This window comes from Myxococcus qinghaiensis, assembly GCF_024198215.1.
GTDB lineage: Bacteria > Myxococcota > Myxococcia > Myxococcales > Myxococcaceae > Myxococcus > Myxococcus qinghaiensis.
The window spans coordinates 228,181-458,866 of record NZ_JAKCFA010000001.1 but is presented as its reverse complement, the minus strand read 5'-3'; the positions used below and the strand labels follow the sequence as shown (position 1 = coordinate 458,866).

Annotated in this window: 185 protein-coding genes, 1 tRNA gene and 2 pseudogenes (2 of these 188 running past the window's edge); 98 read left to right on the top strand and 90 right to left on the bottom strand. The window is 69.5% G+C overall.

Annotation, left to right across the window (positions count from 1 at the left end; genetic code table 11):
• A protein-coding gene (locus LZ199_RS01885) for a hypothetical protein (protein WP_253991901.1) crosses the window boundary here: on the top strand, positions 1-48 show its final stretch. Its footprint begins 240 nt before the window's first position; the window shows 48 of its 288 coding nt (coding positions 241-288); the start codon falls outside the window, past its left edge; its stop codon occupies positions 46-48.
• A 9-nt stretch (positions 49-57) separates the two neighbouring features.
• Here LZ199_RS01885 and LZ199_RS01880 read toward each other — a convergent pair whose 3' ends face one another.
• Positions 58-669, bottom strand: a complete 612-nt coding sequence (locus tag LZ199_RS01880) for a hypothetical protein (RefSeq protein ID WP_253991900.1) — start codon at positions 667-669, stop codon at positions 58-60.
• Between the two features lie 57 nt (positions 670-726).
• Between LZ199_RS01880 and LZ199_RS01875 the strand changes: the two genes are divergently transcribed.
• On the top strand, positions 727-1,035 hold the full coding sequence (locus tag LZ199_RS01875; protein WP_253991899.1) for a hypothetical protein: 309 nt from the start codon (positions 727-729) through the stop codon (positions 1,033-1,035).
• Between the two features lie 94 nt (positions 1,036-1,129).
• On the opposite strand, the gene LZ199_RS01870 is transcribed toward LZ199_RS01875, so the two are convergent.
• Positions 1,130-2,269: an acyl-CoA dehydrogenase family protein gene (locus LZ199_RS01870; protein WP_253991898.1), complete on the bottom strand. Its 1,140-nt coding sequence runs from the start codon at positions 2,267-2,269 to the stop codon at positions 1,130-1,132.
• A 402-nt stretch (positions 2,270-2,671) separates the two neighbouring features.
• Between LZ199_RS01870 and LZ199_RS01865 the strand changes: the two genes are divergently transcribed.
• The 4 genes from LZ199_RS01865 to LZ199_RS01850 are packed head-to-tail and all read left to right on the top strand — an operon-like array spanning position 2,672 to position 8,694.
• Entirely contained in the window at positions 2,672-3,772 is a 1,101-nt protein-coding gene (locus LZ199_RS01865; RefSeq protein WP_253991897.1) for an efflux RND transporter periplasmic adaptor subunit, read from the top strand.
• Between the two features lie 35 nt (positions 3,773-3,807).
• Positions 3,808-6,954: an efflux RND transporter permease subunit gene (locus LZ199_RS01860; protein ID WP_253991896.1), complete on the top strand. Its 3,147-nt coding sequence runs from the start codon at positions 3,808-3,810 to the stop codon at positions 6,952-6,954.
• On the top strand, positions 6,954-7,523 hold the full coding sequence (locus tag LZ199_RS01855) for a MarR family winged helix-turn-helix transcriptional regulator (protein WP_253991895.1): 570 nt from the start codon (positions 6,954-6,956) through the stop codon (positions 7,521-7,523). Before LZ199_RS01860 ends, LZ199_RS01855 begins: the two co-directional genes overlap by 1 nt.
• Before the next feature lies 1 nt (position 7,524).
• Complete coding sequence (locus LZ199_RS01850) at positions 7,525-8,694, top strand: hypothetical protein (protein ID WP_253991894.1); 1,170 nt, start codon at positions 7,525-7,527, stop codon at positions 8,692-8,694.
• 159 nt (positions 8,695-8,853) lie between these two features.
• Here LZ199_RS01850 and LZ199_RS01845 read toward each other — a convergent pair whose 3' ends face one another.
• The 3 genes from LZ199_RS01845 to LZ199_RS01835 form a co-directional block, all read right to left on the bottom strand.
• Positions 8,854-10,026: a CaiB/BaiF CoA transferase family protein gene (locus LZ199_RS01845; protein WP_253991893.1), complete on the bottom strand. Its 1,173-nt coding sequence runs from the start codon at positions 10,024-10,026 to the stop codon at positions 8,854-8,856.
• 129 nt (positions 10,027-10,155) lie between these two features.
• On the bottom strand, positions 10,156-10,482 hold the full coding sequence (locus LZ199_RS01840) for an SCP2 sterol-binding domain-containing protein (protein WP_253991892.1): 327 nt from the start codon (positions 10,480-10,482) through the stop codon (positions 10,156-10,158).
• Positions 10,483-10,584: 102 nt separating this feature from the next.
• Complete coding sequence (locus LZ199_RS01835; RefSeq protein WP_253991891.1) at positions 10,585-10,953, bottom strand: response regulator; 369 nt, start codon at positions 10,951-10,953, stop codon at positions 10,585-10,587.
• A gap of 220 nt (positions 10,954-11,173) precedes the next feature.
• Between LZ199_RS01835 and LZ199_RS01830 the strand changes: the two genes are divergently transcribed.
• Together LZ199_RS01830 and tatA are read left to right on the top strand one after the other, a co-directional pair.
• Complete coding sequence (locus tag LZ199_RS01830; protein ID WP_253991890.1) at positions 11,174-12,175, top strand: sensor histidine kinase; 1,002 nt, start codon at positions 11,174-11,176, stop codon at positions 12,173-12,175.
• A 70-nt stretch (positions 12,176-12,245) separates the two neighbouring features.
• Complete coding sequence (gene tatA / locus LZ199_RS01825; RefSeq protein WP_253991889.1) at positions 12,246-12,491, top strand: twin-arginine translocase TatA/TatE family subunit; 246 nt, start codon at positions 12,246-12,248, stop codon at positions 12,489-12,491.
• A 132-nt stretch (positions 12,492-12,623) separates the two neighbouring features.
• On the opposite strand, the gene LZ199_RS01820 is transcribed toward tatA, so the two are convergent.
• The 6 genes from LZ199_RS01820 to LZ199_RS01795 form a co-directional block, all read right to left on the bottom strand.
• Positions 12,624-14,516, bottom strand: coding sequence for an AMP-dependent synthetase/ligase (locus LZ199_RS01820; protein ID WP_253991888.1), 1,893 nt, complete (start codon positions 14,514-14,516; stop codon positions 12,624-12,626).
• The gene (locus tag LZ199_RS01815; protein ID WP_323389065.1) at positions 14,513-15,136 is read right to left on the bottom strand and encodes a tetratricopeptide repeat protein; all 624 of its coding nucleotides are present in this window, start codon (positions 15,134-15,136) and stop codon (positions 14,513-14,515) included. The genes LZ199_RS01820 and LZ199_RS01815 overlap by 4 nt, the downstream gene beginning before the upstream one ends.
• A 268-nt stretch (positions 15,137-15,404) precedes the next feature.
• Positions 15,405-16,142, bottom strand: coding sequence for a sigma-70 family RNA polymerase sigma factor (locus LZ199_RS01810; RefSeq protein ID WP_163865630.1), 738 nt, complete (start codon positions 16,140-16,142; stop codon positions 15,405-15,407).
• Between the two features lie 220 nt (positions 16,143-16,362).
• A complete protein-coding gene (locus tag LZ199_RS01805; RefSeq protein WP_253991886.1) occupies positions 16,363-17,793 on the bottom strand; it encodes an FAD-binding oxidoreductase in 1,431 nt (476 codons plus the stop codon).
• A complete protein-coding gene (folE, locus tag LZ199_RS01800; RefSeq protein WP_253992062.1) occupies positions 17,790-18,347 on the bottom strand; it encodes a GTP cyclohydrolase I in 558 nt (185 codons plus the stop codon). Before folE ends, LZ199_RS01805 begins: the two co-directional genes overlap by 4 nt.
• An 89-nt stretch (positions 18,348-18,436) precedes the next feature.
• Positions 18,437-18,796 (bottom strand): Rieske (2Fe-2S) protein, encoded by a 360-nt coding sequence (locus tag LZ199_RS01795; RefSeq protein WP_253991885.1) that lies wholly within the window; start codon positions 18,794-18,796, stop codon positions 18,437-18,439.
• A gap of 139 nt (positions 18,797-18,935) precedes the next feature.
• On the opposite strand from LZ199_RS01795, the gene LZ199_RS01790 reads away from it, so the two are divergent.
• The 7 genes from LZ199_RS01790 (at position 18,936) to LZ199_RS01760 (ending at position 25,860) form a co-directional block, all read left to right on the top strand.
• The gene (locus tag LZ199_RS01790) at positions 18,936-19,361 is read left to right on the top strand and encodes a hypothetical protein (protein ID WP_253991884.1); all 426 of its coding nucleotides are present in this window, start codon (positions 18,936-18,938) and stop codon (positions 19,359-19,361) included.
• A gap of 80 nt (positions 19,362-19,441) precedes the next feature.
• Complete coding sequence (locus LZ199_RS01785; protein WP_253991883.1) at positions 19,442-20,806, top strand: zinc-regulated TonB-dependent outer membrane receptor; 1,365 nt, start codon at positions 19,442-19,444, stop codon at positions 20,804-20,806.
• Between the two features lie 25 nt (positions 20,807-20,831).
• Entirely contained in the window at positions 20,832-21,758 is a 927-nt protein-coding gene (locus tag LZ199_RS01780) for a metal ABC transporter substrate-binding protein (RefSeq protein ID WP_253991882.1), read from the top strand.
• 3 nt (positions 21,759-21,761) lie between these two features.
• On the top strand, positions 21,762-22,619 hold the full coding sequence (locus LZ199_RS01775; RefSeq protein WP_253991881.1) for a hypothetical protein: 858 nt from the start codon (positions 21,762-21,764) through the stop codon (positions 22,617-22,619).
• Entirely contained in the window at positions 22,606-23,427 is an 822-nt protein-coding gene (locus LZ199_RS01770; protein WP_253991880.1) for a metal ABC transporter ATP-binding protein, read from the top strand. The genes LZ199_RS01775 and LZ199_RS01770 overlap by 14 nt, the downstream gene beginning before the upstream one ends.
• Positions 23,408-24,280 carry a metal ABC transporter permease gene (locus LZ199_RS01765; RefSeq protein WP_253991879.1) on the top strand — a complete coding sequence of 291 codons (873 nt, stop codon included), beginning with the start codon at positions 23,408-23,410 and terminating at the stop codon, positions 24,278-24,280. Before LZ199_RS01770 ends, LZ199_RS01765 begins: the two co-directional genes overlap by 20 nt.
• Positions 24,281-24,375: 95 nt before the next feature.
• A complete protein-coding gene (locus LZ199_RS01760; protein ID WP_253991878.1) occupies positions 24,376-25,860 on the top strand; it encodes a hypothetical protein in 1,485 nt (494 codons plus the stop codon).
• 3 nt (positions 25,861-25,863) lie between these two features.
• On the opposite strand, the gene LZ199_RS01755 is transcribed toward LZ199_RS01760, so the two are convergent.
• The 7 genes from LZ199_RS01755 to LZ199_RS01725 form a co-directional block, all read right to left on the bottom strand.
• A complete protein-coding gene (locus tag LZ199_RS01755; RefSeq protein ID WP_253991877.1) occupies positions 25,864-26,412 on the bottom strand; it encodes an isochorismatase family protein in 549 nt (182 codons plus the stop codon).
• 77 nt (positions 26,413-26,489) lie between these two features.
• A complete protein-coding gene (locus tag LZ199_RS01750; protein ID WP_253991876.1) occupies positions 26,490-26,879 on the bottom strand; it encodes a MerC domain-containing protein in 390 nt (129 codons plus the stop codon).
• A gap of 23 nt (positions 26,880-26,902) precedes the next feature.
• Complete coding sequence (locus LZ199_RS01745) at positions 26,903-28,627, bottom strand: tetratricopeptide repeat protein (protein ID WP_253991875.1); 1,725 nt, start codon at positions 28,625-28,627, stop codon at positions 26,903-26,905.
• A complete protein-coding gene (locus tag LZ199_RS01740) occupies positions 28,599-29,240 on the bottom strand; it encodes a hypothetical protein (RefSeq protein ID WP_253991874.1) in 642 nt (213 codons plus the stop codon). Before LZ199_RS01740 ends, LZ199_RS01745 begins: the two co-directional genes overlap by 29 nt.
• 15 nt (positions 29,241-29,255) lie before the next feature.
• Entirely contained in the window at positions 29,256-29,636 is a 381-nt protein-coding gene (locus tag LZ199_RS01735; RefSeq protein ID WP_253991873.1) for a hypothetical protein, read from the bottom strand.
• 85 nt (positions 29,637-29,721) lie between these two features.
• Positions 29,722-30,216, bottom strand: a complete 495-nt coding sequence (locus LZ199_RS01730) for a hypothetical protein (RefSeq protein ID WP_253991872.1) — start codon at positions 30,214-30,216, stop codon at positions 29,722-29,724.
• A 299-nt stretch (positions 30,217-30,515) separates the two neighbouring features.
• Positions 30,516-30,950: a hypothetical protein gene (locus LZ199_RS01725; protein ID WP_407667153.1), complete on the bottom strand. Its 435-nt coding sequence runs from the start codon at positions 30,948-30,950 to the stop codon at positions 30,516-30,518.
• A 344-nt stretch (positions 30,951-31,294) separates the two neighbouring features.
• Here LZ199_RS01725 and LZ199_RS01720 point away from each other — a divergent pair, with 344 nt between their 5' ends.
• The 3 genes from LZ199_RS01720 (at position 31,295) to LZ199_RS01710 (ending at position 34,878) form a co-directional block, all read left to right on the top strand.
• The gene (locus LZ199_RS01720) at positions 31,295-32,767 is read left to right on the top strand and encodes a hypothetical protein (RefSeq protein WP_253991871.1); all 1,473 of its coding nucleotides are present in this window, start codon (positions 31,295-31,297) and stop codon (positions 32,765-32,767) included.
• 96 nt (positions 32,768-32,863) lie between these two features.
• Positions 32,864-33,574 carry a Bax inhibitor-1/YccA family protein gene (locus LZ199_RS01715; protein ID WP_253991870.1) on the top strand — a complete coding sequence of 237 codons (711 nt, stop codon included), beginning with the start codon at positions 32,864-32,866 and terminating at the stop codon, positions 33,572-33,574.
• A gap of 149 nt (positions 33,575-33,723) precedes the next feature.
• On the top strand, positions 33,724-34,878 hold the full coding sequence (locus tag LZ199_RS01710; RefSeq protein WP_253991869.1) for a lytic polysaccharide monooxygenase: 1,155 nt from the start codon (positions 33,724-33,726) through the stop codon (positions 34,876-34,878).
• Between the two features lie 56 nt (positions 34,879-34,934).
• Here LZ199_RS01710 and LZ199_RS01705 read toward each other — a convergent pair whose 3' ends face one another.
• On the bottom strand, positions 34,935-35,276 hold the full coding sequence (locus tag LZ199_RS01705; RefSeq protein WP_141647047.1) for a (2Fe-2S) ferredoxin domain-containing protein: 342 nt from the start codon (positions 35,274-35,276) through the stop codon (positions 34,935-34,937).
• Between the two features lie 605 nt (positions 35,277-35,881).
• Between LZ199_RS01705 and LZ199_RS01700 the strand changes: the two genes are divergently transcribed.
• On the top strand, positions 35,882-38,674 hold the full coding sequence (locus tag LZ199_RS01700; RefSeq protein WP_253991868.1) for a vitamin B12-dependent ribonucleotide reductase: 2,793 nt from the start codon (positions 35,882-35,884) through the stop codon (positions 38,672-38,674).
• A gap of 85 nt (positions 38,675-38,759) precedes the next feature.
• On the opposite strand, the gene LZ199_RS01695 is transcribed toward LZ199_RS01700, so the two are convergent.
• Both LZ199_RS01695 and LZ199_RS01690 read right to left on the bottom strand, forming a co-directional pair.
• Positions 38,760-40,646, bottom strand: coding sequence for a DUF4185 domain-containing protein (locus tag LZ199_RS01695; RefSeq protein WP_253991867.1), 1,887 nt, complete (start codon positions 40,644-40,646; stop codon positions 38,760-38,762).
• Between the two features lie 316 nt (positions 40,647-40,962).
• On the bottom strand, positions 40,963-42,480 hold the full coding sequence (locus tag LZ199_RS01690; protein ID WP_253991866.1) for a general secretion pathway protein GspE: 1,518 nt from the start codon (positions 42,478-42,480) through the stop codon (positions 40,963-40,965).
• A 561-nt stretch (positions 42,481-43,041) separates the two neighbouring features.
• Between LZ199_RS01690 and LZ199_RS01685 the strand changes: the two genes are divergently transcribed.
• Both LZ199_RS01685 and LZ199_RS01680 read left to right on the top strand, forming a co-directional pair.
• Positions 43,042-43,266, top strand: coding sequence for a hypothetical protein (locus LZ199_RS01685; protein WP_253991865.1), 225 nt, complete (start codon positions 43,042-43,044; stop codon positions 43,264-43,266).
• 2,521 nt (positions 43,267-45,787) lie between these two features.
• Positions 45,788-46,294, top strand: a complete 507-nt coding sequence (locus LZ199_RS01680; protein WP_253991864.1) for a hypothetical protein — start codon at positions 45,788-45,790, stop codon at positions 46,292-46,294.
• A gap of 125 nt (positions 46,295-46,419) precedes the next feature.
• Here the strand turns inward: LZ199_RS01680 and LZ199_RS46915 are convergent.
• A pseudogene (locus LZ199_RS46915) lies at positions 46,420-46,641 on the bottom strand (GspE/PulE/PilB domain-containing protein); the annotation flags it as partial.
• Positions 46,642-47,127: 486 nt separating this feature from the next.
• Between LZ199_RS46915 and LZ199_RS01670 the strand changes: the two are divergent.
• Positions 47,128-49,062 carry a serine protease gene (locus LZ199_RS01670; RefSeq protein ID WP_253991862.1) on the top strand — a complete coding sequence of 645 codons (1,935 nt, stop codon included), beginning with the start codon at positions 47,128-47,130 and terminating at the stop codon, positions 49,060-49,062.
• Between the two features lie 94 nt (positions 49,063-49,156).
• Here LZ199_RS01670 and LZ199_RS01665 read toward each other — a convergent pair whose 3' ends face one another.
• Together LZ199_RS01665 and LZ199_RS01660 are read right to left on the bottom strand one after the other, a co-directional pair.
• The gene (locus LZ199_RS01665; protein ID WP_253991861.1) at positions 49,157-50,551 is read right to left on the bottom strand and encodes an undecaprenyl-phosphate glucose phosphotransferase; all 1,395 of its coding nucleotides are present in this window, start codon (positions 50,549-50,551) and stop codon (positions 49,157-49,159) included.
• Between the two features lie 218 nt (positions 50,552-50,769).
• The gene (locus LZ199_RS01660; protein ID WP_253991860.1) at positions 50,770-51,912 is read right to left on the bottom strand and encodes a glycosyltransferase; all 1,143 of its coding nucleotides are present in this window, start codon (positions 51,910-51,912) and stop codon (positions 50,770-50,772) included.
• An 83-nt stretch (positions 51,913-51,995) separates the two neighbouring features.
• On the opposite strand from LZ199_RS01660, the gene LZ199_RS01655 reads away from it, so the two are divergent.
• Positions 51,996-53,111, top strand: coding sequence for a glycosyltransferase family 4 protein (locus tag LZ199_RS01655; protein ID WP_253991859.1), 1,116 nt, complete (start codon positions 51,996-51,998; stop codon positions 53,109-53,111).
• 25 nt (positions 53,112-53,136) lie between these two features.
• Here the strand turns inward: LZ199_RS01655 and LZ199_RS01650 are convergent, their stop codons facing one another.
• From LZ199_RS01650 to pssA, 13 genes are all read right to left on the bottom strand, one after another.
• On the bottom strand, positions 53,137-54,411 hold the full coding sequence (locus LZ199_RS01650; protein ID WP_253991858.1) for an O-antigen ligase family protein: 1,275 nt from the start codon (positions 54,409-54,411) through the stop codon (positions 53,137-53,139).
• 13 nt (positions 54,412-54,424) lie between these two features.
• A complete protein-coding gene (locus LZ199_RS01645; protein ID WP_253991857.1) occupies positions 54,425-55,540 on the bottom strand; it encodes an LptF/LptG family permease in 1,116 nt (371 codons plus the stop codon).
• Positions 55,537-56,649, bottom strand: coding sequence for an LptF/LptG family permease (locus tag LZ199_RS01640; protein WP_253991856.1), 1,113 nt, complete (start codon positions 56,647-56,649; stop codon positions 55,537-55,539). The genes LZ199_RS01645 and LZ199_RS01640 overlap by 4 nt, the downstream gene beginning before the upstream one ends.
• Positions 56,646-57,911: a phosphoribosylamine--glycine ligase gene (purD, locus tag LZ199_RS01635; RefSeq protein WP_253991855.1), complete on the bottom strand. Its 1,266-nt coding sequence runs from the start codon at positions 57,909-57,911 to the stop codon at positions 56,646-56,648. Before purD ends, LZ199_RS01640 begins: the two co-directional genes overlap by 4 nt.
• A 1-nt stretch (position 57,912) precedes the next feature.
• A complete protein-coding gene (locus LZ199_RS01630) occupies positions 57,913-60,816 on the bottom strand; it encodes a zinc-ribbon domain-containing protein (RefSeq protein ID WP_253991854.1) in 2,904 nt (967 codons plus the stop codon).
• A gap of 3 nt (positions 60,817-60,819) precedes the next feature.
• Positions 60,820-62,364: a bifunctional phosphoribosylaminoimidazolecarboxamide formyltransferase/IMP cyclohydrolase gene (gene purH / locus LZ199_RS01625; protein ID WP_253991853.1), complete on the bottom strand. Its 1,545-nt coding sequence runs from the start codon at positions 62,362-62,364 to the stop codon at positions 60,820-60,822.
• A 99-nt stretch (positions 62,365-62,463) separates the two neighbouring features.
• The gene (locus tag LZ199_RS01620) at positions 62,464-62,958 is read right to left on the bottom strand and encodes a sigma factor-like helix-turn-helix DNA-binding protein (RefSeq protein WP_253991852.1); all 495 of its coding nucleotides are present in this window, start codon (positions 62,956-62,958) and stop codon (positions 62,464-62,466) included.
• Between the two features lie 55 nt (positions 62,959-63,013).
• Positions 63,014-63,538, bottom strand: coding sequence for a MerR family transcriptional regulator (locus LZ199_RS01615; protein ID WP_253991851.1), 525 nt, complete (start codon positions 63,536-63,538; stop codon positions 63,014-63,016).
• 317 nt (positions 63,539-63,855) lie between these two features.
• Positions 63,856-66,426: a serine/threonine protein kinase gene (locus LZ199_RS01610; RefSeq protein WP_253991850.1), complete on the bottom strand. Its 2,571-nt coding sequence runs from the start codon at positions 66,424-66,426 to the stop codon at positions 63,856-63,858.
• Positions 66,427-66,429: 3 nt separating this feature from the next.
• The gene (locus LZ199_RS01605) at positions 66,430-68,913 is read right to left on the bottom strand and encodes a protein kinase domain-containing protein (protein WP_253991849.1); all 2,484 of its coding nucleotides are present in this window, start codon (positions 68,911-68,913) and stop codon (positions 66,430-66,432) included.
• Positions 68,914-69,060: 147 nt separating this feature from the next.
• Positions 69,061-69,405, bottom strand: coding sequence for a hypothetical protein (locus LZ199_RS01600; RefSeq protein WP_217440163.1), 345 nt, complete (start codon positions 69,403-69,405; stop codon positions 69,061-69,063).
• 183 nt (positions 69,406-69,588) lie between these two features.
• On the bottom strand, positions 69,589-72,546 hold the full coding sequence (locus tag LZ199_RS01595) for a choice-of-anchor D domain-containing protein (RefSeq protein ID WP_253991848.1): 2,958 nt from the start codon (positions 72,544-72,546) through the stop codon (positions 69,589-69,591).
• A gap of 160 nt (positions 72,547-72,706) precedes the next feature.
• Positions 72,707-73,351 (bottom strand): CDP-diacylglycerol--serine O-phosphatidyltransferase, encoded by a 645-nt coding sequence (gene pssA / locus LZ199_RS01590; protein ID WP_253991847.1) that lies wholly within the window; start codon positions 73,349-73,351, stop codon positions 72,707-72,709.
• A gap of 172 nt (positions 73,352-73,523) precedes the next feature.
• Between pssA and LZ199_RS01585 the strand changes: the two genes are divergently transcribed.
• Positions 73,524-76,040 (top strand): penicillin acylase family protein, encoded by a 2,517-nt coding sequence (locus LZ199_RS01585; protein ID WP_253991846.1) that lies wholly within the window; start codon positions 73,524-73,526, stop codon positions 76,038-76,040.
• Positions 76,041-76,308: 268 nt separating this feature from the next.
• Positions 76,309-76,755, top strand: coding sequence for a DofA protein (locus LZ199_RS01580; RefSeq protein WP_253991845.1), 447 nt, complete (start codon positions 76,309-76,311; stop codon positions 76,753-76,755).
• Between the two features lie 36 nt (positions 76,756-76,791).
• Here the strand turns inward: LZ199_RS01580 and LZ199_RS01575 are convergent, their stop codons facing one another.
• Positions 76,792-77,610 carry a ThiF family adenylyltransferase gene (locus tag LZ199_RS01575; protein ID WP_253991844.1) on the bottom strand — a complete coding sequence of 273 codons (819 nt, stop codon included), beginning with the start codon at positions 77,608-77,610 and terminating at the stop codon, positions 76,792-76,794.
• A 492-nt stretch (positions 77,611-78,102) separates the two neighbouring features.
• On the opposite strand from LZ199_RS01575, the gene LZ199_RS01570 reads away from it, so the two are divergent.
• Positions 78,103-79,506 carry a hypothetical protein gene (locus LZ199_RS01570; protein WP_253991843.1) on the top strand — a complete coding sequence of 468 codons (1,404 nt, stop codon included), beginning with the start codon at positions 78,103-78,105 and terminating at the stop codon, positions 79,504-79,506.
• A 12-nt stretch (positions 79,507-79,518) separates the two neighbouring features.
• Here the strand turns inward: LZ199_RS01570 and LZ199_RS01565 are convergent, their stop codons facing one another.
• A complete protein-coding gene (locus LZ199_RS01565; protein WP_253991842.1) occupies positions 79,519-81,306 on the bottom strand; it encodes a sigma 54-interacting transcriptional regulator in 1,788 nt (595 codons plus the stop codon).
• A gap of 132 nt (positions 81,307-81,438) precedes the next feature.
• Entirely contained in the window at positions 81,439-82,029 is a 591-nt protein-coding gene (locus tag LZ199_RS01560; RefSeq protein WP_253991841.1) for a GNAT family N-acetyltransferase, read from the bottom strand.
• A 109-nt stretch (positions 82,030-82,138) separates the two neighbouring features.
• Between LZ199_RS01560 and LZ199_RS01555 the strand changes: the two genes are divergently transcribed.
• From LZ199_RS01555 to LZ199_RS01495, 13 genes are all read left to right on the top strand, one after another.
• Positions 82,139-82,846 carry a hypothetical protein gene (locus tag LZ199_RS01555; protein WP_253991840.1) on the top strand — a complete coding sequence of 236 codons (708 nt, stop codon included), beginning with the start codon at positions 82,139-82,141 and terminating at the stop codon, positions 82,844-82,846.
• Positions 82,847-82,849: 3 nt separating this feature from the next.
• Positions 82,850-83,644 (top strand): DUF4126 domain-containing protein, encoded by a 795-nt coding sequence (locus LZ199_RS01550; RefSeq protein WP_253991839.1) that lies wholly within the window; start codon positions 82,850-82,852, stop codon positions 83,642-83,644.
• Between the two features lie 42 nt (positions 83,645-83,686).
• The gene (locus tag LZ199_RS01545) at positions 83,687-84,295 is read left to right on the top strand and encodes a 4Fe-4S single cluster domain-containing protein (RefSeq protein ID WP_253991838.1); all 609 of its coding nucleotides are present in this window, start codon (positions 83,687-83,689) and stop codon (positions 84,293-84,295) included.
• Complete coding sequence (locus tag LZ199_RS01540; protein ID WP_253991837.1) at positions 84,292-85,395, top strand: hypothetical protein; 1,104 nt, start codon at positions 84,292-84,294, stop codon at positions 85,393-85,395. The genes LZ199_RS01545 and LZ199_RS01540 overlap by 4 nt, the downstream gene beginning before the upstream one ends.
• Positions 85,392-85,958, top strand: coding sequence for a hypothetical protein (locus LZ199_RS01535; RefSeq protein ID WP_253991836.1), 567 nt, complete (start codon positions 85,392-85,394; stop codon positions 85,956-85,958). Before LZ199_RS01540 ends, LZ199_RS01535 begins: the two co-directional genes overlap by 4 nt.
• On the top strand, positions 85,955-88,072 hold the full coding sequence (locus LZ199_RS01530) for an AAA family ATPase (protein WP_253991835.1): 2,118 nt from the start codon (positions 85,955-85,957) through the stop codon (positions 88,070-88,072). The genes LZ199_RS01535 and LZ199_RS01530 overlap by 4 nt, the downstream gene beginning before the upstream one ends.
• Complete coding sequence (locus LZ199_RS01525) at positions 88,065-88,331, top strand: hypothetical protein (protein WP_253991834.1); 267 nt, start codon at positions 88,065-88,067, stop codon at positions 88,329-88,331. The genes LZ199_RS01530 and LZ199_RS01525 overlap by 8 nt, the downstream gene beginning before the upstream one ends.
• Positions 88,331-91,609: a hypothetical protein gene (locus LZ199_RS01520; protein WP_253991833.1), complete on the top strand. Its 3,279-nt coding sequence runs from the start codon at positions 88,331-88,333 to the stop codon at positions 91,607-91,609. Before LZ199_RS01525 ends, LZ199_RS01520 begins: the two co-directional genes overlap by 1 nt.
• The gene (locus LZ199_RS01515; protein WP_253991832.1) at positions 91,606-92,652 is read left to right on the top strand and encodes an AAA family ATPase; all 1,047 of its coding nucleotides are present in this window, start codon (positions 91,606-91,608) and stop codon (positions 92,650-92,652) included. Before LZ199_RS01520 ends, LZ199_RS01515 begins: the two co-directional genes overlap by 4 nt.
• Positions 92,653-92,904: 252 nt before the next feature.
• Positions 92,905-94,401, top strand: a complete 1,497-nt coding sequence (locus tag LZ199_RS01510; RefSeq protein WP_253991831.1) for a hypothetical protein — start codon at positions 92,905-92,907, stop codon at positions 94,399-94,401.
• Positions 94,402-94,446: 45 nt separating this feature from the next.
• Positions 94,447-95,808: a WGR domain-containing protein gene (locus LZ199_RS01505; RefSeq protein ID WP_253991830.1), complete on the top strand. Its 1,362-nt coding sequence runs from the start codon at positions 94,447-94,449 to the stop codon at positions 95,806-95,808.
• A 6-nt stretch (positions 95,809-95,814) separates the two neighbouring features.
• Positions 95,815-96,948, top strand: a complete 1,134-nt coding sequence (locus tag LZ199_RS01500) for an STM4014 family protein (protein ID WP_253991829.1) — start codon at positions 95,815-95,817, stop codon at positions 96,946-96,948.
• A 116-nt stretch (positions 96,949-97,064) separates the two neighbouring features.
• Positions 97,065-97,943, top strand: a complete 879-nt coding sequence (locus tag LZ199_RS01495) for an SGNH/GDSL hydrolase family protein (protein ID WP_253991828.1) — start codon at positions 97,065-97,067, stop codon at positions 97,941-97,943.
• 28 nt (positions 97,944-97,971) lie between these two features.
• Here the strand turns inward: LZ199_RS01495 and LZ199_RS01490 are convergent, their stop codons facing one another.
• The 4 genes from LZ199_RS01490 to LZ199_RS01475 form a co-directional block, all read right to left on the bottom strand.
• Complete coding sequence (locus LZ199_RS01490; RefSeq protein ID WP_253991827.1) at positions 97,972-99,468, bottom strand: pectin acetylesterase-family hydrolase; 1,497 nt, start codon at positions 99,466-99,468, stop codon at positions 97,972-97,974.
• Positions 99,469-99,605: 137 nt separating this feature from the next.
• Complete coding sequence (locus LZ199_RS01485) at positions 99,606-101,081, bottom strand: hypothetical protein (protein WP_253991826.1); 1,476 nt, start codon at positions 101,079-101,081, stop codon at positions 99,606-99,608.
• 144 nt (positions 101,082-101,225) lie between these two features.
• Positions 101,226-104,357: an efflux RND transporter permease subunit gene (locus LZ199_RS01480; protein WP_253991825.1), complete on the bottom strand. Its 3,132-nt coding sequence runs from the start codon at positions 104,355-104,357 to the stop codon at positions 101,226-101,228.
• Positions 104,358-104,369: 12 nt separating this feature from the next.
• The gene (locus LZ199_RS01475; RefSeq protein ID WP_253991824.1) at positions 104,370-105,563 is read right to left on the bottom strand and encodes an efflux RND transporter periplasmic adaptor subunit; all 1,194 of its coding nucleotides are present in this window, start codon (positions 105,561-105,563) and stop codon (positions 104,370-104,372) included.
• Positions 105,564-105,999: 436 nt separating this feature from the next.
• Here LZ199_RS01475 and LZ199_RS01470 point away from each other — a divergent pair, with 436 nt between their 5' ends.
• The 7 genes from LZ199_RS01470 (at position 106,000) to LZ199_RS01440 (ending at position 113,903) form a co-directional block, all read left to right on the top strand.
• Positions 106,000-106,356, top strand: a complete 357-nt coding sequence (locus LZ199_RS01470) for a hypothetical protein (protein ID WP_253991823.1) — start codon at positions 106,000-106,002, stop codon at positions 106,354-106,356.
• A 316-nt stretch (positions 106,357-106,672) separates the two neighbouring features.
• Positions 106,673-108,844 carry a hypothetical protein gene (locus LZ199_RS01465; RefSeq protein ID WP_253991822.1) on the top strand — a complete coding sequence of 724 codons (2,172 nt, stop codon included), beginning with the start codon at positions 106,673-106,675 and terminating at the stop codon, positions 108,842-108,844.
• Positions 108,845-109,027: 183 nt separating this feature from the next.
• Positions 109,028-110,014 carry a hypothetical protein gene (locus tag LZ199_RS01460; RefSeq protein ID WP_253991821.1) on the top strand — a complete coding sequence of 329 codons (987 nt, stop codon included), beginning with the start codon at positions 109,028-109,030 and terminating at the stop codon, positions 110,012-110,014.
• A gap of 244 nt (positions 110,015-110,258) precedes the next feature.
• Complete coding sequence (locus LZ199_RS01455) at positions 110,259-111,587, top strand: reverse transcriptase family protein (protein WP_253991820.1); 1,329 nt, start codon at positions 110,259-110,261, stop codon at positions 111,585-111,587.
• 393 nt (positions 111,588-111,980) lie between these two features.
• Positions 111,981-112,541 (top strand): hypothetical protein, encoded by a 561-nt coding sequence (locus tag LZ199_RS01450; protein WP_253991819.1) that lies wholly within the window; start codon positions 111,981-111,983, stop codon positions 112,539-112,541.
• Positions 112,542-112,677: 136 nt separating this feature from the next.
• Positions 112,678-113,097, top strand: a complete 420-nt coding sequence (locus LZ199_RS01445; protein ID WP_253991818.1) for a hypothetical protein — start codon at positions 112,678-112,680, stop codon at positions 113,095-113,097.
• Positions 113,094-113,903 carry a BUD32 family EKC/KEOPS complex subunit gene (locus LZ199_RS01440; protein WP_253991817.1) on the top strand — a complete coding sequence of 270 codons (810 nt, stop codon included), beginning with the start codon at positions 113,094-113,096 and terminating at the stop codon, positions 113,901-113,903. Before LZ199_RS01445 ends, LZ199_RS01440 begins: the two co-directional genes overlap by 4 nt.
• 61 nt (positions 113,904-113,964) lie before the next feature.
• Here LZ199_RS01440 and LZ199_RS01435 read toward each other — a convergent pair whose 3' ends face one another.
• The 7 genes from LZ199_RS01435 to LZ199_RS46440 all read right to left on the bottom strand — a co-directional run bounded on the left by LZ199_RS01435 (position 113,965) and on the right by LZ199_RS46440 (position 122,286).
• On the bottom strand, positions 113,965-114,870 hold the full coding sequence (locus tag LZ199_RS01435; protein ID WP_253991816.1) for an STM4011 family radical SAM protein: 906 nt from the start codon (positions 114,868-114,870) through the stop codon (positions 113,965-113,967).
• The gene (locus LZ199_RS01430; protein WP_253991815.1) at positions 114,867-116,183 is read right to left on the bottom strand and encodes an STM4012 family radical SAM protein; all 1,317 of its coding nucleotides are present in this window, start codon (positions 116,181-116,183) and stop codon (positions 114,867-114,869) included. The genes LZ199_RS01435 and LZ199_RS01430 overlap by 4 nt, the downstream gene beginning before the upstream one ends.
• An 11-nt stretch (positions 116,184-116,194) precedes the next feature.
• The gene (locus LZ199_RS01425) at positions 116,195-116,989 is read right to left on the bottom strand and encodes an STM4013/SEN3800 family hydrolase (protein ID WP_253991814.1); all 795 of its coding nucleotides are present in this window, start codon (positions 116,987-116,989) and stop codon (positions 116,195-116,197) included.
• Complete coding sequence (locus LZ199_RS01420) at positions 116,980-117,744, bottom strand: HAD family hydrolase (RefSeq protein ID WP_253991813.1); 765 nt, start codon at positions 117,742-117,744, stop codon at positions 116,980-116,982. The genes LZ199_RS01425 and LZ199_RS01420 overlap by 10 nt, the downstream gene beginning before the upstream one ends.
• Before the next feature lie 36 nt (positions 117,745-117,780).
• Entirely contained in the window at positions 117,781-118,923 is a 1,143-nt protein-coding gene (locus LZ199_RS01415; protein WP_253991812.1) for an LOG family protein, read from the bottom strand.
• Positions 118,924-118,952: 29 nt separating this feature from the next.
• Positions 118,953-119,927, bottom strand: a complete 975-nt coding sequence (locus LZ199_RS01410; RefSeq protein ID WP_253991811.1) for a L,D-transpeptidase family protein — start codon at positions 119,925-119,927, stop codon at positions 118,953-118,955.
• Positions 119,928-120,126: 199 nt separating this feature from the next.
• A complete protein-coding gene (locus LZ199_RS46440; protein ID WP_323389057.1) occupies positions 120,127-122,286 on the bottom strand; it encodes an AAA family ATPase in 2,160 nt (719 codons plus the stop codon).
• Positions 122,287-122,822: 536 nt separating this feature from the next.
• On the opposite strand from LZ199_RS46440, the gene LZ199_RS01395 reads away from it, so the two are divergent.
• The 5 genes from LZ199_RS01395 (at position 122,823) to srmL (ending at position 127,854) form a co-directional block, all read left to right on the top strand.
• Positions 122,823-124,085 carry a heparin lyase I family protein gene (locus tag LZ199_RS01395; RefSeq protein WP_253991810.1) on the top strand — a complete coding sequence of 421 codons (1,263 nt, stop codon included), beginning with the start codon at positions 122,823-122,825 and terminating at the stop codon, positions 124,083-124,085.
• A gap of 92 nt (positions 124,086-124,177) precedes the next feature.
• A complete protein-coding gene (locus LZ199_RS01390) occupies positions 124,178-124,495 on the top strand; it encodes a putative quinol monooxygenase (protein ID WP_253991809.1) in 318 nt (105 codons plus the stop codon).
• A gap of 1 nt (position 124,496) precedes the next feature.
• Positions 124,497-125,663 (top strand): iron-containing alcohol dehydrogenase, encoded by a 1,167-nt coding sequence (locus LZ199_RS01385; RefSeq protein ID WP_253991808.1) that lies wholly within the window; start codon positions 124,497-124,499, stop codon positions 125,661-125,663.
• 35 nt (positions 125,664-125,698) lie between these two features.
• Complete coding sequence (locus tag LZ199_RS01380) at positions 125,699-126,436, top strand: dienelactone hydrolase family protein (RefSeq protein ID WP_253991807.1); 738 nt, start codon at positions 125,699-125,701, stop codon at positions 126,434-126,436.
• Positions 126,437-126,717: 281 nt separating this feature from the next.
• Positions 126,718-127,854, top strand: coding sequence for a PheS-related mystery ligase SrmL (srmL, locus tag LZ199_RS01375; protein ID WP_253991806.1), 1,137 nt, complete (start codon positions 126,718-126,720; stop codon positions 127,852-127,854).
• 27 nt (positions 127,855-127,881) lie between these two features.
• Here srmL and LZ199_RS01370 read toward each other — a convergent pair whose 3' ends face one another.
• Both LZ199_RS01370 and LZ199_RS01365 read right to left on the bottom strand, forming a co-directional pair.
• A complete protein-coding gene (locus LZ199_RS01370) occupies positions 127,882-129,411 on the bottom strand; it encodes a pyridoxal phosphate-dependent decarboxylase family protein (protein ID WP_253991805.1) in 1,530 nt (509 codons plus the stop codon).
• 15 nt (positions 129,412-129,426) lie between these two features.
• A complete protein-coding gene (locus LZ199_RS01365) occupies positions 129,427-131,025 on the bottom strand; it encodes a xylulokinase (RefSeq protein ID WP_253991804.1) in 1,599 nt (532 codons plus the stop codon).
• A 169-nt stretch (positions 131,026-131,194) separates the two neighbouring features.
• On the opposite strand from LZ199_RS01365, the gene LZ199_RS01360 reads away from it, so the two are divergent.
• Positions 131,195-132,691 carry an ArnT family glycosyltransferase gene (locus LZ199_RS01360; protein WP_253991803.1) on the top strand — a complete coding sequence of 499 codons (1,497 nt, stop codon included), beginning with the start codon at positions 131,195-131,197 and terminating at the stop codon, positions 132,689-132,691.
• Positions 132,692-132,955: 264 nt separating this feature from the next.
• Positions 132,956-136,531, top strand: a complete 3,576-nt coding sequence (locus LZ199_RS01355) for an endopeptidase (protein ID WP_253991802.1) — start codon at positions 132,956-132,958, stop codon at positions 136,529-136,531.
• A 125-nt stretch (positions 136,532-136,656) separates the two neighbouring features.
• Here the strand turns inward: LZ199_RS01355 and LZ199_RS01350 are convergent, their stop codons facing one another.
• Positions 136,657-137,832: an AI-2E family transporter gene (locus tag LZ199_RS01350; RefSeq protein ID WP_253992059.1), complete on the bottom strand. Its 1,176-nt coding sequence runs from the start codon at positions 137,830-137,832 to the stop codon at positions 136,657-136,659.
• A 312-nt stretch (positions 137,833-138,144) separates the two neighbouring features.
• Here LZ199_RS01350 and LZ199_RS01345 point away from each other — a divergent pair, with 312 nt between their 5' ends.
• Together LZ199_RS01345 and LZ199_RS01340 are read left to right on the top strand one after the other, a co-directional pair.
• The gene (locus LZ199_RS01345) at positions 138,145-138,468 is read left to right on the top strand and encodes a hypothetical protein (protein WP_253991801.1); all 324 of its coding nucleotides are present in this window, start codon (positions 138,145-138,147) and stop codon (positions 138,466-138,468) included.
• A gap of 116 nt (positions 138,469-138,584) precedes the next feature.
• Entirely contained in the window at positions 138,585-139,004 is a 420-nt protein-coding gene (locus LZ199_RS01340; RefSeq protein WP_253991800.1) for a cupin domain-containing protein, read from the top strand.
• 10 nt (positions 139,005-139,014) lie between these two features.
• Here the strand turns inward: LZ199_RS01340 and LZ199_RS01335 are convergent, their stop codons facing one another.
• Together LZ199_RS01335 and LZ199_RS01330 are read right to left on the bottom strand one after the other, a co-directional pair.
• Entirely contained in the window at positions 139,015-139,176 is a 162-nt protein-coding gene (locus tag LZ199_RS01335; RefSeq protein WP_323389096.1) for a hypothetical protein, read from the bottom strand.
• Between the two features lie 40 nt (positions 139,177-139,216).
• The gene (locus LZ199_RS01330) at positions 139,217-140,230 is read right to left on the bottom strand and encodes a hypothetical protein (protein ID WP_253991798.1); all 1,014 of its coding nucleotides are present in this window, start codon (positions 140,228-140,230) and stop codon (positions 139,217-139,219) included.
• A 191-nt stretch (positions 140,231-140,421) separates the two neighbouring features.
• Here LZ199_RS01330 and LZ199_RS01325 point away from each other — a divergent pair, with 191 nt between their 5' ends.
• From LZ199_RS01325 to LZ199_RS01315, 3 genes are all read left to right on the top strand, one after another.
• Complete coding sequence (locus LZ199_RS01325) at positions 140,422-143,133, top strand: putative Ig domain-containing protein (RefSeq protein WP_253991797.1); 2,712 nt, start codon at positions 140,422-140,424, stop codon at positions 143,131-143,133.
• Between the two features lie 84 nt (positions 143,134-143,217).
• On the top strand, positions 143,218-144,507 hold the full coding sequence (locus LZ199_RS01320) for a DmpA family aminopeptidase (protein ID WP_253991796.1): 1,290 nt from the start codon (positions 143,218-143,220) through the stop codon (positions 144,505-144,507).
• A gap of 136 nt (positions 144,508-144,643) precedes the next feature.
• Positions 144,644-146,383 carry a coiled-coil domain-containing protein gene (locus LZ199_RS01315; RefSeq protein ID WP_253991795.1) on the top strand — a complete coding sequence of 580 codons (1,740 nt, stop codon included), beginning with the start codon at positions 144,644-144,646 and terminating at the stop codon, positions 146,381-146,383.
• Here the strand turns inward: LZ199_RS01315 and LZ199_RS01310 are convergent, their stop codons facing one another.
• The 4 genes from LZ199_RS01310 to LZ199_RS46585 form a co-directional block, all read right to left on the bottom strand.
• Positions 146,384-148,171 (bottom strand): DUF885 domain-containing protein, encoded by a 1,788-nt coding sequence (locus LZ199_RS01310; protein WP_253992058.1) that lies wholly within the window; start codon positions 148,169-148,171, stop codon positions 146,384-146,386.
• A gap of 38 nt (positions 148,172-148,209) precedes the next feature.
• Entirely contained in the window at positions 148,210-151,164 is a 2,955-nt protein-coding gene (locus tag LZ199_RS01305; protein ID WP_253991794.1) for a DEAD/DEAH box helicase, read from the bottom strand.
• A gap of 67 nt (positions 151,165-151,231) precedes the next feature.
• Positions 151,232-153,259 (bottom strand): membrane dipeptidase, encoded by a 2,028-nt coding sequence (locus LZ199_RS01300; RefSeq protein ID WP_407667156.1) that lies wholly within the window; start codon positions 153,257-153,259, stop codon positions 151,232-151,234.
• A gap of 140 nt (positions 153,260-153,399) precedes the next feature.
• Positions 153,400-154,998: a GMC family oxidoreductase gene (locus LZ199_RS46585; RefSeq protein WP_253991792.1), complete on the bottom strand. Its 1,599-nt coding sequence runs from the start codon at positions 154,996-154,998 to the stop codon at positions 153,400-153,402.
• 321 nt (positions 154,999-155,319) lie between these two features.
• Between LZ199_RS46585 and LZ199_RS01290 the strand changes: the two genes are divergently transcribed.
• The 6 genes from LZ199_RS01290 (at position 155,320) to LZ199_RS01265 (ending at position 163,179) form a co-directional block, all read left to right on the top strand.
• Positions 155,320-158,427, top strand: a complete 3,108-nt coding sequence (locus LZ199_RS01290) for a type 2 lanthipeptide synthetase LanM family protein (protein ID WP_253991791.1) — start codon at positions 155,320-155,322, stop codon at positions 158,425-158,427.
• Positions 158,424-158,639, top strand: coding sequence for a mersacidin/lichenicidin family type 2 lantibiotic (locus tag LZ199_RS01285; RefSeq protein ID WP_253991790.1), 216 nt, complete (start codon positions 158,424-158,426; stop codon positions 158,637-158,639). The genes LZ199_RS01290 and LZ199_RS01285 overlap by 4 nt, the downstream gene beginning before the upstream one ends.
• A gap of 99 nt (positions 158,640-158,738) precedes the next feature.
• A complete protein-coding gene (locus LZ199_RS01280; protein ID WP_253991789.1) occupies positions 158,739-158,951 on the top strand; it encodes a hypothetical protein in 213 nt (70 codons plus the stop codon).
• Positions 158,948-161,149, top strand: a complete 2,202-nt coding sequence (locus LZ199_RS01275; RefSeq protein ID WP_256568692.1) for a peptidase domain-containing ABC transporter — start codon at positions 158,948-158,950, stop codon at positions 161,147-161,149. Before LZ199_RS01280 ends, LZ199_RS01275 begins: the two co-directional genes overlap by 4 nt.
• A 103-nt stretch (positions 161,150-161,252) precedes the next feature.
• Positions 161,253-161,627, top strand: a complete 375-nt coding sequence (locus LZ199_RS01270) for a hypothetical protein (protein ID WP_253991787.1) — start codon at positions 161,253-161,255, stop codon at positions 161,625-161,627.
• Positions 161,628-161,733: 106 nt separating this feature from the next.
• Complete coding sequence (locus LZ199_RS01265) at positions 161,734-163,179, top strand: amidase (RefSeq protein ID WP_253991786.1); 1,446 nt, start codon at positions 161,734-161,736, stop codon at positions 163,177-163,179.
• A gap of 88 nt (positions 163,180-163,267) precedes the next feature.
• Here LZ199_RS01265 and LZ199_RS01260 read toward each other — a convergent pair whose 3' ends face one another.
• The 9 genes from LZ199_RS01260 to LZ199_RS01220 form a co-directional block, all read right to left on the bottom strand.
• Complete coding sequence (locus LZ199_RS01260; protein ID WP_253991785.1) at positions 163,268-163,729, bottom strand: hypothetical protein; 462 nt, start codon at positions 163,727-163,729, stop codon at positions 163,268-163,270.
• Positions 163,729-164,169 carry a hypothetical protein gene (locus tag LZ199_RS01255; protein WP_253991784.1) on the bottom strand — a complete coding sequence of 147 codons (441 nt, stop codon included), beginning with the start codon at positions 164,167-164,169 and terminating at the stop codon, positions 163,729-163,731. The genes LZ199_RS01260 and LZ199_RS01255 overlap by 1 nt, the downstream gene beginning before the upstream one ends.
• 10 nt (positions 164,170-164,179) lie before the next feature.
• Positions 164,180-164,614 (bottom strand): acyl-CoA thioesterase, encoded by a 435-nt coding sequence (locus LZ199_RS01250; RefSeq protein ID WP_253991783.1) that lies wholly within the window; start codon positions 164,612-164,614, stop codon positions 164,180-164,182.
• Positions 164,615-164,633: 19 nt separating this feature from the next.
• Positions 164,634-165,947, bottom strand: a complete 1,314-nt coding sequence (locus LZ199_RS01245; RefSeq protein ID WP_253991782.1) for a hydroxyacid-oxoacid transhydrogenase — start codon at positions 165,945-165,947, stop codon at positions 164,634-164,636.
• Positions 165,948-166,025: 78 nt separating this feature from the next.
• Positions 166,026-166,997, bottom strand: coding sequence for a serine hydrolase (locus tag LZ199_RS01240; RefSeq protein ID WP_253991781.1), 972 nt, complete (start codon positions 166,995-166,997; stop codon positions 166,026-166,028).
• Positions 166,997-167,278, bottom strand: coding sequence for a hypothetical protein (locus LZ199_RS01235; protein ID WP_253991780.1), 282 nt, complete (start codon positions 167,276-167,278; stop codon positions 166,997-166,999). Before LZ199_RS01235 ends, LZ199_RS01240 begins: the two co-directional genes overlap by 1 nt.
• A 111-nt stretch (positions 167,279-167,389) precedes the next feature.
• Complete coding sequence (locus tag LZ199_RS01230) at positions 167,390-167,923, bottom strand: hypothetical protein (RefSeq protein WP_253991779.1); 534 nt, start codon at positions 167,921-167,923, stop codon at positions 167,390-167,392.
• A 376-nt stretch (positions 167,924-168,299) separates the two neighbouring features.
• Positions 168,300-169,487: a M20/M25/M40 family metallo-hydrolase gene (locus LZ199_RS01225; protein ID WP_253991778.1), complete on the bottom strand. Its 1,188-nt coding sequence runs from the start codon at positions 169,485-169,487 to the stop codon at positions 168,300-168,302.
• 271 nt (positions 169,488-169,758) lie between these two features.
• Complete coding sequence (locus LZ199_RS01220; RefSeq protein WP_253991777.1) at positions 169,759-170,982, bottom strand: mechanosensitive ion channel family protein; 1,224 nt, start codon at positions 170,980-170,982, stop codon at positions 169,759-169,761.
• 322 nt (positions 170,983-171,304) lie between these two features.
• Here LZ199_RS01220 and LZ199_RS01215 point away from each other — a divergent pair, with 322 nt between their 5' ends.
• Complete coding sequence (locus tag LZ199_RS01215; protein ID WP_253991776.1) at positions 171,305-172,510, top strand: endonuclease/exonuclease/phosphatase family protein; 1,206 nt, start codon at positions 171,305-171,307, stop codon at positions 172,508-172,510.
• A gap of 28 nt (positions 172,511-172,538) precedes the next feature.
• Here LZ199_RS01215 and LZ199_RS01210 read toward each other — a convergent pair whose 3' ends face one another.
• The 3 genes from LZ199_RS01210 to LZ199_RS01200 form a co-directional block, all read right to left on the bottom strand.
• Positions 172,539-173,006, bottom strand: coding sequence for a nuclear transport factor 2 family protein (locus LZ199_RS01210; protein WP_253991775.1), 468 nt, complete (start codon positions 173,004-173,006; stop codon positions 172,539-172,541).
• A gap of 176 nt (positions 173,007-173,182) precedes the next feature.
• On the bottom strand, positions 173,183-174,631 hold the full coding sequence (locus tag LZ199_RS01205) for an aldehyde dehydrogenase family protein (RefSeq protein ID WP_253991774.1): 1,449 nt from the start codon (positions 174,629-174,631) through the stop codon (positions 173,183-173,185).
• Positions 174,621-176,267, bottom strand: a complete 1,647-nt coding sequence (locus LZ199_RS01200) for an acetolactate synthase large subunit (RefSeq protein ID WP_253991773.1) — start codon at positions 176,265-176,267, stop codon at positions 174,621-174,623. The genes LZ199_RS01205 and LZ199_RS01200 overlap by 11 nt, the downstream gene beginning before the upstream one ends.
• Before the next feature lie 102 nt (positions 176,268-176,369).
• Between LZ199_RS01200 and LZ199_RS01195 the strand changes: the two genes are divergently transcribed.
• Both LZ199_RS01195 and LZ199_RS01190 read left to right on the top strand, forming a co-directional pair.
• Positions 176,370-177,254 (top strand): LysR substrate-binding domain-containing protein, encoded by an 885-nt coding sequence (locus LZ199_RS01195; RefSeq protein WP_253991772.1) that lies wholly within the window; start codon positions 176,370-176,372, stop codon positions 177,252-177,254.
• Between the two features lie 121 nt (positions 177,255-177,375).
• A complete protein-coding gene (locus LZ199_RS01190) occupies positions 177,376-177,759 on the top strand; it encodes a VOC family protein (protein ID WP_253991771.1) in 384 nt (127 codons plus the stop codon).
• Between the two features lie 92 nt (positions 177,760-177,851).
• Here LZ199_RS01190 and LZ199_RS01185 read toward each other — a convergent pair whose 3' ends face one another.
• From LZ199_RS01185 to LZ199_RS01175, 3 genes are all read right to left on the bottom strand, one after another.
• Entirely contained in the window at positions 177,852-178,565 is a 714-nt protein-coding gene (locus tag LZ199_RS01185) for a hypothetical protein (protein WP_253991770.1), read from the bottom strand.
• 282 nt (positions 178,566-178,847) lie between these two features.
• On the bottom strand, positions 178,848-179,426 hold the full coding sequence (locus tag LZ199_RS01180; RefSeq protein ID WP_253991769.1) for a hypothetical protein: 579 nt from the start codon (positions 179,424-179,426) through the stop codon (positions 178,848-178,850).
• Between the two features lie 280 nt (positions 179,427-179,706).
• Complete coding sequence (locus LZ199_RS01175) at positions 179,707-180,333, bottom strand: TetR/AcrR family transcriptional regulator C-terminal domain-containing protein (RefSeq protein WP_253991768.1); 627 nt, start codon at positions 180,331-180,333, stop codon at positions 179,707-179,709.
• Positions 180,334-180,419: 86 nt separating this feature from the next.
• Here LZ199_RS01175 and LZ199_RS01170 point away from each other — a divergent pair, with 86 nt between their 5' ends.
• The 3 genes from LZ199_RS01170 to LZ199_RS01160 all read left to right on the top strand — a co-directional run bounded on the left by LZ199_RS01170 (position 180,420) and on the right by LZ199_RS01160 (position 186,595).
• The gene (locus LZ199_RS01170) at positions 180,420-181,886 is read left to right on the top strand and encodes an FAD-dependent monooxygenase (protein ID WP_253991767.1); all 1,467 of its coding nucleotides are present in this window, start codon (positions 180,420-180,422) and stop codon (positions 181,884-181,886) included.
• A 212-nt stretch (positions 181,887-182,098) separates the two neighbouring features.
• Positions 182,099-185,653, top strand: coding sequence for a hypothetical protein (locus LZ199_RS01165; RefSeq protein WP_253991766.1), 3,555 nt, complete (start codon positions 182,099-182,101; stop codon positions 185,651-185,653).
• Between the two features lie 129 nt (positions 185,654-185,782).
• On the top strand, positions 185,783-186,595 hold the full coding sequence (locus tag LZ199_RS01160) for a phytanoyl-CoA dioxygenase family protein (protein ID WP_323389044.1): 813 nt from the start codon (positions 185,783-185,785) through the stop codon (positions 186,593-186,595).
• A 278-nt stretch (positions 186,596-186,873) separates the two neighbouring features.
• Here LZ199_RS01160 and LZ199_RS01155 read toward each other — a convergent pair whose 3' ends face one another.
• Positions 186,874-187,575, bottom strand: a complete 702-nt coding sequence (locus LZ199_RS01155) for a sigma-70 family RNA polymerase sigma factor (RefSeq protein WP_253991764.1) — start codon at positions 187,573-187,575, stop codon at positions 186,874-186,876.
• A gap of 32 nt (positions 187,576-187,607) precedes the next feature.
• On the opposite strand from LZ199_RS01155, the pseudogene LZ199_RS46910 reads away from it, so the two are divergent.
• The 3 genes and pseudogenes from LZ199_RS46910 to LZ199_RS01145 all read left to right on the top strand — a co-directional run.
• A pseudogene (locus LZ199_RS46910) lies at positions 187,608-187,703 on the top strand (zf-HC2 domain-containing protein); the annotation flags it as partial.
• Between the two features lie 18 nt (positions 187,704-187,721).
• Positions 187,722-190,508, top strand: coding sequence for a tetratricopeptide repeat protein (locus LZ199_RS01150; RefSeq protein ID WP_253991763.1), 2,787 nt, complete (start codon positions 187,722-187,724; stop codon positions 190,506-190,508).
• Positions 190,509-190,557: 49 nt separating this feature from the next.
• The gene (locus LZ199_RS01145) at positions 190,558-191,163 is read left to right on the top strand and encodes a GNAT family N-acetyltransferase (RefSeq protein ID WP_253991762.1); all 606 of its coding nucleotides are present in this window, start codon (positions 190,558-190,560) and stop codon (positions 191,161-191,163) included.
• Between the two features lie 40 nt (positions 191,164-191,203).
• Here the strand turns inward: LZ199_RS01145 and LZ199_RS01140 are convergent, their stop codons facing one another.
• Entirely contained in the window at positions 191,204-191,725 is a 522-nt protein-coding gene (locus LZ199_RS01140; protein WP_253991761.1) for a carbohydrate-binding protein, read from the bottom strand.
• 162 nt (positions 191,726-191,887) lie between these two features.
• On the opposite strand from LZ199_RS01140, the gene LZ199_RS01135 reads away from it, so the two are divergent.
• A complete protein-coding gene (locus LZ199_RS01135) occupies positions 191,888-193,210 on the top strand; it encodes a lipoprotein N-acyltransferase Lnb domain-containing protein (RefSeq protein ID WP_253991760.1) in 1,323 nt (440 codons plus the stop codon).
• Here the strand turns inward: LZ199_RS01135 and LZ199_RS01130 are convergent.
• Positions 193,122-194,426: a sensor histidine kinase gene (locus LZ199_RS01130; RefSeq protein ID WP_253991759.1), complete on the bottom strand. Its 1,305-nt coding sequence runs from the start codon at positions 194,424-194,426 to the stop codon at positions 193,122-193,124. The two genes, LZ199_RS01135 and LZ199_RS01130, sit on opposite strands and share 89 nt — an antisense overlap.
• Between LZ199_RS01130 and LZ199_RS01125 the strand changes: the two genes are divergently transcribed.
• The 21 genes from LZ199_RS01125 to LZ199_RS01025 all read left to right on the top strand — a co-directional run bounded on the left by LZ199_RS01125 (position 194,425) and on the right by LZ199_RS01025 (position 214,183).
• Positions 194,425-194,973, top strand: coding sequence for a response regulator (locus LZ199_RS01125; RefSeq protein ID WP_253991758.1), 549 nt, complete (start codon positions 194,425-194,427; stop codon positions 194,971-194,973). The two genes, LZ199_RS01130 and LZ199_RS01125, sit on opposite strands and share 2 nt — an antisense overlap.
• Before the next feature lie 596 nt (positions 194,974-195,569).
• On the top strand, positions 195,570-196,301 hold the full coding sequence (locus tag LZ199_RS01120) for a beta-ketoacyl synthase chain length factor (protein ID WP_256568691.1): 732 nt from the start codon (positions 195,570-195,572) through the stop codon (positions 196,299-196,301).
• Positions 196,294-197,073 carry a lysophospholipid acyltransferase family protein gene (locus tag LZ199_RS01115; RefSeq protein ID WP_253992057.1) on the top strand — a complete coding sequence of 260 codons (780 nt, stop codon included), beginning with the start codon at positions 196,294-196,296 and terminating at the stop codon, positions 197,071-197,073. The genes LZ199_RS01120 and LZ199_RS01115 overlap by 8 nt, the downstream gene beginning before the upstream one ends.
• A complete protein-coding gene (locus LZ199_RS01110; protein ID WP_141640877.1) occupies positions 197,060-197,320 on the top strand; it encodes a phosphopantetheine-binding protein in 261 nt (86 codons plus the stop codon). Before LZ199_RS01115 ends, LZ199_RS01110 begins: the two co-directional genes overlap by 14 nt.
• Positions 197,321-197,354: 34 nt before the next feature.
• Positions 197,355-197,612: an acyl carrier protein gene (locus LZ199_RS01105; RefSeq protein ID WP_141640876.1), complete on the top strand. Its 258-nt coding sequence runs from the start codon at positions 197,355-197,357 to the stop codon at positions 197,610-197,612.
• A complete protein-coding gene (locus LZ199_RS01100) occupies positions 197,609-198,160 on the top strand; it encodes a COG4648 family protein (protein ID WP_253991756.1) in 552 nt (183 codons plus the stop codon). Before LZ199_RS01105 ends, LZ199_RS01100 begins: the two co-directional genes overlap by 4 nt.
• Positions 198,153-199,868 (top strand): AMP-binding protein, encoded by a 1,716-nt coding sequence (locus tag LZ199_RS01095; protein WP_253991755.1) that lies wholly within the window; start codon positions 198,153-198,155, stop codon positions 199,866-199,868. The genes LZ199_RS01100 and LZ199_RS01095 overlap by 8 nt, the downstream gene beginning before the upstream one ends.
• Complete coding sequence (locus tag LZ199_RS01090; RefSeq protein WP_253991754.1) at positions 199,865-200,602, top strand: glycosyltransferase family 2 protein; 738 nt, start codon at positions 199,865-199,867, stop codon at positions 200,600-200,602. The genes LZ199_RS01095 and LZ199_RS01090 overlap by 4 nt, the downstream gene beginning before the upstream one ends.
• Positions 200,599-201,543, top strand: a complete 945-nt coding sequence (locus tag LZ199_RS01085; protein ID WP_253991753.1) for an LpxL/LpxP family acyltransferase — start codon at positions 200,599-200,601, stop codon at positions 201,541-201,543. Before LZ199_RS01090 ends, LZ199_RS01085 begins: the two co-directional genes overlap by 4 nt.
• Positions 201,518-203,074: an HAL/PAL/TAL family ammonia-lyase gene (locus LZ199_RS01080; protein WP_253991752.1), complete on the top strand. Its 1,557-nt coding sequence runs from the start codon at positions 201,518-201,520 to the stop codon at positions 203,072-203,074. The genes LZ199_RS01085 and LZ199_RS01080 overlap by 26 nt, the downstream gene beginning before the upstream one ends.
• Positions 203,064-203,483 (top strand): acyl-CoA thioesterase, encoded by a 420-nt coding sequence (locus LZ199_RS01075; RefSeq protein WP_253991751.1) that lies wholly within the window; start codon positions 203,064-203,066, stop codon positions 203,481-203,483. Before LZ199_RS01080 ends, LZ199_RS01075 begins: the two co-directional genes overlap by 11 nt.
• Positions 203,480-204,088, top strand: coding sequence for a LolA family protein (locus tag LZ199_RS01070; protein WP_253991750.1), 609 nt, complete (start codon positions 203,480-203,482; stop codon positions 204,086-204,088). The genes LZ199_RS01075 and LZ199_RS01070 overlap by 4 nt, the downstream gene beginning before the upstream one ends.
• A complete protein-coding gene (locus LZ199_RS01065; protein ID WP_253991749.1) occupies positions 204,078-206,375 on the top strand; it encodes an MMPL family transporter in 2,298 nt (765 codons plus the stop codon). The genes LZ199_RS01070 and LZ199_RS01065 overlap by 11 nt, the downstream gene beginning before the upstream one ends.
• Positions 206,372-207,604, top strand: a complete 1,233-nt coding sequence (locus tag LZ199_RS01060) for an NAD(P)/FAD-dependent oxidoreductase (protein WP_253991748.1) — start codon at positions 206,372-206,374, stop codon at positions 207,602-207,604. The genes LZ199_RS01065 and LZ199_RS01060 overlap by 4 nt, the downstream gene beginning before the upstream one ends.
• Complete coding sequence (locus LZ199_RS01055) at positions 207,592-208,158, top strand: DUF3261 domain-containing protein (protein WP_253991747.1); 567 nt, start codon at positions 207,592-207,594, stop codon at positions 208,156-208,158. The genes LZ199_RS01060 and LZ199_RS01055 overlap by 13 nt, the downstream gene beginning before the upstream one ends.
• Positions 208,159-208,162: 4 nt before the next feature.
• Positions 208,163-209,344, top strand: coding sequence for a beta-ketoacyl-ACP synthase (locus LZ199_RS01050; RefSeq protein ID WP_253991746.1), 1,182 nt, complete (start codon positions 208,163-208,165; stop codon positions 209,342-209,344).
• The gene (locus tag LZ199_RS01045) at positions 209,344-209,808 is read left to right on the top strand and encodes a hotdog family protein (RefSeq protein ID WP_253991745.1); all 465 of its coding nucleotides are present in this window, start codon (positions 209,344-209,346) and stop codon (positions 209,806-209,808) included. The genes LZ199_RS01050 and LZ199_RS01045 overlap by 1 nt, the downstream gene beginning before the upstream one ends.
• A complete protein-coding gene (gene fabG, locus LZ199_RS01040) occupies positions 209,801-210,532 on the top strand; it encodes a 3-oxoacyl-ACP reductase FabG (RefSeq protein ID WP_253991744.1) in 732 nt (243 codons plus the stop codon). The genes LZ199_RS01045 and fabG overlap by 8 nt, the downstream gene beginning before the upstream one ends.
• On the top strand, positions 210,529-211,767 hold the full coding sequence (locus tag LZ199_RS01035) for a beta-ketoacyl-ACP synthase (RefSeq protein WP_253991743.1): 1,239 nt from the start codon (positions 210,529-210,531) through the stop codon (positions 211,765-211,767). Before fabG ends, LZ199_RS01035 begins: the two co-directional genes overlap by 4 nt.
• A gap of 11 nt (positions 211,768-211,778) precedes the next feature.
• Entirely contained in the window at positions 211,779-212,222 is a 444-nt protein-coding gene (locus LZ199_RS01030) for an excinuclease ATPase subunit (protein WP_253991742.1), read from the top strand.
• Positions 212,223-212,407: 185 nt separating this feature from the next.
• Entirely contained in the window at positions 212,408-214,183 is a 1,776-nt protein-coding gene (locus LZ199_RS01025) for a serine/threonine-protein kinase (RefSeq protein WP_253991741.1), read from the top strand.
• 10 nt (positions 214,184-214,193) lie between these two features.
• Here LZ199_RS01025 and LZ199_RS01020 read toward each other — a convergent pair whose 3' ends face one another.
• Genes LZ199_RS01020 through LZ199_RS01010 form a run of 3 tightly spaced genes read right to left on the bottom strand, consistent with a single transcriptional unit; the run spans position 214,194 to position 217,657 of the window.
• Entirely contained in the window at positions 214,194-215,426 is a 1,233-nt protein-coding gene (locus tag LZ199_RS01020; RefSeq protein WP_253991740.1) for an HlyD family secretion protein, read from the bottom strand.
• Between the two features lie 3 nt (positions 215,427-215,429).
• The gene (locus LZ199_RS01015; RefSeq protein ID WP_253991739.1) at positions 215,430-217,028 is read right to left on the bottom strand and encodes a DHA2 family efflux MFS transporter permease subunit; all 1,599 of its coding nucleotides are present in this window, start codon (positions 217,026-217,028) and stop codon (positions 215,430-215,432) included.
• Positions 217,029-217,033: 5 nt separating this feature from the next.
• Complete coding sequence (locus LZ199_RS01010; RefSeq protein WP_253991738.1) at positions 217,034-217,657, bottom strand: TetR/AcrR family transcriptional regulator; 624 nt, start codon at positions 217,655-217,657, stop codon at positions 217,034-217,036.
• A gap of 166 nt (positions 217,658-217,823) precedes the next feature.
• Between LZ199_RS01010 and LZ199_RS01005 the strand changes: the two genes are divergently transcribed.
• Positions 217,824-219,647, top strand: coding sequence for an FG-GAP-like repeat-containing protein (locus tag LZ199_RS01005; protein WP_253991737.1), 1,824 nt, complete (start codon positions 217,824-217,826; stop codon positions 219,645-219,647).
• Between the two features lie 30 nt (positions 219,648-219,677).
• Here LZ199_RS01005 and LZ199_RS01000 read toward each other — a convergent pair whose 3' ends face one another.
• The 3 genes from LZ199_RS01000 to LZ199_RS00990 form a co-directional block, all read right to left on the bottom strand.
• The gene (locus tag LZ199_RS01000; RefSeq protein WP_253991736.1) at positions 219,678-220,475 is read right to left on the bottom strand and encodes a DUF429 domain-containing protein; all 798 of its coding nucleotides are present in this window, start codon (positions 220,473-220,475) and stop codon (positions 219,678-219,680) included.
• Between the two features lie 294 nt (positions 220,476-220,769).
• Positions 220,770-221,249: a hypothetical protein gene (locus LZ199_RS00995; RefSeq protein WP_253991735.1), complete on the bottom strand. Its 480-nt coding sequence runs from the start codon at positions 221,247-221,249 to the stop codon at positions 220,770-220,772.
• A 33-nt stretch (positions 221,250-221,282) separates the two neighbouring features.
• Entirely contained in the window at positions 221,283-221,951 is a 669-nt protein-coding gene (locus LZ199_RS00990; protein WP_253991734.1) for a DUF6585 family protein, read from the bottom strand.
• 563 nt (positions 221,952-222,514) lie between these two features.
• On the opposite strand from LZ199_RS00990, the gene LZ199_RS00985 reads away from it, so the two are divergent.
• Positions 222,515-223,129: a hypothetical protein gene (locus LZ199_RS00985; RefSeq protein ID WP_253991733.1), complete on the top strand. Its 615-nt coding sequence runs from the start codon at positions 222,515-222,517 to the stop codon at positions 223,127-223,129.
• A 67-nt stretch (positions 223,130-223,196) separates the two neighbouring features.
• On the opposite strand, the gene LZ199_RS00980 is transcribed toward LZ199_RS00985, so the two are convergent.
• The 6 genes from LZ199_RS00980 to LZ199_RS00955 form a co-directional block, all read right to left on the bottom strand.
• A tRNA-Leu gene (locus LZ199_RS00980) sits at positions 223,197-223,278 on the bottom strand.
• A gap of 87 nt (positions 223,279-223,365) precedes the next feature.
• Positions 223,366-223,791 (bottom strand): preprotein translocase subunit SecG, encoded by a 426-nt coding sequence (secG, locus tag LZ199_RS00975; protein WP_163865788.1) that lies wholly within the window; start codon positions 223,789-223,791, stop codon positions 223,366-223,368.
• A gap of 93 nt (positions 223,792-223,884) precedes the next feature.
• A complete protein-coding gene (tpiA, locus tag LZ199_RS00970; RefSeq protein ID WP_253991732.1) occupies positions 223,885-224,658 on the bottom strand; it encodes a triose-phosphate isomerase in 774 nt (257 codons plus the stop codon).
• 48 nt (positions 224,659-224,706) lie between these two features.
• Entirely contained in the window at positions 224,707-225,918 is a 1,212-nt protein-coding gene (locus LZ199_RS00965; protein ID WP_253991731.1) for a phosphoglycerate kinase, read from the bottom strand.
• 27 nt (positions 225,919-225,945) lie between these two features.
• Positions 225,946-226,956: a type I glyceraldehyde-3-phosphate dehydrogenase gene (gene gap / locus LZ199_RS00960; protein ID WP_253991730.1), complete on the bottom strand. Its 1,011-nt coding sequence runs from the start codon at positions 226,954-226,956 to the stop codon at positions 225,946-225,948.
• A 99-nt stretch (positions 226,957-227,055) separates the two neighbouring features.
• A complete protein-coding gene (locus tag LZ199_RS00955) occupies positions 227,056-229,926 on the bottom strand; it encodes a golvesin C-terminal-like domain-containing protein (protein ID WP_253991729.1) in 2,871 nt (956 codons plus the stop codon).
• Positions 229,927-230,004: 78 nt separating this feature from the next.
• Between LZ199_RS00955 and LZ199_RS00950 the strand changes: the two genes are divergently transcribed.
• Positions 230,005-230,686: the 5' portion of a diacylglycerol kinase family protein gene (locus LZ199_RS00950; RefSeq protein ID WP_253991728.1), read on the top strand. It continues 2 nt past the right edge of the window; only the first 682 of its 684 coding nucleotides appear in the window; its start codon is at positions 230,005-230,007; its stop codon straddles the right edge of the window (only 1 of its three bases is visible, at position 230,686).

The following is a 230,686-nucleotide window of genomic DNA, read 5'->3' as shown; positions in this document are numbered from 1 at the left end:
CGCGACGCGATGATGACCGCCGCGGAGGCCCTGTTCAGGAAGCGCTGACGCGGCGCTTCAGCGCATGGGCCCGGGGCCCACGGCCACCGCCGAGCCCACGAACGGGACGACCTTGGAGAAGCCCGGCGGCGGACTCGCCAGCGCGGTGGGGCCGGACTCTCCCCACTGCGTGATTCCGTGGGGCAGGAGCTCCTTCAAGTCGTAGCGCTCGCCATGAAGCTCGAAGGCGGTGCTCCACACGAGGCGGGCCGTGAAGACGTTCATCGACAGCGAGCGGCCGGTGCTCGCGGGTCCGCTGAACGCGCCACCCACGACGAGGCTTGCCCGACGGAACGTGGCGATGGGACGCCCTTCGGAGAACGACGCCGGGTCGTCGAAGTGGGCCCGCCCATGGCCCGGCTCCTTGAGGTAGACGGTGAAGTCCCCCACGGGGTCCACGCTCAGCGACAGCCCGCCGTTGTCAATCGACACGGACTTGAACGGCGTGGAGCGGAAGGTCAGCAGCGCGGTGGCCTCGGCCACCTTCCCGGTGGGGTCCTCGAGCAGCGGCCCGCGCAGTCCCTCCAGGTGCAGGAAGTAGCCCAGGTCCTGGAGCGTCGAGTCCTCCGACGACAGGTAGAAACGGCCCGTCACGTACCACGCCACGCTCGCCGGAATCACGGGTGCCATCACCACCTCCGGGGCGACACCCTAGCCGACCGCGCGGCCCATGCTAAACGGCGGGACATGACCCGCGACCTCCTCGTCCTGTCCGCGCTGCTGTGCCTGACTGGCTGCACCACCATCGGCGCCACCAACTACGCCGTGCCCAAGGAGCGGGCCACCGAGTGCAAGAAGATCTGCACCGACCTGGACATGGAGTTGGGCGCGGTGGTCGTCATCCGCAGCTCGGCCGGGTGCGTGTGTCAGCCGCGTCCCGCGGACGGCTCGCCCACCGGTGCCGGCGCGGCGGCGGCGGGCAGCGCGGCCATCCAGGTCCTGGAGGAGGAGCAGAACAGCGGCACCTACGCGCAGCAGCAGCAGGGCATCCGGTAGGCCCCGGCTCGTCGTCGAGAGCCCGTGGCTTCGTGCCGCAGTGGAACGACGACGGGCGGGCCCTGACTGAAGGACCCGCCCGGCAGGCACGGCTCTAGAAGCCGTAGAGCTTCGAGATGATCTCCTTCATCACCTCGGAGGTACCGCCGCCGATGGTGATGAGGCGCACGTCGCGCCACATGCGGGCGATGGGCGTCTCCTCGATGTAGCCCATGCCGCCGAAGAACTGCTGCGTGTCGTAGGCCACGCGCTGGGCCAGGTCGCCCGCGAACAGCTTCGCCATGGAGACCTCCTTCACGGGGCTCTCCTTCCGGTCGAAGAGGTCCACCGCGTGGTACGTCAGCCGCTTCGCCGCTTCAATCGCCGTCAGGTGCTCCACGAACTTGTGGCGCCACACCTGGAACTTCATCAGCGGCCGGCCGAACGCCTCGCGCTCGTTGCCGTACTGGATGGCGTCCTCCATCATCCGCTCCATGCCGGCCACGGTGGTGATGGCGCCGACCAGGCGCTCGCCCTGGAAGTTCGTCATGATGTGGTAGAAGCCCTCGTTCTCCTCGCCCAGCACGTAGCGGGCGGGGATGCGGCAGTCCTCGAAGTAGAGGATGGCCGTGTCCGAGGACAGGTTGCCAATCTTGTCCAGCTTCTTGGAGACGCTGAACCCCTTCACGTCCGTGGGGAACGTCACCAGGGAGATGCCGCCGTAGCCCTCGCCCCCCGTGCGCACCGCCAGGGTGATGAAGTCCGCGCGCGTGCCGTTGGTGATCCACATCTTCGAGCCGTTGATGACGTAGTCGTCGCCGTCCCGGCGCGCCGTCGTCTTGATGCTCGCCACGTCCGAGCCGCACCCCGGCTCGCTCACGCCCAGCGCGGCGATCTTCTCGCCCTTGAGCGCGGGCTCCAGGAACTCCCGCTTCTGCTCGTCGGTGCCAATCTCGTTGATGATGGGCGTGGCCATCTGGCTCTGCACCAGCAGCGCCATGTTCACCCCCGCGTTCTTGCTGTAGCTCAGCTCCTCGCAGAACGCCGTCACGTACCAGTAGTCCAGCCCGCTGCCGCCGAACTTCGGGTCATGGTTGATGCCGAGGAAGCCCAGGTCCGCGCACTTCTTGAACAGCTCACGCGGGAAGATGCCGGCCCGGTCCCACTCCAGTCCGTACGGCGCCATCTCCTTGTCGACGAAGGCTCGCACCGTCCTGCGGAAGGCCTCGTGCTCCTCGGTGAACGGGTTCGGCATGCACTCTCCTCATTGGCGGGGGGACAACAAGATTGATTTTCGAATCAATAACAGGCGTCCTCGGGAAGCAACAAGGACCGCCAGCGCCCCGAACGTGACGCGACGAGCCACGATTCTGGCGACTGTGCGATGCTGACGCAGCGAGCCATTCCAGGAGGCTTCCAGGCGGGCGCTTGGGGCGAATCAGTGCCCTGCCCTCTGGGGCAGCCCGCGAAGAAAGTCCTGCTTGCCAGGCAGGCGGGCATTAAGTAGGCCCGGCGGGAGATAGTCCGCATCGCGGAGTATCCCCTTGACAGACAGTTCAGGGACTGTAGTTTCCGGGCCGCAGAAATTCCAAGGTTTGAGCCGGTGTGGAGTCCTGGAGGGGTCCGGGGTCCGCGAGCTGGCAGGAGCAGGACGACCGTGATTCGACGCATGTGGGTGGCCGCGGTGCTGGCGGCGGTGATGACGACGACTGGCTGTGCCAAGGGCGGTGACAAGCCCGCGCTTCCGCAGCAGGAGGGAGCGGCAGCGGTGGGCGTGCGAGCCATCACCCCGGCGACGGAGCTGGAGGCCAGCGTCACCCGGGTGACGGGGCAGGTCCGCTCCAAGCAGGAGGCGACGCTGAGCGCGCAGGCCACCGGCACCCTGGCGAAGATGCTGGTGAAGGTGGGCGACAAGGTGAAGAAGGGCCAGCCCCTGGCGGTCCTGGACACCTCCAACGTCGCCATCGGCGTGGAGCAGGCCCGGGCGGTGAAGGCGGCCGCGGACGCGGGACTGCAGCTGGCGACGAACAACCTGGAGCGCACCCGCAAGGTGGCGGAGTCCGGCGGTATCGCCGCGGCGGGGTTGGATCAGGCGGAGATCGGCACGAAGCAGGCCGCCGCCCAGGCCGCCCAGGCCGCCGCCGCGCTGCGCATGGCGGAGGAGAACCTGCGCGACATGTCCATCATCGCGCCCTTCGACGGCGTCATCACCGCGCGGATGAAGAACATCGGCGACACGGTGGCGATGATGCCGCCCACGCCCGTCTTCACGCTGGTGGACATCACCGGCCTGGAAGTGCGCGCGCTGGTGCCCGAGTCCGTGGTGGACAAGGTCAAGCCCGGCACGAAGACGCAGGGCACCGTGAGCCCCAGCGGCATGCGCTTCGAGGTGACGGTCGCCACGGTGGGCGCCACCGTCGACGCCACCAACCGCACGGTGGAGGTGCTGGCGGACGTGGTGGGTGAGACGGCCTCGCCGCTGCGCCCGGGCGCGCTGGTGGACCTGGACTTCTCCAACGTGGCGGGCCAGTCCGACGACAAGGGCCTCTTCCTGCCGACGCAGGCCGTCAGCTCGCGGGGCCAGCAGGGCTTCGTGTGGGTGGTGCAGGACGGCACCGTGCGCAAGCGCGACGTGCGCGTGGAGCGCGTGCTCCCCGGCTACGTGCGCATTCTCCAGGGCCTGGCGGCCGACGAGCGCGTGCTCGCCGACTCCTCCCTGGACGTGAAGGAGGGCACGGCCGTCCGCGTGGTGCAGTGACGCCTGCCCTCCCCTCAACTCATGGGACTTCCTGAATGAGCCCGCTCAAGACATTCATTTCACGACCCATCTTCACCGCCATGTTGATGATGGCCGTGGTCGTGTTCGGCATCAACGCGTACCCCCGCATCGGCGTCGATCAGTTCCCCGACGTCGACTTCCCTGTCGTCACCGTGACGACCGTCCTCCCTGGCGCGGACCCGGAGACGATTGAAAAGAACGTCAGTGATCCGCTGGAAGAGGCGCTCAACACGCTCAACGGCGTGGAGCAGCTTCGCTCCATCAACATGGAGAGCGTGTCGCAGATCGTCGTGCGCTTCACGCTGGCCAGCAAGGTGGACGTGGCCGCGCAGGACGTGCGAGATCGCGTCCAGGCGACGCTGAGCAAGCTGCCGACCGAAATCGAGACGCCCGTCGTCGAGAAGTTCGACATCGGCGCGGCCCCCATCATCACCCTGTCGCTGTCCGGCGCGCTCCCGATTGAAGAGCTGACGCGCACGGCGGAGGACATCCTCAAGCCCGCGCTGCAGCGTCAGAAGGGCGTCGGCAGCATCGACGTCATCGGCGGTCGTGAGCGGGAGATCGCGCTCGTCGTCGACCCGGACCGCCTGCGCGGCTTCGGGCTGGCCATCAGCGACGTGAGCCAGGCGGTGCGCGCGCAGAGCCTGGACGTCCCGGGTGGCCGCACCATGGACGGCGGTCGCGAGCGCGTGCTTCGTCTGACGTCCGAGGCGAAGAGCGTGGATGAGATTCGCAACATCATCATCGCCAGCCCCAACGGCGCGCCGGTGCGCGTGCGAGACATCGCCGACGTGGTGGACGGCCCCGAGGAAGCGCGTGGCGCCGCGAAGAACGGCGACCGCAGCGCGGTGGCGCTGGTGGTGCGCAAGCAGTCCGGCTCCAACACGGTGCAGGTGGCCTCGCTCGTCAAGGAGTCCCTGGGCGAGCTCAACAGCCGGCTGCCCGAGGGCATCAAGGTGGAGCTGGTGTCGGACAACGCGCGGTTCATCCGCTCGTCCATCGCCTCGGTGCAGTTCGACATGGTGCTCGGCGGCATCCTCGCCGTGGTCATCGTGCTGGTGTTCCTGCGCAACCTGAACTCCACCATCGTCGCGGCCGTCGCCCTGCCGGTGTCGGTGGTCGGAACCTTCGCGGTGATGGCGGCGCTGGGTTTCACCTTCAACATGGTGACGATGCTGGCGCTGACGCTCTCCATCGGTCTGCTCATCGACGACGCCATCGTCGTCATCGAGAACATCGTCCGTCACATGGAGGAGGGAAAGACGCCCATGCAGGCCGCGCTGGACGGCGCGGGGCAGATTGCCCTCGCCGTGCTCGCGGTGACGCTGGCCATCGTCGCGGTGTTCATCCCCGTGGCGTTCATGGACGGCATCATGGGCATGTTCTTCTACCAGTTCGGTGTCACGGTGGCGGTGGCGACGCTCATCTCCTACGCCGTGTCCATGACGCTCACGCCCATGCTGTCCTCGCGCATGCTGCGCCACCACGGTCAGCCCACGGGCGTGTCCGCGGTGGTGGAGAAGGTGCTGGTGGGCATGGAGAACGGCTACCGCAAGATTCTCGCGACCATCCTCCGGCGCCGCCTGGTGACGATGGTGGTGGCGGTGGTGGTGCTCTTCGCGACCTTCGGCCTGGCCCGCTTCCTCAAGTTCACGTTCATCCCTGAGTCGGACAACGGGAACATCAAGCTGGCGGTGGAGCTCCCCATCGGCTCGACGCTCCATGAGACGCAGGCGGAGATCGACCAGCTCGACGCGCAGGTGCGCGGGCTGCCCGGCATCGCCTCCACCTTCGCCACCGTCGGCGGCGGCGTGCAGGAGGAAGTGCACAAGGGCGAGCTGCTCATCAACCTGGTGCCCATCAAGGAGCGCAGCTATCCCCAGGGAGAGCTGAAGACGTATCTGCGCGGCGCCATCAAGCCCCGCCCGGGCGTGTCCGTCACCGTGCAGGACGTCACCGGCATCGCGGGTGGTGGTTCGCGCTCGCAGCAGGTGCAGTTCAACCTGCGCGGCGACAACTGGCAGGAGCTCATCGCCACCTCGGAGAAGATGAAGACGGCGATGAAGACCAACAAGGGGCTGGTGGACATCGACTCCACGTACCGCTCCGGCAAGCCCCAGTACGACGTGGTGGTGGACCGCGAGCGCGCCGCCAGCCTCGGCGTGCCGGCCGCGTCGCTGGGCAGCACGCTGCGCGCCTTCCTCGGTCGCGACAAGTTCGCGGACTACCGCGAGGGCGGCGAGACGTACGAGGTGAAGCTGCGGCTGCCGTCGGAGACCCTGGCCTCCGCCGATGCGCTCGGCAAGCTCACGGTGCGCGCTCCCAGCGGGCAGCTCGTGGAGCTGCGCAACCTGGCCTCCGTCACTCCGGCGGATGGTCCGGTGCAGATCGACCGTGAGTCCCAGAAGCGGCAGATCACCCTGCTCGCCAACCTGGCCTCCGGCTACCAGTTGGGTGACGCCGTGGCCTTCATGAACGCGACGGCGGAGAAGGAAGTGCCCAAGGGGATGATCTACGACTTCGAGGGCAACGCGAAGGAGCTGGGCAAGGCGGTGGCCGCGTTCGGCGCCGCGCTGCTGCTCGGCATCATCCTCGTGTACATGATTCTGGCGGCGCAGTTCGAGAGCCTCATCCACCCGTTCACCATCATGCTGTCGCTGCCCTTCGCCTTCATCGGCGCCATTGGCGCGCTGCTCATCACCGGCCAGGCCATGTCGATGTTCGCCCTCATCGGCGTCATCATGCTCATGGGTCTGGTGGTGAAGAACGGCATCCTCCTGGTCGACTTCACGCTGCAGCTGCGTGAGGAAGGCAAGAGCGCCACGGAGGCCCTGCTGGGCGCGGCTCCGGTTCGTTTGCGTCCGATTCTCATGACGACCATCGCGATGATCGCCGGCATGATTCCGGTGGCCATCGCCCGGGGTGACGGCGCTGAGACGCGGGCGCCCATGGCCATCACCATCATCGGCGGCCTCATCACCTCCACCGTGCTGACGCTCGGCGTGGTGCCGGTGGTGTACTCGCTGTTGGATCAGCTCACCGAGAAGTTCAAGCGGCGCAAGGGCCCGGGCACCGCCCCGGACCATGGCACGCCGCACGCGGTGGGCCCGCACGGCGAGAAGCCCGCGGTGGCGGCCGCCGCGCGAGTGGAGACGGCCTGATGCGAGTGCCGGCCCACAGACCGGCCCTCCGCGTGCAGCCGTCCGGCGCAGGCGAGGAGGAGCTCGAGCTCACCGAGGAGGGCGACGCCCTGCCCTCCGAGGCCGAGGGAGACTCACCCACGCCCGCGTCACGGCGGCTGCACGAGCTCATCATCCAGCTCGGGCGGTACCGCTCCTTGAGAGATCCGCTCCATGGCATCTGCGAGAGCAATCAGCTCACCCCCACGCAGATCCACGCGTTGATGTGGCTGGGCAATGATGGCCCCACGCACGTGGGAGTCCTTGCCCAGCGTGTCGGCATCACCAAGAAGACCATCACTGGCGTGGTGGACCGGCTGGAGGCCATGAAGCTGGTGGAGCGCACGAGGGACGCCGAGGACCGGCGCGCCGTCGTCGCGCAGCTCACCCAGGAGGGCGTCAAGCTCTTCAACCTCATCAGTCGCAGCGTCGACCAGGGCCTGCGACGCATGCTGGACCTGCTTCCGCCCGATGACCAGGAGGCCCTCTTTGGCCTGCTGGAGCGGATGCTGAAGCGGCTCGGAGGCACCACCTCCGAACAGGCGGTCTAGGATGCAAGAGCGCGCGCCGGTGGCGAACTCCGCCCGGCGCGCGCTCTGTTGTTTCCAGACGCCCCTACTCCTCCTCTTCTCTGTACTCGCGACGTCGGCGGCGGCTGCACCACCGCTGCCAGGTGAGGAGCTGGCCGGACGGTGCCGCGCCTGGGCCTCGGACGCGCGCAACCCGTGGGCGCTCGCGCATGGTGTCGTGCTGGACGGCCGCGACTTCCGCGCGAGTGACGGCCGGCTCGCTTCCGACGTGGTGGTGGCCGACTTCCTGCGCCGAACGCCCGCGCTCGAAGACGCGCCCTCGAAGCGGGCCGACCTCTTCTTCGAGCCCTTCACGTCCGATGGCACCCCGGTGGAGCCCCACCCCGCCCTTCAGGTGAAGACGTTGCTGGCAGCGGGCCTGCCGCTGTCCCAGCGCTTCACGGCGTCATGGGGCCCGGTGACGCTGCGCGAGCTGGTGGAGGACGTGAAGCGCGACTTCCGGATGGACCAGGTGACCTCGGCGGAGAGTGCCTGGAGGCTGGATGTCCTCTCGCTGACCTCACGTCCCGGCGACACGTTCCGCGACGGCACGGGCCAACAGGTGAGCGTGAACGCGGTGATGGAGCGCGCGCTCACCACGCTGGAGGCGGAGCAGGCCGAGCTCGCTTCGGGCTTGAAGGCCAGGCGCCCCGAGGTGCCCAAGCGAGGCCAGGGCATCTACGCGCACCCCTGCGGTGGCCTGCACTACTTCCAGGCCGTGGCCGGCTGGGCGCGTCACCCGTCCGTGCGCGCGGCGTGGAAGCCCCGGCTGGCGGCGCAGGTGGACGTGCTGCTGTACCGGCTGGACTCGGAGATGCGGCAGTACGAGACGGCCTGGGCCTCGCTGCCCACGCAGCGCGAGCAGGTGCTGGCGCAGATGCTGAAGTTCCAGGGGCACTTGCTCGAGACACTCGGACGCTTCCGCGACGACACCGGCTGGCGCCCCACCGCCGTCCAGCAGGAGACCGTGGAGCGGGCGCGCCGGTACCTGGAGAACACGCTGCGGAGGATGGACGAGACGGGGCTGCTCGCGGCCCCCGCGTCCGTGGCCACGCGGAATCGACAGCTCGCGTTGGACCTGGTGGGCGACACCTGCCACGCGGCGCATGGTGAAGCGCTCTGGAGTCGCCTGCCTTCAGGCAGGGCTCCGTAACGAGCGGCCACCGCCCCTTCGACCCGCGAGGCTTCCGTCGCGACGCGCGCTCGGCACCACCCGCGCGGTGAACCGGAGCGCGGAGTCCGCCGCGTGCCGAGTCACGGACACACGCGAAAGAGCGCCAGCTCCGCCGGCCAACGCCCAAGGCCCGACTCGCTAGACGCCCAGGCGCGCCATCTCCTCCTCGGTGAAGCCCGCCTCCGCGAGCACCTCACGCGAGTGCTGGCCCAGCGCGGGAGGCTCGCGCAGCGGCGTCGGCCCCATGCGCAGCGGGGTGAGCAGGTGCGTCACCTTGCGGCCCAGTCGCGCATCCTCTGCTTCGACGAAGAGACCCCGCGCGCGCAGCTGCGCGTCCGCCAACACCTCGTCCCCTTCCGCCACCGGCTCCACGCACAGGTCGGAGCCCGCGAACTTCTCCGCCCAGTACGCCAGCGGCTGCTCCGCGAACAGGCGCGTCAGCTCCGCCTTCACCCGCGCCCCGTCTTCCCCCGGCGTGTACGCATCGTCAAGCAGCTCCGGCCTGCCCAACCGCTCGCACACCCCGGCGAAGAACTTGGCCTCCAGCGCGCCCACCGCCAGCCACCGGTCATCCGCCGTGCGGTACAGGCCGTAGCACGCGTAGCCGCCATTGAGCGCCTCGCGTCCCCGCTCGAGCGGCATCCCCTGCTCGCCCATGAAGAGCCGCGCGGCCAGGTGCATGTGCAGGAAGGCCGTGGCCCCATCCGTCATCGACACGTCGACGAGGCGCCCCTTCCCCGTGCGCTCGCGCTCGTGCAGCGCGGCCAGGATGCCCACCAGCGCGAAGAGACTTCCTCCGCCGATGTCCCCCATCTGCACGCCGGGAAAGGCCGGGGCGCCACCCGCCTCGCCGCCGTAGCCCAGCAGGCCCGCGCGGGCCACGTAGTTCAAGTCGTGTCCCGCCTTGAGCCTGTCGGGCCCCGTCTGCCCATAGCCGGAGATGGCGCAGTAGATGAGCCGGGGGTTCTCCGCCCGCAGCACCGACTCGCCCACGCCCAGCTTGTCCATGACGCCGGGCCGGAAGCTCTCCACCAGCACGTCGTGCGTGCGCGCCAGCCGCTTGAGCGCATCGCGCCCCTCGGGCGTCTTGAGGTTCAGCGTGAGCGAGCGCTTGTTGCGGTTGAGGCCATAGAACAGCGCGCCCACGTCGTCGCGCGAGGGCGGCATCGCCCGGACGTAGTCGCCCCCCTCCGGCTCCTCCACCTTCACCACCGTGGCGCCCAGGTCCGCCAGCACCAGGGTGGCGTAGGGGCCGGGCAACAGGCGCGACAAATCCAGCACGCGAAGACCCGTGAGGGGCAGCGACGACATGGCGGTTCTCCAGGAGTCGAACGAGACGAAGGGGGCCTGAAACGACGTGCGGCGCGCCCCCGGGGTGGGAACGCGCCGCGCGAGTCGGAGCGAGGGCGGCGCTTGGGCCCCCCCCGCGTTCCGAGGGAACTACGACAGCAGCTTCGCCAGCTTCATCGCGAGGCCCATGTCCATGGGCTTGAACTTCAGCTTGCCACCCATGGCCGCCATCTGGGCGTTGAGCTTCTTCTCGCGGATCTTCACGAAGTCCTCGTTGCTCACCAGGATGGTCATCTTGGACGCGCCCTCGAGCCCCGGAGTGACCCAGCCCTCGGCCTTGGTCAGGTCCAGCGTCCACTTCCCGCCGCCCTCGCCGGAGATGTCGAAGTGGATGATGGCGTTGATGTCCTTCGCCAGCTCCGGCTTCTCCTTGAGAACTTCCGGAATCTGGGTCTCGATGATGTCCTTCGCGGTCATGACGCGCTCCTTGGCCTGGTCGTTGATTGAAGAATCAAGACGGGTGGAGGGACCGTAATGGCGCCCTCCTGGCAGGTCAAGCAGCGCGATGCGCGGTGTTCATCAGGCGCTGGTGCTGCTCACCGTGGACGGGTTCAGCGAGCGCCGCACCATCTCCAGCAAGTCATTCAGTTCGAAGGGCTTGGCCAGGTGGCCGACAGCGCCAATGTCCTGGGCCTTGCTGCCCACGTTGCGGTCCGCGCTGAGGACGATGAGCGGGATGGTCGCGATGGCCGGCGGCTTCTGGCGCATGCGTTGGGCGAACTCCCAACCGTCCATCACCGGCATCATCAGGTCCAACAGGATGAGGTGGGGAGGATCAGGCTCGAGGCGCTCCAGCGCCTCCTTCCCATTGCGGGCACGACGGATGACGAACCCCTCGGCCTCCAGGATTTCAGAGAGGGCTTCGAGGATGTCCGGGTCGTCGTCCACGACAAGGACGACGGCACCATCAGGCTGTGTGTTAGGCGAAGTCAGGGCAGTCTCCCTCGGTGCGACGCTGGGGATTCTTCCACCATCCTCCCATGCAGCGGCGCAAGAAAGTGCGCTCCCCGCATACAACGCGGGTGCACGTTGCAAAACCGACAGACGCGCCCCACCCTTTCCGTGACCTGCTGGACAGGAGGTGGAAAACGTGAGGAGCCCTGGGGAGATGGGAGCTGGCAGCACGGCGGAAGCGCCTGGCCTCGTCCTAGTCCCCACGCAGGGGCCTCCACGCCTGCTGGGCGGCCTGGTCCTCGAGCATCTGGGCATCCAGGAGCTGCCTCCGGGCGCCACCTCCGTGGAAGCCCTGCTGGGCGCCGCGGGCTTCCACCGCCGCGCGGGGGATCTGCGCGTCTGGGAGCAGGGCGACATCCTGGTCCTCGCGGGAGAGGAGCTCCTGGGCGACGGAGGGCGGCTCCTGTGGACCTTCCCGGTGAGCTGGAACGAGTCCGACGCGCGCCGCAGGGTGCGCTACCTGGGCATGGCGTCGCACGACTTGCGCGGCTCGCTGGCCAACATCCGCTCCTATGCCGCGCTGCTGCTCAACGGCCGCAACCCGCTGGAGCCCAAGGTGCAGCGCGGGTTGGAGACGATTCTCCGCAACGCGGACCGCTCGCTGTCCTTCTCGCAGGACTTCTTCGACTCCAGCCGCGCCGACCTGGGCTCGCTTGCCTGTGAGCCGGAGCGCCAGTCGCTCATCCCCCTGCTGGATGCGGCCGTGGAGCGCCAGCGCGCGGCGGCCACCGCCGCCAACGTGGCGCTGGTGTTGGACCTGGACCCGCGCGTGGCGCCGCCCGACGTGGCCGTGGACGGAGCCCGCATCCAGCACGCCGTGGAGGCCTTCATCCTGTACCAGCTCGCCCGCTCCCAGCCCGGCGAGGTCATCTACCTGCGCATCCACGCCGGGGCACCCAGGGTGCGGGTGGAGGTGCGCCGGGAAGGTGTCCCCCTCACCGACGAGGACGCCTCCGTCGTCTTCCGGCGCGAGGAGCGGGCCTTCCGCGAGAAGAAGCTGGAGGATCCGCTGCGCATCTACCTGGCCCGCCAGGAGGTGGAGGCGCACGGGGGAAGCGTCGGCGTGGAGACGGATCCGTCCGGTAGCTCCCTCTTCATCACCCTCACCGCGGTGCCGGGCGCCATGCTTGGCACTCCAGCGGCCCTCCAGGCATGAGGCCTCCGCTCTTGCTGGCGGTCCACGGCTCCCCCCGCTATGCTCGCCCCGTTTTCGCGAAGGAGCCGTGATGCTGGGGCTGAAGCCGATGGAACTTCTTCTCATCCTGTTTGTGCTGCTGCTCCTCTTCGGGGCCACGCGGCTGCCGCAGCTCGGCTCGTCCCTGGGCAGCGCGATTCGTAACTTCAAGCGCGGCTTCGGCGGTGAGGAGGAGACGGGTACCCCCGGCGCCGACAAGAAGGGCACCGGAACGCTCGCCGGCGGCGGCACCGTGGACAAGGACGTGAAGTCCTCCACGCCCAGCAGCCACGCGTAGCCCCGCTCCGGGGTAGGTCCCCGCCGGAAAGCACGACGCCCGCTCCACCCCGACTTCCTGGGGCCGAGCGGGCGTTGACGTTGCGGGGCACACACCCCCGGTCGACAGCACCGGGGGCGAGGGACCGAACGCTCAGTCGATGACGGCCACGTTGTCGTACATGGCGTCGATCTGCGCCTTGTACTTCGTGCTGCAGACCTTGCGCTTGACCTTCAGGGTGGGCGTCAGCTCGCCGGACTCCTGGGTGAAGTCCGCGGGCATCACCGTGAAGCGCTTGATGGTGGCGTACGGCGGCGAGTCCGCGTTCATCTTGTCCAGCACCGCCTTCACCGCGGCGTGGACCTCCGGCCGCTTCGCGTTCTCCGCGTAGCTGCCCACCGGAGCGCCCTTCTCCTCCAGCAGCTTCTTGGCCGCGTCTTCCGCCACGGTGATGAGGGCCACCAGGTACGGGCGCTTGTCGCCGTACACCATGGCCTGGCTCAGGATGGGGAAGGTCTTGAGCGTGTTCTCGATGTTCTGAGGCGCCACGTTCTTCCCACCCGCCGTGACGATGATGTCCTTCTTGCGGTCGGTGATGCGCAGGTAGCCGTCGGCATCCAGCTCGCCGATGTCACCCGTGTGGAACCAGCCGTCCGGCTCAATGACCTCGGCGGTGGCCGTGTCGTTCTTGTAGTAGCCCTTCATGATGCAGGGGCCCCGCGCGAGCACCTCGCCGTCCGCGGCGATCTTCACCTCGGTGCCCGGCATCGCCGGACCCACGGTGCCAATCTTGATCTTGTTCGGGCGGTTGGCGTTGGTGGGAGCGGCCGTCTCCGTCAGGCCGTAGCCCTCCACCACCTTGAACCCCAGCAGGTCGAAGAAGTAGCCGATCTTCCGGGACAGCGGCGCGCCACCGGAGACGAACAGGCGCATGTTGCCGCCCAGCTTCTCGTCCAGCGTGCCGCGCACCTTGGTGAACACCAGCTTCTTCGCGATGGAGAAGCCGAGCGAGTCATACGGCCGGCCCTGCTGCATCGCATCCACGTACTCGTCGAAGAGCTTGAAGGCCCAGCGGGTCAGCCGGCCCTTGAGGCCCGGGGCCGACGTGCCGTTGGACACCACCGTGTTGTAGACCTTCTCGAAGACGCGGGGCACTGACGGGAGCACCGTGGGACGCGTCTCCACGATGTTCGCCATCAGCTTGTCCACCGACTCCGCGACGATGAGCCGGAAGCCCATGCTCAGCCACGCCGCCTTCACCACCTGGGCGAAGACGTGCGCCAGCGGCAGGAACAGCATGACGGCGTCCGTCGGCTCCATCATGCCGATGGCCTGCACCGCGTGCGCCTGGTACGTCCAGTTGCCGTGGGTGAGGATGGCGCCCTTCGGATCCCCCGTGGTGCCGGAGGTGTAGATGAGGCAGTTGGTGTCCTCCGACTTCACGGAGGCCACGCGCTCCTCGAAGGCGCCCGGGTTAGCCTGGTGCGCCTCACGGCCCTGGGCCATGACGTCCGCCAGGGAGACTTCCAGGCTGCCCGCCTGGGAGACGTTCTGGCTGCCCGCAGCCGAGCTCTCGAACACGATGACCTTCGTGACGGTGGGACACTCCGCCAGCTTCTGCCGCACGCGCGTCAGCCGGCCCACCTGCTTGGCATCCTTCTCGTCATTGTCCACGAAGACGAACGACGTCTCCGAGTGATTGATGACATAGCGGAACTCGTCCGGAAGGTTGGACGAGTAGATGGGCACCGTGATGGCCTGCGCCGCGGTGATGGCCAGGTCCGCGATGATCCACTGGAGGCTGGTGTTGGCGAACAGCGCCACCCGGTCTCCAGGCTTCACGCCCTGGGCCACCAGGCCCGCGGACAGCGCCTTCACGTCGTCCAGCACCTGGCCGAACGTCACGTCCTGCCAGCGGCCGTCCTTCTTGTGCGTCACACCCGCCTTGGAGGCGTTCTGCGCGCGCTGGATCAGCAACTGGACCAGGTTTCCCTCTTGCGCTCCGGCGGCCGACGCCGAAGGTGCTACCTGATTCTCTGCTCTCACTTGAGCTCCTCCTCGATGTCGGCTTCGACCTTCTTCGCCCACTCCTGGATGCGCTGACCCTCCGGAGGGTCATACGCGGTGCTTCCCTGCTTCACCTTCTGGATGGCGTCACGCGCCTCCTTGGCCTTGTCGTCCTTGAGGAGCGTCTCGGCGAGGAAGTAGTGCGCGCGCAGCATCTCCGGGTTCTTCTTGATGGCCTTCTCGTAATACTCGGCGGACTTCTTCAAATCTCGCTTCGGCCAGGGCAGCTCGTAGAAGTAGCGGCCCTTCACCAGCAGTGGAGCGCTCCAGTTGAAGGCGGGATCAATCTTGATGGCCGCGTCCGCGCGCTCATTGAACTTGCCCTCCAGCCCCTCGCCCAGTGCCTTCACCACACCCACTGCTTGAGAGTAGGCGCCGATGCCCGTCGCCGCGTAGTAGTGGCCCTCCACCCGGGCGGGGGCCAGCTTGAGAGCCCTCTCGGCGACGTCCCACGTCTGCCGTCCGAGCACCTTCTTGAGCTTCTCGCTGCCAGCCCCGTCCGCCTGCCACTGGAGGAGGCGCGCCTGGCGCCAGAGCACCTCGAAGTCGTCCGGCGTCGCAGCCAGCGCCTTCTTGAACTCCGCCTCCAGCTCCTTCACCGCCGCGGCGTCCGCTCGCCCGGCATGCAGGGCGTCAAGGCGGGCCAGGAATTCGGCGTCCGCCGCCCGTGCCGAACCGGCAACGAGCAGGCACAAGGCAAGTAAAATCAGGCGCATGGCCGGTGGGCTTAGCACGCACGCTCGGCCGCACGCAAACCACGCAGGCAGCCTTTCGGGCAAAAAACAAGAGCGGGGCCGGCAAGGGTGGAAGACCCCGCCAGTCCCGCTCGGTCCGCGCATCTCCCCAGGTGGGGAGGAGGAGGTGGGCTCACGCCGCGTCGGCGGCGGCCTGCTCCTCGTTCTCGTTGAAGGCGGACAGGTAGCGCTCCAGGAACGTCTTCGTCTTGAGCTCCACCTGGCGCACGCGCTCGCGCGACACGCCCCACCGCTGTCCCAGCTCCTCCAGGGTCAGCGGCTTGTCCTGCGTCAGCCGCTCCGTGAGGATGTCCCAGCCCAGGTCGCCAATCCGCTTGCGCACCTTGGTGAGCGCGTCCTGGATCTCCGTGTCCTGCTCATTGGAGAGGAACACGTCCTGGGGCGACGGCCCGTTGTCCTCCAGGCGGTCCAGGAAGGTGGTCTCCCCTTCCTCGTCGATGGAGGCGTCGAGCGAGAAGTCCACCATGCTGCCCCGCTCGGCCTCGCCGCCGCGGACCTGGCTGCGGTTGTCCTTCAAATAGCGGGTGATGTAGGCGCGAATCCACCACACCGCATACGTCGCGAAACGCACGTTCTTCTTCGGGTCGAAGTGCTCAATCGCCTTCATCAAGCCCACGTTGCCTTCCTGGATGAGGTCATCCAGGCGCGCGCCGCGATTGGCGAACTTCTTCGCCACGGCGACAACGAAGGCCAGATTGGAGGTCGCGAGCGTCTGTCGCGCGGACTCATCGCCCTTGCGAGCACGACCCGCGAGCTCGTACTCCTGCTCGCGCGTCAGTTGGTGATGTCCCCCCAGGTGACGCAGGTATTGCGACAGGCCCTCCGCCGCAAACTTCGTCGAGTTGGCCATGATTTCCCGTCCTCCGTTCGATGCCGGACGCGCTGTCCCCGCCGACTCGCGTCCACCTGTCTCTAGGACGCCCAACGAGCGAAAGGGTTTCTCATTCCATCGCCGAAAGTCATTTCGACTGTCGAACGCCGGCCCGTGGCGGACGAGAGGCTCGCGCTTCCGCTGACCTGCATGGTTGAGGAGCGCGAACTCCCCCGGCGATGGTCACGCTTACGGCTGCTCACATAGAACGCTTGAGCGCGGGGAAGATTTTCTGGGGATTGAGCAGCCCTGATGGGTCAAAGAAGGCTTTGAGCCGCCGCTGCAGCTCGAGCAGCGCGGGGCTCTGCTCCAGCGCGAGAAATTCCCGCTTCGCGAGGCCCACACCATGCTCGCCTGTGATCGTGCCGCCCAGTTCCACCGTCATCACCAACATGCGGCGCAGGGCCTCATCCACTAGGGCGCGCTGATGTGCCCCCTCATAGAGGATGTTGGCGTGGAGGTTTCCGTCGCCCGCGTGCCCGTAGGTGGCCACGGTGAGCCCCAGCTCGGCGCCCATCGTTTTCAGGCGCGAGATGATTTCGGGAATTTTCGAACGGGGGACGACGATGTCCTCTGAAATCTTGTGGGGCTTGAGCGCACGCAGGGCCGGAGAGATGACCCGCCGCACGGCCCACAGCTTCTCCCGCTGGCCCTCGTCCCTCGCGACGAGGGTCTGCGTGGCGCCCTGCTGTGCGCAGATGTCGCCGAGCCGTGACAGCTCCTCCAGCAGCCCCTCTTCATTGGACCCGTCGACCTCGGCGATGACGGCCGAGCCCGCCCCTTCCGGGAACTGGAAGCCCCGGCCATCCACCGCGCGCAGGGCCACGTCGTCGATCAGCTCCAGGCAGCGCGGGAGGATGCCCGCGGCCAGCACGGCGGAGACGCCCCGCGCCGCGTCCAGCACGGACGGAAAGACAACCAGGGCGGTCAGCACTTTTCGTGGCAGCGGAATGAGCTGCAGCGTGATTTCGGTGGCGACCCCGAGCGTCCCTTCGGAGCCCACGAAGAGGCCCACGAGGTCATAGCCGGCCACGCCCTTGATGGTCCGGCGGCCGACCCGCAGGACTTCTCCGTCCGGCAGCACCCACTCCAGGCCGATGACGTAGTCGCGGGTGACGCCGTACTTGAGCGCGCGAGGCCCGCCCGCGTTCTCCGCGACGTTGCCGCCCAGCGTGCAGAACTCCCAGGAGTTTGGATCCGGTGGATAGAAGAGGCCCTGTGCCTCCACGGCCTTCATCAGGTCGCCCGTCACCACGCCAGGTCCCACCACCGCCGTGAGGTCCTCCGCGGAGATGGAGTGGATGCGGTTCATGCGCTCCAGGCTGACCGCCACGCCACCATTCAGGGGCAGCGAGCCCCCGCTCTTCCCGCTGCGCGCGCCACATGGCGTGAAGGGCACGCCGTGCGCCACGCAGGCCTTGAAGATGGCCGACACCTGGGCGGTGCTCTCCGGAAACACCACGACATCCGGTGGGAAGACGCCGCTGTCGGACTCGTCCCGCCCATAGGCCGCGAGCGTGTCCGCGTCGCGCCGCAGCTGCCCCTCCACGAGGATGCTCGCGAGGGCTTCACACACCCGCTCCACCCGCTCCGGCTCCACGCGGTCCGTCCGCGCGGAAGGGCCACTCATCGCCGCGTCCCCAGGCGCGTCCACAGCTCACGGCGGAGCGAACCGTCCCGCCGCAGCTCGCCTTCATAGGCCTCCGCGTGGGTGATGGCTTCGTGCTGCCTGGCGCCTCGCATGCGCAAGCACGCCTGCTCCGCTTCGATGATGCACGCGGTGGCGGGACTGCCCAGCACGCGGGCCAGGGCGCGGGCCACCTCACGCGCCAGGTCCTCCTGGAGGATGAGCCGGCGCGCGAAGCAGTCCACCAGCGAGGACAGCCGGCCGAAGCCCGCCATCCGCTTGCCCGGCACATACGCGACATGCGCGAGCCCCGTCACCGGCAGCAGGTGGTGCGGACACATGGAGACGAAGCGCAGGTGGGTGACGACCACCAGCTCGCGCGACGAGCCCTTCGGCGTGGGGAACGTCTTGCCCAGCACCTCCTCGGGTGTCTTCGCGTAGCCATCCAGGAACTCACGGCTCCAGGCGTCGGCCACGCGCTGCGGGGTGTCCACCAGGTTCACATCGTCCAAGGGCAGCCCGGCGGCGCGCAGGAAGGCCTCCACCGCGCGAGCCATGGCGGCGGGGTCCGGCGCGCTGGCGACGGGCTGCGGGACGGGGGCGTTGCGGGTGCGAGCTTTGGACGAAGTCACGGGGGCGAGGACTCCTACAGGGGCGGGCGTTCAGCGGGAGGGACGCTATCCGATGCCGCGACGAGGATCTCCTCACCTCGCACGCGGACCTCGTAGATGCGAACGCTCGCGTCGGGGCGCCAGGGGCAGCGCCCCGTCCGCACATCGAAGGGCCAGGCATGCAGGGGACAATGGAGCAGGTGCCCGTCCAGGTCGCCCTCGTGCAGCGAGCCGCCTCGGTGAGGACAGGTGTCGCTCAGGGCATGGAGCCGCCCGTCCACCCGGACAAGCGCCACCCGGGTGTCTCCCACCTGGACCACGGCACGACCGCGTGCGTCCAACGCGGCGAGCCGAGCCACCGGAATGAATCGTCCGTCCGGCTGTCCTTCATCCATACAGGTGTCTCCAACCGCCCATGTCCCCAGGACCATCCCGGTGAATGCGGTGACAGAGGTGTCCGTCCCACCGCCGTGCTAGCCTGCCTTGACTCTCCCAGGTGCCGTCAGTAGAGCACCTGAACGGCCCTCTCTTCCGATGATCCAGCGCGCACATATCTTCGTCCGTGGCATCGCGACGCTGCTCGTCGCGCTGTGGGCGTTGCAACCGCTGGGGGCCCTGCTCCACGTCCGGGACGCGCACGCCCACCGCTTCTGTCCCGAGCACCAGACGTTCGAGGAGACGGCCCGGGGCACCGGCTCCATCCAGGCGAGGCTTGCGCCCGAGAAGCTGGCGCAGCTCTCCGCCCTCCCCTCGTCGAACCCCGACTCGACGCGGCTGACCCATGAGGCGTGCCCGCTGCTGACGTCGAGCACGCGGGACGAGCTGTTCTTCACCTCGCCGTCGTCGTGGACGCTGCCCCGGCTCGCGGTCAGCCGTCCGTCCACCGCGCCTCCGCGCGTCGCCCCTCCGCTCTCCGTCCTCGACACCGCTCCCAAGTCCTCGCCACCCGCGCACGCCTGAGTCGCGTCCAGCAGGTGTGGTCAGGTCTCGCAGTGGGGTGCATGCGCACGCGTGCGTCCCGGTTTCGAGGAGCATCCCCGGTGTCATCCGTCTTCGTTCGTCTGCACGGCGCCTTCATCGCCGTGTCCATCGCAGCCCTGTTCTCCGCGGCGTCCGCCTCGGCACAGGAAACCCCTCCCCTTCCTCTTGATGCGGGAGTCCCCGAGTCATCAGAGCCCAGCGCCGACGCAGGTACACCCGAGGAAGTCCCCGCGGGCCTCACGCCCGAGGAGATGGCCGAAATCGAGAAGGCCTTCGGGGGCAACACCCAGCAGGGTGTTCCCGCCAGTACATCCTCCGCGCCGGACTCCACGCCCGGAGGCGGCCTGCCGCTGTCGATTCCCGGCGGGACGAGCGGCACCAACTTCCTGGACATGAGCTTCATCCTGGATATCGCCGCCGCGGCGTTCACGTCCAAGGAGCCGCTCCAGGGCGGCGCGCACGACCCCACGCGCAACGGCTTCAACCTCCAGCAGTTGGAGCTGTCCATCGGCTCGGTGGTGGATCCGTACTTCCGCTTCGACGCGAACATCGTCTACAGCCAGTTCGGCGTCGAAATCGAGGAGGCCTACGGCACCACGCTGGCCCTCCCCGGCAGCCTCCAGGTGCGTGCGGGCCAGTTCCTCACGCGCTTCGGCCGCCTGAATGCCACGCACCCGCACGCGTGGGACTTCGTGGACCAGCCCTTCGCCATGAGCCGCGTCTTCGGCGCGGAGGGCAACCGAGGTCTGGGCGTGGAGCTGTCCTGGCTGACGCCGCTGCCCTGGTATGTGGAGCTGACGGGAAGCCTCACCGATGCCACGGGAGAAGCCACCGCTCGCAGCTTCCTGGGCGCGTCGAACGACCGCGTCCTCTCGCCGCTGGACCTCCAGGCCACGGGCATCCTCAAGCAGTTCTTCTCCCTGTCGGATGACCTGTCCTTGATGTGGGGACTGTCCGCCGCCACCGGCCCCAATCCCACCGGCTATCGAAACCGCACGGATGTCTTCGGCACCGACGTGTACCTGCGCTACCGGCCCATCACCGAGGCCAGCAACACGCTCGTCACCCTCCAGGTGGAGGCCCTGTACCGGCGACGGCAGGTGCCCGACGACGTGCTGACGGATATCAACACCTACGCCCAGCTCGCGTGGCGCTTCTCCCAGCGCTGGGCCGCCGCCGCGCGCTACGAGCTTGGCACGCCGGCGAAGGGTGAAGGCGGCCAGGTGGCGTTGGATCCGCTGGACCCGGAGTGGACCAAGAACCGGGACCGACTCTCCGCCAACCTCACCTTCTGGCCCACCGAGTTCTCCCGCCTGCGCGTGCAGGCCGCCAGAGACCGGGCACGTTGGCGCGACGAGGCGGACTACTCCGTCTTCCTCGCGCTCGAGCTGGTGACAGGCGCCCACGGCGCCCATGCGTTCTGAACCTTTTTCACGGGAGCCCTGCCCCATGCGCCACTTTCGTTTCGTCGCGGCCCTGTGCGCCGCCCTCTGTCTCTTCGCCGCCGCCCCCGCGCGAGCGGCCGTCAATGTCGTCACCACCCTCCCGGACCTCGCCGCCATCACCAAGGCAGTGGGCGGAGACCTGGTCCAGGTGCAGTCCATGGCGCTGGGAAGCCAGGACCCGCACCGCGTCGACGCGAAGCCCAGCCTCGCGCTCGCGCTGAGGAACGCGGACCTGCTCATCAGCGTGGGCCTGGACTTGGAGATCGGCTGGCTGCCGAACCTCCAGACGGGCTCGCGCAACCCGCGCATCCAGGTGGGCAACCCCGGCTTCCTCAATGCCTCGCAGTTCGTTCGCCTGCTGGAGATTCCCGCGACCAAGGTGGACCGCAGCGAGGGCGACGTGCACCCCGGCGGCAACCCCCACTACCTCTATGACCCGCGCCAGGGCGCGGCGGTGGCTCGCGGCATCGCCGAGCGACTGGCGCAGCTCGACGCCAAGAACGCGGCGACCTACCGCGCCAACGCGGCGAAGCTGACCGCGGAGCTGGATGCCGCGCGCGTCGGCTGGGAGAAGCGGCTGGCCGGGCTGCGCGGCGCGCCCATCATCGCGTTCCATCGGACGACGGCGTATCTCGCGGACTGGCTGGGCTTCGAGCCCATCGCGTTCCTGGAGCCCAAGCCGGGCATCCCGCCCAATCCGTCCCACGTGGCCGGAGTCCTCGTGCTCGGCCGGCAGCGCAAGGCGCGCATGGTGCTCATCGAGAGCTACTACAACGACCGCGAGGCGAAGATGCTCGCGGGCATGATTCCCGCGCCGCTCGTCATCCTCCACGGCGGCACGGACTTCCGCGCGGGTGAGACGTACGTCCAGCACATCAACGAGCTGGTGGGCAACCTGGAGAAGGGGCTCACCGGCGGGAAGGGAGGCTGAGTCATGCGGACTCGACTGCTGCTCCTCTTCTTGCTGCTGTCCGGCTGCGCGCTGGACTCGGGCGAGGGCTTCGCGGTGCTGGAGCCCACCGTCACCGCCAGCTACGTACCCGTGGCCTCGCGCGACGCGGGCAATGGCTTCCAGCGCCTCGCGTCGGACTATCAGGTGAGCCTGGGCTCGGCCGCGCTGGGCATCTCCCACGTGGAGCTGGTGGGTGGCGCGGGCGGCGGAGGGCCGACGACGTTCGACCCCGCCAATCCGCCCCCAGGCTACAGCCTGTGCCACAACGGCCACTGTCACAGCGACGGCGGCGCGCTCGTGGACTACGAGGACATCGAAGCGGAGCTGGGTGGCGGAGGCTCCTCCTCCACGCTCGTCGCCGCGCTGCACGTGGATGGCGAGCTGAACCTGCTGGCCCCGGAGACCACGCCGGTGGAGTGTGAGCCGGACTGCGAGCTGCCCCGCACCGCCGTCTCCCGAGGCGTCTGGGAAGTGACGTCGGTGACGCTGACGGGCGTCGTGCGGGACTCGCGCGCCACGCCGCGACTCGCCCAGACACCCTTCCGGATGACGGTGGTGTCCGAGGGCGGCGCGGAGGGCGAGGAGGCCACGCCGCTCTTCACGTTGGCGGGTGACGTGGATGTGCCATCCGACCGCGAGCACAAGCCTCGCGTGAAGCTGGCGCTGACACTGGAGGTGCCTCCCACCGTGTTCGACGGGCTGGACTGGGCCGCGTTGACGCCCGGCGTGGATGGCGTGCTGGACCTGGGCACCGTCTCCAACGAGGCGGCGCGCAAGGCCCTGTTCGAGGAGCTCGCGGCGTTGAAGCCCCAAGCGGAGGTGCGACGTGAAGACCGATGAACCCGTGAGCCCGGACGCCGCGAGCCACTCCGTGCCGCCGACCTTCACCTTCGGCGAGCCGCTGCTGACCTGCACGGAGCTGGTCATCGGCTACAACGACAAGGCCATGTTGCCGCCCATCAACATGGTCATCCGCCGTGGCCAGTTCGTCGCCGTCGTGGGCCGCAACGGCTCCGGCAAGAGCACCTGGTTCAAGACGTTGCTCGGGATGATCGACCCGGTGTCGGGCACCATCGCCCGAGGACATCCAGAGATGCGCAGCGCCTATGTGCCGCAGACGTCCGGCATCGACTCGCTGCTGCCGCTGCGGGCACGAGAGCTGACCGCCTGGGGCCGGCTGCGCAACTGGAGCTTCCTGTGGCCGTTCGCCCGCAAGGCGGACCGCGACGCCGTGGAGACGGCCCTGGAGACAGCCGGGGCCAAGGCCATCGCGAACAGGCCCTACCGCGAGCTGTCCGAAGGCCAGAAGCAGCGCACGCTCCTGGCCCGGCTCATCGCCACCGAGGCGGACATGGTGCTGCTCGACGAGCCCACCGCCGCCATGGACGCCGTCGCCGAGCGCGAGACGATGCAGCGGCTGTGCTTGCTCGCGCGCCAACGAGGGCTGGGTGTCGTCGTCGTGTGCCACGACCTGGAGGTCGCCGCCGAGCACGCGGACGTGCTGCTCTTCGTGGACCGGGAGACCTCCGCCTTCGTCGTGGGCGACGCGCGCACCGTGTTCTGTCACCCCGCCTTCCGTCGTCAGTACGGCGACGAGTACTGCCACCGCGCCCCCGAGGGACCCCACCGTGGATCCGATGCTCGCTGAACCATCCCAGTGGCAGCAGTTCGTCGAGGGGTTCGAGCTGTTCCGGGACCCGCTGCTGTGCGCCCTGCTGGCCGGCGGCGTGCTCGGCTTCCTGAGCGTCTACGTGGTGCTGCGGCGCATGGTGTTCGTCAGCGCCGCGGTGGCCCAGTCCGCCGGCCTGGGCGTGGCGCTGGCCTTCTACATGGGCATCCACCTGGGCTTCGAAGTGGAGCCCGTCATCGGCGCCACCGCGCTCGCGCTGCTGGCGACGCTGCTGCTGATGATGGACCCCACCCGGCTGCGGCTGACGCGGGAGAGCCTGCTGGGCCTCGCCTATGCCCTCTCCGGTGGCGCGGCCGTGCTGGTGGGCGACCGCATCGCCCAGGAGTCCCACGACATCCAGGGCATCCTCTTCGGCACCGCCGTGCTGGTGACGCCCGAGCAGCTGCGCACCGTGGCCATCGCCAGCATCCTCGTCATGGTCATCCACCTGTGGTGGTACCGGGGCATCACCTTCGCGAGCTTCGACCGCATCGGCGCGCTGGTGCAGGGGCTGCCCGTCCGGCTGTTGGACGGCGTGCTCATGGTGTCCATCGGCGTCATGGTGGGCGTGTGCGCCCGCGCCCTCGGTGCCCTGCCGGTGTTCGCCTTCTCCACGCTGTCCGCCATCGCCGCGCTGATGCTGGACTTGCGACTGCCGTGGACATTCTTCGTGGCCACGCTCGCGGGCATCGTCTCCGGCGTGGGCGGCTACATGTTCGCCTACTTCTTCGACTTCCCGGTCGGAGGTTCTCAGACGGTGGTCGCCGCGATGCTGGTGGGCCTGGCCATGGGTGCGCGCGCACTCATCCAGCTCGTGCAGCGCGCACGCTGAAAGGCACTCCCGCCCGCTTCGATATGGGCCCTGAGACATCGCGTTTCCGGAAGCAGCCTCGACAACGACGAGGCGCTTCCAGAGGGGACCGCGACATGAGCTTCCGTGCCTTGGCGATGTGCTGGTTGTTCTGGGCCACCTGCGTGGGCTGCGCGCATGGCCCCCGCACCGTGGAGCAGGAGACGCCAAAGTTCGAGCACGTCTTCCAGAAGCCCCTGGAAGAAGCGCTGGCCGCCACCCGGCAGCTGCTCGCCTCTCGAGGACACGCCATCGAGGAGACGACGGACCCCACCCAGTTCCTCACGAAGTGGAAGACCTCGGACAGGGGAGACACGGGGAATGACCGCTACACGCGCTTCGTGGTGACGGGCATCTCCGTGGGTCCGCGACAGTCCGTCGTCCGCATCTTCCGGATGACCTTCAACGCGATGGGCAACGACGTCAACCAGGTCGATAACTGGTGGAGAATCCACTACAACTACTACGTCCACGACTCGAGCCCCTTCGACCGTGGGCCACCGCTCCGAATGGCGCGGAGCGAACGCATCGAGCTGCGCACGCTGACGAACGGCACGCGAGACCTGGACCTCGAGCGGGAGCTGACGCTGCGACTGGAGTCGACCCCGTCGTTGGAGGTGGTGAGCGGCAACGCGCGAGAGGAGCCGCGCCCCAGGGCCGTGCGCGACTCGGACTTCTACCTCACGAGGTGGAAGGCAGAGGCTTCCGAAGCGGGCCCCTGCGGCGAAGCCATGCGGGGGCTCCCGGAGGTGCTGGACCTCGGACTGACGCTGCTGGTGGGAGAACAGCTCGGCTCTCGTGAAGCTCCCACGGTGATGGGCGAGTTGGTGTGTCAAATCGCCGAGGCGGGACTGCCCGTCGCGCTGGGGTTGTCCATTCCCCGCTCCGAGCAGGAACGGGTGGACCGCTACCTCGCGAGCGCGGGGGCTCCGTCGGACCAGGATGCGCTGCTAGAGGGACGCTTCTGGCAACGGCCCTACCAGGATGGCCGCAGCAGCCGCGCCATCATGGACCTCGTCGACCGCGTCCGCGCCATGCGCATGGCCGGGCTGAGCGTGACGCTCCTGGCGTATGACACGGACCTGGCGGGCGGCAGCAAACGCGATGGTCTGCAGGCCGCGTTCTGGAACCAGCGCCGCGAGGCACAACCGTTCGAGGTCCAGGTCATCCTCGCCGGCAACACGCACACGCGCACCGTCGCCGGCACGCCCTGGGACCAGGACTTCACGCCCATGGCGCATCTGTTGAAGTCCCCGCGCCTCGTCGTGTTGGAGATGAGCTACGCCCAGGGAACGCGCTGGGGCTGCGACCTGGACCGCGACGGGAAGCTCCAGTGCGGGCTCATCGGCTCCACGCCCTCGGGCAGGGTGGCGGCGCGCCCCGGCATGTCGCCGTTCATCACGTCCTTCGACGCGCCGACGCCCGATGGCACCCACGGCATGCTCTACGTGGGAGCGCTGACGCCGTCCCTCCCCGCCATCTCCAAGCAGCAGGAGGCGCCGCTTCCCGTTCGCCCCCCGCTGCCGCCGCGCCGGGATGGAGAGAAACCTCCGATGTTCTAGGCGTCAGCGGACCGCGGTGGAGACCTTCTTGAACTCGGGCGTGCCCGCGCGCCCGAGCAGGTCGAACAGCGCGGCCTCCACCGTGGCCACCGTCGCTCCGGCGTCGCGACACAGCTCCAACCCCACGCGCCGGTCCTCCGTCGAGCGCGACATCACCGCGTCCGCCAGCAACACCGGCGTGTAGCCGCGCTCCGCCAGGTCCCGCACCGTCTGGAAGACACAGATGTGCGTCTCCATGCCGGCCAGCAGCACCTGCTTGCGAGTCCCCAACTGCGCGAGGACGTCCGGCACGGCGGCGCTGAACTCCAGCTTCTCCACCGCCTTGAAGCTCCCCAGCTTCAGCCGCAGCAGCGAGTGCGTGGGCCCCAGGCCCTGGGGATACTGCTCGGTGATGATGACGGGGAGGCCAAGCGCCCGGGCGCCTTCGACGGCGGCGCTGGTGCGCGCGAGCATCCGGTCCAGCGCGTCGCGGTCCATGGCCGCGCACAGGCGCTCCTGGATGTCCACGACGAGCAACGCGGCCTGGTCCTGCGTGAGACGGAAGGTGGGCATGCCCCCTCTCCTCGCGCGAACGACTCCGGCCCGTCAAGCGGTGGGCGCATCGGACGCTCCGGGCTCGACGCTTCCGCTCAGCCGACTTCGGGCGGGCAACACTCGCGGCACAGGGCTCGGTTGCGCCCGTGTGCCACCGCCATCAACAGCCCGCCCCCCAGGGTGAGCCCCATCTCCCAGCCCTCGCCCACGCCCTCCGGCACCAGGAACGCTCCCGCCGCCAGCATCGTCAGTCCGCTGACGGCGAGCACCGGCACTCCCAGCCGACGGTGCACCCGCCAGCCCGGGATGAAGGCCGCGAGCGCCCCCATCAGGGCCAGCGCCAGGAGCCCCTGATGCGTCTCCTCCCCACTCAGCCACCGCGCCGCCGCGGCGGGCAGGAGCCCGAGCACGGCGGGAAGCACCACGCAGTGGACGACGCACAGCGCGGAGAGCAACTGCCCCACCCCATCCCAACGCGAGGGCACGGCGAGACTTCGTTCCAAAGCACTCAACAGGACACCTTCTCCAGGGGACGGAAGTCGGGAGGCACCGGGAGCGGCGCCTCGGAAGTGTGGACCAGCCGCAGGACACGGCCCCGGCCATCGATGTACGTCCTCGCGCGCCGCAGCTCCGGCAGGTGCGCGTCCGCGTCACGCCACCGGTCGAGGAAGGAATTGAAGTCCTGCACCGCCAGCACGCGCTCTCCCAGCGCCGCGCGCGCTTCAGCCAACAGCAGCCGGAAGTGGCCGCACCCGGGACGCTCTTCGACAAGGGCCCGGGCCAGCTCCAGCGCCTTCTCCTCGCGCTCACCGCGCAGGCGGGCGCGCGCCAGCGTCTCCCGCGCGTGCCGAGAGAATGCCGCCGGGCCCGACGCGCGCAGCCGTCGCTCCATGCGCCACGCCCGAATCAACGTGGCCTCCGCGCGGCCACCGTCTCCCCGACGCGACTCCAGCGCGCCGCGCAGCTCGCACTCCGCGACCTCCAGCACCCGGGAGACATCTCGCGGGCACAGGGCACGAGTCTCGGAGCGACGCACCTCGGCCAGCACGGGCTGCAGCGCTTCGAGCGACGCGCACGCGCGCTCCGCATCCGGCAGTCGCCCCGCGTCCAGCGCGTTGATGCCCCGCGTGTACAGCCGGACCCCGTCGCGCAGCACCTGCTCGGCGACGGTCAGCTCACCGGCGAGCTCCAGCGACACGTCCGCCGCCGCGCGGCAGAACCCGAAGCGCAGGTGCGTGGACACCAGCGTGGTCGCCGCGAAGAGCACGGCCTGGGGCTCGCCTCCCGCCGACTCCACACGCTGACGCAGCCGCCGCGCCCACGTCTGCGCGTCGCTGTACTGCCCCGCCTCCGCGCAGCCCTGGCTCAAGAGCCGCATTGCCAGCTCCGCGCAGGGCGCGAAGACGGTGGGCAGCGACTCGGCCTCGAGGTACGCGTCGTCCGCCTCCACCGCGGCCTCCAGCACCCGGTAGGCCGCGTCGGTCTCACCCAGCCGGCCCAGCAGCCGTCCCGACATCAACAGCGCGAAGCTGGCTCCGGGCGCGAGCTTCGGGAGTCGCAGCGCGCTGTCCCTCGCCGCCTCGGGTCGGGGGCTCGGGAGCATGGTGCACAGCCACGCGAAGTGGACGCCCGCGTGGTCAGGGTGCGTGCGCAAGAGTTCCCGCAGCAACGCCTGCGCGTAGGGCTGTCCCTGTCCGGGGCGGCCGTCCGGCTCGTACCCGTCCGCCAGGAACCCCGCCAGCAGCAGCTTCGCCTCCGCGTCCTCGGGATGGCGGTCGACCAGCCCCTCCATCTCCCGCACGAAGGCATGGCGGCCGTTGGAAGGCCCCTTCTCCGCGAGCAGGCTGGCCGCGACGATGTAGCGCTGCTCCACGTCGGGCAGGCCCTCGCTCAGCGCGAGCGCTCGAGCCATCGCCTCCGCCCGCGCCGTGGCGAAGCGCGCTCCAGCCCCCCGCGTCAGCGCCAGGCCCCACCACGCCATGGCCAGCTCCGGGTCCAACCGCGCCGCCTCCGCGAAGGAGCGCCGCGCCTCCGGTCCCCAGCCCAGGTGCAGCAGGCTCAAGCCCTGGTCGAACCAGGCCTGCGCCAGCGGCACCCGCGTGCTCACCTTCAGGTGCGAAGTGCCCAGCCCCTCGCGGAGCACGGGACGAGGAAGCGCCTCGTCCGCGACGTCCTCCCAGGCGGCCTGGACGTAGACGGATGGCTCATCGTTGCGCAGCAGTCGCGACAGCATGATGTCCTCCCAGTGCCCCGGAACCCGAGGCGCCACAGGCGTTGAAACCCACATCCAGCGAGCGGATGCGCGTGCCGAGCCGCCACCACGCGGCGGCCAGCGTCTCCGGTGGAACAGGAGGCGCCTTGCGCCGAGCCGCCACGCAGGCGCGCCTCCACTCGAGCCCCACTTCCCGGGCCACCCAGTCCTCGTGCCCGGCGAACCACTCGGCGAGCCCCGTCAGGCTCCGACGGACCTCGCGCCGCTCCTCCCCACTGGCGGGAGCCCGCCACGTGCCCAGCTCACAGGCCCGATACGCGGGCCCCTCCGGCGCACGCTCCAACCAGCGAGGGGTGAAGCCGTCTCGTGGGACGAAGACGGACTGACCGCACTCGCACAACGCGCCGAAGCCCCACAGCGACAGCCGACCTCCGTCCGGCAACGCGACGGAGTACGCGCTTTGACCTTCCACCCCCTCGGGCCGCGCGTGGCGGACCAGGCCGCGACGCATGAGGAGGTTTCCCTCCGGGCAGCGCACGTCCTGCCCGAGGCACCACAGGGTGACGTCGAACAAACGGTCCGCGTCCCGGAGGACGTCCTGAGGAAGAATCGGCGGGGCTTCGGCGAATGACACGTGGGGCCTCCCGACTCAGCTCGCGGACTTCTTCGCGGGCCCGGTGCGAACGGCCGCGTCACCGAACAGCGCCTTGGGCTCCACCGCGCCACTCCCCTTCTTGGAGAGCACCGCGTTGACGGCCCGCACCAGCTTGCCGCGCACGCGACGTGGCAGCGGCAGGTCCGCGAGCGCCGCCTGGAGCTGCTGCTTGCTCACGCCCCGGCCACTCTTCGGCTTGGGCAGCGACAGCTCCGCGTAGCTCTTGCCCTGCGTGTCCTTTTCGCGCCGCTTGTCGGAGCGCTTGCGCTTCAACGCGCGGTCGGTGTCGGCCTGGGCCTCCAGCTGGCGCGACAGGCGCAGCAGCGTGTCGGAGGCAATCTGCTTCTCGGTCAAAAACTGCTGAAAGGCTCCCATGGTCTTCGTCTCCAGGAGGGGCCGGCGCCAGGGCCGGCCCCGGATGCGGGGTGAAGCACCGGGGCCACGCGCCCCGGGCTCGCGGCTAGTGCTCGTGGCCCTCGTGCGACGCCTCCTCGATGACGAGGTTGACGGACGCCGCCGACGTGGGACCGAAGGTGATGGTGTGCGTGCCGACCGTCAGCGGGACGATGTGCCGTCCCTTGATTTCGCTGCACGTCTCGGAGCTCTTGGTGCTCTCCTCGATCTCCACCGCCGCGCCGCTGCCATCGGTGATGGACACGGGGACGTCCGCGCTGGTGAAGAAGACGTAGTCCGTGGCCTCCGACGCGGCGAACGACACGGAGCCAGAGCGGCCGCCCGTTCCGTCCACCAGCGTGATGTCGTAGCGGCGGTGGTTGTTGGCCACCGTCGGAGGCGTGCCCGTGAGGGTCGCGAGGACGGCGACGGCCGGGCCCTCGCGCAGGTGCTCGCACCCCTCGACGTCGACATTCTCCTCGGGCGCCTCGTCATCATCGCCACAGGCGGCGGACAGGAGCGCGGTGGACATCAGGAGGGCGGCCAGAAGCTTCTTGTTCATGTGTGTAGCTCCACGTGGATGGACATCAGGTCCCCAGCCACCAACGCCGCCACGGACCCCGCCAGGGAAGGCGGAGCCAGCACGGACACCGGAGGCGGGGTGGGAATCGCGCGGAACGTGCGCGACACGGGGGGCGAGAGCGTGCACGCAGGGGAAACGAGCCATCCGGCGGCGCGTCGCGCGGTGGCTGACGCACGGCTCCCTTTTCCGGAACCGGACGTCAGTCAGACGCCACGGACCGCGGCCTTCTCACGGCATGACTGTGCCGTAAGCGACGGACGCGTACCCTGGGTGGTGGCTCAGGCGCGAGGCGGAGAGGCCTTGGGGGCCAGGTGCAACCGGGCAACAGGCTCCGCTTGGAAGCGGAACACCGCCAGCGCCGGCGCGGAACGCGTGGGCACGCGCGCAAGGACAGACGTGCCCTCCACCGGAGGCGGGGCCTCGCGGCGGATCAACATGTGAAGACAGTGCGCCTCGGCGCCATGACCCGCGGGCGCATCCTCACGGGACGCGAGCCGCACGTCGTCGAAGGACTCCTCCACGACAGGGGCCAGGTGCGAGCCGCCCTCCTCCACGTGGACCACCTCCCCGTGCTCCAAGCACGTCGCGTGCTGGACCAGGGCGAAGTGAAGCACGTTCCCCATGTACGCCAGCGCACACACGGCCACAAGCGGCAGCGCCAGCAGGCGCGACCGGGCGAGACACGAAGGCGTTGGGCGGAGGGAGCGGCTCACGGGGGAGGGATTTCCAGCGGTAAACGCAATGCGGTTGTAAGCCAGACGGAGCGCGCGTGCAAGTCACATGGAATGACACACATCCCATCCGCGCGCCGAGCGGTACGCCGATGTCAGGCCATGGGCGGGCCAGGCGAGCGCACGCCGCCGGGCGGCACGACGCACCCCATGCGGGCACACACACACGGCAGGTGCTGGATGACGCCCGGGCCGCCAGGAACCTCGCGGGGACGTGCCCTCGGGCGGAGACGTAGGGGCTCGCGCCGATGGACGGTGGGGGCCGCCGGGAATAGGTTCACCGGCTCCCGGGCGAGTCCCGGGCAAGCCGAGGGACAGAAAGACCCGTGCAAGAGCTCATCGACGTGCTGCGACACCAGGCACGCCACTTCGCGCCCGAGCTGTCACAGCTCGCCTACAAGCGGGGGTTGGCGGTGACGCAGTTGGATGGCACCACCCGTCCCATCCCCATCACCGCCACGCCCGTCATCCTGGATGCCGCGGAGATCCGCCGCCGCGCGGAGCTGTCCGCGCGCCTGTCCTCCGCCACGGTGAAGATGGCGCGCGCCACGCTCGACGGGCCCGACGCGCAGGAACTCCTGGGCGCCCTGTCCCCGCTGGAGCGCACGCTCGCGGAGCGCACCTGGCGACAGTCCGAGCGGCTCGCCACGACGCGCGTCGACTACTTCGTGTCGGGCGGCAAGCCCTGGGCGCTGGAGGTCAACGCGACCATTCCGGCCATGCAGGGCTACTCGGACATCGCGGCCCGCTCGTTCATCGAGGTGGTGGCGCGGCACTTCCGCTATCCGGAGAAGGCGCTGGCCTCGCTCCTGGCCCTCAACGGCAGCAACGCGCTGGCGCTGTACCGCGCGCTCCTGGATGGCTATGCCGCCGAGCGGCCCGGCAGGTTCCCGGACACGGTGGCGCTCTTGTGCCGCCGCAACGACGCGCAGATCTCCGAGCTGCGCTGGCTGTGCGAGCGCTTCCGCGAGATGGGCGCCGACGCGGACGTGGTGCACCCGGACGAGGTCTCCGGCGACGACGCCTTCGAGGTGCGCGGCAAGAAGTACGACCTCGTCTATCGCCACCTCTTCGTGCGCCGGCTGGAGCAGTCGCCGTCTCCTTGGGTGGAGGACTTCCTCTCCACCGTGCCCGGCAAGAAGGCCGTGTTCCTCAACCCGCCCGCGTCGCAGGTGGAGGCGAAGTCGACGTTCGCCCGGCTCTCGCAGGCGCTCGCGGAGCCCGCGCTCGCCCAGGCCGCCGGCCTCACCGACGACGAGCTGGAGGCGGTGCGGACCTCCGTGCCCTGGACGCGGGTCTTCCGCCCGGGCCCCGCCACCGGCCCTGATGGCGGGCGACTGGACGACCTGGTCGCCGAAGTCGCTCGGACGCCCGCCCGCTTCGTGCTCAAGCGGGCCTGGGACTACGGCGGCAAGGCGGTGTTCCTCGGTCGCTCGGAGGGCACGGTGCCCTACTCGGAGCGGGTGACGGCCGCGTATGGCGAGCTGCTCGCCTGGCCGGAGCTGTGTGCTCGCGCGGCGTCGGACACGACGGGCGGGGGCTTCGTGGTGCAGCAGATTGTCGACTCGCCTCCCGAGGACCACCTGCTCTGCGAGCCGAACGGGACGGTGCTCCCCACGTCCTTCTTCGTCGACTACTCGGCATACGCCTCGGTGGGGCTGGCGAAGCAGCCTGCCTGGGGAGGCGTGTGCCGGGGCTCCATGGCGGAAATCGTGAATATCGTGGGCGGCGGCGGCGTGCTGCCCCTCATCACCACCGAAGTCGCCTCGAAGCTTTTGCTCGCGTGGAAGGCGATTTAAGGGAAGGTTCCGTGGGGGTCCGGGCACGCCCCGGACGAAGACGCTATAAGCAGTGACGCCGCCGGGCTGAAGCTCCGGCGCGAAAGGATACGGTTCATGGCCTGGGAAACTTCCGGATGGCAGACGGCCGAGAGCGACTCGGCCAACTCCGTCCTGGTGCAGGAGTCGAAGCGCGCGTTCATGACGCGCGTGCATGGGTGGATGTTTGGAGGGCTGCTCGTCACGGGCGTGATGGCGCTCCTGACGCTGAGCAACGAGGCGCTCTTGCGCACGGTCATCGACTGGCGCCTGGGCTTCATGATTGCCCAGGTGGGCGCGGTGCTCGCGCTGTCGTTCCTCGCGCCGCGCCTGTCGGGCCCGGTGGCCGCGGCGATGTTCCTCGGCTACTCGGCGCTCACGGGGATGACGTTCGCCATCCTCTTCCTCGTCTACACGGCGGGCAGCATCGCCCAGGCGTTCTTCCTGACGGCGGGCGTCTACGGGGCCATGGCCCTGTACGGCACCATCACCAAGAAGGACCTGAGCGCGTGGGGCACCTTCCTCTTCATGGGCCTCATCGGCGTGGTGCTGGCGAGCGTCGTCAACATCTTCATGCGCAGTGACATGATGTCCTTCGTCGTCGCCTGCGCGTCGGTGCTCGTCTTCGCCGGCCTGACGGCGTACGACACCCAGAAGCTGCGGGAGATGCACGCCAACACCGGCTACAGCAGCGCCGCCACGGTGAGCATCGTCGGCGCGCTGACGCTCTACCTGGACTTCATCAACCTGTTCCTCGCCATCCTCCGGCTGATGGGTCGCCGCCGCTAGTCGGCCAGTCGACAGTTCCAGCCGAAGTTCGAGCAAGCAAGCGGCGGCGCGTTCCCTCTGTGGACCGCGTCGCCGCTTTTCGTTTTCAAAGCGTTGACCCGATTTCCGGCCTTCTTTCCTCCATCCCTTCGCACAGGAGGAAACCCGCAATGTTCAGGCCCCTCGCGTCATCACTCGTCGTGCTGTCCCTGCTGTCCGCCAGTCTGGCGTCAGCGCACGGCTCCATGGAGGTCCCCCTCAGCCGCGTCTACAGCTGCTTCAAGGAAGGTCCCGAGTCGCCCAAGTCCGCGGCGTGCAAGGCCGCCGTCCAATCCGGAGGCACGCAGGCGCTCTATGACTGGAACGGCGTGCGGCAGGGCGCGGCCAACGGCCGGCACCGTGAGCTCATCGCCGACGGCAAGCTGTGCAGCGCCGCCAACGAGAGCCACAAGGGCCTGGACCTGGCGCGCACGGACTGGCCCGCGACGCTCATCACCCCCGACTCCAGCAACCGCTTCGAGTTCGTCTTCCACGCGACGGCGCTGCACGCGACGTCCTACTTCCACCTGTACGTCACGAAGGAGGGCTACAACCCGGCGCTGCCGCTGAAGTGGTCCGACTTGGAGGCCAACCCCTTCTGCACGCTGACGGGGAACGCCCTGCAGTCGAACAACCGCTACCGCTTCACGTGTCCCTTTCCGCAGGGCCGCACGGGGCAGCACGTCATCTATGCCATCTGGCAGCGCGCCGACAGCCCGGAGGCGTTCTACTCGTGCAGCGACGTGAAGTTCAGCAACACGCCGCCGCCCCCCACGTCGTGGAAGGAGCTGGGCGCGGTGCAGGCCCGCGAGGACCTGCCGGCCCGGAGCAAGGTGACGCTGCGCCTGTTCAACAGCGGCGGGGGTGACGCGGAGACGCACCCGCTCCAGCTCGACTCGGCCACGCCCGCGGCCACGTGGATGTACCTGCTGGCCCAGCGGGTGAACGCCAGCTCCAGCCGCGTGCAGGTGGGCGTGCTGCAGACCACCGGCGTCGTCAACCCCGTCAACAGCGCCACCGGCAACCGCGTCTACTCGCGCGAGGCGAGCGACACCTTCCAGCTGGACATCGAGAAGCCCTCGGGCGGCGGCGGTGGAGACCCGGCGCAGTACACGTATCCGAATGGCATCTCCAACTACGTGGCGGGAACGCTCGTCCAGGGCACGAACGGGAGCATCTACCGCTGCAAGCCCTTCCCCTACTCCGGCTGGTGCCAGGGCTCGGCGCCGTACTACGCGCCGGGCACGGGCAGTCACTGGAGCGACGCGTGGGAGTTCGTGCGCTGAAGCGGACCTCCGCACTCACCGCATGAGCTGACCCGAGGGCGGGGAGCCGACAGTCGTCAGCTCTCCGCCTTCTCCTTTCGTGCGAAGGGCATCACCAGCCGCGCCACCGGGCGGCCTTGCATCAGGTGCTCCTCGACGATTTCGGGCACGTCCTCCACCTTCACTCCGCCGTACCAGGTGCCCTCCGGGTAGACGACCACGGAGACGCCGAAGGAGCAGGTGTCGAGGCACCCGGCCGCGTTGGCGCGCATCCGCCCCTTCACGCCACGCTTGTCCAGCTCCGCCTTGAAGGCCGCGCGCACCTCCTCCGCGCCCTTGGAGGCGCAACACCCCTTCGGATTTCCATCCGGGCGGCGGTTGGTACAGACGAAGACGTGGCTCTGGAACGGAGGGGGCATGAGCGCCTCCTAACGCGCCGGTTCGCCGAAATCGACCCCCACCTGTCCGCCGGACAACGGACCGAACAGGCGTCCAGATGACGCTTCGAACCTTCGCCCTTGTCGGGATACAGGCCTGATGCACAGACTCTCAGCAAACGTCCCCTAGTGATCACGCTCGTTTGCGCCGGAGTGACGCTACATGTCTCGCAAGTTGTTATCAGCCAACGTAGAGCCCCCTCTTGACATCGCGCCGGAGCGGCCGTGGCTCAGCCCCTCCTGGCCGGTCGTGCTACAGGCTGCTACGGCTTTCCCCCGCACCGAGACTCGCCGTCAGAGACCCATTCTGTAGTGTGTGCGACAAAGCGCAGCACTATTTATTGGGGTCAGTGCGCTTCTTGATCGTCCGGGCGTGATCGCCTATTGATCCGGCCGCCCGGCCAGCGGCCAGGCAATCTCCCCATCTGGAGTCGGGGCCACCGGCCCCCCACGCAACGCTTCGCGAGTCCACTCCGGAGTCGTCCACGCCTGTCCGCGTGACGTCCCTGGAACCTTCGGAATCTCGCGCCCTTAGCGTTTCGCTAAATTTTGCATTCCAACTCAGAGTGAATCTGGAGGGTGGCGACATGGAGAAGGAGCTGAGTGCGAAGCCCATGGTGAGCGGGAAGGAGCGGCGGGTCGGGCGCGGCAAGGCAAAGGTCGCCGCGACGGGGCTGAGCGTGGAGCGCTACTTCACGACACCTGGGGTGGACCCGGCGGACGAGCTGGCGTGGGAGTACCGCAGCGCGAGCATCACCGGTGAGGACGGCAAGGCGGTCTTCGAGCAGAAGAACATCGAGGTCCCCCGCTCCTGGTCGATGCTGGCGACGAACGTCGTGGCGTCGAAGTATTTCCGCGGCACGCCGGGGACGCCCGAGCGTGAGACGAGCGTGCGCAAGCTGGTGGCGCGCGTGGTGGACACCCTGGCCCGCTGGGGCGTGGAGGGGGGCTACTTCTCCACCGAGGCGGACCGCGAGACGTTCCACGCGGAGCTGACGCACCTGCTCCTGCGACAGAAGGCGTCGTTCAACTCGCCCGTCTGGTTCAACGTGGGCGTGGAGGCGCAGCCGCAGTGTTCGGCGTGCTTCATCAACAGCGTGGATGACTCCATGGAGTCCATCCTCACGCTGGCGCGCACGGAGGGCATGCTCTTCAAGTACGGCAGCGGCACGGGCAGCAACCTGTCCACCATCCGGGGCAGCAAGGAGCTGCTGGCGGGCGGCGGCACCGCGTCCGGGCCGGTGTCGTTCATGCGCGGCTTCGACGCCTTCGCCGGCGTCATCAAGAGCGGCGGCAAGACGCGCCGCGCGGCGAAGATGGTCATCCTCAACGCGGACCACCCGGACGTGCTCGAGTTCATCCGGTGCAAGTCCAACGAGGAGAAGAAGGCCTGGGCGCTCATCGAGGCCGGGTATGACCCGTCGTTCAACGGCGAGGCGTACTCGTCGGTGTTCTTCCAGAACTCGAACAACTCGGTGCGCGTCACCGACGACTTCATGAAGGCCGTCGTCACCGACGGGCCGTGGCAGACGCGCACGGTGCGCGAGGGCCAGCCGCTGGAGACCCTGCGGGCGCGGGACGTGTTCCGCGAAATCGCCGAGGCCGCGCACCTGTGCGGTGACCCGGGGATGCAGTTCGACACGACGGTGAACCACTGGCACACGTGCTCGGGCACGGCGCGCATCAACGCGTCCAACCCCTGCTCGGAGTACATGTTCCTGGACGATTCGGCGTGCAACCTGGCGTCGCTGAACCTGATGCACTTCCGCGACATCGCCGGCGACTTCGACGTGCCCGCCTTCAAGCACGCGGTGGACGTGCTGCTGCTGGCGCAGGAGATCATCGTCGGCTTCTCGCGCTACCCCACCGAGCGCATCGGCAAGAACAGCCACGACTACCGGCCGCTGGGCCTGGGCTTCGCGAACCTGGGCGCGCTGCTGATGGCGTCCGGGCTGCCGTATGACTCCGACGCGGGCCGCAACTACGCGGCGGCCATCACCTCGCTGATGTGCGGCGAGGCGTACGCGATGAGCGCGCGCATGGCGGAGAAGCAGGGCCCGTTCGCCGGCTACGCGAAGAACGCGGAGCCGATGCTGGGCGTCATCCGCAAGCACCGCAAGGCGGCGTACAACGTCCCGTCGCACGGGGTGACGTCGGAGCTGCACGCGGCGCAGAAGGCGGCGTGGGACGCGGCGCTGGCGCTCGGCGAGGTGCACGGCTTCCGCAACAGCCAGGTGACGGTGCTGGCGCCCACGGGGACCATCGGCTTCATGATGGACTGCGACACCACGGGCATCGAGCCCGACATCGCGCTCATCAAGTACAAGAAGCTGGTGGGCGGCGGGATGTTGAAGATCGTCAACCAGACGGTGCCGCAGGCGCTGGAGAAGCTGGGCTATCCGCAGACGCAGGCGCAGGACATCATCAGCGCCCTGGACAAGGCGGACACGATTGAAGGCGCCCCGCATCTGAAGGCCGAGCACCTGTCGGTGTTCGACTGCGCGTTCAAGCCGGCGAACGGCTCGCGCAGCATCCACTGGATGGGCCACATCCAGATGATGGAGGCCTGCCAGCCGTTCCTCTCCGGTGCCATCTCCAAGACGGTGAACATGCCGTCGGACTCCACGGTGGAGGACATCGAGAAGGCCTACATGGAGTCGTGGAAGCGTGGCCTGAAGGCGGTGGCCGTGTACCGCGACGGGTGCAAGCGCACGCAGCCGTTGAACACGTCGAAGGAGACGGTGAAGGACACGCGCAAGGCCCCGGTGGCCGCCGCCGTCGTGGAGCCCGCGGTGAAGCCCGAGCCTCGCGCGGTGCGGCGCCGGCTGCCGGACGAGCGGCGCTCCATCACCCACAAGTTCTCCATCGGCGGCCATGAGGGTTACCTCACGGTGGGCATGTACGAGGACGGGGCGCCGGGCGAGCTGTTCATCGTCATGGCGAAGGAGGGCTCGGTGGTCAGCGGGCTGATGGACAGCTTCGCCACCAGCATCTCCCTGGCGCTCCAGTACGGCGTGCCGCTCAAGGTGATGGTCGACAAGCTGAGCCACACGCGCTTCGAGCCGAGCGGCTTCACGGGCAACCCCGCCATCCCCATCGCCAAGTCCATCACCGACTACATCTTCCGGTGGCTGGAGCTGAAGTTCCTGCCGAACGGGGACGCGGTGGACGACGCCATCCTCGCCCGAGCGGACGCGCCGGCGACGCAGCCCGTGCTGCCCGCGCAGGTGGCCTCGCTGTCGCTCCCCGCGCAGAACACCCGCGCGACGTGGCTCAACCAGGCGGACGCCCCGCCCTGCCACACCTGCGGCGCCATCATGGTGCGCAGCGGCGCCTGCTATAAGTGCGGCAACTGCGGCGCCACCAGCGGCTGCAGCTGAGCACCCGACACGGACCACCGTGGTGACGAGGGCTCCGGAGCCGATGGTTCCGGGGCCCTTGCCGTTTGTGCCTCCCGTGCTCGCGTCAGTCGCGGGTCAGCGTGACATCGTCCACCTGGATATAGGTGTCCGTGCCGGAGGCCCACGTCCCCGCGAACAGCTCCACCGCGTGGTTCGCTCCGGAGTCGAAGCTCACCGAGAGCTGCGTGTAGCTCGACAGGGGCTGGGTGTAGTGGACCTCGGCGAGGATGGGGCCGCCTCTGGGCAGGCGCGCGCCGAAGTAGCCGTCATTGTGCGCGCCGGACGTGCGCACCCAGCCCTTCAGCGTGTAGCGCGTGTGTGGGGTCACTGCGGCTTCCTGTTTGATGGCGTGCCAGCCCTGCGTGCCCCGGGCCCAGGCGTTGTTGGCGCCCGTCCGCGCGAAGCCCGCTCCCCGGTCGATGCCCGCGTTGCCGTCCGCATACCAGGGGGACGTCGCGCTCGTGGAGGACTGCTGCTCGAAGCCCGCGTGCGCGACGAGGTTGGTGCCGCGCTTGAGGCTCACGTCATCGAGTTGAATCCAGGTGTCTCCATCCGCCCAGAGGCCACCGTAGACCTCGACAATGGCGTTGGGGCCGGAGTTGAAGGTGACGACCTGCTCCGTGTACGCGGCCAGCGAGGCGAAGGCGCGCTCGCCCAGGACGGGGCCGTTGCCCGGCCCGCGCGCTCCGAAGAAGCCCGCCGTGTTGTTCGAGGACGTGCGGACCCAGCCTCGCAGCGTGTAGTCGGTGTACGGCTGGACGACGACGCTCTGCTTCAGCGCATTCCAACCGGAGTCGTAGCGCACGAAGCCGTTGTCCTGTCCGGTCCGCGCCTGACCGACGTTGCGGTCCACGCCTGCGTTGCCCACGGGGTACCAGGGCGCTGTCACGGGCGTGGCGGACTGGGTCTCGAAGCCGGGCTCGGAGAGGAGGTTGTCTCCATCCGCGTCCGCCACGAGCGTCGCTCGCATCAGGAAGGTGTTGTACGGCGTCCACTGCGACATGACGAAGTAGAGGCTCGTTGTCGTGTTGCCCCACGGGTGGATGAACGCGTTGTAGAGGCCCGGGAACTGACTGCCGAGGGCGAGAATCTTTTCACCACTCCACGGCCCCACGGGAGTCGGGGCGTCCCGCATGACGGCGGCCTGACGGTGCTCGTTCAGGTACGTCATGAGGAACCGGCCGAGCGCCGCGTTGTACGAGACAGACAGCTCTCCGGCGATGCCAATGGCCACGGGTTGCGCCGAGGCCTGGGACACGGCCCAGCCGTTGCCGTCCCAGTACCGGTAGGCGTTGATGTCCAGGAGCGAGCCCTCGGGCACGCGCGCGAGGTGGACGTTGCCGTAGCGCCCGTTCGGCGTCCCGTACAGGTAGACGAACCCACCGTTCTTGATGAGCGCGGCCATCTGGAAGTTGTTCGTCCACGAGGCGTCGTTCGTCCACCGCGCGCTCGGGTGCTTCACCCACGTCTGGCCGTTGTCGTCCGAGTACGCGAGGCCCGCATGGTTCGTGTACCAGCGGCCGGCTTCGCCCCAGTGGTGGATGGACATGTAGTGGATGAAGTGGCGCGAGCCCACCGTGACGCCCGCCGTGGGGATGACGGTGATTTCGTCGTTGTTGATCTTCCTGGAGGGGAGAATCTCCTTCGCGTGCCGGGCGTAATCCTGGACCATCGACGCGAAGGTGAGGCCATCCGCCAGGTTCGTATCGGAAGAGCGCGCGAGGACATTGCTGCGCCAGCCGGTTCCGCACCCGCCGTTGCCACACCAGCCCGCGCCGAACGTGTCGCCGAAGAGGACGAAGACCTCTCCCCCGCCCTTGTCCCAGACAATGCCGAGGTCCGTCCCATACACCTCGTGATTCACGTGCGTCTGGTTGGGATTGGGGAGGAACTCACCGGCGGGGGTTGCCCCCGTCACTCGGGAGACCTTCGTCACGTTCGTCGGCGTCACGGCTCCAGCGACTCCGGCGTACATCCAGGCCAGGACCCATACGGCTCGGTGCAACGACGACCACACCCGGGGCTGCTCACGATTCATCGTGCGTCTCCGCCTCTCTGGTTCGTCTCGATGCGTTGTTCAGGACCGCCATGCCAGGGAACGCAAGTCCGCCGTCCCGGCGGGCGCATCCAAGCACAGACACGCGGGCCGACAGTCCGTGGCCGACAGGCCCGGTGTCAGGATGAACGCTTCGTCGGGAGTGGCGGGACGACCCGGTGGGAGCGCGAGGCCCGTGGATGACGGACCACGCGCCGCGCCACCGCTCAGCTCAGTCCGCGCGTGACGCAGGGAGACGGTCGTAGACCTCCGAGGCCTTGGCGGACACGCGCGTCAGCTCATCGAGCGTCGTGGTGTCCACGGGCTCGCCACCCGAGTCCGCGATGACGAAGGCCACGGGGCGCCCCCGGGCGCGAATGGGCATGACGAGCAGGCGCGACGAGGGGCCGCCGAGCGCGGAGAAGATGGCCTCGTCCTGGGCGCACGAAGGCGTGTCGAAGCTGCTGGGCCCGAGCTGCCCCAATGAGGACATCAGGAGCGAGGGTGCCTCCAGGTCCACCTTGAGCGCGGAGACCTGGGGGCTGTCGCTTCCCGGTCCCCAGGCATGCCCCACGCGCACGAGCCCGAAGCTCTCGCCGAGCAGGAAGGCCCGCTGGAAGCGTCCGGCGCAGTACGCGAGCAGCACCTTGCCGAGCACGCCCTGCGTTCCCACATCCTCCAGGGCCGTGAGCACCTGCTCCGCCGACACCGCAGGGCCCTCGCTTCCCGTCCCCGTGGGGGCATCCGACGCGGCCAGGAGCGCGGTCAGCGCCTCCGACTGCTCGCGGGCCTGGGGCTGCCAGGGCTGCTGGATGAAGTCCCAGGCGGAGGCGAGGGGCAGCTCACTCGCGGAGGCTCCCGCCGGCGCCGCGCGAGACGCCGTGCCGTCGAGGTCCACCGCGCGGTCATCCCACGTGCTCTCCGCGACATGACCGATGGTGCCGTTGCCATCGGAGCCCTGCCACCCCACGAACTCCCAGGTCGACGCGAGCTGCATGGGCGCGTCATCCGTGGCGGGCAGATCATCGAGTTCGATGGGCGCGCGCCGCGTGGCAGCGGGTCGAGGTGCCGGCTCGGGGGGCACGGGCGTCGTGTACTCGGACGGCCCAGGGATGAGGGCACCCGCGGACTCCGCGTTCGCCGCACGGACCGCGTCCAGTGAGACGACGGTGGCCTCCGTGGGCGCCTGCGCTTCCGTGGCGAGGGGGGACGACGGTCTGGCTTCTTCTGAGACGTCGTCGCGAGCGGTAGAGACGGACTCCGTGCCTCCGGGTGCGCTGGAGTGCTGGAGGTCGGGTGACTCCGAATCCCTGGCGGTGACAGACGGAAGGCTGCTCGCGGAATCGGAGGCCACCGCGGTGGGCGACGTGTCGGAACCGCGCTGAGCCGTGGCTCCAGCGTGTGAAGACGGCTCGCCATGCGACGCGAGCATGGTGCCGGCGGCTTCCAGTTCGAGCGCCTCGCTGACGTCCTCGTCAGCCGTGAGGCCCTTCGGCTGAGGGGTTGCGTCCGACGTGGTGGGCTCGTGCTGTTCGTGGGCACGACCTGTGTGACTCGACGCGGACCTCACGAGCTTCCAGGGCTCACCTTCGTTCGTGGAACTGGAGCCTTGCGCGTCGTGAGTGGAGTCCGCTGAATCCGTGGGACTGGCATCAAGCGTCGAAGCGAATTCGGCGCTCAGGTCCAGGTAGGCGACGGTCGTCGACTCCGTGGCGGAGGTGGGCTGCTCGCTCGTTGGGGACGGATTCACGTCGGACGATTCCGCCGTGCCCAACGAGTCCGTGGACGTCGCGCCTCGTGGACTTGATTGAAGCAGTCCCTCGCCCTGCTCCACTGACAACGGTGGTCCTGCGTGCGCGGACGCTGGCTCTGTAGAGGTGCCTGGGTCCTGAGCCTCGGGCGCTGCGACTTCGGATGCCGCTCCTTCTGGAGACGCTTGAGGAGCAACGTGCGCGCTGTCGGTCGAGGTCCCTGCTGTCCCGGACGAGACGTGCTCGCTGGTGTCTTCCGTCAACGCGCCAAGCTCGACGGTCGCGGTCTGGGATGGCGGCGCTTCGCTCGAAGCAATCAGCAGCGTGGTGGGCTCTTCGGATGCGGCACTTGTGGTCGTGCTGGCGTCGACCGTCTCGACCTTGGAGACCAGGACGTCACTTGACGGAGTGGTCTCGGAGGAGTCCACACCGCGCGTTGACGCTGTCTCGGAGCTGGTGACTTTGGTTGAGCTCGCATCTGTCGCGAGGGGAACCTCGGCGGCGAGCAAACCGGCCGGAGAGAGTGTCTCACTCTCGACCGACGTGACCGCGGTTGCCTCATGAGCCAGCGCGGGACTCAGGACTTCTGGATTCGCGACCACCGCGCGCTGCTCGACAGCCGTCGCGGATGCAGTCGAAACGGGCTGCTCGAACGCAGCGCCCCCGTGCACCTCTTCTGGCAGCCCGGCAGCACCTTCGGGTGCGAGACCCTCACGGCCATCCGACGACACGGACGATTCAGCCGCGACAACTGGGGCAGGACCTTCGGTCGTGACAGGCACTGACGCGGCATCGAGCAGAGTTCCTTCGCTCGCGAGGCGCCACGGAGAGGGCGCGTCCGTCACGTCTTCAGTCGAGGCAACCATCGCGACATCGACATCGGGCGCGCCGGCCTCGCTGGCGATGTTTCCTGGCGTCGCAGCCTCCTCACGCGCTGAAATCCCCAGCGAGGAGACCTCGGCCCCAATCGGTTCACGGATGATGCTCCACATTGGGGACGGGGGCTTCGCTTCTTCGCGCGAAGCAACCACCGACGCGTCGGCATCAACCGAATCCGCTTCATTCGCGATGCTCCACGACGCGGACGCTTTCTTCACGGCTTCACGCGCGACAACCGCCAGCGCATCGAGTTCAGCCGCACTCGTTTCACGGGTGATGCTCCACGACGTCGACGTGGGCTTGTTCTCCTCACGAGGCGCAACCGAGGAGGCAGCGACCTCGGGCGCTCCCACTTCGCTCTCGATGCTCCATGACGCTGATGCTTCCGTCGTCACGCCCGCTTCACTGCCTTCACGCTCGGAGACAACCGCGGCGGCGGCAGCGAATGAGCTTCCCTCACTCAGCGCGCTCCAAGACCCGGGCGCATCCGTCACTCGGCCTTCGCGCGTTCCGGCAAGGCCGTTGTCCGAGACAGAGGGCGACGGAAGGCCGACATCTCCTTCACCCGCGACGTGTGGGAAGCCGGACGTCGTGTCCTCCATCCGAGGAACAGACTCCGTTGCCAATCGCGATTCGCCAGGCCGCTCGGCATCGAGCGGAGCCCGCTCACCAGGGGACTCTGGAGTGACGACGTCGGTCCCGCGCGGGGGCGTCGGTGCCGAGTTGGGTTGAGCCACCACTGCAGGGGGCGCTCCCACGGAAGGAGGCACGCCCTTCGGCGCCATGCCCGGCGGCTGAAAACCAGCGCCTCCAGGCGGAGGCACGGACGGAACGGCTCCCGCTGGCATGTGCGGTGGAACGCCAGCCTGCGGCGGACGCTGGTTGCCCGGAGGTGGCGGCCCCATGGGACCACTCCCCGCCAAGGCCGGTCGCCCTCCCGCTGCCACACTCGGCCCAGGAGGTCCTCCTTGAGGACCCGGCGCCACGGGAAGGCCCGTTCCCGAAGGAGGCCTCGCTCCCGCCATTCCTGGAGGCACCGCGCCAGGGGCACCCGACACCGCGGGCATCCCCGAGCTCGAAGGCCGTGCGCCCGGCGGAACCGAGCCTTGCGGTCCTGGCCCCGCGAGAGGTCGCACCATCCCCGGAGGAACAGGTCCCTGCGGACCTGACACCGAGGGAATCGTTCCCGCGCTCGACGGAGGCCGTGCTCCCATCATCCCTGGCGGCACAGGACCTTGCGGTCCCGATGCCATCGGACCACCCACGCCGACAGCACCCGGTGCCCCCGGTATGCCCGTGCTCGACGGAGGCCGTGCACCCGTCAGGCCCGGCGGAACCTGCGCGCCAACCGGTCCTGGAGGCCCACCAGGAACACCAGTCGGAGGACGTGCCCCCGCCATCCCTGGCGGCACCTGGCCTTGCCCCAAAGGAGCACCCGCGCCAGCAGGCCCCGGAGGGCCCTGCACCGACGGCGTCCCCGCGCTCGACGGAGGCCGTGCGCCGATCATCCCCGGCGGCACGGGGCCTTGCGGACCCGACACACCGGGAGCGCTAGCGGGCACCGGTGCTGGTGGTATCCCCGCGCTCGATGGAGGCCGTGCTCCCATCATCCCTGGCGGCACGGGCCCTTGAGGCCCAGGCGTCCCGGGGGCACCAGCAGGCCCCTGCACCGGCGGCATCCCCGCGCTCGACGGAGGCCGTGCTCCCGCCATTCCCGGTGGAACCGTCCCCTGCACCGGGGAAAGGCCAGCACTGGAAGGCCGCGTACTCGCCATTCCGGGCGGCACGGGTCCCGCGATAGCAGGAGTCCCCGTGGCCGACGGTGGACGAGCAGCCGGAGGCATCATTCCCTGGAGCCCCGGAGCCGACGCCATGGCTGCTCCTGGAGGAGGCCGAGCACCCGGGCCTTGCGGCACCGAGGGCAACCCCGTCCCCGAAGGAGGCCTGCCACCAGGGCCGACCATCCCCGGAGGCACCGCGCCCGACATGGACACAGCCTGCTCGGAGAACTGTCCAGGCCGAACGGCCCCGGCATTCGCGGGGACACCTGACGGCGCTCCAGACGCACCCGAAGCCCCCGCCACCGACGCATCACCGACGCCAGGCCGCGACGCCCCTGGCCCACCCGGAGCCCCCATGACCAGCGCATCACCGACGCCAGGCCGAACCGCCCCAGCCAGACCCGGTGGCCCCACGACCGACGGAGGAGGCCTCGCCCCAGCACTTCCAGGCGGAGGCGGCGCTCCACCACCCGCCCCTGGCGCCCGATTCAACCCAGGCGGCTGGTGCGGAGACCACTGCCCTCCCGACTGCCGCGTCACCATTCCGGGCGGCTGCGATGGACTCGCGCCAGCCCCGTCCGCCACCGAAGCGCCCTGCCCCGCGAACACCGGACTGCGCGGCGCGGGAGGCTCCACCACCTCCTCCATGACGCCCTCGAGCACCTCCTCGGTGTCCACCAACTCCAGCTCCTCGGTGGGGTCGATCTCCTCCGCCGCCTCGAACTCCTCCTCGGGTTCAATCTCCTCCGGAGCCTCCAGCGAGGGAGACATCACGGGCGGCGCCAACCGAGGCGGCTGCGTCGGCGCGAGCCGGGGTGGCCCCTCCTGTCGCGCCATCCCCCGCGCCGCGTCCACGGAGACGAGCTGCGGTGGCCCCGCGGGCCTCGCCGCCCCCGCGGGCGCCAGCACCGGAGGCCCCGCCTCGGGCCCAGCGCTCCCACGAGGCTCCAACCCGTCGCCCGGATTCTCCGCCACGGGTGCGCTCGACGCGCTCCACTGCACGTCCTCCGCCGCCACGTCCTCGGCGTCGTCGCTCAGGAACTGTCCGGGCGCCAGCCCTCCGAAGATTCCCTCCGTGCCCGGTTCCGCGCGCACGGGCGCCGGAGGCGGAGCCACGTCGGGCAGCGGAACCATCACTCGCGCCGGTGCCTGAGGAGCCGCCGCGCCCCGAGGCTGCGCCGCGCGCCGCGCCATGCCCATGCTCATGGAGCGCGACTCGCGCCGGATGCCGTAGCGCTGCGCCTGGTATTGGAACAGCCGCAGCTCGGGAGTGATGTGCGGGAGGATTCGCAGGCCCGTGATGAACCCCAGCGCGTCCGTGTGCTGGATTTCGAAGGGGCTCGACATCGCCACCTTCAGCCGGCGCCCCTCCTGGGCCAGCGGGAAGGCCAGGTGCTTCTCCGCGAGCGCCGCCGGCAGCAACGTCAGCGTCGCGTCGGTGACGGCCTCGAAGTCGGCCTCCTGGGCCACCGGGTAGCGCGTCTGCTCCCCCAGCACCATCGCCAGCGTGTCGATGTCCAGGAACTCCAGCTCGACGAGGATGGAGCCCAGCCGCCCACCGTAGATGAGCTGGGCCTTCAGGGCCTCGTCGACCTGCGCCTGCGTGAGGAGGCCCTTGCGGACCAGAATCGCTCCGAGCTTTTCCGCCATGCCCCCCGGAGTCTAGACGGCTTCGCCCCCACTCGGGGCCGACTCCCCGCCTCTCCTTGCGTCATTTCGGCCGCTCCCCCTGCCGGCTCGCACACAACCCGGCGGCAACAATCGCGCTCCGTGTGAAATCAGACGGGCCTCCCGCCGGCCGCCCTCCCCGCGAGGCGGTGTCCTTTCCGCATCCCAAACCCTTCCCCATCCCAAACGCCACCCGCCCCACACATCCCCCTCGCTCCTGCAACCGGGTTAACAACAGCGACGAGGGGCCCCCGGGGAGGGTCGGTATAACCAGCGGTGCAGCTTCAGCTGCGAAGCCCCATTCCCGCAGGAGAACAGATGAAACGAATCCAGCTCGCAGGCCTCGTCGTCGCGCTGATATCCGGCGTGCCGACCGCGCTGGCCTCGGCACCCGTGTGCGAGGTGGCGGCATCCCCCGCCTCCCAGCGCGCCACGAAGGTCGGAGAGGACGTGCACCGGCGCTTCGAGTCGGCGCACCCCTATGCCTCGACCTCACTGCGTGCGCGGAGCGGGCCGCTCCACACCGACGTCATCACCCACGAGGGAGCCGCGTACATCGCCGCGCACTTCGAGCGGCTGGAACTGGAGGAAGGAGACTTCGTCGTGGTGCGCTCGCCGGATGGCACGCGCTCCAGGCGGTATGACGGCACGTACCCGGGGGCGCGCGACGGCTTCTGGGCCATGCACATCCCCGGTGACACGGCCATCATCGAGCTGCACAGCCAGGACTCCTCGGAGCGCCGGGGCATCCTGAACCGGCACGGCTACACCATCGACCGCTTCGCGCGCGGCTACACCAACGCGGAGAAGGGCTTCACGTCCGAGCTGGACAAGGCCTTGTGTGGTCCGGACGACTCCCGCTGGGCGCCCTGCTACGCCACCAGCGAGCCGACCGTCTACGGCCGCGCCCGTCCCGTGGCGCGCCTGCTCATCGGCGGCTCCAGCGCGTGCACCGGCTGGCTGGTGGGCAGCCAGGGCCACGTGCTCACGAACCAGCACTGCATCGGCACCGCCAGCGATGCGCAGAACACCGACTTCGAGTTCATGGCCGAGGGCGCCACCTGTGCCACGAGCTGCGGGAGCTGGTTCGGCTGTCCGGGCCACGTCATCTCCGGCGGCACGCTGGTCCAGGCGGACGCGCCTCGCGACTACGCGCTGGTGCGGCTCGCCGTGAATCCCACGCGCAGCTTCGGCTATCTCCAGCTGCGCGGCGCGGGCGCGGTGGTGAACGAGCGCATCTACGTCCCCCAGCACCCGGCGGGCTACGGCAAGATGATCGCCGTCACCTCGACGGACTCCCACGACGAGTCCGGCTTCGCGGAGGTCTACAGCCTGAACGAGGCGGCCTGCCAATCCGGCGGCCCCAATGACGTGGGCTACTACGCGGACACGCAGGGCGGCTCCTCGGGCTCGCCGGTGGTCGGCTACTCGGACCACCTGGTCGTCTCGCTGCACCACTGCGCCAACTGCCCCAACCGGGGCGTGCCCATCCAGGCCGTCGTCAGCCACCTGGGCGCGCTCATGCCCACGTGCGCGCTCCCCACCGCCGGGTGCCCCGACCCCAACGGCAACGGCGAGCCGCCCCCTGAGGAGCCTCCTCCGCCGGCCAACTCCTTCACGTACACCGCCACCAACACCAACAGCGCGCAGCAGAACACCACTCAAAAGAGGCTGACCCTCACCGCCGGCCAGCAGCTCACCGTGGCCACCTGTGGCCTGACGGGCGCCAAGACGTCCGGGGACACGTACCTGCGTCTCTTCAATCCCTCGGGCGCCTCCGTCGCCGCCAACGACGACGCGTGCGGAGGACGAGGCTCCAGCATCACCTTCACCGCCACCACCGCGGGCGAGTACGAGGTGCGCGCCGGCTGCTACTCGAGCGGAAGCTGCGGCGGCACCGTCGTCTGGGAGCTCTCCGGACTGCCGCCACCGCCCGCGAAGTCAGGCTCGTTCCCCTTCAGCGGGAGCAACACCAACCACGCCCAGCAGGCGACCACCAACCGCGACATCGCCGTCACCGCGGGTCAGGTCCTCACCGTGGGCACCTGCGGCGCCGCGGGGGCGACCTTCACCGGAGACACGTACCTGCGCCTCTTCACCGGCGCCACCCAGTCCGCGGCGAATGACGACGCGTGCGGCGGACGGGGCTCCAGCATGAGCTTCACCGCCACCACGTCCGGCACCGTGCAGGTTCGCGCCGGCTGCTACAGCAATACGACGTGCACCGGCACCGTCGTCTGGAACCTCCAGTAGCGGCCGCGTTCCACTTCGCGTCGGGCCCACGGAAAACCGTGCCGGACACGAGGCCTGGGCCACGGAAATCCGTGGCCCGGGCACGCCAGCCCGCTCAGTAGGCGTTCTTCGACAGGAAGCCGCCCAGCGCGGTGCGCACGAGAATCTTCAGGTCCATGAAGAGCGACCAGTTCTCGATGTAGTACAGGTCGTACTCGATGCGCTTCTCGATGCACGTCTGACCGCGCAGGCCGTTGATCTGCGCCCAGCCGGTGATGCCCGCCTTCACCTTGTGCCGCAGGTGGTAGCGCGGAATCTGCCGCTTGAACTCCTCGATGAAGACGGGGCGCTCGGGGCGCGGGCCCACGAGGCTCATGTCGCCCGTCAGCACGTTGAAGAACTGCGGCAGCTCGTCCAGCGAGTACTTGCGCAGCACGGTGCCGATGACGGTGCGGCGCGGGTCGTCCTTGCGCGCCATCATCGCGCCGGAGTGCTCCGCGTCCACGCGCATGGTGCGGAACTTGAGGATGTGGAAGGTGCGGCCATCCATCCCCATGCGCTCCTGTCGGTACAAGAGCGGCCCGCGGCTGGACAGCCTCACCGCCAGCGCCGTGGCCGCCATGAGCGGCGCGGTGACGAGGATGGCGAGCAGCGAGAAGAGGATGTCGAAGGCGCGCTTGGAGACCCGGCTCCAGCCCTCCATCGGGTCGCCCTGGAGGCGGATGATGGGCAGGCCACCGAACTCCTCCAGCCCGCCGTACAGGGTGATGTACTGGTACAGGTCCGGCACCACCCTGACGTCCACCGTGCGCAGCGCCAGCTGCTCCATCAGCCGCTTCACGTGCGCCTGATCCTGCAGCGGCAGCGCGAGGATGACCTGGTCCACCGGCTGCGCGTCCAGCACGCGCTCCACGTCGTCCACGTGGCCGATGATGCGCACCCCGCTGACGTACTGGCCCACCTTCTCCGGCCGCAGCGACAAGAGGCCCGTCACGCGGAAGCCCAGTTCCCGATGGCCCTCCACCGTCTCCACGACGCGCTGGCCCAGCTCTCCCGCGCCGATGACGAGGATGGACTTGAGGTTGTGCCCCCGGCGACGAATCTCACTGAGCACGTAGCGGAACGCCAGCCGGCTGCACGTCACCAGCACGAAGGCATAGACGACGAAGATGACCAGCGTGAGGCGCGAGTACCGCTCGCGCGCGAAGTACGTGGCCGCGACGAGGATGAGCGTCGCGGTGATGGTGGACTTGAAGACCTCGAACACCTCACCCGTGTTCGTCCGGGAGCGGTTCGTGGCGTACAGCCGCGACTGCTTGAAGGCCGCCGGGAAGATGACGAGCACCATCAGCAGCGAGACGAGCGAGTCCTCCCAGGGCGGGATTCCCTCCGTGACGGGGACGATGCCGGAGAACCGCGTGACGTACGCCAAGGCGAACGCCACAGCGAGCATCACCATGTCCGCGAAGACTTTGATGGACGTGTAGAAGCGCTGGAGACGACTGAACACGCCTGGACTCCTGTAACCTGGTCAACGGGGCGCCACCCCTTTGCAAGACTCGCACCCCGGTACAACGAGCACGCGTCCCGCCCGACTCCCTCTGACTCGCTGGCGTACTAACACGGAAAATCCCGTGAAACCAATGAGTTACCCCTGCCCCAGGGGGACAGTGACGGGAGATGGACAGGGCGTGGCGATGAAAGACCGGGCCCGGGATGACAGCGGCGTCACACCGCCGTGGCGAGACGTGGGGATTTCCTCGACACCCTGAGGACGGACTCCACTTCGGACAACATGGCGCGCTGGAAGACAGCCCGTCCGAAGCGCTCGGCCTGCGAGCGGGCATCCTCCGGATTGAAGCCGACCTCCCACGTCTCGAAGCGCCGCACGGCGTCCATGAGCGCGGCAGGTGTTTGTTCTGAAAAGAACAGTCCCGTGCGGCTGTTCACCGTCTCCAGCGCCCCGCCCCTTCCGAAGGCGATGACGGGGCGGCCGGTGGCCTGGGCCTCCAGCGGCGTGATTCCGAAGTCCTCCTCGGGCGTGAAGATGAGCGCGCGGGCATCCCGGTACAGGGACGGCAGGGCGTCGTCGGAGACGTTGCCGAGGAAGCGCACGTGCGGCGAGGGAGCCACCGACGCGAGGCGCGCGGCCTCCTGGCCCGTGCCCACCACCCACAGCGGAGCGCCCAGCGCGCGGAACGCCTCCAGCGCGATGTCCAGGCGCTTGTAGGGGGCGAAGGCGCCGAGCCACAGGAAGTAGCCGCCCTGCCCTCCGCCCTCCAGGGGCAGCCGGGTGAAGCGCTCCAGGTCCACGGGGGGATGGACCACGGTGGCGCCGCGGCCCCAGAAGCGCTGGAGCTTGCCGGCGACGTGGTGGCTGTTGGCGACGAAGTGGTCCACGCGCTGCGCCGAGGCGCGGTCCCACCGCTGGAGCCAGGGACGCACGGCGTGGGCCGCGACGCGCACCGGCAGCCGGGAGCGCCCGGGGCCGAAGTAGTCGTCGAACAAGTCCCACATGTACCGCATGGGCGCGTGCACGTAGCTCAGGTGCGGCACCCCCGACGGCACGGGCAGGCCCTTGGCCACGCAGTGGCTGGAGGAGAGCACGACGTCGTAGTCGCCCTGGAGGCGCAGCGCTTCAATGGCCCGGGGCATCAGGGGCAGGAAGTGCCGGTAGCGCTCGTGGATGCCCGGAATCCGCTGGAGGAAGGACGTGAAGATGCGGCGGGATTCGATGGCCGGGGACTGGCTGCCGGGCCGGTGGATGAGCGTGTAGATGTCCGCGTCGGGCAGCGCTTCGCAGAGCGCGTCGAGCACACGCTCCCCCCCGCGGTGGGTGACGAGCCAGTCGTGGACCAGGGCGACCTTCACGATGCCGGCCTTCTAGCATCGGCCGTGCCTCCTGCCGACAGCGATACGAAGCGGGTGCCTGCCCGCCCCCATGAAGGCCGCGCGTGTGGTACGCCGGAGGCGTGGCTCATGTCCTCCTCGACCTGCGCATGGTGCGCGGCCGGCTTCACGGGATTGCCCGCTATGCGCTCGAGCTGGCGCGGCGAGTCCCCGCGCTCGCTCCGGACCTGCGCTTCTCCGCGCTGGTGCCCCCCGAGGGCCTGCCTTCGGACCTGGGAGCGCTCGCGCCTCGCCTGCCCATGCACCGCGCGCTCGCGGGGTTCCTGTCCCCCGTGGAGCAGCCCGCGCTGGCGGCGGACCTGGCGCGGCTGTCGCCCGACGTCTTCCACGCCACGTCGTTCGCCCTGCCCCTGTTCTGGAGCGGCCCGCTGGTGGCCACGCTGCATGACGCCAACCACGTGGCGCTTTCGCACCAGTACTCGCCCGCGCAGAGCCTGTACTACCGCGTGGTGGTGGGGCCTCGCGCCCGGCGGGCCTCCGCGCTGGTGACGGTGTCCGAGTTCTCCCGCGAGGAGCTGGCGAAGCACCTCAAGCTGTCGCCCTACCGGCTGCAGGTGATTCCCAATGGCGTGGACTCGCGCTTCCAGCCGCCCTCGGCCGCGGAGGCCCGCGAGTTCCGGGAGCGCCAGGAGCTGCCCGCGCGCTACGTGGCGGCGGTGGGCAACGCGAAGCCCTTCAAGAACCTGGAGCTCTTGCGGCACTTCGCCGCGGACCTGCCGGTGCCCATCGTCCTGCTCGCGGGCAAGGGCGCGGTGGCGCACGAGCTGGGGCTGCACGAGAACGTGATTGATTTGGAGGAGCTGCCCGAGTCGGAGATGGCGCTCTTCTACGGCGCGGCGGCGGCGCTGCTCCTGCCGTCGAAGTACGAGGGCTTCGGGCTGCCCGCGCTGGAGGCGATGGCGGCGGGCTGTCCCGTGCTGGCCGCGGACGCGACGGCGCTCCCGGAAGTGGTGGGCGGCGCGGCGCTGAGGCTCCCACCGGACGACGCGGTGGCCTGGCGAGAGGCGACGCTGCGGGTGCTTCGGGACGACGGCCTGCGCACGGAGCTGGTGGAGCTGGGCCGGGAGCGCGCCGCGCGCTTCACCTGGGACGAGTGCGCGCGCAAGACGGTCGCCGTGTACCGCCGCGTGCTCGAGTCGCGCCCGCTGCCTCCTCGCTGAACCGAAGGGCGCTCAGGCCCGCTGCCTAACGCGGCGCCGGACGCGTGCGCAGCACTTCACTGCCCTCGCACAGCCCCAGTCCCCAGATGAGGGCGAAGGAGAGGTGCACGCTGGAGTGGAACGGCAGGTAGTGCACCATCGCGAGGATGTGGAAGCCCACGAAGGACAAGAGGGCGCCCGTGGCGGCCAGCGAGCCCGCGCGATATCGACGGATGAGCGCCCAGCCCAACAGGCCGTGCACCGCCAGCGTCAGCAGCAGGCCCACCAGCCCCGTCTCGGCCCACACCGTCAGCCAGAGGTTGTGCGAATCGGTGGCCAGCAAGTCGGTGATGCCCGACTCACCCTGCCTCGCGAGGACGGCGGCCTTGTGGTTGCCGAAGCCCACGCCCAGCAGCGGGTGCTCCCGCACCAGGCTCCAGCCCACCTTCATGGCCAGCTCGCGCTCCCCGCCGTAGATGTTGCCCGCGGCCTTCTCCAGGCGCGCGCGCCAGGCGGGTGACGCGAGGACGACCACCACCAGCACCGCGATGAGTCCCAGGCCCGCCTTGCGCGCGATGCCGCTCACCAGCAGCAGCAGCGCCACCACGCTGACCAGCAGCGCCGCGCCCAGCGCCGCGCGGGCGAAGGCGTTGTAGATGGACACCAGCAGGCCCAGCACCACCGCGCCCGCCACCATGCGCCGCCGAGCCACCTCGGAACTGCCCAGTATCGCGAGCGCGGGGCCCAGTGCGGCGATGGCGCCATGCGCGAAGCGCAGCCGGTGGAAGAAGATGCCCCCGGCCGCGTAGCGCGGCGAGGCCTCCGTGCCGAAGTTCTCGTGCAGTCGGCCCGGGTTCAGCTTGAGGAACGCGAAGGGCTCCCACGGCCAGCGCACCCGGTTCTGGAACATGCCCAGGGCCGCGGCGAACAACCACCCCGCCGCCACCGTGGTCGCGAGCGCCAGCCACGGCACCCCCACCGAGCCCACGCACGCCACGGCGGCGCCCGCCACCGAGTCCAGGGCCTGCCCGTAGCGCGAGCTTCGAGGCCACCCGCTCGCCGCGCCCGTCAGGAGCGCCAGCCCGGGTGACACCACCTGCCACGCGCACAGCGCCACGCTGGCCAGCACGTAGGCGCGCACGTCGGAGGCCAGCTTCAATTGACGCCGCGCCGCCAGCACCAGCGCCAGCAGCACCGCCGCGGACGCGGCCACCTGCAACACGACTTCGGCCAGCACCAGGCCCACCGCCCAGGCGAGCAGGACTCCAGCCACGGCGCGACGAAGGAAAATCTCCAGCCGGGGCTGGGAGGGATGGTCCATGGATGGACTCACGCTACCTCACCGCGAGCCAACGGCGAGGCAGGTGGAGGAAACCCTCGCGACGCAGCCACAGCGCCCCTGCCGCCAGCACCAGCAGGACGGGGGGAGTCCACGCCGCCACCAGGGGGGTCAATCGCTCGGTGAGCACCAACGTGCGGCACACCATCATCAATCCCCACATCGCCACGGCGACGAGCAGGCCCTCGACGATGGCGGCGGTGAGGTGTCCCCGGCGATTCGAGCGCAGTGCCAGCCCCACCCCCAGCAGCGCCGCCGGGAGCGCCGCCAGCGGATAGGCGAAGCGATTGTGCAGCGCGAGCTGGAACTGCTTCGTCGCCAGACCCACCTCTCGGCGCGCGACAATCTGCTCGCGCAATTCGCGCACCCGCATCTGCTCCGGGCGTCCTGGCCGGATGCGGAAGGCGGAGGCGGCGATGCCCAGCTCGTACTCGGCGCTCTCCAAGCTTTTCACCGACGTGTGCTTCTCCCCGGTGAAGGAGCGCTCCACCACCTCCGTCAGCCGCCAGCGCGTCCCGTCCAGCCACTCCATCCGCGCCGCGTCCAGCCGCCGCTGCAGCTTGAACTCCCGAGACAGGGTGAAGATGGACACATCCTGGAAGCCCTCCTGCGCGCTGCCCGCGCGGAGGAAGAAGATGTGGTCACCGCGTCGGAACCACTGCTTCGGCGTGTAGTAGAAGCGCCAGTCGCCCCAGCGGTTGAAGCGCTGCGTGGTGATTTCATCGACGCGCCGTCCCGCGTGCGTCGCGACGACTTCGTCGAAGGCGATGAGCCCCGTGCACGCCATGAGGCCAAAGGCCAGCACGGGTGCGTACAAAGCCGTGGGACCGAAGGTCAGCGCGCGGATGGCCGTCACCTCGCCCTGCTTGCGCAACGCGGACACCGTCGTCCCCGCGGCCAGCAGCAGCGCCGCCGGCCCGAGCTGCTGCACCGCCATCAGCGCCTTGTACGCGTAGAGCTTCGCCGCGTCCGCCACCCAGCCCGGCCCCGTGTACGTCTTCGCGCGGTCGACGAAGTCCACCACCACGAAGACGAGCACCAGCCCGCCGAGGATGCCCAGCGCATAGCGGATGTACGTCTTCAGCACGTACCCGAAGAGCGTCAGTCTCACCGGACCGTCCCCGAGCGGCTCACCCGGTACAGGGCCACCGCACCCACCAGCATGAAGACGACGTTGGCCAGTTGTCCCGCCACCGGCGCCGGCAGCTTCCCCTGCTGGCCCAGCTGCTCGAAGGCGCGGCTCAAGAGGTAGTACAGGACGTAGCCGCCCAGCGTCAGGAGGTAGCCCCACGCCCGGCCCGCCTGTCGCCGACCGATGGCCAGCGGCGTGCCCAACAGGGCGAAGGCGATGGGCGCCAGCGCGCCCCCCAGGCGGCTGTGCAGCGCCATCCGGAAGCCGCGCGCATCCCCGCCACTCGCCTCGGCTTCGCTCGCGGCCTGGAGCAGCTCCGACGGCGTCAGCTCCTCCTTGGCGGAAGTGAAGCGGCCCCGCTTGCCCATGGACGCGCCCACGCCCACGCTGATCTCCGCCCGGTCGAAGTGGATGACGCTGTAGTCCTCGGACGCGCGGCCGGAGCGGTGCACCTCGCCATCCTCCAGGGCGAAGCGCAGCACCTCTCCACCGCTGGACGTGCCCACCTGGCCCCGATGCGCCAGCACCAACAGGGGCGAGTTCGCCTCGCGGTCATCGTGCAGCAGCACGTTGGTCCACTTGCCATCCTTGGAGGACACCTGCTCCGCGTACAGCGTCAAGTCGCTCAGGTCCTCGTAGAAGGTGCCGGACTTCACGTCGCCGACGACGTTCTTCCGGATGACCTCGCTCACCAGCTCCTTCACGCCCGTGAGCCCCCAGGGCTGCGCGGTGGAGGTGATGACCAGCATCAGCACGCTGAGCGCCGCCGCCACGCCCAGCGGCGCGAAGAGCAGGCGCGTGGGGCCCACTCCCAGCGCCTGGAGCGCCGTCAGCTCGCGGTCCTCTCCCAGCCGCCCGAGCCCCAACAGGATGGCGAGCAGGAACGCTATCGGCAGCGCCATCATCAGGAAGTGCGGCGTGAGGTAGGCCACCAGCCGGCCCAGGTCCAGCACCGTCACCGACGAGCCCAGGAGCACGTCCGTGCCTCGCAGGAACTGCATCACGAACAGCAGCAGGAACATGAAGGCCACCCACACACCGAGGGGGACCAGCAATTCCTTGAGGAGATAGCGGGAGATGCGCGTCACGGCGCGGCCTTCATCCCCTTCGCGCCGATGTCATGACGGAAGTGCATGCCCTCGAAGCGCACCGCCTCCACCGCCGCGTACGCCCGCTCCCGAGCGCGCGCCAGGTCCTCGCCCCGCGCGCACACCGTCAGCACCCGTCCGCCGCTCGTCACCAGCGCGCCGTCCCGCGTCTCCGCGCCCGCGACGAACACCGTGGCGTCCGCCGGCACCGCGTCCACGCCTTCGATACGCTGCCCCTTGCGAGGCGCGTCCGGATAGCCCTGCGCCGCCAGCACCACGCCCACCGAGGCGCCCGGCGCCGTCACCAGCGCGCGAGGCTCCAGCTGACCGCGCGCGCACGCGTCCACCAGCGGCAGCAGGTCCTCGCCCAACTGCATCATCAACACCTGCGTCTCCGGGTCTCCGAAGCGCGCGTTGAACTCCAGCACCTTGGGCCCGCCGCGCGTGAGCATCAGCCCCGCGTACAGCACGCCCTTGAAGGGGAGCCCACGCTGTCGCAGCACCGCCAGCGTGGGAGCGATGACGCTCTCCCCCACCTGCGCCAGCTGCGCGTCGTCGAGGAACGGCGCGGGACTGTACGCACCCATGCCGCCGGTGTTGGGGCCGGTGTCTCCGTCTCCCACGCGCTTGTGGTCCTGCGACAGCGGCAGCATGACGTAGCGCTCGCCGTCACAGAGCGCCATGGCGGAGACCTCCTCGCCCTCCAGCAGCTCCTCCAGCACCATGCGCTGCCCGGACGAGCCCAGCGCCGCCACCGCGCGCACCGCATCTCGCGCGGAGTCCACGTCGTGCGCGACGATGACGCCCTTGCCCGCGGCCAGCCCGTCCGCCTTCACGACGATGCGGCCCTGCGCCACCGCGTAGGCCTCCGCCTCGGAGGCATCGGTGAAGGTGCGGAATGCGGCGGTGGGGACACCCGCCTCGGCCATGATCTCCTTGGCGAACGCCTTGGAGCCCTCGATGAGCGCCGCGCCCGCCACCGGCCCGAAGCAGGGGATGCCCGCCTTCGCCAGCGCATCCGCCACGCCCGCCACCAGCGGTGCTTCAGGCCCCACCACCACCAGGTCCACCTGCTCCCGCTTGGCGAGCGCCACGACTTCGTCCGGCACGTCGGCCTTCACGGGCACGTTGGTCGCGAGCTTCGCCGTCCCCGGGTTGCCCGGGGCGCACAACAACCGCGTGAGCCGGGGACTCTGGGAGAGCTTCCACGCCAGCGCGTGCTCACGGCCTCCGGAACCCAGCAACAGGACCTTCACATCCACCTCACCGTTCCAACAGGTAGAGCATCCGCTTGGCCGGGAGGTACGCGGGGTCCAACCCCACCACGCTCACCAACTGAGCACGCGCGTCGTCACGCCGCTGCGGCGCCTCCAGCTCCGCGAGCCGCGCCTTGGCCGACAGCAGCGTGGGAGACAGCCCCAGCGCCTCACGCAAGGAGCGCTTCGCGGGTTCCACCTGACGGCTCTCCGCCAGCACCAGGCCCTGCGCCAGATGCGCCACGGGCAACTGCCGCCCCGCGGTCACCGCGCGCGCCGACAGCGTCCGCGCCTCCGTCAGATTCCCTCGTCGCAGCGCGATGAGCGCCCGGTACGCCAGCGCCCCCGCGTTGTTCGCATCCGACTCCAGCACGTCCCGGAAGTGCCGGTCCGCCGCGTCCAGGTCTCCCTGGTGGAAGCGCAGCAGGCCCTCGTAGAGGTACGGCCCCGGGTCGTCCGCGCTCACCGCGAGCGAGAGGATGACATCCTCCACGCCCTTCACCGTCTCCGAGGGCCGCATCCAGAAGCGTGTCACCGTGGGCCGGGGCTCCAGCCGCAGCGGGTCCGCGCGCAGCGCCAGGTTCAGCGCGCGGAACGCATCCTCGCGCCGCTTCGCCCCCGCCGCCGCCACGCCCGCCAGCAGCTGCGCGTCCAGCCGACGCTCATCCCGCGACACCGCCTCCTGGAAGCGCTCCAGCGCCTCCGCGGGCTTCTTCTCCAGCAGCAGCACGCGGCCTTCCAGCACCATCTCCAGGGCGCGGTCTTCCAGCCGTCCCTTGATGCCCTCCAGGTGCTTGCGGGCCTTCGCGGCGTCGCGCTGCTCCAGGGCGACGAGGAAGACCTGGAGGTGTGCCTCGGGCAGCTCCTTCGCCAACCCGAGCGCCTCCTCCGCGAACTTCACCCCCGCCTCGCTGTTGCCCGCTGCGCGCTCCGCGGCGGCCAGGTGGACGAGCACCTCCGCAACGTCGCGGTCGCCATGGCGCTCGCGGGCCTTCAAGAGCGCGCGCAGCTCGCGCACGCCCGCGGCGGGATTGCCCTCGGACTGGTAGCGCAGCACCGCGAGCGGCAGCAGCGCCCGCAGCTCCCCGGGGTCCGCCTTCACGCGCGCCTCGTACAGCTTGCGCGCCTCGCCCGGCTCACCGACCTCCTGGTAGATGCGCGAGGTGGCCGACAGGCTGTCCCAGTCCCGGGGGTCCGCCTTCAGTCGCTTGCGCAGCGTCTCCAGCGCGAGCGAGTACTCACCGGCCGACTCGTGCGCGAGCGCGCGGTAGTACTGGATGCGCTTGAGCTCCGGCGCCAGTTGCTCCGCGGAGTCGAAGTGGTTGCGCGCCAGCGCCCCCGAGGACGACAGGAAATACCGGCCCAACACCAGGTGGGCCTCGGCCTTCTGAGCGTTGGTCGCCTGCGCCTGCTTGAGCGACTCGTCCGCCAGCTCCTTGGCCTGCTTGAGCGGCTCGGCCTGCCGTGAGCGCGTCAGGAGCAGGTTGGCGTGCGCCAGCAGCAACAGCGGGGTGCGCCCCGCGCGGGCCTCCGAGGCCTCCACCAGCGCGCTCGCCTCCGCGAAGGTGGCGTCGTCCAGCCCGGCACCTCGTCCCAGCGCCAGCGCCTGGACATAGCCGGCGATGGCCTCGTCGCTGCGCGGGTCCAGGAGCAGCGCCTGCTGGAAGGACTCCTCCGCCTCCGCATAGGCGAAGCGCTCGTCACGGGCGAGCTGCTTCTGCCCCTCCGCGAGCCGCTCCGCGCCGGTGCCCTCCAGCTCCAGGTACTTCAGCTTCCACCGGGGCAGCACCGCCTGCACGGCCTCGGGAATCGCCGCGACGGGAACCACCTCCGTCCGACGGCGCTCCGCTTCCTGGTGCTTCACGAAGAAGAAGCCACCCACCCCGGTGCCGACGACGAGCAACGTCAGCCCGCCCACCAGGGCCCAGCGGCCTCCACCCGAGGAACCCCGCCCCCCCTGCTTCTCCGCGGAACCGGAGCGGAGGTTGGAGGACGTGGTGGTTCGAGCCGCTCCCGCAGCGCGGGGATTGCTCCGGGGCTCCGAGCCCAGCGAAGGCGCCAACCCGGTCATGCCCGACGCGGCGCGCGGGCCCGAGCCATCCCGGGGCATCAGCTCCAGCAGGTCCCCTCCGCCCTCATCCGGCGACGAGAGCGGCGGCAGGAAGTCCACATTCCCGGGCGCGGTGACGGGAAGCGGGGCCGCCTCCGCCTTGGGCGCGGCGCCGCCCGCGGGCTCGCGCTGACGACAGTCGTCGCAGATGCCGAGCGCCTGGTCGAACGGGTCCGTCAGCGGCTTGTTGCAGTTGCGGCAGCCCATGGTCGCGGGCTTGGGCGCGGCGACGACGGCGGGAGCCGGTGCGGGCGCGGGTGCCGTGCGCTGGGGTGGAGCCGCCGGAGTCGGAGGCTTCACGGAGACCGGCACCGCGCCGGGCTCGGAGGAGATGCGCGCGACGGGAGCCGGCGGCGCCGCGGGCGCGGGGCCGAGGAAGTCGAGCAGCGGGTCCCCTCCAGCCGAGGGAGGCCCGGGAGCCGGACCCAGCTCCGCGAAGGGGTCCACCGGGGGCGCCGTGGCGGGACTCGGCGACGGCAGCGCGCCGAAGTCCGCGAACAGGTCCGCTTCCGGCGCCGCGGCTTTCGCGGGCCGGGCCTGCGGGGCGGGTGGCGCTTCCGCGGGCGGATTGCCGAAGTCGCCGAACAGGTCATCCGCCGGAGGTGGCGCGGACGACGCGGGGGTGGGCGCCGAGGGACGCGGCGGTGCGGCCGGCGCGTCCCCAGAGGGCACGGCCGAGGGATCGCGCCGGACGAGCTGCAAGTTCCGGCAACGAGGACATTGCGCGCGGACACCCTTTGCCGTGATCAGTCGATCATCGATGGCATAGGCGGCCGCGCATTTCTGGCAGACGATGCGCATGAGTCAGTGCCGGAAGTGTCGCACTCCGGTCACCACCAAGGCCATCCCATGTTCGTCGGCGGCTGAAATGACCTCCGCATCCCGAACAGAGCCGCCAGGCTGGATGACACAGGTCGCACCCGCCCGGGCCGCCTCGTCCAGGCCGTCCCGGAAGGGGAAGAAGGCATCCGACGCCACGGCGGCCCCCTGGAGGGCCTGTCCGCCGCGCTGCATCGCGATTCGGACCGAATCCACTCGATTCGTCTGTCCGCCGCCCTGGGCCAGCAGCTGGCTCCCAGAGGCGAAGACGATGGCGTTGCTCTTGACGTGCTTGCACACCTTCCAGGCGAAGCGGAGGGCCCGCTCCTCGTCCGGTGTAGGCGCCCGCTTGGACACCACCTTCCAGCTCAGCTCCGGCTCCACCGCGTCCCGGTCCATCAGGAGCAGGCCTCCGGACACACTCCGGCCATCAAGCTGAGCCCTCGGCCGCACGGTCGGCGAGGCCAGCGCGGGCCCCGCCTCCAGGAGCCGCAGGTTCTTCTTCGCCGCGAGCACCTGGAGCGCCGCCTGCGAATACGACGGCGCGATGACCGCCTCCAGGAACGTCTCCGCCATGGCCTGGGCGGTGGCCTCGTCCACCTCGCGGTTGAACGCGACGATGCCGCCGAACGCGGACGTCTCATCCACCGCGCGCGCCGTGCGGTACGCCTTCACCAGCGCGTCATCCACCGCCACGCCACACGGCGTGTTGTGCTTGATGATGACGGCGGCGGGGCGCTCGGGGAACTCGAGCACCAGGCCCAGCGCGGCATCCAGGTCCAGGATGTTGTTGTACGAAAGCTCCTTGCCCTGGAGCACCTTCGCGAAGCCCACCGTCGGCTCCGAGGGCGCCGAGTGCTCTCGGTAGAAGGCGCCGCGCTGGTGGGGGTTCTCGCCGTAGCGCAGGTCCTGCGCCTTGCGGAACGACAGCGACAGCTCTCCGGGGAAGGGGTCGCCCGCCTCGGCGGACAGCCACGCGGAGATGGAGGCGTCATAGGCCGCCGTGTGCGCGAACGCCTTGCGCATCAGCTTGCGCCGCGTGGCCTCGCCCACCGCCTTGTGCTGCTCCAGCTCCGCGAGCACCGCGGGATAGTCGTCCGGGTCCACGACGACGGCCACGTGCCGGAAGTTCTTCGCGGAGGCGCGCACCATCGCCGGCCCGCCGATATCAATCTGCTCGATGACCTCCGCCTCCGCCGCGCCCGAGGCCACCGTCTGGCGGAACGGATAGAGGTTCACGGCGACCAGCGAGATGGGCTCGATGCCGTGAGCCCTCATCTCCTCGCGGTCCGCCTCCAGCTCCAGCCGGCCGAGGATGCCGCCATGGATGCGCGGGTGGAGCGTCTTCACACGGCCGCCGAGAATCTCCGGACTGTGTGTGTGCTCGGACACCTGCGTGGCGGCGATGCCGGCGCCCTTGAGCGCCTCCAGCGTGCCACCCGTCGACAGCAGGCGGTAGCCCAGGCCAACCAGCCCCTGGGCGAAGGGAACCAGACCTCGCTTATCGGAAACGCTGAGGAGAGCCAGCACGTGTGCGCCTCGGTGTGCGGGAAGCGGCGGTAGTAGCAACCACCCCCTGGGGTGTCAACGCAACACGTCGGCGCTCCGTCGGCGGCAGCGAGCCGCCAGTCACATCGGCTTGCGGGCCGAGACAGGCGGCTCGGCCTCGGTGGCCTCGCGCAGCTTCATCAGCCCGCGCGTCTCCACCTGGCGGATGCGCTCGCGGGTGAGGTTCATGATCTCCCCCACCTCCTCGAGCGTGATTCCACCCTTCTCCGCCACGTCCAGGGCGCAGGTGTGCTCGAGCTCCCAGATTTCCTTGTCCGGGAAGTTCAGCTTGATGGACCCCGTCTCCGGATTCACATCCAGATAGAGGTTGTGCTTGCAGGAGACGAACATGCACGGGCGCGGACCGTTGACGCAGTCGGCGCGGGTGCGCGGACGCGTGTCGTCCATCTGCTTGAGCAGGTCCGCCTCTTCCGGGTCCACCTGACCCGTGAGACGCCGACGGCGCAAATCACGCGCCATCTCCTTGCGCGACATCGTCTTGGACCGTCGGCGCTCCTGGCTCAGGTCATCCTGCGCCTGGTCTCCGCCCTCCTCCACTTGCTTCACTTCCGACATGTCCCCTCCACGTGAGGCCAGTCTAACCGGGTCCACCGGCTCCAGGGCCGGCATCTTATTGCGAACTCATCGTTTCGTCTTCGCGTGCGGTGACTGCGCTGCCCAGCCGGGCCACATCCCGGACCAGATCCTGCGCTCTTTGCCGCAGCGTTGCCAACTCTGCTTCGAGCGAACGTCGGTGCTCCCCCCCAAAGGCCCGCTCTCCCAACTCGTCCCGCAGCCCATCCAATAGACCGCCGAGGTCCCGCTCCACCTGGTCGATGTGATTGCTGTGGAACACGAAGGACTTCTTGATGTCCTCGAGGGTGTGCCCCTCCGCCATCATCTTCTTGATGACGTTGATGCGGCGCACCGCCTCCACCGGGTAGAGCCCCAGGCTCCCCTGGTGCTTCCCCTTCCGCCCCACCCGGCGGCTCCTCGGTAGCAACCCCGCCTGGACGTACTTGCGGAAGGTCGCCTCCGACAGACGCACGCCCCGCGGACGAAAGATTTCCAGAATGGCGCTCGCGGGGAGTCCTCCCGCGTTCTCGCGCTCAATCCGAGCAATCTCGTCAGGAGCCAGCAGGTCCATCGATTCCATTGAATATAAGCTACTGAGAGGAGGACACTGAGTGCCAGAAATGGGCCTTCGGTGTCAAGGCAGACCGCTACAGGTCCGTTGCGATGTCGGCCGGTTCACGTCTCGAAAACGAGCGCGCTCGACACGCGCCAGGCGGCACGGCGCGGCCTCACCACGGGGTGGCGGAAGACCCGGAGCGCACGGAGAGAGGGCGTGGGGTGGTGCCCGGGGTGCGACGGAACCCGGGCCTGCGCGCGCGGCGGAGCCCCAGGGGGCGCCACGCAGGTGTCAGCGCGGGAGCGACGGTGGAACGGGGGATGCGCCGGGGTGGCGCGGGGTCAGCGGCCGCGCGGGGGGCGGAACTCGCGCGTCACCGTGGCGCCCGCGGTGATGGTGACGTCGTAGCGCTTCTCTCCCGAGGGATGCTGGAAGAGGAGCTTGTAGGTGCCGGGAGCCAGCTTGTACGAGGCGCGGCCCGAGACTTCGCCCAGGCGGCGGCCGTCCAGGAACACCGTCGCGTACGGGGTTGCCCGGAGCTGGAGCAGGCCCGTCGCGGCGGTGGTGGCGGCTCTCGGCGTGGTCTCTGGAGGAGCGTCGGCGGACTTCGGGGCCGTGCCGAGGAGGGCCTCTCGCTTCAGCCCGTCCACCTCCGCGTCCGAATCGGAGGGCTCGGGGCTCGTGGCGGAGGGGGTACTGACAGGGGAGACCGGGCGCGGCTCGGGCTCCGGATCTTTTGTCTCCTGCACGACACTTCCGACGGAACCGGCGGCGGGTGCCGGAGGTCGGGCGGTGGAGGGAGCGTCGGTCGGCGTCGAGGTGGCGGCTGGCGGTGCGTTGGCCGGACTCGCCGTCTCCGGAGACTGCTCGGAGCGGATCCCATTCATCACCCCGGCGCCCACGATGAGCAGGAATCCGAGGCCCATCGTCGCGCCCACCATGCGACGCGGCCTGAGCCATCCCGAGCGCTTCGGCTGTCCCGGCGAGGACTCGGTGACAGTGGGGACCTCACTGCCAGAGAGCGACTGAGGGCCGCCCTCTTTCGCATCGAGCACGGCCAGTCCGGACGACGGTGCGCTCGCCTCGCGTGCCTCGGAGGTCACTCCGGCACCGCGTTCCTCGGAGTCGCGCGTCGAGGCTGGGGTTTCCGACGATGCAGCAAGCCGCGTCGACTTCGCGCCGTCTACCGCCTCCACTTCAGGTGACGTGCCCTGTGAAGGGTCCGAGGAGCCCATCGCCGCTCCTCGCAGTGACGGTTCGTCAGGCCCCTGCCCCACTTCCTCGCCATGACTCGAGGACTGCGCCAACCTGGCAGCGCGCTCTTCCGCCTCGGAGGCATCACCCGCGACACCACCCTGCGGCATCAAGGAGCGCTCGAGCTCGGCATCGCTCGACGAAGCCTCGGCGTCGTTCTGCCTCGACACCGGCGACAATCCACCCGAACGGCTCGGCGTCTTCGTGGGCGCGGGCGTTACCTCGGAACGGAGTCCTCCATTCGAGGCAGCCGCCGACACAGGCTCAAGCCCGCTCGAACGGCTCGGCGTCTTCGTGGGCGCGGGCGTGACGTCGGAACGAAGCCCCTCCTCCGTTGAGGCCACCACCGCGGGCGTCCCCTCGGGGCGGCTCGGCCTCACGGAGGCCATGGGCGCGGCCAGCGGCGGCAGCGGCGCATTCGCGCGCGGCACAGGTGACGAAGCCACCGCGGGCAGCGGCATCATCGGCGTGGCCATGGGCGGCAGCGGCACGGACAGCAGCGCCTCCACGTCCTCACCCCGACGCGGCAGCACGAAGGTGGACGCATCCACGTCCTCATCCGGTGACGACGGCGGCCCCGCACCCACGCGCCCCGCCTTCATCACCGCCGTGGGGTCCCTTCGCGGCGGAGGCGCCAGGTCTTCTTCGTCCTCGTCATCGGGGACCGGTGCCCCTTCGACCACGTGCGTGCGCTCCTGCACCGCGGGCATCGCCTGCGTGAGGCTGCCGGGGAACAGGCGCCGCATGAAGGCACCCAGGTCCGTGTCATCCACCGACTTCGCGTGCTTCAGCACGCACTGCGCCAGCGCCCGCTCCAGCTCACCCGCCGTCTGGAACCGCGCGGAGGGCTCGCGCTCCAACGCGCGCATCACCACCGCGTCCAGTTCCGGGGGTACCTCCGGATTGAGCCGGGCCGGCGGCGGAATGACGCTGTGCTGCACCGCGCGCAGCACCGCGACCTCCGAGTCCCCGTCGAACAACCGCCCACCCGTCAGCATCTCCCACAGCACCACGCCCAGGGCGAAGAGGTCCGTGCGCGCGTCCACCGCCTCGCCGCGTGCCTGCTCCGGGGCCATGTACGCGAACTTGCCCTTGAGCACCCCGGGCTGCGTCAGCCGCTTGCCCGCCTTCGCGATGCCGAAGTCCGTCAGCTTCACCGCACCGTCGTACGACAGCAGCACGTTGTGCGGCGTGACGTCCCGGTGCACCAGGTCCAACGGCTGCCCGTTCACCTTCAGGCGGTGCGCGTAGTGGAGCCCTCGTGCCACCTCCGCGCCCAGGTGCGCCACCAGCATCGGCGGCACCGGGTCCATCAGCTCCTTGGACTTGCGCCGCAGCTCCCACAAGGAGCAGCCACGCACGTACTCCATCGCCAGGTAGTACGTGTTCTCGTGCTTGTCGAAGTCGAAGATCTGCACCACGTTCTCGTGGTTCAGCCGCGAGGCCAGCCGCGCCTCCGCGATGAACATCTCCACGAACTCCGGGTCGCTCGCGAGGAAGGCACGCACCCGCTTGATGACGACTTCCTTCTCGAAGCCCTCCACCCCGCGCGCCGTGCACAGGTAGATCTCCGCCATCCCGCCCTCCGCGAGCTTGCGGCGGACGACGTACTTGCCGATTTGAGAACCGGCGACGAGCGTCAAGGGCTTCGGGAACATGCGCTATTCGAACTTCACGCTCACCACGTTGAGGTCGATGGCCTTCACCTCGATACGTCGACTGAGCGTCTTCTTGAGGTCGGGGTTGAAGAATTTGCAGTCATAGGTCCCGACGCGCAGCTCCACCGCCTCGAAGGGCGTCTCCCCCAGCTTCTTCCCTCCGCACGTCACCTCCGCCCACGGCCGCACCGCGAAGCGGACCTTCGCCGTGCGAGTCTCCGCGCGCGGCTCCTGCCTCGGCGGACGTGCCGGCGGCGGCGTGGGAGCCACCACCCGAGCCTCCGGGTTCAACGTGAAGCGCTCCACCTGCTCCGGCCCCGAGCCCACCGTCACCGTGCGCTCGCTCGACTGGTGCTTCGCGGCCTCCACCCGGACGGCCAGCGCCACGCCCGGCGCGGCCTCCAGCATCACCGGCGCCGCGCCCTGCTGCCGCCCATCCACGATGACGACGGCCTGCGCGGGCTGCGCCTCCACACGCAGCCGCACCTTCGCCACGGCCACGGGCTCCACGGGCGCCTGGACCGGCGCCGTCTTCTCCACCGGCGCCTGCTGCGCCACCGGCACCAGCCGCAGCACCCCCAGCGGCACCGGCCCCGTCGCCTGGACCTCCAGCTCCGTCCTCAGCTCCTGGTAGCCCTCGTGCGACAACACCAGCGAGTAGCGGCCCTCGGGCATCCCGGGCAGCGTCACCGGCGTGCGCTCCGGCAACTCCTGCCCGTCGAACATGACTCGCGCCCCGGCGGGCACGGACTCCAGCCGCGCCGGCGCCTGCACGGCGGACCCCGGCTTCAGCCAGCCCCACAGCAGCACCAGCACCACCAACCCCAGCCCCACCGTGGGAATCCACCACCCGAGCCGGGAAGCAGGGGGCGACGCCTCCGCCTGACGCCCCGCCGCGCCCTTCTTGCGGCCCGGTCGCGACATGCCCAGCGACAACGTGGGCGCGTCCTCCTCCTGCTCCTCCAGGTCCTCGGCTCCCCGAGGCAGGGGCAACGCGAGCCGTGATGGGCGCGGCAGCGGCCCCGCCATCTCCGGCATCGCCAGCGTCGGCGCGTCCTCCTCCACGTGGTGCGTGAAGGCGGGCATCGGCCGCGTGACGGCGCGCCCCTCCACGCCGTGCGACTCCGGCTCCCGCGCCTGCGGGTTCGCCACGCGCGAGGCGGCCCGTCCATCCGCCGGCTTGGGCTCCGTCGCAATCTTCACGTCCGTCAGCGTCGCCCGCGAGGCGGCGCGGCCGTCCATTGTCGGCGCGTCCTCCTCCACCCGAGGCGGCGCCGGCACCGCGCCCAGCCCCGAGCGCGAGGACCGGTCTGGAGGCGCCGGGTCCACCTGCCGACGCTGGCCCGTCAGCCGGCCGCTGGGGGACTCCAGCTCGATGCGGCCCGTCTTGCCCGTGCCACGAGGCCGCAGCGCCGCCGTCTCACCCTCCGGCACGCCGGTGGAGCGCGGCGGCAGCGCGGGCCGAAGCCCCGAGCGCCGCGAGCTTGGGTCCTGGCGCCCGGAGCCCGAAGCGGGGTCCGAGTCCTCCGTCAAGAGTTCACCCGAGCGCGCCTCCGACGCCAGCCGCTCCGCGTAGATCTCCTTCATGTACGCGCCGACGTGCGCCGTCGACGAGGGCAGCCGCCGCTCCGTCAGCCAGTCCTCCAACGCGAGCTGGAGGTGGGCCGCCTCCTGGTAGCGGTCCGCCGGGTCCTTCGAGAGCGCCTTGAGGACGATGGCATCCAGGTCCTGCGGCACGCGCGGGGACGCCTGCGACGGAGGAACCACCTTGCACTCCGCCACCGCCGCCAGCGTCTGGATGTCGCTGGGGCGCTTGAACAGGCGCGTGCTGGTCAGCAGCTCGTACAGCACCACGCCCAGCGCGAAGATGTCCGAGCGCCGGTCCACGCGCTGCCCCGCCGCCTGCTCCGGCGACATGTACGAATACTTCCCCTTCAACACGCCCGAGCGCGTGACGGTGGCCTGGTCCGCCGCCTTGGCGATGCCGAAGTCCACCACCTTCACGCCACCCTCGAACGTGACGAGGATGTTCTGCGGGGACACGTCGCGGTGGACGATGTCCAGCGGCTTGCCCGTCGTCGGGTCCGTGCGCTTGTGCGCGTAGTCCAGGCCCGAGCACGCCTCGATGAGGATGCGACACACCAGCGGCACGGGGATGGGCTGCCCCACCGCCTCCGACTGCTTCCACACCCGCCGCATGTCCTCGCCGTGGATGTACTCCATGGCGATGAAGAACGAGTCGTCCTGCGCACCCAGGTCGAAAATCTGGACGACGTTGGCGTGGTTGAGCCGCGCGGCGATGCGCGCCTCATCCAGGAACATCTTCACGAAGTCGTCGTTCTCCGCGAGGTGCGGAAGGATTCGCTTCACCACCACCAGCTTCTCGAAGCCCTCCGGACCTGGCTGGCGCGCGAGATACAGCTGCGCCATCCCGCCCATGGCGAGTCGCTTCAGGAGCTGGTACCTGCCATACGTTTCAATGGTCACGGCGACCTGACCGCACCCCACCCACGGGGAAAACCCACGGCCCGTGGCCTTCCGGAATCCGGGCGCGGCGAAGCCCCGAGCGTAAGCGCACACGACAGGGGGGTCAAACCCTTGTAGACACGGCGGAACCCGTGCCCCCCGCCGTGGCTACCGCCGAGCGGCGCGGACCTCGCGCGACTCCCGCATCAGCGCCTCCAGCTCGTCCAGGTGGCGCTTGAGCACCGGCATCAGCACCGGCGCCGCGTCCACCCTGTCGAACAGGTCCAGCACCCGGTCCACCTTACGCTCGATTTCCTGGGCTCGGGCCGGTGTGATTCGCCGCAGGAGCATGTCCGCCCCCGCCTCCATCAGCGCCCGGGCCACGGCGTCCCGGGAAGCGAGCGGCTCTTGCTGTCGGCGGCCCTCGCCCTGAATCACCCGCAGGCCCGGGGCGCGCGCCGGGGAAGCGCGACCCGCGCTCGTCGTCTTCGTGTTTTCGGAGTCTGGGGACATCACCGGGTGCCTCCTCGGCGGGCGCGGGTACGACCTCAGGGTACACACCGTGAGGAGCCCTCCAATTTTCTGGTCATCCGCACAGGCGGAGCCAGACCTGTAGCACCCGGGACCGACATGAACGTCGAGGGCCGGATGACCGGCCCTTCGACTGGAGCACACGACGCGCCTGCTCCCCTGCTTTCAGCCCGCGTCGCAGGAGCGGCGGTAGGAGATGGCCACCTTGGCGCCCGGCGCGGGCACGTTGGTGAAGATGACGCTGTTGGTGGGGGCGTCGTAGCGCCAGCCAGTGGTGACTGGGGCGCCGTCCACCGTCACCGTCACGCTGCCCGGCTCCGGAGACTCGCTGAGCGGGAAGCGGTCCTGCGCGGAGAAGGCCTTGTTGGCCACCGCGGCCAGGAGCGGCCCGTAGTTGGCCGCGCACACGTTCATCACCTCGCCACCGGTGCGCGCCGTCGCTTCGGCGTAGCGCGTGCCGGTGCCGCCCGCCGTTCCGCACGCCGCCGCCGTGGGGGCAATGGCGTAGAACGTCGCGCGCTGCGGCTGGTTCTGGCCCTTTCGCTGCTGCGCCCACTGCACGTAGGTGTCCACCGCGTCCGGCGAGTGGTCATCCTCGTCGCCCACGAAGACGACGACGAGGGCCGCCGAGTCGCGCAGGAAGCCGAGGTTGCCGTCCTGGGCCGCCGGCGTGCGCGGGTCATCCGCGTTGTTCACCAGCGGCGGAGACAGCGCGCGGCGCATCGCCTCGAAGCCCTGCTCCACCTGGGCGCACTGCCCCACCTGCACGTTCTGCTGGAGCAGCGCCGTCAGGTTCGGCATGCCGTTGGTGAGGATGCGCGGCCGCGAGTTGTCCACGGGGAAGAAGCGCCCCGCCTCGCCCCCCTGCGCGCCGCCGGGGCACGTCGCCGCCACCGGCGAGATTCCCGTCGTGGTGACGGCCACGTGCATGTCCACCTGCTTGGCGAGCGCCGCGTCCACGAACGAGGGGATGGCGGACACCAGGCGCGGGTGCTCCTCCACCATGGACGCCGTGTTGTCCACGACGAAGAGGACGTCCACCTTGCTCACGTCCTGCTGGGTGAAGGTGTCCGTCTTGTCCGTGCGCTTGGAGGACTCGCCGATGAGCGGCACCAGGAGCGGCGCGGGCAGGTCACTGGAGCTCACGTAGAGCGGCGAGAGGTTCATGCCGTACACCTGCGCGGCGTAGTCCAGGTCCACCGTGAAGGCGTCGCCGGGCTGCAGCGTGAAGGGCATGGGCGCGGGCACGCCGCCCAGCGTGAACTCGCCGTCCGTCGTGCCCGGACCAATCCACACGTTGGACACCGTCACCGGCATGGTGCACGCGTTGAGGTAGTTCACCTCGCGCGGCTCGGGCGGACAGTCGCGCCGCGCCACGCCCCAGTCCACGTACCAGGGCGACGCCATCAGACACGTCGCCTGCGAGTGGGCCAGCAGCGGCACGAGGATGACGGGATTGACGGGGTCCATCTGCTCCACCTGGAGCATGCCCGTGAAGTCTCCGCCGGCCTGAGGCGCCTGGAAGGCCACCTGGAAGCTGAACCAGTCCCCCGGGTAGATGATGACGCCGAAGAGGTCTCCGCCCGGCAGGCGGAAGCTGCCGCCACCGGTGTCGCGAAGCTGGATGTTCTTCACCGGGCACAGGTCCGTGCCCTTGTTCTCCAGCTTCACGCCCAGCACCGCGCCCCGGCCCGGAGGCACCGTGCCGAAGTCCAGCGCGAGCGGCGTCACGGTGAGATTGCACGGCGCGTGCTCCTGCGCGGTGCCCCGGAAGTCCAGCTCCACCGTGGCCGCCGAGTACGCGTTCGTCGTCATCACCAGCACGCCCGTCGCGGCGCCCGGCCGCGTGGGCTCGTAGAAGACGGAGATGTTGACCTCCTGGCCCGGCTGCAGCGTGAGCGGCATGGCCAGCGGGGTGTTGTTGAACTGGAGCGCGCCCGCGGGGTCCGGCTGCCACGCCAGCGACTCCAGCGTGAGCGCCCCCGCGTTGGAGGAGCCACAGTTCTTCACGTTGACGATGACGCGCGTCTTCGAGCCCAGCGGCTGGGTGCCGAAGTCATACGTCATGGGCGACACGCACAGCTCCGACGCGCCACCGAAGCCCCTGAGCTTCACGTCGGTGGTGGGGTGCCGCTTGCTCACCACGTGGTAGCGGGCCATGTCGTCCGCGGGGCCCATGTGGCCGGGGCTGTAGCGGAACTGGAAGCCGCGCACCTCGCCGGGCTGGAGCACCAGCGGGAAGCCCGCGTTCGCCTGGGAGAAGGACGCATCCAGCCCGTCGAGCGTGAGCTGGGTGACGGTCATCGGCTCCGTGCTGATGTTGTGGATGCGGGACTCGCGGAAGGCCTCGCGGTCCACCGGCACCGCCGCGAAGTCCAGCACGGGCGGCTCGGCGATGACGGCCTGCTCCAGCGCCTCCGCCGACACCTGCACCGTCACGTCCGCGCAGCCCCGGCACGGCGTCACCGCCAGCGCCACCTGCTTGCGGCCCACGCGCACGGGGTTGAACGTCAGGGGCAGCTCCGCGCGGCCCCCCGGGGCCACGACGACGGGGCCCGCGACGAACTCCTCCCGGTCCGCGCCGACCAGACGGGGCGTCACCTCCACGGGCAGCTCCGTGGGGTTCTCCAAGGTCAGCACCAGCGTCTTCGTCGAGTCCGCTTCAATCCGCCCGAAGTCGAGCATGCGGGGCGACACCCGCGCCGACGCGTCGATGCCCAGGCCCGCGAGGGGGATGCGCATCAGCGGCTCGATGCGCGTGTCCGAGCGCACGACGAGGAACGCATCCTGGCCGCCCGCCTTCAGGGGCGCGAAGCGCACGCGCAGGGCGCACGCGCTGCCAGGCGCCAGGCTGTGCGGCCCCTCATGCGTGAACTCCGCCCGGTAGGCCCCTTCCGGGCCCTCCACCCAGACCTCATTCACATCGACGGGCGCTCGCCCCACGTTGCGCAGTGAGATTTCCGTCTCGCGCGCGTCGAAGAGGGCGACCTTCTCGAAGTCCATCCCGCCCGGAGTCGCCGTCAGCCGCCCGTCCGCGAGGGACGACCGTTCGCGATCAGCACACCCCGAAGCCGCCACCAGCCCCAACACCGCGAGGGCCCAAATGCCCCAGCGCCCCGTCATGGCCTCCACCCCTTCCCCACGCCCATCGCCCGCTGCCGCCCCGCAAGCCCCGAACGAGGCGCTGGAGCGGATCAGTTGGCCAAACTAGGCACCCACCCGTGGGCGGGCAACCACCCACGAAGGGCAATCCCGGTGTCAGGGGGGGTCGCCCCGTTCACTTTCAAATCTTCGGGATTCGCAGCGTCTTGCTGATCATGGCGCTGCCGCTGGCCGCGTACAACAGCACCAGGGGATGAAGCACCACCGGCCCCACGTCCCACGCCCCACCCAGCAGCGTGTCGCCAATGCGACCCATCCACGTGGCCGCCGCCAGCACCATCACCAACGCCAGGCTGGTGGGGATGGGCGTGCCCTCGAAGTACTTCACCTTCCCCGTCTCGTCCGCCAGCTCCGCCGACGTGACGTTGAAGCGCGCCAGCCGGCTGATGCCGCACGCGACGAAGTACAGGAGCACCGCCACGTCCAGCGCCCCCCGCATCCCCACCGCGAAGGCCAGCGCCGCGGGCGCCATGCCGAAGGAGATGACATCCGCCAGGGAGTCCAGGTCCGCACCCAGCGGCGACTTCTTGTAGCGCCACCGGGCGATCCTCCCGTCCAGGACATCCATCACCAGCGCCACCGGCATCAACGCGAAGGCCACCCACAAGAAGCCCACGCGCCACGTGGCCAGGTACTGCATCGCGGCGAGGATGGTCCCCGCTCCCGCGAAGCCGTTGCCGAGCGTCACGAAGTCGGCGAGCACGAAGGTGCGAATCATCGAGAAGTGGCGGCGCGGGCGGCGGGCACGCGGCTGCTCGGTCGTCATATTCGCGCTCTCCTAGCACAGTGAATCATCACTGCCCGTCCCTCACTGCGGCGTTTATTGCCGCGGTGCGTCTGACTCCAGGCTCCCAGGAAAAGTCAAACCTCAGAAAACTTTTGACGTGTGGATCAGCCCCTCCCTACGCTCATCGCCATCCATGCCTCCAAACCATTCCGTGTCCTCTTCGCGGGGGGCGACCTGGAAGTCCGGGCGCACCCGCTGGCACCTCCCCCTCCTCGCCGGACTGAGCCTCGTCTTCGCCACCGCATGTGGTGAGGATGATGATGGCGGTCCGGTGACGCCACCCGTGGAAGGCCCTCCGAAGTACGAGGCCACCATCCGGCGCACGTCGCACGGAATCCCGCACATCATCGCCAACGACATGGGCAGCCTCTCCTACGGGCAAGGCTACGCGTTCGCGAAGGACCATGTCTGCATCCTGTCGGATCAGATCATCAAGGTCCGCGGTGAGCGCGCGCGCTACCTGGGGCCGGGCCCCGGCAACACCTACGCGGGCAGCGACTTCGGCTACCGCGTCCTCCAGCTCCAGGAGAAGGCCCAGGCGGCCTTCCCCACCCTGCCGGCGGACATCCAGGAGATGTTCAACGGCTACGCGGCGGGCTTCAACAAGTACCTGGCGGAGACGCCCGCGGCCAACCTCCCCGCGCCCTGCGCCAACGCCCCCTGGGTCAAGCCCATCCAGGGCGTGGACCTGCTCGCCTACGACATCAGCGTGGGCCTGGCGGCCAGCAGCTACCAGCTCATCCTCGCCATCGCCGCGGCCACCCCGCCCATCCCCGGCGCGGGCTCCGAGGGCCGCCCCGTCCCGGGCAGCTTCAAGATCGAGCGCCCTGACTTCAGCCAGGTCGGCAGCAACGGCTGGGCCATTGGCGCGGAGCGCTCCGCGTCCGGCCACGGCATGGTGGTGGCCAACCCGCACTTCCCCTGGGAAGGCGAGCTGAAGCTCTGGGAGAGCCAGCTCACCGTGCCCGGCCAGCTCAACGTGTACGGCGTGGGCCTCCTGGGCGTGCCCGCGGTGCTCATCGGCTTCAACGACAACGTGGCCTGGACGCACACGTTCTCGTCCGGCCAGCGCATGACGCTCTACGGGCTGCAGCTCGTGCCGGGCAACCCCACCCGGTACAAGTACGGCACCGAGGAGCGGGACATGACCTCGCGCGAAATCACCATCCTGGTGAAGCTGCCGGAGGGCTCGGTGACCAACATCACCCAGCGCTTCTACAGCAGCCACTACGGCCCCGTCATCGTCATCCCCGGCACCGCCGAGTGGACCCAGCAGTCGGTGCTCAGCTACCGCGACGCCAACCTGGACAACACCCAGCTCGTCACCCAGTTCGTCGGGATGAACCGGGCCAAGAGCCTGGAGGAGTTCCAGAACGTCTACGCCAGCATCCAGGGCATCCCCTGGGTCAACACCATGGCGGCGGACCGGGCCGGCAACGTCTGGTACACGGACGCGACGCCCACCCCCAACCTCACCCCCACCGCCATCGGCACGTGGCGCGCGGCCTCCAGCGGCCTGGACCCGGCGACCACCGCCATCTGGCAGTCCATGGGCCTGGTGCTGCTGGACGGCAGCAACCCGGAGAACGAGTGGCGTGACGCCGCCGGTGCCCGCGGGCCCGGCCTGGTGCCCTTCAGCGGCGTCCCCAAGCTGGCCCGCCGCGACTTCGTCTTCAACGCGAACGACAGCTACTGGCTGGCCAACCCGAACCAGCCGCTCACCGGCTTCTCGCCGCTGCACGGCCTGGAGGACGTGGGCCAGACGCCGCGCACGCGCATGAACGCGGTGCTGCTGATGGAGCAGAACGGCGCGTCCGGCTCGGACAACAAGTTCACCACCGCGGAGCTGGAGAACGCCATCCTCGGCAACCGCGGCATGATGGCGGAGCTGCTCAGGGACCAGGTCGTCGCGCGCTGCACGGGCAAGACGACGGTGCTCTACAACACCACGCAGGTGGATATCCGCGCGGGCTGCGCGGCGCTGGCCGCGTGGGACATGCGCTACGACGTGGGCAGCAAGGGCGCGGCCCTGTGGCGCGAGTTCAGCGGCCACTTCAGCATGGCCGCCCTGTCCAACGGCCCCGGCACCCCGTCCAGCACCGGCACGCCGTTCGCGGTGCCCTTCGACGTGGCGCAGCCCATCGCCACGCCGCACACGCTCATCCCCGAGCCTTCTTCGGGCTCGGACCCGTCGATGCTCGCCCTGGCCGCGGCGGTGTACCGCCTCCAGGTCGCCGGCATCCCCGTGAACGCGCCGCTGGGTGAGTCGCAGTACACCACCCGCGTGGACGGCCGGAAGATTCCCATCCACGGCGGCGGCTCCTACGACGGCACGGCGAACGTCGTGTCGTGGGGCACGCTCAAGTCCACCACGCCCGACTCCGACTTCAGCGCGGTGCGCGGCTCGCTGCTCAACTCCCGCACCAACCTCACCACCACCGGCTACAACGTCAACAACGGCAGCAGCTTCATCATGGCCATGGAGTTCACCCCCACGGGCGTCAATGGCCGCGCGGTGCTGACCTACAGCGAGTCCAGCGACCCGGCGTCGCCGTACTTCTCCGACCAGACGGACCTGTTCTCCAACAAGCAGTGGCGGCCCATCGTCTTCACCGAGGAGGCCATCGCCGCCACCAAGGTGGAGGAGAAGAAGATCTCCGGCAACTGACGTCCCACAAGGCTCCCCTCCTCACGCGAGGGGGGCCTCGAAGCAGTGCTCAAGCCCCTGCTCCGGCGGGGGCTTTTGCTTTGGCGCGGACAGTTGGAGCCTCCGCGGGGGAAGTCCTCTGTCCGCCCGGCGATGCCCGCCCTTTCGGGAGGCTTCCGCTGTGACGCGGCGAACCCAGGATGCCCTGGCAGACCGCCCGGCACCGCCTGGCAGCACGCGGTGAAACGGCCCCGGGGGCAACGGTTCTGCGAAGGAGCGGCAGTTCACCATGACGACACCCGTCTACAAGACCGCCATCATCGACAGGGTCTTCTTCCTGCGCTGGGAGTCCCCACCCAACCGGGAAGACATCGACGCCGTCTTCCAGCAGATGCGAGAGACCCACGAGCGACTCAAGCCGCCCCTCGTCCTGGTGGCCAGCCTGTCCTCGAAGTCCGCGGTGCCCAACAGCGAGCAGCGCACGAACCTGTCCGCCTTCCAGTCCGACGCGCGCCCGCTCTTCACCCAGATTCACGCCATCGTCGAGGGCAACGACCTGCAGTACAACCTCCAGCGCGTCATCATCGCCGGCATCAACATCGTCACGCGCACCCACGACGAGACGCTCCAGCGTGTGCACCAGCGCGCCGAGCAGGTCGCCCCGCTGCTCTCCGACAGCCTGGGCGTGGACGGCTCGAAGGTCATCGAGGAGGCGCGCAGGCGCGGCGTGGTGTGAGCCTGGAGGGCGCGGCGCGTCGGCCCCGGGCGTGACTCACATGGGCTGACGCGCGGGCTGCGTCTTCTTGGGACGGACGGCCGCTCGCACGTAGCGGTGGTCGAACAGGTCCACGTAGAGGTACTCCGGCCAGGACACCATCGCCCGCGCGCCGAGCATCACCCCGCGCATCAGCTCGCTCACCATCATCCCCGCGGCCGTCGTGGCTCCGACGACGCACGTGGGCGCGTGCCCTCTGCCCTCGAAGCACGCGTCCATGGCGTCCTGCAACAGATAACTCCCCAGGTGGGGAATGATGGCCGGAAGGTCCACGCGACCGTCCGGGAGGATGTAGAGCTGCTCGTACAGCGGCGCATCCGGTTGGAAGACATGCAGCGCGGCGCCAAACCCCAGCATCAGCCCCGTCATCACCGGCACGCCGCGCTCACGACACGCGCGGTGGAGCGCCTGCTTCGCGCCCGCGCCCGCGATGTCGATGACCTCCACCACGAAGTCCGCCGGCGGCAGGACTTCGCCGCCCGCCAGCACGTCGTCCACGTTGGCCTCGGTGATGCCCGTCTCCACCCGCCGCAGCCGCAGCCCCGGGTGGATGTCCAGGCACATCCGCCCCACCACGTCCACCTTGGACTGGCCCAGCGTGCTCTCGAAGCAGCCCACCTGCCGGTTCATGTTGTGGCGCTCGTAGGTGTCGAAGTCCGCCAGCGTCAGGCACCCCAGGCCCAGCCGCGCCAGGTCCACCGCGCACTGGCCTCCAGCGCCCCCCACCCCGGCGACGACGACGTGCGTGCGGGCCAGCCGCGCCATGACCTCCGGGCCGATGACGCCCAGGTTGCGCTCGAAACGGGGCTCCACCATGACGCCTCCACTTTCTGCCCACGGGGCGCCGAGCCGCTCAGCGCTTCGGACGCGCCGCCCACCGCCCGGCGGGGACACCTGGATGTGGACCCGGCGTTTCATCCCGGGGAGGCCACCGCGACCCCAGGTGTTCAGCACTCTCCCCTCCCCCCAGGACGTTGTCCGACGCCCGGCACTCCCCACGTCCTCCAGCGCGTGAGCCCGTCCAGACTGGCCCGCACCGCCGCGCCAGGGCCTCTCGCGGCACAGCCGTGATGCCCCTGCTTCAGTCGTGAAGCGGGGTCATCAACGCCACACCTGGCAGGGCATGTCAGACGGGTGATTCACAGTGGACAACAAGCGTGGAGTCCAGGGATAGACGACCCTCCAAGGGATTCATGTGTTCAATGACTGGCGTGGATTCTGCTCTGCGGGTGACACAGCAGGGTGGGTCCCAAGGCCAGTCAACACGCGCCTTCCTCCGAACCCTCTCTTCTTCGATTCGAGGTCCCTATGCGTTCGTGGTTCAGCCTGTTTGTTGGCCTGACATTGTTGTCGTTGGGTTGTGGAATTTCCGAGTCGCCTGAAGCCTCGGAGGACTTACGCGACAGCGCGACGGCGGCGCTGGTGTCGGGAGCCTCCGCGCTGGAGGGGGTGGCCAGCACGGCCTCCACCCAGCGGGCTTCACGTCAGCAGGTGTTCGGTGACGTGGCGCACTACCGTTTCGAGCTGAAGGTAGGTCCTGGGGTGCACGACACCGTCACGGTGCACCGGGTGGTGAAGGAGCGCGCGCCGTGGGTGCCCGCCAGGGCGAGCCGGGCGGTGTTCCTGGTGCATGGCGATGCGTGGGGCTTCGAGGCGGCGTTCCTCTCCAGCGTCGGCTCCGCGCACGTGCCGGTGGACCAGTCCATTGGCGCGTACCTGGCCCAGGAGGGCGTGGACGTGTGGGGCATCGACATGCGGTGGGTGGGGGTGCCGACGGACACGACGGACTTCAGCTTCATGGCGGGGTGGAACCTGGGCACGCACGCGAAGGACGTGGGCACGGGCCTGCTGCTGGCGCGGACGCTGCGGCTTGCGGGCGGCGACGTGGGTTCGATGAACCTGCTCGCGTGGAGCCGGGGCGCGATGGTGGCCTATGCCTACCTCAACTCGGAGGCGCGGCTGCCGAAGCTCCTGCGACAGGTGGACGGCTTCATCCCCGTGGACATGGCGGTGCGCCACGCGCCCCAGTTCGCGCAGCAGCAGCAGTGGGCGTGTGAGCGTCACACGGCGCTGAAGGCCCGGCGCGACGCGGGTGTCACGGAGGGCGGCCTCCTGGGCCCCGCGCCCGGCATCACCCTCCAGTACATCGGCATGTTCGCGGCCACGGCGCCGGACGCGCCCTCCCCGCTGCTGCCGGATGACGTCTTCGGTCCGGGCACCGGCCGTCCCACCAACCGGCGCGCCGCCATCGTCTCCGCGGCGGCCACGTACGCGCTGCTGGCGCCGCTCCAGCCGCTCACCCCGGGCTACCACCTGATGGCGGGCATCCCCGACGCGTCGGGCCTGCCGGGCAGCCTGAAGTACACGTCCGAGCCCTACCTCTATGAGTACGCCCAGCGCGCGGCGCCCTACCAGAGCCTCAACGAGGTGGTGGAGTCGGAGGCGTGGGCGTGCGGGCTGAACGTGCCCTACGACGACTACCTCAAGCGCGTGAAGGTGCCGGTGCTGTACGTGGGCGCGGGCGGCGGCGTGGGTGAGTACGGCGTGCACTCCGCGACGCTCTTGGGCAGCACGGACGTCACGTCGCTCGTCGTGCGCGATTTGCCGACGTCGGCGCGCGCGCTCGACTTCGGGCACGCGGACCTGTTCCTGGCGAACACGGCCCGCCAGCGCGTGTGGAAGCCCATCCTTCAGTGGGTGCGCGCCCACTGAAGACGGCGGGACTCAGTCCGCCTTCCACAACCCGTGGCGCCGGGCCCTGCGGCCCAGCGTCACGGGGTCCATGCCCAGCGCCACGGCCGCGCGACGCAGCACCCCGCCGTGGCGCTCCAGGGCCTCGCGGATGAGCTCGCGCTCCACCCGCTCCAGCCGCGCGCGCAAGGAGCCGTCTCCCGCCAGTTCGTTGCGCACCGGGGACACCGTCACCAGCGACGGGGGCAGCAGGCGGCGCGACACCACCTCCCCCGGACGCGACAGCAGCACGGCGCGCTCCAGCACGTTGCGCAGCTCGCGCACGTTGCCCGGCCACGGGTAGGCGCGCAGCAGGTCCTCCACGTCCTGGGACATCCCGCTGGCGCTGCGGCGAAGGCCCCGGTTGAACACCTGCAGGAAGTAGCGCGCCAGCTCCGGCACGTCCTCGGGCCGCTCCCGCAGCGGGGGGATGTCGATGGTGAAGCTGTTGAGGCGATAGAAGAGGTCCGCGCGGAAGCGTCCGGCGCGCACCTCCTCCCCCAAGTCCTTGTTGCTGGCGGCCAGCACGCGCACGTCCACGTGCCGCACCTGGGTGCCTCCCACCGGCCGCACGTCGCCCGTCTCCAGGACGCGCAGCAGCTTCGCCTGGAGGTTGGGCGTCGTGTTCTCGATTTCGTCCAGGAAGATGGTGCCGCCGTTGGCCAGGACGAACAGGCCCGGGTGGTCCGCCACCGCGTTGGTGAAGGCGCCCTTCACGTGGCCGAACAGCTCGCTCTCCAGCAGCGTCTCCGTGAGCGCGCCGCAGTCCTGCACCACCAGCGGCAGCTCCTCCCGTCCGCTGTGCCGGTGGAGGATGCGCGCGAGCACCTCCTTGCCCGTGCCCGTCTCGCCCTGGAGCAGCACCGCCACGCGGTGCGGGGCCACCAGGCGCACCATCTCCATCACCCGCTGCATGGCCGCGCTGCGCAGCCCCACGTCCTCTTCGCCCCGCCCGCCCGGCTCCTGCGGCCGGGCCTGTGACAGCGCGCGCTCCCGCAGCAGGTTGCGCTCCAGCTCCAGCGTCATCCGCCACTGCTCGGTGCGCACCCCGCGCTCGCGCCCGGCCTGGAGCACCGCCTGCCGCACGGCGTCTCGCGAGGGCGACTCGCCGAGCGCCCGGAACACGAGGCCCGCGTTGAACAGCGCCACCAGCCGCTCCGGGGCCGCGGGCGCGCAGTAGATGATGCGCGAAGCCAGGTCCGAGGGAGGCACCGCGCCGGACAGCTCCACGTCCGCGCTCGCGGTGGTCAGCCCCTCCACCAGCGCCAGCGCCCGAGCCTCCTCGCGTCCACACACCAGGAGCGCCGCCGCGTCACCGCGCTCCAGCAGCGCGTGCGCCTCCTCCTCGCTGGCGGCGAAGTGCGGCACCGCCTGCCCCTCCAGCGCCGCGCGGATGTCCTTCGCCTCCTCCTCGCTGGCGAACGCCACCACCACCTGGAGGCGCGCCATCGACAGGTAGCGCGCCAGCTTCACCCCGTCGGAGCCCTCGAACGAGTGGAAGAAGACGCCGAGCGCCGTCACCGCGCCGCCCGACTCGTGGCGCCAGCGCACGTCGCCTCGCGCGCGGATGTGCTCGTTCGAGTCCGGCAGGGAGAACGACAGCTCCATCGACTCGCCCTCGCGCGGCCCCTCCTGCGGGCTCCGCGGCGTGGCGATGAGGCCAATGCCCGTCTCGCTGATGTTGACGGCCCAGCACCCCGGAAGGGCGGGCTGCGTCACCACCTTCACGTACAACGGCTTGCGCTCGCTTCGAGGGGCGTAGGCGGACACAGGCCGCGTCATGACTCCGGCACTCTACTGCAGGGATGAAGCCTTGCTGGGAAATTGCGGCGCCAGAAGATTCGCCACCCACCATTCCAACACCCGGCCCCGGGGGACACCGGCCCGGAAGCGAGCGAGCGGGTTGAAGTCGACTCAGGCCTCCGGCGTGTCGAGCAGCAGGCCCATGAGGATGCCATCGACATAGGTGCCCTCGTCGATGCGCAGGTGGGCCCGCTGGGTGCCCTCGATGACGAAGCCCAGGGAGCGATAGAGCGCGAGGGCCTTGGTGTTGTCGGCCCGGACGTGGAGCTCCACGCGGGTGACGGCGCCGCCATCCGCGTCGCGGTGGGTGCGCACCCAGGTGAGCAGGTGGACCATCAAGGCCCGGCCGGCCCCCAGTCCCTGGGCTGACGGATGCACGCCGATGCCCAGCACTCCCGTGTGGCGCAGCATCTGGAACCCCTGACGGAGTACGGAGGCCTCGCCCAGGAGCGCGCCGTGCGCGTCCGTCACGACGAGGGGGAAGGCGTGGCCGTCCAGCCGGTGCAGCCCCGCGGCCTCCCGCTGGGCCAGGAAGGCCTCCGCGTCCTCGGGCAGTTCATCCAGGCGCTTCACGACGCCGTGCCGGGCAATCACCTGGGCTCTCTCCAGCGCGAGCAGCGCGGGCCCGTCCGCTCGCGTCGCCTCCCGGATGAGGGCGGAGCGACCGTCACGAAGCAGCAGCGGGACTGGCTGGAAACGCATGGACAGGCTCTCCGGACCCGACGGCCAGGTGGCCGAGCATGGGGCCTTCACGGTACCTGACTCGCCCCTGCGCCCGGGGCATGATGTGGACACGCCGATGAGGGGGACGATGCCTTTGACGATGACCGCGAGCGCCCGGAGTGAGGAGCACGAGCTCGCGCTGCTCTTGAGCGGGCGCTGTCGCCGGTGCGCCGAGCGGATTCCAGGAGGCACCGCGCTGCGCGGGCGCCCGTGTCCCCGGTGCGACGAGCAGACGCTGCCGAACTCCACGGACCGCGAGGTCCTCCACCAGCTCGCCTCCGAGCGGGCCACGGTGAGGCTCGGCATCGCCGTGGCGGTGGTGGCGCTCGCCGCGCTGATAGCCAGCTGGGTGCCCCTGCTCACGTCGCTGCTGCTGGTGGCCGCGCTGGTGTGGCTGCGGGTGACGCTGGTGACGCCCGCGCTCCAGCTCCTCACGCCCCAGCGGCGACTGGTCTCCCGGTGGACGCTGCGCCTGGCCGCGGGCTGCTTCGTGGCGCTGTCCGTCCTCGTGCTCGAGTTGCTGACGCTGGTCCCCGCCTTCGGAGCGCTGGCCAAGGTCGCCATCAGCGCGGGTCAGGTCGCGCTCGCCGGCCTCTTCGCGCGTCGCTACCTCGCGTGGCAGACCGAGCGCGAGGCGCGCGGTGTCTCCGTCGCCTTCTGGGAGATGGGCCTCCTGGTGGGGTGGATGCTGATGCTGCTGACCTTCACCGCCGCGTCGGTGCTGCTGGTGCTGTACGCGCTCCAGTCGCTGGGGCTCGTGCAGGGCTTCCTCGCCGTGCCCATGGGAGGGCGCTGAACCATGCTCACGTTCGCCATCGCCTCCCAGGTCATCGGCCTGAGCGGCGCGTCCGGCACCCGCGCGGGAGGCAGCCTGCTGCTGCTCGCGCTCGCCGCGCACTACCACTACCTGTCGCTGCCACCGGAGCTGATGTGGCTCGCGACGCCCCAGGCGCTCGGGGCCTTCGTCGCCTTGCTCGCGTTCGAGATGTACACGCAGCGCGACAGTGACTTGCGCATGGTGCTGGGCCTGGCGCAGTTCGCGCTGAGCGCGGGCAGCGGCGCCACGGTGGCGCTCGCCTCGCTGGGCGTGGGGACGGAGCAGCTTCCTCCCTGGGCCGTGGGCGCGGTGGGCGCCTTCGTCGCCGTGTCCACGTTGTCGGTGCGGCAGTGGCTGCACACGCGCGTGGACCAACTGGAGACCGAGGTGCTGCATCCCCGGCGCTGGCTCCTGCGCACCGAGGACGTCTTCGGCCTGGGCCTGGCGGCGGTGGCCATCCTCTGGGCTCCGTTGTCGCTGGCGCTCGTGCTGCTGTTCACCCTGGCCTGCGGCGCGGCGGGGCTCGTGGCGTACCGGCTGGAGGCGCGCTCGCGACGCGCGTGTCCCGCCGGGTGTGGAGCGAAGATTCGCGAGGAGGCCTCGCGCTGTCCCAAGTGCCGCGCGGACGTGCCCGTGGCCAGGGCGCTGGACTTGCGACTCGGCGGGCGGATGAGGGACGCGCTTCGCGGGGCGCTCGGGTCCGGGAACTCCAGCGCTCCGCGCATGGAACCGAGCATCCAGCGCGACGGCGGCAAGGTCCCTTCCCGGCTGGGATGATGGGCGGTCCTCGCCGTTCCTGGCATGCTGCGGACGGCTCCCATGTCTTCGACCGCGGACGCGTCTTCTCCTGGCCCGGTGCTCCGGGTCGCCCAGCAGGTTCCCCGCACCGAGGCGGAAGGGCCCGGGCGCCGCTTCGCGCTCTGGCTCCAGGGGTGTCCGCTGCGTTGTCCCGGGTGCTGCAACCCGGAGATGTTCGCGATGGAGCGTGGCAGCGTCGTGACGGTGGAGGCCCTCGCGGCCCGGGTGCTCGCGACGCCCGGAATCGAGGGCTTCTCGCTGCTGGGAGGTGAGCCCTTCTCCCAGCCCGGCCCGGCCGCGGACCTCTGTGAGCGCCTGCGCGCGGGCGGCCTGAGCACCATGGTCTTCAGCGGCTACACGCTCGCGGAGCTCAAGGCCCAGGCGAACCCGGACGTCGAGCGGTTGCTCGCCAGCCTGGACCTGTTGGTGGATGGGCGTTACGAGAAGGACCTGCCGGAGACGCGCCGCCGGTGGATCGGCTCGAGCAACCAGGTCATGCACTTCCTCACCCCGCGCTACTCGCCGGAGGACCCGACGTTCACCGCGCCGAATACGGCGGAGATGCACCTCGTCGAAGGTCGGCTCATCGTCAACGGCTGGCCTGACCTCGCGGACCGACTCCGTCCATGACGCGCGTCTCACTCTCCGAGCATCGGCTGCTCACGCTCGCGCGCGCCGTCATGGGCCTGGGCCAGTACGCGCCCGTGGAGGACCTGCTGCGCGAGCGTCACACCGTCGCCGCGCGCATGAGTCCCGGCGCCCTCGCCTCGCTGCGCGACACGCTGTCCCGGGGCACCGTCCTGGCGCTGGCCCGCTGCGGTGGGGCGCGACGACGACGTCACCTGACCGCTGACTCTGGCGAATCGGGTCCTTCGCGGCTCTGGGAGCGACACCGTGCCCCCGCGCTGAGCTTCTCGGCACTCTGCTTCCACACGTTGCGCTGGCTCGTGGAGCAGCCGCTCGTGGTGCCTGGCCATCGGCCCCTGGACGTGGATGCACCGCCGACGCTCGCCGACGAGCTGTTCCTCTTCCTGTGCTGCCGGCTGGTGGCGGGCACGGCCTGTGCTCCGGCGATTGCCCTTCAGCTCCAGTTCCAGCGCTCCATCCTCTGTCGCCTGGGGTTCCCCGACCTGTTCGTCGCCGTCCCCGGCACCCTCGACGCGGAGGACTTCGAGCCGCTGCTCGCGGGAGGAGGCTGGTTGCTGGAGGCGCTCCAGGACGAGCTGGCGCTCCGGTGGCGACGGTTGGAAGAAGCCAAGGCACGGCTCATCGAGCCCAAGCACCTGGTCGACCTGGTCGACCTGGGCACCGCGCAGGAGCGAGTCCTGGACGCATTCCTCGATGCCGTGGACGGCGCGGGCCGCAGGGACCTGGCGGGCTTCGTGCTGGACGCGCTGCGCCCCCTGGTGGACCAGCCCGCGTCGCGGTGGGTGTCGAGCCTGTCTCCTCGCGCCTCGCTGAGCGTGAAGGCCGAGGCACGCCGGGCGGCGGGCGCGAGCCTGCGCGCACTCGGACGGATGGCGCGCTGGGACGCCGAGCACCGCGCGGTGCGCTTCTTCGACGACGGCTACGAGGCCGCGCAGTTGTTGCTCTCCGCGTGGGGGTCCTTCGGTGAGCCCGGCTTCCGCCTCGCATCGGACCGGGAGCGCGAGCTGACCACGGACCTGGCGACGCCCGTCGAAACGATTCCGGATACCCTCCCCCTCCCCTCCGCCGAGAGCGCCCCATGAGCCGCGCCTATCGAGTCTCCGTCTCCGAGTCCCTCAACCGCATCGTCCAGGCCGAGGACGGCGTGTGCTCCAAGCTGGAGCTGTTGCCATTGCTGTCTCGCGAGGAGACGGCGGGCCTGCTCGCCGCGGAGCTGGCGAAGCGGGGCTTCACGCAGGAAGGCGACGTGGCGGTGCGCCTCGAAGCCGACGGCGTGCGCGTGGCCGTGGACGTCACCACCGGCGAGGTCAGCGTCACGCTGTCGGACGCGGAGGAGGTGGAGCTGAGCGCGACGGCCGAAGTCATCTCCCACACCCCGGACGGCTCCGAGGCGACGCGGAAGCTCGCGAGGGAGAAGGCCCGCGCGAAGCTGGAGGACAAGACCCAGGACGCCACCGAGACGCTGCGCGAGGACATCACCCGCCGGCTGGAAGGGCGCTTGAGGGACCTCAAGTCAGAGCTGGACTCCATCGCCAACAAGGTGACGGGCGATGCCCTCAAGGTGCGCGCCTCGCAGCTCGGCACGGTGGAGGAGATCCACGAGGACGCGGCGACAGGCTCGCTCACCATCAAGGTGCGCGTATGAGCCAGCGCATCCCCGAGGAGTCCCTGCCCACGGAGCTGACGCCCTTCGCTGCCGTGGAGGCCGCCTACCCCGCGGAGCTGGGCCGCCTGTGCGAGGCGCTGCTGCGCGGCCTGCCCGTCATGGTGGAGGCGGACAAGGAGCTGACGCCGTACTTCTACAAGTGCCTGCGAGACAGGCTGAAGAAGGACGGCAAGCAGTTCCTCTACCTGGACGGCCGCGCCGCCGCGGAGCCGCCCCCTGGAATGCCCGCGCCCAGCATGATGGCCACGCTCATCGGCCAGCTCCGCGACGCGGTGCGAGGCGCGGTGCGTGAGCGCATCGTCGTGCTGCCCCACCTGGACCTGCTCACCACCAGCAGCGGCGGCCTCACCTCCGAGGCGCGCGAGGTGATTCCGCTGCTGTATGAAAACCCGGAGATGCTCTGGGTGGGCTTCAAGGACCCGTCCTTCCCCCTGCCGCGCGTCATCGAGAACCTGTTCCCCCACAAAGAGAGCATCCTCGGCGTGAGTCGCGAGCGGCTGCGCTACCTCGTCACCCAGCGCGAGTGCCGCAAGTTCGGCCGGGGCCTCCAGCCGTACTCGCTCTACAAGCACGTGTCCGGCGTGAATGCCGTGCGGCTGCGTCGGCTGCTCGGGGCCATCACCGGCGAGGACTATCCCAGCGACGCGCGGCCCGCCTTCGCGCAGCTCCGCTCGGCCACGCTGAGCGGCTCGCTCAACGTGCCAGAGATTGACCTGCACACGGAGATTGGCGGCTACGCGAAGGTGAAGGAGCGACTCCAGCGCGAGATTCTCGACGTGCTCGCGCACAAGGAGACGCTGGCGGACGCGGAGGCGGTGAAGCGCGTGGAGGGGCTCTTGCCGCGCGGCATGATTTTCTGGGGCCCGCCGGGCACCGGCAAGACGCTGTTCGCCAAGGCGATGGCGTCATCGCTGGGCGCGGCGGTGCTGGTGGTGAGCGGTCCGGAGCTGAAGAGCCGCTGGGTGGGCGAGAGCGAGGAGAACCTCCGCCAGATTTTCGTGCGGGCCCGACAGGCCGCGCCCAGCATCATCATCTTCGACGAGCTGGACTCCTTCGCGGCGGCGCGCGGCACGTACACGGGCTCCGGTGTGGAGCACTCCATGGTGAACCAGCTCCTCACGGAGATGGACGGCTTCCGCAAGGAGGAGCTCGTCTTCGTGGTGGGCACCACCAACTTCGTGGAGTCGTTGGACCCCGCGCTGCTGCGCCCGGGCCGCTTCGAGTTCCAGCTCTGCATCCCCTACCCCAACAGCGCGGACCGCCGGGCCATCCTGTCCATCTACAACCAGAAGCTGGCCCTGGGCATGACGGAGCGGGCGCTCGACTACGCGGTGAAGCGCACCGGGGACCGCGTCGAGGGCACGGGCACGCGCTTCTCCGGCGACCACATCCAGGCGCTGTGTCGGGCCCTGGCGCGACGCCGGCTGCGCGATGGAACGCAGGCGCCCACCGAGGCAGTGGACGTGGAGAAGGCCCTCACGGACTTCCTGGACCGGCCGGAGCTCACGTCCGCCGAGGAGAAGGTCGTGGCCACGCATGAGGCCGGCCACGCCGTGTGCGCGCTGTTCTGTCCCAGCGCTCCCGCCATCGACCGCATCAGCATCCGCGGAGACCTGGCGGGCATGCTCGGCTTCGTGCAGTACGCGGACCCCGCGCACCGCTACGTCGTCACGCGGAACCAGTTGCTGGACACCATCTGCATGCTCTTCGGTGGACGCGAGGCGGAGGCGCTGCTCCTGGAGGACCTGTCCATCGGCAGCGCGCATGACCTGGAGCGCGCCACGGAGATTGCTCGCGAGCTGGTGGAGATGCTCGGCATGGGCGGCGATGGAGTCCCCGTGAGGCGCTTCGACGCGCCGGGACGGGATTCGGAGCGGCACGCGCTCTCCGATGCAATGCGCAGCTCAATGGAGGTCGCGGTGCATACGCTGCTGGGGGAACAGCGCGCCCGGGCCCGCGACATCCTCCACCGAGAGAAGGCCCGCCTCGTCGCGCTGCGGGACTTGCTGCTGGAGCGCAAGGTGTTGGATCGCGAGGCATTCGTCCACCTGGCGCCCACGGTGGCGCCGCAGAAGGAGCCGGCCCATGGCTAGTCTCATCCTCCGTCTCCTGGTGAATCCCCAGACAGGTCGTAAGGACGTCGTCATCCAGTACGAGAGCGACTCCGACGCGCTGCCCATGGAGCACGAGGAGGAGCACCGCCGCCTCGTGGACCAGCTCATCGCCGGGGGCGCGCTCAAGGCGTCGGAGCTGGGCCGCGTCATCGTCCAGCGCGACACCCCGTCCGGACAGGTCGCCGAGCCCGAGTCCTCGTCCGAGAGCACCGCCGAGAAGGTGAGCCAGAAGGCCTGATGTCCACGCTCGTGTTCCCCACCGAGGAAGCGCTCCACCTCGCGCTGACCTCCCGCCTCGTCCCTCCGGAAGTCCAGGCCACGCCGGCCCGCTACCGTCGGTCCGCCGAAGGTGTGCTCCACGTCACCTCCCAGGCCCCCTTGTCGAAGGCCGTGCTCGCGGAGCTGGCCACGTTCGGCATCAAGGCGGACGCGAAGGCGCCTCGCCTGGAGGACTCCGTGCTGTGCTGGGCGGAGCTGTTGGCCTCGCGCCGGGTGCCCGTCGAGAACGCGCCCCAGGGGCTGGTGTTGTTCCTGCCCATGGATGGTGACGGGTTGCTGTCGCTCGCGGGGGAGCTGCTGCGCCTGGGGTGTGATCGCCAGGAGGTCTGCTTCGCCGAGGAGAAGCAGGGACGGCGGGCCCTGCTGCGCGCGTCGGCTCCGCCCTACTTCACGCTCACCGGCGCGATGGACCGCGTGGGCGGCCTGCGCGCCTTCGTGCCCGCGGTGCCGGGGCAGCACTCCGTCTGGGTGGAGCTGGGCCACGCGCATCCGCTCGCGCGCACGCTGCTGCCCGCGCCTGGCACGGTGGTCCTCATCCCTGGGGAAGGCCCGTGGCTGACGGCACCGGATGGCCCGTGGACGGACCTGTATCAGCTCACGGACCTGCGGCTCCCCGAGCCCGCGGAGGACTGGACGTCCACGGCCGCACCGGGGCGACTCTCCGTCCACCTGAAGCTCACCCGCGCCGCGCGCACGGAGGCCGCGAGCCTCTGGGTGCTGCGCGAGAATGCCGTGGCACAGGTGGAGTCGCTGGTGCACACGCTGCCGGAGGCGCTGCTCGCGCAGCTTCGCTTCGCGGTGACGGGGCCCGCCGACGCGCCGTGCATCATCCTCCGCGCACGCCACGGCCGTGAGCGCCCGCCGGAGCTGGGCCTGTCCGCCATGGCCTATGCGCCGCTGCCCCAGCTCTCCGACCTCTACCTGCCTTGTGACGGGCTGCTGGAGCCTCCCGTGCGAAGAGACCGGCTGCGCGCGCTCCTGGCGCCCGTGCCGGACACCGTCACCTGGTTGCATCCCACGGGCGCAGGCGGCTTCCGCGCGGAGCGAATCCCGGAGCAGGCCTTCCAGCCCCTGGAGTCCTGGGTGGACTACGTCGTGGACACCGCCGCCTCGGCCCTGGATCCGTGGGTGAAGGGGGCCACGTTCGACTTCGGCGCCCTCGAAGCCACCGAGGGCGAGTGGATGCCCGGCGCGGCGAGCCCCGCTTCCACCGAGGAGGGCGAGGACCCGGACACCTCATCGACCCGGAGTAGCCGTCGCACGCGTCGGGGACAGAAGCCCACGCCACCGGAGCCCGTCGAGTCCGAGCCGACAGCGACGGCGAAGCGCTCGGGGTCTCGAAGCCCTGGAAACAGCCTGGAGCCGCTCACTCCCGCGCAGCTCAGCGCCGCCGAGGAAGCCCTCGCGCGCGCGGAGAAGACCTTCCTGGAGCTGGAGGCGCCCGCCAATGCCCCCGAGCGACAGGCCCTCTGGGTGCGCATGGCCGAGCTGAATGGCCAGGTGGGCCGGGGACGCGACGCGGCGCTGTGCTGGACGCGGGCGCTCTGGAACGCCTCGGGTGCGGAGGCCACGGAGCTGGCCGCGCGTTGGGCGGAGTCGGAGTCGCGCGCCGGTGTCTCCCAGGCCGAATTGCTGGCTCGCGCCACGCCCTCCGAAGACGATGTGCGAGGCCTCGCGAGCGGGCTCGTCCTGGGCGCGCTGACGTCGCCACGGACGCCACCGAAGGATGTGCCCTCGCTCCAGCGCTGGTTGGATCACCACGACACCGCGCTCGACGTGCGCACGCTGTGGCTCTCTCGCGCCGCGCTGGACACGCTCGTGGGGGGAGATCCGCTGAGCCTCGCCCGGACGGGGGACCGCCTGATGGAGATGCTCCAGCGAGGGCTCTCTCTCGCGCGCGATGTCCCGCGCTTCCTGCGCGGTGGCGCGGACGCCTCGGCGCTGCCCAGGCTGGCATCGCAGCTCGATGCGCTGAGAGAGCGCTTCGAGCGCACGACGCGGCGGCGCTCCTCCGTCGAAGCCCCCGCTGAGTTGACGCAGGCCTATGTCCACCTCGTCTTCGCCTGTGGCCTCGCGCGGCTGGGACAGGCGGACCGGGCGCGGGCGCTGGTGGCCTCCGCCACGGCGGTGCTCGACCCCAAGGAGCCCATTCACGGGTTCCTGTCGCGGGCCTATGGCGCGCGCGTGGCACAGGCGCTGGAGGGCGAGCCCCTGGAGAGCCCGCTGCCAGCGGACATCTCCTCGGAGCTCAACGCGCTGGCCACCTTCCAGCGGTACAAGGTGGACCGGCTGCGCCAGGCCTCGGCGCTGCTGGAGCCCAGCGAGCGATTGGACCCGGCCCGGGCCTTCGGGCGCGGGACACGGGACCTGCGAGGCGAGGAGTTCGCCGCGCTGCGAGACATCCGCGATGCGGCCACGGTGACGCACGAAGTGGTTCAACTGGTGAGGCGCGCCACGGGCCCCCGCCTGCAGGCACCCGAGCGACTGCGCCTCATCGGAGGACTGTTGGAGACGCTGCCTCGGCTATCCCCTGCGCGGGCGCTGCCACTGATGGATGACCTGGTCTCCGCGATGGAGGGGCTGCCGGGCGAGTCCCAGGCGCGGCTCCTGGGTGACGCGCTCACGCTGGCGGCGCTGTTCGGCCGAGCGGACCGCGCGACGTCGCTGGCGGGACGGCTGCGGCTGGTGTTGGCCGGTCTGGCTCCGGAGTCCCCCGCGTGGGGAGAGGGCATCCTGGAGGCCAGCCTGCGCGGCCTGCGTCGCGTGGGCCTGTCTCGCGAGACGGGCGAGCTGGTGGAGGCGACGCGAGGGTTGCTCAAGCGGGCCAAGGCGCCCGTGGCGGCGCGCCTGGGAGTGGCGTCGGGAATGGCGATGCTCGGGCACGTGGAAGAAGCGCTGCCGGTGTTCAACATGGCCTTCGACGCGCTGGCCGCCGCGAAGGGCTCGCCCCAGGAGCGGATGGCGCTGACGCGGAGCCTGGCTGGAGCGCTGGCGCACACGCCGACGAACATCGCGCTGCCGGGACTGGCGCGGCTGTCCGAGGGGCTCGCCACCGTGACGGACAGCTTCAATACCAACAGCCACTTCTGCCTGTCCGTGGTGGAGCTGGCGGATGCGCTGGTGATGGGCCACGTGGAAGTGGCGCAGGGCTCCAGCGAGCGGGCACGAAGCTGGTTGGACGAGGATGAGTTTTTGGTGCGGCGACGCATCCATCAGGAGTTGGAGGAGCGTACATGAGCAGTGTTCCCCGACGGGAAGAGCCCGTCGCCGACCCCATCTCCGCGCTGACATTCGACGCGCTGTCACGCGAGGCGCAGGGGCTGCGCGAGCGGCTCAACCGGTTCCGACAGGGGCTCGGGCGACACTTCGTGGGCAAGCAGACGTTGGTGGACCTGATGACGGTGGCCGCGGTGGCGCAGGAGCCGCTGCTGCTCGTGGGCCCTCCGGGCACGGCGAAGTCGGACCTGGTGCTCAAGTTCCGCGAGGCGCTGCGCATCCCCAACGAGGACTACTTCGAGTACCTGCTCACGCGCTTCACCGAGCCGTCGGAGGTCCTCGGCCCCATCGACATCAACCTGTTGCGCCAGGGCCGCTACATCCGCCGGGAGAGCGGCAAGCTGCCCACCGCGAAGCTGGTGTTCCTGGATGAGGTGTTCAAGGCCAGCTCGGCCATCCTCAACGCGCTCTTGACGGTCATCAACGAGCGCAAGTTCTACCAGGACGGCGCACCGCAGCCGGTGCAGCTCAAGGTGCTCTTCGCGGCGACCAACGAACTGCCCGAGCACGCGGAGCTGGGCGCGCTCAAGGACCGCTTCTGCCTGAAGGCCGCGTGCCGTCCGGTACAGGACCGCTACTTCCTGGAGCTGCTCGACTCCGGCCTGGAGTCGCAGACGCACCGCGAGCTGAACCAGAAGCCGTGGGCGGAGGGGCACGCGACGCTGGAGGACATCCTCAAGGCGCACCGCTACCTGACGCTGATGATGGGGCGCAAGGAGATGGGGCCTGACGGGCGCGAGCTGAAGGACCGCGACTTGTTCTTCCGCGACGAGCTGCTGCGCGAGTTCCGCCGCGTGGTGCAGACGCTGACGCGCGAGGACGGCGTGTTCATCAGCGACCGCAAGCTGGTGAAGCTCTACCGGCTGCTGCGCACGCGCGCCTGGATTTTCCACGGCGGCGCGGTGGAGCGGCAGGACCTCCAGCTCCTCTCCTACCTGGGAGAGACGCGGGAGGAGATTGACTTGCTGGAGGAGAAGGTGCCCCGGCTGCTCGGCCTGACGTGACGCGCGTCCACTGAAGCGCGACGAGGACCTGGAGCACCCTGCCTCCAGGTCCCCCGAATCACGAGCAGTCGCTACGGCGTGCACGCCACGTTGGCGGGCACGATCCAGAGCCGAAACCGGAACGTGTCGTCCAACCGCCCTGGCTTCAAGGAGGCTGGGCCCTGCGCACCCAGGCGGAAGTCCCGGGCAGGCGCCCCGCACGCCGACACAGCCCTCCATCGCATCTCCTCGGAAGTGATACAGGAAGGACGCATGGCAGCAGCGGAGCCGCGAGGCCCCCAGGACATGGAGCGCTGGTTGTGCGCCGGGCTCGCCCTGGCGCGACAGGAAGGTCTCGACGCGGAGGCCCTCGCCACGAGCGTGCCCTGGCTCCTGGCCACGCTCGCGGAGACGCCCACGCTGCCGCCTCCCGCGCTGGTGGCGGACCTGGGACGGCTCGTCTCCGGCCTGCCCCTGGCCCCCTCCCTGCCCGTCCCCGACACCCTGCCCCGCCTGCGCGCAGCGGTGCGCGCATACGACGACCATGTCCTCGCGCGACTCGCCGCCGAGCCCCACCTCGAACCCGTCTCCGCCGCGCTCGCCCGCCTGCCCGAGTCCCTGCGGCCCCGAGGCGTCGCCTTCCTCGTGGCCCGCATCCTCTCCCGCATGGGCTTCACCGCCGGCACGTCCATGAGCCCCGCCGTGGCGCGGCGAGTCCTCGAACGTCCACCCGGGGAACTGTTGTCATCCGGATACATCTCGCTGCGCGAGCCCGGCTTCGCACTGGAGCAGCTGGCCCAGGGCTACGAGGCCCTGAGCACGGGTGCCCGGCGCGCGAGTGCCCTGCTGGGCGACGCGGAGGCCTTCACGCTGGAGAACCTGGAGCACCTCCAGGGCAAGGCCCAGCGAATGGCGTTGGAGCAGGCGGTGGAAGCCGCCGAGGCCCTCTCTCGCGCCCTTCCGCCCCGCCTCCGCGCGCGCTCCGTGTCCACCGGTCCCGCGCCCACCGCCATGGAGGACGACGCCGCGTTTCCGCAAGGCGGGTTCTCCTCCGTCTCCAACGTGGGCAGCCTGGAGAACCTGGTCACCTCCGAGCTGGTCTACATGGAGGATGAGCCCACGCTGGACTTGTTCGACGTGCGCTACGTCGAGGGCGAGCTGCTCTACTACACCCGCGACGAGAGCCTCGCGGTGCGGCGCCGCCGCGTGGTGACGTTCGTGCTTCCGCCGAGCCTCGCGGACGCGCGCGTGAAGGACCCGGGCGTGCGCTGGCAGCGCGCCGTGCTCGCCCTGGGACTGGTGCTGTGCCTGGTGCGCCGGCTGTCCACGTGGCTGGGAGACCAGGACCTGCGCTTCCAGGTCGCCTTCCCCTGGGAGGGCGAGGGGCCCCACCCGCTGGAGGCCGAGCGCGGCCTGTGCGAGCTGCTGCTGCGCGAGTGGCGCGCCCGGGGCACCGCGGAGATTCTCACCCCGCGAAACTCCGACGAGGTGCTGGCGGGCGCGGCGGAGCAGGCGAAGCGGGCCCGGGTGGACGTGCTGCTGCTCGACGCGGCCCGTCAAGTGCGACTCGACACGCAAAAGTGGCCGGCCCATCTGGGGCTGCATCACCTGGACTTGAGTGAGCCGAGCCCTCGCCTGGAGGTGGCGGGCCCCGGGGCTGTGTCACGGGGGCCAGGAATCCAGGAAGTCGGCTCCGAGCAGGGCCCTGGAGAGACGCCTTGGGAGGCCTGGACTGGCGCGACGCTTGAGCTTGCGCGAGGGCTTCTCTAGCGTCCGGTCCGGGAAGCGCCACGCTGGGCGCAGGAGAGGACGGCCATGCCGCGGTACGAGTTCAAGGAAGGCAGCTCCAACAAGTTCTGGGAGATCAAGCTCGAGGGCAAGTCCTTCACCACGCGATGGGGCCGCATCGACACCGACGGCCAGGAGAAGACGCAGTCCTTCCCCTCCGACGAAGCGGCGCAGAAGGAGTACGACAAGCTCGTCCGCGAGAAGGAGAAGAAGGGCTACGAGCTGGTGGGCGACGGTGAAGGGGGCGAGGACGGGGACGACGAGGCGCCGAGCGTCGAGGGCAAGTCCAACCCGGAGCTGGAAGCCGCCATCCTGAAGGACCCGGACAACGCGGACGCGTACCTCGTCTACGGCGACTGGCTCCAGAGCCAGGGCGACCCGCGCGGTGAGCTCGTCGCCTTCCAGCATGCGTTGTCGAAGGCCGAAGGCACCGAGGCCTCCAACCTCAAGCGGCAGATCAACGCGCACATCAAGAAGCACAAGGCGCTGCTGCTGGGCGCGCTGGCCAAGGCGTGGTCCGAGGAAGAGCTCAAGGTGGAGTGGCACCTGGGCTTCATCCGCGACGCGCGACTGGGCAAGAAGGACTACGACTCCGAGCTGGAGGTCGCCGAGACGCTGGCGAAGCTGCTCGCGCACCCGTCGGCGCGGTTCCTCCAGTCGCTCACCATCGGAATGGTCGATATGGAGGGCGAGAACTATTACGACGAGCCCATCAAGGCCATCGCCAAGATGAAGAGCCTGCCGACGCTGCGCAGCCTGTTCCTCGGCGACTTCGAGTACCCGGACGAGACGGAGATCTCCTGGTCGTACATCAACGACGTCTCGGGGCTCTACAAGGTGCTGCCGAACCTGCGCTCGCTGCGGCTGCGCGGCGGGTCCGCGGACCTGGGCAAGATTGATCTGCCGGAGCTGCGTGAGTTCACGATGGAGACGGGCGGCCTGCCGCTGGCGGCGGTGAAGTCCATCGCCTCCGCGAAGTGGCCGAAGCTGGAGAAGCTGGAGGTCTGGTTCGGCTCGGAGAACTACGGCGCGGAGGGCGGCCTGGAGGACATCCAGCCCATTCTCGACGGCAAGGGCCTGGCGAACGTGAAGGTGCTGGGCCTGTGCAACTCGGAGTTCACGGACGAGCTGGCGAAGGCGCTGCCCACGGCGAAGATTCTTCCGCAGCTCGAGAAGCTGGACCTGTCCAGGGGCTGTCTGTCGGACACGGGCGCGCAGGTGCTCGCGGACAACGCGGCGGCCTTCAAGCACCTCAAGCACCTGGACGTGACGGAGAACACGCTCACCAAGGCCGGCGAGAAGCTGGTGGCGAAGCTGGCCGCGACGGTGGCGGCGGGCAGCCAGCGTGACTACGACGAGGAGTACCGTTACGCGGCGGTGGGCGAGTAGCGCCGCATGACGGCGGTGCCTCACTACATCCTCATCGGCAACGCGGAGAACCGGCGCGTCACGCTGTTCCAGGACGCGCTGGCCCGCCAGGGCCTTCCCCCCGCGAGGGTGGTGCCCTGGCGGGAGCTGGTGAAGCGCCCTGCCCTCCTCGCGGAGCTGCCCGACACGGACGCCCTCGTCCGCATCGACTCCGCGGGTGAGAGCTGGGAGGTGGAGAAGGCGCTGCTGAAGCGCGGGTATGACGCCGCGCGGGAGTACGGCGGTCAGGTGCTCGCGCCGGACGTCGTGGATGCGCTCGTCGAGGACCACGGGCGCATCCTCGCCCCGCGACAAGGACACCTGGGGTTCCTGCGAGTCCTCTCCGAATTGGAGGCGGTGTTCCGGGAGCGGCCTCGCTGGAGGGTGCTGCAGTCCACCGCGAGCATCGCGGACCTGTTCGACAAGCGCATCACCTCGCGGAGGTACGCGGCGCTCGGCGTACCCGTGCCGGAGCCCCTGGACGGGGTGACGGACGTGGAGTCGCTGCGCGAGCGGATGGACGAGGAGGACTGGCGCGAGGTGTTCGTGAAGGTGTCGTGCGGCTCGTCGGCGTCGTGTCTGGCCATCTTCCGCAGACACCGCGGGCGCGAGTCGCTGGTCACCACCATCGAGCAGGCGCCGACGGGTTGGTACAACTCACTGAAGGTGCGCCGAGTCACGGAGCCGGAGCGCGTGGAGGAGGTGCTGGACTTCCTGCTCCGCGAGGGCTCGCAGGTGGAGCGCTCGATTCCCAAGGCACGGTTGGACGGCGATTACTTCGACTGTCGGGTGCTGGCGGTGCGCGGAGAGCCCGCCTTCATGGTGGTGCGCCAGAGTCGAGGCCCCATCACCAACCTGCACCTGGGAGGCTGGCGAGGGGAGCCGGAGGTGCTGGAGGCAGCGGTGCCGCGCAACGAGTGGAAGGCGGCGATGGAGAGCTGCCGCGTGGTGGCGCGCGCCCATGACTGTCTTCACGTGGGCATCGACCTGATGTTCGAGGAGTACTTCTCCGGACACCGGGTGGTGGAAGCGAATGCCTTTGGAGACTTGCTGCCCAGCCTGCGCCGCGACGGCCTCTCTGTGTACGAGTGGGAGATTCGCGAAGCCTTGAAGACCGCCTGAGGCGCTGTGGCGCGGAAAATTACGCGACACCAGCAATACGAGATTAAACGGAAACTTGTCCCGGCCGCTCCCGACAAACAAGAAGTCGTTCCAACCTTGCTCGGGAGTCTCCCTTGATGTCGTTCCGCCTCCTCCTCGCCGCCGTCGTCCTGACGGTGTTGGTGCCCTTCCACGCGGGCGCGCAGACCCAGCTCGTCGTGTTTGGCGACAGCCTCAGTGACTACGGCAACAATGGCATCGCCACCAGCAGCCCCACCAGCAATCCCAGGAGCCAGATTACCGGTGTCTGGATAAAACAACTGGCGAACCAGCTCGCCCTTCCGCTCACGGCCTCCGATGACGGCGGGACGAACTACGCCCGGGGTGGCGCCGTCACCAGCGGCATGACGACGCAGGTCCGGAGCTATCTCACCGCGCATCCCACCGCTTCGGCCACCGCGCTCTACATCCTCTGGGGCGGCGGCAATGACATCAACTACCGGGCCCAGGCGAACCCCTTCGACGCCACGGGCCTCAGGAACACGGCCGCCACGGCCGTCTCCAACATCGAGTCCCAGATTCGCCTGCTCGCGCGGGCCGGCGCGAAGTACGTGCTCTGGGTCAACATGCCGCCGCTGCACAAGACGCCCGCCGCGCTGTCCATTCCGGGCGGCCTGGGCACCACCGTGCTCCAGCCACCCTCGCAGCACTTCAACACGCTGTGGGCCCAGTCCCTCGCCCGGCTCCGGACGGAGTTCCCCGGCCTCACGCTCGGTGGCATGGATGTGTATGCCCTCTTCCTGGACATCACCTCGCGCCCGGCCGCGTATGGGCTGACCAACGTGACGGGCACGGCCAAAGGCAAGGCGGTCAACCCGGACACGTACCTGTTCTGGGATGAAATCCACCCCACCAGCTACGCCCACGGAATCCTCGCGGACCACGCCTACGAGCTCATCGAGGACGCGACGTCCATCCTCGAGGAAGAAGCCCCGTGGGCCGTGCCCGCGTACTGACCTGAAGTCCGGGTGCCCCTCGCGAGCCTCAGTCGCAGCCCGTGGCGTCGCGAGAGGGCACCCAGTTGCAATCGAAGGTGTGCACCTCTCCCGTGGCACGACCGCGCCCAGGCGCCGAGTTGAGCATCGTGTTCCAGAACCGCGAGAGCACCGAGTTGAGCGAGTGGGTGGGACCTGTCGGCGGGTCATTGCTGTAGAGCTGCGCCCCGTGCACGTTCGGTTCGACGGAGCCATTGGCACGGAGCACGACAGGGTCACTCGGCGCGTAGAGCCACTTCATGCGCGACGAGGCGTTCCTGCCGGTGACTCCCATGGCCCGGTTCATGGTCTGCACCCACTCGGTACGCGCCGCGCGCTCCGCCGGGGTATTCGTCGTGGAGAGATACGGCAGCCCGGCGTTCGACATGTAGAGCTGGTCCTGGCGGTTCTGCCAGACGAGCGTGGGCAGGTCGAAGCCCCCTTCCGACACGGGCGCGGTGATGATGTCGTAGAGCACCGGACCGCTGATGCACTCGTGCGGAGGATGCACGGGGTCCCCCGGCGTCCGCGCGGCCACACAGGACGGAGTGAGCGAAGACTTCCAGATGCCCGTCAGTTGCCCGAAGGCCTCCAGGCCCGAGCCAATCCCCAGCACGGGATAGTCCGGGTGAGTCCAATCGAGCGGCACGTACCCGGACCCCGGAAAGACAAGCAGCCGTCCCGCCTTCGCGGCCTTGGGGAGCCGTCCCACCACGCGATGCGTGTTGTTGAACGCGCCAAAGCCTCCCGCCGAGCCACCCCTCCACAACACGCGCAGCGGCTTGTTGTCATCCAGGCCATATCGCTCGACGAGCACGGCGAGCATCGCCTCCACGTTGTGCGCCCCCGTGAAGCGCCAATCCCGCCGCGTCCCCTTGTAGGTGATGTCGGGCGCATCCAGGGCCGTGCCCGTCCACAAGTCACTGGAGCAGTAATGGCCAAGCACATCGATGGCGCCACTGAAGTCGTCGGGGCTCGCGGGAGCGCTCTCCCGCAGCGCCCTGTCGGCGGGCAGGTTCACCGACGACACCAGGTCGATGCCCCGATTGCCGCAGCCCCCCAGCGGACTCTCGCTGTCGAACGCGCAGAAGCCCCCGCCTTCGAGGCGCAGCACCCACTGCGTCGGCAGGGCTCCACCTGGGGGCACCGGAGGGAAGGTGACCTCCAGGACGAACTCGTCGCCCAGGTTGCACCGGGCATCCGTCCAGCGGGCGTCACGAAGCGCCGGGCGCACCGTCTCCGTCAACCGTCGCGCCGGATTGCCAGCACGAGTGCACGCGGTGACGTTGTAGCCATTGCCCGAGGGCCGACAGGTGGCCGTCCCTCCAGCCCAGGAGGACGCGAGCGACGAGCAGGATACCGAGGCTCCAGGCACACACGCCGTCGCCACGGCTTCGAGCGACGGGTCCGTGACGCCCACCTCGGAGCCGGGCGCATGGCGAGGTTCCGCCTCACCACAGGCGGTACAGGTCAGGACAACGGGGAGCAGCAGGAGAAGAGAGCGCATTCCCTCTCAACCCACGACACTCAAGAAAGTCGCGCAGGCCCCGTTTCGATTCCCGATGCGAGCCCCCACGTACCGCCCCAGGCACCGCATAGGGGAACGCGCCGAATCACGCGTCCCCCACAACGAAGGTCATCCCACTACGGCGTCGTGAGGATGCCCGTGAAGGCCGTGGCGTTGGCGACCGGGAAGTCGGTGCGCAGGGGGTGGCGCGAGAGGTCCAGGTCACCCTGACGGAAAGCCCGCACACTCATGATGTACGACGCGCCAGGGATGAGCACTCCTGGAGGCAGTGTGACGTGAGATTGGACGGTACGAATCCTTGCGCCGAAGGCCGCGACGGTGCGCGTCCCCGACACGAAGAGCCGCCGGATGGAGACTTCATGCGCGGACGGCGTGCCGACGGCGGGAGCGGACCAGCTCAGCGTCGGCGTGAGGGAGGTCAACGACTGGTCCACTGAGGCCACGGCACCATCGATGCTCAGTCTCCGCACAGGCGTGAGGAGCGGAGCCAGGGGCCGGCCCACGACCTTCCGCAGGGGATTCGTGTACGACAGGCCTCCGCTCTGTCGCGTGGGCACGGTTCCCCCGAGCGCGAAGGTGACGCTGACGGGATAGAAGACCGACGCGACCGCTGGCCACTCCGGCGGGAAGGGATTGCCATAGCGAAGCGGGAGCGCGGGCGAGCCTTCGTGGAGGTCCGCGTCGAGCAGGTCCGGGATGCTGGAGAAGAAGCCAGGACCCTTTCCAGCGGGCAGCACACTCACCAAGAGCGCCGGCTGTCGTCCGGGAGTTCGCTCGGCCCGAGGATGCACATCCGCGAGTGCGGGCGCGAAGGCCGCCTCGTGGAACTCGTAGGAGAGCTGCTCCGTCTGGGCAACCTCCGTGAAACTTCCCTGCAAGAGAGTGGTCTGCCCCTCCGGCGTGGTGAAGGGAGCCGGAATGAAGACCTCCGTCAGCGACCGGGAGTCTCCCGTGGCGGAGGCCGACAGGTGGGTCAGCATCGCGGAATCGCCCTGGGCCGCATCCACCAGCAGGTTCTGCGAAGACCAGGCGAGGTTGAACGAGGCCTGGGCCAGCTCCGTGTCGCCCGCAGTCGGCGGGCCCTCGTCGAAGCCCGAATGCAAGTCGATGACGACCATCCCCGCGTTGGCGGAGATGAGCTGGAGCATGTCCCCTGGAAGCCACGGGCGCATCGCCGCCACGTCGAACACCAAGGGCGTGGAGAGGTCAGGAGTCCGCTGGCTCACGCGCCCGAGCTTGTGCTCGCTCAGGTCGAGTCGGCGCTCGACACTGGAGAACCAGGGCAGTTCATCCCCGACGCGAAGGGTATACGTGACGCCAGCAGGGACACTCGGAACGACGAAGGTTCCATCCGAGGCGCCCGCACCAGGGTAATAGTCGAAGCTGCCATCAAGGCGTTGGACCCAGGCCTCGATGGGAACCGATGACAGGTCCACGGGGACCTTCTGTCTGCCTTCGGACGTGAAATGAATGAGATTGCGGTGCCCCCGGATACCCACCGCTTCGCTCGCCTCATTCGTCGAGGCGGGTGCGGCGGTGGAGAGCAGGAACAAACCGGTGGCCAGGAGTGGCGAGTAACGAAAGGGAGACATGCTGCTCCTCTACGTGCTCAGGCCGGCCCCTGAAGGCGTCATCGACGTCAGGGCCAGAATGCCCTGACGTGAGTCTTTACGCAAAGCCCTACCCCCGACTGGAGCCCGCCACCAGGGACGGGCTCCAGCCAGGAAGAGTCAGGGTCAGCCAGCGGGCGGCGTGTCCGACGCGCGCTTGCGTCGGCTGAACACCCGCTGGACGACGACGAAGAACAGCGGCACGAAGAAGATGCCCAGCAGCGTGCCGACAATCATGCCTCCGAGCACGCCGGTGCCAATGGCCCGCTGCGCGCCCGAGCCCGCGCCGGACGCAATCGCCAACGGCGTCACGCCGAAGCCGAACGCCAGCGACGTCATCAGGATGGGCCGCAGACGTGAGCGCACCGCCGTCAGCGTCGCCTCAATCAACTCCATGCCCTTGTCCAGGTTCTCCTTGGCGAACTCGACGATGAGGATGGCGTTCTTGCTGGAGAGTCCCACCGTCGTCAGCATGGCGACCTGGAAGTACACGTCGCGGTCCATTCCCCGCAGCGCGCTTCCCAGCACCGTCCCCAGGATTCCCAGCGGCGCCACCAGCAACACGGCCGTGGGAATCGTCCAGCTCTCATACATCGCCGCCAGGCACAGGAAGACCAGCAGCAAGGAGAGCGTGTAGAGCAGCGGCGTCTGAGCACCCGCCGCGCGCTCCTGGTACGACTGCCCCGCCCACTCCAGGCCGAAGCCGGGAGGCAGCTGGGAGACGAGCCGCTCGACCTCGGCCATCGCCACGCCGGAGCTCACGCCCGGAGCGGCCTCGCCGTTGATCTCCATCGCCGACACGCCGTTGAAGCGCTCCAGTCGCGGAGAGCCGGAGCCCCAGCGCGAGCTGGCGAAGGCGGTGAAGGGAACCATCTCGCCCTTCAGGTTGCGCACCGACCAGCGGTTGAAGTCCTCGGGCACCATGCGGAACGGCGCGTCGGACTGGACGAACACCCGCTTGACGCGCCCCCGGTCGATGAAGTCGTCGATGTACTGACCACCCCACGCCACCGAGAGCGTGTTGTTGATTTCAGCCGTCGCCAGCCCCAGCGCGGAGGCCTTCGCGACATCCACGTCGATGCGGAACTGCGGCGTGTCGTCCTGACCGTTGGGACGCACGTTCGCAAGCAACCCGTTCTGCGCCGCCGCGCCCAGGAACTGATTGCGCGCGGCCGTCAGCGCCTCGTGGCCCTGGCCGCCGTTGTCCTTGAGGTAGAAGACGAAGCCCGCCGAGTTGCCCAGCTCCGACACCGCGGGCGGCGGGAAGGCGAACGCGAGCGCGTCCTGGATCTGCGACAGCGCCCCCATGCCCTTGCCCGCCACGGCGTTGACGCCGAGCTCGGGCGACTTCCGCTGGGACCAGTCCTTGAGGTTGATGAACGCGATGCCGGAGTTCTGGCCGCTGCCGCCAAAGCTGAAGCCCTGCACGCTGAACAGCGCGGCGACCGCGTCCTTCTGGTCCTCGAGGAAGTGCCGCTCCACCCGCTCAATCACCTTCATGGTGCGCTCCTGCGTCGCGCCCACGGGAGTCTGCACCAGCGCGAACAGGAAGCCCTGGTCCTCGGAGGGAAGGAAGGAGCTTGGCAGCCGCAGGAACAGCGCCACCATCGCCGCCACCATCACCACGAAGACGAGCATGAAGCGTTTGGTCCGGGAGAGGATTCCACGCACCACCCGCTGGTACCCCGCGTTGCTCTTGTCGAACCCGCGATTGAACGCGCCGAAGAACCCCGTCTCCTTCACGTGGTGTCCCTTGGCAATCGGCTTGAGCAACGTCGCGCAGAGCGCCGGGGTGAGGACGATGGCCACCAGCACGGAGAGCACCATGGACGTCACGATGGTCACCGAGAACTGCCGGTAGATGACGCCCGTGGCCCCTCCGAGGAACGCCATGGGAATGAAGACCGCGGAGAGCACGACGCCAATGCCCACCAGCGCGCTGGTGATCTGGTCCATCGACTTGCGGGTGGCCTCCACGGGAGACAACCCCTCCTCGCTCATCAGTCGCTCGACGTTCTCGACGACGACGATGGCGTCATCGACGAGCAGGCCAATCGCGAGCACCATCGCGAACATCGTCAACATGTTCGCCGAATAGCCCAGCGCCGTGAGCACGCCGATGGTGCCCAAAAGGACGACGGGCACGGCAATCGTCGGAATCAGCGTCGCGCGGAAGTTCTGGAGGAACAGGTACATCACCAGGAACACCAGGAGGATGGCCTCGAGCAGGGTCGAGATGACTCCCATGATGGCCACGCGCACGAACGGGGTGGTGTCGAACGGAATCACCGCCTTCATGCCCTTGGGCAGCGTCGGCTCCAGGTCCTTCAGGGCCGCGGCGACGCCCTGAGCCGTGTCCAGCGCGTTGGCCCCGGCGGCCAGCGACACCGCGATTCCGGTGGCGGGCTTGCCGTTGTAGCGGCTGATGATGCTGTAGTTCTCCGACCCCAGCTCCACCCGGGCCACGTCTCCGAGCCGGAGCACGGAGCCGTCGGCGTTGCCTCGCACGATGATGTCGCGGAACTGCTCCGGCGTCTGGAGCCGGTCCTGCGCCGTCACCGTGGCGTTCAACTGCTGGCCCGGCACCGACGGCGTCCCACCGAGCTGCCCCACCACGACCTGCTGGTTCTGGGCCCGGATGGCGCCGATGACGTCGTTCGGAGTCAGCGCGTAGGTGTCCAGCTTGTTCGGGTCCAGCCAGATGCGCATCGCGTACATCGTGCCGAACACCTGGGTGTTGCCCACGCCGGGGACGCGCGCGATGGGGTCCACCAGGTTCGTGGCGACGAAGTCCTGGATGTCGTCGCCGCCCATGCTGCCGTCCTCGGAGACGAAGGCAATCACCTGCAGGAAGCCCGAGGCGGCCTTGCTCACCGCGATGCCCTGCTGCTGCACCGTCTGCGGCAACAGCGGAATCGCGAGCTGCAGCTTGTTCTGCACCTGCACCTGCGCGATGTCCGGGTCGGTGCCGTTCTTGAACGTCAGGGTGACGGTCGCCGTGCCGTTCGACTCGCTGGTCGCCGACATGTAGAGCAACCCATCGAGTCCCTTCAGGCTCTGCTCGATGACCTGCGTGACGGAGTCCTCGATGGCCTTCGCGGAGGCACCGGGATAGATGGCCGCCACCGTCACGGTGGGCGGCGCGATGACGGGGTACTGCGCGATGGGGAGCTGGGTGATGGAGAGCGCGCCCGCCATCATGATGATGATCGCCAGGACCCAGGCGAAGATCGGACGGTCAATGAAGAATCGTGCCATGTGAAGTTCCCTTCACTCCTGCGTCTTCGCGGGAACCAGGGGGTCTGCTTCCCCTGGCTTGGCGACGGCGGGTGGGGCTTCCGTCGCCTGGACGGGCATCCCCGGCTGGATCTTCTGGAGGCCTTCGACAATCACCCGGTCACCCTCGACCAGACCGCTGTCGACGAGCCACCGGTCCCCCACCGTCCTGCTGGCCTGGACGACGCGAGGCTCGACCTTGCCGTCCTTGCCCACCACCAGCGCGGAGGCGTTGCCCTTCGCGTCCCGGGCGATGCCCTGCTGGGGAACAAGGATGCCCTGCTGGCGCAGGCCGTTGCCGACGAGCGCGCGCACGTACATGCCGGGCAGCAGCGACTGGTCGGGGTTGGGCACCGTCACGCGCAGCGCGAAGCTGCCGGTCCCCGGGTCCACCGTCACGTCGGAGAAGGTCAGCGAACCGGGATGCTCGTAGCGACTGCCGTCCTCCAGGAGGAGCGTCACCGGCGTGCTGTCGGTGTTCTTGAGCGTCCCGGCATTCAGCTCCCTGCGCAGCCGCAGCAGCTCGCTGCTGGACTGGGTCAGGTCGACGTAGAGCGGGTCCAGCTGTTGAACCACGGCGAGCGCCGTGGGCTGGTTGGCGGTGACGAGCGCGCCCTGCGTGACGGACGACTTGCCGATGCGCCCGGAGATGGGTGAGGTGATGCGGGCGTAGCCCAGCGTCACGTTCGCCCGCTGCAGCGCGGCCTGCGCGGCCTTGACGTCCGCCTCCGCCTGTCCCAGCGCGGCCACGGCCTTCTCGTTGTCGGCCGGGGTGACGGCCTCCAGCTTCAGCAGCTCAGCCGAGCGCCTGGCCGTCAGGGCGGCCGAGGTCAAGGTCGCCTGGGCACGCTCCAGCGCGGCCTTCGCGCTGCCGTAATCCGCGCGGTAGGTCGCGTCGTCAAGCTCGTAGAGCGGCTGCCCCTGCTTCACTACACCGCCCTCCGTGAAGAGCCGGCGCAGAACCAGGCCGTTGACCTGGGGGCGGACCTCCGCCACGAGAAAGGCACTGGTGCGACCCGGCAGCTCCCGGGTGAGGAGCACGGATTCCGCCTTCAGCGTGACGACGGTGACTTGAGATGGCCCGTAGGCCTCTTGAGGAGGGGCGGCTTTCTGGCAGGCGGCCAGAAGCGCGGCGCCGGACGACAGACCAACGAGCGCCAGCCGAAGCGAGCGCGAGCGAGACCACATGACAACCTCGGGAGCGGGGATGAAAACAGGGCGCCAGCCTTCGGCGCGGCCCTTCCTCTACCGAATGCACGAGTTCCCGCCACCAAAACCGCATGAGCATCGGAGTGAAGCCTCCCGGCGGAAAATCGCTGGACACCTACGAAAGTGCCCCCGGTAGTCTGACAGGCGCGGGTTTTCCAGATTGGACCTTGAGCGCTGCTCCTTGAAATGGTGCGGCTCCCGCTCAAGGAGTCGCGATGCCGCGCAGCCCGTCCCCCTCTCGTCGGAAGCAACCTCGCCAGCAGCGGGCACAGGCCACCTGCGACGCCCTCCTCACGGCCACGGCCCGCATCCTCATTCGTGACGGCTGCGAGGCCCCGAGCACCAACCGGATTGCCCAGGAGGCGGGGTCAGCATCGGCTCGCTCTACCAGTACTATCCGAACAAGGAGGGGTTGGTGTTCGCGGTGCTGGCGCTCTGCCACGCCGCAGTGGGGGCCTTGGGAGAAGCGGGATTGGTCGGGCGCGTCCTGGATGCCCCTCCCGTGCAACTGGCCATCGCGGACGTGGACTGGAATCGCCTGGGTGCGGCGCTCGTGCCCTGGAGTGGGGCCCGGCGCCTCGTCGGACTGCTGGAGACAGCGGAGCAAATCCCCGGCAACGAGCCTGGCGCGCTCGCGGGAATGGACGAGGACACCCGACGCGGGCTCATCACCCAGGCCCTCTGTCGAATCGTGGCGAGGGTCATGCGCACCCAGGAAGGCGCCCTCAATCCCACCCAACCCCTCCGCGCGCGCGCAGGTGGCGCGGAATAGTTTTCAATAGCGAACAGCCAGTTCACATCCACACACAGAACTCCTGTAGCCATTCACGTCACAAGCCCTCCGCCCAAACCCTCTCACGCACTTCCCCTGTAGCGCTTCGCGCTACAAACTCCCCAGACAAAACACCACATCACACTGAATAAACCTGAGTCCTCTCAAACCCGGCCTTTCCTTCACGGACAATCCCCATACACTTCAGGTGCGACTTGCGTGACGACCTGTCACGCCTGCTCGCGCGGGGGTGCCAATGGACAGGGATATCCGTCGTAGGCCGGGCGCGGTGTCTTTCGTGCTCTGTCTGACTGGGATGTTGACTCTCTTCACAGGCTGCACTGACAAGACGAAGGCAGAGGAGCGCTCCGAACCGGAGCGCCAGGACAAAGCAAACCCAGGCGGAGCCGCCGAGGATCCAGAGGCCGAACTCCAGCGTCTGGAAGAACTGCCCGAGGCGGAGACAAAGGAAGTCACCAACACCTTCATCCAGCGGACGAAATCGCCCACCGACCTCGAGGAGAACCTGGCGATTCATACGCGACTGCCGGCTCCCGCCAACGACAACCTCAAGGACAGTTTGATTCGGGTGATGGGAACGAGGGAGAGCCCCGTGGTGCTCTTCCGTTCCGACTTCCTCGAAGAGATGGGGGTGATTGCCAGGTCGCCGGGTACCGACTTCTTCACCTCGCTGTCCGTGTTTGACGAGGACAGGGAGCTCTCGCTGCGCTTCGAGAACGAGGAGGCCCTTGCCAAGGGCGTGTTTGGAGAGACGAGCGAGGACACCGTCGTGTTCGAGGGGCTGTCGCCCACGAAGCGAATCAAGGGGGAGCTGTTCAACAAGGAGCTCTTCCTCCAAGGCGACACCGTGGCCGGCATGCTGTGCTCCCGGACGCCGAGGTCCTCCTGGGCGGCCTGGGAGAAGTCCCTGCTCATCACCGCCGAAGAGGTCGTCGCGGATCCATTCCGTACCTGGAACGCCTGCACCCACTGGGGCACTCCCGGTGGGGCGTGGACGTTCGCCCATCTGATGAGGCAGATGGCGACCAACTCGAGCATGTCGCCGGAGCAGTTCACCCTGCGCTGGCTGGAGACCTGGCTCAACGAGCAGGTCATCAACGGAGACAAGGTGGCGGCCCGTACCTTCATCTTCTCCAGGGTCATTGAGCCCTGGGCCACCGCCAGTAATGCTTCCGCGACCCTGGTGACGGATGCCACCGGACGCCTGCGCGTCCTCTTGAGCGGAGCGCTCAATCTGGACATGGCTCCCCTCTCGCTGCGAGCCATCGTCAACAGGACGGACATGGGCCGCACGACGAAGGGCAAGTCCGGTTATGGCGGCACCACCACCGCCGAGCCGGTGGACGCCGGAGAGCTGCGGTTCGTCTTCGCCGTTCAGATGGGCCTGGGCACGACCTGGTGCTCCGAGACGGAGTTCACCGTCATCATCGAGTACGGCGTGCCTATCAATGGCTGTGGCCCGGTGGTGTCATGGGCTCGGAGCTGGCTGGACCTCAGCTCGTTCACGTCATTCGATGAGAACTATCTCAGCGCGCTGGAGAAGCTGACGAAGCGGGTGGTCACGGCAAACGTGGCACCCAAGAAGGGCAACAAGAGCGCCCTCAACCAACTGCGCACCAACGAGGTCTCCCTCCAGCCTCGATATGGCGGATGGGAGCTGCGGGAGTTCACCCTCTCGATAGAGAGGCCGGCGAGCAACACCGACATCCCGGCGAACGGACCGCTGCGTCCCCACACGGTGGCCCAGAGTCCCGATGACGACGTCTACGACGCGAACAGCAGTCCGGAGGTCGACGACTACGTGCGCAACGTGGTGCTGCCTACCGTGCCCTTCGGCTCCGGGCCCGCTCCCGGCCAGTGCTCCTCGAACTACACCGTGCCCTACCGTTACCTGGGCCAGGACTTCCGGGGTGGCAACTCGCTGGTGCCTCCTGACTTCTGGCGCGCCGTGAGCATCAACCCCTGGGACTCCCGGGAGCTCTGCGCGCGGCATGACTTCTCGCTCAACACCTGCCAGGGCTGCCACAGCAAGGACACGGCGACCGACTTCACCCACGTGAAGCCCACGGGTGGCATTCCCGCCGCGCTCTCCAGGTTCCTCACGGGTGGCGGGCCCGGCTGGTTCCTCTCCGTCCGCGATACGCAGTTCCCTGGCAGTGGCTACAGGTGGCGCTTCGCCGACCTGGACCGCCGCTGGCGCCGTCTCAACGAGCTGGCGCTGTGCACCTCTTGCGGAAAGGGCGCCGTGTTCGAGTCCAAGATTCTGGAAGAGATTGCCCGAGTCGCGGGCGGCGTGCTGCCCATCGACCCCGTGGGTCCAGTCGAAGAAGAGCCGCCGTTCAAGGCCGGCCCCATCAAGGACAGTGAAACCGCCCGGGCCGTGTTCGAACTGAGAAAGAACTTCGTCACCGACTTCCGTGACGAGACGCTGGACACGATTCGTCCCGCGGAGTCCATCACCCACTGACGTGAGCGTTCAGGGCGGGCGAGCTTCGACTTCACGGGGCTCGCCCTCCTCTGACGCCAGGCGCATCCACCAGGAGCAGGCGCCGATGCTCGCCGGGGGCCGTGATAGCGTTTGTTCACGGAGCCGACCCCGGGAGTGCCCATGTGGAGGAGCTGGAGTCTGCTGTCAGGAGGTCCGCGAACCATGGCGCTGACCCTTGCTTGTGCCCTCCTGGCGGGCTGCGGTGAGGAAGACCTTGCCCCCTCGGTCCGGCAGATCACCCGACATGTGGTCGCGCCCACCTGCGAGGACATGACGTTCTCGTACTTCCCGATGGAGGAGCTGACCGACTACGTTCCCACGTGCTTCCCTCCGTACTTCTACCAGCACGAGGGGTACTTCCTGGCGTCCACCCGGCAGGCCGTGCCTCGGCTGGAAAAGACGTGTGGCGCATTCCGCATCCTGTTCCTGTTCTTCGACACCGAAGCGCACCGGGACCTCCTGCTCCAGAACCCCACCTTCTCCGAGCAGACGAAGTCGCAAATCCAGACGGATGTCCGGTCCGCGTTGTCATGGGTCGTGCTCGGCTATGGCCCTCAGCAGGTGTTCAGTCATCGCGCCAGCCCTCCCCCGGTCACCTTCCTCTACGACGTGAAGGTCTCGCTTCAGGGGAGCTCGTCCTCGCTGGCCGACGAAGAGACGGCGGACTTCAAGAACTACGACGCCATCGTGTTCCTGGAGGCGCTCCCGGGAGACGCCGCGGGCTCCGGAGTCCTGCGATGGCCGGTCAACCACCCCATCTTCAGGACGGATGAGCCGCTCGTGTTGCGAATCAATCCGCGCGCCCTGAGCGCGGGCCTCTTCTACAACGAGTTGTTCCGACGCAACGTGCCAGTCTACCTGGCCCAGTACCACGTGGGCCCTCCGACGTTCGTGGAGGAGAACGGCATCCTCTACAACCGGACACCCATCACCAATCCCCGCAATGGCAGGGTGCTGAGCGGAGAGGACTTCCGCGTTCTCTCTGACATGCTCAACGGCTGGCATGACGTGGATGCGGATGGCATCCCTGAATGCCAGGACACGGAGATTGACGCACGTCCCGACAACGTGGACGCGGACTGGGTCCCGGACCTGCTCGATCCGGAGCTGGACCAGGACAACGGGCCGTTCGTCTGGACACGAGAGTGACGGTCGACAACGCGCTTCCAGCCCGGCGCCTGGACTTGTAGGGTGTCTTCGCCATGCGGCGGCTTGGAGACCCAGCGGGTAGACGGTCCGTGGTGACACGGTCGGCTGCCTCTCCGGGGTACCCCCGGGGAATGATTTCGAGGAGCACAGCCCCACGCGAGGCACGGACTGCGGCGAGCCGCAGGTCAGGCCACGCCAGACGGGACAGGTGGGCACCAGCCGCTGCATGGCGCCCGAGTCGACGATGAGCACCTGGAACGTGGTGGCGAAGGCGCTCGCGTCAGCCTTCCTCGCGGGGCCCTGGACGACTTCGGGACTCACCGAACGCGGAGCCGAGGCCATCGGGGGTCGGACTCCATGGCTCTCGTCGCTCGTGCGGAGCACCCTCAGGTTCTTCCCTCGGCCCCCGCGTGCGCGGCTGGAGTTGCTCTCGGAACTGCTGGCCACACGTCCCGTGCTGCGCCGCGCGTGCCGGAATCCCCAGGCTCCCGTGACCATCCGCCGCTGGTTCACCGCCGCGCCGGAGATGGGTCGCCAGCCGTGGCCCGTTCCGCCGCTTCCGACCCAGGCCGAGCTCGCGGGCTGGATTGGGGTGACGGACGCACAGCTCGGGTGGCTGGCGGATTCACGCGGACTCGAGCGGACCTCGGCGCCGGGGCGTTGGCGGCGCTACCGCTACACGTGGATTCCGAAGCGAAGGGGTGGAGAGCGGCTCCTGGAGCAACCCGGTCTGGAGCTCGCGCGGCTTCAGCGCAAGGTGCTCCACGGCATCCTGGATGTCATTGCGCCACACGACGCCGCGCATGGGTTCGTCGCGGGACGAGGCGTCCGCGGTTTCGCCGAACCCCACGTGGGACAGGCGGTCGTCGTGCGCGTGGACCTGGAGGACTTCTTCCTCTCCGTGAAGCCGGCGCGTATCTGGGGGGTGTTCCGGGGGGCCGGGTATCCCGACGAGGTGGCCGCGACACTCGCGGGGCTCTGCACGAACCGGACACCGAGCGCGGTGAGGGAACAGGCGCGTCGGACAGCCGACGGAGAGGAGCTCACCGCACGCTGGCGCCTGGCGCGGAGGCTGGAGGCCAGACACCTCGCACAGGGGGCGCCCACGTCGCCTGCCCTCGCCAATCTCGCCGCATACCGGCTTGATGTTCGACTGTCGGCGCTCGCCGCTGCACTGGGGGCTCGCTACACGCGCTACGCCGATGACCTGGCGTTCTCTGGAGGCGAGGCCCTGGCGAGGAGCACCGGTCGATTGCTGCGATGCGTGGCGCGAATCGTGCGCGAGGAGGGCTTCACGGTGCACACCGCGAAGACTCGCGTGATGCGACGGGGGCGACAGCAACGACTGGCGGGTGTCGTGGTCAACGAGCGTCCCTCCGTGCCCAGGGTGGACTACGACCGGCTGAAGGCCATCCTGCATCTGTGCCGCACGCGCGGGCCCGCGAGCCAGAACACCGAGCGCCATCCTGAGTTCCGCGCGCACCTGCTGGGCCGGGTGGCCTGGGTCACGCACCTCCATCCCATCCGCGGGGCCAGGCTGCGCGCTCTCTTTGACCAGATTGCGTGGGAGTGAGGACGCTCACCCGTTTTTGACCCACGACAAAGCATTGGCAATGGCGCAGAGGGCGAATTGAGTGGGCGTGAGGGCGCTCACTCGTTTTGGTCCGCGACAGAGCGCTGGGAATGGCGCAGCGGGCAAATCAAGTGGGCGTGAGAGCCCTCACCTGCGCTGGTCCGCGACAGAGCGCTGGGAATGGCGCAGCGGGCAAATCAAGTGGGTGTGAGCCCTCACCTGCGCTGGCCCGCGACGGAGCACAGGGAATGGCGCAGCGGGCAAACATGGAGACTGACTCCGGAGCAGGTCGTCAGCGAACCTCGGGGTGATCCTGGATTCTCCCGGGGCTTTGCCCCGAGAATCGCGCGCATCGACGCTCTTGGGGCGTCGCCGTGCTCCCGGCGGTCCGCCATGGCCAATGCAGCGTCCCAGCTCACCGTCCCCTCTACTCGCGTGCCCCTGGCGCGACTGCGCGACTCCGCGAATCTCCTGGCATCGCTCGCTCCAGGCGCGCTCTTCGTCGTGGCCCTGGCGCTGGTGTCGAACCAGCCGCGCTTCTCTTGGCTCGCCCAGCCCCTTCGCTACCCGTGGGAGCTCTGGATGATTGCGCTCGCCGGGACGACCGCGACCATCGCTGGCGTGGCGGACTGGCGCTACCACCGCGTGGCACAACTTCGGGTCGGGCCCAATGAACACCGCGCGGAGTTCCTCGCCCTCGCTGGCGGCGGCTTCCCGCTGTTCCTGCTGATGTGCGCCGCATCTGTGGCACACCGCCCTCTCGTGTTCCTGCTCCCCGTGCTCGTCGTCCTCATGGGGACGGTGGTCCTCATCTGCTACGACGAGTTCGTCTTTCACCGTCGACGGTGCGACCGCTGGGAGTCCTTGCTGCATCGAACCCTGCTCCTCGGCCATGCGACGGCGTTTCTCGCCTGGGCGCACTTCTGCTTCGTTCGTGAGCATCTTCATGGCTGAGCACCCGCGCTCCCCATGGCGGCGAGGCCTCGAGCTGCTGACGCGCGCGGCCCATCTCTACGATGCTCCGGGCTCGACACTCGCCAATGAAGCTCGGAGCGCATGGCGCGGGGGTTTCGCCAGCAGCGCGACGTGGATGGCCCACGCGCTCGCCCAGGTCCGAGGGCGCCCCGTCCTCACCGCACTGCCTCATGCGGGCCGCTGGGGCGCGCTCAAGTATGGCTGCGCACTCCTCGCGGCCCTTTGTAGCTGGGGACTCGCCGTGGGACTCGGCCTGCCGCACGTCATCGGCCTGGGGCTGGCGGTGCTCGCGTTCTATGCCGCCGAGGTCCAGGGCCTCTTCCTGTTCCCCCTGCTGCTGGATGGCGTCGAGCACCCCTGGCGCAGCGGGCGCGCGTTGCTGCGCCGAGCCGGTGGCACCCTTCACGCGGTGGGCACGGTGCTCATGCTGGCCGGCGTCATGCTGCTCGGTGGGCTTGTCGGTCGCGGCTGGGTCCGCTGTTGGTGCCTAGGCTGTCTCGCGGTGGTGCACTGGTACGAGGACCTGCGAGCGTGAGTCTCGCGGAGCTGTGGAGTCGGGGACTCGCCCTCGCGGTGGACACCGTGCGCGTCAACTCCGTGGCGCTGGAGGTCCGTCAGGACGTCTCGCTCTGGCACAAGCAGCGCCGACTCGGCATGTACGCGGTGATTGCCGCCGGCAACGTCTTCCTGCGCCTGTCTCGCAGCCACATCCGGATGTTTTCCTCCGCGAAGGCCTGGCGCGATTGGGAGCTGTCCACCTTCGCGCTCCTCCACCCGAGCCGCGCCGCCGAGGCACGCGGCCCACGCGCCGTCGCCCTGGAGGCACTTCCGGGTGAGCGCCTCGACCTCCTGCTCACGCAGGGACGACTGACGACGCCCATGGTGGAGGCAGCCGCGCGTGAGCTGCACCGGGCCCATGGCCTGACGACGCCCAACAGCTCGCATCCGTGGTCCCACGGCGATGCCCACCTGAAGAACGTCCTTTATGACGAAGCGGGACAGCGCGCCTGGCTCATCGACTTCGAGACCGAGCACGACACACACCTCTCCGCCGACGAGCGCCATGCCGATGACCTGCTCGTCTTCCTGCTCGACTTGAGAGGACGCGCGACTCGGGAACAGGCCGTCTCCCTCACCGCGGCCTTTCTGCACGCCTACTCCGAGTCTGGCGTGTTCAGGGCCCTGCAAGCCCGCCTGCGGCCACCTCGCGGACTGGAGCGAGTCCTCTGGAAGAGCCGCTCACACCAGCTTCCGGAGGCTCAGCTCCTCGAATGGCTGGAGCACCTCCGCCACGAGTTGACGCGGCTGGAGGCCTCCTCACACCGTCCCCTCGCGACATGAGCGATTGTCGCGTCGGTGCGGCGACTGTCTTTGAGTCGCCCCGCCTGGGCCTCTTCAGGATTCACGGGAGGAGCTTCCGCTCCTCACGCAGGGGCACGTCCTGCCTCCGCCACAGCGGCTTCACCGGCACACGCTCCAGAATCCCAGAGCCGAAGACCCGGTCCAGCTCCAGGTAGTCCATGTGCACGTAGCCGATGTGACACCCGCACGTCGCCTTCGCGCACGCGCGCGGACGCAGCGCCTGGTCGAAGTCCGGCGCGTAGATGTTCCCAATCGGCTCGTCGATGAAGTGACACCGGCGCGCCGTGCCCTCTCCATCCACGGAGATGACCGACTCACCGCCCCTGCACGCACGTCCCAGGCTGGGATGCCTCACATTGTTCACCGGGAACAGCGGGTCCACGGCCGTGAAGCGCGCGATGTCTTCGGACGTGTACGGCTCCTCCTGCCCGTCCTTCACCGCGTTGATCCACAGGTACGTGTCGTCAGACAGCTCGCGGCGCAAGGCCTCCGCCTCCTCCGCGAAGCGCAGGAATCCCACCATGCCCGCGCTGTGCCGCACCCCCAGCGCCGTCAGCGTCTCGCACTGCGCCACGAAGCGACGGCGCTTCATCCACTCCGGATGATACGTCGCCCAGATGCCCAGCTTCTCCGCGCGGCAGTCCTTCACCCAGTCCAGCTTGCACGACAGGTTCGTCTGCGCCGCCACCCGCTCCACGTGCGGCAGATGCGTCAGCCGCGCCAGCGCCTGCTGATACCAGGGCCAGATGAGCGCCTCACCCCACGGCGTGAAGAACACCGACACCGTGTCCCCCGTGCGCGCCTCCACCCACGCCAGGAATCGCTCCAGGTCCGCCCGGTCCTTCTCCAGCTCCTCGTCCGTGTGCTTCCACTTGCCGAAAGGGCAGTACTCGCAGCCGTAGTTGCAGCTCGACAGCGGACCTCGATAGAGCACGGTGAGCTTCATCGCCAGGCGTACTCCTGTGACAGCTCACGCACCCCCGCCGAGTGCAGCCAGGGGCCAATCAGGTCCGAGCGCTCCACTCCCGCGGCCGTGAGCCGCAGCGCCGTCTCGTCCCGCCTCGCCAGCCCGTGCACCTCCAGCTCCAGCAGCTCCGGGAAATCCTCCAGCACCTCGGTGCAGAACTGCTCGCGGTACGTCGCGAAGTCCACGCCCTCCGCCAGCAGCGACAGCAGCATGTACCGACGCCGCCGCTCCTCGCCGTCCAGCCGGAAGCCGTACCCGACCTCGCCAAAGGACTCCGACGTGCGCGCGCTGTACGACGCGATGATGGAGCGCACCTCGCGCGAGCCCACGGCGTACTCCGACGAGTAGTGCACCTGTCCCGTGTACGAGCGCGCCCCGCACCCCAGCCCCACCATGCCGTCCTCCTGGCAGCGGTACACCGGGCCTCCCGCGTCCGGCGCGTGACGCGCGCGGAACATCCGCATGGACACCTGCGTGTAGCCCTGGGACAGGAGGAACTCGCGGCCCGCGCGATACAGCGCGATGCGCAGGTCATCCCACGCGCGCGCCTTCTTCCCCAGGAAGGTGAGCGGGCGCACGTAGAGCGGATAGAGATACACCTCCTCCGGCGTGAAGCGCAGCGCCTGCTGGATGGAGTACAGGAACGTCTCCACCGTCTGCCCTTCCATGCCGTAGATGAGGTCCAGGTTCAGCGTCGGGAAGCCCGTGGAGCGGATGAGGTCCAGCGCCGCCTCCACCTGCGCCGTCTGCTGGGGCCGCTTCACCGCGGCCACCTCCGCCTCGATGAAGCTCTGCACGCCGATGCTCACCCGGTCCGTGCCGCGCGAGCGCAGCGCCTTGAGCTTCTCCGCGTCCACCGTCTCCGGAGACACCTCCACCGAAACGGGGATGTGGTGCGGGTCCGCGCCCAGCACCTTCTCCGCCAGGTCGAACACGCGATGCAGCCCCGCCACGTCGAGCAGCGTCGGCGTGCCCCCTCCCACCGCGAGCCGCGCGAAGCTCGCCGTGCCCAGCGCCGCCTTCACCCGGTGCGCCTCGCGCTCCAGCGCCCCGAGGTAGCCCTCCACCACGTCCTGCTTCGGCCCCGCCGCCGTGAAGAGATTGCAGAAGCCACAGCGCATCTCGCAGAACGGGACGTGGAAGTAGAGGAACAGGGCGTCCCGCCGCTCCTCGGCCCACACCGACTCCAGCGAGAGCGCCGGCGTGAAGGGCCGGTAGGCCGTCTTGTGCGGGTAGCCATAGAGGTACGCCACGTACGGCGTCTCCCCCAGCATCTGCTCCAGGCGCGTCATGGTGAGGACTCTCACGACAGGGTGAACTCGGCGTAGGGCACCGTCCAGACGACGGGGTGGCCCACGCGATGACCGTTATAACCGTCCTCGCCGTACGCCGTGCCGTGGTCCGAGCAGACGATGCAGAAAGCCGGTCCCCGGCGCCGCAAGGCGGCGAAAAGGGGTGGAAGCTGACTGTCCACGTATTCCAGGGCTGCCGCGTGGGACGCGACGGAATCCTCGGTGGCCCCCGGCAGGTAGTGGCGGTTGGGCTGGTGCAGCGCGGAGACGTTGATGAAGAGGAACACGCGCTGCTCCCGAGGCACGGCCCCCAGGCGCTGGACGGCCAGGCCCACCTGGTGCTCGGTGGAGCGAGGCTCGCGCACCCCCAGCTCCGGACTCCAGTGGCTCTCCGCGAAGAGGCCTGGCAGCACGCTGCCCAGGGGGTTGAGCTTGTTGAAGAAGCCCACGCCGCCAATGCACACGGTGTGGTAGCCGCGCGCCGCCAGGCCCGTGACGAGGTCCGGCGCGTCCAGCACGCAGGTGCCCTGCCCCGTCGTCTCGCTGCCCTCGAAGCGCATGGAGAACAGCCTCGAGTGCCGGCCCGGGCGCGCGGGGGTGGGCAGGAAGCCTGCGAAGAAGGCGTGGTGCGCGGCGTAGGTGAAGCTCGCGGGCGAGTGGCGCTCCTCCCACTGACCTCCCGGCATCAGCGCGGCCAGATTCGGGATGCGCCCCGCCGCGGCCAGCTCGGTCGCCACGTCGTGGCGCAAGGTGTCCAGGGTGAGGAAGAGCAGGTCGTGCGAGCCGACCACCGTGTTCATGTCCATCTGGCAATCACTTCCGCGACGGACTCGTGTCGCGAGGTGATGCGCTCCACCGTGAAGGTCGGCGGCCGCAGCGCGGCGGGCCACTCCCGCCCATGGGAGACCCAGCATGTGGCGAAGCCCAGCTGCGTCGCGCCGACGATGTCCCGCACCGGGTCATCGCCGATGTGGAGGACCTCGAAGGGCTCGCGATTCACGTGCTTCAGCGCGGCCTTGAAGATGGCCGGGTCCGGCTTCTCCACGCCCACCTCGCTCGAATAGAAGCCCTCCGGCACGGAGTGGTAGAGGCCCGCGGTGAGCAGCTTCCTGCGCTGCGTTCCCGAGAAGCCGTTGGAGACCACCTCGACGGGCTGCCGCCGCGCCAGCGTGTCGAGCCACGCCGCCAGCTTCGGGTCGCCGACCACGAAGTCCGACAGCTTCGACTGGAAGTCCAACCAGAACTCCTTCGCCTTCATCCCCGTGGGGAACGCGTCAACCACGTCGGCGCAGAAGGCCTCCCTGTCGCGCCCTCCCTGCTCGTCGAACTTCTGGAGGGTGGCCAGTGCCTCGGCCCGACGGTGCTCGGGAAACACGTCGGGGAACCGGACCATGAAGTCCTCGAAGTAGCGCACGAAGGCGGACTCGCGGTCGACCAGGGTGTTGTCCACGTCGAAGAAGATGGCCTTCGGCCGCGCCGGCCCGTACTTGCCGAACGCGCGCGGCTTGCTCATCCACTTCTTGTCTTCGTACAGGTGGCGATATCGCTGATACCGTTCCATGGGGACCCTCGTCGCGATGCGCTCGAATGCCGTGGCTCAGCCCGCGACGAGCGCGGCGTCGTACTCCTGCAGCGCTCGGAGGACCTCTTCCCGCGAGTCCGTCAGCAGCAGGTGCCGCGCGTAGTCCTGTCCCTGCGCGAGCTGCGCCAGCAGCGGATAGACGGGGCGCGTCTGCGTCCAGAACTCACGGCCCAGGAAGATCATCGGGCTGATGACGCCCACGCTGTTGTAGTGGTTCTGGCAGGCGTCCTGGAAGATCTCCTGGATGGTGCCAGCGCTGCCGGGCGCGTACACGATGCCGCCCCGGGCGATGGTCAGCAGCCCGTCCTCTCGCACGCTGTTCGCGAAGTACTTGGCGATGTGCGTGGCGAAGGGGTTGGGCGGCTCGTGGCCGTAGTGCCAGGTGGGGATGCCCAGGCTGGAGCACGCGAAGACGTCCTTGGGCTCCAGCGGGAAGGCGGCGCGCACGTCGAAGGCCCGCGCGAGCCACTCGCGGTCCGTGTAGCTGGGGGCCTGGGCGAGGATGGCGAGCGCGGCGTCCAGCTCCGACTCCGGACGCACGGCGAACCAGGCGCCCAGGTGCGTGGCCTCCATCGCGCCCGGGCCTCCACCGCTGACGAGGAAGAAGCCCGCGCGCGTCAGCTCCCGCGCCAGCGTCGCCACCTCGCGGTAGTCGGACTTGCCGCGCTTCATGGAGTGTCCCCCCATGATGGCCACCACCTTGCGGGGCGGCCCCGACACGGCGAGCAGGTCCTCCATCGCATCCGTGACGGCGTGGTCATGCAGGCGCTGCGCGAGCGTCTCCAGCAGCGTGGGCGGCGTGCCCCGGCCGTGCGATTCCCAGTGCCGGTAGATGCGCGCGTCGAGCGTGTCCGCGTACGTCTCCGGCCTCGTCGGGTCGAAGCCCGCGTACAGCTCCTCCGGCGAGTACAGGCCCCCCCGGTATGGTTGATACGGCACCCCGGAGATGGGCGGGAAGACGAGGGCCCCATGCGCGAGCGCGGCCTGGAGCGCGTCCTTCTCCAGCTCACAGCCCAGGAACACCGTTCCGTCGAGCGGGGCGGTGCTCAGCTCACGTGTGTAGCCTCGCAGGTCCAACCCCTGGATGACGACGTTGACCAGGGGGCGCGCGTCGCGAAGGTGCCGCTCGAAGGCCTCGGGAGTCTCTAGCTCAATCACCCGCGAAGGATTCCATGCCTCGGGCCCTACTAGAAGAGGACAACCATGGTGCCGAGCGGCATCCGGTCATACAGCGCCGTGATATCGCGGGGGTGGAACACGACACAGCCCCAGGACAGCCGGCCGCCGCTCGCCTCCAGCGACCATTCACCCACCCACCCGTGAAAGCCGATGCCGCTGCCCAGCCGCGTCGTCGCATCCGTCGCCTCACGGGCCTCCCAGGCGCGGGCGATGCGCTCGCGCGTCTTCTGCGTGAGCCAGCCCTGCTTCACCCCCCGGCTCGCGTCCCAGGGGTTGGGGTAGTTCACCCGCAGCCAGTGGCCGCCGTAGTACGCGGCGTAGGGCCCGGGAATCTCCCCGCGCACCGTCTGCACGATGAAGTACATGCCCACGGGCGTGCGGTTGTCGCCCCGCTGCTCCTTGGGCCCCGCCTCCTGGCCGAAGCCCACCTCCACCCGCGCCCGCTCCACGCCCCGCTCGTACAGGCGGAGCTGATTCAGCGCGTGGGAGATGAGCACCAGCACCGGCTCGCTCGCGGGCTGGGGCAGGCGGGCGTGCGCGGCGGTGAAGCGGCGGGCCTCCGCGACGGACAGCGCGCGGTCGGTGTGCAGCACGACTCCGAGCCGCTCGGACGTCCCCACCTGACCGAGCACCTGGCCCCTGGTCACGAGCGCACCGGGACGCAGCGCCACACCACTCAGCCCGGAGTACTCCGAGCGGGCGCGCAAGAGCTCGTGGTTCTCGTGGTACAGGTGCTCCAGCGTGACGCTGTCACCTCGCGCGCCCACCGCCACCACGCGGCCCCGGGCCAGCGCGCGCACGTCGCTTCCAGGCCTGGCCCGCGTGATATCCGGCCAGGGCGCGAAGCCCTCCGCCACCGCGTGCGCGGGACGCAGCCAGGCCTCGAAGACATCCGGCGGCGTGGAAGCGAGGGCGACCTGGGCGGACAGCACCCAGGCGAGGCACAGCAGCGGCAACCCGGAGCGCGGCGCGAAGGAAGTCACTCGCGCTGGACACTCGGCGCACGAGGACCGTTCCGTCAACTCCCGCGTTTCTCGCCAGGGAGGAGAGGGGCTCCGAGCAGGCAGCACCGCGCCATCGCTCGTCCCGACTCGACGGCAGGAACCTCCGGATTGGTGAGCCGCCCCTAAAAGCGGGCTCCTGGAGTCCTCGCGCGGGGAGGCGCTCTCCGACTCACGTTCTCTAGCGCCGGGCCTCCAGGGCGCGCAGCGCGGCCTGGGCCTGGAGCAGCTCCGGACGCGCGTTGGCGGCGGCGGCGTCCTGGGCGGCGAGTTGGAGCTGCCGCGCCGCCTCCTCACGCTCGCCCAGGCGCAGGTGGGCTCGCCCCAGGGCACAGCGCAAGAGTGACTTCAGCTTCCGGTCCCCGAGCATCCCCGCGAGTTGGAGGCCCCGCACCGCGTCCTCCTTCGCCAGCTCGGGCGCGTCCGCCTGGCTGTGCAGCAGCGCGAGCCCGTGGTGCGTGTACGCCATGCCGCCCCGGTCTCCCATGCGCGCCTTCAAGTCCAGCGCGAGCTGGAAGTAGTGCACCGCCCGCTCCCTGTCTCCCGCGCGCGCGTACGCATCCCCCAGGTTGAACAGGGCCGTGGAGTGCTCCCACGTGTCCCCCGCGCGCTCCGTCCAGCGCAGCACCGCCGCGTACTCCACCGTCGCCTGTCCCGGCCGCCCCTGCCCCATCAGCAACGTCCCCATGGCCCGGTGCAGCGCGGCCTCCACGCTCGCCCGGCCCGGCTCCTCCTGGTACGGCGCCTGGAGCAGCCGCCCTCGCGCCACCGCCAGCCGCGCCTCCGCCTCCTCGAACCGTCCCAGCCAGCACAGCGCGAGCGCGCACAGCGCATCCAGCGAGGACCCGCAGAGCAGCGCCTCCCGCGAGGCCTCGAACTCACCCACCGACTGGCTCAGCTCCACCACTTCCTCGTAGCGCTCCAGAGACAGCACCACGGCGGCCAGCTTGCGAAGACACTGGAGCCGCGCGGGCGTCGCCTGCACGGCGCGCGGGTCCTCGAGCGACAGCGCGATGCGCCAGGCGGACTCGGCCTCCGCTCGCTCCCCCGCCAGCCGATGCGCGTCTCCCATGCGCTCCCACAGCACGCGAGACCACTGTCGCGCGGCCTCCAGCGACAGCGAGCCGGCGACCTCCAGCGCGACGCGGTACACCGTGAGCGCCGCCACCGGCTCCAGCGCCGCCAGGCTCCACCCGGCGACCTCCAGCAGGTGCGGCAGTGCCCGCTGTGGCACCTTCGCCGCGCGCCAGTGACGCACCAGCTCCGCGCAGGCGCGACGCCGAGCCTCCTCGGGCAGGGCCTCGTACGCCTCCGCCGCCCGCCGATGCAGGCCCAGCGCTTCCGCGTCCGAGGGCACCGCTTCACGCGGCACCGGCGCACGAGTCCCCATCACGTAGCGCCCGCCCGAGACGGCCTTCAACCAGCCCCCCGCCTCCAGCCAGGCGAGGGACGACAGCCCACCGACGAGCGCCCCCAGCACGGGCCGGGGGAAGGAGGGCCCCAGCACCGCGCTCACCCGCAGCGCCTCTCGCCGCGTGGGCGACAGGGCCTCGAGGCGCGCGGCCAGGACCGCTGTCCCCGACTCGGGCAGGGGCGCTCCCGGGTGCTCTTCGTGGAACGCCATCGCATGCAGCAGGTGCAGCGGGTGGCCCGCGCCCACGCGCAGCAGCGCCTCCCTGGGCCAGCCCGGGCGCAGGCGGGTGGCGACCAGCGCCGCGGCATCCTCCGGATTGAGCAGCCCCACCTCCAGCCCCTCCGCCGTCGGTGGCGCGAGCGCCGGCCCCTCCGCGCGCTCCAGGACGAGCACGAGCACCGGCGCGTGCGCCAACCGCGAGACGAGGACCTCGACGAAGGCCCGGCTGAGCGGGTCCGCGTGCTGCCAGTCCTCCAGGATGAGGATGCGCGGCCCCCGGTGCGGCAGCAGCGCGTGGCAGAGCGCGTCGAACAGCGCCAGGCTCTCGGCGGAGAGGCTCGCGGGGATGCCCTGCCACTCGCGCCCCTCCAGGAAGTGGGCGACGCGCTCCGCCTCCGCGCTCGACATCCGCCCCACGCCCGCCACGGGCCGCAGCCCCCGCGTGGCCTCCAGCAGCTCCAGCAGGGGCCCCGCCGGAGTCCCGGGCAGCGCCAGTCCACTGCCCTCCCAGACCTCGAAGCGATTGGCGGCCAGCGACTCCACCAGCGCGTCCTTCAGTCGCGACTTGCCCATCCCCTCCGGGCCCACCAGCCACACGGCGCGCCCCAGCCCTCTCCGGGCCTCCTCCGCGCACCACTTCAGCCGCTCCAAGAGCGCCGTCCGCCCGACGAGCGGCGGCTGACACGACCCCGTCTCCCACCGACGCACCCCTTCAGTCAGGGGCCTCCGGAGGGGCGCGCGCGGGCACGTGGACAAGCCAGGGGAAAGCCGAGTCCCACAGGCCAGACACACGCCCGAAGACAAGGTCATGAGCACCTCCAGAGCCCGAACCTCTAACGCTCCCGCGCGGCGGAGCCCCTCGCGCCCGGGGGTGGTGTGTGTGTATTGAATTCGCCTGTGGGCCTGCCCTCCAGGCCACCGCATGCCTCCTCGGCCCCGCTCACGGTGCGCTCAGGCCCTCACCGTCCGCCTCAATCCGCCACCAATGACAGACGTTTCCAATCCCACCGCCTGAACCCCCACCCGGAGTATGTCCTGCCCCTTTTCTTGGAGGGCAGGCAGGCATGTCGAGAAGTGTTGAATACGAAATAAAAGTGGTCGATGGTTGTCTCCGTCGCAACGCGGCGAACCCCCGCCGTGACCTTGGAGAAGCCCCCTAGCTGAAACCAGATACCGGCCCGTCGGGAGATGGCCGCCGGACACACTCCCCGTCTGTCTGTTTTTGAATCCCCAGAGGTCCCTACATGAAGAAGTCTCTTCTGCTGGCTGGCGCATTGCTCGGCCTGGGTGTCACCGCGTGCGGTCCCCAGGACGACGTCACGGAGCTGGGCGAGGCCCCCGCGGGGCTCGAGGCCACGGCCTTCGCCACGTCAGCCTCCGCCGCCGCGCTGACTGCCACGGGCTGCAACCAGCTCACGGCCGCGTCCGTCATCGCCAAGGGTCATGACGGCAACGTGCCGGCCAACACGATGGACGACAGCCTGTCCACCCGCTGGAGCTACCTCGGCAAGGGCGGCTGGATTGACTACGACCTGGGCACCACCAAGTCCATCTCGGGCGTCACCATCGCATGGCACGAAGGCACCACGCGGGCGAACACCTTCACGGTGTCCGTCTCGCCGGATGGCTACACGTACACGCAGATCTACAGCGGCACGAGCAGCAGGTCGTCCTCCGCGGAGACGTACTCCTTCACGGCCACCTCCGCGCGCCGCGTTCGCATCACCTTCCAGGGCAACAGCATCAACGACTGGGCCTCCATCGCCGAGGCGCGCGCCTGCGCCACCACGGTGACGACGCCTCCTCCGACGACGCCCCCCACGGGCAACAGCGTGGTGTGGGTGGGTGACTTCGAGACGAACAACATCAGCCAGTGGACGCGCGCGCAGATGGTGAGCGCGGACCGGCTGGCGATGGTGTCCTCGCCGAAGCGCCAGGGCAGCTACGCGCTCAAGGCCACGGTGAAGCGGGGCGATGACCCCATCAACTCCAGCGGCAACCGCAACGAGCTGGTGCGGATGACGCGCGAGCCGTCGGGCTCCGAGTACTACTACCGCTGGAGCACGATGTTCGACTCCACGTTCCCCAATGTGAATACGTGGCAGCTCTTCACCCAGTGGCACCAGGAGAGCGACACCGTGGGCGGCTCGCCGCCGGTGGAGTTCTACGTCTACGGCAACGAGGTCCGCCTCAACATCGGCGGCAACCCGGGCACCATCGTCTGGCGCGCCCCGCTGACGCGCGGCAAGTGGATGGACTTCATCTTCCACGTGCGCTGGTCGGCGGACTCGAAGGTGGGCTTCGTGGAGCTGTACCTCGACGGCAAGCTGGTGATGCCCAAGCGCTACATCGCCACCCAGTACTCCGGCCAGGTCAACTACCTGAAGATTGGCCTGTACCGGAACGACACGATTACGCAGACGGGCATCGTCTACCACGACGGATGGGTGATGGCCCGGAAGCTCGAGGACGTGCTGAACCCCACGGCGGTCATCAAGGCCCCGTAGCGCGCCCACGGTTGTACGGCACCCCACACCGTGCCCTCTCCCGGGCCGAGGTCGCGTCCCCACGCGGTCTCGGCCCGGAGTAGTTTCCGGACATGCCCAACAGCCTGCGGGTCGTCCAGGTCCACATCCACGTCAAGCCGGAGCACGTGGATGCCTTTCGCGAAGCCACCGTGGTCAACGCGCGGGAGAGCGCGAAGGAGCCCGGCATCGCCCGCTTCGACTTCCTCCAGGACTCCGAGGACCCGACGCGCTTCGTGCTCGTGGAGGTCTACCGGACGGCCCAGGCGCCCGCGGAGCACAAGGAGACGGCCCACTACCTCACCTGGCGCGACACCGTGGCGCCGATGATGGCGGAGCCGCGCACCAGCCAGAAGTACGTCAACCTGTTCCCCGAAGACGCCGGGTGGTGACGTGAGTCCCACCGCCTTCGAGTTCGCCACCGCGACGCGCATCGTCTTCGGACCGGGTCGGCTCGCCGAGGCCCCGGAGCTGGTGCGCGGGCTCGGCGGTCAGCGCGTGCTGCTCGTCACCGGGAAGACGCCCGCGCGCGCCGGCGCCCTGCGCGAGTCACTGGAGGCGCTCGGCCTGACCGTCACGGGGTTCCGCGTGGAGGGAGAGCCCACGGTGGACCTGGTGCGCCAGGGCCTGGGCCTGCTCGCCCAGGAGCGCTGTGACGTGGTGGTGGCGATGGGCGGCGGGAGCGCGCTCGACGCGGGCAAGGCGTTGGCGGCGCTGGCGACGCAGGGTGGAGACCCGCTCGACTACCTGGAGGTCATCGGACGCGGCCAGCCGCTCACCCGCGCGTCGCTGCCCTTCGTGGCCATTCCCACCACCGCGGGCACCGGCTCGGAGGTGACGCGCAACGCGGTGCTGGGCTCGAAGGAGGCCCAGGTGAAGGCCAGCCTGCGCGGGCCGAAGCTGCTGCCGGCCGTGGCGCTCGTGGACCCGGACCTGCTCATCGGCGCACCCGCCTCCGTGCTCGCCGCGAGCGGCATGGATGCGCTGTCTCAGCTCATAGAGCCCTTCCTCTCCGCACGCGCCAATCCCCTCACCGACGCCCTGGCGCGCGAGGGCCTGCGCCGCTCCGCGCGCTCGCTGCGTCGGGCCGTCCTGGAGGGGCCTGACGCGGAGGCTCGCGAGGACCTGGCGCTGGCCAGCCTCTTAGGCGGACTGTGCCTGGCGAACTCCGGGCTCGGCGCGGTGCACGGCTTCGCGGCGCCGGTGGGTGGCATGTTCGACGCGCCCCATGGCGCCGTGTGCGCGGCCCTGTTGTCCGCGGTGCTCGACGTCAACCTGAGGGCCCTGCGTGCGCGCGCGCCGGAGCACCCGTCCCTGCCCCGCTTCCGGGAGCTGGCCGTCCTGCTCACCGGCCGCGCCGAGGCCCGTGAGGAAGAAGCCCTGTCGTGGGTGGAGGCCTTGCGCGCGGACCTGCGCATTCCCGGCCTCGCCACCTACGGACTCACGCCCGCGCGGCTGCCCGAGCTGGTGACGAAGGCCCGCGCCGCGAGCAGCATGAAGGCCAATCCCCTGACACTCACCGACGCCGAACTGGCGGAGATCGCCACCCGGGCGCTATAGCCAGCCACACTGCCCCCCGCTGTCGAGGAGTGCCCATGGAAGACATCGAGCTGCCGACCCGTGAGGGAACGATGGACGCGAAGCTGTTCCAGCCGGAGGGACGCGGCCCGTGGCCCGCGGTCATCCTGCTGACTGACGCGATGGGCATCCGGCCCGCCTTCGAGCACATGGCCCAGCGGCTCGCGGACGGCGGCTATGTCGTCCTGCTGCCCAACGTCTTCTATCGCGAGGGCCGCGCCGGAAACCTGGCCCTGCAGGGCTCGTTCGCGGACGAGGCGTTCCGCAAGCACATCTTCGCCCTCATCGCGACGCTGACGCCTCAGCGCGTGCGCGATGACGGCGCCGCCGAGCTCGACTTCCTCGCGCAGCTCCCTCAGGTGAAGGGCCCCAAGGTCGGCGTGGCCGGCTATTGCATGAGTGGCTCCATGGCCGTGCGTATGGCCGCGGACTTCCCGGACACCGTCGCCGCGGCGGTATCCAACCATGGAGGCAAGCTGGCGACGGACTCCCCGGACAGCGCCCACCTGCGCGTCGGCGATGTTCGCGGCGAGCTCGTGTTCGGCCACGCGGACCAGGACGGCTCCATGCCGGCCGACGCCATCCTCCGCCTGGAGACGGCGCTGAAAACCGCCGGTGTCCGGCACCAGTCCCACCTCCATGTCGGCGCGCGCCATGGCTATGCGGTGGAAGGCTCTGGCGCCTACGACAAGGACGCCGCCGAGCAGCACTGGCGCGAGCTGTTCGACGTGTTCGGCCGCACCCTCTCGGCATGAGCGGGTGAGGCAGCCCCCCTTGCCAGCGGAAGCGGCTGGCGTTATTCGTAGGGACATGGTGCTCGTCGTCAGTGCTCGTCGATTTAGCCGCCCCCCGGCTCCCTTTGGGTGTCGGGAGGCCGTGCCGCACTGAGCGCACGAACCTCTCGTTGGTGAAACGCCGTCAGGCGCGACGCCCACCCGGAGCCGCCGGGGGGGGTATCCGAGGCCGGCGGCGCCAGGCGGACTTCTCGCTCGGCGTGCCGGAGCCCCTGCGTTTCCACCGCTTCCGAGAGGTTTCCATGTCGTCCCCTTCCGTCTCCATCCTCAGCGCCGAGGAGCTTCGGCGCGCGCTGTCCGTTCGTGATTTGACCGACCCCGCGTCCGGCCCCCATGCCCTGCAGCAACTGGTGGCCTCCGCGCTGGATGCTCTCCGCTCCGCCTGGGGCTGTGACGTCCTCCTCCACCGACAAAGTCCCGTCGTCTCCATCGCCGACAACTACGACCGGCTCCACTACCCACCGGGCGGCGTGGCCCGCGACGCGCGCTACACCCGGTACGTCTGCGACACGGCGCTGTTGCGCTCGCAGACCTCCGCCATGATTCCGGCGGTGCTGCGCAAGCTGGCCGCGGCGCCACCGGAGGACGTGCTGCTGGCGTGTCCGGGCCTCGTCTACCGCCGCGACTGCATCGACCGGCTGCACACCGGCGAGCCGCACCAGATGGACCTCTGGCGCGTGCGACGAGGGCCGCCCCTCACTCCCGCCGACTTGCGACAGATGATTGCCACCGTGGTGGGCGCGCTGCTGCCCGGGCGCGAGACGCGCCTCACCGACGCCGTGCACCCGTACACGACGGACGGGCTCCAGGTGGACGTGCGCGAGGGCGACGAGTGGGTGGAGATTGGCGAGTGTGGCCTGGCGCTGCCCGCGCTCCTCGCGGAGAGCGGACTGGACGCAGGGCCCGTCACCGGGCTCGCCATGGGCCTGGGGCTGGACCGCATCCTGATGTTGCGCAAGGGCCTGGACGACATCCGCCTGTTGCGCTCCACCAACCCGCGAATCGCCACCCAGCTGTTGGACCTGGAGCCCTACCGCCCGGTGTCGTCGATGCCGGCGGTGCGCCGAGACATGTCGCTCGTCATCGACGAGGGCCGGACGTCCGAGGAGCTGGGGGACAGGGTGCGCGCCGCGCTCGGCGAGAGGGCGGAGCTGGTGGAGAGCGTGGAAGTCGTGACGGAGACGCCCTACGCCGCGCTGCCTCCCAGTGCCGTCAAGCGCCTGGCGCTCCGGGCCGACCAGAAGAACGTGCTGCTCCGGGTGGTGCTGCGCGCGCTGGAGCGCACGCTGACGCATGACGAGTGCAACGTCCTGCGCGACGACATCTACGCGGCGCTGCACCAGGGCACCACGTGGGAGTGGGCCGCGCGACCTCACTGAGGGCCGCGCGGCGCCAGGGCCTGAGGCTCAGACCTTGTAGAGCAGGTCCATGTACTTCTTGAGCAAGTCGCTCACCAGGCCCCGGAAGGGGACGGCGGCCGCCATGCCGTAGACGGGCGCCATCGTCCCCTTCTCGCCGGGGTGGGCCTTCACGTGCTCCACCGCCTCGCGCAAGTCGGCGAGGAAGCGCTCCGCCACGCCCGGCTGCGCGTGCCGCAGCGTGACGCACAGGTGCACCGCCGCGGGCTTGTGCAGGCCGTTGAGGCTCCACCCGCGCTCGCCCATCCGCTCCATCACCTTGAAGATGTCCAGCGTCTCGGAGCCGAAGGCGATGACGAACAGCGGGTCTCCCAGCACGTGCAGCTCGGGAATGGCGCGGATGCCCTGCTTGAGCGCGTCGGCCGTGTCCAGGATGCGGCGCGTGGCCTCCAGGTAGCCCTGCTCCCCCATGCTCACCAAGGACGCCCAGGCCACGGCGATGAGGGCGCCGGGGCGACTGCCAGAGAAGGTGGGCGAGAAGTAGATGCCTCCGGGCCACTCGGTGGCGGTGAAGTACTGGTGCGCGCGCAGCGCCGTGCCCCGGTAGAGCACCACCGACGAGCCCTTCGCCGCGTACCCGAACTTGTGCGTGTCCACGGACATGGACGTCACGCCCGGCAGCCGGAAGTCGAAGGGCGGCACCTGACGCCCCAGCGTGCGCGCGAAGGGCAGCACGAAGCCGCCCAGGCACGCGTCCGTGTGGAAGCCCAGGCGCTTCTTGCGCGCCAGCTCCGACAGGTCGGCGATGGGGTCGATGACGCCGTGGGGAAAGCCCGGCGCGGAGCCGATGAGGAGGATGGTGTTGCGATTGATGGCCTTGCGCGTGGCCGCCACGTCCGCGCGGTAGTCCGCCGCCACCGGCACGCGCACCATCTTCACGCCGAAGTAGTGCGCCGCCTTGTCGAAGGCCGGGTGCGCGCTGGAGGGCGCCACCATCTCCGGCTTCGTGATTCCCTTCGTCTCCCGGGCCCAATCCCGATACGTCTTCACCGCGAGCATGATGCTCTCGGTGCCGCCGGAGGACATGGAGCCGCAGACGTGCTCGGCGGGCACCTTCCCCGCGTTGGCGGCATCCGCGCCCAGCATGCTCGCCGCCATGGCGACGACTTCCGCCTCGAACTTGGTGGCGCTGGGCCACAGGTCCGCGTGCAGCGGGTTGCTCTGCGAGTGCAGCGCGTAGACGCGGTTGAGGAAGTCGATGTGCTCCTCGTCACCGTTGTAGACGGCGCCGGACACCTTGCCCTCCCGCCAGCGCCCCTCCTCCTGCGCCTCCAGCGCCTGGAGTTCGCGCAGCACCTCCTCGCGCGAGCGGCCCGTCACCGGCAGGCGCTCGAAGGCGGACATCTTCCCCCGGTAGGGCTTGAGGCTCCCCTCCAGCTCGGACAGCAGCGTGTCCGTCTCCTTCGACAGCAGCTCACGCACCACCGGCACGGCCTTGAGGTAGCGCTCGGCCGCCGACAGCAACCGGGGAGGGACATGGTTCAGCAGCTTGAGCGACTTCGGGTCTGGCAATGCCATGCGGACTCCTGGGCTTCAGGCGCTCCGGGCGCGGTTGAGGCGCGCGAAGATGGCCTTGTTGCTCTTGTAGAGATTGACGAACTCGCGGAACAACTCGTCGTACAGCTCCCGGTTCGCCGGGTCGGGCTCGAAGGTGCGGGCGATGGGGACGAGCGAGGGAATCTCCTCCACCTTCAGTTCGCCCAGCGCCACCGCCGCCTGGAACGCGGCCCCGCGCGCGTTGGCGAGCACCGGCTCGTCCACCTGCTGAATCACCCGCCCCAGCACGTCCGCGTGAATCTGGCACCAGAGCGCGGACCGGGCCCCGCCTCCGATGATGCGCAGCGAGTCCAGCCTGCGACCGACGAACTGCTCCACGTAGGTGAACAGCCAGCGCGAGTTGTAGGCCACGCCCTCCATCACCGCGCGCACCAGGTGCGCTCGCGTCGTCTTGAGGGACTGGTTGAAGAAGCCCCCGCGCAGGGACTTGTCGTCCACGGGGCTCCGCTCCCCGTTGAGCCAGGGCATGAAGATGAGCTTGTCACTGCCCGCGGGCACCTTCCCCGCCTCGCGCTCCATCAGCCGGTACACCTCCGCGGAGTCCTCCTCCACCTCCCCGGGCTTGCCGCCCTGGCCATACAGGATGTTGTCCTTGAGGAAGGTGAGGCAGATGCCCGCGGACTCCTGCTCGTTGGCCAGGAGGTAGCGCCCTGGCAGCGCGGACGGGACGGACGCCATCTGGTGGAACAGGTCCGACTTCTTGTAGGGCACGTGGCAGCACAGCCAGGAGGACGTGCCCACGCACAGGTGCGCGGCGTGGTCCTCCACCGCGCCAGAGCCCACCGCCGCCGCGAGGATGTCCGGCGCGCCCGTCACCACGCGCACGTCCTGGCTCAGCCCCAGCTCGCTCGCGGCCTGGGCGCTCAGCGGCCCCAGCACGCTCGCCGCGGGCACCAGGTCCGGCAGCTTTTCTCGATGGAGCCCCGTCATCTTCAAGAGCCGCTCGTCGTAGTCGATGCGGTCAAGCGCGCGGTTGTCAGTCACCCAGTGCAGGGTGATGGAGTCGTACGACGCCGCGAAGCGCCCGCTCAGCCGCAGGTTGAGCCAGTCCTTGGGCTCCAGGAACTTGTAGGTGTCTCGGTAGACGTCGGGGTGCTCAGCCTGGAGGTAGAGGATGTGGCCCACCGGGTCCTTGCCGGAGAGGCTGGGCACTCCGCCCGTCAGGCGAATCCAGGTCAGCAGACGCGCGGCGCCGTAGCCCTCGATGGGCAGAAAGCCACCGGCCGCGCGCTGGACGTGGGGCGCTCCCCGCGAGTCCATCCAGATGAGGGCCGGACGCAGGGGCTTGCCCTTCGCGTCCACGGCCACGGTGCCGGACCACTGCGCGCTGCAGTTGACACCGACGATGTCGCGCGCGGCCACCTTCCCCGACTCCAGCAGGCGGCGCGTGCCCCGGACGACGGCGCTCCACCACGCCTCCGGCTCCTGCTCCGCGCCTCCGTCCGGCAGCAGGTCGAGCGCCAGGGGCTCCACCTCGCCGCCGAGAATCCTGCCTCGCAGGGTGACGACGGCCAGCTTCACGGCCGAGGTGCCCAGGTCGATGGCCAGGATGGACTTCTCACCTGCTTGGGACACACGGCCCTCCGAGCCGGGATGAGGGGATGCCGCCGACGTCGCGGCGCCCGGACTCTAGGAAGCGCGTCACACCTCCCGCCATCCACAACGCACGGCAAGGGCGCTTTTCTGAACGCCTGGGCTTCCCGCGCGCCCGAGGTGTTAGCCTGCGTCGATTCCTGGGGGTGGCATGCGCCGGTTCTTCGTCAGCGCGAGGGCACTGTGGCAGCGGCACCCGGTGGCGCTGGGCGTGGCCATGACGTTCACGCTCAGCCTGCTGCTGCGGTGGTTGTATCTCCAGTCCGCGCCGGACCGCGCGTGGCCCTTCTCCATCTTCTTCTACGGTGACGCGCGCTTCTTCCACGCATACGCGCTGGAGCACGTGAGAGGCACCGAGGGCCCCGCCACCCTGCCCTACCACCCGCCCCTGTTCCCCTGGCTCCTGGGCGTGCTGTACCGCGTGCTGGGAGAGCCCCAGGGCAATGCCTATCCGTACAAGCTGTGCCTCGCCGCGCTGAGCGCCGCCACGGTGGCGCTGTCCTGGGCCTGGTGGCGCACGCTGCTGGGCACCGCGTGGAGCCTCGTCGGCGCGGCCCTCTTCGCCTCCAGCTTCGGCTGGCTGGTGCTCTCCACCACGTACAGCAACGAGGTCCTCTACGCCCTCTTCCTGTCCGCCACCCTCGCGCTCGTCTTGCGCCACAAGGCGGGGCCGAGCTGGGGCGGCGCCGTGCTCCTGGGTCTCGTCATGGGCCTGGGCTCGCTCACCCGCGCCGAGCACCTGTACCTGTGGCCCTTCCTGCTCGCGTGGGCCTGGCTGTACCGGGGCTCGACGCCGCTGCCCGCGCTCGCCACGCGCTGGGGCGCCGCGGGGCTCGTCTGCGCCCTGGTGCTCGCGCCCTGGGCCGTGCGCAACGCGCGGGTGCTCAGTGAGCTGAACGCGAGCACGCCGACGCTGGAGCCGCTGCCGGTGCTCGCGCCCGTCACCGCCTACGGCCCCATCAACTTCGCCATGGCGAACCACGCCCGCGCCACCGGCGGCTTCACGCCCGACTCCGTCAACCAGCTGGGCCAGGAGGGACACCTGGACGTGGCCAATCCCGCGCAGCGCAAGCTCCTGCTGCACGGCTACGCGGTGGGTCTCGAATGGATGCGCGAGCACCCCGCGGACGCCGCGCGCCTCTGGAGCACCAAGCTCTCGCGCTGGCTGGACGGGCTGAGCCTGGGGCTGGGCGCCTCCAACCTCCCCTCGGGACTGAGCGGCGCGCGCGCCCCGGTGGACCTCTTCGTCCCCGAGGGCACGTGGCTGAAGTGGCCGCTCCTGGCGCTGCTCGTCGCGGGCGCGGCGCTGTCACTCACCCGCCCCTGGCGCGAGTTCAGCCTGCTCACCCTCGTCGTCCTCCACCGCGCGCTCATCACCGTCGCCTTCTTCGGCTACACGCGCGGCCTGCTCACCATCTTCCCCGCGCTCGTGCCCCTTCTGCTCCTGCCGCTCGTCGTCCTCACCGCGCGCCGCCCCGCACTGGCCACGCGCGTCCCCGCGCTCGCGGTGGTGCTGCTCCTGCTCTTGTGGGTGGAGGCCGGAGCGCTGGCCCTCGGCGCGCCTCGCGGCTTCATGGCCAGCGGAAGCACGGACAGAACCAACGGCAAGCTCATCCAGGATGACTGGGTGCGCATCTGGCCGCGCTAGCCCGCAACACCCTGTCAATAATATTCTGATGTGGTGGCACATTTCCGCGCTCCGCGCCATAGCGGTATTCACTTATAGTGCGCGAACATGCTGGCCAGTGAACACTTTGGGCCCATGAAATTCCTAGGGATCCATTTTCAATGGGCTCACCGGGAATAAGGCATATTCATTTTTTGGTGAGGCATCAGTAAGGCGTGTGCGGGCTCCGTCTGTCTGGGAGCCACCTCGGGTCCGACCCTCGGGACCCTCATAGAGGAGAGATGCATGCGCCACACCAAGGTGTCAGCAGCATGTCTTGCCTTGCTCATGTCAGCGACGAGCTGGGCAGTGCAACCGCCCGAACAGGGCCAGAGCGCCATCGCCAGCAAGGCCTTCTACAAGCCTGAGTTCTACCTCCCCATCCAGAACACCCCGCTGGACCAGGCAATGCGCACCATGGCCAAGGAGACGGCCACGGGTTGGGACGACTTCTTCAGCCGCAACGGGAAGGACTTCCGCGTCCACATCGACCCTCGCACCGGCACTCCGTCGGGCATCGAGGGCTCGGTTCCCCTCATCCCCGGCAAGGGCTTCCGCAACAACGTGACGCTGGACAGCGTGCGTGAGTCCATTGGCCGCTCCGTGGCGGACGTGGACGAGTCCGTCATCGGCGACCTGGTCTTCAAGTTCATCGCCGACAACCAGGCCGCGTTCAACATCGACCTGATGCAGCTGGGCGCGCCCCGCGTCACGCGCGTCACCGACAACCTGTGGCAGGTCCACATCCAGCAGGTGGTCAACGGCCTGACGGTGCGCCACGCGCGCATCGCCGCGACCATCAGCCACGGCAACCTCATCCTCATCGGCACCGAGGCCTGGGCCAACGTGGGCATCGACACGCGCCCGGCGCTCGCGCCGAACGACGCGCTCGTCTCCGGCAACGGCTTCGTCGGCATGAACACCAGCCCGCAGCAGCTCTGGCAGCAGCCCACGCTGGAGATCGCCCCCATGGCGCCCCAGGGTGAGTCGTTTGCCGGCGCCACGGGCACCGGCTACGAGCATCGCCTGGTCTACGCCTACGGCTTCCAGGACCCGGCGGCCCACCAGCGCTGGAAGGTGACGGTGGACGCGCACTCCGGCGAGACGCTCGCCATCGAGGACGACAACCACTACTTCGACGCGCAGATCCAGGGCGGCATCTACCCGTCCACCAACATCGGCACCTGCGTGGACAACACGGTGTGCGGCACCATGAAGCCCAACTCGCCCATGCCCTGGGCGAACACGGGCATTGCCTCGCCCAACAACTTCACGGACGGCGCGGGCATCTTCGCCTACAGCTCCGGCACCTCGAACACCACGCTGTCCGGCCGCTACGTCCGCGTGGCGGACACCTGCGGCGCGATCAACGTCAGCTCCACCACGGGCAACATCGCCCTGGGCGGCGTGAACGGCAACCACGACTGCACCGTGCCCGCCGGCACCTCCGCGGGCAACACCGCCGCGTCGCGCTCCAGCTTCTACGAGCTGAACAAGCTGGCCGAGCAGGCCCGCGGCTACCTGCCGGGCAACACCTGGCTGTCCACGCAGCTGCTGTCGAACGTCAACATCAACAGCACCTGCAACGCCTTCTGGAACGGCTCGTCGGTCAACTTCTACCGCAGCGGCGGTGGCTGCGGGAACACCGGTGAGATTGGCGCCGTGTTCGACCACGAGTGGGGCCATGGCCTGGATGACTTCGACGCGAACGGCTCGCTGTCGAACTCCAGCGAGGGCTACGCGGACATCGCGGCCATCTACCGTCTGCAGACGTCCTGCGTGGGCTACGGCTTCTTCCTCACCAGCAACCGTGGCTGCGGGATGACGCCGGACGGCCTGAGCTACAACCAGAACGAGTCGCAGACGGGCGCGGCGTGGTGCAACACCAAGTGCTCCGGCGTGCGTGACGCGGACTGGAAGGCCGCCACGTTCGGCGGTGTCGCCGCTCCTCCGGCCACCCCGCAGAACTTCGTGTGCCCCAACTGCAGCTCCGGCACCGGCCCGTGCAGCCGTCAGGTGCACTGCGCCGCCTCTCCCGCGCGGCAGGCCGCTTGGGACCTGGTCAAGATCGACCTGGCTGGCGCGCCGTTCAACTACGACGACAACACGGCGTTCATCGTCGGCAACAAGCTGTTCTACCAGGGCAGCGGCAACGTGGGCGCGTGGCACTCCTGCAACTGCAGCGGCGGCACGTCCGACGGCTGCGGCTCCACCAACGGCTACATGCAGTGGCTGGCGGCGGATGACGACAACGGCAACCTGGCCGACGGCACGCCGCACATGACGGCCATCCACGCCGCGTTCGCCCGCCACAACATCGCCTGTAACACCACGCCCCCGGTGAACTCCGGCTGTTCCGGCGGCCCCACGGCGAAGCCCACGCACACCACCACCGCGGGTGACGGTCAGATTGCCCTGAACTGGACGGCCTCCGCTGGCGCCAGCGAGTACTGGGTGATGAAGACCGAGGGCATGGGCTGTGACTTCGGCAAGGCGAAGGTCGCCACCGTGTCCGGCACCACCTACACGGATACCGAGGTCGCCAACGGCCGCGAGTACTGCTACTCCATCGTCCCCGCGTCCTCGAACGCGTGCTACGGCGCGGCGAGCACCTGCTCGTGCGCCACGCCGGCCTGCACCGCGCCGGGCCTCGCCACGCTGTCCAGCCCCAGCAACGGTGCCGTCGGCGCGGAGCTGGCCGCGGTGCTCGACTGGGGGGATGTGTCCGGTGCCTCCACCTACGAGGTCCAGGTCTCCACCAGCCCGACGTTCGCGACGGTGGCGGCCTCCGCCAACTCGCTGGTCGCCAGCACCTGGACGGTGTCCCCCGCGCTGAACGTCAACACCACCTACTACTGGCGCGTGCGGGCGAACAACTCGTGCGGCGGTGTGGGCGCGTGGTCCAACGCGTTCAGCTACACCACGCGCGGCTGCACGGTGCTGTCGGCTCCGACGCTGACGTCTCCGGCGGACGCCGCCACGGGCGTCGCCACGTCGGCGGCCCTGGACTGGTCTGACGTCGCGAGCGCGGCGAGCTACGTGGTCGAAGTGGCCAGCGACTCGGGCTTCACCAACATCGTCCGGACCGGCACGGGCCTGACGGCCAGCAACTGGACCGTGACTCCGGCCCTGTCGAGCGCCACCACGTACTTCTGGCGGGTCCGCGCGGCGGACGTCTGCGGCGCCAGCCCCAACAGCACGACGCGCAGCTTCACCACCAGCACGGTCTGCACGCCCGCGCTGGCCACGTTCAACACCACGCTCCAGGCGCCGACGTGCGGCAACGTCTGCGGCTGCGACACCGGCCCCACGCTGGTCAACGGCCGCGGCACGCTCTCCTCGGGCACCGAGCCGAACCAGCCGAATACCATCAACGACTCGTGCGCTGATGGCACCTCCGGCGTCTACCACTCCGACGAGAGCATCGACCGGGTGGTCATCAAGACGACGGACCAGGGCGCCTTCGCCGTCGGCAAGCAGGTGACGGTGGAAGTCACCGTGTGGTGCTGGGGGACGACGGACTTCTTCGACCTCTATTACACCTCGAACGCGTCCGCTCCGGCCTGGACGGCGCTGACCACCAACCAGGCTTGCCCCGGGACGGGTGCGCGGACCTTCACGCACACGTTCAACCTGAGCGCCACGGCGGGCACGCACGCCATCCGTCCGCAGTTCCGCTTCAACGGGACGGCGAGCTCGTGCGCCACCGGCGGCTACAACGACCGTGACGACCTGGTCTTCTCGGTCGGCACGTCCGTGGCCGCCGCGGACACCGGCAAGTCGGTCACCTCGCAGGGCCGCTCGGCCCCCGCGGGTCGCTGAACGCCCGGCGCCACTCCTCCGGCGCATCCCGGGCCGGAGGGGCGGCACTGACGTCAGGTTGAGCTGAATCCGAAGGGCTTCCGGCCATCCGCCGGGAGCCCTTCTTCACGTCGGGCCCCCGCCGCTCAGTGCCGGTCATCCTCGGGCCCGGACCCGTCCGGCACGGGCGCGTCGTCCATGGGGCCGGCGAACAGCAGCCCCTCCTCCACCGCGCCCTTCCCCGCCTGGCGCCGGGCGTGCTCGCGCCGGTGGGCGCGCTTCCAGCGCAGCTGCCGCTCGCGGAGCACCTCCTGGATGAGCACCTGCGAGGCTGCGGCCAGGGGGACGGCGATGACCGCGCCCAGCAGGCCCGCCAGCGCGCCGCCACACAACACGACGATGGAGATGAGCAGCGGATTCATCCGGATGGCGCGGCGTTGCACCATGGGGCCCAGCACGTTGGATTCAATCTGCTGGTAGACCATGAAGACGACCAGCGCGATGACGGCCTGCCGCAGCCCCACCGTGGCCAGCGTCGTGAGGCTCACCAGCACGGCGCTGATGACACTGCCGATGTAGGGGATGACGCCCAGCACCATCACCGCGAGCCCCAGTGCCAGGAAGAAGGGCACGCCCTGGATGAGCGCGACGGTGGCGGCCACGGTGCCGCCGATGGTCATCACCAGCAGCGTGCCCGCGACGTAGTTGCTCACCGCGGTGCGCATGCGTTCCACCAGCTCCCGCACGTGGTGCCGACGGCGCGGTACCACCCACTGGAGGATGCTCTCGTAGAGTTCCTTGCCGAACAGCAGGCTGAAGACGGAGAGGGCCACCACGGTGATGCCCGCCGCCAGCAGCCCCAGGGTGGAGGAGAGGACTCCGACGGCGCGACCCGCCAGGTCCAGCGGCTCGAAGCGCAAGAGCTCCTCGGGCCGCGGCTCGAAGCCGTAGCGCACGCCCAGCTCCTGGACCCAGTGGGATTGCGCGAGCCGCTCCAGGAGCCCCGGCATCGCCTGGACCAGCCCCTCTATCTGCTGGACGAGCGCGGGCACGAGCGTGCCCACCAGCACGCCCACCAATCCCAGGAGGACCAGCGCCACCACGGCCACCCCCAGCCCGCGCTTGAGGCCCCACGCCTCCAGCCTCCGCACCAGCGGATCCAGGGCGAGGGACAGCAGCATCACCACGGCCAGGAGCGTGAGCAGCGGATACAGCCGCCGGAGCACCAACCAGCAGATGGCTAACAGCAGCACCTGCAGCCCCACGGCCCAGACCGTGCGGGCGGGCACGTAGACCGGGAGCTGGCGACTGGAGTCCTTCATGGGCGACAAGGTAGGAAGTGGTGCTCCGCCCGTCAGGCCCCTTCGCGTGCGAGCCGGAGCGCCGCCTGACGTGGCAGGCCCTGCTCGCCTCATGGGGATGGCCGTCGCCTCGTGGAGCAGCCGAGCGGTCAGGCCCTCTGTCGCCCCCTGACTCCACGGGGCGGGCAGCGGCCCTCCGAATCGAACCCGTGCCATGGGGGTGCAGGCGCCCCACCCTTTTGTTCGACGAGGAAGGGACACAACTGGACCGCGTCCTTGTCCGATAATCTTCAAGCAGGTCTGGAATCACCACGCCACGAGGAGGGCGACACGATGTGGATTGAAGCCATCGTCATGCCCCGGGAGCAGCCCACTGCGTCCCGGCCGTCCTCGCGTCAGGCGAGCAAGCAGCCGGCCCCAGCGCCTCGCAGTCGCGCGGCCGTGCACAAGCAAGCAGGCGAGGAGAGCCAGCAGTTCCGCGACGCGGTGCTGGGCTTCCTGCGGGCGCGGCATCTGATGAGCGCGGTGCGCTGGGTGAGCGAGCCGGGGTTGTTTCCCCTGGTGACGCTGCACTGCACGCGCGGCGTGCTGGAGCAGCTGCGCGAGGAGCCCGGGTTCGAGGCCGGGTTGTCCATGCCGCTGGAGTTGATGACCTGAGCGCTGACACGGGCCGGGCGCGTCCCTAGGTTTCCCATGGGAAACACATGGGCGGGCCCGGGGTGTCTGGGGCGCGCGACGCGTCCTCCCTCCTCTGGCTCGCGGGGGGAAACATCATGAGCGAGTTCATCATCAAGCGATTCTCGACACCCGACGAGCGCCGGCCGTTCGCGGCGCACGGGCATGCGGACGTTCTCCAGTTCGACGAGGGGCGCACGGTGGGGCTGGGCGTCTTCGAGCCCGGCTGGAAGTGGTCCCAGGACGTCAAGCCCATCGCCGGCACGGAGAGCTGCCAGGTGGCCCACTCCCTCTACGTCATCAGCGGGAGGATGGTGGTGAAGATGGACGACGGCACCCAGGACGAGCTGGGCCCTGGGGACGTGGCCATCATCCCACCGGGACACGACGCGTGGGTCATCGGCAACGAGGCCTGCCTCGCCGTCGACTTCGAGGGCATGGCGGAGTACGCCCAGCGAGAGGCCTCGAAGACGAGCCGCCCCGGAATCACGCCCGAGTCAGCGCCTGGACTGCACTGACTCCACGGGCCTACAGCCGAGGGTCCACCGGCTCGCTCTCCAGCGCGAGCACGCCGAAGACACACTCGTGCACGCGCCGCAGCGGCTCCTTCCAGACGAAGCGCTCCAGGGCCTCGTCAACCTCCGCCAGCCACGCCATGGCCTCGCGCGCGAGGCTCCGCTGGTGGCACAGGTAGCGTCGGGTGGTGTGTCGTGGAGAGTGTCAGGAGCATTCAGTGCCAGACCCGGGTCGCCGCGACGAGAGTGTCGAGGTCGATACGAAAAGCGCGCGTGCCTTCGCCGCCATAGAGCCAGGGGCCGCGCCCGCACATCCACGTGGGCTGCCACCGCGTCCCGTCCGGGTCCACGAAGACGAAGGTGCCCGCGGGAACGAGCGCGTCCCTACCGCCACCGTGCAGGGCGAACAGCTCGAAGGTGGAGCGCGCTGAATAGGAGCCCCCGAACAGCACGTGCGTCGCGCCCACGGCGAGCGCGCTCGCTCCGGCGACGGGGGTCTTCCAGACGGCGGGACGTCCCCCCTCGCGAAGGCGGACCAGGGGAAAGTCCGTGTAGAAGTACAGCCACATCTCGTCGTTCGCCGCGACGTTGAGCGCATAGCAGTCGACGATGACGTCGGTGCCCACGGCCCTCGCGTCGTACTCACTCAGTCGCTGGCCCCGCGCATCGAAGAGGACCAGCCCACTGCGTCCAATCGGCTCGCTGTCGATATCCCCACGACCCCACCCCCGGTTGCCGAGCACGCCTTCGTCGAAGTAGCTCACCCACAGGCGCCCATCGGCGGTGGCCTGCACGTCCTGGATGCCGTCACCGAGGGTCAGCTCGCGCGTCATGCGCCCGTCGCGGGAGAAGACCACCGCGTTGCGCTCGTGCGCGTCCTTGTCGAGGTACCTGCAGCGCCCGCCCACCAGCAGCACCTCACCGTCCGGGAGCGGCTGCACGAAATGGAAGTTGCGTCGGTTGGGGGGCAGGCGGACGCACTCGGGTGGAGCCCCCGGCGCGGAGAAGCGAAGGACTTCGTAGGACTGGGGTGTGTCCGCCAGCGACTTCGCGAAGGAAGGCAGGTCCGGTGCGACTTGCTCCCGGTCATCCCGTTCTCCCTCCAGGGCCAGGAGCCACAGGTCGAAGTCGGGTCCCACGCCCTGGGCCATCAACTCCCGCCCCGAGAGGGCCTCCGTGAAATCGACGAAACACGGCACCTCGAGATGCGTCAGCTCACGCTCGGTCATGAATGTTCTTTCGCGCAAGGAGCCGAGGGGCCAGCTCCAGGAACCGTGCGTCGGGGGGCCGGTCTCGTGGCCTCCGACGCCGGGCTCGAAACGGACCTGACGCCCCTGCCTCACCCCACCCGCGTGCGAGAAGCCCCTGCGCTAGGATTCACTTCTCTCCGCGTCCTTCGTTCCTCGCTTGGAGTTCTTTCATGGTGTCGCATCGCGCACTCGCGCCGCTGCTCGTCCTCTTCCTGTTGGCCGCCTGCTCCGACTCCGACCCCACCCCCGGGGTGGTGGACAGCGGAGTCCAGGCAGATGCCGGCCCCAACAACGGCGACCCCGACAGTGGCCCGAGCACCGACGCGGGCCCCACGCCCGACAGTGGGCCGAGCACCGACGCGGGCCCCGACACGGATGGCGGCTTCACCCCGGACAGCGGTCCCGACCTGGACGGTGGCTTCGTCCCGGACGCGGGCCCCGAGACGGACGCCGGCCCCGCCACGCCTCCTGCCATCCTCACGGAGACGCTGGCGGACACCTACACCGGCAGCCTGTACTCCATCGTCCTATCGGCCTCCGGTGGACGGGCTCCGCTGACCTGGGACCGCACCGCCGGAGCGCTGCCCGCGGGCCTCTCGCTCAACGCCAACGGGACGCTCACCGGGACGCCCTCCGCAGCGGGGACCTCCACCTTCACCGTGCGCGCGCGGGACGCGTCAGGCGAGAGCGATACCGCGGACCTCGCGCTCACCGTCTACGAGCCTCCGCGCATCGGCCAGTTCCAGCTCTCCACCCGGCAAGTGGGTGACAGCCTCTCGCTCACGCTGACCGCCTCCGGAGGCAAGGCGCCCTTCACCTTCGCGCCCGTGGGCGACCTGCCGCCGGGCCTGTCGCTGTCCGGCCAGGGACTCCTCCAGGGAACGCTCACCCAGGCGGGTGAGTTCAGCTTCGTCGTGTCGGCCACGGACGCCAACGGCAAGGGGGCGCTGTACGCTTCCCAGCTCATCGTCCTGACGGCCTTCACCGTCACCACCACGTCGCTGCCCGGTGCCACCCGGGACGAGTCCTACGAGTCCACCCTCACGGCCGCTAGAGGCGTGGAGCCCCTGAGCTGGGCCGTCACGATGGGGGCGTTGCCGGACGGCCTCGCGCTGTCCTCCTCGGGGGTCCTCTCCGGGACGCCCACCGTGCAGGGCACCTTCGACCTCATCGTCACCGCGACGGACTCGACGTCCCGCACGGCCTCGCGGAGCCTGGTGCTGTCCATCACCGGCTTCAGCCCTCCGGTGTTCAAGGTGGGCCACTACAACCTCACCTACTTCGGCTCGGACACGCAGGGCCCCCCGAACTCCACGTCACAGGGCGGTGCGCTGGATGACCTGCAGATCGCCTACGCACGCGACGTCATGCTCGAGGCGGGCGCCAACCTGTGGGGCATGGTGGAGATGGTCGACGTCGCCGACTTCGACACCCTCAAGGCCCAGCTCCCGGGCTTCAGCGGCTTTCTCTCCAACAACGCCAGCTTCGTCACCGGCAGCACCAGTCCGTACGGCGCCAGCACGCAGAAGCTGGGCATCCTCTACGACAGCTCGCTCTCCTTCCAGAGCGCGGAGCTGCTGCGCATCGGCACCGAGAGCGACTTCGGAAACCGCCCGCCCCTGCGGGTGAACTTCACCACCGAAATCCAGGGCACGCAGACGCCGCTTGTCGCCATCGTGGTCCACATGCGCGCGGAGAGCGCGGACCCCACCGGCCCCCGCGCGGCCCGGGAGCGCGCGAGCGCCGCGCTGAAGGAGTACCTGGACCAGAACCTCGCGCAGACACACGTGCTCGTCATCGGCGACTGGAACGACGACGTGGACGAGTCCATCTCCCTGGACCCCGACACCCAGCAGCCGCTGCCCACGCCGTACCAGGATTTCGTGTCGGACCCGAGCGGCTACACCTTCATCACCCGCGAGCTGTCACTGGCGGGCGACGACACGTCCATCGGCTTCGAGAACGTGGTGGACCACACGTTGGCCAGCAACGAGGTGGCCGCCCGCTACCTCCCCGACACCGCCGAGGTCCTCTACGCGGACCAGTGGGTGCCCGACTACCTGAACACCCTGAGCGACCATCGCCCCGTCGTGAGCGCCTACGCGTTCAGCTCCGCGACGGCGCCCTTCCTGCGGCTCAAGGAGCCCCATGGCGGCACCTACGCGGCGGGCTCCGTGCTCCCCATCCGCTGGCACGCCTGGGGCATCGCCGACGTGCGCGTGGAGGCCACCACCGACGGCGGTACAATGTGGAGCGTGCTGGCCGCCTCGGTGCCCGCCGTCCAGGGCAGCTACGCGTGGACGCTGCCGGCCGTCGCGTCCAGCAACACGCTCGTGCGCGTGGTGGACGCCTCGAACGCCGCCCTCTTCGACGAGAGTGATTCCGCGTTGACCATCACCACGGGCACCGGCCGCGTCATCATCAACGAGGTGCTCGCCAACGAGCCCGCCGTCGGCAGCAGCAACAACGTCGCCTACGAGTTCGTGGAGCTGGTCAACGTGGGCGCTGTCGCCGTGGACATCTCCGGCTGGAGCGTGTGGGACTCCGCCCTCTCGCGCCATGTCTTCCCGGCGGGCACGACGCTTGGCGCGGGCAAGGCCGTGGTCGTCTTCGGCGGGACGGCGGGCATTCCCCCGGGCAGGACGAACGCGGTGCGCGCCTCCAGTGGAGCCCTGGGCCTGGGCAACGACAGCGACACCGTGCGGCTGCGCAAGTCGGACAACGCCGACGTGGACACGTACAGCTACATCTCCACCGTGGACAACGTGTCCGACAACCGCTCCCCGGACGCGGACCCGAATGGAACCTTCGTGCGACACACCACGCTGCCCTCCGGACTGTCTTCGTCTCCTGGCCTGCGCGCGGACGGCACCGCGTTCTGACGCACCGCGAGGGCGCTCGAGAATCCACGGGCGCCCTCACCTCCGCGCTACACGGGCGGTGCGGGGAGGAGTAGGAAGCGGGGCATGCGCAACCGCTGGCGACTGCTGCTCCCCTCCGTGCTGCTCTGCTTGTCGATGACTCCCTCGCTCGCCACCGCTCAGGCAGAGCGCCCCCGGGCTCGCGCCAGGGACCTGGGCATCACCTTCGGCGGCCAGTCCGGTCCCCTCGACGCCATCACCGACGTGCCCGGCGTGGAGGTGGGCCACACGACGCTCATCTCCGGCGAGGGCCGCATCGAGAAGGGCAAAGGTCCCGTGCGCACCGGCGTCACTGCGGTGCTGCCCCGAGGCAAAGACGGCGTGTCCGAGCCGGTGTTCGCCGCCACCTACGCCCTCAACGGCAACGGCGAGATGACGGGCACCCACTGGATTCAGGAGTCCGGTGAGCTCAACGGCCCGGTGATGATCACCAACACCAACGACATCGGCGCGGCGCGCGAAGCCGTCATCTCCTGGGCGGTGGACAAGAACCTCGCCTGGGACTTGGGCCTGCCCGTCGTCGCGGAGACGTGGGACGGGATGCTCAACGACATCTACGGCTTCCACCTCAAGCCCCAGCACGCAATCCAGGCCCTGGAGAAGGCACGCCCGGGCCCCATGGCGGAGGGCTCCGTCGGTGGAGGCACCGGCATGGTGTGCCACGGCTTCAAGGGTGGCATCGGCACCGCGTCCCGCAAGCTGCCCGAGTCCGCGGGCGGCTACACCCTGGGCGTGCTGGTGCAGTGCAACTACGGCTCGCGGCGCCTGTTCTCCGTCGAGGGCGTCCCCGTGGGCGAGGAGCTGCCGGGGAACAAGCCCTGCTACCTCGGCGCGCAGAAGCCCGGCAGCCCCATGCTGAGCTCCATGTCGTCCTGTGGCGCCACGAGCGCCCTCCCCTCCGCGCCCAATCCCTTCGAGGGAGCGGGCTCCATCATCGTCGTCGTCGCGACGGATGCGCCCCTCTTGCCCCATCAGCTCGGACGGCTCGCGCGGCGCGTGCCCCTGGGCATCTCCAAGATGGGCGGACTGGGTGAGAACTACTCGGGAGACATCTTCCTCGCGTTCTCCACCCAGCACGTGAAGCCTCCGACGGAGGCCCATGTCGCCAACATCACGGTGCTCGGCAATGACAGACTCAACCCCCTCTTCGAGGCCACCGTGCAGGCCACGCAGGAAGCCATCCTCAACGCGATGCTCGCCTCCGACACCATGACGGGCGCGGACAATGTCCGCGTCTACGGCCTGCCGCATGACGGCCTGGTGAAGGCCCTGAGGAAACATGGACGGCTCACGCCCGCGCCCAAGCCGTCGCCCGCCAGGAAGTCGGGGCGCTGAGCGGGAGGTGTGCTCGGCGGTATGCGTGAAACATTCGCGCGAGAAGCGACCGAGCCTCTGTGAAACGGTGCACTGTCACATCTCATGACGTCGGTTACGGGTGACGGCGTCGCGGGGTCCGTGGTTAAGAAAAAGGATGCGCTTCTCCTTCTTCGCGACGCCCATCACCCTGAAGAAGCTCAACAGCCCCGAACTGCCAAAGGTCCTCCTCGTTGGAGGATTCAACGGCTACTGGAACTTCGGGGACATCCTCATGCTCCAAGGCGTCGTGCGCTGGCACCGCGCGCGCAAGGAGTCCTCGGTCGTCGCCTCCCTGCATGAGCTGAGCAGGGTGGCGGACCCACAGGCCCTGCGACAGCTCCCCGGCGTCCTCGGAACGGAGGACTTCGTCTTCTTCTCGGCCGCGCCCAGGGAGGAGGCGGACCGCACGGCGAGGGAGCTGGGGCTGGAGCCCGTGTCGCCTCTCCTGCTCCAGGGCCCGGCCCACCTGCATGTCTACGGCGGTGGGTACTTCAACGCGCGCTGGGGGGACTCGATGCTGGGGCTCATCGAGACCGTCCTGCGCACCTGGCTCCCCGTCCACTACGTCCTGTCCGGGCTCCAGGTGGGGCCCGAATTCGCCAGCCGCGTCGCGGCGCATGCGCGGCAGTGGCAGCCCGCACTCGTCGGGTGTCGGGATCCGGAGTCCACCGAGGCCCTGGTGGCCTGTGGAATCCAGGCACGGCTGTCCGGTGACGACGCGCTGGAGGAGCTGGTTCGCGCGACGGAGGAGGCCGCGCTCTCGGGACCCCTGTCGCCTGTGCCCGGCCGCTTCGCGCTGCACATGAACCTCTCCACATACGTCTACACCAACGTGGGCGAGGACCCGGAGGAGCAGCCCACGCCCAGCACGCGGATGAACGAGCAGCTCCAGGCCTTGCGCGCGCGGTTTGGAGAGAGCGCCTCGCCCGTCGTCCTCAACGCGTACATCGACGAGCGGCCCGTGGTGGAGGACAGCGTCGCGGCCATGCGCAAGACGGCCTTCCCGGAGCACTTCCCGCTCGCGGACGTCATCGACCTGGTGGGCCTGCTCTTCCAGGGGCGGCTGTCGCAGGCCGTCGAGAAGATTCGCCAGAGCGAGGTGCTGGTCGCCTCGTCCTACCATGTGACGCTGTTGGGCAAGGTCGCGGGCGTGCCCACCCACCTGTTCGCCTTCAATGACTACTACCGTCAGAAGAAGGCGGGCCTCGCGGAGACGGAGGGCTCGCTGGAGGAGTTCCTCGCGAGCGACTGGAGCCAGTCCCTGGCGCGAGGTACGGAGTACATCGACGCCCAGCGGGCGCTGCGCCGTGCGTGGCTGGAGCAGCTGACCGTCAGCCTGGAGCAGCCGCCCCAGGACCTGAGCTGGGTGGCCCGTGCGTCCCTGTGGATGGAGGACCTCCGCCAGGAGCTGCGGCAGGCGCATCACCAACGGAGCGAGGACGCCCAGGCGGCCCAGGCCGCGGCACGGGACGCGGAAGCCCGTCACCAGGCCCTGCTCGCGCAGAGCGAGGCCACCGAGGCGCGGCTGCGCGAGCTGGAGTCACAGCGCACGCTGTGGGAGGCGGAGCAACTGGAGCTGACCACCCTGCGCGCGCGGCTCGCCGTGCGCGACGAGGAGCGGGAGGAGCTGTTCACCCTGAGGGAGCAGCTCGCCGCGCGGGAGCAGGAGCTGCGCGCCTTCGCGGAGCGGGAGGAGGAGCTGCGGGCCAGCTACGAGGCCCTGCTCACCACCGAGCCTCCCCTTCGCCACCGGCTGGTGGACGACCTGAATGACCGCATCATCAAGGCCGGTGGCCCGCGCGCCCACCGCGCCCTCAAGCAACTGATGAGGGCCACGGTGAAGCTCGGCAAGTAGCTACGGCGCAGGTGCGTGGGACGAAGCCCCCTTCTTTCCGGAGGGAGGCTGCTGTCCCGCCACCCACGCGTCGACCTTGCGCTCCAGGACGTCCAGCGGCAGCGAGCCCCCGAGCAGCACCACGTCGTGGAACTCGCGCACATCGAAGCGCGAGCCCAGCGCCTGCTCCGCGCGCGTGCGCAGCTCCTGAATCTTGAGCTGCCCCACCTTGTATGCGAGCGCCTGTCCGGGCCAGGCGATGTAGCGGTCCACCTCGTTGGTGATGTCCAACGTCTGGCGGGGCGCGTTCTCCATGAAGAAGTCGAGGGCCTGCTGGCGCGTCCACTTCTTCGCGTGCATGCCGGTGTCCACCACGAGGCGGACGGCGCGCCACATGTCGTACGAGAGCTGGCCCAACTTGTCGTAGGGGTCCGCGTAGAGGCCCAGCTCGTCGCCCAGCGTCTCGCAGTACAGCGCCCAGCCCTCGCCATAGGCCACGTAGTAGCCGTAGCGACGGAACTCCGGCAGCCCCGTCTGCTCGGTGGCCAGGGCCGTCTGGAGGTGGTGTCCGGGCACGGCCTCGTGCAGCGTGAGCGGCACCATCTCCCAGAGCGGGCGCGTCTCCGGACGGTAGAGGTTCACCAGGTACGTGCCGGGACGCGAGCCGTCCGAGGCCGCCGGGTAGTAGAAGCCCGTCGTCACGTCGGGCGCCATCGCCTCGGGCGTCGGCTCCACCGCGTAGGGCTGGCGCGGCAGCGTCTTGAACAGGCGCACCAGCCGCGGGTCAATCTGCTTGGACAGCGCCCGGTAGCGCATCAGCAGCTCGTCACCGGTGCGGGCGTAGAAGCGCGGGTCCGTGCGCAGGAACTGGAAGAACTCCGCGAGCGAGCCCTGGAAGCCCGTCCGCTTCATGATGGCCTCCATCTCTCCACGGATGCGCTTCACCTCCGCCAGCCCCCGGGTGTGAATCTCGTCCGGCGTCAGCGTGGTGGTCGTGTACTTGCGCGCGAAGAAGCCATACAGCTCCGCGCCGTCCTGCAACTGCCAGATGCCCACGGCCTCGGGCGCGCCGGGGATGTACTCGGCGGTGAGGAACTGGTGGAAGCGCCGCAGCGCGGGCACCACGCCCTCGCGCACGGCCTTCTGGCCCGCCTCCGCCAGGCGCTGCTGCTCCGCGGCGGAGAGCTTCTCCGGGAAGCGCAGGAAGGGGCTGTAGAAGCCGCTCTTCGTCGGGTCCTCCACCAGCTGTCGCTGAATCTGGGGAGGGATGCGCTGGAGGATGACGCGCGGGTGCACCTTCTTCTGGCGCAGGCCCTCGCGCATCAGCGCCACCACCTGGTCCACGTAGGTGCCGAAGCCCTGGAGCCGGACGAGCCAGTCCTCGTAGTCCTTCACCGTCTCGAAGCGCAGCGTGTCCGCCAGCTGGTAGGCCGTCTGCACGCCGGGAGGCTGCCTGATTCCCTCCGGGATGCTGCCCATCTGGTTCGTGGGCAGCAGGTACCAGCCGAAGCGGTGCTCCTCCACCCACGTCTCGTGCTCCTTGCGGAACAGGTCCAGGTTGAGCTGGTCCTCGGCGGACAGCTTCGCGCGCTCCACCTTCTTCAGCTTCTCCAGCACCTGGCGCGAGTGCTGGTGGTCCGCCTGGATGGCCGCGAGGCTCAGGTCATCCCAGCGCTCGTTCCAGCGACGGTCCCCCTGCACCGACGCGTACGTCGGGCTGTGCTCCAGCTGGTACTGCCAATCCTGCTCGATGAGGGTGCGCAGCGCGGTGGCCGCGTCCGACTTCTTCGCCTCGGCATCCAGGGACATCATCAGGAGCACTCCCACGGTGGTCAGTCGAAGCCAGGTCACGAGAACAACTCCAGCAGGTCTTCACGGGTGATGGCCGCGGCGCCGGCCGCCTCGCTCAAGGCCGCCTCCATCAACGCGCGCTTCTTGTCCTGGAGCCCGAGGATGCGCTCCTCGACGGTGCCCTGGGACACCAGGCGGTAGACGTTGACGGGCCGCTCCTGGCCGATGCGATGCGCGCGGTCCGCCGCCTGCGCCTCCACGGCCGGGTTCCACCACGGGTCCACCAGGAACACGTGGTCCGCCGCCGTGAGATTCAACCCCGTGCCGCCCGCCTTCAGCGACATCAGCAACACCGGCGGCCCGTCCTCGGACTGGAAGCGGGACGTGACGTCGCCGCGATTCACGGTGGTGCCATCCAGCCGGTCGAAGCCGATGCCCGCCTGCTTCAGCGCAGGCTCGATGAGGTCCAACAGCGACGTCCACTGCGAGAACACGAGCGCCTTGTGGCCCTCCGACACCGCGGTGTCGAGCGCGTCCACCAGCGTCTCCACCTTCGACGACGAGGTCGCCTTCTGCCCGGGCACCAGCGCGGGGTGGCACGCCGCCTGCCGCAGCCGCAGGAGCGCCTCCAGCGCCTTGAGCACGCTGCCGCCCTCGTTGAGCAGGGCGACCACTTCCTTGCGCGTGGCCGCCATGACGGAGTCGTAGATGGAGCGCTCGCGCTCATCCAGCGACACGTGCATCACCGACTCGATGCGCGGCGGCAGCTCCGGCGCCACGTCGCGCTTGAGCCTGCGCAGCACGAAGGGACGGATGCGGCGGCGCAGGTCGGCGGACGCCGCCGCGTTGCCCTCGGAGATGGGGCGCGACACCTTCTCCTCGAACTGCCGCCGGCCCCCGAGCAGGCCCGGGGTGGTGAAGTGCATCAAGCTCCACAGCTCGTCCAGCCGGTTCTCCAGCGGCGTGCCGCTGAGCGCCAGCCGGAAGTTGGACTTGAGGCCGAACGCGGAGCGCGCCACCTGGCTGTCGGGGTTCTTGATGGCCTGCGCCTCGTCCAGCACCAGGGCCGCCCACTCCTTGGCGCCCAGCGCCGCCGCGTCCAGGCGCAGAATCGAGTACGTGGTGAGCGTCACGTCGGCCGCCGGGTCCAGCTCACGGCCGGGGCCGTGGTAGACGCAGACGCTCAGCGATGGACGGAAGCGCTTGAGCTCCGCCACCCAGTTGGGCAGCACGCTGGTGGGGCAGACGACGAGCGAGCGAGGCCCCAGGACGCAGATGGTCTGCAGCGTCTTTCCCAGGCCCATGTCGTCCGCGAGGATGCCGCCCAGCCCCGCGCTCTTGAGGAAGCCCAGCCAGCTCACACCCGTCTGCTGATAGTGGCGCAGGGACGCGTTGAGGTCCTCGGGCAGCACCGGCGGCGGCAGCTTCTCGAAGCCCTCGACGAGCGGCGCCAGCTTGTCCAGGCCCGGCGGAGGCGGCTGCTCCAGCGTCTCGCACAGCGTGGAGAGCTGCGGCAGCGCGTGGTTGGCGACCCGTCCGTCCGACTGGCGCGCGGCGAGCAGGTCCGCGACGCGCTGGCCATGTTTGTCCAGCCACGCGCGCGGCAGGGGCGCCCAGCCTCCGCCCACCAGCGGCACCAGCCCCAGCCCCTCCTGCCACGCACGGACGACGGCCGCGGCGTCCACCGAGCGGGCCTCGCCGCCCTTGCCACCCTCCACCTGGAACTCGAGCGTGAAGCGCACCTCGGGAATGCCCGCCCCGTTGCCCGCGGACTCCACCGTGAGCGACGGGCGCAGCTTCACGTCGGGGCTCACCACCGACGCGCCATCACCGGCCAGGTCTCCGCCCCACCGCCGCAGCCGGTCCGCCCAGCGCACCATCTCCGGCCCCTGCACCGTCACCCGGCGGCCGGGCACCAGGTTCAGCTCCTCGCGCAAGTCATGGATGAGCCGCTGCTCCACCGCCTCGTCGCGCAGCGGCACCGCGCCGCGCAGGTACACCATCTTCCCGTTGTCGATTCGCACCGTCGGCGGCGCGCCGTAGACGAGCGTGGGCAACACGGACAGGCCGGACTCCAGCTGGTTCAGCTCCAGGAGGATGCGCGGCTTGAGCTCGCGGTCGATGGACGGCACGCGCCTGGTGCGAACATCCACCGGCATCCGGCGGCCCAGCTCCGGCAGCACCTTCGACGTCAGCTCGCCGAGGTTCTCCGCGCTGTACGTGCGGACGATGGGGAGGTTCTGGAGCCACGGGCCCGTCATGCCCGTCTCACCCAGCCGGGCCAGCGCATCTCCCACGCGGGCCACACCGGGGCTCACGACCTCGGACACGCGCGCGTCGCGCGCCACCGTCACCACCAGCTGACCGCCCCGCTCCTCGACGAGCGCCCGGGGCACCACCACCTCGTCGGGGATGGCGACGGGGCGACCGTCCAACAGGACGTTGCGCGCCTGCACCAGCACCTTGAGCAACGCGTCGAGCGTCTCCGGATTGAGCGTACCGCGCGTGCGCCGCTGCTCCAGGATGCGGTCGGCGAGCAGGTCCGCCTGCTCCACCTGGAGCTTCGCGGCCTGCGCGGGCTTGGCGATGTACGAGGTGAGGCTGCCTTCCAGCGCCTCTTCCTTGCCATCCGCGTGAGCCAGCGTGCGCTTGAGCTGGAGGCCGTCCCCCGTGCGCATGAAGTGATAGACGATGCGAGACCAGCGGGCCGCCGCCGTCTGCATGGGCGCGTCCTCCCGCTCCGCCTGCTGGAGGGAGATGGCCGCCGCGACGACATGCTCGCACGGGTCCACGAGGCTGGGGCAGTCACACTCCCAGGCGTCGTCGGCGGGGTACAGGGCCACCGTGAAGGGGACCGGGCGCCCCGCCGAGCGGACCCTCAGCTCCAGCTCGCTGTCCGTCTTCGACTGGAGGACCACGGCCCCGTCACGGGCGAGCCCCACGCCCTTGGACCAGAGACCGGGGCGGGCTTCCTTCCGAACGGCTTCGAGCAGCTTGGCGAATGCGGACATGGGAGTCTCGACTCCCTACGCCCCCGGGGTGCGCCGCGCAACGGCGATGCGCACCCCGGCTCCCGGCTCAGTTACAGGTCAGCGTCCACCGGCAGCTATTAGACAGGCATTCCTTGCCATACAGGCAGGTCGCCCCCTTGGCCTTCTTCGGCTGGCACTTGCCGGTGTTGAGCCCCCAACCACAGTACTGGGTGCTGGCGCAGTCGGCCTCCTCGTCGCAGATGCAGGTGCCCGCGCTGTTGCAGCCGGACGCGGTGCACGCGTCGCTGACGCACTCCTCCTTGAAACGGCAGGACTCGCCCACCGCCTTGGAGTCCGGCGCGTAGTGCTCGCCGCACAGCACCGGGTACGCGGCCTCGCGCGTGCCCTTGTCCACGTAGGTGGCCACGCCCGTGGTGTCGATGTCCGCCGCCGCGTCCGCCATGCCCGTGCGCGGATTGGACGCGCGCTCCCACACCTTGAGGAAGGTCTCCGCGGAGCCCGTCAGGCCCGTGGTGTTGGCGCCCACGCGGCCCAGGTCCTTCAGCAAGTCGGGCAGGTAGCCCACGTGCGCGAGGCCGAACTCGTCGAAGCCCGTGCCCAGGCGCGCGGGCCCGGAGACGTTCTGCTGGCGCAGGTGCGCATCCGCTTCCGCCTGGAACGTCGCCGAGCACGCGCCGTTGTTGCCGAAGCGCGGACGCGTCTGCTGGATGAAGCCGTTGAGGTCCGCGCCCAGGGCCATGGGGACCTTCAGGCCCTGGCGGCCGAACTCGACGGCCTGCGCCAGCGAGCGCGTGGAGCCGTGGCAGTTGTTGGCGACACCAGAGCGCGTGTATGCGCGCGTCTCGTCATGCGCGGTGCGCAGGCCGAAGATGCCACCCGTCTGGCGCAGGTAGCGCACCACCCACGCGGGCGTCGTCTTCTCGTCCTTGGCGAGCTTCGGGTTCATCACCTCGCGGAAGTGGCCGTGGGAGATGACCAGCGGGTAGTAGGTGTTCGTCTGGGCGACGGCGAATGCGTCATGCAGGCCCTTCTCCGACAGGTGGGCCACGTCGATGAGCATGCCCTTGCCCATCATCGTCTGGAGCAGGGCCTTGCCGTCAGCGGTGAGGCCCTTGGTGTTGCGGCAGTTGCCGGCCGCGTCGCGGTACACGTCGAAGCCCAGCGTCATCGTGTCCGTCGTCACGCCGCAGTCGGTGTCGATGTGGCAGTTCTCCGTGAACTGGGCGGCCTGGAAGATGGGGTTGTGCAGCGCCGCGCCGCCGAAGCGGTTGTCCAGCTGGTGCACCGGCTGGAGCGAGCGGACGCCCAGGGCGTGGAAGCGGTCCAGCTCCGTGCGCCAGTCCTTGGTGCCGAACAGCTTGCTCGTCTCGATGGAGAGCACGATGGCCAGCTTGCCCGAGGCGATGATGTTGCGCGCGTGCGACGGCGTCAGGGCGATCTCCGCCCAGTCGGTGCGCGCGTCGAAGGCCCGCGCCATCTGGAGCTGCAGCTCCACGTCCGCCATCTCGTCACACGGCCGGGAGATGTTCTGGTACGGCAGCGCCTTGCAGAGGAACTCGTTGCTGACCAGCGACACCATGACCAGGGACATGCCGCCCTGGTGCGCCTGCCGCAGCCACCCTTCCCACGCCTGCTGATGCGCGATGGTGTCCCAGCGCGGCCACTGGGTGTTGACCGACATGCGCCCCAGGTGGATGCCCGTGTCGCCCTCGGTGCCCTCGATTTTGCCGATGAACTCCGAGCCCACCGCGCCGCCGATGCCGAAGAGCGCCGCGAGGAGCGGGTTGCCGCTCAGGTCCACCCCAGGGCACAGGTTGAGCAGGTTGCTCAGGTCCATGCGCACCCGCGCGTGGTCGCTCTCCGGAAGGCCGCCGTCACAGCTCGTCAGCGAGCCGGTGTGGCTGCCGTGGAACCAGCCGCCGCCGAACGCCTCCTCCGCGAACATGTGGTGGTGCAGCTCCGCGAAGCCCGGCGCGGCCAGGGGCTGCGACTGAACCTCGGGGGCGGGCGCGACGGGAGCCTCACCCTCCTGCACGGGGCCACACGCGAGCCCGAGACAGAGGGTGAGAGGAAGGAGGGCCAGGACACCCTGGCGCCGACGGTGCTGAGACATGAACATGGGGGGACTTCCTTCTGAAATGAGCGGACGGACGGCTCCGTCTTCGCCCCGGGGAGGATACTCCCCGCACGACGGGCATATCGAGCAATCCCCGCTCACCGCGAGACAGTGTTTTCAGAGGACGCCGCTGTGCGTCACGGAAAGTCGCCGGCCTGGAAGCGACGGGCGACGTGGTCCGCGGTGCGGAAGCTGTTGGCGAGGATGGTCAGCGTGGGGGCCGCGCCGCCGGAGGTGGGCATGAAGCCGCCGTCCACGACGAAGAGGTTGTCCACCTCGTGCGCCTGGCACCAGCCATTCACCACGGACGTGGCCGCGTCGTTCCCCGCGCGGCACGTCCCATGGACGAGGTACGACGACGTGCCTCCGACGATGAGCGGCGTCATCGACTCCGCGCCCAGGTCCTCGAACAGCTCCAGCGCGCGCGCCAGCAGCCACTGTCCCGCGAGCACGTGGTGCCGGGGCCGGTCCAGGCGGATGCGCGCGACGGGCAGGCCCCACCTGTCCCTCACGTCCGCATCCAGCTCCACGAAGGTGCCCGCGTTGGGGATGAAGTCATGGAACACCTCGCAGAAAAGCTGGCCCGGCTCTGACAGGCCGCCACCAGCGGACTCGGGCACGGGAGGGGTGCGGCCGAAGCGGAGGAGGCCGCCCTTGGCCAGCTCGGACACGCCTTCGGGCAGGAAGTAGTGGTCCATCACCGAGCGGCCGATGAAGGGATGGGGCGCGCTCAACAGGGCGCCGGGGTGACGGTCCAATGGCAGGCGCGCCTGGGCCATGGTGACGGCGTGGAACTGGAGATGTCTGCCCACGCGGCCATTGCCGTTGGCCAATCCCCGGGGGAAGCGCGCGGAAGCGGACAACAACAGCAGCCGCGCGGACTCCACGGCGGAACAACAGACACAGACGACCCGCGCGCGGACCTGGTGTGACTGTCCCTGGGCATCCAGATAGACACACCCATTGGCCCGGCCTTCGGGACCGAGCGTGATTTCCCGCGCCATGGCCAGGGCACGCACCTCGCAGCGGCCGGTGGCCACGGCGCGGGGCAGCAGCGCCTCCTGGGAGCTGCCTCGCGCGCCCACCGGACAGCCCAGCCCCGAGCACAGGGTGCAGTACGCGCAGGCCGGACGCCCCTGATAGGGCCGGGAGTTGATGGCGCGCGGCGTGGGAAATGGATGCAGACCCCGCTTCCGGCAGGCTGCCTCCAGGACGTCCGCCAGCGGGTGCGCGTCCAGGGGAGGCATGGGAAACGGATTGGAGCGCGGCCCCTCGAAGGGATTGCTCCCCGCGAGCCCCGAGACGCCAACCTCTCGCTCCGCCACGCCATACCAGGGCTCCAGCGCGGCGTAGTCATAGGGCCAGTCCGCCAGCTCCTCGAAGTCCCCGAAGCGGCTGCGCATCCGCAGGTCATCCGGATGGAAGCGGTAGAAATATCCGCCCATGTGCACGGTGGCGCCGCCCACGCACGAGGCCGTCCAGCCCAGGGCGTTGCGCACGGGCGTGGAGGTCCTTCGAGTGACGACGGTGTGAGGGTCCTCGTCGACGCGAGGAATCAAGTCACTGGGGGCAAGTCCGCCCGGGCCATGGACATAGTCCTCGCGCGAGTGCTCACGGCCGCGCTCCAACACCAGCACCCGGAGCCCCGCTCGCGACAACGTCAACGCGAGCGGACCGCCCCCTGCGCCGCTGCCAATGACGAGCACGTCATACACGTCGCCCTCCCCTGCCTTCACCGGCGTGTCCCTCCGCGCATTGACTTTAAATTACCAAATGTCTACCAATCACCGCCTCGCTTCTTCGCAACGCCATCGCAGCCCACTCGCCGGCACATGTCTGGAATGTGAGGATACGTGGAGCCCGCGTCGAATCCGCTCGTGGCGCCTCTCCCCTGGGTCCGGGCCTCCACCTTGCGAGAGCGGGTGGCCGAGGCGGCTTTTTCCAATACACATACAGAGACAAGCTCCCCCGCGGCGCGGCGTCGACTCGACACCTGGCGGCAACAGGAGCCCTTCGGACACGAGCGCTGGTGGCGCCAAAGACTGGCGTCGGCGGGCGTGGACGAGGCGGGCCTGCTCGCCCTGCTGACGTCCCAGGACGGCTCCATTCGCGCGGCGCGCGAGGCCCGCCCCCCGTGGTTCCAGGAGCTGGAGCAGGCCTTCTCCGAGTCGGAGCTCCCGCCCTTCTACTGGCCTGTCCTGGAGGACATGCCGGACTACACCGCGTTCCTGCCGCTGGTGGAGCCCCTGGTGTGGCGGGCCCGGGTTCGACTGGTATCCGCCCTGGAGTTGCTCCTGCGACAGCGGGCGACGACAGACGATGTGCCTTTCGAGCCTGTCACCGCGAGCCATCTGCTGATGGCCCATCTTCCGCAGCTCCTCGCGCCCATGCTCGGCCGAGCGCTGGTGGTGGAGCTGCATGCGGCCCAGCTCGAGGGCGGGCTCGCCGGAGAGACTCCGGAGGCCCGCTTCCAGGCCTTCACCCGCGAGCTGCGAAAGCGGGACGTCGCGCTCGACATCCTGGGTCGATATCCAGTGCTGGCGCGCTGCGTGGTGGAGTGCCTCGCCCGCTGGGAGGCCTCCGCTCTGGAGCTGATGCGGCGGATGGTGGAGGACTCGGCCGGGCTGCGCGCGCGCTTCCATGGGGGCCACTTCCCGGGCGTGCTGGTGGAGGCGCGAGGCGGTGTCTCCGACCCCCACCGGGGCGGCCGGTGTGTGTACCTGCTGCGCTTCGCCTCGGGCGCGAAGCTCGTCTACAAGCCTCGCTCGCTCGGGTCCGAGGCGGGCTTCCAGAGACTGCTCTCCTGGCTCGACGCACGAGGCGCCACCCCTCCTTCGCGAACCGTGGAGGTCTGGGACCGGGGCGAGTACGGCTGGATGGAGCACGTGGACGCGTCGCCCTGCACCTCGGTGGACGAGGTGCGGCGCTTCTACCTGCGCCAGGGCGCCTCCGTCGCGCTGCTGCACGTGCTGGACGGCACGGACTTCCACTACGAGAACGTCATCGCGGCCGGAGAGCACCCGGTCCTGGTGGACGTGGAGACGCTCTTCCATCCCCTGTCGGGGACGCGCTCGCCTCGGGACGCGGAGCACTCGCCCGGCGCGCCGCTGGTGTCCGCGCTGCGCAGCGGGTTGTTGCCGCAGCGCTTCTGGGGAACGCGGGCGGGCGGCGGCGTGGACCTCAGCGGCATGGGCTCACGCGAGGGACAGCGCACCGCCCAGGCGTTCCTGAAGACCGCGCAGCGCGGCACGGACCGGATGCACTACGAGCGGAGCCCCGTCTCCCTGCCGCGCGCCCGGAACCTGCCGAGCCTGGAGGGCAGGGACGTCCCTCCCCTGGAGCACCGCGACGCCCTGGCGGAGGGCTTCTCCGCCATGTACCGCCTGCTGCTCGCGCACCGTGAGGAGCTGTTGGCACCCACCGGGCCGCTGTCCGTCTTCGCGGACGCGCCGATGCGCGTCTTGTTCCGCAACACGTCCGTCTACGCCACGCTGCTGTTCGAGAGCTACCACCCGCACGCGCTCGCGGACGCGCTGGAGCGCCAGCGCTTCTTCGACCACCTGTGGCGCGGAGTGGTGACGGTGGCGGACCTGGCGACGCTCGTCCCCCTGGAGCAGGAGGAGCTGGAGCGAGGCGACCTTCCGTACTTCCACGCGCGGCCCTCGTCTCGCGACGTGGAGTCGGGCACGGGCCAGCGCCTGGTGGACTTCTTCGCGGAGTCGGGACTGGCGCGCGTGCGGCGCCGGCTCCAGGGCCTCTCGGCCGAGGACCATGAGCGGCAGCGGTGGGTGCTGGAGCGCTCGCTCGACGTGTCGTGGCTGGGGAGTGCCCTGCTGGAGCGCCCGAGCTACCCGTGCCAGCCGACACCCGAGCCCGCCACGCGTCGTGAGCTGCGCGAAGCCGCCCACCGCATGGGACTCAGGCTGCTCACCCTGTCGTTCCAGAGCAACGACGAGGCGCGCTGGCTGTCGCTCATCGCGGGGGACGCGGGCTGGAGTCTGGCGCAGCCGGGCACGGACCTCTTTCAGGGGCTCTCGGGAATCGCTCTCGCGCTGGGATACCTCGGTGACGTCACCGGGGACATGGACTTCACGCTCGTGGCACGGAGCGCCCTGCTCGCCCAGGCGCGAGTGCTGGAGGAGGACGCGCGCGGCGTCCAGGGCATCGGCATCCTCAACGGCTGGGGCGGCATCATCTTCGCCCTCACGCAGCTGGGAGTCCTCTGGGGTGACGACGCGCTGCTCGACTCGGCGGCGGCTCATGTGGCGCGACTGCCGGGGCTGGTGGCGAAGGACCGCGTGCTCGACATCGGCGCTGGAACGGCGGGTTGTCTGGTGGCGTTGCTGCTGCTGGAAGAACATCGTCCGTCCCCATCGCTGCGCGAGGTCATCCGTGCGTGCGGTGAGCGCCTGGTCTCCACGGCCCGTCCCCAGTCGCACGGCGTGGCCTGGCTGTCGGAGGCCGCGGGCCAGCGCTACCTCGCGGGGATGGCCCATGGCGCGGCGGGCATCGCGCTGGCGCTGCTGCGCTTCTCCAAGACGGTGGGTGACGCGCGGGCGCGGGACGTGGCCCTGGCGGGGCTCGACTACGAGCGGAGTCTCTACTCATCGCAGGCGCGCAACTGGCCCGACCTGCGCGAGCACCCTCCGGAGCTGGACGCGGGCGACCATGGCAACTTCCTGTGGGCCTGGTGCACGGGAGCGCCCGGCATCGGACTGGCGCGCGTTGCGGGCCTGCCCATCCTGGACGATGAGCGCGTGCGCGAGGACCTCTCCCGGGCCGTCGAGACGACGCTGGAGCGCGGCTTCGGACGCAACCACGGCCTGTGCCATGGCGACCTGGGCAACGCGGACTTCTTGTTGGAGACAGCGCGAGTGACGGGCGACCGCGAGCTGGAGTCGCGCACCTATCGCCTCGCGGGAGGAATCCTGCGGGGCCTCGCGGAGCGCGGGCCGCTGTATGGATTGCAAGGCAACACGGAGACACCGGGGCTGATGGTGGGGCTCGCGGGAATCGCCTACGGGCTGGTCCGCCTCTCGGCCCCCGAGCGGGTCCCCTCGCTGCTCGCACTCGCCTCGCCCAGTCCTTCACACGATTCCCGGATGGGTGGGCTGGACATCCGGGAGGTCCTCACGCCAGCCCAACTCCCCAAGGAGCAGTCATGAGCCAGTCGAAGAAGGACCACATCCTCCGCGCGTGGCGTGACCCCGAGTACTACAACAGCCTCTCGGCCGAGGAGCGCGCGTCCCTGCCCGCCAACCCCGCCGCGGAGCTGACGCTCGGCGACGACGTCCTGGAGTCCATCACCGGCGGCTGTTGCCTCCCGGGGCAGAGCTCCGCCATCTGCACCCCCTGCCCGCCACAGCACTGCCTCTGATGCACTGAGCCCCGGCCGCTGACGGGGACAGGGGCCGGCCCGCTTTGGGCCGGTCCCACCCGACAGCACGGAGCCACCGCCTCTTCATCCGCCCACGCCATGAGCGAAGCGCCCGTCCCCAGCCCACGCCCGTCCATCTTCCGCAAGGAGGCGCTCGCCCACTCCCAGCGCGTCGTGCAGGAGCAGGGAGACCTGCTGCGCATCTCCTCGACGTGGACCCGCTGGAGCTACGTGCTCATGGCCCTGTTCGTCGTGGCCCTTGTCCTCGGCGCCCTGCTGCTGCGACTCCCGGAGGGAGTCCGGGGTCCATGACAACGGACAATCTCCCCGCACCACCCAAAGAGCCCGCGCGCTGGTGGCGACGGCGCGTTCCGGAAATCCGTCAGATGACGATGACGGACTGTGGTGCCGCCTGTCTGGCGATGGTGCTGGGCTATCACGGCCGCGAGCTGTCCCTCGAAGCCGTGCGCGAGCTGACGGGCCCTGGACGAGACGGCGCCAACGCGAAGTCGCTCTTGAGCGCCGCGCGCAAGCTGGGCCTGCTGGGCCGCGCGGTGTCGATGGACCTGGACCGTCTGCCTTTCATTCCGCCCGCCACCATCCTCCACTGGCGCTTCACGCACTGGGTGGTGTTCGAGCGGCTTGGAGATGGCTGGGTGGAGGTGGTGGACCCGGACCAGGGGCGGCGCCGCGTGACGCTGGAGCAGTTCAGTCAGTGCTTCACGGGCGTCGCGCTGAGACTGGAGCCCGCGCCGGACTTCCAGCGCGGCCGGGCCCAGCGCGGCGCCTTCCGCTACCTCGCGCCGCTGGTGCGAAGGCAGCTCCCCGGCCTCGGCCGTGTCGTCGCGCTGTCCGGCATCCTCCAGGTGCTCACGCTGGCGGTGCCCCTGTTGACGGGGCTCGTGGTCGACCAGGTGGTGCCGCGACGCGACTACTCGCTGATGGGCGTGCTGTCCGCGGCCCTCGCGGGCGTGGTCCTCTTCGAGCTGCTCACGTCCCTGGTGCGCGGCCAGCTCCTCGTCGAGCTGCGCACCCGGCTGGACGCGAGCATGAACGAGGGGCTGCTGGACCACCTGGTGCGACTGGCCTACCCCTTCTTCCAGCAGCGCCCCGCAGGAGACCTCCTGACCCGGCTGGGCTCACAGCAGGCCATCCGGGACCTGCTATCGAGCGGCCTGCTGTCGAGCGCGTTGGATGGCGTGCTCGTGCTCATCTACCTGGCGCTGCTCTTCGTCGCGGACGTGTCCCTCGGGCTCCTGGTGATGGGCTTGGGGCTGCTCCAGGTCCTCGTCTTCCTCCTGCCCCGAGCGCGTCAACGCAGCCACCTGTCGCGCAGCCTGGACCTCGCCACGCGCAGCCAGGGCTACCTGCTGGCGCTGCTGTCCGGGATGCAGACGCTCAAGGCCTTCGGCGTCGAGTCGCGCATGGCGCGAAGCTATTCGCACGTGTACGTCGACCTGCTCAACGTGGAGCTGGAGCGAGGACGACTCTCCGCATGGCTGGACGCGTTGACGAGCACGCTGCGCCGAGTCTCTCCGCTGGTGTTGCTGTGCGTGGGGGCCTGGCGGGTGCTCGATGGCGGGCTGTCGCTCGGAGGGATGCTGAGCCTCAACGCGCTGGCCATCGCCCTGCTGGTGCCCCTCTCCAACCTGCTGGGCACGGGCGGCCAGCTCCAGTTCCTCGGCACCTATCTGGAGCGCATCAACGACGTGTTGGACACACCGCCGGAGCGGGAGGTGGACCACGAGGGCGAGGCGCTGACGCTGCGAGGCGCCATCACGCTGGAGGACGTGAGCTTCCGCTACAACCCTCACGCGGCGATGGTGGTGAAGAACGTCTCCGTGAAGGTGGAGCCGGGCCAGCTCGTGGCCATCGTCGGCCCCTCCGGCGCGGGCAAGAGCACCCTCGCCCACCTGCTGCTGGGGCTCTACCTGCCCACCTCCGGACGCGTGCTCTACGACGGCGTCGACCTGGGCACGCTGGACCTGCGCTCGGTGCGCGGACAGCTCGGCGTGGTGTTGCAGGACGCGTCGTTCTTCAATGCCTCCCTTCGGGACAACATCACGCTGAGCAACCCCGAGCTGGGCCAGGAGCGGGTGGAAGAGGCCGCGCGGCTGGCGCACCTGCACGACGACATCCAGGCCATGCCGCTGCGCTACGACACACCGCTCACCGACCGGGGCCTGTCCATGTCCGGCGGGCAGCGCCAGCGACTGGCCCTGGCCCGGGCGCTGGTGCACAAGCCGGCCATCCTCCTGCTCGACGAGGCGACGAGCGCGCTGGACGCCACCACCGAGGGGCGCGTCCAGACCGCGCTCGCGTCCCTGAGCTGCACACGGGTGGTCATCGCCCATCGGCTGAGCACCGTGCGTGACGCGGACGTCATCATCGTCCTGGACGAAGGCCGCGTGGCGGAGGTAGGCCGACACGAGGAGCTGCTCGCGCGGGGCGGCGTGTATGCGTCGCTCGTCCATGCGCAGATGGAAGCGCGTCCTCGGGCCACGGGGTAGGACGGGCGCTCACCCGCGATACCAGAGCCATCCTGATACGATTGCCAGGGCTCACGGCGTCCCGCACTGGCGCGAGGACGGATGGAGCCTCGATGGAGCTGTCATGTCCCTGCGTCGTGTCCTTCCGTGGAGCCTCGCCCTCTTCTTGTCGTTCACCACGGCGGTCTCCGCCGAGCCGTCCAACACCGAAGCCGCTCCGATTGAGTCCAGTGAGGAGCTCCGCGCGGAGACGAGCGAGCCTCAGGACGCGGCCAGCCTCGTCTGTGTCGCGGTCCGGTGCTCGACGGTGAGCGAGTGCTGGGCCGCGTGCCCCGGCGCGAGCAGCGTGAGCTGCATCGCCAATGGGTGTCGCTACACCGTGCCTGGTGGCGGAGGTGGGGGTGGTCCGACGTGCCCGCTGACGCGGTGCAGCGATGACGCCGACTGCGTGTGCAAGGGGGTACAGGGCTACTGCGAGACCCGAGCCTGTCGGTACTGAAGTCAGGGAGTTCCTTGGGCCGTCATCGCGGCGGCCCGAGGCCTGGCTGTATCCTCGCGCGCCGCACCTGGGACGCAATCCGCCGTCCAGTGCGCCACGAGGGCTTATGCACCTGGACGAGTACACGCGATACGACGCGATGGGGCTGGCGGAGCTGGTGCGTCGCAAGGAAGTGACTCCGACGGAGCTGACGCAAGCGGCGCTGGACGCCATCGCCCGCGTCAATCCGAAGCTGAACGCGGTCATCGATGTCCGGGAAGCGGACGCGAAGAACGCCGTGCAGCAGGGGCTTCCGCAGGGGCCCTTCACGGGTGTGCCGTTCCTCATCAAGGACCTGGCGCTGCATGCGGCGGGCGTCCCGACGGACCTGGGGAGCCGCTTGGCGAAGGGGCTGATGTTGCCCATCGACTCCTTCTTGATGGAGCGCTTCCGTCGCACGGGCGTGGTGTTGGTGGGCCGGACGAACACGCCGGAGTTCGGCAACAACGCGACGACGGAGCCGGTGCTGCATGGCCCCACGCGCAATCCCTGGGACTTGGGGCGCAGCCCCGGCGGCTCCAGTGGCGGCTCGGCGGCGGCGGTGGCGGCGGGCATCGTTCCGGTGGCCCATGGCAATGACGGCGGAGGCTCGCTGCGCATTCCCGCGGCGCTCTGCGGAGTGTTTGGCCTGAAGCCCACGCGCGGGCGCAACTCCATCGGGCCTGGCGCGGCGGAGGCCATCAACGGCCTGGGCATCGAGCATGTGGTGACGCGCTCGGTCCGCGACAGCGCGGCCATGCTGGATGCCACGCAAGGGCCCGCGGTGGGCGACCCGCACTACGCGCCTCCGCCGGAGCGGCCCTATCTGGAGGAGGTCCGACGAAAGCCGGGGAAGCTGCGCATCGCCGTCTCTCGGAAGGCGGCCTCTGGCGTGCCCGTGAGTCCCGACAACGTCGCGGCGGTGGATGACGTGGCGAAGCTGTGCGCCTCGCTGGGGCACGAGCTCGTCGAGGCGGAGCCTGTCTATGACAACGAGGCCCTGCTGGAGGCCCTGGTGACTGTCTGGTCCGCCTCCAATGCGTCCCTGGTGGAGATGCTGAGCACGGGCCTGGGGCGCACCGCGGGCCCGGAGACGCTGGAGGCCTCCACGTGGGCGGCGGTGCAGCACGGCCGCACGCTGAAGGCGACGGACCTCCAGGCTGCGCTCGCGGTCTTCAATCAGGTCAGCCGCTCCGTGGGCGCGTTCTACGTGGACCACGACCTGCTGCTGACGCCGACGACGGCGGGGCCGCCCTACCTGCTCGGGGAGATGGACTCCAACAAGCCCCGGAGCGCGGGCGAGTGGTACCGGTTCGTGTTCTCCCTGATTCCCTTCACCGCGCTCTACAACGTGACGGGCCAGCCGGCGATGTCCGTGCCCCTGCACTGGAACGCGCAGGAGCTGCCCATCGGCGTCCAGTTCGTGGGCCGCTTCGCGGACGAGGCCACCTTGTTCCGGCTGGCGGGACAACTCGAGGAAGCACGCCCGTGGTCCGTGCGCCGGCCTCCGGTGCATGCGGCGCGCGACGTCTGACACACCCCCTTGAGCGCTGAGCCTCTCTCTCTGAGGAGGGGCTCAGCGCGGCAGCGTCAGGTATCGGCCGAGCCCATCCATTTCGAAGTCACTCCATCGGACGAGGCGCGCGCGCCCAGAGCACATCCCAGATGGATGCGGGAGGAGAGAACTTGGGCACCACCAGCCGGACCCTCACCTCGGTGGCGGCAACCTGGGCGCCCTGGCTCCGCGCCTCCGCGAACAAGCTGCGAAGCAACGCGGGCCCATCCACATACACCGATGACAAGAACCCGGAATCGCCCACCGGGGTCGGCGGCGAGAGGTCCGGCTCGCGAGGCTTCAAGCCCCACGCCTCCAGCAGATCGGTGTACAGCTCATCCAAATCATGCAGCGGTGCATGGAGCCCCAGTGCGCCGCACGGGCAATCCCAGCCAAAGCTCCTGACGAGCATCCCACCCGTCTCCAGCATCCGGCCTCGCGCGGCCTGGCCACAGAGGCCACACTTCACTGACCCCACCTCGCCTGTCAGCTCGTGCCGGGCGTCAAAGGAGATATCGAGCGTTTCCATCAGTTCGCAGGGGGCATGTAGGAGTCGAGGGCCTCCGTCACGGCGGCCCGGAGTTGAATCCGGACGGAGTGCTCCCCGGCCCGAAAGGTGTCGAACTTCACGAAGAAGAACGACGTGAGTTCCCTGTCATGAAGCTCCGACCAGGGGATTCTGAGTGGCGGATGAAAGAGTCGGAAGACGAGACTCGGCGCCAGGTAGAGGCCCTGCTCGTCGCCGCCCACGGCAATGCAGCCCCTGTATTCGACCCAGCCGATCTTCCCCGAGGTGAAGTTCCGCATGTAGCTGGGGGCAGGTCCGTCTGCCCGGAACTGACGCGCGAGCAAATGCCAGCCACTCACCCGCGAAAAGACGGCCGAGAGAACCGTGAGCCCCACTCCGATCAGGAGCAGGATTCCCCAAGGGTGCGTCTTGACCAGCAGCTCGTGGAACGACGAGGACATGGCCATGCTCCTAAGTCACTGCGGTCAGCCGCGAAAGTGCCTCGCGCAATCGCTCGGGAATCGCCGTGGACTTGCGCGTCTGGCGGTCCACGAAGACATGCACGAAGTGCCCGTGGGCCGCTGCCTCCGTCACCCCCTCCTTGAAGATGCCAATCCCATACGTCACCGAGCGCGTGCCCAGTTTGTCCACGCGCAGCCCCGCTCGCAGCGCGTCCGGATATGCGAGCGGCGCGCGGTAGTGACACTTCGACTCCACGACGAGCCCGATGACGGAGCTGGTGTGGATGTCCAGCCCGCCCTCCTGGATGAGGAAGTGGTTCGCCACCGTGTCGAAGTAGCTGTAGTACGTGACGTTGTTGATGTGGCCGTAGACGTCGTTGTCCATCCACCGCGTGGTGATGGGCAGGAAGTAGCGATAACGCTCGGCGGTCTCGACCTCACTCACGGCTTCACCCTCCCCACGGCTACCAGTACCCCAGCGCCTGCTGGAACAGCCCACCCAGCACGGGCCGGGTCATCTCACGCGGAGCATTCTGCAACAGCCGCTGCTGGGGGAAGGCCCCCTCCGTCAGCGCCGCCACGTCCGCCTCGGTGTACCCGACTCCGCCCAGGCCGTTCGGCATCCCCACCGCGCGCATGATGCGGATGAGTTTGTCCGCCAGCACCTCGCCCGCGTCCTTCAGCCCCGCTCCCCGAGCATCCGCCCCCAGCCACGTCGCGGCCTCCAGGTGACGCTCCGGACTCTCCTCCGCCGTGTAGCGGAACACCGCCGGCGCGTTGAGGATGACCGCCATTCCATGGGGCACGAGCGGCTCGTCCTGGGGATACCCCGTGGGCCTGAACTCGCGCACCAACCCCGCCACCGCGTACGCCATGCCGTGGGGCGCATGCACTCCGGCGTTGCCGAAGGCGATTCCCGCCAGCGTCGCCGCCCACATCAACTGCTCGCGCGCCTCGTGGTCTCCCGCGTCCTTCACGCCGCGCTCCAGATACAACCCCATCAACCGCAGGGCCTCACGACACCCCAGGTCGCTCCACGGGTTCGCCCCCTGGCTCATCGGCCGCAGGCTGGGGCGCGGAGGCGCGGGGCGCCGCACGTACGGCCGCGCCGTATAGGACTCCAGCGCATGGGAGAGCACGTCCAGGCCACTGGCGGCCACCACCTCGCCCGGCAGCGTCGCGGTGCAGTCCGGGTCCACCAGCGCCTCGGTGGGGCGCAGCGCGTGCGAGGCGATGCCCGTCTTCGCCCCCAACGAGAGCAGGTCGAAGATGGTGATGCCCGTCACCTCGCTGCCCGTCCCGGACGTCGTGGGACAGGCGATGTGCGGCTTGAGGGGGCCTGGCACCGGACGGCCGTCTCCCACGGGGGCATTCACATAGGTCAGGAAGTCGGAGGGCCACGTCGCATAGAGGTTCGCCGCCTTGCACGTGTCGATGACGGAGCCGCCTCCCAAGGACACATAGCCATCCGGCCGCAGGTCCGCGGCGAACCGCACCGCCTCCAGGAAGGAGCGGTCCGTGGGCTCGACGCGAACGTCCGTGAAGACGCCCACCTCCAGTCCCGCCGCGACCAATGAGGCCTGCACCTTCTCGAAGTGCGGCAGTCGCGCCACGCTCGCATCCGAGAACAGCGCCACGCGGCGCATCCCGAGCGCCCGGGCCCGCTCACCCACCTCCGCCAGACAGCCACGGCCAAAGGTGACGCGCGACGCATCCATCGTGAAGGCGGAGTCACACCCCTCCCCCACCACCTGGTAGTGGCAGCAGCCAAAGCCCATGACAGTCCTCCCACGCCGGTTCCCGCCGCAATCTAGCGTGGGTGGGAGGAAGAACGAGCGACATCCGCCCCGCCGCGCTCAACAGTCGTAGTCAGGGGGCGTGCCGCCATCCGCGACGGGCACGGGCGCGGGCCCGCCCTGCTTCGCGAGCGACTCCCCGCAGTCCAGAGAGGTCTCACCGGAGAGCGTGCGATAGAGCACACACGAGGCCCGCTCGACGAAGAACGCCTGACGGGGCCAGTCCGGCCCGCGCGCCGCGAGGATGGCCACCGCGTAGTGCCCACCGTCCGGCAGCCGCACCAACCCGACCTCGTTGAGCACGTTGTAGCGCGAGTCATCCGAGCAGCACCCCGGAGGCAACCAGCCCCCCTTGTGCCGCATCGACGCCCGAGCCTTCGCCGGCAGGAGCGTCCCCAGCCAGCCGCCGCAGCCCTCGCGAGGCGTGAGCTCCATCCACGCCAGCAGGCGCGAGGTGGGCTTGGGCTTCAGCAGCTCGCCGCCACTCAAGCGCTGGAGGAAGGACACCGCGTCCGCCGCGCAGAGGTAGTTGTCATTCCCCATCACCTGGGGCGAGTTCGTCGCGCGGCGCGGCTTGCCGTAGTTCCACTTCGTCAGCGCGGTGTTCTTCACGTCCAGCGAGCGCAGGTAGTCGTTGATGGCGTCCGGCCCACCCACCAGGTCGATGAGCGCCCCCGAGGCCTCGTTGTCGGAGGTGCGGAAGACCTTCTCCGCCAGCGGCGCCACCTTCGACTCCTCGGCCTTCTTCAAGGCCGCCGCCACCCAGAACACCTTCGCCGAGCTGGCGGAGATGTGCGGCACCGTGTCGGAGAAACCCGCGTACTCACCGGTGCGCAGGTCCTTCACCGCGATGGCCACGTCCGAGCCTGGCGCCAGACGCGCGGCCTCCGCCGCCAGGGAGTCGACGACGGCCCGGAGGGGCTCGCGCTTCGGGCCTCCAGCGGCCGGAGCCGCCGCCATGGCGCTGCCAAGCCACAGCCAGGACAGCAAAACGACTCCCACCCAGCCACGCGGCGCGAACCCCTTTTGCATCATCTTTCTCCAGGCAGTGCGGCCCCCGAGGTGGACGCCGCGCCCGCGACGAAGGCGCCCAGGTCATACGGGACGCCCAGCCGGGAAGCTCCCTCGTAGTCGAAGTCCACCACGCCCGCCAGGGACACCCCGACGTCCATGCCGGGCGACGTCGAAGACAGACGGAAGTCCTTCGCCGCCACGTCGACGAAGCGCGCCGCCGCCACCTGGGTGGAGACGAGATTGGGCCCGCTCAGCGAGTCGATGCACGAGGTGACCGCGCCATTTCCCGCATGCGTCACGGGCGCCCCGCCACGATGTTGTTGGCGAAGCGGACGGACTTCGTCGGGCCCATGAGGCTGCAGTGCGAGTCCAGTCACCGTTGACACACAAGTGACAACGACAGCCCTGCTTCATGTTTTCTCGGGCGCCTCCAGGAAGAGTGTCGTGAGGAAGCGGGTGAAGTGGATGGAGTCTCGCGCCGCCATGGCGTTCTCCGCTTCCAACTCCTTCCAGCAGAGGGTGATGCACTCGCGCCGCAGGCGAGTTCGCTCCCGGTCCACTTCGATGACCGCGGAGCCGCACCGCCGCAGCTCGGCGATGAGCTGCTCGGCCCGGAGCATCGTGTTTCGGAACTCCCGCGACAGGATGCCGTCCACGCGCAGTTGGGCCACCGCCGAGTCTTCGTCCGCTTCGAGGGCCTCCCCGCGCTCGTCGTAGTGGGTCGCCAGGTCCTTGGCCCGGCGCGCGAATCGCTCGCGCTCCTGCCTCTGCTCGGCCTCGGAGAGTCGGTCCTGAAGGGCGCTGTCGTCCTCCCAGTGCTTGCGTTCCGCCTCCAGGTCCTTCCGGGCATTGAGCTCCTCGCGGCCCACCTGGGCCCGCCGTCCGTCGACGCGGTCCAGCGCGGAGCGGGCCACGTCGTGGTTGCGCTCGCGGACCTCGTCCATCCAGCGATGGAGCGCCTCCTACTCAGGGAGGATGCTCGCGCGGGCCGCCTGGTCCTGCTGCGCGAGGGCACGCCGGCCTTCCTGAAGTCGCAGGAGGCGTGACTCCACATGGGCGCGAGCCTCGGCCCATTGCCGCTCCCATCGCACCCGTTCCCGCGCGGCGGGGTCCTGCTGATACAGCGCGCGCGCTCGTGCCAGCCCCAGGCCGCCCACGAGCCCCGCGCCCAAGAGCCACCAGGATTTCCGCCGAACAAGCCATGGCGGCGGAGCGTACCGGTTCGACCGCACACGTGCGACGACAGACGACCGCGACCCCACGTTCCGCCGTGCCTCCAAGGCGAGCGGCACGACGGAACGGGGGCCTTGTGCTTCGAAGCTACTTGGCCAGCTCCGCCACGAAGGCCGCGGCGAGCTTGGAGAACTTGAGCGCGTGATTGGCCGTGCTGCCGGACTTGGCGATGGTGTCCCCCGTCGTGTGGATGTACGGGTTGCCCTGGCTGACGACCGCCTCATGCGGGATGGAGGCCGCGAAGCCCGCGTTCGTCCACGATGCGTGGTCCGAGCACGCATAGCCGCACGTGGTGTTCACGTGGGAGATGGTCGTGCTGAAGTACGTGGCGATGAGGTTGCGCAGGAACGTGTTCTGCGCGGAGTTGGTGTAGTCGGTGACGATGCCCACGTCCGCCGACGTGCCCCGGTAGTTGGTCATGTCGAGCTGGAGCACGCCCACCACGTTGATGCCGTTGTTCTTGTGGTACGCGGCGATCTCCTTGGAGCCGCGCAGGCCCACTTCCTCGGCCGCGTAGCCCATGAACTTCACCGTGCGCTGGGGCCGGTAGTTGCAGGCCACCGCCGCCCGGATGACCTCCGTGAAGGAGGCGATGCCGGAGGCGTTGTCATCCGCGCCCGGCGCCGTGCTGCCGGAGGAGATGGAGTCCAGGTGGCCGCCCACCACGACGACCTCGTTGGGCAGCGTGGTGCCTCGGATGGTGAGGATGACGGAGGGCTGCGCCCAGGAGGCGTGCGTGAAGAGTTCCGTGGTGATGTCGGTGCGGCCGGAGGCCAGCGTCGCCCAGCGGCTGCGCAGCCAGTTCGCCGCGCTCACGCCCGTGCTCGACGTGTAGTAGCGCGTGGTGTACGCGGCCAGGGAGTTGATGGTGCTGCGGACGTTCGCCTCCGTCACCGCGTTGGCCATGCAGTTGACGGCCGCGGCGTTGTTGATGGTGTAGGTGATGAGTTCCTGCGAGGGAACCAGGGGCGCGGGGACCAGCGACTGCTCCGCCTCGTCACGGCTCTCGAACGTCACGAACCCCGCACAGCGGTTGAACTGGTCGTGCATGATTTCGGCGATGCGCGACAGCTGCGACTCGCGCACCGGAATCACCACCACGTCCTCCTTCGACATCGAAGGCGCGGGGGCGCTCCAGCCTTCGCGCACGAAGGCCTCCGAAAGGGGCGCCAGGGCGTCCGAGCCCAGCGAAATCCACAGCTCTTTGTCCTCGGCCTCGGCGAAGGCCGCGGTGGGGCTCAGCAATAACAGGGCAAACGGAATCAACCGCTTCATGGCAGCGCTCCTCGGTGAATGGGCTGGTGCGTCGCGGATCACCGCGGGCGGCCGCATCGCGCGGCCTCCGCGTGTGGTCCCCAGGACGCGCGCAACGCCAACCCGCGCGCATCGACGGAGACGGACCGGCACTTTCCGCTTTTCCAGTGAATCCCCGCAACTGATACCGCCCTGGGGGACGAGAAATAAGTGCTCACCAGTCAACGGAGCCTGTCTGTCCGATTGCGTCACCCTCCTGGCCCCACAGGAGCCCCTACCGAGGCGGCGGCCCTCAGTCCCGGGACTGCGCGGCCAGAGCGGCCAGGCCCGGGCGGACCGCGCCCATGGGCGAGTCGGACTCGGCGAGGCTCGCCTCGGTGCGCACCATGGGCAGGCCGTGAGGCTGCGCGCGCAGGAAGGCCATCAGCTTCTCGCGGACGATGCACCGCAGCTCGAAGGCCTTGCCGGAGTCCGACGCGCTGATCAACGCGCGCAGCTTCATGGTGCGCTCGGACAGGTCCGTCACCATGAGGTTCTGCACCTTGCCGTCCCAGAGGCCGTTGGACTCCTGCTCCAGCACGCGCTTGAGCTCCGCGCGCACCGCGGGCACGTCCGTGCGGAAGTCCACGTACAGCTCCGCGGTGCCCATGATGTCCGGCGACACCTTGCTCCAGTTCTGGAAGGGCTTCTCCAGGAAGTGGCCCATGGGAATCACCAGCCGGCGCAAGTCCCACACCTTCACGACGACGTAGGTGAGCGTGATTTCCTCCACCCACCCCCACTCGTTCTCCACGATGACGGTGTCGCCGATGCGGATGGGCTGGGTGATGGAGAGCTGGATGCCGGCGAGCAGCGTGGAGATGGACTTCTGCGCCGCCAGGCCGATGAAGAGGCCGGCGATTCCCGCGGAGGCCAGCAGCGACACGCCCACGTTGCGCACCGCCTCGAACTGCAGCAGCAGCAGCGACGCGACGATGAGCACCACCGCCACCTCAATCACCCGCCGCAGCACCGACAGCTGCGTGCGCAGCCCGCGCGCGCGGCCCACGTTGCCGCCCTTCTCCTCGCGCGCCACCGTCTGCTCGACGAAGCCCGCGGCCAGCTTCACGAAGCGCAAGAGGAACCACCCCACCGCGGCCAGTCCCACCGAGCGGGCCACCAGCTCCACGCCGGCCTTCGCCACCAGCGGCAGCTTCAGCGCCCACAGCCCCGAGGCCACCAGCACGACGAAGAGCAGGTAGCGCACCGGCCCTCGCGCGGACGTCGCGAGCTGGTCATCCCAGCCGGACTTCGTCATGGCCGTGGCCCGGTCCACCAGTCGCAGCACCAGCCACTCCACGCCCCGACCCAAGAGCCACGCCCCGGCCACCAGCACACCCAGGCCCGCCCACTGCCACAGCTCCAATCCGCCCCAGGAGCCCTCCGGCACCGGCACGGGCAACGGCGGCGCGGTCCCCTCCGCCGCCTCGGCGGGCACGGCGGACAGCAGCGACAGCAGGGTGTTTGAACGAACCATGGCTCGGGCCTCTCGTGGCGGGACGCGTGCGAGCGGGAGCGCACCGGACGGTGTGCCCTCGCGGGTGCCTCCACCCTCGGGTGAAAGTTTGAGGTCAAACCTACTAGCGGTCTGAGTCGGTGGGGTCCAGCAACTTCTCCGGGCCTGGACGCCCTGCGGCCCACGGACCGGCGACGCTGGGGCGGCGGCTCCCGGGGCGGTTCGGACCCGGCGCGCTTTCCTGGAATGGCGGGACTGAGCGACACTCTTCGTTCGTGCAGTGAGCCCTCGGGGCACATGGCGCCTGGCCGTGCGCTCCCTCATGGAAGGCGAGGAGTCGACGATGAGCATCTGGAATGTGGCGGGCCGCTGGGCCCGGAACGTCCTTCAGCGGCCGGCCCCCGCCCCTGCGGGAAACGAAGTCCGCGCGAAGAACGGCTCGTCGGCGGAGTCCTCTCGGGACTCCTTCACGCCGTCGCCGTCGCCGGGGCCCAGTCCCACGCGGCCGGAGCTGAATCCCGCGCCGCCGGAGGGGTACTCGAAGCCGGTGAAGGCGGGCGAGCTGCCCGACGTGGGCAACGGCTCTGGCGTGCTGACGCTGAACCTGGCCAACGGCGCGGGCTCCCAGTACCGCACGGAGGACAACCGCGAGGAGCAGGCCCGGCTCATCCGCGAGACGGGGGCGAACATCGCCGGCTTCCAGGAGGTGGACATCAACGTCGACCGCAGCGGCAACGCCAACACGGCGCTGAGCGTCGTCACCCACCTCAACCCCGCGTTCGAGGCCTTCAAGTCGGGCACGGTGCCCACGCTGCCCATCGGCGAGGACGCGCCCGCGACGGCCATCCGCAAGGGCAGCGACGGCACCACGCTCTACCAGACGCCCGAGGGCACGCTGGTGACGGGCGAGTCCTTCTCCGGCGATGACCGGAACATCAAGGGCGACAGCGGCGCTGACGCGACGTACGGCAACGCGGTGTACGTGGGCGCGCCGGACAAGGTCGTCGACGCGTACACCGTCACCCTCCCCGCCGCCGAGTCGGGCGGTCCCACGGTGACGTCACCCGAGCAGCTCGCGGCGCTGGGCGACGGCAAGGTCTCCGACACGGAGCGCAACGAGCTGGGGCAGCGCAACGAGGCGCTGCGAAAGAACAGCCCCTCCGAGCCACGCACCGCGCTGGTGACGCGCGTGGTGGGCCCGGATGGCCGCGAGAAGAGCATCATCAACGTGCACCTCGCGGCAGGGAGCGAGTCCAGCGGCCTGCGCGCCAGGCAGCTCGCGTACCTGGCCGACATCGCGAAGGCGGAGGCGAAGGGTCCGCCGGCGCGCGAGCTGGTGGTGATGGGCGACTTCAACGACTCCACGCAGAACGTGGGCGCGGCGCTGGAGGGAGCGGGCCTGCGCCGCGTGGTGGGCGGCAAGAAGGCCAATGGCGACAACTTCGACCAGGTCTGGGTGTCGGGCGGGTTGGACACCGACACCAGCGCCCAGGTGAAGACGGAGGGCGTCAGCGACCACGCCCACGCCGGCTACACCGTCATCCGCTGAGCGCGAGCACTCGTCATGACGGGGCGAGCTACGGCTTGCCCGTCGTCGCGGGGGGCGCGGGCTTGGGGAGCCGTGAGATGTGGCTCGCGGCGATTCGCCAGCGCCCATCGCGCTTGATGAGCGTGTCGGTGAAGCGGAAGTCCGCCTCGAAGGCCGAGCCGCCGGAGACGCCCTTGACGGAGGTGATGCCAATCACCACCGCGGTGTCGCCGTAGAGGCGGACCTTCATGTCGTGGTTGCGGAAGACCTCGTAGCGAGGCTCCTTCGCGCGGACCTCGGCCAGGGTGGCGGCGCGGTCCGTCACGTTCCCCGCCGAGTCCATCTGGGTGAAGCCGTCCGCGAGGAAGCCCTCCAGGAAGGCGACGTCGCCCTTCCGGAAGGCCTCGCATGCGGCCTGGAGTCCGTCGAGCACGGCCTTCTCCTCCACGCTCGGAGAGGCTGCGACGGACGGAGAGGACAGCGCGAGAACCACGAGTGTGAGCATCGACTTGAACATGAAGGGCCCTCCTGGGAAGGCCCCTGGCGTACAGGGGATGGCTCCGGCTGTCGAACCGTCGTTGCTCCGTGATGCTCAGGAGCCGCTCAGGAGCCGCCCAGGCGTCGCTCAGGAGCCGCCCAAGCGCGTCGCTCAGGAGGAGCCCAGGCGTCGCGCAGGAGCCGCCCAAGCGGCGCTCAGTCGTCGCTCGAGGCCCGCTGACGCAGCACGAGCAGCCTGGGCTCGGTCATGTCCTCGATGGCGTACTTCACACCCTCGCGGCCCAGCCCGGAGCCCTTCACGCCTCCATAGGGCATGGTGTCGACGCGGAAGCTCGGCACGTCACCCACCACCACACCGCCGACCTCCAGTTCGTCCCACGCCCGCATCGCGCGCGACAAGTCGTTGGTGAAGAGGCCGGCCTGCAAGCCGTAGCGGCCCTCGTTCACCGCGCGGAGGGCCTCGGTGAAGGACGTGAAGGGCTGGAGCAACACCACGGGACCGAAGGCCTCCTCCGCGCAGAGCGGCTCGTCGACGGGCACGTTCTCCACCACCGTGGCCTCCAGCAGCGCGCCCTTGCGGCCACCGCCCGTGAGCACACGCGCCCCCCGCGCCACCGCGCTCTGAATCCAGCCTTCGAGCCGCCGCGCCGCGGGCTCGTCAATCATCGGGCCGAGCGTCGTCGCCTCATCCCGGGGATTGCCCGCGCGCAGTGCCCGGGCCCGCGCGACGAGCCGCTCCTTGAGCGCGTCGTAGTGCGACACGTGCACGAGCACGCGCTGCACGGAGATGCAGCTCTGCCCCGACTGGAAGAAGGCGCCGTGCGCCACCCGGTCGGCGATGACGTCCAGCGAGGCGCCGGGCTCGCGGTCCACCACGCAGGCCGCGTTGCCGCCCAGTTCCAGCACCACCTTCTTGCGCCCGGCTCGGGCCTTGAGGTCCCAGCCCACCTTCTCCGAGCCGGTGAACGACAGGAGCCTGAGCCGCTCGTCCTCGATGAGCGGGCCGATGTCCGCTAGCGAGGGGGTGATGACGGAGAAGGCGCCTTCGGGCAGGGCCGTCTCCGCGAGTACCTCCGCGAGCAGCATCGCGCTCACGGGCGTGCGGTCCGACGGCTTGAGGATGAAGGGGCACCCAGCGGCGATGGCGGGGGCGACCTTGTGGGCGACGAGGTTGAGCGGGAAGTTGAAGGGGGTGATGAGGGACACGGGCCCCACCGGCACCCGGCGGGTGAAGCCCCGGTAGCCCTCCGCGCGCGGCGACACCTCCAGGTCCATCACCTCGCCACCACCGCGCACCGCCTCCTCGGCGGCGGCCTTGAAGGTCTCGATGAGGCGCGTGACTTCACCCCGGGCGTCGCGCAGGGGCTTGCCCGCCTCGATGCAGAGCACCTGGGCCAGTTCCTCCGCGCGCTCCTGGAAGCGGCGCACGCAGTGCTCCAGCACGGCCTGTCGCGCGTGGGCCGGCAGCTTGCGCATGGGCTCCGCGGCGCGCACCGCCGACGCGATGGCCTCCTCCACGGCGGCAGCGTCCGCGAGCGCGACGCGCGTCACCACCTCTCCGGAGAACTTGTCGAAAACGGGCAGCTCCGCGTTGGGACGGCGCGGCCGGTTGGCCAGATAGTACGGGTAGCGTTCAGCCAACATGGAGCACCTCGAGTTCCTTGTCCCCGACGCCGAGCGCGCGGGTGTTGTCCGAGTAGTCGATGGGCAGGTCGATGACATGCACGCCGCCCGCTTCGAGGCTGCGCGCCAGCGTGGCGCCGAACTCCGACGCGCTGGTGGGCCGGTGGCCCCTGGCGCCGTAGGCCTCCGCGTAGCGAACGAAGTCGGGGTTGCCCAGGGCCATGCCGAAGTCCGGCAGGCCCATCTCCCCCTGCTTCCAGCGAATCATTCCGTAACCATCGTCGCGCACGACGATGACGACCAGGTCCAGGCCCAGGCGCACCGCCGTCTCCAGCTCCTGCGAGTTCATCATGAACCCGCCGTCTCCGCAGACGGCGACCACCTTGCGACGAGGATTCACGAGCTTGGCGGCAATCGCGGACGGCAGCCCCGCGCCCATCGTCGCCAGCGCGTTGTCGAGCAGCAGCGTGTTGGGCCGCTTCGTGCGGTAGTAGCGGGCGAACCACAGCTTGTACATGCCGTTGTCCAGGCAGACGATTCCGTCATCCGGCAGCGCGCGGCGCACCTCGGCCACCAGCCGCGCGGGGTAGATGGGGAAGCGGTCATCCGCGAAGCCCTTCGCGAGCTGCGCCTCCAGTCCGGCCCGAGCCTTCTCGAACGGCGCGAAGTCCCAGTTCGTGCGCGAGCCCAGCCCCTCCGCGATGCGCCACACGGCGTTGGCGATGTCGCCCGTCACCTCCAGCTTCGGGAAGTAGACGGGGTCGACCTCGGCCGAGGAGAAGTTGAGGTGGACGACGGCGCGGCGGCTGTCGCGCATGACGAAGGGCGGCTTCTCGATGACGTCGTGGCCCACGTTGATGATGCAGTCGGAGGCTTCAATGGCGCGGTGGACGAAGTCGCCGTCGGACAGCGCGGCAGTGCCCATCCACAGCGGGTGGGACTCGTCGACGACGCCCTTGCCCATCTGCGTGCTGGAGAAGGGAATGCCCACCCGGTCCACGAGGACGCGGAGCATCTCCGACGTGAGCTTCCGGTTGGCGCCCGCGCCAATCATCAACAGGGGGCGCTTGGCGGAGGCGATGGTCTCCACGGCCTGGGCGATGGAGCCTTCGTCCGCCACGGGCCGTCGCCAGGCGCTGGGGGCCAGGAGCGAGGCCTCGGTGGAATCACGCGCCACGTCCTCGGGCAACTCCAGATGCGTGGCGCCGGGCCGCTCCTCTTCCGCGCGTCGGAAGGCCTCGCGCACCGCCGACGGGATGTGCTCCGCGGAGACGAGCGTGCGCGTCTGCTTGGTGAGCGGGCGCATCATCCCCACCACGTCGACAATCTGGAAGTGGCCCTGCTTGCTCGCCTTGATGGGCTTCTGCCCGGTCAGCATCACCATGGGCATGGCGCCCAGCTGCGCGTACGCGGCGGGCGTGACGAGGTTGGTGGCGCCCGGCCCCAACGTCGCCAGGCACACGCCCGCGCGGCCCGTCAGCCGCCCCCACGTCGCCGCCATGAACCCGGCCGCCTGCTCATGTCGGGTGACGACCAGGCGCAGGCCGGAGGCACGCATCGACTCCAGCAGGTCCAGGTTCTCCTCTCCGGGGAGTCCGAAGACGCAGCGCACGCCCTCCGCTTCGAGTGCTTTGACGAACAGGTCCGAGGCCTTCATCGCAGTCCTTCCTTCCGTGACAAGGGAAGTTCTACGAGCCGGGGTCGATTCGTATATTCGTTTGTTCGCATGGAGTCGATAGGCCCCATCTATGATGACCTCATGGAGCTCCGGCACCTGCGCTACTTCACCGCCGTCGCGGACACGCTGCACTTCGGCCGCGCCGCGCGGCGGGTCCACGTCTCCCAGCCCACGCTGTCGCAACAGATCCGCCAGTTGGAGGAGGAGCTGGGGACACCGCTCTTCGAGCGGGCACGGACGGGGGTGCGGCTGACGCAGGCGGGGGAGCTGTTTCGCACCTACGCCTCTCGGGCCTTGGAGGACGTGGACGCGGGGCGGATGGCGGTGGGCGCGCTGCGGGGGTTGGCGACGGGCTCGCTGCGCGTGGGCTATCCGCCGAGCATGCGGGGCCTCGTGGTGCCGGCGCTGGCCTCGGTGCTGCGTCGCCATCCGGGGCTGGTGTTGAGCGCGGAGGAGGCGGTGGTGCGGCGGCTGGAGCGGCGCCTGGCGGATGGAAAGCTGGACGTGGGGCTGGGGTATTCGCCGGCACGCTCGCCGGACCTGGACACCGAGCCGGTGTTCGACAGCCGGCTCGCGCTCGTGGTGTCGCGAGGACATGTGCTCGCGTCGGCGGAGTCGGTGGGGGCGCGGCAGCTCGCGAGCGAGCCGTTCGCCCTGCTCTCTCCAGGGCTGAGGGTGCGCTCGCGCGTGGATGCGTACTTCGCCACGCTGCGGCTGTCTCCGCGCATCGCGCTCGAGTCGAACGCGGTCGCCACGGTGCTGGCCATCGTCCGCGCGGGACTGGCCGTCACGGTGCTCCCCGAGCCCCGGCTCGCGGACGTGGAGCGCCTGGTGGTGAAGCGACTGGCACCCGCGCCCCGCTCGGAGCTGGCCGCCCTCCTCTGGCGCAAGGGTGCGCCCCGCGCTCCCGCCGCCGAGTTGTTCGCCTCCGAGGTCCGCGCTCGCGCGAAGGAGACCGGCGACTGAGTGGAGTCACCTCAACGCACAACCAGATGGTTGACTGTCACGACACCCTCGCTATGCTCAACGAAGCGGTTGAACGTCGTCCGGATGCCCCCTGGCGGCGCAATCCATTCCCGAGGCAACGATGCGAATCCCCTTCTGCAGTCTGTTCGTCGATGACCAGGAAAAGGCGCTCAAGTTCTACACGGAGAAGGTGGGCTTCGTGGAGAAGGTGAACGTCCCCGCGGGAGGTGCGCGGTGGATAACGGTGGTCTCGCCCGAGGACCCTGAAGGTACGCAGCTCGTCCTGGAGCCCAATGGGCATCCAGCGGCGACGACGTACCAGAAGGCCTTGATCGCGGACGGCATTCCCGCCACGGCGCTCATGTCCTCGGACATCCAGAAGGACTACGAGCGGCTGAGCGCGCTGGGCGTGGTGTTCCGACAGAAGCCCATCCAGATGGGGCCCGTCATGGGGGCCATCTTCGAAGACACCTGTGGAAACCTCATCATGCTCAACCAGGTCTGAAGCGTCCCGCATCTCCCAATGCGTCCCCTGAGCGGGCGACGCGAGCGACGGAGCGGCGGTCCCGAGGCCGCTCCGTCGCGAAGGTGCATGACTCAGTACATCTTCAGGTCATACCCCGACGTGGGCCGCCAGTCAGAGCCCGCCGGGACGCTGCGCAGGTCCGTGACTTTCACCGCATAGACACCCGGCGTCACGTTGACGGTTGCCCGATACACCATGCAGGCGGGAGTGATATCCGAGCAGACCGTCGTCGTGGCGCTGGTCAGGAGCGCGCCCAGCGTGCGGGTGGCATGGTTGTACGCATGGACGTCCAGCCGCAACGGCGCGCTGCGCAGGTTGTAGGCCTCCACGGTCAACAACTGATTGATGTTCGTGGCACCGAGTACCCAGTCGACGTCTCCCGCTCGGTGGAACGTATGTCCAACCTGCGGATAGCCCAGGTACGACGAGGCCGTGGTGTGCGAGTTGTCGTTCTCGTACGAGTCCGGGGGCGCCAGCAGGCAGTTGGCGGGAGGGCTGAATCCACCGTCGTTGATGCAGACGTTGTTCGAGCACAGGCAGCCGGACGTGCAGTCCGCGCCCGTGTTGCAAGCGCGCACGGGAGCGACATCGCAGTAACCCGAGGGCGGCGGCGGACTGGAGAGGCCCACGCAGACCCCACTCGTGCTGCACGTACAACCGGTCCGGCAGTCGAGCGAGGTTGAGCAGGCCCGAAGCTCCGACACCTGTTCCTCCAGGGGGTCCGACTGGATTGCGGACTCGGGCGCTTCCTCCATGCTTCCACAGGCCATGACTGACAACGCCATGACGGCAAAACTCCAACGAACGACGTTCACGGTGCTCTCCTTGGACAAGACTCCAGCAGGAGTTACGTCGGTTCGTCTCAGGTTGGTTGAACGTCCGTGCGAATAAACGGCTCCTGACCGGACACCCGACCCAGCAGCACCGGTAACGCAGTGCCCCTGGTCAGCCCTGGAATTGTTTTTTCCAGTACATCCAGTACCTCTACTGCCCCGGGGCCTATCAGGGACCGAGGCCGTGACGCACGCTCCGGAGGCTCGCACACGGCCTCCGGGGCTTCTCGCGACTCAGTAGATGCACTGGAGCCCGAGGTTCAGCACGAACGGGACACCGGTGCTGACGTAGTTGTCCATCGTGCCCGTGGAGTAACCGTAGTACTGGCAGACCCGATTGATGGACGAGCGCAGGTACCACCACGAGGTGAACGGCGGGTTCAACCCGCTGAGGAACGGGAACCGGGAGTCATTGGTGTCGACCCCACGCTGCACCACGTAGGTGCTCGGGATGCAGACCAGGCCCATGACATCCGCTGACGTGTTCTGGAATCCCGTGAAGAACCCCGTGTTGTAGACGGAGCCGCACTCCCTATCCGCGATGGCTCCCGTGTTGTAGGCCGCCTGCGAATCGAGCGAAGTGGAGCTGCCCTGCCACAAGGCCCACGCCCGCGCATCACTGCCGGGGAGGTCCTGCCAGGTCACCATGTCAGAGGTGAAGCAGTGGATGCCCATCAGCTCACCGTCCTGCTCGCCGGTGTACATGCCTCGCGCATAACCATTGTCGTTACACACCGCCTCCGCGCTCCGGTTCGCGTAGGCCCAGTTCACGTCGCTGCGGTTGGCGATGGGAAAGCCCCCAGCGCTCCGCATCGCAGCCGTCGTGTCAAACCATACAGTCCCAGCCAAAGCCGGGGCCGAGACCAGTGCGACGATGGCGGATGCAAAGGCTGTCACGAGCTTGGGAATTCGCACGGCTCCAAACATGCTTCTCTCTCCTGGAAGGAACATCGGCTGACGTAGCCAAAGAGAAATACGAAGCCCTGGGAGCATCCTGGTCGTCGCCGGCTGTGCATTCCCGAGAAGTTGCGCGGCGCGCTGCACGATTTTCATGCCGTCGGATTCGCGGCCTCACGTCATGCATGCCGTGCCTTCAGCGCTTGGGTCGGCGGCCTCGCAGCCCCGAGATGAACAACTCCAGACCGAAGGCGAAGCGCGCCTCGAAGTCGGTGTCGACGAGGGCCTCCACCGCTCGTGCGACGTGCGGATAGCGCGAGGTGGCGAGCGCCCGCATCCGTTCCGCCACCGAAGGGCCCTCCTCCGGCTGCGCGCCGAAGGACTGCTCCTCAATGGTGAAGCCGAGCACGTAGTCGAGCAGTGCGAAGGTGGCCCAGCCCGCCTCCTTCGGCGCGAGGCCCCCCTGCCCTAGCGCCTCCATCAGCAACTCGCTCACCCGGAACGTGTTCTCCGACACGACGACGGTTCCAGCGAACACCCGGGCGCCGTCGCGGTGGCCCAGGAAGGCGCGCCGAAGCTGGCCCGCCACGCTCCGCACCACCGCGTCCCATGCGGCCTTCGGCTCTCGCACCCGGCCCACGTCCTCCAGGAGCGCGTCCGCCATCGACTCCAGCAGCACCTGTTTGCTCGGGAAGTGCCAGTACAGCGAGGGCGCCTGGATGGCGAGCGCCTGCGCGAGGGAGCGCATCGTCAGCCCCTCCACGCCCACCTCATCCACCAACGTCCATGCCGCCTCCACCACCCGCTCTCGTTGAATTCGCATGCGCCTGGCACCCCGACTTGACGACCCAATCTAACGCCGTTAGATGAAATCTAACAACGTTAGATTCGAAGGCGAGGGAGTGCTTCATGGAGGAAGTCATCGACGTGGCGGTCGTCGGGGGAGGCCCGACGGGGCTGATGTTGGCGTGCGAGCTGGCCCTGGCGGGGGTGCGCGTGCGGCTGTTCGAGCGCCGGAGCACACCGGTCCGCGAGTCGCGCGCACTGACGATGCATCCGCGCTCCCTCGAAGTCCTCGCTCTGAGAGGCCTGGAGGAGCGCTTCCTGAGCCGGGGCCGGCCCTTGCCCACGGGCCACTTCGGGCTGCTCGACACGCGGCTGGACTTCTCCGGGCTCGACACGGCCTTCCGCTTCACGCTGTTCCTTCCGCAGGCCGTGACGGAGGCGCTCCTCGAGGAGCGCGCGCGGGAGCTGGGAGTGGACCTGCGGCGAGGGCATGCCGTGGAGGCGCTACGGTGGGACGCGGAAGGCGTGGAGCTTGAGGGAAGCGCGGAGGGACAGGTGTTCTCCTGCCGCGCGCGGTATGTGGTGGGCGCGGATGGTGCGCGCAGCGCCGTGCGGCGGCTCGCGGGCATCGACTTCCCTGGCACGGAGACCACGCGCACGTCGATGTTGGGCGACGCCGTGCTGGAGCGACCGCCGTCCGCGCCCTTCCTCGCCATCAACAACGCGCACGGCAACGCGGTCATCGTCCCGCTGGGCCAGGGGAGCCTGTACCGGGCCATCGTCACCGACGCCCTACGCGAGGGCACGCCGCTGCGTGAGCCGCTCACCTTGGAAGAGCTGAAGACGAGCCTGGAGCGCGTGGCGGGCTCCGACTTCGGCATGAAGGAGCCCCAGTGGCTCTCTCGCTTCGGCAACGAGACGCGGCTGGCGGACACCTACCGGAGGGGCCGCATCCTGCTCGCTGGCGACGCCGCGCACATGCACTACCCCGCCGGAGGCCAGGGCCTCAACGTGGGCCTCCAGGACGCGATGAACCTGGGATGGAAGCTGGCCGCCGTCCTGCGTGAGGGCGCGCCGGACGCGCTCCTGGACAGCTACCACCGCGAGCGTCAGGCCGTGGGCCGCACCCTGCTGCGCAACACGGAGGCCCAGTCCGCGCTGATGGGTTTCACTCCGGAGACGCTGGCCCTGCGCGAGCTGATGAACGGGGTGCTGCGCAATCCCGAGGTGAATCGCCACCTCGCCGAGCACCTCGGTGGGCTCGACGTCACCTACCCGGCGCCCCTGCTGCCCGCGCCTCCGGACACTCGCGCGCCACTTCCGGAGTGGACGGGCCGACGGCTCGCGGACGTGCCGCTGTCGCTCGCGGACGGTGGCCAGCGCCGGCTCTACGCGGGCCTGCACTCGGGCCGCTGGCTGTGGCTCCACGCGAAGGGAGGCCCTCGGGTGCCGCCACAGGGGACACCGGGCTGGACGCCCCGGATGGAGACCTTGGAGATCGATGCGCCGCGGGCGGAGAGCCCGCTGCACGGCGTGGGCGGACTGCTCGTGCGCCCGGGTGGACATGCCGCTTGGGCCTGGGCGGCGTGACGCGCGCCGCGCGGGCCAGTCAGAGCCCGTGCAGCGCGGTTACAAAACGGTTCACCGCGAAGGCCGCGGACTATTCCCAGCGGATGCGCTTGCGGGTGATGTGGCTCTGAGTGTGGAGCAGGCGCTGGGTGTGGAGCAGGTTCCGCGTGAGGCGTCGGGTCGCTTGGGCTGGGGTTGTCAGGCCGGGGAACGTCGGCCAGTCTCCCGCGTCCATGCACGAGACCCGCCTCTCCGACCTGCGCACCGAGCTATCCGTCACCCACCACGATGCTCGCGTCCACCGGATGGTCGAGCTGGGCCGCCTCGCACTGAAGGACCCCGAAGTCCACGAGGTCCTTGGGCAGTTGTCTCAGGGTGATGCCCATGACCGGCAGCTCGCCCTCTTCGCTCAGTACAGCCTGCGCGATGGAAGGCAGGTGCTCTCCGCCACCACCGACGTGTCCGCCCGCGTCCGCTCACTCGCCTACCATCTTGTCCCCCTGGCCTGTGACGACCCGCAGGCGCTGGAAGCGCTGAAGATGGCGCGCGCCATTCGCCGCCAGGAAGGACTCCTCCGCGGCCTCGTGCGGCTCGGGCGGAGGGGCGTCATCGACGCGTATCTCGACGGGCTGGCCATCGGTGCGGACGTACCCGACTTCGCTGACGCCGTCCCCTGGGCGACCCCCGAAGGAATCCGCCGCCACCTCCCCCGCGCACTCACGCGCCCCAGCATGCGCTTCTGGAACCGGTTGGCGCACGACGCTCCCGGCATCCTCGCGGAGGTGTTCTGCTCGCAATTGAAGGCCGTGACGGGCGAGCCCGACCCGGTGACGCGCATGTACCTCCAGGCGTACCTGCCTCGCATCGCCGACCAGGCTCCCGACGCGGCCCTGGAAGTATTCGAGCTGCTGCTCTCCCGCCACATCCACCCCGATGCCTACGCCTGGCAGTGCCTGGTGCTTCATCGGCCCCAGGCCGCCGTGGCGCTGCTCCAGCGACATGAGCACGCTCCCGTTTTCGAGAAGCAGTTCGCCCGCGCCGCGCCGCGGTTGAGCGAGGAGGCGCTCGTGTGGCTCGTTCGCCGCGCCCCCATCACGCTGGGGGACGCCAAGACCTTGCTGACCCGGCTCTCCGAGTCCGCCCGTCGCGCCGTGGTCGAGGCCTGGGCCTCGGCGGTGGATGTGGCGCCGGACTGGGGCGCTCCGTTGCTCCGCTCCCTCCTCGCCCCCCATGAGCGAGAGCGCGTCCATGCGCGCTGGAGCGTGGCCGCGAGGAATGCGGAGGGCGTCATCCCCCTGGCCACGTTGACCGCGCTGCCCATCGACCTGCGGGAGCGCGAGGCGCGCCGGCATCTCCACGAGGTCGTCGCCCTGGGCACCCGGCCCCTGCAGCGCATGGAGTACGCACGACTGCTGCCTTGGGACGAAGCAGAAGCGGCCCTCAAGTCCCATCTGGGCCACCCGGAGGGCAACGTGCGCGCCGAGGCGCTGGCCTCGCTGCTGGCCATCCCCGGCCTGCGCGCCGACGAGCCGGCCCTGGTGGACCGTGCCCTGCCCCTGGTCCTGGCACGCAAGAACGAGCAGGACCCCGTGCGCGCGGCGATGTTGGAGGCACTCGTGCTGTGGCCTCGTCGCGTGTGGCGCCACGAGCACACCGAGGCCGTGGGCCGGATGCTGCGCGACGCGCTGGATGCGGCGGACCTGTCCTATCGGACCGCGGAGCTCGCGGAGACGCTGCTGCTGCGCACCTTCGCCAGGGCGCCGGATTGGGGTGCGACGTGGTTGGCCACCCTGCTCAAGGAGCGCGGCCAGCTCTTCAACACCCGCTTGGGGGAGTTCCTCACGGATGACGAAGTGCGCGCCGCCGCGCCTCAGCTCATGGGCATCGCCCGGGGTTGGGCGCAGCGCGAGCGTGGAGGGCCGCTGCTGGCGCTGGTGAACAGCCTGGGCGCGCGGGTGCGGCTGGTGCCGGGCCTGCCTGAGCTCATCGTGTCCGTTCGCGACAAGACGCCCTGGTCCCTGCTGGCGTTGGGAATGGCCCAGTGGCAGTCCAAGCACGACCGCGCGGGCTTCGAGTCCACCGTGGGCACCATGGTCCGACGCTTCTTCGACCGGGGTTGGCTCGCCGAAATCACCGCGCTGGCCCACTCGGAAGAGGCAGCGCGGCCGCTGCATCCCGAGCTCATCTCCGGACTGGAGCGTGTGGCGCTCAACCTGGGAAAGGAGGCGCACTCCGCCCTGACGGTGCTCCGGCTGCGGGCGTGGTCGGCTTTTGACGGGCTGCTGCCTCGGCTGCTGAAGTCGGATGCCAGCGTCATCTGCTTTCCCGTCGTTCACACGTACCTGCACCGCCGCAGGCAGGACCTGCTGACGCCCTACCTGGGCGCGCCCGTCGTCCAGGGCCGCTTCGCGACGGCGAAGACCGGCTGGCTGCTGGTGTTCAACAGCAACGGCTTCTACCGGTGGACGTCGGAGCAGAGCGCCCTGTATTCGAGCGCGGTGGGCCGGCTGGTCGAGGACCCGGAGCGCGACACGCCGACGGTGCTGTGGGGCGTCGTGACGCTCGCGGCGGTGGATTGGGCGCCGATGGAAGGGTTGTGCGCGCTGGTGGATGACGCGCGGCTCGCGGTGCGGGACAAGGCCATCCAGGTCCTGTCGCGGTGCGACCAGGGCCAGGGTGTGCCGACGCTGCTGCGCTGCCTGGAGGATGCCCGCGCGCGGGTCGCCATCTACGGGCTGCGACGTGCGCTCAACGGCATGCCTCCCGGGCGCGTGCTGTCACTGCTGGCCAGTGTCCCGCTCACCAAGGTCACTGTCGCCAAGGAGGTGGTGCGCCTGCTGGGGGAGCTGCGCGCGGACGCCGCCTACGAGCGACTCGTGGAGCTGGATGGAATGCGTCTGCACCGGGATGTGCGCATCGCCATGCTGCGCGCGCTCTGGGACCACCTGGAGCGCGAGCCCACGTGGGCTGTCTTCACCCGCGCGGTGGAGGACGCCGACTGGGTCATGGCCGCGCGCCTGGGCGACGTACCCGCGGACCGGCTCACCGAGGTCTCTGACCGCAAGTTGTCCGCCCTGCTCGGACGGGTGCTGGCGCGGCCCGAGCCGGAGGCGCGCATCGACCTGCTTCAGCGCGCGGCGTGGCTCGCCGTGAAGGATGTCGAGCGGACCTTCCTCTCCGCCTGTGGGGCTCGGCTGGCATCGCCCTACGATGACGAGGTGAGCGCGGCCATGCGAGCCTTGCTCCATCGCTCCAATGAACGAGACCTGGAGCGGCTGGAGGGAATGTTGGAAGCAGTGGCCTCGGACCGGCGCGCGTTGACCGTGGCGCTGGAACAGCTCCTGGGCCACAACGTGAAGTCCCGCGCCAGCTACATGCTGGCAGCGCGCGCGGCCGAGCGGGTCCTCTCGAAGGACAGCCGCCTGGCGCCGCTGCGTGTGCGGTGCGCCACGGCGGCGCTGGCTCCGTTGGAGCTGGCCGAACGGCTGGCCCACATGGGCGAGTCAGGCCACCTGCATGCGGATGCGCTGGAGGCGTGCCGTGTCGCGGTGAACACGTTGCCCGTGGGCGAGCTGGAAGCCGTGGAGGCACGGCTCACCGCGAGCGGGAGCGCGGAGGCCCGGCGCGTGGCGGTGTGGTGCCTGGTGCGCGACGCGGCTCCGGGGCGAGGCTGGACGCCGGAGCGCCTGGGTCGGCTCGCGCGGCTCCAGCAGGACGCAGCTCCGCTGGTCTCAGGTGCCGCACAGGCCATCTTTCCGCCTCGCGAGCAGGTGTCACCCTCCGCGTAGGACCGCTGCGCCAACGCCACCGGGCGGAGCGGCCTGCCCCCCTGTGTCAGGGAAGAAGCCGCTCCAAGTGTGAAGTAGTACGGCTGAGTCTGTCAGGTCCAACGAACCTCATTCGTCGCGGCGCTATCCATGACCACTCCCCACCCTGCCCCCATGTCTGTCCTGAGTGATGCCCAGGTCCAGCGGTTCATCGAGGAAGGCTTTGTCCGGCTCGATGACGCCTTTCCCAGACAGGTCGCTGACGCCGCTCGCGACATCCTCTGGCGCGACACGGGCTGTTCCCCAGACGACCCAGCCACCTGGACACGTCCCGTCATCCGGCTCGGCGAATATGTCCAGGAGCCCTTCCGACAAGCAGCCAACACCCCACGCTTGAGAGCCGCGTACGACCAGCTCGTCGGTCCCGGCCGATGGGCTCCACGGATGAGCCTGGGCTCCTTTCCCGTCCGCTTCCCCAGCGCAGAGAACCCCGGCGACGATGGCTGGCACGTCGATGTCAGCTTCCCGCCCCCAGATGGAGGCACCGGCTCCTTCTTCGAGTGGCGCTCCAATGTCGCCTCGCGGGGCCGCGCGCTCCTCATGCTGTTCCTGTTCTCAGACGTCGGAGAGCAGGACGCCCCCACGCGCATCCGCATCGGCTCCCACAAGCAGATCGCAAGGCTCCTCGCCCCGGAAGGCGACACCGGACTGAGCTTCATGGAGCTCGCCCAGAGGCTCGACGCAACCGCTTCCTGTCCGGAAGCCCTGGCCAGCGGTGACGCGGGAACCGTCTACCTGTGCCATCCCTTCATCGTGCACGCCGCGCAGCCCCACCGGGGCACGCGGCCGCGCTTCATGGCGCAGCCGCCACTGTTCCCCGTGGGCCCCATGACGCTCGACGGCAACGCAGAGGACGACTTCCCCATCACCCGAGCGATTCGCCAGGCACTCGACACGCCCTGACGGAGCTGAAGCTTCCGGGAACCCCGTCGCGGCGTTCGAACAGGGAGCGTGGAGCCACCCCCCGCGGGTCGGCTCCACGCTCCCCTCGAATCCCAACCGCAACGCTCAGCCCGCCCCGGACCCGCGCGTGGGGTGTGAGGAAACAAGGCACGCTCCGGGGTGCATCTCCCTGGAGACACAGCCCCCGAAAAGGTGGCGCATTTCTCGCGAGCGAATCTCCTCCCGCGTCACAACCCCCTGGTTTCCCAGCACTTCCGCCTTCGAATCCTTCGGAGGATTCACGAGGGCGTCGCGTCCCTCATCACGCTGCGGATGCTCAAGTCCAACTGACTCTGCAGCACCCTCAGCAGGCTGGTGAGCCCCTGGGAGTCCTCGCCCAGGCGGGCAGCCAGGCGCTGGCGCACATCATCGCGCAACTGCTCCCGCGCCTGGGCCAGCCACCGCTTCACCGTGGAGCGGTCCACCTGATACGCGCGGGCAATCTGCGCCGTCCCCAGCCCTTCCACCAGATGCAGGCGCAGCAGCGTGCGAGCCCGAGGCTCCAGCGCCTTGAGCGCCTCCTGGAACACCGCCGCGAAGTCCTCGCGGTAGTGCTCTTGGATGAACCGCCGGTCCGCATCCACCTCCTGCGCGCTCGTTTCCACGAGCTTGGAGTCATCCAGGGCGAACGAAATCTTTCGCTCCCGCATCAGGTTGAGCGCGATGCGCAGCGCGGCGACACGCAGCCATGCCAGCAGTGCACCCTGTCCCTCGTAATCCGCGATGCGCGGGGCTCGCTCGCCGCTGGGGAGAAAAAGCTTCACGCGCAGCACCTGGAGCGCCTCGTCCGCCACCGAGACTTCCAGGCCTCTGTGCAGCAACGCCTTGCGGAGCTGCGGCGTATAGCGCGCCTCGAACTCCGCGAACGCCTGGGTGTCTCCGCGCGCACAGGCTCGCGCGAAAGCCACATCGTCTTCATGGTCGGCGCCATTCATCGTCATGACCGCCCCCGTCGGTTATCGTCGCCGGCGAAATGGAATGCCTCGAGACGCGACGACTCTTCGCCTTCGCACAGGGTGAACTGGACGCCGAAGCGACGCGCCAGGTGGAACAGCATCTTGATTCCTGCGCCTCCTGTCGAGCACTCGTGGCGGAGGCGGCTCGCGCGGAGGACGGGGAAGCAAGCCCGGAGTCCCCACCTTCGTCCCCGCCCACCGGCGTGGCGCTGTCGTGGCTCGAGCGGGGCGCCCTGATGGGTCGCTATGTCGTGCTGGAGCGCATTGGCGCGGGAGGCATGGGCATCGTCCACGCGGCGTATGATCCGGAGCTGGACCGCCGCGTCGCGCTCAAGCTGATTCGCATCGACTCGACGACCCCCGCGCAATTGGAGCGCGCGCAGGCCCGGCTGCTGCGCGAGGCCCAGGCCACCGCGCGCGTCATCCATCCCAACGTCATCACCATCCATGACGCGGGCCGCTTCGGCGAGCATGTCTTCCTCGCCATGGAGCTGGTGGACGGCACCACGCTGCGCGCGCGCATCCGCTCGCTCAAGGGGCGCGGCGACTGGCGTGAGACGCTGAGCCTGTTCATGCAGGCGGGACGCGGACTCGCCGCCGCCCATGCGCAGGGACTGGTCCACCGCGACTTCAAGCCGGACAACGCGCTCGTCGGCAAGGACGGCCGGGTGCGCATCACCGACTTCGGATTGGCGCGCATCGTCGAGGGCATCGACGACACGCCCACCCCGCCAGGCGCCGCCGCGCCCGCGCCCCTGCGCTCGGAGTGGCACACGCGCTCCGACATAGTGCTGGGGACGCCGGCCTACATGTCTCCCGAGCAGAAGCGCGGCGAGCCCTCCGACGCGCGCAGCGACCAGTACAGCTTCTGCGTCGCGCTCCACGAGGCGCTCTACGGCCAGCGGCCCTTCGTCACGCAGGCGGTGGCGAAGGCCCCGCCAGACGTGCCCCGCGCCGCGTCAGGCCCGCGCCCGTCTCAAGGCTCGGACGTCCCCGCCTGGGTGCATCAGGTGATTCTCCGGGGCCTGTCCGCCGCGCCTGAAGCACGCCACGAGTCCATGGACGCGCTGCTGCGCGGGCTCTCCCGCGCTCCAGGGGAGACGTGGCGTCGCGCCGTCCTCGCAGCGAGCGCGGGCCTGTTGCTCCTGGCGGGAGGCGCGGCCCTGCACCGCTCCACCTCCGGAGACCCCTGCGCGGGCAGCGAGCAGGCGCTCATCGGAGTCTGGGACCCCGCGCGCAAGGCCGCGGTGCGCGCGGTCTTCACCGGCAGCGCCCTGCCCTATGCCGCCGGCGCCTGGAGCGAGGTGGAGCACACGCTGGATGGCTATGCGGGAACCTGGGTGGCGGAGAGTCACGAGGCCTGCGTCGCCACGCGCGTGAAGGGCCAGCAGACGGAGCGCCTGCTGGAGCGACGCATCATCTGCCTGGACCAGCGCCTCAAGGACCTGGGCGCCGTCGCGGACACGCTGGCGACCGCCGACAAACAGGTCATCCAGAACGCGTCACGCATGGTGCACGGCCTGGAGAACCTGTCGGTCTGCGCGAACCTCTCCGCGCTCGCCGCGCCGGAGCCGCCGCCCACCGACGAGGCGAGCCAGAAGCACATGGAGGCCATCCGGACGCAGCGCGCGCAGGTCCGCGCGAAGCTCACCGCCGGGCAGGTGGCCCCCGCCCTCAAGCTCGCGACCGAGGTGGCCCGCGAGGCCCACGCGCTGGGCTACGGCCCGCTGGAGGCCGAGGTGTTGGATTTGCTCGCGGAGTCCCAGGGAAAGAACCTGGCCCACCGCGAAGGCATCAAGACGTTGCACCAGGCCATCCAGGTGGCCACCGCGAGCCGACATGACCGGCAGGCCGCCGAGTCGTGGGCGGGCATGATTCGCCTGCTCAGCCTGGTGGGCCCGGAGGTGGACCCCGACGGGATGGCCCCCGCCCATGCGGAAGCGGCGCTCAGACGCCTGGGAGGCGATGCGCGCATCGAGGCGAGGTATTTCCGCAACCTCGCCAGCCTGCACCGCGTCCGGGGCCGGCGGGAGGAGGCCCTGGCCGCGAGCGAGCGGGCGGTGGAGCTGGCCCGGAAGCTCTACACCGGGAACGACCCGGAGCTGGGCACGGCGCTGCTCACCATGGGCCATGCCCTCTACGAGTTCGAGCGACACTCGGAGGGCCTGCGCTACCTGCTCGAGGCGGAGGCCGTCTATCGGAAGACCTATGGCCCCGAGCATCCCTATCTGGCCACCGTCCTGAGCAACCTGGCGGTCTTCAGCGTGCGGCTCGGCGACAACGAGAGCGCGCTGAAGTACGGACGTGAGTCCCTGAAAATCAATGCGCGCGTCTACGGAGAGGAAAGCGAGCCGACGGCCAGCGTGTACTTCAACCTGGGGGGCTTCCTGATGGAAGCGGACCGCCCGGAGGAGAGCATCCAGCACTACGAGAAGGCCGTGCGCATCCGCGACAAGGTGCAAGGCCCGGAGCACGCGGACCTCGTCGTGCCCCTGTCGAAGATGGGAGAGGTGCAGTCCTCCGTGGGGCGCTTCGACGAAGCACTGAAGACACACCAGCGAGCCCTCGCCATCGCGGAGAAGACCTCCGGGCCCGACAGCGCCCTCGTGGCGAGGGACTTGAAGTGCCTCGGCGAAGATTACCTGGGGCTCCAGCAGCCTCGGAAGGCGCTTCCCCTCCTGGAGCGCGCGGTCCTCCTCTTCGAGCGGCTGACCTCCGAGAAGGACCGGGACCATCAATCCGATGCGCGCTTCGCGCTCGCGCGGGCGCTGGTGAGCACCTCCGGAGACCGCAAGCGGGCGCAGCGACTCGCCACCGCCGCGCAGGCCTACAACCAGGGCAACCTCAAGTCCCGTGAGGACGAGTTCAAGACGGTCTCCCAGTGGCTGGCGACCCACGACGTGCCCGGCTCCCGTTGAAGCGACGGGGAAGACATGTGCGCCAGGACTCCATTATCCTCCCCACGCCATGGCCAGCCCCTATGACGTGACGTCGGTGCGCAGCCCCACGGAGCTGCCGCGCATCCTCGACCTCCAGCGAAAGAACCTGCCGAAAGCCATCAGCACGGACGAGATGCGCGCGCAGGGCTTCGTCACCGTGGAGCACGACGTATCCGCCCTGGAGCGGATGCACGCCCTGGCGCCCAGCATCATCGCGAGCCACGAGGGTGAGCTGGTGGGCTACGCGCTGACGATGCCCCGGGAGTGTCGCGCGCTGATGCCCCTGCTCGTCCCCATGTTCGACCTGCTGGACACGCTGGAGTACCAGGGCCGTCCCCTGACAGAGCAGCGGTTCTACGTCATGGGGCAGGTCTGCATCGACAAGGCCCACCGCGGCAAGGGGCTGTTCGAGCAGCTCTATGACAAGCACCGCGAGCTGTATCGCGAGCGCTTCGACCTGCTCGTCACCGAGGTCTCCACCCGGAACACGCGCTCCATGCGGGCCCATGAGCGCGTGGGCTTCAAGCCGCTGCACACCTACCGCGACGCGACGGACGAGTGGGCCGTGGTGGCCTGGGATTGGAGCGAGCCGTCGGGCCCCACCCAGAATGTCCCTGGAGAGGCCCGACGCTGAAACGAGACGCGTGGCCAGGATGTTCTTGGCCTGGCGCGTATCAGAGCGCGGTGGCCCAGCGCGTGTCGTGGTCGCTCCAGAAGCGGTGAAGGTAATTGCCAGACCGCTGGACGAGGACGGCCTCCGTCGAGTCATCGAGGATGGCCGTCACGGTGATGCCGTTCATGTTCCAGTTGTCGCCCGTGCTGAAGATGTCCGGCTGGCCGGAGGTGAACTGGATGCTGAACTCCTCGACGTTGGCGAGCAGCATGCCCGAGGGAGTCGTCATCGTCACGGTGTGCGTGGACCAGTTCCCCCAGCCCGCGCCGTTGTTCAGGTTGATGCTCGCCGTCAGCAGATTGCCGGACAGCCCCACGTACTTGATCTCGGCCACCGCATGGCTGGCATTGCGCAGGTCGTCTCCGCCCGTGGCGACGGTGATGCGAAGCTTGGTGATGATACGCATTCCGTCCTCGGCGTGCGCCATCCCGGGCAGCAGGAACAGCATGGCGGCGGCCAACATCGCCGTCAGGGTCGAAACAAAGCGGGGCGTCATCGCACTCGGGACAAGGGCAGCGTTCATCGTCGTCTCCTCTAGGGGTGGGTCGCTCTCGCGGGCATGGCGCGGCCAACAAGGCCGCTTCGCTCACGAAGCGAAGCCAAGGTGCCGCGAACCGGGAAGGCTGCCCACTGCCAGATTTCTTGCCCTGCCCCGGATGGCAGCGAAGTGGAACCCTCCGCGCCCATGGGAAGACTCGCGACACTGCTCCTGGGGTTGCTCTGGAGCACTCCGCTCCTCGCCGCTCCCGTCGAGGACTTCGGCTCACGGCCCGAGGCGCTGCGCATCCAGGTGGTGACCTTCGGGCCCGGCCCGCACGTCCAGGAGCGCTTCGGTCATATCGCCATCCGGGTGGAGGACACGCGGCTGGGCACCGAGGTGCTCTACAGCTACGGCGTGACGTCCTACGGGCCCGCCTCCGGGGTGCGCTACCTCCTGGAGCGCCCCACATACTGGGCTGCCCGGCTCTCGGTGGAGCACTCGTTCTTCCTCTATCGCGCACGCGGTCGCTCCATCCTCCTCCAGGAGCTGGACCTGCCCGTGGAGCAGCGACGCCGACTCCTCGCGCGCCTGGAACGCGATGTGAATCCCGCCACGCGCGAGTACGCGTATGACCCGCTGCGAGGCAACTGCGCGACACGCCTGCGGGACGCACTCGACGAAGCCCTGGGCGGCGCATTGCGCGTCCAACTCGCGGACCCCGCTTCACTGACCTACCGCGAGCACCTCCGCCGCTACACGCGCGAGGTTCCCCTGTTCCAGTGGGCGCTGATGCTCTGGACGAGCGACACGGTGGACGCCCCGATGACCCGGTGGGAGGAGGCCGCCTTTCCCGTGGAGCTGGCCCAGGCGCTCGCGGAGGGCTCCTTCACGGACGAGCACGGCACCTCGACGCCGCTCGTGAAAAGCAGTCGCGACGAGCACATGACCACCACCCGCCCGCCCCCACTGGCGCCGGGTCCTTCCTCGCTGACGCGCGGGCTTTTCGCCCTCTTCGCGGCGGGAGCGCTGCTCCTGCTCGCGGTGCCTCGCGCAGCCACGCACCGCCGCGCCTTCCGCATCGCCTTCGGTCTGCACCATGCGCTCGTCGGCGCGACGCTCGGCTCAGCGGGTGCCATCGGCTTCGTCCTGATGCTCGGCTCCGTCCACCCCTACTTCGGCCGCAATGAGAACCAGTGGCTGGCCCATCCCCTGTCACTCGCGCTGCTTCCCCTCGGCCTGGGCATCGCCTTCGGCAACGAGCGCTCCGAGCGCTGGGCGCGTCACTGCGTCAGCGTGCTCGCCCTCGGCTCCCTGCTGGCGGTGGTGCTCAAGCTGTTTCCCACGTTCCAGCAGGACACCCGCGAGCCGATGTCCGTCCTGCTCGTCGCGAACCTCGGCCTGGCGCTCGTCCACTTGAAGCGGTGGCGGGCCACGGCGCTCACCCTCCCGCGAGGAGCATCACCTCGACCCGAGCCCCACCTCCCGGGAGATTCGACGCGCGCAGCGTCCCTCCGCTCGCCTCGATGAGCCCGCCCACCAGCCGCATCCCCAGGCCCGAGCCCTCCGACTTCGTCGTGCCTCCCGTCGGCCGCGCCCCGTCCAGCAGCCCCGCCCGGAAGCCCGGCCCGTCGTCACTCACCCGCAGCAGGATGTTCCGCGTGCCGCCCTCCGGCTCCACGCTCACCTGGACGGTGCCCGCCCCACGCTGCCCATCCCCTTCACACGCATTCACGAGCAGGTTCGTCACCACGTGCGCCAGCCCCCGCTCGCCGCCCACCACCCAGACGCGCGGCCCATGTCCCTCCGGCGCCCCGGGCCCGAGCAGGATTCGCACATGCGAGTAGCGCGTCTGCACCACGGCCGCCGCGTTCCGCAAGGTGGTGGAGACCTCGACGGGGGTCGCCTCGTCAATCATCGCCAGCTCGCCCAGGGCGCGTGACTTCACGCTCTCCACGAACTCCCACAGCTCCCGCAAGTCGGACGCCAGCCCCTGCACATGCCGCGAGCACGAGGCGCCTCCCGGGTCCCTCAGGAGCAGGTCCGCGCGCAGCCGCGCCGCCGACAGCAGAGTCCTCGCATCGTGGTGCTCGCGCAGGATGACACTCAGGTTCGTCCGCGCCCGCCGGATGCGCACCCCCTCCGCGCCGGACTTGAGGACCATCCGCCGCGCCACGCCACAGGCAATCGCGGCCACGCTCCCCGCGCTGCCGACGAAGATGACGAGCAGCGCGACCTCGGAGAGGCCATAGGTCACATGGCTGGCGTTGAACCGGAAGTCGAGGGCGATGAGTCCCCCCAGCAACAACAGGTTCGCGCCCGTGCCCACCCACGCCACACGCGGTGACAGTCGCAACGCGGTGATGAACACCACCGCGATGACGGCGGAGGGGTCCGGCATCCGGAGCAGGCCCGTGTAGCTGGGGCCGTGCCACAACAGCGTGGACAGGAGCGTGCCCTGCGCGACGACGGCGTCCAGGAGCGCGGAGGCCACGAGCAGCCGGGGACCGAACAGGCGTCGCCTCCCCGCCCAGAACGCCACGACCGACAGCGTCATGCCCGACAGCAACAGCGCCAGCTCCAGCACCGCCGCGGGAAGACCTCCATCCGCGGCCACGCCTCCCAGCGCCAGGAAGCGCGCCAGGACGAGCGCACAGAAGATGATGCGCACCGCGCTCACCAGCACCTCGCCCTCGTTGGACGCGTCGATGAGGACCTTGCGTGTTATGCTTTCCTGTATGGCCATGGTCCAACACCTCCTGCTGATAGAGGACTCGGTCAGCCTGGCGCGCGTGCTCGAAGACGTCCTTCAATCCCGCGCTGAACGAATCACTCACGTCACCACCCTCGCCGCCGCGCGCGAGGTCCTGCGCACCCAACCGCCCGACGCGGTGCTCCTGGACGTCAGCTTGCCGGACGGAACCAGCGACTCACTCCTGGACGACCTGCTCGCGGTGGAGCCCCTGCCGTATGTCATTGCCATCAGCGGCAGCGCGACGGCCGAGCAGGCCTTCCGACTGGCCGCCAGTGGCGTGCGCGCCTTCGTCCCCAAGCCGCTGGACCTGGCGCGGCTGGAAGCCGTGTGGACCCAGACGCTGGCGCGCCCTCCGGAGCTGACCCCGGCCCTCAGGGCCAGCGCCGGCAAGGTGCCGCTGCATCACTTCGAGAGCCTGGTCCGGGACACCCTCGTGGACGAGGCCCTCGCCAGATCCGGCGGCAGCGTGCGCGGCGCCGCGAAGCTGCTCCAGATCTCCCGCCAGCTCCTCCAACACATCCTCAACGCCCGGGATTGAACGTCTTTCCACGCCCTCCCCAGGACAAACGGCGCCCGCCCACAATCTTCAAGTGGCGTACCAGCGGGGGACGGCCCGCCCCGCCCGGGCCCACGTCTCGCGCGTGGACCCGAAGGCAACGTCGCGGCGCCGCCCGTTGCCTCGCGAGCCACAGCCCGCCGCTCGATTCCTTCCTGGCGGAAGCAATGAGCCCCTAGGAAGTCGCGGCCGGGAAACCCGGCGCCGCGCCCGGGTAGGAAGCGCACCAGGGGAAAACCGCCAGAAGCCAATCCCACCCCCTACCACCCTGCCTGGTCGAGCCCCGTTGGCGAGTGGCGCCCCCTCTCGGATGAGCGCCGCGTTCAGAGCGGAATCGAGGACGGCGCCGGCCCCGCGCGCCGGGGTCTTCCGGGGTCCAACGAGGCCTCTTCCCCACCGGCCATGCGAGCGGGAGCGCCGCGCCACCCCTCTCAGCCGGGTGCGGGCGCGGCGTAGCATGAATGCGGAGGCCCCTTGTCTCGTCCCCAGAGGCAATGGCCCATTTGAGCCAATTGTCTCGTATATGATGCTTTGGTAGAGGACCGCCGCACGCAGCACCCGCCTTCTTCCCCGCCACCATGGTTTTTTCCGTCCACCACTGGGCCGCGTGGGCTCCCGGGCTCGTCGGGCACGACGCCTGGCGCTCCTGGCTCTCGCAGCCCCATCCGCTTCCGGCCGAAGGCGCTCCGCCCTTGACCGAGATGCCGGCGATGATGCGCCGGCGGGTGGACCGGCTGGGTCGCATCGCGCTGCACGCGGCCTATACGTGCCAGGGAGATTCCCCTCCGCGTCCCATGGTGTTCGCGTCGCGGTACGGGGACATGGGCCGCTCGGTGGAGCTGCTGGAGCAGCTGGCCCAGGCCACCCCGCTGTCGCCCACGTCCTTCAGCCTGTCGGTGCACAACGCCATTGGCGCGCTCTACTCCATCGCCCGGGGTGACCTGACGGCGCAGAGCGCGGTGGCCGCGGGGGCGGAGACGGTGGAGGCGGCCTTCGTGGAGGCGTGCGGGCTCTTGTCCGAGGGCGCTCCGGAGGTCCTCGTCGTCGTCTATGACGAGCCCCGCCCCGCCCCCTTCGCGCACTTCCCCGAGCAGGTGTCATTCCCGCACGCGTGGGCGTGCAGCCTGCGGCCCGCCGGCGACGGGGCCACCTACCAGCTCTCTTGCAGTGCCTCGACGGGCGCGCCGGAGCGGGCCTCCGGGGACGTGCTTCCGGAGGAGCTGTCCGTGCTGCGCTTCCTCGTCTCGGGGGACGCGCGCTTCGAGCACCACACCGGCTCCCGACTCTGGCGGTGGCACCGTGATGCTTGAGCGACTGGAGCGCGGCTGGCGGGTCATCGCCACGGGCATCTCCTTCGCCACCTTCGGCGTGGGGGGCATCGCGCTGCGCGTGCTGTTCTTCCCCCTGCTGTCGCTCCTGGTCAGGAACAAGCCCCGGCGCACCCGGCTGGCGCGCCTGGCGGTGCACCACTCGTTCCGCTTCTTCGTCGGGCTGATGCGCTTCCTGGGGTGCCTGGACTACCGCATCGACGGCGTGGAGAAGCTGGCGCGCCCCGGGCTGCTCATCCTGGCCAACCACCCGACGCTCATCGACGTCGTGTTCCTCATCTCCCTGGTGCCCAACGCGGACTGCGTGGTCAAGGCGAGCCTGGCGAACAACCCCTTCATGCGCGGGCCCATCGAGGCCACCGGCTACCTCTGCAATGACTCCGGCCCGGAGCTCGTAGAGGCCTGCATCGCGTCCGTGAAGGCGGGCAACAACCTCATCATCTTCCCGGAGGGCACGCGCACGCCCGAGTCCGGCCCCATGAAGCTGCAGCGCGGGGCGGCCAACATCGCGGTGCGAGGCCCTTGCGACATCACCCCGGTCACCATCCAGTGCGCGCCGCTGGCGCTCACCAAGGGGCGGCCGTGGTGGCGCGTGGCGCCCACCCGGATGAAGTTCAACATCGTGGTTCGAGACGACATCCATGTGTCGTCCCTGGTCGAAGAGGCCCACGGAGAGGCCCTCGCCGCCCGCCATCTCACCGAGAGATTGCACGACTACTTCTCCACGGAGACACAACGCCATGCAGGCGCTTGAGCAGGAAATCAAGAAGCTGGTCATCGAGACGCTGAACCTCGAGGACCTCAAGCCGGAGGATATAGACCCGGCCGCGCCGCTGTTCGTCGAGGGGCTGGGGCTCGATTCCATCGATGCCCTGGAGCTCGGTCTGGCGCTTCAGAAGGCCTATGGGGTTGCGCTGGCCAGCGACTCCAAGGAAAACCGTCGTCACTTCGCCAGCGTGCGCGCCCTCGCGGATTTCGTGAGCGCCCATCGCAAGTCCTGAGCACCCGCACCACCCATTCGAGGGGGATATGCACATGACCAAGACCCAGCTCTTCGAGAACCTGCGCACGCTCCTGCAGGACACCTTCGACATCGACCCGGCCCGGATCACCCCCGAGGCCCGCCTCCGCGACGACCTGGACATCGACAGCATCGATGCCGTGGACCTGCTCGTGAAGCTCAAGCCCGTGACGGGCAAGCGGCTTCCGCCGGAGGTCTTCAAGTCGGTCCGCACGATTCAGGACGTCGTCGACGCCCTGCACAGCCTGCTCGACGAATCCGTGGCGGCGTGAAGCTTCTGCGTCCCGCGCTGCTCGGCGTGCTGAGCCTCGCGTATCCGCTGCTGGTGTACTGGGGCCTGGGCCGTTTCGAGCCTCGCTGGATGGCGGTGCCCCTGGTGGGCATGGCCGTCGTGCGGGCCGTGGCCACACGCGAGCGCGTCTGGCTCGTCACCGCTGCGGGGGCCCTGGTCCTCGCGGGCACCAGCATGCTGGGCAACCACGCCCTGCCGCTCAAGCTCTATCCGGTGCTCGTCAACGCCATGCTGCTCGCCGTCTTCGCCACCAGCCTCGTCTACCCGCCCAGCGTCATCGAGCGCCTGGCCAGGCTGCGCGAGCCGGAATTGCCTGCCTCCGGCGTGGCCTATACGCGGCGGGTGACGCAGGTGTGGTGCGGCTTCTTCGTCGTCAACGGGAGCATCGCGCTGGGCACCGCGCTGTGGGCCAGTGACGCGACGTGGGCGCTGTACAACGGGCTCATCGCCTATGGGCTGATGGGCGTGCTCTTCGCCGGGGAGTGGCTGGTGCGCCGACGCGTGAGGGCAAGTCACGCCCATGGCTGAGCGCATCGCCATTGAACACCTCCTCACCCAAGGACGCCCCGCCGACTTCCCGGTGGCGTTTCGCGAGGGGCAGGTCCTCACCTTCGCGGACCTGGAGGCCCGGGCCTCCGGCTGGCGCGCGGCCTGCGAGGGACACGAGGGAAAGCGCTTCGCGCTCTACTTCGAGGACACCTTCGAGTTCGCCGCGGCCCTGCTCGGTGCCTGGCACGCGGGCCGGTGCGTCTACCTTCCCGCCGAGGTCCAACCCACGACACGCGAGCGCCTGCGCCGCGAGGTGGACGGCTTCGCGGGCCAGATTCCCTCCTCCACCCAGCTCCTGAAGTTCCAGGAGGGCGCGCCGCGCGCGGAGTGGGCGCCGCTCTCCTCCGAGGCCCAGGCGCTGGTCGTCTACACCTCCGGCTCCAGCGGAGAGCCCGCGGCCATCCCCAAGCAGCTGGGGCAGCTCACGCGGGAGGTCGCCACGCTGGCGGACCTCTTCGACGCCCGGCTCGGGGCCAGTCCCGGCCCAGGCGCTGGCCGGGTGCTCGCCACGGTGTCGCACCAGCACATCTATGGCCTGCTGTTCCGGGTCCTCTGGCCGCTGACGTCGGGCCGGTCGTTCCTCGCCCGGAGCCTGCCGTACCCCGAGGACATCGTCGCGGAGCTGTCGCACGGGCCGGCGGCGCTCATCGCCAGCCCCGCCCACCTCAAGCGGCTGCCGGACACGCTGGACTGGGCGAGCGTGCGGGGGAACCTCCGCTCGGTGTTCTCCTCGGGAGGGCCTTTGCCTGGCGACGCCCTGCACGCCTGTCGCGCGCTGCTCGGGCAGGCGCCCGTGGAGGTCTACGGCAGCTCGGAGACCGGGGGCATCGCCTGGCGCCAGCGCACTCGGGACGAGGCGCTGAGCTGGAGGACGATGCCCGGCGTGGAGGTCCGCCTGACGAACGACGCCCTGGCGGTCCGCTCCGCCCACCTGCCGGATGGGGGCTGGTTCCAGACGGAGGACCGGGCCCGGCTGCTGCCGGAGGGCTTCGAGCTCCTGGGACGCGCGGACCGGTTGCTCAAATTGGAGGAGAAGCGGGTTTCCCTGAGCGCGATGGAGCGGGCCCTGCTGGAGAGCGACCTGGTGCGCGAGGCGCGGGTGGTGCCCCTGCCCGAGGCAAACCGCCTGACGCTGGGGGTGGTGGCCGTGCTGGGCCCCACCGGCCGGCACCTCCACGCGGACAGCGGCAAGCACTTCCTGAACCAGGCCCTCCGAAAGCACCTGGCTTCCCAGTTCGAGCCCAGTGTCCTTCCGCGTCGATTCCGGTATCTGGAGGCGATGCCAGTCAACGCCCAGGGCAAATCCACCGAGGCCGCGCTCGTCGCCCTCTTCGACTCCCGCCGCCCGCCCCTGCGGGTGCTGGAGCAGACGGAGGACCGCGCCGTGCTTCACATCGAGACGCCCGCGAGCCTGCCGTACTTCAAGGGCCACTTCCCGGAGAAGGCCATCCTGCCCGGCGTGGCGCAGATTGAGTGGGCCCTCCAGTTGGGACGGGAGCTGTTCACGCTGCCGCCCGAGTTCGTCCGCATGGAGGCGGTGAAGTTCCAGCAGCTCATCGTCCCCGAGACGCTCCTCACCCTGGAGCTCACCTGGACGCAGGCCAAGGGCAGCCTCCAGTTCAAGTTCACCTCCGAGGCCGGCACCCACGGGAGCGGCCGAATCCTGCTCGGTGAGGTCCGCGGATGAAGGTCTGCGTGGTGATTCCCGTCTACAACCACGGCGAGGCGGTGGGCGCGGTGGTGGACGCCGTGCGCGCGCATGGGCTGCCGTGCGTGCTGGTGGATGACGGCAGCGAGCCGGGCTGCGCGAAGGTGCTGGACACCCTGGCGGAGGCGGACAAGACGGGCATCGAGCTGGTGCGCCTGCCCCAGAACGAGGGCAAGGGCGGCGCGATGATGGCGGGCTTCCGGGCGGCGAAGGCCTCCGGCTTCAGCCACGCGCTGCAGATCGACGCCGACGGCCAGCACGACACCCGGGACATCCCCCGCTTCGTGGAGCTGGCGGCCGCGTCTCCCGAAAAAATCATCTGCGGCACGCCCGTCTACGACGAGTCCGTGCCCAAGGGCCGGCTGTACGGCCGCTATGCCACGCACATCTGGGTGTGGATCAACACGCTGTCGCTGGCCATCCGCGACTCGATGTGCGGCTTCCGCGTGTATCCGCTGGCGCCCACGCTCGCGCTCATCGACTCGGTGCGCATCGGCAGGCGCATGGACTTCGACGTGGAGGTCATCGTCCGGCTGTACTGGCGCGGGGTGGGCATCCTCAACCAGCCCACCCAGGTGCGCTACCCCACCGACGGCATCTCCCACTTCGACGTGCTCTGGGACAACGTGCGCATCTCCCGCATGCACGCGAAGCTCTTCTTCGGGATGCTGCTGCGGCTGCCGCTGCTCTTGTGGCGGAAGGTCTCCGGATGAAGTCGCGGCACTGGGCGGAGATGGGCGAGAGCACCTTCGTGCTCGGCATCTGGCTCCTGTACTGGGTCCACCGGCTGCTGGGGCGCTGGCCGTTCCGGCTCTGCCTGTACCCGGTGGTCTTCGTGCACTGGCTGGGCCGCCCCGTGGTCCGCCAGGCGTCGCTCCAGTACCTCACGCGGGTGGAGCAGGCCACGGGCGCGCTCGGACGGAAGCCGGGGCGAAGGGACAGCCTGCGCCACATGGTGGCCTTCGCGGAGACGATGCTCGACAAGCTCCTGGCCGTCAGCGGGAGGTACCGCTTCGAGCAGGTCCACACCGAGGGCCGCGAGCAGTTCTACGAGGTGGTGAAGTCGAACAAGGGCGGCGTCATCGTCACCGCGCACATGGGCTGCCTGGAGCTGTGCCGTGCCATGGCGGAGAAGCGCGGCGAGGTGAAGCTCCACATCCTCGTCCACACCCGCCACGCCGAGCAGTTCAACCGCCTGCTCAAGCGGCTCAATCCGGACAGCGCGTTCGAGCTGGTGGAAGTCACGGACATGGGCCCGGGGACGGCCGTCGCCCTGGAGAAGTACGTGGCCGCGGGCGGGTTCGTGGTGATTGCCGGCGACAGGGTGCCTGTCACGGCCAGTCAGACGGTGGAGGTGGACTTCCTGGGGCACCCGGCCGCGTTTCCCGTGGGCCCCTACGTGCTGGCCTCGCTGTTCAAGTGCCCGCTCTACCTGCTGGGGTGCATCCACGAGAACGGTGGGTACACCATCCATTTCGAGCGCCTGGCCGAGCGAGTCGAGCTCCCCCGGGGCAAGCGCGCGGCCGCGTTGACGGGCCACGCGCGACACTATGCCGAGCGGGTGACCGCGCTGCTCAAGCGCGCTCCGTTCGATTGGTTCAACTTCTTTCCCTTTTGGGATCAGGCGAATGCCTCCGCCAGGAATCAAGAATGAACGCGCGGTCCGGTTCGATGGGAGCCGGCTCGCCATTGAAGACGTGTCATCGCTGTCGCGCCGCGAGCGTGACGCCGAGCTGAGCACGTCCACGGACTTCCAGCGCAGAATCACCCGGGGCGCGGAGTTCCTGGACCGGCTCCTGGCCGAGGATGGGAACATCTACGGCGTGACGACGGGGTACGGCGACTCGTGCACCGTCTCCATTCCCCCGGAGCTGGTCGCCGAGCTGCCGCACCACCTCTACGCCTACCACGGCATTGGCGCCGGACGGTTCCTGACGCCCGAGGAGACGCGCGCGGTGCTGGCGGCGCGGCTGGCCTCGCTCGCCCAGGGCGTGTCGGGCGTGGGGCTGGGGCTGCTCACGCAGCTTGAGCTGCTCCTGCGCCACGACATCCTCCCGCTGATTCCGGCCGAGGGCTCCGTGGGCGCCAGTGGCGACCTCACGCCGCTGTCCTACGTGGCGGCGGTGCTCTGCGGGGAGCGCGAGGTCTGGTACCGGGGTGAGCGGCACGCCGCCGCGGAGGTGCTCGCGCGGCATGGGCTGAAGCCCTTGAAGCTGCGGCCCAAGGAAGGCCTGGCCATCATGAATGGCACGGCGGTGATGACCGCCCTGGCGTGCCTGGCGTGGGAGCGCGCGGAGTACCTGGGGCGGCTGGCCACGCGGCTCACCGCGTTCAACGTGGTGGCCAGCGCCGGCAACGCGCACCACTTCGACGAGGCCCTGTTCGCGCTCAAGCCGCACGTGGGCCAGCAGCGGGTGGCCGCGCGCCTGCGCCTGGACCTGGCCACCGACAGGCCGAGCCGCAACGAGCAGCGCCTTCAAGACCGCTACTCCCTGCGCTGCGCGCCCCACGTGATTGGCGTGCTCGAGGACGCGCTGCCCTTCTTCCGGACGCAAATCGAGAACGAGCTGAACAGCGCCAACGACAACCCGCTCATCGACCCCGACAGCGAGCGGGTGCTGCACGGCGGGCACTTCTACGGCGGGCACATCGCCTTCGCCATGGACGGGCTCAAGACGGCCGTGGCCAACGTGGCGGACCTGTTGGATCGGCAGCTCGCGCTGCTGGTGGACACCCGCTACAACCACGGGCTGCCCTCCAACCTCTCCGGCTCCACCGGACCCCGCGCGGCCATCAACCACGGCCTCAAGGCGGTGCAGATCAGCGTCTCCGCGTGGACGGCGGAGGCCCTCAAGCAGACGATGCCCGCGTCCGTCTTCTCCCGCTCCACCGAGTGCCACAACCAGGACAAGGTGAGCATGGGCACCATCGCCGCGCGCGACTGCCTCCGGGTCCTGGAGCTGTCCGAGCAGGTGGTGGCGGCGATGCTCATCGCGGCGCGTCAGGGCATCAGCTTGCGCGGCCGGATTGCTCAAGAAATGAATCTGGCGCCGTCTCTTGCGTCGATGCAGGCCGACCTGGAGCAGCGAATCCCGCTGGTGGTGGAGGACCGAGCGTTGGACAAGGAGCTGCAAGGGCTGCTGGGGGCCATCCGCGCCCGCGAGTGGGGGCTCTATGAAGCCTGACCTCAGCCATGAAATCGAGCTGTCGCCGCCCTTCCATGACATCGACCTGATGGAGGTCGTCTGGCATGGCCACTACGTGAAGTACCTGGAGCTGGCGCGCTGCGCGCTGTTGGCGAAGTTCGACTACGACTACCCGCAGATGCTCGCGTCCGGCTTCGCCTGGCCCGTCGTGGACATGCGGCTGAAGTACGTGCAGCCGGCGCTCTACGGGAAGGCGCTGAAGATTCGCGCCGAAATCACCGAGTGGGAGAACCGGCTGCGCATCGACTACGTGATTCGGGACGCGTCCACGGGCCGCAAGGTGAACCAGGCCCACACCGTCCAGGTCGCCGTGTCCATGGCCACCAAGGAGCTCCAGTACATCTGTCCGCCGGTGCTCTGGCAGCGGCTGGGGGTGAAGCCCGAATGAAGCGCGCGCTCTTGCTGGGGATGCTGCTGGTGGGCTCGACGGCCAGCGCCGGTGACGTGGTGAAGGACGTCCGCGCCCGGCTGGCGGACGTGCCTTTGCTGCGAGGGGACTTCGAGCAGAAGAAGACGGTGTCCGGCTTCAAGAAGCCGCTCGTCTCGCGCGGCGCCTTCCTGCTGTCGCGGGAGCAGGGCGTGCTGTGGGACACGCGGGAGCCCTTCGCGTCCACGCTGACCTTGACGCGCAAGTCGCTGAGCGCGGAGCAGGGCACGGGAGCCGCGGCCTATCACCTGGACGCGAGCAAGGAGCCGGGGCTGGCGGCGGTGAACGAGGTGATGTTCGCGCTCCTGTCCGGAGACGTGGCCGCGCTGTCCAAGCGCTTCCGCGTCGAGGGCGAGCTGGTGGGCACGGCGGGCTGGAAGCTGACCCTCACGCCCACGGACGCGGGCCTCGCGCGCGTCTTCAAGAGCATCCACCTGGAGGGAGACACGTACGTGCGGCAGGTCAAGCTGGACGAGGCGCGGGGCGACACCAGCGTCATCCAGTTCGACAAGCTGAGCCAGACGCCTCCCCCCAGTGACGCGGAAGCAAGACGTCTTGCGAAATAAGGCCGCCATCCTCTGGCTGTTGGTGGTGCTGGCCGTGGGGGCGCACCAGGTCCAGTTCTGGCGCTCGGCGCGCCTGGACACCGACGTCCTGGCGCTCCTGCCGGAGGACGAGCAGGCCCCCGAGGTCGACGCCGCCACGCGCAAGCTCGCGGACCAGGCGGGCCGGGAGCTGGTGTTGCTGGTGGGCGCGCCGGACTGGGAGTCCGCCCAGCGCGCGGCGGACCTCGTCACGGCGGAGCTGTCCAAGGATGCCTCGCTCTTGAAGCCCTCCGCCCTGGACGCGTCCTCGCTGGATGCGGCGCTGGAGCTGTACCGCCCGTATCGAGACAGGCTGCTGACGCCCGCGCAGCGCACGTGGTTGTCGCGAGCGACGGCGGAGGAGTTGGGCGGCACGGCGCTGATGAAGCTGTATCAGCCCGCGGGCCCCCGGCTGACGGACTGGGAGGCGGACCCGCTGGGCCTGTGGCCCGACTGGTGGGCGGCGCGCGCGTCGGAGAGCACGGCGCGTCCGCGTGACGGCCGGCTCTGGTTGTCCGGAGAGGGCCGCGAGTGGGTGCTGCTGGCGTGGCACAGCCAGGTGTCCGCCTTCGCGCTGGGGGCCGACGGAAACATCACCACCGTGGTGGACCGCGCACGGGCCGCGGTGACGAGCCAGGTGCCTGGAGGCCGGCTGGTGGCGGCGGGCGTGCCGCTGTACGCGGAGGCCGCCGCGTCACAGGCCAGCGACGAGATGTCCACCATTGGCATCGGCTCGCTGGTGGCGGTGCTCCTGCTGGTGTGGCTGACGTTCCGCTCGGTGCGCCCCATCGTCCTGGTGGGCGTGTCGCTGGGCATCGGCTGCGCGGTGGCGATGAGCGTCACCGCGCTGGTGTTCGAGCGGGTCCACCTGCTCACCCTCGTCTTCGGCTCCAGCCTGGTCGGCGTGGCGGAGGACTACGGCTTCCACTACTTCGCCGCGCGCCAGGGCAAGCCTCCCTCCGAGCGCGGGCCGCTGATGCGCAGCCTGCTGCCCGGCATGGTGCTGGCGCTGCTCACCAGCGTGGTGGCGTACCTGGCGCTGGGTGTCGCGCCCTTCCCCGGGCTGCGGCAGATGGCGCTGTTCTCCGCCACGGGGCTGGTGGGCGCGTTCCTGACGGTGGCCTGCTGGTTTCCCACGCTGGACACCGGCGCGCTGCCCGAGACGGCCTTCGCCCGGCGCTTCGCCACGTCGCTCTCGCGCTGGCCCCGCTTCGCGTCCAACCGCGCGTGGTGGGGTGGCACGGCGGCGCTCATCCTGTTCATCATCGGCGGGCTGTGGCGCCTCCAGACGCGCGATGACTTGCGCCAGCTCCAGAGCGCGCCCGCCCACCTCATCTCCGACCAGCGTGAGCTGGGGCGCCTGTTGGGCCTGCCCAGCCCCGCCCAGTTCTTCCTCGTGGGAGGGCAAGACGAGGAGCAGGTGCTCGCGCGCGAGGCGGCGCTGAAGGCGCGTTTGGACTCGCTCGTGACGGACAAGTTCCTGGTGGGCTACCGCGCGGTGTCGGACTGGCTCCCCAGCGCGGAGCAGCAGCGCGCGGACGCGAAGCTGAGCGCCAGCGCGGAGGCCCAGGCGGTGGCCGCGGTGGCCCAGGCGACGGGCGAGGCCCCCACCCGCGCGCGCTTCGCGGACGACGTGCTCACCCCGGAGCGGCTGCTCGCCAGTCCCGCCTCGGCGGCCATCCGGCAGCAGTGGCTGGGGCGCCTGGGGGAGAAGCACTTCAGCATCGTCATGCTGCGCGGGCTGACAGACCCGTCCATGCTCCCGCGCCTCGCCGACACCGCCGAGGGGCTGGAGGGCGTGCGGTGGGTGGACAAGACGCAGGAGATCTCCAAGCTCCTGGAGCGCTACCGGCGCCTCATGGGCGGGCTCATCCTGCTGGGCTATGTCGCGGTGCTGCTGCTGCTCGTCGCGCGCTTCCGGCGACAGGCGTGGCGGGCCTGGCTGCCCACGGTGGTGGGCACGCTCGTCACGCTGGCCGTGTTCGGCTGGGTGGGCGAGCCGCTCCAGCTCTTCAGCGTGCTGGGCCTGATGCTGCTGCTGGGCATGGGCGTGGACTACGGAATCTTCATGCTGGAGCACCCCGGAGAGGGCTCCGCATGGCTCGCGGTGGCGCTCGCCGGCGTGAGCACCCTCCTCTCTTTCGGTCTTCTGGGGCTCTCGGCCACTCCGGCCCTGCGCTCCTTCGGTCTCACCATGCTGCTGGGCGAAGTCACCATCTGGTTGCTCACGCCCTGCTGCAGACTGCCTCCTGGCAAGGACGTGTCGTGAAGGTGGAAAAAACAGAAGTCGTCATCATTGGTGCGGGCCCCTCGGGCTCGGTGGCCGCGGGGCTCCTGCGCAAGCAGGGCCGCCAGGTGCTCATCCTGGAGCGCGAGCAGTTCCCGCGCTTCTCCATCGGCGAGAGCCTGCTGCCGCAGAGCATGGAGTACATCGAGGAAGCGGGGATGATTCGCGACGTCGTCGAGGCGGGCTTCCAGTACAAGAACGGAGCGGCCTTCGCGCGCGGCGAGCAGTACACGGACTTCGACTTCCGCGACAAGTTCTCCAAGGGCTGGGGCACCACGTACCAGGTGCAGCGCGGAACGTTCGACCACGTGCTGGCGCTCGCCGCCGAGCGCATGGGCGCAACCCTCCGTTTCCGCCACACCGTCGAGTCCGTGGACGTCACCGGCGCGGAGCCTGAAATCACGGTGCGCTCGCCCGAGGGTGAGACGTACCGCGTGCAGGCGCGCTTCCTGCTCGACGCCAGCGGCTTCGGTCGCGTGCTGCCCCGGCTGCTCGATTTGGAGACGCCGTCGAACTTCCCGGTGCGTGGCGCCCTCTTCACGCACGTGGAGGACCGGGTGCCCTCCGGCGGCAACTTCGACCGGAGCAAGATTCGCGTCACGGTGCACCCGAAGCACGTGCACGTCTGGTACTGGACCATCCCCTTCTCCAACGGGCGCTGCTCGCTGGGCGTGGTGGCCAAGCGCGAGTACCTGGAGCAGTTCCAGGGCACGGAGACCGAGCGGCTCAAGGCCATCGTCGGCGAGGACCCGTCCCTGTCGAACCTCTTGAAGAACGCGGTCTGGGACACGCCCGCGCGAAGCATCACCGGGTACGCGGCGAACGTGAAGTCGCTGTGGGGCAACGGGTTCGCGCTCCTGGGCAACGCCGGCGAGTTCCTGGACCCGGTGTTCTCCTCGGGCGTCACCATCGCCGTGAAGTCCGCGAGCCTGGCGGCGAAGTGCATCGGCCGCGTGTTCGCGGGCGAGACGGTGGACTGGGAGCGCGACTACGCGGTGCCGCTCAAGGCCGGCGTGGACACGTTCCGCACCTTCGTCGAGTCCTGGTACGCCGGTGGCTTCCAGGACATCATCTTCCACCCCAACGCGTCCCCCGAGGTGCGGCGGATGATCTCCGCCATCCTGGCCGGCTACGCCTGGGACAAGGAGAACCCCTTCGTGGCCGACAGCCGACGTCGGCTCGGCGTGCTCGAGAAGCTGTGCGCCGCCTGATTCCCATCGTCGCCCTGTTGGGGCTCATCGCCTGCGCCACTCCGCCTCCGCGGCGGGTGGCGCCGGAGGTGGCCCTGCCCATGCTCTCGCTGGCCCCGGCGGCGTTCGGAGCCAGCGTGAGCCTGGCGCAGCGCCTGAGCTTCGCGCACGACGCGGACCCGGGCGGTCCCCGCTCGCTGGAGGCGCTCGTCGAAATCGACGCGGCGGCGCTCCAGCTCGCGGGCTTCGCCCTGGGCCAGCGCGTCTTCACCATGCAGTGGGACGGCGCGAAGCTGGACGAGCAGCGGGACGCACGCGTGCCCGAGCAGTTCCAGTCCCGCACCGTGCTGCGAGACATCCAGTACGTCTACTGGCCGGCCGCCTCGGTGCGCGCCGCCCTGCCGCCGGACTGGACGCTGGAGGATGCGCCGGGACTGCGCGTGCTGCGCCACGCGGGCAAGGACTGGCTCACGGTGCGCTATGGTGGAGAGCCGCGCTGGGCGGGCCGCGCGGAGCTGGTCAACCTGGCGGAGCACTACCGGCTGACCATCGAGTCACGCCTCTCGGAGGATTGAGCCCATGATTCCGCAGGTCTTCCTGAATCAGCTCGGTCTGGTGTGCGCCCTGGGACAGGGCCTGCTCGAGGTGGCCACCGCCCTCTTCGGCGACAGGCCCACGGGCGTGTCCGAGCGCTTCGACTTCGCGGACCGCCCGCTCCACGTGGGCTACGTCACCAAGCCGCTCGCCCCCTTGGACGAGCTGCCGGTGCCGCTGCGCAGCCGGAACAACGCGCTGCTGCTCACCGCGCTCGCCCAGGTGCGTCCCGCCGTGGACGACGCCCTGCAACGGTATGGCCCGGAGCGCGTGGCCGTCGTCCTGGGCACCAGCACCTCCGGAATCGGAGAGAGCGAGGCCGCCATCGTCGCCCGCGCGGCGACGGGCCAGTTCCCCCCGCGCTTCGATGTCCGGCAACAGGAGCTGGGCTCCCCCGCCCTGGCGCTCAACCACGTGCTGGGCGTGCAGGGCCCCTCGTTCGTCATCTCCACCGCGTGCTCGTCCAGCGCCAAGGCCCTGGCCACCGCCGCGCGGCTCTTGCGCTCGGGCGCCGCGGACGCCGTCATCACCGGCGGCGCGGACGCGCTGTGCCGCTTCACGATTGCCGGCTTCACGTCGCTCGACTCGGTGAGCGATGCGCGCTGCAACCCGATGAGCGTCCATCGCCGGGGCATCAACATCGGCGAGGGCGCGGCGCTGTTCCTGATGACGCGCGAGCCGGGGCCGGTGCGGCTCGCGGGCTGGGGCGAGTCCTCGGACGCGCACCACCTCTCCGCGCCGGAGCCTGGAGGCCGGGGCGCGCTCATCGCCATGCGCACGGCCTTGGAGCGCGCGGGCATCACCCCGGCCGACGTGGGCTACGTCAACCTGCACGGCACCGCGACGCAGCAGAACGACGCCATGGAGAGCCGGGCGGTGAGCGCGCTGCTCGGGGGCAACGTCCCGTGCAGCTCCACCAAGCCGCTCACGGGCCACACGCTCGGCGCGGCGGGGGCGCTGGAGGCCGCGCTGTGCTGGCTGACCCTCACGGACGACGCCTACGGGCGCCTGCCTCCGCACTGGTGGGATGGCGAGGCGGACCCCGCCCTGCCCGCGCTGTCGTTGGTGAAGCCAGGTGAGGCGCTGGGGCGCCCGCCGCGCTATGTCCTGAGCAACTCGTTCGCCTTCGGCGGCAGCAACGCCGCCCTCATCCTGGGAAGGGCCTGATGCGCACGCCCATTGCCTTCGACATCTCTGAGATTGTCCCCCATGCGGACCGCATGCGCCTCATCGACCGCGCGGTGGAGGGCGACGAGGAGAGCCTGGTGGCCGAGGTGACGCTGCGCGAGGACTGCCTGTTCCAGGAGGCCGGCGCGGTGGGCGGCTGGGTGGGCATCGAGTTCATGGCCCAGGCCATCGCCGCCTACGCGGGCTGGCGGCAGCGGCTGCAGGGGGAGGCGCAGCGCATGGGCTTCCTCCTGGGCACGCGGAAGTATGAGTGCAGCCGCCCCTCGTTCAAGGTGGGCGAGCACCTGCGCATCGAGGTCCGCCGGCAGTTCTGGACGGACAATGGGATGAGCCAGTTCGACTGTACGCTCGGGATTGGAGGCGAGACGGTGGCCACGGCCGCGCTGACGGTGTTCCAGCCCCCGGCCTCGATGGACGTGACGAAGGTGGGCACGGATGAGTGAGAAGACGGTACTGGTGACGGGCTCCAGCCGAGGCATCGGCCGCGCCGTGGCGCTGCGGCTGGCGCGCGACGGGTTCGATGTCGTGGTGCACTGCCGCGCGAAGGTCGAGGAGGCCGAGGCCGTGGCCGCCCAGGTCCGCGAGCTGGGCCGGACCGCCCGCCTGCTGCGCTTCGACGTGGCGGACCGCGCGGAGACGGAGAAGGCGCTGCTCGCCGATATCGAAGCGCACGGCTGCTACTACGGCGTGGTGTGCAACGCGGGCATCGCCCGGGACAACGCGTTCCCCGCCATGCCTCCCGAGGACTGGGACGCGGTCATCCACACCAACCTGGACGCCTTCTACAACGTGCTCAACCCCCTCTCCATGCCGATGGTCCGCCGGCGCAAGCCGGGGCGCATCGTCACGCTGTCCTCCGTCTCCGGGCTCACCGGCAACCGGGGCCAGGTGAACTACAGCGCGGCGAAGGCGGGCATCATCGGGGCGACGAAGGCGCTGGCGGTGGAGCTGGCGAGCCGGGGCATCACCGTGAATTGCGTGGCGCCCGGCTTGATTGACACGGAGATGGTGGAGCCGCACATCGTCGAGGAGGCGCTGAAGCTGATTCCCGCCAAGCGCCTGGGCAAGCCGGAGGAGGTCGCCGCGGCGGTGAGCTACCTGATGAGCGAGGACGCGGCCTATGTCACGCGCCAGGTCATCTCCGTGAACGGAGGGTTGTTCGGATGAGGCGTGTCGTCGTCACGGGATTTGGAGCCCTCAGCCCCCTGGGCCACGACTGGCCGCAGGTGGAGGCGCGGCTGAAGTCGCTGCGCAACGCGGTGCAGGTCATCGAGGACTGGAAGCAGTACGAGGGCTTGAACACGCAGGTGGGAGCCCCCGCCGCGCCCTTCGAGCTGCCGCCGCAGACCTACTCGCGCAAGACGATGCGGGGCATGGGCCGGGTGGCGCTCCTGGCCACGCGGGCCAGTGAGCTGGCGCTCGTGGATGCGGGGCTTCTGGGAGACCCGCTGCTGTCGAGCGGGAAGATGGGCGTGTCCTACGGCTCGTCCACGGGCTCGCCGCCGAGCATCGGCGACTTCGGCCGGATGCTGGTGGCCAAGAGCACCGAGGGCATCACCGCGACGTCCTACGTGCGGTCCATGTCCCATACCGCCGCCGTCAACATCGGCGTCTTCTTCGGCCTCACGGGCCGCATCATCACCACGTCGAGCGCGTGCACGTCCGGGAGCCAGGGCATCGGCTACGCGTACGAGGCCATCAAGATGGGCCGGCAGGTGGCGATGCTCGCCGGTGGCGCGGAGGAGCTGGATGCCACCGGCGCCGCGGTGTTCGACACCCTGTTCGCCACCAGCACGAAGAACAACGCGTCCCCCCAGCTGACGCCCCGTCCCTTCCACGCGCAGCGCGATGGCCTGGTGCTGGGCGAGGGCGCCTGCACGCTGGTGCTGGAGGAGTTGGAGCACGCCCGGGCCCGAGGCGCGCGCATCTACGCGGAGCTGGTGGGCTACGGCACGAACAGCGACGGGCGCCACATCACCCAGCCGCATGCGGAGACCATGGCGCAGGCCATGCGGCTGTCGCTGGAGGACGCGGGCCTGGAGCCGGGCGTGGTGGAGTACGTGAATGCCCACGGCACGGCCACCGACACGGGCGACGTCGCGGAGACCACGGCGACGCAGGCAGTCTTCGGGGAGCGGATGCCCATCTCCTCGCTCAAGAGCTACATGGGCCACACCCTGGGAGCCTGTGGGGCGCTGGAGGCGTGGATGACCATCGAGATGATGCGCTCGGGCTGGTTCGCCCCGACGCTGCACCTGGACGCGGCCTCGGTGGACCCGCGCTGCGCTCCGCTGGACTATCTGACGGGAGATGGTCGAAGAATCCAGACCGAGGTCGTCATGACCAATAACTTCGCCTTCGGCGGCATCAACACGTCGTTGATCTTCCGCCGGTGGCAGTGACGGAGAAACCCATGAAGAAGGCAATGCTGCTGTCGCTGCTCGCCCTCACCGCCTCCAGCCCCGCGCTGGCGCGTGACACCGTGACGATGGTTCGGCTCGCCGACGTGCTGGCGATGCCGCAGGCCGAGCAGAAGCTGGACGGCACGGTGAAGTTCTACCTGGCCGGCGCGAAGACGCCCGAAGTCACCAAGGAGCTGGGCGAGGACGTCACCAACAAGAAGACCAACGGCGTGGGCAAGTCCGACGAGGAGGGCTGCAAGTGGGCCGTCCTGTCCGCGCTGATTTCGCTGCAGGAAGGCGCCCAGAAGCGCGGCGCCAACGCCGTCGTCAACATCGTCAGCTATTACAAGAAGAACGAGCTGCAGAACGCGAAGGAGATCGAGTGCCATGCCGGCACCTTCGCCATCGGAGTGGCGCTCAAGGGCACCTACGCGAAGGTCGCGGGCAAGAAGTAGCCAGAGGCCGTCGCCGGGTCGATGACGCGGGGCCCCCCTCGCGTCATCCCCGGTCCACTGGGGCACGCCCTACCCAGGGCCCCAGGCTCCAAGCGACAAGTCCTGACGCGCCTCGCAATCAGTCCTGTCATCTTGGATAGGCTGCAATTCGCGAGCAGTCCGGTGTCTGGGTTAGGGTTTGACCCGTGACGCCTTACACGATGCTGCATCTGGCGCTCGCGGGGGCTTTCTTCGTGCTCGCGCTGGTGCATTTCGCGACCTGGGCCGCGGTGCGCTCCCAGCGCGTGCAGTTGTGGCTCGCGACGAGCTTCCTGAGCTTCGCCGCGCTCAGCCTGTCCACGGGGGCCACGCACCACGAGGTCGGCTGGATGTTCGTGGACACGCGTCCGTGGCTGTTGCTCGGCGCGCTGTGCTCCATTCCCCTGCCCTATACGCTCTTGCGAGTCCTCTGGGCCTTGCTGGACGTGCCGCTGACGCGCACGCGGCGGGTGCTGCTGGGCGTGGCGGTGGCCTTTGGAGCGATGCGCGTGGCGGACGTGCTCGGCTCGGTGCTGGCGACGTCGGGGCCGAGGATGACGGCCGAGGAGCTGGCGCGCGCGACGATGGGCCTGGGGCTGCCGATGTTCTGGCTGCTGGCGGTGATGGTGGGTGGCACCTGGGCCCTGGAGGCGGCGAGGACGCTGAAGCGCCGGGGAGCCATGGCGGCGGCGGTGCTCGTGGCCGCCCTGCTCGCGCTGGGCATCCTGGGGCGTGAGCTGGCGGTGGATGCCGGGTGGATGAAGGGGCCGCCGCTGTTCGCGCTCGTGGGGCTGCCGTTCCTGCTGCTGGCGTCCACCTCGCTCGCCATCCTCACCGCGCGCTCCTTGAGGGGCGCGGACCTGGGCACGGGCATCCACCGCTACCGCCGGCTCGCGCGCCTGGGACGCGGGGGCATGGGCGAGGTCTGGCTGGCGGTGCGCACGGGCCGCGCCGGGTTCAACCGGCTGGTGGTGCTCAAGCGGATGGTCGATGAGGACAGCGAGGACCCGGCCGTCCGGCTCCACCGCTTCATCGGCGAGGCGCGCACGGCGGCGCGGCTGCATCACCCCAACATCGTGTCCGTGCATGACCTGGGACAGGTGGACGGCGCGTGGTTCATCGTCATGGAGTACCTGAGCGGGGTGAACGCGCTGAAGCTCGCGCGGCTGGTGCGGCGCGGGGGCGAGGTGCCGCTCGAGGTCGTGGTGGAAATCTGCCTGCAGTCCCTGAAGGGGCTCGCGTACGCGCACGAGCGAGGCGTCATCCACCGCGACATCAGCGCGGACAACCTGGTGGTGACGTTCGACGGGGTGGTGAAGGTCGTCGACTTCGGAATCGCTCACGGGGTGGGCAGTCCGCAGGAGCACCTGGCCGCGCGCTCGACGGCGTCCCTGCCCTCCGTGAGTCGACTCACCCAGGACGGAGACGTCATCGGCAAGCTCGCGTACATGCCGCCGGAGCGCAGGGCGGGCGCGGAGGCGACGACGTCGGGTGACATCTACGCGCTCGGCTGTGTCCTCCATGAGCTGCTCTGGGGAGACCTCCCTGGCGTCGGACTGAGCTTGCAGCAGCGGGCGCAGTGGGAGGGCCCGGACGCGCCCGCCGTGAATCGGATGCTCCGTGGAATCGTGGAGAAGGCGTTGCACCTGACGCCCGCGCGACGCTTCTCGGACGCGAGGGAGCTGGAGCAGGCCCTGCTGCCCGTGCGACAGGCGCTGCCCACCGTCGACCTCGGGAGCTGGCTGCGAGAGACCTTCCCCGAGCGCTGGTCCCATGAGCGCGAGCTGTCCGAGATGAGCGACCCCGCGCCCGAAGAGGTCCAGGCGCTCTTGTCTCGCGCTCCCGCGTCCGTGCCCGCCGAGCTGGCGCCCACCCAGCTCGTCGCGAAGAAGGAGGAGCCCCCCGAGGAAGAGGCCACTCGACGCCTCCGGAGCCCTCGCTGAGGCACTGTCGCTACCGCGTATGCACCGTGACGTCGGCGGACAGGCCGACACGCAGGGCGAGCCCCTGCGGAGGATGCACCCAGGTGATGCGCACGGGCACGCGCTGAACCACCTTCACGAAGTTGCCCGAGGCATTGTCGGGAGGCAGCAACGAGAAGCGAGAGCCGGTTCCGCCGGAGAGGCTCTCCACCTGTCCCTCCAGCGTCTCACCCGAGTAGGCGTCCACCGCCACGTCCACGCGCTGGCCCGGTCGCATGTGGCCCACCTGCGTCTCCTTGAAGTTGGCCACGATGTACGTGGTGAGCGGCACCAGCTCCGCCACCGCCTGCCCTGGCGACAGGAGCTGGCCCGAGTGCACCGTCAGCTTGGACACCTGACCATCCGCTGGCGCCACCAGTCGCGTGTCCTCCAGTTGGAGCCGGGCCTGCTCCAGCGCCGCCTCCGCGCCCTTCACCCGGGCATGTGCCAGTGACGCGTTCGCATGGGCCGCGGCGATCTTCTCGTCGATGGGCGCGCTCACGTCGAGCTGACCTCGCGCTTCTTCGACCTTGCTCTCCGCGGTGCGCCGGCTCTCCTCGGCCATGAGGAGCTGGGCGCGAGCCCCTTCCAGCGCGGCCTGCGCGGTGTCATGCCCCGTCTGCGCGTCATCGAGCGTGCTCTGCGCCACCACGTTCTGCTCACGCAGGCTCCGCGCCCGCTCCAGGTCCAACGTCGCCTTCCGGGCCTGCGCCTCGGCCCGCGCCAGCGCCGCGCGAGCGGAGGCCACCTGCGCCTGCGCGCCACTCACCGCCGCGTTGCTGGAGCTCACCTGCGCCCTGGCCGAGGAGAGGCCGCCCTTCGCCCCCGCCGTCGCCACGGCCGCCTGTGCATCCGCCGCCGCGGCCTGGGCGCGCGCGGACTCCAGCTCCGCCTCCGCCTGCTTCACCCGGGCCTCGTAGGGGCGAGGGTCTATCTGGAGGAGCACATCTCCCTGGTGCACCATCGCGTTGTCGCTCACGCCCACCTTCACCACCGGGCCCGAGGCGCGAGAGGCCAGCGGCACGACGTCCGCCTCCACCTGCGCGTCATCGGTGGACTCCTCCCCCACTGTCATCAGCTTGAAGCCACCGATGGCGAGCAGGATGACGGCGACTCCGGCGCCGAGGAGATAGAAGCCCCGCCTGCCTCGCTTCGGCTGGGGCGAAGCGGCGGGCGCTGAAGGGGGCTGCGAAACGAGCTGGGGAGCAGGAGTTGTCGAGGACATGGTTCAGACCTCCAGGTCGAGGTGGGGCTTCTCGTGGGAGCCCCCGCCGCTGGGAGCGGCCTTGAGGAAATAGACGAGCGGCAGCACCACCACGAACATCAGCGCCGCGAGGACGAACAGCTTGTCGAAGGCGAGCACCGTCGCCTGGCGCGTCGCGGAGCCCGCCAGCATCTGGAGACTCGCGAGGTGCGCGCCAGCCTGGTCAAGGCCGCGCCGCATCAACCCCTGCTCCGTCGCGGCGATGCGGCCAGCGACCTCCAGTCGCTCCGGGTTCAGGTGCGCCGCGATGGACGCCTTGGCTTGCACCGAGTAGCGCGACAGCAGCGTGGTGAAGATGGCCAGCCCCATGGAGCCGCCAATCTGGCGCAAGAGCGAGTTGAGCCCCGTGGCATCCGCCATGCGCTCGCGGGGAATGTTCGCGAGCGCCGTCGCGCTGAGCGGCACGAACATCAGGCTGAAGCCCACGCCCTGCAACATGATGGCGCGGACGATGTGCTCCGAGCCCGTGACGAGGGAGAAGTGGCTCATCTCGAACGCACCGAAGCCCGCGAACACGATGCCCAGGCCCACCAGCAGCCGCGACGGCACCTTGCCGTACAGCCGCCCGACAATGGGCATCATCAACATCATCACCAGCGTGCGAGGTATCAGCGCGAGCCCCGACTGCGTGGCCGTGAAGCCGAGCAGCTCCTGCATGAACACCGGCAGGAGGAACATGCTGGCCATGAGGACGGCGAACACGAGCGCATTGAGCAGCGTCCCCGACGCGAACACCGGGTCCTTGAACAGGCGCAGATTCACCGCGGGCGCCTCGGCGGTCAGCTCGCGGATGACGAAGGCCACCAGACAGGTGGCGGCCATCAGCGCACAGGCGACGATGACGGGAGATTCGAACCAGTCGTCCGCCTGCCCTTCCTCCAGGAAGTACTGGAGCAGGGCCAGCCCCATGCACAACAGGGTGATGCCGGCCCAGTCCATGTGCTTGCGCTGGCGCTCGGCTTCCATCCGGGCGGAGGCGCGCAGCTGTTCGTCCTCCTGGACGAAGCGGGAGACCATGAAGAAGCCCAGGATTCCCACGGGCACGTTGATGAAGAAGATCCAGGACCAGTGCCAGTTGTCGACGATGACGCCGCCGAGCGTCGGGCCGATGGCCGGGCCCACCATGACCGCCATCGCGAAGATGGCCATCGCCGTGCCCTGCTCCTTGGGCGAGAAGGTCTGCCGGAGGATGGCCTGCTCGGTGGGCTGGAGCGCCCCGGCGCCCAGTCCCTGGATGAAGCGGAAGAGCACCAGCGTCGGCAGGTTCCACGCGAGGCCACACAGGAACGAGCCCGCGACGAAGAGGACCAGGCAGGACAGGTAGACGCGCTTCTGGCCGAACAGGCGGCCCAGGAAGCCCGTGAGGGGCATCACCATCACCGTGGCGATGACGAAGCCCGTGCTGGCCCAGGTGATTTCCTGCACGGTGGCGCCCACCGCGCCACGAATCTGCGGCAGGGCCACGTTGACGATGGACGCGTCGATGGCCCCCATCAGCGTGCCGAACGTGACCGATAGCGTGACGAGCCACTTGTTCGGCGGAGCTCCGGGAGTCCGTGCCATGGCGTCTAGACCTCGATTCCCTTCAGGAAGACGCGGGAGATCTCCTCCCCCCAGGCGGCCGGCGAATGGGGATGTCCTTCCTCGCGCAGGCGGTCCAACGCGCCGCGGACCAGGCCCATGAGGAGGCTGGGGTAGAACGCTCGCCCCTCCGCGCGAAGCTCCTTGGCCCGGATGCCCTGGTCGATGATGACCTCCAGCCGTCGGTTCAGCTCGGCCAGGACCTGGCTCTTGTTCTGGCTGTGGGCCGGGTCCTCGGGGAGCTGCACCAACAACCGCACGAAGGCATCGCGCTCCGCCACGTGGGCGAAGATGGCCGTGACGAAGGCCTTGAGTCGCACGGGTGCGGGCTGCTCCTTCACGGGAGCCAGCGCGGCATCCAGCCGGGTGAGCAGCACCTGGCGACGCTTCGCACGCAGCGCCTCCAGGAGCGCCGCCCGGTCCTTGAAGTGGTTGTAGAGCGTCCCCACCGACACGCCCGCCTGCTCCGCGATGGACTCCATCTTCGCGGCGTGCACGCCCTCTTGGGCGAACACATCGGCCGCCGCCACCAGGATGGCGTCGGCGGTGGCCTCGCGCAGTCGGGAGCGGAGCTTTTTGACGGGAGCTTCAGATTTTGAATCCCGATTCATTTTCTGAACGGAGCCTTCACCTTCTACCCTCCGGAGTCAACTCCCCCTCGGAAGCACGAGGCCGTGGGCAACCGGGCGGGCGCGAAGATTCCCGGAGTCTCGCGTTCGATTCCTGCGCGGGGCCCTGTCCCTCTGGATGGCGCCTCGCGTCCGCCAAGGGAAAGTCATGTTCATCGAGACATCAAGGCACCGAAACATCGGGCTCACCGGAGCCCGGGGGCTCCTCCTCACCATGGGCACGGGAGTGTTGGTCGCATGTGGCGCGCCACTGGAGCCCACCCCGACCACCGACGCGTCCCTCGTGGCCATCGGCACGACGGAGCAGTCGCTCTATGTCGACTCGGACGAGGTCTGGGGGCGCCCCAACCTGACGGTGTGCTGGGACACGCCGGGCTTCGCCACCGAGAAGGAGTGGGTGCGCACCTCCATCCGCGACACCTGGGAGAAGGAGAGCAACCTGGTGTTCTCCGGTTGGGGCGCCTGCCCCAGCTCCGCGGACATCCGCATCACCATCAGCGACGAGGGACCCCACACGGAGGGCCTGGGCACCAACATCGAGGACGAGGAAGAGGGCATGGTGCTCAATTTCACCTTCGCCAACTGGAGCCAGTCCTGTGCCTCCAGCCCCGCGCAGCGTGAGCACTGCATCCGAGTCATCGGTGTCCACGAGTTCGGCCACGCCCTGGGCTTCGCGCATGAGCACAACCGGGGGGACACACCGTCCACCTGCACCACGCCGTCCCAGGGAAGTGATGGGGACACCCACGTGGGCGCGTGGGACTTGATGTCGGTGATGAACTACTGCAACCCGACCTGGAACAACGGCGGGCAGCTCAGCACCACGGACATCCAGGGCGTGCGGCAGTTCTACGGGCAGCCTCGCGGGGCCGACCAGCAGTTCCACGTGGCGAAGGTGGACTCCGACTTCCGCGCGGACATCCTCCAGACGTATCGGGGCTGGGGTTCGATTCCCATGTGCCGCTCGACGGGCAGTGGCTGGTCGTGCACCAACCCTTCCTCGACTGTCTATAATTGGGGCTCTCCGGAGCAGCGGTATGTCACGGGTGACTTCAACGGCGACGGGCGCACGGACCTGGTGCAGACCTATCGCTTCTGGGCCAGCTACCCCGTTTGTTACTCCACGGGCGTGGGGGCCTGGTCCTGCGCCAATCCCTATGCGGACATCTACAACTGGGGAACGGGCAGCCAGCGCTTCATCACCGGCGACTTCAGCGGTGACGGGAAGACGGATATCGCGCAGGCATACCACGACTCGTCGATGCTGCCCGTGTGTCGCTCCACTGGCACCGGATGGTCCTGCAACAACCCGTCGGCCGTCCTCCGCACGACGGACTCTCCCGAGGTGCGCTACCTGTCGGGGGACTTCAATGGCGATGGACGGGATGACATCGCGCAGGCGTATCGCCGCTGGTTGACGCAGCCCATATGTCTGTCGACGGGCACGGCCTGGTCCTGCAGCAACCCCAGCGTCGCCATGTACGACGCGGGCAATGCCGAGCAGGACTTCCTCACCGGCGACTTCAACGGCGACGGGCGGGACGACATCCTCCAGTCCTATCGCGGATGGAATGCCATGCCGCTGTGCTACGGCCTGGCCTCGGCGACCTGGTCCTGCAACATCCCGTCGGGCACGTTCTACAACTCGGGCTCGCATGAGCAGCAGATGCTGACGGGCGACTTCAACGGGGACGGGCGCACGGACATCATCCAGACCTACCGTGGCTGGGGGAGCATCCCCACGTGCTACTCCACGGGCTCGGGCTGGAGCTGCAGCAACTCGCCGGCGACCATCTACAACTCGGGGTCCTCCGAGCAGCGGTTCATGGCGGCGGATGTGAATGGTGATGGACGCACCGACGTCGTCCAGGTCCACCGTTCCTGGGCGCGCTACCCGGTGTGTCTGTCCACGGGGACTGGTTGGAATTGCGGCAACTGGCTGTCGACTGTCTACGACATCGGGACGTACTGAGCCGGTGGCCCGGTCTGGAGCGCAGTCTCGCTACGGTTCGGGCTGCGCTCTCACGGAGTAGATCCACCCCTCCCCCGAGCTCGCTGCCGTGGGAGGGGCACCGGTGAAACCCGAGGCCCACGCCGACGCGGCCGACAGTGCGGCCAGCAGGGCATCGAGCGCATCTCCGTCCGCGTCGGAGACCATCGTGAGCAGGTCGCTGTCGGGGATGCGCAGTTCCGTGGACTCGCGGACGCGCCGGAGGATTTCTCGTCGGCGTTGCTCGAAGTCACGGCCCTTGTAGGTCTTGGGCAGGCCGAGCCAACGGACAACCTCGGCGGGGAGGACCTCCACCACCGCGGGCCCGGGGCTCGTGCTCCAGGGAGGAAAGGAGCCTCGACAGGTGCCGAGCGCACGCAGGCCCCAATAGGTCTGTTTGTACATGCGCAGGTTGGTCGGGGCGAACGGAGCGGCGCACCGCGCATCCGTGACGCGCTTATTCTCCGGCCCGACGGCGACCTTGAACGCCTCCGCCGAGGCGAACCTCGCGCCGATGGCCTGTCCAAGCTCTCGCGGCCCCGTCGAGGGGAGCCCCAGCGAGGTCAGTTGGCCGGCTTCGAGGCTGAAACAGAAGTCGAGTCCGGCCACATCGGCATCCTGGGCCGCCAGCCACGGGCCCAGGCCGTCCGATACCGACTGCGCCCCTCGCGACGTGAAGGGCCGCTGGAGAAGCTGGAGGCGGCCCTGGCCTCGCTCGAAGACCAGGATCGCAGCCCAGACCTTCCGGTGCGCCTGGACCGCACCGCTCCAGTCCACGCCTACCACCCGCCCCTGCTGGGGCAGCCACATCCGGGAGGAACTCCGTCGTATGGGCACGCGCGTCCTGTTCGAGCCCGGCCTGGCGGGACTGGAGTGGATGGCCAGCGAACATCGCCATCATGGCGCGCGGTGGCATCTCCGACTGCCCCCGAATTGGCGTTCGGAAGCCGCTCCAGTCTATCGCGGGCCCGTCATCGGGCGCCCTCGCGCAGGGAGCAGACTTCAACGCCGCCCTTCATCGTCACAGCGACTTTCGCGACACCTGAAGGAGAGCTCCCGCGCCGAGCCCATCAGGACCCGACGAGGGAGCGGCTCCGCGGTGGGTCACGCCGCCTGGCTGTAGCGGTCACACGTGGCCAGATACTCGTCGCTCGTCATCTGGACGGCGGCGACGCGCAGCTGCTTGGCCTTGGGCTTCTTCAGCGTGGTCTTCACCACCACCGACTTGCCGATGGGGATGCCCATGTACGACTGGTCGACGTAGGTGTTCTCCTTCATGTCGTCCCAGGCAATCAGCACGCCATCCGGGAAGAGGATGCCGTCCCGGCCGATGGTCAGCACGGGCGTGTCCAGGCTTCCCAGCGGCTTGAGGCAGTTGAAGATCATCCAGATGGACGTCGCGGTGATGAAGCCGCAGAAGGCCATGACGCCCGTCTCCCCGATGGAGCGGTAGGTGAGCGAGCCGAAGAAGGCCGTGGACAGCGTCCAGATGACAGCGCCCACGATGAGCTTCGTGCGCGAGTAGTAGAACGCGTGCGGCTGTTCCGACTTCGCCTTCGTCCTGGCAGAGCTATAGATTTCCATGAGGTGATGCCTGTTGGGGGTTGGGGGAAAAAGTCACTGCGCGAGACGGTCCGTCAGGTAGGCCAGGAGCACGGGGGCGTTGACGATCTTCTCCTCGTCGATCTTCCGGAACCTGCCGTTCGCCGTGATGATCAGCTCGCGAGTCGAAACGCCCTGGTCGTGCCCGTCCTGGAAGCGGATGCTCTCGATGTCAGCCCAGCGGATGAGCTGCTTCTTGTGCGTCAGCCCCTCGGAGCTGAGCGTCAGGGGACCGAAGTCCACGGACCGACCCGCGGCGACCTGGCGGCGCACCTTGTCCAGCAGCGCGTCGACGACACGGTCCGTCACCTCGGCCTCGAGCTCGTCCGAGTCGCTCCACAGGTTGAGCCGCAGCCGGTACTTGCCACCGGCGTGGCGAAGCACGAGGCGATCATCATTGTGCTGGCGGACGATGCCGCCCACGTCCCGCCACGCCAGCGTCGTGTCACCGGACGTGAGCCGCAGCGAGTCCACGGTCAGCGACTCAGGGGCGCGCAGCCAGACGAACAAGTCACTGGCGCGCCACCCGATGACGTAGATGCCGCAGGGGATGCCCAGCAGGAGGATGAAGAACCCGAAGTAGCTCCGCAGCAGCCCGTGAACCATCGACAGCGGGAGCAGGTGGATGGACAGGGGCGCGAGCACCGCCGCCATCACCACGTAGATGAGGATGAACCCCACCACGAGCCAGTAGACGGCCGGTGTGGGGAAGACCAGGGTGTGTACGCGCTTCAGGGGACAGCTCCCAACGGGCCGGATGGGCTCACCGAGGGCCGCACGTCTCGGTGAATGAATGTTCGTTCACCACTCTATAGACAAAGACAGTCTCCTTTTCGACCACCAAACACACGAGCAAGCATTCTGAGACTCGAAGTCAGGCATTCCCTGGCAACAGGAAGGAAATCAGGCGGAGAGCACGCGTGAAACAATCCCGGCCTCTCATCCAATGAGAGCACTCCAGGTGGGCCCTCACGAAGTCCCGCGCTGTCAGTCTCGCCTTGTTTCGCGGTGTGAGTGATTCATGGAACTCGCCTGCCGGCCCCAGGCGCAGGGAGCGCTTGCTTTCATGTCTGGGATGACAAGCCCCTGCGGTAGTGCGGCCCACAAGCCCCTTCCGCGGACACCGCGAGTGCGCGCATCCCGCCCATTTCCGAGGGGCTTTGAAACGCCTCCACCCTTGCCCTCCACGACGCGGTCCACGACGCTGGTGACCGCGCGGCTCCACGGGAGCCTTCACGGAGGCTTCCATGGCGAGAGGTGGTTGGGTGGCGCTGATGCTGTGCTGCGGTGCACTCCCGAGTGAGGCCGCTGAGCCGGAGGTTGCCGACTGCGACTCCCGGTGGGAGTGCCAGGTTGGAGCGCACGTGTTCTCGCTGGGCTTCGACTCGGCCTCGGGCGAATGCACCGAGGACGACATGACGGGCTTCCTGGAGACCTCACGAGGCAGGAGCGAGCTGCCGCTGGAGAAGGCCTGGTACGGCGCCATCTCGAACGTCGCGGATGGGAAGTCCGTCTGCCGGCTCGCCGGAGCGAAGGCCGCCGGCGGCGGTGGCGTCTCCGTCTTCGCTGTGGATGACCACCGCGCGCTGGCATTCTTCACCCGGGACGGCCGCCCCGGATACGAATGGGTGGGCGCGGCCCTCATCGATGCGGCGACGGGCAAGGTGCTCGACGTGAAGCAGCAGCTCGGGCAGTCGAAGGAGCGCGTCATCGCCATCTTGAAGACGCCGCGCGGCTTCAAGCTCCGGTTGGTTCGGGAGCACCTGAAGAGCGTGCAGTGCGACTGCTCCGCCGCCTTCGCGGATGATTGGATGGTGGTCGAAGTGGCCAACGGCCGGATCCACGCGCGCTGGATGCCCTGAGGCGCGGGGCCTGGCCCCGAAACGACAAAAGCCCCCGAATCTTTCGATTCGGAGGCTTCTATCGGAGTGCCCAGGGCGGGATTCGAACCCGCACACCTTTCGGCGCCACCCCCTCAAGATGGTGTGTCTACCAGTTCCACCACCTGGGCGTTTCTGCGCGGACCATCTACAGGACCGCACCGGATCACGCAACGAGTTTCTAACCGCTGCGTGCTCCAGATTTATTCGACGGGCTCCTACGGAGCCGGAGTCGGCGCCGCCGGCTGAGCAGGGGCCGACTGGCCCTCCGCCGGAGCCGCAGGAGCCTCACCACGAGGCTGCTCGACCGCGCCAGGCGCCGACTGCTCGCCCGCCGGAGCCGCCGCGCCCGGAGTCGCCGGAGCCGAAGCCGCCGGAGGAGGCGCGGCCACCGAGCCACCCGCCGCCACCGAGGAGCGAAGCCCCACGAAGGACAGGCCGAGCGAGGTGAAGAAGAACATCGCGGCGCAGACGCCCGTGAGCTTGCTCAGGAACGTCACGGCACCACGGCCGCCAAAGGCGCTCGTGGCCGCGCCGCCGCCGAGGGCCGAGCCCATGCCAGCGTCCTTACCCGGCTGCAGCAGGATGACGAAGATCATGAACACGCAAACGAGGACGTGCACGATCGTGACGAAGGTCAGCATGAGAGGTCTTTCGAACGTTCCGTGAAAAGGAGGCGCACCCTACACAAACTGCCGAATGGGTGACAACTTCTTCCGCCCGCCAGTGAGCCTACTCTAGGTGGCCGCCTTGATGATGGCCGCGAAATCGCCCGCCTTGAGGCTCGCCCCACCGACGAGCGCCCCGTCGATGTCCGGTTGCCCCAGCAATTCCGCGGCGTTGTCCGGCTTGACGCTCCCACCGTACTGGATCCGCACCCGCCCGGCCGTCTCCTCGTCGTACAGCCGGCCGACGAGCCCGCGGATCGCCGCGTGGACCTCCTGCGCCTGCGCCGACGTCGCGTTGCGCCCCGTGCCAATCGCCCACACCGGCTCGTACGCCAGCACGAAGGTCGCCACGTCCTTCGCCTCGAAGCCCGCAAGCGCCCCACGGACCTGACGATCCACGACGGCCAACGTCTGGTTCGCCTCGCGCTCGGCCAGCGTCTCGCCCACGCAGAGGATGGGCTTCATGCCCGCCGCCAGGACGGCCTTGGCCTTCTTGTTCACCGACTCGTCCGTCTCACCGAAGAGCTGACGGCGCTCCGAGTGCCCCACGATGACGTACGCACACCCCAGCTCCGCCAGCATCGGCGCGGACACCTCACCGGTGAAGGCGCCGGACGCCTCCCAGTGGCAGTTCTGCGCGGCGAGCTGCAGCGGCGCCCCTTCCAGGGCGACGTGCAGCGGCTGCAGCGCCAGGAACGTCGGCGCCACCACCACCTCCACCACATCTCCGACGGAAGCCACGGTTCCCCGCAGCTCGCGCACCAGTGCCAGCGCCTCCGGCACCGTCTTGTTCATCTTCCAGTTGCCGGCGACGATCTTCCGACGACGAGCCGAGACGGCCATGAATGTCTCCCCCAGAGGTGTGGTGGTGTTGCTCCGCGGCGCGGGAGACTACCGCGTTTCCAGCGCCTTGATGCCCGGCAGCTCCTGACCTTCCAGGAACTCCAGAGAGGCGCCGCCGCCAGTGGACACATGGCTGAGCTGCTCCGCCATGCCCATCTCCTTCACGGCGGCCGCGCTGTCTCCGCCGCCGATGACGGTGACGGCCTGCTTGTTGTTCGCCATGGCCGTGGCGACCGAGCGGGTGCCCTCGGCGAACTTCGCCACCTCGAACATGCCCATGGGGCCGTTCCAGATGACGGTGCGCGCGTCGCGGATGTGCTGCGTGAACATCTCCCGCGTCTTCGGGCCGATATCCAGCCCCAGCATGTCCGTGGGAATCGCGTTGTCCGCCGTCTCCCGCGCGAGGATGTCCTTGTTCTTGTCCTTATCCTCCGGGTTCGGCAGCTTGTCGCTGACGACGTGGTCCACCGGCAGGACGATGGGCGTCTTGAGCCGCTGCGCCGCTTCCAACAGGCGCGTGGCCAGCGACAGCTTGTCCCCCTCGACGCGGGACTTGCCGACCTCCACGCCCTGCGCCTTGAGGAAGGTGTAGGCCATGGCGCCGCCGATGAGCAGCACGTCCACCTTGGGCAGCAGGTTCTCGATGACCTTGATCTTGTCGCTGACCTTGGAGCCCCCGAGGATGGCCACGAAGGGCTTCTCCGGGTTCTTCAGCACGCGACCCAAGTACTCGATCTCCTTCTTCATCAGCAGGCCCGCCGCCTTCTCCTTCACGAAGGGCACCATGCCCGCCGTGGAGGCGTGGGCGCGGTGCGCGGTGCCGAAGGCGTCGTTCACGTAGACGTCGGCCAGCGACGCCAGCTCGCGGGAGAACGTCTCGTCGTTGGCCTCCTCCTCCTTGTGGAAGCGGAGGTTCTCCAAGACGATGACCTGGCCTTCCTTCAGGTCCTTCACCTGCTTCTTCACGCCGTCCCCGATGCAGTCATCCGTGAGGATGACCTCGTGCTTGGGGCCGAGCAGGTCGGCCAGTCGCGCGGCGACCGGCTCGAGCGACAGCTTGGGGTCCGGGCCCTTGGGGCGGCCCAGGTGGGAGGCCAGGATGACCTTCCCGCCGAGCTCCAGCGCTCGCCGGATGGTGGGCAGCGCCTCTCGGATGCGGGTGTCGTCCGTCACGCGCCTTCCCTCCAGCGGGACGTTGAAGTCCACGCGGATGAAGGTGCGCTTGCCGGTGAGCTGCAGCTCGTCGATGTAGCGGATCATTGGCTCTCCCCTGGCCCCTGACGGGGACTAAACGCCCTTGGACACGAGGAACTTCGCCGTGTCCACCATGCGGTTGGAGAAGCCCCACTCGTTGTCGTACCAGGCCATGACCTTGACCATGTTGTCGCCCATCACGAAGCAGTTCGTGGAGTCGAAGATGGCCGAGCTCGGGTTGCCGTTGTAGTCCACCGACACCGTCTGCGCGTCGCTGAACTCCAGAATCCCCTTGAGCGAGCCGGCGGCGGCCTTGCGGAACGCCTCGATGACCTCCTCGGCGGTCACCTTCTTCGTGGTGTTCACCGTCAGGTCCACCAGCGACACGTTCGGGGTGGGCACGCGCACCGACATGCCGTGCATCTTGCCCTTGAGCTGCGGCAACACCTCACCGATGGCCTTCGCGGCGCCGGTGCTGGTGGGAATCATGGACAGCGCGGCGGCGCGGGCGCGACGCATGTCATCGTGGGTGAGGTCCAGGATGCGCTGGTCGTTGGTGTAGCTGTGGATGGTCGTCATCAAGCCCTTCTCGATGCCGAAGCCGTCCAGCAGCACCTTGGCGACGGGCGCCAGGCAGTTGGTGGTGCACGACGCGTTCGAGATGATGTGGTGCTTGGCCGCGTCGTACTCGGTGTGGTTGATGCCGTAGGCGATGGTCAGGTCCGGGCCCTTGGCCGGAGCGGAGATGAGGACCTTCTTGGCGCCCGCCTTCAGGTGCTTCTCAGCGCCCTCGCGGCCGGTGAAGCGGCCGGTGCACTCCAGCACCACGTCCACGTTCATGCTCTTCCACGGCAGCACCGTGGGGTCCTTCTCCGCGGTGACGGTGATCTCCTTGCCGTTCACCACGATGCCCTTGTCCGTCGCGGACACCTCGCCCGGCCAGGTGCGGTGCACGGAGTCGTACTTGAACAGGTGCGCCAGCGCCGCCGGCTTGTCGAGGTCGTTGATGGCGACAATCTCGAGGTCTTCCTTGCGGCTGAGGGCGGCGCGCAGGATGCAGCGACCGATGCGACCGAAGCCGTTGATGGCGATGCGAGTGGCCATGTGCGTGTCTCCTAGGGAGCAGGGGGCGCCGAGGGGCGCCCGCGGGTCTTCACGTCAAAAAATAAGGGCCGCCGACCGTAGGCACGCGGCCCCGCCGAGTCAACGCTTCACGTCGCTCGCGCGACGACGCGCGCGCCGAAGCTGAACAATCACCCCGAGCAACAGCCAGAGTCCGGAGCCCGTTCCCGCGCCCGCCCCGCAGCCGCAGCCAGAGTCACCGAGCGGATAGAACTGCGGCAGCACGTCCAGGACGATGGGGGCCGGAGGCTCCGGGGGCTCGGGCTCCTCCGGAGGATGCGGGTCCACCCCGCGAGGCGCCACGCAGCCCGTCAGCAGGCCAGGGCCCGCATCGCCGGAGTCCCCGACAGGCGGCGTGGCCGGCGCGGGGAAGCCCGCGCGCACCAGGAACGCGGACAACAGCCGAGCCCGAGCCGCCCGGTCCACCACCGACTCGAAGGGAACACCCAACAGGAGCACCTGTCCTCCCGGCATGGAGAACACGCCGGCCGACAGGTCCGTCCCCGCGTAGCGCAGCACGGCCGAGCCTCCCGACGCCGGGGTGAGCACGTCCGTCATGCCCACCGGGTAGGCACCCCGGGTGCCATCGTCCAGGGTCAGCCCTGTGAGCTCCGAGAGGAAGTCCCCCGGCACACCCTCCACGCTCAGCGGGGGAGTGCCCGTGCCAGGCGAGGCCCGGAGGATGTCCGCGAGGAACGCCTTGTCGTCCGCGTCTCCCACCGACAGCGCGGAGGTCAACTGACCACCGGACAACAACAGGTGGCCGCCGCCCATCACGAAGGCGCGCAGCGCGTCCTGCTCCGCCCGCGTCGGCCGGGCCCCCTCCTCGCCCCCCCGACCGGTGAACCAGTCCACCACCCGGTACCCCGCTCCCACGGACACCAGCCCCGCTGTCACCGCGTCGCTCGTCGCGCTGTCGAAGGCGAGCCCGGACTGGTTCATCGCATCGCCATGGCGACGCACGTAGGTGCCGTCATTCATCGCCTCCAGCAGCACCCTCAGCGGGGCCTGCAGGTCATAGACGTCCAGCGCCTCGCCACACGCCAGCGCCGAGTCCAGCCGCTCGAACGCGTTGACCACCAGCGCCGGCGGCGCCTCGCCCGAGCGGACGCCGACGATGGCGGACGGGAAGCCCTCGCCGCCCGCGCTCACCGCCGCGACGCGGAAGTAGCGCACCGCGCCCGCCGCCAGCGGCAGGGAGAAGGTCGTCCCCGTCACCTCGGTGCCATCGTCCCAGCCCTGACCATCCGCGCTCTGGTAGACGCGGTACGCGGTGGGCGCGTCGTGGCCCTCCTCGTCCGGGTTCGCCACGGGCACGGCCCAGCGGACCTCCACTGTCCCCGCGGAGACGTTGCGCGCCGCCACCGCGCCAGGCGGCTCGGGGGGAAGCCGCACCGCGACTCCATCGCGGGTGGCGTAGTACTTGATGAGGCCCTGGAGGATGGCGCGCGCGGCGACGCGGCGGAAGGCCGGCTCCTTGAGGCGGTTCGAGTCGGCGATGGCGTCGTGGTACGCGATCTCCAGCAGCACGGACGGCATCTCCGGGTTGTGCGTGGGGTTCACCTCGCCCAGGTTCGCCGAGCGCAGGTTGCGCACGCGCCACGTCGAGTCCACCTCGCGGCGGAGGTCGCGCCCCAGTTCGTCCAGCAGCGCCCGCGCCAGCACGTCACTGCCGGGCACGCCCGTGAAGTTGAGCGTGCCGTCCACCGGATTCGGCCCGTACACGTAGGCCTCGGTGCCCAGCACGTTTCCCGTCGTGGACGCGTTGGTGTGCCAGGCCACGTACACCGCATCCTCGCCCTCCTCGTGCAGCCACGCCGCGAAGCGCGCGCGCGCCGTCACGTCCGCGTTGCGCTCGTTGGCCAGCGCGTTGGCTCCCGTGGGCGCGTACACGGACGCTGGGGCTCCACTGAACTGCACGTGGTAGCGCGCGGCCTCCTCGTAGCGGGGCCGAGGCAGCGCGGCCATCTGCGCATCACCGATGACGCCACTGCCGCCGCCGAAGCGCACCGCGTCCACCGACACCGTGCTCCCCTCCTCCGCGTCGTTCATCAGGACCACCGAGGCCGCCTCCGGCCCCGCGCCCGCCTTGAAGAAGAAGCGGCCCAGCAGCACCCACGTCCCGCCATGGCGGCGCTGGTTGACGCGGAAGTGGCTCTCCCCTCCCGAGTGGCGCACCACATAGTGCGCGTTCGTCGTCCGCGCGGGGTCCGCGCCATAGGAGACATAGACGGTGTAGTGGCCGTCCGCCGGCACCACCGGCGCCCAGGTGGCCGTCGCCGTGGCCGTCGCCGCGCCCGTGGTGAGGAGCTCACGCGTCGCCCCCAGCGTGAACGGCTCCACCGCGTTGCCCATGGGCGTCGGGGGCGTGCCCCAGCCTTTCTGCGTCGTCGTCCGGAACAGGCCCGTGTCGCCCGATTCGGAGTAGCCCGCGGCCCCCTCGTCGACGATGACCATGCGCGGGTTGAGGTCCGGCTCGCGCACCGGCACCACCGTGGCGCCCGCGCCCATCAACATGGGCAGCAGGTACTGGTTCACGACTTCGGCGGAGATGAGGTCCTCCACCACCGCCCACGTGTTGGGGCGCTGCGTGGCCCAGCGGGACAGGGGCGCGGCGCGGTAGAAGCCGTGGCCGGGGCTCAGGTAGATGACCTTCCCGGACAGCGCGCCCGTCCGGGTCCGCGTCTGGGGCACCCCCGCGAGCGACTTGCCCGCCGTCCCATCCCGGGCCTCCCTCCGGACGACGGGCGCCTCGGAGGCGCTCAGCTTGCGCGTCTCATGCGCGCGCGGGGCGGGCGCCGGGAGGTACACCACGCCAGGGGGCTCCAGCCCACAGGCCCCCGCTTCTTCTTCGTGAAAGGCGTCCGGGGCCTGGGCCCCCGCGAGAGACGACGACAACAGGAGGGCCAGCAGCACGCCACTTTGACGCGCCCGGAACAAGTTGGTGCTCATGGCGAGTGACCTTACCTATTCACATGTCCACGGCAATCGAACCCGTGAGTGCTAGCCTGCCCGCCCCTTCAGGTTCCGATGACCGTACCTGCCCGGCCACCTCCCCACTTCCCTCCTCGTCGCGGCACGGGGCTCTTCGCCTCGTTCGGCCACGCATGGGCGGGCCTCATCCACACCGTCGTCCACCAGCGCAACATGCGCGTGCACCTCACCTCCGCCATGCTGGTGGGACTGGTGGGCAGTGGAATCCCGCTGGGACTCGCGGAGAAGGTGACGCTCATCTTCTGCGTGCTGCTCATCTTCTTCGCGGAGATCCTCAACAGCGCGCTGGAGCACCTGGTCGACCTGGCCGTGCAGCAGTTCGACGAGAAGGCCCGGCTCACCAAGGATGCCGCCGCCGCGGGCGTGCTGGTGCTCGCGCTGGGCACGGTGGTCATCTTCGCCGCCATCCTCGTGCACAACTGGGAGACGGTGCGCACCAGCACGGACGCCATCATCCGACAGGTGGCCTTCGGAATCCCCCTGACGGCGTGTGTCCTCGTGCTCGTGCTTCCCCAGCGCCGCCCGCTCTGGGTGGACCTGGCCGCGTTCCTCGGCGGCGGCGTGCTGCTGGCCATCCTGGCGACGCGCTCGGCCAGCATGGTGTTCAGCGCGATGACGGCGGGGCTGCTCTTCGTCGCCGGCTCCGCGGCCTACACCCGCCGACGCGAAGCGCGCTCCGCAGGGCAGCCACCGGGCGATTCTTCAGTCAAACGGACAT

Excerpts from the sequence above, each read along its gene's own strand:
- LZ199_RS01520 (WP_253991833.1), top strand. The coding sequence starts at position 88,331 with ATGTCCACGCTCGTGTTCCCCACCGAGGAAGCGCTCCACCTCGCGCTG.
- LZ199_RS01560 (WP_253991841.1), bottom strand. The coding sequence starts at position 82,029 with ATGCGTTTCCAGCCAGTCCCGCTGCTGCTTCGTGACGGTCGCTCCGCC.
- LZ199_RS01460 (WP_253991821.1), top strand. The coding sequence starts at position 109,028 with ATGGCGCTGACCCTTGCTTGTGCCCTCCTGGCGGGCTGCGGTGAGGAA.
- LZ199_RS01300 (WP_407667156.1), bottom strand. The coding sequence starts at position 153,259 with ATGTCTCAGCACCGTCGGCGCCAGGGTGTCCTGGCCCTCCTTCCTCTC.
- LZ199_RS01430 (WP_253991815.1), bottom strand. The coding sequence starts at position 116,183 with ATGACGCGCCTGGAGCAGATGCTGGGGGAGACGCCGTACGTGGCGTAC.
- LZ199_RS01680 (WP_253991864.1), top strand. The coding sequence starts at position 45,788 with ATGACGCCCTCGAGCACCTCCTCGGTGTCCACCAACTCCAGCTCCTCG.
- LZ199_RS01880 (WP_253991900.1), bottom strand. The coding sequence starts at position 669 with ATGGCACCCGTGATTCCGGCGAGCGTGGCGTGGTACGTGACGGGCCGT.
- LZ199_RS01225 (WP_253991778.1), bottom strand. The coding sequence starts at position 169,487 with ATGAAGCGGTTGATTCCGTTTGCCCTGTTATTGCTGAGCCCCACCGCG.
- LZ199_RS01260 (WP_253991785.1), bottom strand. The coding sequence starts at position 163,729 with ATGGAAACGCTCGATATCTCCTTTGACGCCCGGCACGAGCTGACAGGC.
- LZ199_RS01515 (WP_253991832.1), top strand. The coding sequence starts at position 91,606 with ATGAGCAGTGTTCCCCGACGGGAAGAGCCCGTCGCCGACCCCATCTCC.
- LZ199_RS01015 (WP_253991739.1), bottom strand. The coding sequence starts at position 217,028 with ATGGCACGGACTCCCGGAGCTCCGCCGAACAAGTGGCTCGTCACGCTA.
- LZ199_RS01370 (WP_253991805.1), bottom strand. The coding sequence starts at position 129,411 with ATGGCATTGCCAGACCCGAAGTCGCTCAAGCTGCTGAACCATGTCCCT.
- LZ199_RS01580 (WP_253991845.1), top strand. The coding sequence starts at position 76,309 with ATGACGACACCCGTCTACAAGACCGCCATCATCGACAGGGTCTTCTTC.
- LZ199_RS01455 (WP_253991820.1), top strand. The coding sequence starts at position 110,259 with ATGAGCACCTGGAACGTGGTGGCGAAGGCGCTCGCGTCAGCCTTCCTC.
- LZ199_RS01595 (WP_253991848.1), bottom strand. The coding sequence starts at position 72,546 with ATGACGGGGCGCTGGGGCATTTGGGCCCTCGCGGTGTTGGGGCTGGTG.
- LZ199_RS01425 (WP_253991814.1), bottom strand. The coding sequence starts at position 116,989 with ATGGACATGAACACGGTGGTCGGCTCGCACGACCTGCTCTTCCTCACC.
- LZ199_RS01490 (WP_253991827.1), bottom strand. The coding sequence starts at position 99,468 with ATGCGCTCTCTTCTCCTGCTGCTCCCCGTTGTCCTGACCTGTACCGCC.
- LZ199_RS01875 (WP_253991899.1), top strand. The coding sequence starts at position 727 with ATGACCCGCGACCTCCTCGTCCTGTCCGCGCTGCTGTGCCTGACTGGC.
- LZ199_RS01240 (WP_253991781.1), bottom strand. The coding sequence starts at position 166,997 with ATGCAAAAGGGGTTCGCGCCGCGTGGCTGGGTGGGAGTCGTTTTGCTG.
- LZ199_RS01085 (WP_253991753.1), top strand. The coding sequence starts at position 200,599 with ATGAAGTCGCGGCACTGGGCGGAGATGGGCGAGAGCACCTTCGTGCTC.
- LZ199_RS01495 (WP_253991828.1), top strand. The coding sequence starts at position 97,065 with ATGTCGTTCCGCCTCCTCCTCGCCGCCGTCGTCCTGACGGTGTTGGTG.
- LZ199_RS01735 (WP_253991873.1), bottom strand. The coding sequence starts at position 29,636 with ATGGGAGCCTTTCAGCAGTTTTTGACCGAGAAGCAGATTGCCTCCGAC.
- LZ199_RS01285 (WP_253991790.1), top strand. The coding sequence starts at position 158,424 with ATGAGCCAGTCGAAGAAGGACCACATCCTCCGCGCGTGGCGTGACCCC.
- LZ199_RS01760 (WP_253991878.1), top strand. The coding sequence starts at position 24,376 with ATGAGCTTCCGTGCCTTGGCGATGTGCTGGTTGTTCTGGGCCACCTGC.
- LZ199_RS01575 (WP_253991844.1), bottom strand. The coding sequence starts at position 77,610 with ATGGTGGAGCCCCGTTTCGAGCGCAACCTGGGCGTCATCGGCCCGGAG.
- LZ199_RS01095 (WP_253991755.1), top strand. The coding sequence starts at position 198,153 with ATGGCTGAGCGCATCGCCATTGAACACCTCCTCACCCAAGGACGCCCC.
- LZ199_RS01005 (WP_253991737.1), top strand. The coding sequence starts at position 217,824 with ATGTTCATCGAGACATCAAGGCACCGAAACATCGGGCTCACCGGAGCC.
- LZ199_RS01465 (WP_253991822.1), top strand. The coding sequence starts at position 106,673 with ATGTTGACTCTCTTCACAGGCTGCACTGACAAGACGAAGGCAGAGGAG.
- LZ199_RS01280 (WP_253991789.1), top strand. The coding sequence starts at position 158,739 with ATGAGCGAAGCGCCCGTCCCCAGCCCACGCCCGTCCATCTTCCGCAAG.
- LZ199_RS01190 (WP_253991771.1), top strand. The coding sequence starts at position 177,376 with ATGCGAATCCCCTTCTGCAGTCTGTTCGTCGATGACCAGGAAAAGGCG.
- LZ199_RS01135 (WP_253991760.1), top strand. The coding sequence starts at position 191,888 with ATGGGAAGACTCGCGACACTGCTCCTGGGGTTGCTCTGGAGCACTCCG.
- LZ199_RS01830 (WP_253991890.1), top strand. The coding sequence starts at position 11,174 with ATGGGAGCTGGCAGCACGGCGGAAGCGCCTGGCCTCGTCCTAGTCCCC.
- LZ199_RS01265 (WP_253991786.1), top strand. The coding sequence starts at position 161,734 with ATGCACCTGGACGAGTACACGCGATACGACGCGATGGGGCTGGCGGAG.
- LZ199_RS01550 (WP_253991839.1), top strand. The coding sequence starts at position 82,850 with ATGCTCACGTTCGCCATCGCCTCCCAGGTCATCGGCCTGAGCGGCGCG.
- LZ199_RS01545 (WP_253991838.1), top strand. The coding sequence starts at position 83,687 with ATGTCTTCGACCGCGGACGCGTCTTCTCCTGGCCCGGTGCTCCGGGTC.
- LZ199_RS01175 (WP_253991768.1), bottom strand. The coding sequence starts at position 180,333 with ATGCGAATTCAACGAGAGCGGGTGGTGGAGGCGGCATGGACGTTGGTG.
- LZ199_RS01840 (WP_253991892.1), bottom strand. The coding sequence starts at position 10,482 with ATGACCGCGAAGGACATCATCGAGACCCAGATTCCGGAAGTTCTCAAG.
- LZ199_RS01535 (WP_253991836.1), top strand. The coding sequence starts at position 85,392 with ATGAGCCGCGCCTATCGAGTCTCCGTCTCCGAGTCCCTCAACCGCATC.
- LZ199_RS01485 (WP_253991826.1), bottom strand. The coding sequence starts at position 101,081 with ATGTCTCCCTTTCGTTACTCGCCACTCCTGGCCACCGGTTTGTTCCTG.
- folE (WP_253992062.1), bottom strand. The coding sequence starts at position 18,347 with ATGGCTCGCGCGGTGGAGGCCTTCCTGCGCGCCGCCGGGCTGCCCTTG.
- LZ199_RS01600 (WP_217440163.1), bottom strand. The coding sequence starts at position 69,405 with ATGTCCCCAGACTCCGAAAACACGAAGACGACGAGCGCGGGTCGCGCT.
- LZ199_RS01525 (WP_253991834.1), top strand. The coding sequence starts at position 88,065 with ATGGCTAGTCTCATCCTCCGTCTCCTGGTGAATCCCCAGACAGGTCGT.
- LZ199_RS01035 (WP_253991743.1), top strand. The coding sequence starts at position 210,529 with ATGAGGCGTGTCGTCGTCACGGGATTTGGAGCCCTCAGCCCCCTGGGC.
- LZ199_RS01115 (WP_253992057.1), top strand. The coding sequence starts at position 196,294 with ATGCTTGAGCGACTGGAGCGCGGCTGGCGGGTCATCGCCACGGGCATC.
- LZ199_RS01500 (WP_253991829.1), top strand. The coding sequence starts at position 95,815 with ATGACGGCGGTGCCTCACTACATCCTCATCGGCAACGCGGAGAACCGG.
- LZ199_RS01475 (WP_253991824.1), bottom strand. The coding sequence starts at position 105,563 with ATGTGGTCTCGCTCGCGCTCGCTTCGGCTGGCGCTCGTTGGTCTGTCG.
- gap (WP_253991730.1), bottom strand. The coding sequence starts at position 226,956 with ATGGCCACTCGCATCGCCATCAACGGCTTCGGTCGCATCGGTCGCTGC.
- LZ199_RS01380 (WP_253991807.1), top strand. The coding sequence starts at position 125,699 with ATGGAAGACATCGAGCTGCCGACCCGTGAGGGAACGATGGACGCGAAG.
- LZ199_RS01745 (WP_253991875.1), bottom strand. The coding sequence starts at position 28,627 with ATGCTGTCGCGACTGCTGCGCAACGATGAGCCATCCGTCTACGTCCAG.
- LZ199_RS01205 (WP_253991774.1), bottom strand. The coding sequence starts at position 174,631 with ATGTTGGCTGAACGCTACCCGTACTATCTGGCCAACCGGCCGCGCCGT.
- LZ199_RS00985 (WP_253991733.1), top strand. The coding sequence starts at position 222,515 with ATGGCGAGAGGTGGTTGGGTGGCGCTGATGCTGTGCTGCGGTGCACTC.
- LZ199_RS01070 (WP_253991750.1), top strand. The coding sequence starts at position 203,480 with ATGAAGCGCGCGCTCTTGCTGGGGATGCTGCTGGTGGGCTCGACGGCC.
- LZ199_RS01755 (WP_253991877.1), bottom strand. The coding sequence starts at position 26,412 with ATGCCCACCTTCCGTCTCACGCAGGACCAGGCCGCGTTGCTCGTCGTG.
- LZ199_RS01305 (WP_253991794.1), bottom strand. The coding sequence starts at position 151,164 with ATGTCCGCATTCGCCAAGCTGCTCGAAGCCGTTCGGAAGGAAGCCCGC.
- LZ199_RS01145 (WP_253991762.1), top strand. The coding sequence starts at position 190,558 with ATGGCCAGCCCCTATGACGTGACGTCGGTGCGCAGCCCCACGGAGCTG.
- LZ199_RS00965 (WP_253991731.1), bottom strand. The coding sequence starts at position 225,918 with ATGATCCGCTACATCGACGAGCTGCAGCTCACCGGCAAGCGCACCTTC.
- LZ199_RS01155 (WP_253991764.1), bottom strand. The coding sequence starts at position 187,575 with ATGACGATGAATGGCGCCGACCATGAAGACGATGTGGCTTTCGCGCGA.
- LZ199_RS01345 (WP_253991801.1), top strand. The coding sequence starts at position 138,145 with ATGTGGATTGAAGCCATCGTCATGCCCCGGGAGCAGCCCACTGCGTCC.
- LZ199_RS01215 (WP_253991776.1), top strand. The coding sequence starts at position 171,305 with ATGAGCATCTGGAATGTGGCGGGCCGCTGGGCCCGGAACGTCCTTCAG.
- LZ199_RS01570 (WP_253991843.1), top strand. The coding sequence starts at position 78,103 with ATGCGTTCGTGGTTCAGCCTGTTTGTTGGCCTGACATTGTTGTCGTTG.
- LZ199_RS01670 (WP_253991862.1), top strand. The coding sequence starts at position 47,128 with ATGAAACGAATCCAGCTCGCAGGCCTCGTCGTCGCGCTGATATCCGGC.
- LZ199_RS01730 (WP_253991872.1), bottom strand. The coding sequence starts at position 30,216 with ATGAACAAGAAGCTTCTGGCCGCCCTCCTGATGTCCACCGCGCTCCTG.
- LZ199_RS01555 (WP_253991840.1), top strand. The coding sequence starts at position 82,139 with ATGCCTTTGACGATGACCGCGAGCGCCCGGAGTGAGGAGCACGAGCTC.
- LZ199_RS01125 (WP_253991758.1), top strand. The coding sequence starts at position 194,425 with ATGGTCCAACACCTCCTGCTGATAGAGGACTCGGTCAGCCTGGCGCGC.
- LZ199_RS01310 (WP_253992058.1), bottom strand. The coding sequence starts at position 148,171 with ATGTCCCTGGATGCCGAGGCGAAGAAGTCGGACGCGGCCACCGCGCTG.
- LZ199_RS01565 (WP_253991842.1), bottom strand. The coding sequence starts at position 81,306 with ATGACGCGGCCTGTGTCCGCCTACGCCCCTCGAAGCGAGCGCAAGCCG.
- LZ199_RS01510 (WP_253991831.1), top strand. The coding sequence starts at position 92,905 with ATGGCAGCAGCGGAGCCGCGAGGCCCCCAGGACATGGAGCGCTGGTTG.
- LZ199_RS01805 (WP_253991886.1), bottom strand. The coding sequence starts at position 17,793 with ATGAGTGGCCCTTCCGCGCGGACGGACCGCGTGGAGCCGGAGCGGGTG.
- LZ199_RS01610 (WP_253991850.1), bottom strand. The coding sequence starts at position 66,426 with ATGTTCCCGAAGCCCTTGACGCTCGTCGCCGGTTCTCAAATCGGCAAG.
- LZ199_RS01790 (WP_253991884.1), top strand. The coding sequence starts at position 18,936 with ATGATCCAGCGCGCACATATCTTCGTCCGTGGCATCGCGACGCTGCTC.
- LZ199_RS01650 (WP_253991858.1), bottom strand. The coding sequence starts at position 54,411 with ATGGACCATCCCTCCCAGCCCCGGCTGGAGATTTTCCTTCGTCGCGCC.
- LZ199_RS01130 (WP_253991759.1), bottom strand. The coding sequence starts at position 194,426 with ATGGCCATACAGGAAAGCATAACACGCAAGGTCCTCATCGACGCGTCC.
- LZ199_RS01160 (WP_323389044.1), top strand. The coding sequence starts at position 185,783 with ATGACCACTCCCCACCCTGCCCCCATGTCTGTCCTGAGTGATGCCCAG.
- LZ199_RS01845 (WP_253991893.1), bottom strand. The coding sequence starts at position 10,026 with ATGTCGTCGCTGCCCCTCACGGGTCTTCGCGTGCTGGATTTGTCGCGC.
- LZ199_RS01705 (WP_141647047.1), bottom strand. The coding sequence starts at position 35,276 with ATGCCCCCTCCGTTCCAGAGCCACGTCTTCGTCTGTACCAACCGCCGC.
- LZ199_RS01010 (WP_253991738.1), bottom strand. The coding sequence starts at position 217,657 with ATGAATCGGGATTCAAAATCTGAAGCTCCCGTCAAAAAGCTCCGCTCC.
- LZ199_RS01870 (WP_253991898.1), bottom strand. The coding sequence starts at position 2,269 with ATGCCGAACCCGTTCACCGAGGAGCACGAGGCCTTCCGCAGGACGGTG.
- LZ199_RS01775 (WP_253991881.1), top strand. The coding sequence starts at position 21,762 with ATGCGGACTCGACTGCTGCTCCTCTTCTTGCTGCTGTCCGGCTGCGCG.
- LZ199_RS01480 (WP_253991825.1), bottom strand. The coding sequence starts at position 104,357 with ATGGCACGATTCTTCATTGACCGTCCGATCTTCGCCTGGGTCCTGGCG.
- tpiA (WP_253991732.1), bottom strand. The coding sequence starts at position 224,658 with ATGGCCGTCTCGGCTCGTCGTCGGAAGATCGTCGCCGGCAACTGGAAG.
- LZ199_RS01245 (WP_253991782.1), bottom strand. The coding sequence starts at position 165,947 with ATGGGCTTTGGCTGCTGCCACTACCAGGTGGTGGGGGAGGGGTGTGAC.
- LZ199_RS01620 (WP_253991852.1), bottom strand. The coding sequence starts at position 62,958 with ATGTCGGAAGTGAAGCAAGTGGAGGAGGGCGGAGACCAGGCGCAGGAT.
- LZ199_RS01395 (WP_253991810.1), top strand. The coding sequence starts at position 122,823 with ATGAAGAAGTCTCTTCTGCTGGCTGGCGCATTGCTCGGCCTGGGTGTC.
- LZ199_RS01090 (WP_253991754.1), top strand. The coding sequence starts at position 199,865 with ATGAAGGTCTGCGTGGTGATTCCCGTCTACAACCACGGCGAGGCGGTG.
- LZ199_RS01435 (WP_253991816.1), bottom strand. The coding sequence starts at position 114,870 with ATGAAGCTCACCGTGCTCTATCGAGGTCCGCTGTCGAGCTGCAACTAC.
- LZ199_RS01195 (WP_253991772.1), top strand. The coding sequence starts at position 176,370 with ATGGAGCTCCGGCACCTGCGCTACTTCACCGCCGTCGCGGACACGCTG.
- LZ199_RS01390 (WP_253991809.1), top strand. The coding sequence starts at position 124,178 with ATGCCCAACAGCCTGCGGGTCGTCCAGGTCCACATCCACGTCAAGCCG.
- LZ199_RS01080 (WP_253991752.1), top strand. The coding sequence starts at position 201,518 with ATGCCTCCGCCAGGAATCAAGAATGAACGCGCGGTCCGGTTCGATGGG.
- LZ199_RS01330 (WP_253991798.1), bottom strand. The coding sequence starts at position 140,230 with ATGACCGAGCGTGAGCTGACGCATCTCGAGGTGCCGTGTTTCGTCGAT.
- LZ199_RS01105 (WP_141640876.1), top strand. The coding sequence starts at position 197,355 with ATGACCAAGACCCAGCTCTTCGAGAACCTGCGCACGCTCCTGCAGGAC.
- LZ199_RS01860 (WP_253991896.1), top strand. The coding sequence starts at position 3,808 with ATGAGCCCGCTCAAGACATTCATTTCACGACCCATCTTCACCGCCATG.
- srmL (WP_253991806.1), top strand. The coding sequence starts at position 126,718 with ATGTCGTCCCCTTCCGTCTCCATCCTCAGCGCCGAGGAGCTTCGGCGC.
- LZ199_RS01630 (WP_253991854.1), bottom strand. The coding sequence starts at position 60,816 with ATGCGCATCGTCTGCCAGAAATGCGCGGCCGCCTATGCCATCGATGAT.
- LZ199_RS01320 (WP_253991796.1), top strand. The coding sequence starts at position 143,218 with ATGCGCAACCGCTGGCGACTGCTGCTCCCCTCCGTGCTGCTCTGCTTG.
- LZ199_RS01350 (WP_253992059.1), bottom strand. The coding sequence starts at position 137,832 with ATGAAGGACTCCAGTCGCCAGCTCCCGGTCTACGTGCCCGCCCGCACG.
- LZ199_RS01030 (WP_253991742.1), top strand. The coding sequence starts at position 211,779 with ATGAAGAAGGCAATGCTGCTGTCGCTGCTCGCCCTCACCGCCTCCAGC.
- LZ199_RS01615 (WP_253991851.1), bottom strand. The coding sequence starts at position 63,538 with ATGGAATCGATGGACCTGCTGGCTCCTGACGAGATTGCTCGGATTGAG.
- LZ199_RS01445 (WP_253991818.1), top strand. The coding sequence starts at position 112,678 with ATGGCCCACGCGCTCGCCCAGGTCCGAGGGCGCCCCGTCCTCACCGCA.
- LZ199_RS01000 (WP_253991736.1), bottom strand. The coding sequence starts at position 220,475 with ATGTGGCTGCCCCAGCAGGGGCGGGTGGTAGGCGTGGACTGGAGCGGT.
- LZ199_RS01315 (WP_253991795.1), top strand. The coding sequence starts at position 144,644 with ATGCGCTTCTCCTTCTTCGCGACGCCCATCACCCTGAAGAAGCTCAAC.
- LZ199_RS01685 (WP_253991865.1), top strand. The coding sequence starts at position 43,042 with ATGAGCCAGCGCGGGACTCAGGACTTCTGGATTCGCGACCACCGCGCG.
- LZ199_RS01045 (WP_253991745.1), top strand. The coding sequence starts at position 209,344 with ATGCGCACGCCCATTGCCTTCGACATCTCTGAGATTGTCCCCCATGCG.
- LZ199_RS01120 (WP_256568691.1), top strand. The coding sequence starts at position 195,570 with ATGGTTTTTTCCGTCCACCACTGGGCCGCGTGGGCTCCCGGGCTCGTC.
- LZ199_RS01855 (WP_253991895.1), top strand. The coding sequence starts at position 6,954 with ATGCGAGTGCCGGCCCACAGACCGGCCCTCCGCGTGCAGCCGTCCGGC.
- LZ199_RS01220 (WP_253991777.1), bottom strand. The coding sequence starts at position 170,982 with ATGGTTCGTTCAAACACCCTGCTGTCGCTGCTGTCCGCCGTGCCCGCC.
- LZ199_RS01850 (WP_253991894.1), top strand. The coding sequence starts at position 7,525 with ATGCAAGAGCGCGCGCCGGTGGCGAACTCCGCCCGGCGCGCGCTCTGT.
- LZ199_RS01180 (WP_253991769.1), bottom strand. The coding sequence starts at position 179,426 with ATGCGGAGCGCTGGGGGCTTTCCCATCGCCAACCGCAGCGACGTGAAC.
- LZ199_RS01795 (WP_253991885.1), bottom strand. The coding sequence starts at position 18,796 with ATGGATGAAGGACAGCCGGACGGACGATTCATTCCGGTGGCTCGGCTC.
- LZ199_RS01325 (WP_253991797.1), top strand. The coding sequence starts at position 140,422 with ATGGTGTCGCATCGCGCACTCGCGCCGCTGCTCGTCCTCTTCCTGTTG.
- LZ199_RS01255 (WP_253991784.1), bottom strand. The coding sequence starts at position 164,169 with ATGTCCTCGTCGTTCCACGAGCTGCTGGTCAAGACGCACCCTTGGGGA.
- LZ199_RS01420 (WP_253991813.1), bottom strand. The coding sequence starts at position 117,744 with ATGGAACGGTATCAGCGATATCGCCACCTGTACGAAGACAAGAAGTGG.
- pssA (WP_253991847.1), bottom strand. The coding sequence starts at position 73,351 with ATGACGACCGAGCAGCCGCGTGCCCGCCGCCCGCGCCGCCACTTCTCG.
- LZ199_RS01200 (WP_253991773.1), bottom strand. The coding sequence starts at position 176,267 with ATGAAGGCCTCGGACCTGTTCGTCAAAGCACTCGAAGCGGAGGGCGTG.
- LZ199_RS01780 (WP_253991882.1), top strand. The coding sequence starts at position 20,832 with ATGCGCCACTTTCGTTTCGTCGCGGCCCTGTGCGCCGCCCTCTGTCTC.
- LZ199_RS01230 (WP_253991779.1), bottom strand. The coding sequence starts at position 167,923 with ATGGACGAGGTCCGCGAGCGCAACCACGACGTGGCCCGCTCCGCGCTG.
- LZ199_RS01715 (WP_253991870.1), top strand. The coding sequence starts at position 32,864 with ATGGCCTGGGAAACTTCCGGATGGCAGACGGCCGAGAGCGACTCGGCC.
- secG (WP_163865788.1), bottom strand. The coding sequence starts at position 223,791 with ATGCTGACCTTCGTCACGATCGTGCACGTCCTCGTTTGCGTGTTCATG.
- LZ199_RS01110 (WP_141640877.1), top strand. The coding sequence starts at position 197,060 with ATGCAGGCGCTTGAGCAGGAAATCAAGAAGCTGGTCATCGAGACGCTG.
- LZ199_RS01185 (WP_253991770.1), bottom strand. The coding sequence starts at position 178,565 with ATGGCGTTGTCAGTCATGGCCTGTGGAAGCATGGAGGAAGCGCCCGAG.
- LZ199_RS01810 (WP_163865630.1), bottom strand. The coding sequence starts at position 16,142 with ATGGCCAACTCGACGAAGTTTGCGGCGGAGGGCCTGTCGCAATACCTG.
- tatA (WP_253991889.1), top strand. The coding sequence starts at position 12,246 with ATGCTGGGGCTGAAGCCGATGGAACTTCTTCTCATCCTGTTTGTGCTG.
- LZ199_RS01340 (WP_253991800.1), top strand. The coding sequence starts at position 138,585 with ATGAGCGAGTTCATCATCAAGCGATTCTCGACACCCGACGAGCGCCGG.
- LZ199_RS01360 (WP_253991803.1), top strand. The coding sequence starts at position 131,195 with ATGCGCCGGTTCTTCGTCAGCGCGAGGGCACTGTGGCAGCGGCACCCG.
- LZ199_RS01530 (WP_253991835.1), top strand. The coding sequence starts at position 85,955 with ATGAGCCAGCGCATCCCCGAGGAGTCCCTGCCCACGGAGCTGACGCCC.
- LZ199_RS00955 (WP_253991729.1), bottom strand. The coding sequence starts at position 229,926 with ATGAGCACCAACTTGTTCCGGGCGCGTCAAAGTGGCGTGCTGCTGGCC.
- fabG (WP_253991744.1), top strand. The coding sequence starts at position 209,801 with ATGAGTGAGAAGACGGTACTGGTGACGGGCTCCAGCCGAGGCATCGGC.
- LZ199_RS01355 (WP_253991802.1), top strand. The coding sequence starts at position 132,956 with ATGCGCCACACCAAGGTGTCAGCAGCATGTCTTGCCTTGCTCATGTCA.
- LZ199_RS01050 (WP_253991746.1), top strand. The coding sequence starts at position 208,163 with ATGATTCCGCAGGTCTTCCTGAATCAGCTCGGTCTGGTGTGCGCCCTG.
- LZ199_RS01540 (WP_253991837.1), top strand. The coding sequence starts at position 84,292 with ATGACGCGCGTCTCACTCTCCGAGCATCGGCTGCTCACGCTCGCGCGC.
- LZ199_RS01700 (WP_253991868.1), top strand. The coding sequence starts at position 35,882 with ATGGAGAAGGAGCTGAGTGCGAAGCCCATGGTGAGCGGGAAGGAGCGG.
- LZ199_RS01270 (WP_253991787.1), top strand. The coding sequence starts at position 161,253 with ATGTCCCTGCGTCGTGTCCTTCCGTGGAGCCTCGCCCTCTTCTTGTCG.
- LZ199_RS01710 (WP_253991869.1), top strand. The coding sequence starts at position 33,724 with ATGTTCAGGCCCCTCGCGTCATCACTCGTCGTGCTGTCCCTGCTGTCC.
- LZ199_RS00995 (WP_253991735.1), bottom strand. The coding sequence starts at position 221,249 with ATGGAAATCTATAGCTCTGCCAGGACGAAGGCGAAGTCGGAACAGCCG.
- LZ199_RS01075 (WP_253991751.1), top strand. The coding sequence starts at position 203,064 with ATGAAGCCTGACCTCAGCCATGAAATCGAGCTGTCGCCGCCCTTCCAT.
- LZ199_RS01275 (WP_256568692.1), top strand. The coding sequence starts at position 158,948 with ATGACAACGGACAATCTCCCCGCACCACCCAAAGAGCCCGCGCGCTGG.
- LZ199_RS01505 (WP_253991830.1), top strand. The coding sequence starts at position 94,447 with ATGCCGCGGTACGAGTTCAAGGAAGGCAGCTCCAACAAGTTCTGGGAG.
- LZ199_RS01450 (WP_253991819.1), top strand. The coding sequence starts at position 111,981 with ATGGCCAATGCAGCGTCCCAGCTCACCGTCCCCTCTACTCGCGTGCCC.
- LZ199_RS01140 (WP_253991761.1), bottom strand. The coding sequence starts at position 191,725 with ATGAACGCTGCCCTTGTCCCGAGTGCGATGACGCCCCGCTTTGTTTCG.
- LZ199_RS01020 (WP_253991740.1), bottom strand. The coding sequence starts at position 215,426 with ATGTCCTCGACAACTCCTGCTCCCCAGCTCGTTTCGCAGCCCCCTTCA.
- LZ199_RS01170 (WP_253991767.1), top strand. The coding sequence starts at position 180,420 with ATGGAGGAAGTCATCGACGTGGCGGTCGTCGGGGGAGGCCCGACGGGG.
- LZ199_RS01165 (WP_253991766.1), top strand. The coding sequence starts at position 182,099 with ATGCACGAGACCCGCCTCTCCGACCTGCGCACCGAGCTATCCGTCACC.
- LZ199_RS01210 (WP_253991775.1), bottom strand. The coding sequence starts at position 173,006 with ATGTTCAAGTCGATGCTCACACTCGTGGTTCTCGCGCTGTCCTCTCCG.